This window comes from Streptomyces eurythermus, assembly GCF_014649115.1.
GTDB classification, from domain to species: domain Bacteria; phylum Actinomycetota; class Actinomycetes; order Streptomycetales; family Streptomycetaceae; genus Streptomyces; species Streptomyces eurythermus.
The window spans coordinates 248,525-424,177 of record NZ_BMSK01000007.1 but is presented as its reverse complement, the minus strand read 5'-3'; the positions used below and the strand labels follow the sequence as shown (position 1 = coordinate 424,177).

Annotated in this window: 146 protein-coding genes, 1 tRNA gene and 2 pseudogenes; 50 read left to right on the top strand and 99 right to left on the bottom strand. The window is 71.4% G+C overall.

Translation table 11 applies throughout. The annotated features are described in order from the left end of the window. The 9 genes from IE251_RS16410 to IE251_RS41710 form a co-directional block, all read right to left on the bottom strand. On the bottom strand, positions 1 to 696 hold a 696-nt coding region (locus IE251_RS16410; protein WP_189753686.1), incomplete at its 3' end, for a non-reducing end alpha-L-arabinofuranosidase family hydrolase. Between the two features lie 412 nt (positions 697 to 1,108). Next, the gene (locus IE251_RS16405; RefSeq protein ID WP_189753685.1) at positions 1,109 to 1,510 is read right to left on the bottom strand and encodes an SgcJ/EcaC family oxidoreductase; all 402 of its coding nucleotides are present in this window, start codon (positions 1,508 to 1,510) and stop codon (positions 1,109 to 1,111) included. A 63-nt stretch (positions 1,511 to 1,573) separates the two neighbouring features. After that, on the bottom strand, positions 1,574 to 2,815 hold the full coding sequence (locus IE251_RS16400; protein WP_189753684.1) for an MDR family MFS transporter: 1,242 nt from the start codon (positions 2,813 to 2,815) through the stop codon (positions 1,574 to 1,576). After that, positions 2,812 to 4,539 carry an ABC transporter permease subunit gene (locus tag IE251_RS16395; RefSeq protein ID WP_189753683.1) on the bottom strand — a complete coding sequence of 576 codons (1,728 nt, stop codon included), beginning with the start codon at positions 4,537 to 4,539 and terminating at the stop codon, positions 2,812 to 2,814. Before IE251_RS16395 ends, IE251_RS16400 begins: the two co-directional genes overlap by 4 nt. A 3-nt stretch (positions 4,540 to 4,542) precedes the next feature. Then, positions 4,543 to 6,036: an ABC transporter substrate-binding protein gene (locus IE251_RS16390; protein WP_189753682.1), complete on the bottom strand. Its 1,494-nt coding sequence runs from the start codon at positions 6,034 to 6,036 to the stop codon at positions 4,543 to 4,545. A gap of 78 nt (positions 6,037 to 6,114) precedes the next feature. Further along, positions 6,115 to 6,681 (bottom strand): GNAT family N-acetyltransferase, encoded by a 567-nt coding sequence (locus tag IE251_RS16385; protein ID WP_189753708.1) that lies wholly within the window; start codon positions 6,679 to 6,681, stop codon positions 6,115 to 6,117. Positions 6,682 to 6,950: 269 nt separating this feature from the next. After that, complete coding sequence (locus tag IE251_RS16380; RefSeq protein WP_189753681.1) at positions 6,951 to 8,141, bottom strand: MFS transporter; 1,191 nt, start codon at positions 8,139 to 8,141, stop codon at positions 6,951 to 6,953. A gap of 17 nt (positions 8,142 to 8,158) precedes the next feature. After that, entirely contained in the window at positions 8,159 to 9,460 is a 1,302-nt protein-coding gene (locus tag IE251_RS16375; RefSeq protein WP_200692426.1) for an MFS transporter, read from the bottom strand. A gap of 375 nt (positions 9,461 to 9,835) precedes the next feature. Beyond that, entirely contained in the window at positions 9,836 to 10,621 is a 786-nt protein-coding gene (locus tag IE251_RS41710; RefSeq protein ID WP_189753679.1) for a FadR/GntR family transcriptional regulator, read from the bottom strand. Between the two features lie 204 nt (positions 10,622 to 10,825). Here IE251_RS41710 and IE251_RS16365 point away from each other — a divergent pair, with 204 nt between their 5' ends. Beyond that, positions 10,826 to 11,446, top strand: coding sequence for an AsnC family transcriptional regulator (locus tag IE251_RS16365; protein WP_267925953.1), 621 nt, complete (start codon positions 10,826 to 10,828; stop codon positions 11,444 to 11,446). Positions 11,447 to 11,460: 14 nt separating this feature from the next. Here the strand turns inward: IE251_RS16365 and ilvC are convergent, their stop codons facing one another. The 4 genes from ilvC to IE251_RS16345 are packed head-to-tail and all read right to left on the bottom strand — an operon-like array spanning position 11,461 to position 15,711. After that, positions 11,461 to 12,432: a ketol-acid reductoisomerase gene (ilvC, locus tag IE251_RS16360; protein WP_189753677.1), complete on the bottom strand. Its 972-nt coding sequence runs from the start codon at positions 12,430 to 12,432 to the stop codon at positions 11,461 to 11,463. A gap of 37 nt (positions 12,433 to 12,469) precedes the next feature. Continuing rightward, positions 12,470 to 13,498 (bottom strand): acyl-CoA dehydrogenase family protein, encoded by a 1,029-nt coding sequence (locus IE251_RS16355; RefSeq protein WP_189753676.1) that lies wholly within the window; start codon positions 13,496 to 13,498, stop codon positions 12,470 to 12,472. A gap of 15 nt (positions 13,499 to 13,513) precedes the next feature. Beyond that, on the bottom strand, positions 13,514 to 14,695 hold the full coding sequence (locus IE251_RS16350; RefSeq protein WP_189753675.1) for an acyl-CoA dehydrogenase family protein: 1,182 nt from the start codon (positions 14,693 to 14,695) through the stop codon (positions 13,514 to 13,516). A 41-nt stretch (positions 14,696 to 14,736) separates the two neighbouring features. Continuing rightward, a complete protein-coding gene (locus IE251_RS16345; protein WP_189753674.1) occupies positions 14,737 to 15,711 on the bottom strand; it encodes an enoyl-CoA hydratase/isomerase family protein in 975 nt (324 codons plus the stop codon). A 315-nt stretch (positions 15,712 to 16,026) separates the two neighbouring features. Here IE251_RS16345 and IE251_RS16340 point away from each other — a divergent pair, with 315 nt between their 5' ends. Then, on the top strand, positions 16,027 to 16,524 hold the full coding sequence (locus tag IE251_RS16340; protein ID WP_189753673.1) for an Lrp/AsnC family transcriptional regulator: 498 nt from the start codon (positions 16,027 to 16,029) through the stop codon (positions 16,522 to 16,524). Positions 16,525 to 16,547: 23 nt separating this feature from the next. Here IE251_RS16340 and IE251_RS16335 read toward each other — a convergent pair whose 3' ends face one another. The 7 genes from IE251_RS16335 to IE251_RS16305 all read right to left on the bottom strand — a co-directional run bounded on the left by IE251_RS16335 (position 16,548) and on the right by IE251_RS16305 (position 24,142). Next, positions 16,548 to 18,776: an anthranilate synthase component I gene (locus IE251_RS16335; RefSeq protein ID WP_189753672.1), complete on the bottom strand. Its 2,229-nt coding sequence runs from the start codon at positions 18,774 to 18,776 to the stop codon at positions 16,548 to 16,550. A 36-nt stretch (positions 18,777 to 18,812) separates the two neighbouring features. Continuing rightward, a complete protein-coding gene (locus IE251_RS16330) occupies positions 18,813 to 19,337 on the bottom strand; it encodes a gamma carbonic anhydrase family protein (protein ID WP_189753671.1) in 525 nt (174 codons plus the stop codon). Next, on the bottom strand, positions 19,334 to 20,959 hold the full coding sequence (locus tag IE251_RS16325) for a class I adenylate-forming enzyme family protein (RefSeq protein ID WP_189753670.1): 1,626 nt from the start codon (positions 20,957 to 20,959) through the stop codon (positions 19,334 to 19,336). Before IE251_RS16325 ends, IE251_RS16330 begins: the two co-directional genes overlap by 4 nt. Next, complete coding sequence (locus IE251_RS16320; protein ID WP_030789009.1) at positions 20,956 to 21,210, bottom strand: acyl carrier protein; 255 nt, start codon at positions 21,208 to 21,210, stop codon at positions 20,956 to 20,958. The genes IE251_RS16325 and IE251_RS16320 overlap by 4 nt, the downstream gene beginning before the upstream one ends. Positions 21,211 to 21,280: 70 nt before the next feature. Next, the gene (locus IE251_RS16315; RefSeq protein WP_189753669.1) at positions 21,281 to 22,495 is read right to left on the bottom strand and encodes a cytochrome P450; all 1,215 of its coding nucleotides are present in this window, start codon (positions 22,493 to 22,495) and stop codon (positions 21,281 to 21,283) included. Between the two features lie 74 nt (positions 22,496 to 22,569). Then, positions 22,570 to 23,448, bottom strand: coding sequence for a pantoate--beta-alanine ligase (gene panC / locus IE251_RS16310; protein WP_189753668.1), 879 nt, complete (start codon positions 23,446 to 23,448; stop codon positions 22,570 to 22,572). A 166-nt stretch (positions 23,449 to 23,614) separates the two neighbouring features. Then, positions 23,615 to 24,142 (bottom strand): gamma carbonic anhydrase family protein, encoded by a 528-nt coding sequence (locus IE251_RS16305; protein WP_189753667.1) that lies wholly within the window; start codon positions 24,140 to 24,142, stop codon positions 23,615 to 23,617. 318 nt (positions 24,143 to 24,460) lie between these two features. On the opposite strand from IE251_RS16305, the gene ilvD reads away from it, so the two are divergent. The 3 genes from ilvD to IE251_RS16290 all read left to right on the top strand — a co-directional run bounded on the left by ilvD (position 24,461) and on the right by IE251_RS16290 (position 27,561). Next, entirely contained in the window at positions 24,461 to 26,323 is a 1,863-nt protein-coding gene (gene ilvD / locus IE251_RS16300) for a dihydroxy-acid dehydratase (RefSeq protein ID WP_189753666.1), read from the top strand. Between the two features lie 81 nt (positions 26,324 to 26,404). Then, positions 26,405 to 27,160 (top strand): SDR family NAD(P)-dependent oxidoreductase, encoded by a 756-nt coding sequence (locus tag IE251_RS16295; RefSeq protein WP_189753665.1) that lies wholly within the window; start codon positions 26,405 to 26,407, stop codon positions 27,158 to 27,160. Next, complete coding sequence (locus tag IE251_RS16290; RefSeq protein ID WP_189753664.1) at positions 27,157 to 27,561, top strand: RidA family protein; 405 nt, start codon at positions 27,157 to 27,159, stop codon at positions 27,559 to 27,561. The genes IE251_RS16295 and IE251_RS16290 overlap by 4 nt, the downstream gene beginning before the upstream one ends. A 78-nt stretch (positions 27,562 to 27,639) precedes the next feature. Here IE251_RS16290 and IE251_RS16285 read toward each other — a convergent pair whose 3' ends face one another. The 20 genes from IE251_RS16285 to IE251_RS16190 all read right to left on the bottom strand — a co-directional run bounded on the left by IE251_RS16285 (position 27,640) and on the right by IE251_RS16190 (position 58,052). Beyond that, positions 27,640 to 29,928 carry a bifunctional salicylyl-CoA 5-hydroxylase/oxidoreductase gene (locus IE251_RS16285; RefSeq protein WP_200692425.1) on the bottom strand — a complete coding sequence of 763 codons (2,289 nt, stop codon included), beginning with the start codon at positions 29,926 to 29,928 and terminating at the stop codon, positions 27,640 to 27,642. 55 nt (positions 29,929 to 29,983) lie between these two features. After that, positions 29,984 to 30,238, bottom strand: a complete 255-nt coding sequence (locus IE251_RS16280) for a hypothetical protein (RefSeq protein ID WP_189753663.1) — start codon at positions 30,236 to 30,238, stop codon at positions 29,984 to 29,986. Continuing rightward, the gene (locus tag IE251_RS16275) at positions 30,228 to 31,577 is read right to left on the bottom strand and encodes a phenylacetate--CoA ligase family protein (RefSeq protein ID WP_189753662.1); all 1,350 of its coding nucleotides are present in this window, start codon (positions 31,575 to 31,577) and stop codon (positions 30,228 to 30,230) included. The genes IE251_RS16280 and IE251_RS16275 overlap by 11 nt, the downstream gene beginning before the upstream one ends. 58 nt (positions 31,578 to 31,635) lie before the next feature. Further along, on the bottom strand, positions 31,636 to 32,958 hold the full coding sequence (locus tag IE251_RS16270; RefSeq protein WP_189753661.1) for an MFS transporter: 1,323 nt from the start codon (positions 32,956 to 32,958) through the stop codon (positions 31,636 to 31,638). A 282-nt stretch (positions 32,959 to 33,240) separates the two neighbouring features. Further along, positions 33,241 to 35,112, bottom strand: a complete 1,872-nt coding sequence (locus IE251_RS16265) for a discoidin domain-containing protein (RefSeq protein WP_189753660.1) — start codon at positions 35,110 to 35,112, stop codon at positions 33,241 to 33,243. Positions 35,113 to 35,282: 170 nt separating this feature from the next. Continuing rightward, positions 35,283 to 36,647, bottom strand: a complete 1,365-nt coding sequence (locus IE251_RS16260; protein ID WP_189753659.1) for a GH1 family beta-glucosidase — start codon at positions 36,645 to 36,647, stop codon at positions 35,283 to 35,285. A gap of 29 nt (positions 36,648 to 36,676) precedes the next feature. Further along, complete coding sequence (locus IE251_RS16255) at positions 36,677 to 37,516, bottom strand: carbohydrate ABC transporter permease (RefSeq protein WP_189753706.1); 840 nt, start codon at positions 37,514 to 37,516, stop codon at positions 36,677 to 36,679. Positions 37,517 to 37,592: 76 nt separating this feature from the next. After that, positions 37,593 to 38,579: a carbohydrate ABC transporter permease gene (locus IE251_RS16250; protein WP_189753658.1), complete on the bottom strand. Its 987-nt coding sequence runs from the start codon at positions 38,577 to 38,579 to the stop codon at positions 37,593 to 37,595. Between the two features lie 8 nt (positions 38,580 to 38,587). Further along, the gene (locus IE251_RS16245) at positions 38,588 to 39,904 is read right to left on the bottom strand and encodes an ABC transporter substrate-binding protein (protein WP_189753657.1); all 1,317 of its coding nucleotides are present in this window, start codon (positions 39,902 to 39,904) and stop codon (positions 38,588 to 38,590) included. Between the two features lie 285 nt (positions 39,905 to 40,189). After that, positions 40,190 to 41,419: an MFS transporter gene (locus tag IE251_RS16240; protein WP_189753656.1), complete on the bottom strand. Its 1,230-nt coding sequence runs from the start codon at positions 41,417 to 41,419 to the stop codon at positions 40,190 to 40,192. 198 nt (positions 41,420 to 41,617) lie between these two features. Then, a complete protein-coding gene (locus IE251_RS16235; protein WP_189753655.1) occupies positions 41,618 to 42,214 on the bottom strand; it encodes a TetR/AcrR family transcriptional regulator in 597 nt (198 codons plus the stop codon). Between the two features lie 129 nt (positions 42,215 to 42,343). Further along, a complete protein-coding gene (locus IE251_RS16230) occupies positions 42,344 to 44,104 on the bottom strand; it encodes an Hsp70 family protein (protein WP_189753654.1) in 1,761 nt (586 codons plus the stop codon). Then, positions 44,101 to 44,712, bottom strand: a complete 612-nt coding sequence (locus IE251_RS16225; RefSeq protein WP_189753653.1) for a hypothetical protein — start codon at positions 44,710 to 44,712, stop codon at positions 44,101 to 44,103. The genes IE251_RS16230 and IE251_RS16225 overlap by 4 nt, the downstream gene beginning before the upstream one ends. Before the next feature lie 191 nt (positions 44,713 to 44,903). After that, positions 44,904 to 46,334: a hypothetical protein gene (locus tag IE251_RS16220; protein WP_189753652.1), complete on the bottom strand. Its 1,431-nt coding sequence runs from the start codon at positions 46,332 to 46,334 to the stop codon at positions 44,904 to 44,906. Between the two features lie 311 nt (positions 46,335 to 46,645). Then, complete coding sequence (locus tag IE251_RS16215; protein ID WP_229896788.1) at positions 46,646 to 52,105, bottom strand: DEAD/DEAH box helicase; 5,460 nt, start codon at positions 52,103 to 52,105, stop codon at positions 46,646 to 46,648. A 2-nt stretch (positions 52,106 to 52,107) separates the two neighbouring features. Further along, positions 52,108 to 53,100, bottom strand: a complete 993-nt coding sequence (locus IE251_RS16210; protein WP_189753651.1) for a hypothetical protein — start codon at positions 53,098 to 53,100, stop codon at positions 52,108 to 52,110. Further along, positions 53,097 to 55,139 (bottom strand): hypothetical protein, encoded by a 2,043-nt coding sequence (locus tag IE251_RS16205; protein ID WP_189753650.1) that lies wholly within the window; start codon positions 55,137 to 55,139, stop codon positions 53,097 to 53,099. The genes IE251_RS16210 and IE251_RS16205 overlap by 4 nt, the downstream gene beginning before the upstream one ends. Positions 55,140 to 55,660: 521 nt before the next feature. Next, positions 55,661 to 55,870 carry a hypothetical protein gene (locus IE251_RS16200; RefSeq protein ID WP_189753649.1) on the bottom strand — a complete coding sequence of 70 codons (210 nt, stop codon included), beginning with the start codon at positions 55,868 to 55,870 and terminating at the stop codon, positions 55,661 to 55,663. Between the two features lie 85 nt (positions 55,871 to 55,955). Then, a complete protein-coding gene (locus tag IE251_RS16195; protein WP_189753648.1) occupies positions 55,956 to 56,585 on the bottom strand; it encodes a DUF4352 domain-containing protein in 630 nt (209 codons plus the stop codon). Positions 56,586 to 56,819: 234 nt separating this feature from the next. Further along, entirely contained in the window at positions 56,820 to 58,052 is a 1,233-nt protein-coding gene (locus IE251_RS16190; RefSeq protein ID WP_189753647.1) for a DNA sulfur modification protein DndB, read from the bottom strand. 305 nt (positions 58,053 to 58,357) lie between these two features. On the opposite strand from IE251_RS16190, the gene IE251_RS16185 reads away from it, so the two are divergent. The 7 genes from IE251_RS16185 to IE251_RS16155 all read left to right on the top strand — a co-directional run bounded on the left by IE251_RS16185 (position 58,358) and on the right by IE251_RS16155 (position 72,092). Beyond that, complete coding sequence (locus tag IE251_RS16185; protein WP_200692424.1) at positions 58,358 to 60,463, top strand: N-6 DNA methylase; 2,106 nt, start codon at positions 58,358 to 58,360, stop codon at positions 60,461 to 60,463. A 108-nt stretch (positions 60,464 to 60,571) separates the two neighbouring features. After that, positions 60,572 to 62,563 (top strand): type I restriction-modification system subunit M, encoded by a 1,992-nt coding sequence (locus IE251_RS16180; protein WP_189753645.1) that lies wholly within the window; start codon positions 60,572 to 60,574, stop codon positions 62,561 to 62,563. After that, positions 62,560 to 63,840: a restriction endonuclease subunit S gene (locus IE251_RS16175; RefSeq protein WP_189753644.1), complete on the top strand. Its 1,281-nt coding sequence runs from the start codon at positions 62,560 to 62,562 to the stop codon at positions 63,838 to 63,840. The genes IE251_RS16180 and IE251_RS16175 overlap by 4 nt, the downstream gene beginning before the upstream one ends. Further along, positions 63,837 to 67,019 carry a type I restriction endonuclease subunit R gene (locus tag IE251_RS16170; RefSeq protein ID WP_189753643.1) on the top strand — a complete coding sequence of 1,061 codons (3,183 nt, stop codon included), beginning with the start codon at positions 63,837 to 63,839 and terminating at the stop codon, positions 67,017 to 67,019. Before IE251_RS16175 ends, IE251_RS16170 begins: the two co-directional genes overlap by 4 nt. Positions 67,020 to 67,296: 277 nt before the next feature. Then, positions 67,297 to 68,889, top strand: a complete 1,593-nt coding sequence (locus IE251_RS16165) for a serine/threonine-protein kinase (RefSeq protein WP_189753642.1) — start codon at positions 67,297 to 67,299, stop codon at positions 68,887 to 68,889. Positions 68,890 to 68,968: 79 nt separating this feature from the next. Then, positions 68,969 to 71,110 carry a UvrD-helicase domain-containing protein gene (locus IE251_RS16160; protein ID WP_189753641.1) on the top strand — a complete coding sequence of 714 codons (2,142 nt, stop codon included), beginning with the start codon at positions 68,969 to 68,971 and terminating at the stop codon, positions 71,108 to 71,110. A gap of 250 nt (positions 71,111 to 71,360) precedes the next feature. Then, positions 71,361 to 72,092: an EcsC family protein gene (locus IE251_RS16155; RefSeq protein ID WP_200692423.1), complete on the top strand. Its 732-nt coding sequence runs from the start codon at positions 71,361 to 71,363 to the stop codon at positions 72,090 to 72,092. A gap of 433 nt (positions 72,093 to 72,525) precedes the next feature. On the opposite strand, the gene IE251_RS16150 is transcribed toward IE251_RS16155, so the two are convergent. The 3 genes from IE251_RS16150 to IE251_RS16140 all read right to left on the bottom strand — a co-directional run bounded on the left by IE251_RS16150 (position 72,526) and on the right by IE251_RS16140 (position 73,581). Beyond that, positions 72,526 to 72,720, bottom strand: coding sequence for a hypothetical protein (locus tag IE251_RS16150; protein WP_189753640.1), 195 nt, complete (start codon positions 72,718 to 72,720; stop codon positions 72,526 to 72,528). Continuing rightward, positions 72,702 to 73,130 carry a hypothetical protein gene (locus IE251_RS16145; RefSeq protein ID WP_189753639.1) on the bottom strand — a complete coding sequence of 143 codons (429 nt, stop codon included), beginning with the start codon at positions 73,128 to 73,130 and terminating at the stop codon, positions 72,702 to 72,704. The genes IE251_RS16150 and IE251_RS16145 overlap by 19 nt, the downstream gene beginning before the upstream one ends. A 217-nt stretch (positions 73,131 to 73,347) precedes the next feature. Further along, positions 73,348 to 73,581 carry a hypothetical protein gene (locus IE251_RS16140; protein WP_189753638.1) on the bottom strand — a complete coding sequence of 78 codons (234 nt, stop codon included), beginning with the start codon at positions 73,579 to 73,581 and terminating at the stop codon, positions 73,348 to 73,350. A gap of 584 nt (positions 73,582 to 74,165) precedes the next feature. Here IE251_RS16140 and IE251_RS16135 point away from each other — a divergent pair. Both IE251_RS16135 and IE251_RS16130 read left to right on the top strand, forming a co-directional pair. Continuing rightward, positions 74,166 to 74,747 carry a DUF5919 domain-containing protein gene (locus IE251_RS16135; RefSeq protein WP_229896787.1) on the top strand — a complete coding sequence of 194 codons (582 nt, stop codon included), beginning with the start codon at positions 74,166 to 74,168 and terminating at the stop codon, positions 74,745 to 74,747. Further along, positions 74,740 to 75,207 (top strand): NUDIX domain-containing protein, encoded by a 468-nt coding sequence (locus tag IE251_RS16130; RefSeq protein WP_189753636.1) that lies wholly within the window; start codon positions 74,740 to 74,742, stop codon positions 75,205 to 75,207. Before IE251_RS16135 ends, IE251_RS16130 begins: the two co-directional genes overlap by 8 nt. A gap of 69 nt (positions 75,208 to 75,276) precedes the next feature. Here the strand turns inward: IE251_RS16130 and IE251_RS16125 are convergent, their stop codons facing one another. The 7 genes from IE251_RS16125 to IE251_RS16095 form a co-directional block, all read right to left on the bottom strand. Continuing rightward, positions 75,277 to 76,647: a DUF3987 domain-containing protein gene (locus IE251_RS16125; RefSeq protein ID WP_189753635.1), complete on the bottom strand. Its 1,371-nt coding sequence runs from the start codon at positions 76,645 to 76,647 to the stop codon at positions 75,277 to 75,279. Positions 76,648 to 77,044: 397 nt separating this feature from the next. After that, on the bottom strand, positions 77,045 to 77,770 hold the full coding sequence (locus tag IE251_RS16120) for an Lsr2 family DNA-binding protein (RefSeq protein ID WP_189753634.1): 726 nt from the start codon (positions 77,768 to 77,770) through the stop codon (positions 77,045 to 77,047). Between the two features lie 449 nt (positions 77,771 to 78,219). Next, positions 78,220 to 78,561 carry a phage terminase small subunit gene (locus IE251_RS42310; RefSeq protein ID WP_444545173.1) on the bottom strand — a complete coding sequence of 114 codons (342 nt, stop codon included), beginning with the start codon at positions 78,559 to 78,561 and terminating at the stop codon, positions 78,220 to 78,222. 108 nt (positions 78,562 to 78,669) lie between these two features. Then, positions 78,670 to 79,578: a phage major capsid protein gene (locus tag IE251_RS16110; protein ID WP_189753632.1), complete on the bottom strand. Its 909-nt coding sequence runs from the start codon at positions 79,576 to 79,578 to the stop codon at positions 78,670 to 78,672. A gap of 385 nt (positions 79,579 to 79,963) precedes the next feature. After that, positions 79,964 to 80,179 carry a helix-turn-helix domain-containing protein gene (locus tag IE251_RS16105; RefSeq protein WP_189753631.1) on the bottom strand — a complete coding sequence of 72 codons (216 nt, stop codon included), beginning with the start codon at positions 80,177 to 80,179 and terminating at the stop codon, positions 79,964 to 79,966. 508 nt (positions 80,180 to 80,687) lie between these two features. Beyond that, the gene (locus IE251_RS16100; RefSeq protein WP_189753630.1) at positions 80,688 to 81,296 is read right to left on the bottom strand and encodes a PIN domain-containing protein; all 609 of its coding nucleotides are present in this window, start codon (positions 81,294 to 81,296) and stop codon (positions 80,688 to 80,690) included. Next, positions 81,293 to 81,469 (bottom strand): helix-turn-helix domain-containing protein, encoded by a 177-nt coding sequence (locus IE251_RS16095; protein ID WP_229896786.1) that lies wholly within the window; start codon positions 81,467 to 81,469, stop codon positions 81,293 to 81,295. Before IE251_RS16095 ends, IE251_RS16100 begins: the two co-directional genes overlap by 4 nt. A 128-nt stretch (positions 81,470 to 81,597) precedes the next feature. Here IE251_RS16095 and IE251_RS16090 point away from each other — a divergent pair, with 128 nt between their 5' ends. Both IE251_RS16090 and IE251_RS16085 read left to right on the top strand, forming a co-directional pair. Continuing rightward, a complete protein-coding gene (locus IE251_RS16090) occupies positions 81,598 to 82,149 on the top strand; it encodes a hypothetical protein (protein ID WP_189753629.1) in 552 nt (183 codons plus the stop codon). Positions 82,150 to 82,202: 53 nt separating this feature from the next. Then, on the top strand, positions 82,203 to 83,438 hold the full coding sequence (locus IE251_RS16085) for a tyrosine-type recombinase/integrase (protein WP_194552773.1): 1,236 nt from the start codon (positions 82,203 to 82,205) through the stop codon (positions 83,436 to 83,438). Positions 83,439 to 83,526: 88 nt separating this feature from the next. Here IE251_RS16085 and IE251_RS16080 read toward each other — a convergent pair. Beyond that, positions 83,527 to 83,614 (bottom strand) — tRNA-Leu (locus IE251_RS16080). Between the two features lie 319 nt (positions 83,615 to 83,933). Between IE251_RS16080 and IE251_RS16075 the strand changes: the two genes are divergently transcribed. The 4 genes from IE251_RS16075 (at position 83,934) to IE251_RS16060 (ending at position 90,626) form a co-directional block, all read left to right on the top strand. Continuing rightward, on the top strand, positions 83,934 to 85,631 hold the full coding sequence (locus IE251_RS16075) for a thiamine pyrophosphate-binding protein (protein ID WP_189753627.1): 1,698 nt from the start codon (positions 83,934 to 83,936) through the stop codon (positions 85,629 to 85,631). Positions 85,632 to 85,642: 11 nt separating this feature from the next. Continuing rightward, positions 85,643 to 86,875, top strand: coding sequence for a formyl-CoA transferase (gene frc, locus IE251_RS16070; RefSeq protein ID WP_189753626.1), 1,233 nt, complete (start codon positions 85,643 to 85,645; stop codon positions 86,873 to 86,875). Next, entirely contained in the window at positions 86,876 to 89,023 is a 2,148-nt protein-coding gene (locus IE251_RS16065; RefSeq protein WP_189753625.1) for an acetate--CoA ligase family protein, read from the top strand. It begins immediately after the preceding gene. Positions 89,024 to 89,231: 208 nt separating this feature from the next. Continuing rightward, a complete protein-coding gene (locus IE251_RS16060; protein ID WP_373302007.1) occupies positions 89,232 to 90,626 on the top strand; it encodes an OFA family MFS transporter in 1,395 nt (464 codons plus the stop codon). Between the two features lie 83 nt (positions 90,627 to 90,709). Here the strand turns inward: IE251_RS16060 and IE251_RS16055 are convergent, their stop codons facing one another. Beyond that, the gene (locus IE251_RS16055) at positions 90,710 to 91,387 is read right to left on the bottom strand and encodes a GntR family transcriptional regulator (protein WP_189753623.1); all 678 of its coding nucleotides are present in this window, start codon (positions 91,385 to 91,387) and stop codon (positions 90,710 to 90,712) included. A gap of 132 nt (positions 91,388 to 91,519) precedes the next feature. After that, a complete protein-coding gene (locus IE251_RS16050; RefSeq protein WP_189753622.1) occupies positions 91,520 to 92,467 on the bottom strand; it encodes a beta-ketoacyl-ACP synthase III in 948 nt (315 codons plus the stop codon). Between the two features lie 253 nt (positions 92,468 to 92,720). Between IE251_RS16050 and fdhD the strand changes: the two genes are divergently transcribed. After that, the gene (fdhD, locus tag IE251_RS16045; RefSeq protein WP_189753621.1) at positions 92,721 to 93,569 is read left to right on the top strand and encodes a formate dehydrogenase accessory sulfurtransferase FdhD; all 849 of its coding nucleotides are present in this window, start codon (positions 92,721 to 92,723) and stop codon (positions 93,567 to 93,569) included. A 132-nt stretch (positions 93,570 to 93,701) separates the two neighbouring features. Here the strand turns inward: fdhD and IE251_RS16040 are convergent. Further along, positions 93,702 to 94,136, bottom strand: a pseudogene (locus tag IE251_RS16040) (MarR family winged helix-turn-helix transcriptional regulator); the annotation flags it as partial. A gap of 140 nt (positions 94,137 to 94,276) precedes the next feature. Between IE251_RS16040 and IE251_RS16035 the strand changes: the two are divergent. After that, entirely contained in the window at positions 94,277 to 95,194 is a 918-nt protein-coding gene (locus IE251_RS16035) for a quinone oxidoreductase family protein (RefSeq protein WP_189753620.1), read from the top strand. A 111-nt stretch (positions 95,195 to 95,305) separates the two neighbouring features. Continuing rightward, a complete protein-coding gene (locus tag IE251_RS16030; RefSeq protein ID WP_229896785.1) occupies positions 95,306 to 97,174 on the top strand; it encodes a sialidase family protein in 1,869 nt (622 codons plus the stop codon). Here the strand turns inward: IE251_RS16030 and IE251_RS16025 are convergent. After that, on the bottom strand, positions 97,124 to 98,188 hold the full coding sequence (locus IE251_RS16025) for a bile acid:sodium symporter family protein (protein WP_189753618.1): 1,065 nt from the start codon (positions 98,186 to 98,188) through the stop codon (positions 97,124 to 97,126). The two genes, IE251_RS16030 and IE251_RS16025, sit on opposite strands and share 51 nt — an antisense overlap. 165 nt (positions 98,189 to 98,353) lie before the next feature. On the opposite strand from IE251_RS16025, the gene IE251_RS16020 reads away from it, so the two are divergent. The 3 genes from IE251_RS16020 (at position 98,354) to IE251_RS16010 (ending at position 102,403) form a co-directional block, all read left to right on the top strand. Next, a complete protein-coding gene (locus IE251_RS16020; RefSeq protein ID WP_189753617.1) occupies positions 98,354 to 99,223 on the top strand; it encodes a LysR substrate-binding domain-containing protein in 870 nt (289 codons plus the stop codon). A gap of 363 nt (positions 99,224 to 99,586) precedes the next feature. Continuing rightward, complete coding sequence (locus IE251_RS16015) at positions 99,587 to 101,413, top strand: AMP-dependent synthetase/ligase (protein ID WP_189753616.1); 1,827 nt, start codon at positions 99,587 to 99,589, stop codon at positions 101,411 to 101,413. Positions 101,414 to 101,566: 153 nt separating this feature from the next. Then, positions 101,567 to 102,403, top strand: a complete 837-nt coding sequence (locus tag IE251_RS16010; RefSeq protein WP_189753615.1) for an aldo/keto reductase — start codon at positions 101,567 to 101,569, stop codon at positions 102,401 to 102,403. 57 nt (positions 102,404 to 102,460) lie between these two features. Here IE251_RS16010 and IE251_RS16005 read toward each other — a convergent pair whose 3' ends face one another. Next, positions 102,461 to 103,072, bottom strand: coding sequence for a hypothetical protein (locus IE251_RS16005; protein ID WP_189753614.1), 612 nt, complete (start codon positions 103,070 to 103,072; stop codon positions 102,461 to 102,463). A gap of 201 nt (positions 103,073 to 103,273) precedes the next feature. Here IE251_RS16005 and IE251_RS16000 point away from each other — a divergent pair, with 201 nt between their 5' ends. Further along, positions 103,274 to 103,966 (top strand): glycoside hydrolase family 75 protein, encoded by a 693-nt coding sequence (locus IE251_RS16000; protein ID WP_189753613.1) that lies wholly within the window; start codon positions 103,274 to 103,276, stop codon positions 103,964 to 103,966. Between the two features lie 13 nt (positions 103,967 to 103,979). Here IE251_RS16000 and IE251_RS15995 read toward each other — a convergent pair whose 3' ends face one another. From IE251_RS15995 to IE251_RS15985, 3 genes are all read right to left on the bottom strand, one after another. Further along, entirely contained in the window at positions 103,980 to 104,687 is a 708-nt protein-coding gene (locus IE251_RS15995) for an SDR family oxidoreductase (RefSeq protein WP_189753612.1), read from the bottom strand. Between the two features lie 74 nt (positions 104,688 to 104,761). Further along, complete coding sequence (locus tag IE251_RS15990; protein ID WP_189753611.1) at positions 104,762 to 105,679, bottom strand: class I SAM-dependent methyltransferase; 918 nt, start codon at positions 105,677 to 105,679, stop codon at positions 104,762 to 104,764. Between the two features lie 144 nt (positions 105,680 to 105,823). Beyond that, a complete protein-coding gene (locus tag IE251_RS15985; RefSeq protein WP_189753610.1) occupies positions 105,824 to 107,569 on the bottom strand; it encodes a glycoside hydrolase family 6 protein in 1,746 nt (581 codons plus the stop codon). Positions 107,570 to 108,089: 520 nt separating this feature from the next. On the opposite strand from IE251_RS15985, the gene IE251_RS15980 reads away from it, so the two are divergent. After that, positions 108,090 to 111,002: a glycoside hydrolase family 48 protein gene (locus IE251_RS15980; protein ID WP_189753609.1), complete on the top strand. Its 2,913-nt coding sequence runs from the start codon at positions 108,090 to 108,092 to the stop codon at positions 111,000 to 111,002. A 155-nt stretch (positions 111,003 to 111,157) separates the two neighbouring features. Then, a complete protein-coding gene (locus IE251_RS15975) occupies positions 111,158 to 113,815 on the top strand; it encodes a cellulose binding domain-containing protein (protein ID WP_189753608.1) in 2,658 nt (885 codons plus the stop codon). Between the two features lie 51 nt (positions 113,816 to 113,866). On the opposite strand, the gene IE251_RS15970 is transcribed toward IE251_RS15975, so the two are convergent. The 3 genes from IE251_RS15970 to IE251_RS15960 all read right to left on the bottom strand — a co-directional run bounded on the left by IE251_RS15970 (position 113,867) and on the right by IE251_RS15960 (position 115,738). After that, entirely contained in the window at positions 113,867 to 114,559 is a 693-nt protein-coding gene (locus IE251_RS15970) for a DUF4352 domain-containing protein (RefSeq protein WP_189753607.1), read from the bottom strand. A 112-nt stretch (positions 114,560 to 114,671) separates the two neighbouring features. Further along, on the bottom strand, positions 114,672 to 115,427 hold the full coding sequence (locus IE251_RS15965) for a class I SAM-dependent methyltransferase (protein WP_189753606.1): 756 nt from the start codon (positions 115,425 to 115,427) through the stop codon (positions 114,672 to 114,674). 5 nt (positions 115,428 to 115,432) lie between these two features. Continuing rightward, positions 115,433 to 115,738 (bottom strand): 4a-hydroxytetrahydrobiopterin dehydratase, encoded by a 306-nt coding sequence (locus tag IE251_RS15960; RefSeq protein WP_189753605.1) that lies wholly within the window; start codon positions 115,736 to 115,738, stop codon positions 115,433 to 115,435. 107 nt (positions 115,739 to 115,845) lie between these two features. Here IE251_RS15960 and IE251_RS15955 point away from each other — a divergent pair, with 107 nt between their 5' ends. Together IE251_RS15955 and IE251_RS15950 are read left to right on the top strand one after the other, a co-directional pair. Continuing rightward, positions 115,846 to 116,670 carry a helix-turn-helix domain-containing protein gene (locus IE251_RS15955; protein WP_189753604.1) on the top strand — a complete coding sequence of 275 codons (825 nt, stop codon included), beginning with the start codon at positions 115,846 to 115,848 and terminating at the stop codon, positions 116,668 to 116,670. Between the two features lie 132 nt (positions 116,671 to 116,802). After that, positions 116,803 to 117,228, top strand: coding sequence for an OsmC family protein (locus IE251_RS15950; protein ID WP_189753603.1), 426 nt, complete (start codon positions 116,803 to 116,805; stop codon positions 117,226 to 117,228). A gap of 65 nt (positions 117,229 to 117,293) precedes the next feature. On the opposite strand, the gene narI is transcribed toward IE251_RS15950, so the two are convergent. The 7 genes from narI to IE251_RS15910 form a co-directional block, all read right to left on the bottom strand. Then, positions 117,294 to 118,016, bottom strand: coding sequence for a respiratory nitrate reductase subunit gamma (gene narI, locus IE251_RS15945; RefSeq protein WP_189753602.1), 723 nt, complete (start codon positions 118,014 to 118,016; stop codon positions 117,294 to 117,296). After that, complete coding sequence (narJ, locus tag IE251_RS15940) at positions 118,013 to 118,507, bottom strand: nitrate reductase molybdenum cofactor assembly chaperone (protein WP_189753601.1); 495 nt, start codon at positions 118,505 to 118,507, stop codon at positions 118,013 to 118,015. Before narJ ends, narI begins: the two co-directional genes overlap by 4 nt. Then, on the bottom strand, positions 118,507 to 120,102 hold the full coding sequence (narH, locus tag IE251_RS15935; RefSeq protein WP_189753600.1) for a nitrate reductase subunit beta: 1,596 nt from the start codon (positions 120,100 to 120,102) through the stop codon (positions 118,507 to 118,509). The genes narJ and narH overlap by 1 nt, the downstream gene beginning before the upstream one ends. Next, a complete protein-coding gene (locus tag IE251_RS15930; RefSeq protein ID WP_189753599.1) occupies positions 120,102 to 123,785 on the bottom strand; it encodes a nitrate reductase subunit alpha in 3,684 nt (1,227 codons plus the stop codon). The genes narH and IE251_RS15930 overlap by 1 nt, the downstream gene beginning before the upstream one ends. A gap of 105 nt (positions 123,786 to 123,890) precedes the next feature. Continuing rightward, positions 123,891 to 124,754, bottom strand: coding sequence for a Sco1979 family transcriptional regulator (locus tag IE251_RS15925; protein ID WP_189753598.1), 864 nt, complete (start codon positions 124,752 to 124,754; stop codon positions 123,891 to 123,893). Positions 124,755 to 124,893: 139 nt separating this feature from the next. Continuing rightward, the gene (locus IE251_RS41055) at positions 124,894 to 127,476 is read right to left on the bottom strand and encodes a phage holin family protein (RefSeq protein WP_229896796.1); all 2,583 of its coding nucleotides are present in this window, start codon (positions 127,474 to 127,476) and stop codon (positions 124,894 to 124,896) included. A 137-nt stretch (positions 127,477 to 127,613) separates the two neighbouring features. Continuing rightward, a complete protein-coding gene (locus tag IE251_RS15910; RefSeq protein WP_189753597.1) occupies positions 127,614 to 128,045 on the bottom strand; it encodes a hypothetical protein in 432 nt (143 codons plus the stop codon). A gap of 84 nt (positions 128,046 to 128,129) precedes the next feature. Between IE251_RS15910 and IE251_RS15905 the strand changes: the two genes are divergently transcribed. Beyond that, positions 128,130 to 128,903: an MBL fold metallo-hydrolase gene (locus IE251_RS15905; RefSeq protein WP_189753596.1), complete on the top strand. Its 774-nt coding sequence runs from the start codon at positions 128,130 to 128,132 to the stop codon at positions 128,901 to 128,903. Further along, positions 128,900 to 129,523 carry a DedA family protein gene (locus IE251_RS15900; RefSeq protein WP_189753595.1) on the top strand — a complete coding sequence of 208 codons (624 nt, stop codon included), beginning with the start codon at positions 128,900 to 128,902 and terminating at the stop codon, positions 129,521 to 129,523. The genes IE251_RS15905 and IE251_RS15900 overlap by 4 nt, the downstream gene beginning before the upstream one ends. 22 nt (positions 129,524 to 129,545) lie before the next feature. On the opposite strand, the gene IE251_RS15895 is transcribed toward IE251_RS15900, so the two are convergent. After that, positions 129,546 to 130,595: an MBL fold metallo-hydrolase gene (locus tag IE251_RS15895; protein WP_189753594.1), complete on the bottom strand. Its 1,050-nt coding sequence runs from the start codon at positions 130,593 to 130,595 to the stop codon at positions 129,546 to 129,548. Continuing rightward, a complete protein-coding gene (locus tag IE251_RS15890; protein WP_189753702.1) occupies positions 130,592 to 131,797 on the bottom strand; it encodes an aminotransferase class I/II-fold pyridoxal phosphate-dependent enzyme in 1,206 nt (401 codons plus the stop codon). The genes IE251_RS15895 and IE251_RS15890 overlap by 4 nt, the downstream gene beginning before the upstream one ends. 78 nt (positions 131,798 to 131,875) lie before the next feature. On the opposite strand from IE251_RS15890, the gene IE251_RS15885 reads away from it, so the two are divergent. Next, positions 131,876 to 132,346 carry a hypothetical protein gene (locus IE251_RS15885; RefSeq protein ID WP_189753709.1) on the top strand — a complete coding sequence of 157 codons (471 nt, stop codon included), beginning with the start codon at positions 131,876 to 131,878 and terminating at the stop codon, positions 132,344 to 132,346. 189 nt (positions 132,347 to 132,535) lie between these two features. Here the strand turns inward: IE251_RS15885 and IE251_RS41705 are convergent, their stop codons facing one another. Next, the gene (locus tag IE251_RS41705) at positions 132,536 to 133,426 is read right to left on the bottom strand and encodes a hypothetical protein (protein ID WP_189753593.1); all 891 of its coding nucleotides are present in this window, start codon (positions 133,424 to 133,426) and stop codon (positions 132,536 to 132,538) included. A 627-nt stretch (positions 133,427 to 134,053) separates the two neighbouring features. On the opposite strand from IE251_RS41705, the gene IE251_RS15875 reads away from it, so the two are divergent. The 4 genes from IE251_RS15875 to IE251_RS15860 all read left to right on the top strand — a co-directional run bounded on the left by IE251_RS15875 (position 134,054) and on the right by IE251_RS15860 (position 137,569). Continuing rightward, on the top strand, positions 134,054 to 135,850 hold the full coding sequence (locus tag IE251_RS15875; RefSeq protein ID WP_189753592.1) for a thiamine pyrophosphate-requiring protein: 1,797 nt from the start codon (positions 134,054 to 134,056) through the stop codon (positions 135,848 to 135,850). A gap of 112 nt (positions 135,851 to 135,962) precedes the next feature. Further along, positions 135,963 to 136,340 (top strand): DUF2795 domain-containing protein, encoded by a 378-nt coding sequence (locus IE251_RS15870; RefSeq protein ID WP_189753591.1) that lies wholly within the window; start codon positions 135,963 to 135,965, stop codon positions 136,338 to 136,340. Next, the gene (locus tag IE251_RS15865) at positions 136,337 to 137,020 is read left to right on the top strand and encodes a diguanylate cyclase (RefSeq protein ID WP_189753590.1); all 684 of its coding nucleotides are present in this window, start codon (positions 136,337 to 136,339) and stop codon (positions 137,018 to 137,020) included. The genes IE251_RS15870 and IE251_RS15865 overlap by 4 nt, the downstream gene beginning before the upstream one ends. A gap of 6 nt (positions 137,021 to 137,026) precedes the next feature. Beyond that, positions 137,027 to 137,569 carry a type 1 glutamine amidotransferase domain-containing protein gene (locus IE251_RS15860; RefSeq protein ID WP_189753589.1) on the top strand — a complete coding sequence of 181 codons (543 nt, stop codon included), beginning with the start codon at positions 137,027 to 137,029 and terminating at the stop codon, positions 137,567 to 137,569. Positions 137,570 to 137,645: 76 nt separating this feature from the next. Here the strand turns inward: IE251_RS15860 and IE251_RS15855 are convergent, their stop codons facing one another. Continuing rightward, on the bottom strand, positions 137,646 to 137,933 hold the full coding sequence (locus tag IE251_RS15855; protein WP_030789224.1) for a DUF6158 family protein: 288 nt from the start codon (positions 137,931 to 137,933) through the stop codon (positions 137,646 to 137,648). Between the two features lie 57 nt (positions 137,934 to 137,990). Here IE251_RS15855 and IE251_RS15850 point away from each other — a divergent pair, with 57 nt between their 5' ends. Next, positions 137,991 to 139,109, top strand: a complete 1,119-nt coding sequence (locus tag IE251_RS15850) for a baeRF2 domain-containing protein (protein WP_189753588.1) — start codon at positions 137,991 to 137,993, stop codon at positions 139,107 to 139,109. Between the two features lie 63 nt (positions 139,110 to 139,172). On the opposite strand, the gene IE251_RS15845 is transcribed toward IE251_RS15850, so the two are convergent. Both IE251_RS15845 and IE251_RS15840 read right to left on the bottom strand, forming a co-directional pair. Beyond that, positions 139,173 to 140,792, bottom strand: a complete 1,620-nt coding sequence (locus IE251_RS15845) for an ABC-F family ATP-binding cassette domain-containing protein (protein WP_189753587.1) — start codon at positions 140,790 to 140,792, stop codon at positions 139,173 to 139,175. A gap of 79 nt (positions 140,793 to 140,871) precedes the next feature. Continuing rightward, the gene (locus IE251_RS15840; protein ID WP_189753586.1) at positions 140,872 to 141,519 is read right to left on the bottom strand and encodes a histidine phosphatase family protein; all 648 of its coding nucleotides are present in this window, start codon (positions 141,517 to 141,519) and stop codon (positions 140,872 to 140,874) included. Positions 141,520 to 141,575: 56 nt separating this feature from the next. Here IE251_RS15840 and IE251_RS15835 point away from each other — a divergent pair, with 56 nt between their 5' ends. The 3 genes from IE251_RS15835 to IE251_RS15825 all read left to right on the top strand — a co-directional run bounded on the left by IE251_RS15835 (position 141,576) and on the right by IE251_RS15825 (position 144,241). Beyond that, positions 141,576 to 143,075 (top strand): bifunctional phosphatase PAP2/diacylglycerol kinase family protein, encoded by a 1,500-nt coding sequence (locus IE251_RS15835; RefSeq protein WP_189753585.1) that lies wholly within the window; start codon positions 141,576 to 141,578, stop codon positions 143,073 to 143,075. Positions 143,076 to 143,205: 130 nt separating this feature from the next. Further along, positions 143,206 to 144,027, top strand: a complete 822-nt coding sequence (locus IE251_RS15830) for a class I SAM-dependent methyltransferase (RefSeq protein ID WP_189753584.1) — start codon at positions 143,206 to 143,208, stop codon at positions 144,025 to 144,027. A gap of 43 nt (positions 144,028 to 144,070) precedes the next feature. Then, on the top strand, positions 144,071 to 144,241 hold the full coding sequence (locus tag IE251_RS15825; RefSeq protein WP_189753583.1) for a hydrophobic protein: 171 nt from the start codon (positions 144,071 to 144,073) through the stop codon (positions 144,239 to 144,241). A gap of 21 nt (positions 144,242 to 144,262) precedes the next feature. Here the strand turns inward: IE251_RS15825 and IE251_RS15820 are convergent, their stop codons facing one another. The 13 genes and pseudogenes from IE251_RS15820 to IE251_RS15760 form a co-directional block, all read right to left on the bottom strand. After that, positions 144,263 to 144,544 (bottom strand): gas vesicle protein K, encoded by a 282-nt coding sequence (locus IE251_RS15820; protein WP_189753582.1) that lies wholly within the window; start codon positions 144,542 to 144,544, stop codon positions 144,263 to 144,265. Then, positions 144,541 to 144,768 carry a gas vesicle protein gene (locus tag IE251_RS15815; RefSeq protein WP_189753581.1) on the bottom strand — a complete coding sequence of 76 codons (228 nt, stop codon included), beginning with the start codon at positions 144,766 to 144,768 and terminating at the stop codon, positions 144,541 to 144,543. The genes IE251_RS15820 and IE251_RS15815 overlap by 4 nt, the downstream gene beginning before the upstream one ends. Continuing rightward, positions 144,765 to 145,589 carry a GvpL/GvpF family gas vesicle protein gene (locus IE251_RS15810; protein WP_189753580.1) on the bottom strand — a complete coding sequence of 275 codons (825 nt, stop codon included), beginning with the start codon at positions 145,587 to 145,589 and terminating at the stop codon, positions 144,765 to 144,767. The genes IE251_RS15815 and IE251_RS15810 overlap by 4 nt, the downstream gene beginning before the upstream one ends. Further along, on the bottom strand, positions 145,586 to 145,921 hold the full coding sequence (locus IE251_RS15805; protein WP_030789245.1) for a gas vesicle protein: 336 nt from the start codon (positions 145,919 to 145,921) through the stop codon (positions 145,586 to 145,588). The genes IE251_RS15810 and IE251_RS15805 overlap by 4 nt, the downstream gene beginning before the upstream one ends. Next, entirely contained in the window at positions 145,918 to 147,054 is a 1,137-nt protein-coding gene (locus tag IE251_RS15800; RefSeq protein WP_189753579.1) for an SRPBCC family protein, read from the bottom strand. Before IE251_RS15800 ends, IE251_RS15805 begins: the two co-directional genes overlap by 4 nt. Then, positions 147,051 to 147,674 carry a DNA primase gene (locus IE251_RS15795; RefSeq protein ID WP_189753578.1) on the bottom strand — a complete coding sequence of 208 codons (624 nt, stop codon included), beginning with the start codon at positions 147,672 to 147,674 and terminating at the stop codon, positions 147,051 to 147,053. The genes IE251_RS15800 and IE251_RS15795 overlap by 4 nt, the downstream gene beginning before the upstream one ends. Next, positions 147,671 to 147,934 carry a gas vesicle protein GvpG gene (locus IE251_RS15790; RefSeq protein ID WP_189753577.1) on the bottom strand — a complete coding sequence of 88 codons (264 nt, stop codon included), beginning with the start codon at positions 147,932 to 147,934 and terminating at the stop codon, positions 147,671 to 147,673. The genes IE251_RS15795 and IE251_RS15790 overlap by 4 nt, the downstream gene beginning before the upstream one ends. Before the next feature lie 29 nt (positions 147,935 to 147,963). Further along, positions 147,964 to 148,734 carry a GvpL/GvpF family gas vesicle protein gene (locus tag IE251_RS15785; protein ID WP_189753576.1) on the bottom strand — a complete coding sequence of 257 codons (771 nt, stop codon included), beginning with the start codon at positions 148,732 to 148,734 and terminating at the stop codon, positions 147,964 to 147,966. Further along, positions 148,731 to 149,153, bottom strand: coding sequence for a gas vesicle structural protein GvpA (locus tag IE251_RS15780; RefSeq protein WP_189753575.1), 423 nt, complete (start codon positions 149,151 to 149,153; stop codon positions 148,731 to 148,733). Before IE251_RS15780 ends, IE251_RS15785 begins: the two co-directional genes overlap by 4 nt. A gap of 65 nt (positions 149,154 to 149,218) precedes the next feature. Beyond that, a complete protein-coding gene (locus tag IE251_RS15775) occupies positions 149,219 to 149,617 on the bottom strand; it encodes a gas vesicle protein GvpO (RefSeq protein WP_189753574.1) in 399 nt (132 codons plus the stop codon). A 45-nt stretch (positions 149,618 to 149,662) separates the two neighbouring features. Continuing rightward, positions 149,663 to 149,821: pseudogene (locus IE251_RS15770) on the bottom strand (non-homologous end-joining DNA ligase); the annotation flags it as partial. 41 nt (positions 149,822 to 149,862) lie between these two features. After that, positions 149,863 to 151,710: a transketolase gene (locus tag IE251_RS15765; protein WP_189753573.1), complete on the bottom strand. Its 1,848-nt coding sequence runs from the start codon at positions 151,708 to 151,710 to the stop codon at positions 149,863 to 149,865. A gap of 58 nt (positions 151,711 to 151,768) precedes the next feature. Further along, positions 151,769 to 153,319, bottom strand: coding sequence for an NAD(P)/FAD-dependent oxidoreductase (locus IE251_RS15760; protein WP_229896784.1), 1,551 nt, complete (start codon positions 153,317 to 153,319; stop codon positions 151,769 to 151,771). Between the two features lie 242 nt (positions 153,320 to 153,561). On the opposite strand from IE251_RS15760, the gene IE251_RS15755 reads away from it, so the two are divergent. Continuing rightward, entirely contained in the window at positions 153,562 to 154,518 is a 957-nt protein-coding gene (locus IE251_RS15755) for an LLM class F420-dependent oxidoreductase (RefSeq protein WP_189753572.1), read from the top strand. Positions 154,519 to 154,524: 6 nt separating this feature from the next. Here the strand turns inward: IE251_RS15755 and IE251_RS15750 are convergent, their stop codons facing one another. After that, a complete protein-coding gene (locus tag IE251_RS15750) occupies positions 154,525 to 154,947 on the bottom strand; it encodes a phage holin family protein (RefSeq protein ID WP_189753571.1) in 423 nt (140 codons plus the stop codon). An 80-nt stretch (positions 154,948 to 155,027) separates the two neighbouring features. Between IE251_RS15750 and IE251_RS15745 the strand changes: the two genes are divergently transcribed. Next, the gene (locus IE251_RS15745; RefSeq protein ID WP_189753570.1) at positions 155,028 to 155,378 is read left to right on the top strand and encodes a VOC family protein; all 351 of its coding nucleotides are present in this window, start codon (positions 155,028 to 155,030) and stop codon (positions 155,376 to 155,378) included. A 6-nt stretch (positions 155,379 to 155,384) separates the two neighbouring features. On the opposite strand, the gene IE251_RS15740 is transcribed toward IE251_RS15745, so the two are convergent. From IE251_RS15740 to IE251_RS15700, 9 genes are all read right to left on the bottom strand, one after another. After that, positions 155,385 to 155,930 carry a GNAT family N-acetyltransferase gene (locus IE251_RS15740; protein WP_189753569.1) on the bottom strand — a complete coding sequence of 182 codons (546 nt, stop codon included), beginning with the start codon at positions 155,928 to 155,930 and terminating at the stop codon, positions 155,385 to 155,387. Between the two features lie 17 nt (positions 155,931 to 155,947). Beyond that, complete coding sequence (locus IE251_RS15735) at positions 155,948 to 156,871, bottom strand: S66 peptidase family protein (RefSeq protein ID WP_189753568.1); 924 nt, start codon at positions 156,869 to 156,871, stop codon at positions 155,948 to 155,950. Continuing rightward, the gene (locus IE251_RS15730; protein WP_189753567.1) at positions 156,868 to 158,835 is read right to left on the bottom strand and encodes a dipeptidyl-peptidase 5; all 1,968 of its coding nucleotides are present in this window, start codon (positions 158,833 to 158,835) and stop codon (positions 156,868 to 156,870) included. Before IE251_RS15730 ends, IE251_RS15735 begins: the two co-directional genes overlap by 4 nt. Before the next feature lie 3 nt (positions 158,836 to 158,838). Continuing rightward, the gene (locus IE251_RS15725; RefSeq protein WP_189753566.1) at positions 158,839 to 160,143 is read right to left on the bottom strand and encodes a M20/M25/M40 family metallo-hydrolase; all 1,305 of its coding nucleotides are present in this window, start codon (positions 160,141 to 160,143) and stop codon (positions 158,839 to 158,841) included. Next, positions 160,136 to 160,969, bottom strand: a complete 834-nt coding sequence (locus IE251_RS15720; protein WP_189753565.1) for a M55 family metallopeptidase — start codon at positions 160,967 to 160,969, stop codon at positions 160,136 to 160,138. The genes IE251_RS15725 and IE251_RS15720 overlap by 8 nt, the downstream gene beginning before the upstream one ends. Positions 160,970 to 161,039: 70 nt before the next feature. After that, the gene (locus tag IE251_RS15715) at positions 161,040 to 161,759 is read right to left on the bottom strand and encodes a class I SAM-dependent methyltransferase (protein ID WP_189753564.1); all 720 of its coding nucleotides are present in this window, start codon (positions 161,757 to 161,759) and stop codon (positions 161,040 to 161,042) included. A gap of 103 nt (positions 161,760 to 161,862) precedes the next feature. After that, a complete protein-coding gene (locus IE251_RS15710) occupies positions 161,863 to 164,325 on the bottom strand; it encodes an ATP-binding SpoIIE family protein phosphatase (RefSeq protein WP_189753563.1) in 2,463 nt (820 codons plus the stop codon). A 155-nt stretch (positions 164,326 to 164,480) separates the two neighbouring features. Continuing rightward, positions 164,481 to 166,886, bottom strand: coding sequence for an MFS transporter (locus IE251_RS15705; RefSeq protein WP_189753562.1), 2,406 nt, complete (start codon positions 166,884 to 166,886; stop codon positions 164,481 to 164,483). Between the two features lie 161 nt (positions 166,887 to 167,047). Beyond that, positions 167,048 to 167,491 (bottom strand): SRPBCC family protein, encoded by a 444-nt coding sequence (locus IE251_RS15700; protein WP_189753561.1) that lies wholly within the window; start codon positions 167,489 to 167,491, stop codon positions 167,048 to 167,050. 132 nt (positions 167,492 to 167,623) lie between these two features. Here IE251_RS15700 and IE251_RS15695 point away from each other — a divergent pair, with 132 nt between their 5' ends. From IE251_RS15695 to IE251_RS15685, 3 genes are all read left to right on the top strand, one after another. After that, positions 167,624 to 168,673 (top strand): Rv2578c family radical SAM protein, encoded by a 1,050-nt coding sequence (locus tag IE251_RS15695; protein ID WP_189753560.1) that lies wholly within the window; start codon positions 167,624 to 167,626, stop codon positions 168,671 to 168,673. 147 nt (positions 168,674 to 168,820) lie between these two features. Then, on the top strand, positions 168,821 to 170,371 hold the full coding sequence (locus IE251_RS15690; protein ID WP_189753559.1) for an alpha/beta hydrolase: 1,551 nt from the start codon (positions 168,821 to 168,823) through the stop codon (positions 170,369 to 170,371). A 58-nt stretch (positions 170,372 to 170,429) separates the two neighbouring features. Then, positions 170,430 to 170,954, top strand: coding sequence for a GNAT family N-acetyltransferase (locus IE251_RS15685; RefSeq protein ID WP_189753558.1), 525 nt, complete (start codon positions 170,430 to 170,432; stop codon positions 170,952 to 170,954). Positions 170,955 to 170,961: 7 nt separating this feature from the next. Here the strand turns inward: IE251_RS15685 and IE251_RS15680 are convergent, their stop codons facing one another. Beyond that, entirely contained in the window at positions 170,962 to 171,543 is a 582-nt protein-coding gene (locus tag IE251_RS15680) for an adenylosuccinate lyase (RefSeq protein WP_189753557.1), read from the bottom strand. Between the two features lie 435 nt (positions 171,544 to 171,978). Between IE251_RS15680 and IE251_RS15675 the strand changes: the two genes are divergently transcribed. The 3 genes from IE251_RS15675 to IE251_RS15665 all read left to right on the top strand — a co-directional run. After that, complete coding sequence (locus IE251_RS15675) at positions 171,979 to 173,793, top strand: 3-hydroxyacyl-CoA dehydrogenase family protein (protein ID WP_189753556.1); 1,815 nt, start codon at positions 171,979 to 171,981, stop codon at positions 173,791 to 173,793. Between the two features lie 136 nt (positions 173,794 to 173,929). Further along, positions 173,930 to 174,742 (top strand): TetR family transcriptional regulator, encoded by an 813-nt coding sequence (locus IE251_RS15670; RefSeq protein ID WP_189753555.1) that lies wholly within the window; start codon positions 173,930 to 173,932, stop codon positions 174,740 to 174,742. Positions 174,743 to 175,185: 443 nt separating this feature from the next. After that, the coding region (locus IE251_RS15665; RefSeq protein WP_373302006.1) for an alcohol dehydrogenase catalytic domain-containing protein at positions 175,186 to 175,653 on the top strand (468 nt) is incomplete at its 3' end.

Genomic DNA, 175,653 nt, shown 5'->3' with positions numbered 1-175,653 from the left:
CGTGAAGGGAGCGAACGCCATCGACCCGTACGACGACCCGGACACGTTCGACGCGTAGACCAGGTGCTTGCCGTTGTACGTCACATTGGTGAAGTCCTTCAGCGAGACCCACCCGTTCGCCGGCTGCGCCAAGGCACCCGTCGATGACCACCGGTACGACGACGGAAGAGCACACGAGCCGTCGGTCGGCGGGGTTCCGGTGAGGCCGGTCCACTTCTGATTGCTGCCGCCGTTGCACGTCCAGAGCTCCACCGCCGTGCCGTTGGCCGTAGCGGCGCCCGTGACGTCCAGGCACAGCCCGGACTCCACGGCGACGACCGTGCCGTCGGAGTTCACCCGCCACTGCTGGTTCGTGCCGCCGTTGCAGGACCAGATCACCGGCCGCGTACCGGCCGTGGTGGCGTGCCCCGGAACGTCCAGGCACTTGGTGCCGTAGACGGTCAGCTGGTTGGCGTCCGTCAGCGTCCACTGCTGGTTCGTCCCGCCCGAGCAGTCATAGATCTGCAGGTTCGTGCCGTCCGTCTGACTGGCACCCGGCACATCGAGACACCGGTTCGAACCGACACCGCGCAGGGCGCCGGTGCCGGCCGCCTGAGCCGGGGTGGCCACGAGCAGCGCCGCCAGCGCGGCCAGTGCCGCGAACACCGCGGCGAGCACCGCGGACGGATGCCTGCGGCTGAGACTTCCTGGGGACATGGGCCCTCGCAATCCTTGGGCAAGCGGTTCGGGTCACCCTCCGCAGAGGTGACGGGTACATGACATATGCATTCGTGCGACACACTCCTTACGACTCGGGCGTCGCGGTGGACCCCGCCAGGTGTACCGCTGTGCGCGCGGAGCGATTCCGCCACGTTCGTCATCTCGAACGAATGTCGGAAGGTCGGGCACCGTGGATGATAGGGAACCCGTGAACGGCGTCAACACCTTCCGCATGATTCGGCACCAGCGCCGAAAAGTTCGCACCCCTCACGAAGGAACGCCGCAGCTCAGACCGTCCGAACGAGAAACGCAACGCCGTCGAGCGAACGTCCGACTCCCGACGCGCGCGGGGTCCGGGAAGTTCAGCGCGAACAGCACGCCGCGAGATCGCACCCATCGGAATGAGCTGTCAATCGACCCGCACTTCGGTGTTCTGGCAGGCGTGCAGCAACCAGCTCCCGTCCCCTTGCTTGGTCATGACGTAAAGCGGGGCGCCCTCCGTATTGCCCTCTGCCGAGTGGTAGACCTGCCGGACCTTGACGGCCACCACGTCGGGCCGCAGGAACTGCGTGTGCACTGCCTCGTAGGTGACCTCGCCGTCCCAGCTCGCGTGGGGCAGGACGGCGCGGGTGAACTCGGCGATCGCGTCCAGGCCGATGAGAACCTTGCCGTGGGCGGTCGTCCAGAGAGCGTCGGGATGGAAGAGCGCGAGGAACCCCTCGACGTCTTTGGCACGCTGAGTGCGCTCGACTGTGGCCACGACCTGTTCGATGGCCTTGATGTCCGCGGTTTCGGTGTTCACGCAGATCACCCTGTGACCTCAAGTCGGCTTGAGGTCAAGGGCCCCAGCCGTCGGGACCGCCGGCCAGGGAGCTCAGGCCGGTTCGGGTGCCGTGTCGTGGGTGGGCCGTCGGCCGGGCAGGACCAGGATCGCCGCCAGGGGCACCGCCGCCAGGGCCGCCCAGGGCAGCGCCGGGGGCAGCCCGAGGTCGAGGAGCGCGCCGGAGGCCGTGCTGCCGAGCAGGACCAGCAGGCCGGAGACGGAGGACAGGGCGCCGGTGTAGAGGCCGATGCGGCCGGGTTCGGCGAGGTCGGGCAGCCAGGCGCGGGCGACCGGCGCGACCAGCATCTGACCGGCGGTGAGCAGGACGACCAGGGCGGCGAGCGGGGCCAGTCCGGCCATACCGGTGAGGCCGGCCGGACGGGCCGCGGCGACGGCGGCGAATCCGGCGCCGGTCAGCAGCAGCCCGGCGGCCAGCGAACGGCGCGGGGTGAGCCGGCGGCCCGCCCAGCGGGTGACGGGCAGTTGGGCGCCCACCACCAGCAGGGAGGACAGCGCGAACAGCCAGGCGACCGGCGCCTGGGAGCCGTAGGCGCGCCGTACTTCGGCGGGCAGGGCGAGGTAGAGCTGGTTGTAGGCGAGCAGTTGGGCGCCGTAGCCGCAACAAAGGGCGAGGAAGCGGCGGTTGCGCAGCAGCGGCCCGAGTCCGCCGCGCACGGCGACGGGTTCGCGGCCGGGGATGTGCCGGGGCAGCAGGACGGCGTGCCCGGCGAGTACGGCGGTGAAGACGGCCGCGCCGGCCAGGCAGACCGTGCGGAAGTCGGCCGTCAGCAGCAGGGCGCCCAGCAGCGGGCCGGTGAAGGCGCCCGCCTGCCCGGCGACGGTGAACAGGGCCAGCACCCGGGCGCGCGGCCCGCCGCCGGCCTCCTCCCGCAGGACGGCCTGCCGGGCGACCTCCGACTCCACCGCCGGGGAGAACAGCGCGGCGGCACAGCCGATCAGCAGGACGGAGCCGATCACCGACCAGGTCCGTTCGGCGTAACCGAGCCAGGCGAACCCGGCGATGCGCAGCGCGCAGCCGGTGAGGACGACGGGCCGGACGCCGTACCGGTCGGCGAGGGCGCCGCCCACCACGAACAGCCCCTGCTGGCTGAAGGTGCGCAGCCCGAGGACGACCCCGACCAGCCAGCCGGCCATGCCGATCGCCGTGCCGAGGTGTTCGGCGAGGAACGGCAGTACGGCGAAGAAGCCGACGTTGAAGGCGAGTTGGGTGAGGATCAGCAGGCGCAGCAGCGGTGACAGCGGGGCCCGGTCGGTGCGCGGGGCGCCCGTCATGCGGCCGACTCCCGTGCGGTCGGGGCCGGCTGGGCGCGGCGGCGGCGCAGGGCGCCCGCGGAGGTCACCGCCAGCGCGCCGAGGACGGCGAGGACGGCGGCGGGGGCGAGGACGGCCCAGGGGGCGCGTTCGGCGTAGGGCTGGTTCTCGGCGAGCAGGCGGCCCCATTCGGGGGACGGCGGCTGGGCGCCGAGGCCGAGGAAGCCGAGCGCGGCGAGGGCGAGCGCGGTGCCGGGCAGCCGCAGCAGGGCGTGCCGGGTGACGGACGGGACGACGGCGGGCAGGAGTTCGTGGCGCAGCAGGTACCGGCGGCCGGCGCCGAGGGCCCGGGTGGCGGTGAGGTGGAGGGCGGCGCGTTCCTGGCGGAGCAGGGCGGAGGTGTGGGTGGCGAGCGGTGCCCAGGCGACGGCGGCGACGGCGAGCGCGGGGGTGGCCGGACCGCCCCCGGTGACGGCGGTGACCAGCAGCGCGGCGAGCACGGGCGGCACGGCGTTGACGGTGTCGGCGAGCGGCCCGGACAGCCGGGGCAGCAGGCCGAGCAGCAGTCCGGCGAGCAGGGTGCCGGCGCTGATCACGAGCGCGAGCAGCAGGGTGTCCAGGGCGCCGTGGGCGACCCGGGCGAGCAGGTCGCGGCCGAGCGCGTCGGTGCCGAACGGGTGGTTCCAGGAGGGGGGCTGGAGGCGGGCGGTGGTGCTCAGGGCGAGCGGGTCGCGGGGCAGGCCGGCCGCGAGGACCGCGAGCAGCGCCCCGCCGAGCAGCAGCGGCGGGGTGCGGCGGGCGGCCGGGGTGAGCCGGGGCGGGGCGGGCAGGGCGCCGTCGCGCAGGGCGGGGCCGGTGAGCAGCCGGACGGCGAGCCGGGCCGCGCCGGTGGCGAGCGCGGCGAGCAGCAGCAGGGCGAGGGTGCCGGCCTGGAGGACGGGCAGGTCCTGGGCGAGGGCGGCCTGGAGGGTGGTGCGGCCGATGCCGGGGATGTCGTAGAGCTGTTCCACGGCGACGGCGCCGCCGGTCATGCCGACGACGAACAGGGCGGCGTTGGGCAGCAGTCCGGGCAGGCAGCGGCGTACCGCCTGGCGGGCGATGCGGGCCCGGGGCAGTCCGCGCGCGGCGGCGGCGCGCGCCCAGGGTTCGGCGAAGGCGCCGGGCAGCTGGTCGTCGAGGAGCCGGCCGAGGACCGCTCCGGCGGGCAGGCCGAGGGCGAGCGCGGGCAGCACGGTGTACCGGGGCCCGTACCAGCCGAGGGCGGGCAGCCAGCCGAGCTGGACGCCGACGACGGTGGCGAGGACGGAGGCGGTGAGGAACTCCGGAAGCGTGGCGAGCATCGCGGAGCCGGTGCCGCCGGGCCGGGTCCGGCCGCCCCGGTACAGGGTGCGGGCGCAGACCGCGGCGGCGGTGCAGGCGGCCACCAGGAGGGCGACCGCCATGAGCAGCAGGGAGGCGCCGAGCGCCTGTGCGACGACGGGTCCGGCCTCGGCCCCGGAGATCCAGGACCGGCCCGCGTCGCCGCGCGGCAGCCCGCCGAGCCAGCGCCCGAGCAGGGTCAACGGCCCGGCGTCGAGGCCGAGTTGGTTGCGGATGGCGGCGAGTACGGCGGGGTCCGGGTCACGGTCCTGGGCGCGGGCCCTGAGGACGGTGAGCGCGGGGTCGGTGCGGCTGAGCCAGGGCAGCAGACCGATCCCGCACACCAGGGCGGAGGCGAGCGAGGCCCGCCACAGCACGGTCCGCACGGGTCAGCGCCGGGTGCCGGTGCCGATGAGGGTGCGCTCGTAGGGGTCGAGCAGCACGCCCTTGACGGAGCGGCCGACGCCGGTGATGACGCGCTGGTGGACCAGCGGTACGACGGAGTCGGTGCCGAGGACACGGGCCTCGGCGCGCAGTGCCGCGTCCTGCCGCTCGACGGTGTCGGCGGTGCGCTCGGCCTCGGCCACGGCGCGGTCGACGTCCTTGTCGCACAGCAGGGCCAGGTTGTAGTTGCCGGCGCAGGTGTAGTCGCCGGCGAGGATGGCGACCGGGTCGCCGGTGTCGACGAGGCTGTTGCGGGCGAGGACGAAGGCGTCGAACTTCCCGGCGAGGGCGTCGCTCTCCAGTCGCGCGTACTCGCGGACGACGAGTTCGACGCGGAAGCCGGCCTTCTCCAGCTGCTGTTTCAGCACCTGGGCGACCTCGGGGAGTTCGGGCCGGTTGTCGTAGGTGGCGAGGGTGATCCGGGTGCCGTCGGGCCGCTTCGGCACGGCCCTGCCGACCGGCGCGGGGTGGCGCCCCTCGGCCCAGCCGACGGCGGGGCCGTAGATGCCGGTGCCGCGGTCGGCGTGACCCTCGTAGACGTCCTCGGCGAGGGCGGAGGTGTCGACGGCGGCGCGGGCGGCGGCGCGCAGCCGCGCGTCCTCGAACGGCCCCGAGCGGTGGTTGAGCAGCAGGCTGGTGGTGCGGGTGGTGGCGGTCTCCCGGCGGGTGTCCGGCTGGAGCGTGGCGGCCTGGGCGACGGGGACGGCTTCGGCGATGTCCGTGTCCCCGCTGCGCAGGGCGTTGGTGCGGGCGGTGCCGTCGGGGACGAAGCGGACGTCGATGCCGGCGGCCTGGGCGCGGCCGCCCCAGTAGCCGTCGTAGCGGTCGAGGGTCGCGGAGGTGGCGCCGGTGACCTTCTTCAGGACGAAGGGGCCGGTGCCGGCGCCGGCCGGGTCGACGTGGTCCTTGTCCCGGTAGGCCTTGGCGGAGAGCACGGCGAGGCCGGGGCTGGACAGCCTCAGCGGCAGGATGGGGTCGGGCCGGCCGGTGCTGACGCGTATCCGGTGCCGGTCCAGGGCCTTGGCGGTGAGGGTCACTCCGGACAGGGCGGCCGGGGCGGGGCGGGCGTGGGCGGCCCGGTCGAGGGAGGCGGCCACGGCGTCGGCGGTGACCTCGGAGCCGTCGTGGAAGGTGGCCTCGCGCAGGGTGAACTGCCAGGTGCGGGCGTCCTGCCGGCGCCAGGAGGAGGCGAGGGCGGGGGCGGCGGCGCCGTTGCCGTCGAGCGCGGTGAGGCTCTCGGTGATGCCGAGCCGGCTCAGGATGGTGGCGTCGGCGCCGTACGGGGAGAGCCGTTCGGCGGGCGGGAAGGCGAGGGCGACACGGAGCCGCGAGCCGTCGGTGGGCTTGCCGTCGGCCTCGCCGGAGGAGGCGAAGCAGCCGGCGAGGAGGGGCGTGGCGAGCAGGGCGGCGAGCAGGCGGGAAGGGCGCGGGGCAGGCATGGTCCTCGGTTCGTGCTGGGGTGGGGGTGGCGTGCGGCTGGCTCCGGACGACGACAGATTACATGGAAATCATTTCCACTAAGCCGCCGCGTGCCCGGGGTCGCCCATCGCGCCTCCGGTCCGCTTCAGGGGGATCTCGAAGTGCACGACGCTCTGTCCGCCCCCGGCGTCCTCGCGCTCGTCGTGCACGACCGTGCCGAGCGAGCGCCAGAAGGGTTCGGCGCCGGGCACGGCGGGGTCGGTGTGCAGGTACACGGACCGGTAGCCGCCGTCCGCGGCGGCGAACTCCAGCAGCCGGGCCACGAGTTCGCGCGCGATACCCCGGCGCCGGTGGTCGGGACGCACGTACACGCGGCGCAGTTGCGCGGTCGTACCGGAGGGGTACCGCCCGGCCAGCCGGGGCGGGTTCGGCGGCGACTGCGGGCCGCGCGAGTCCAGGGCGCCGGTGCCGACGACCTGCCCGGCTCCGTCCACGGCGACGAGCAGGGTGTGCCGGGCGGGCGCGAGGTAATAGGCGGCCGGGTCCACGATGTCGGCGTGCCACCGGGGCACGTATCCGGTGCCGAAGTCGCGGTAGACGGTGTCGAGCATGACGGACCTCGCACTGTCGAGGTCGTCGGCGGTCGCGGGCCTCACGCTATACATACGCACTTGCACATCATATGCATTAAGTGCGAGGTCATGATCACGGGTCGCGGCCTCCGGCCCCCTGAGCGAGACGCCCTGACAGCGAGACGCCCTGACGGAGAGGCGGAGGCCGGGCAGGAGCCTTCGGAGCGGGTACGCGGGTCCGGCGGCGGCCGTCGAGCGGACCGGAGCCGGAGACCGGACCCGCGCAGCCGTCCGTGCCGGAAGCCGCGCGGGCAGGCTCCGAACCCTCGGTGCCCGCCCGCGCGGCCTGCGTCGCCCGCGGCTTACGGAGCGGTGCTCGTGGCCTGCTGGGGCTGCGGGCCGGGAGCGGCCTTCCTGCGGTCGGCGGCACCCGAGATGAGGGCGAGCACGAGACCGCCGGTCGCGAGGGCGGCTCCGACCCCGTTGGGTGACGAGTAGCCGTAGCCCTGGTCGATGGCGAGGCCGCCGAGGAAGGCGCCGAGGGCATTGGCCACGTTGAAGGCGGAGAGGTTCGCGGCGGCGGCGAGGGTGGGAGCCCCGGAAGCCTTGTCCAGGATGCGCATCTGGAGAGCCGGGACGTTCGCGAAGCCGAACATGCCGAGGAGGAACAGGGTGACAAGGGCGAGGACCTTGTCGTGGGCGGTGAAGACGAACAGGACCAGCACCACGGCCATCGAGCCGAGGAAGACGTAGATGCTGCGCATGAGGTGACGGCCGGCGAAGCGGCCGCTGAGCAGGTTGCCCGCGGTCATGCCGAGGCCGAAGACGACCATGATGGGGGTCATGGAGCCTTCGTCGAAGCCGGCGACCTTGGTCATCATGGGAGTGACGTAGGTGAACGAGGCGAAGACTCCGCCGAATCCGAGCATGGTCATGCCCATGGCGATCCAGACCTGCGGGCTCTTGAACGAGGCCAGTTCCTGGCGCAGGCCCACCTCGTCCGGTCGGCCCTCGTAGCGGACGAGGAGCAACACGCCCGCCATCGCGACGAGGCCGATACCGGCGATCGCCCAGAAAGTGACCCGCCAGCCGGCCTGCTGCCCGAGGAGGGTGCCGAGCGGCACACCGATGACATTGGCGAGGGTGAACCCTCCGAACATGACGGACATCGCCTTGGCCCGCTTCTCCGCGGGTACCAGGTCGGCGGCGACGACCGTGCCGACGCCGAAGAAGACACCCTGGGGGACGCCGGAGACCAGCCGGGCGGCCATGAGTGTCGTGTAGTCGGGGGCCAGGGCCGAGGCCACGTTGCCGACGACGAGCAGGCCGATGATGGTGAGCAAGGTGACCTTGCGGGCCCATCGGGTGGACAGCGCGGTCATCAGAGGCGCCCCGACGATGACGCCGATGGCGTAGCCGGTGATCAGGTTGCCGGCGGTCGGGATCGACACGTCGACACCGGTGGCCACGTCCGGGAGCAGGCCCATGATGGCGAACTCGGAGACGCCCACGGCGAACGCGGCGATGGCTAATGCGATGAGTGCGAGAGGCATGAGAGAGAGCGGTCTCTTTACGACGAAGGGACGGACAGGGGCAGGACTTCGGGTGGCGTCGGCTCGGTTCTCCGGCGGGGGGCTATGGCCACGACCAGGACCGCCGCGCCGACGAGGGCGCCCGAGATGACGAACATGGCTGTCTCGAATCCGCCTGTCGCGTCATGGATCCAGCCCGTCAGGTACGGAGCCGCGAATCCGGCGAGATTGCCGATGCTGTTCACCAGTGCGAGGCCCACGGCGGCCGCTGCCTCCGTCAGCCAGAGAGTAGGGATCTGCCAGAACGGTGGAATGGCGGAGTAGATGCCGACAGCGGCCACACTGAGGGCACCCACGATCAGGAAGACCGAGCCGAGGTGGAGGGCGACGCCGACTCCGAGCGCGCCGACCAGGCAGGGCAGGGCCACGTGCCAGGCACGCTCGCCGGTGCGGTCGGAGTGCCGGCTCCACAGCAGCATGGCGATGGTGGCGAAGGCGCAGGGGATCGCCGTGATCAGTCCGACCTCGAACGGCGAATAGTGCGTGCCGAAGCGCTGCTGGAGACCTTCGACGACTTTCGTGAGGAAGAAGCTGATGGCGTAGAAGCCGTAGATGATGCCGAAGAACACCGCGATGAGGCCCAGGACACGCGGGTTCTTGAGGACGTCGCGGCCTCGTACGTGAGCCTTGCTCGCGCGCGTGGCGGCCTTGTCCTCCTCGATGATGAGGGCCAGACGGTCCGCCTCGTCCGGGGTGAGCCAGTGCGCACCGGCGGGCCGGCTGGGGAGATATTTGATCACGACGAACGCGAGGGTGACCGCAGGGAGTCCTTCGACGAAGAACATCACACGCCACGGTTCGATGCCGCCGATCCGCACGTACTGGAGTATCAGCGCGGAGAGCGGCGCGCCCAGGACGGTCGCCAGCGGAACGGAGAGGAAGAAGAGAGAGAAGATCCGGGCGCGTTCACGGGCCGGGAACCAGTAGGTGAGGTAGAGCAGGATGCCGGGGAAGAAACCCGCTTCGGCCACGCCCAGCAGGAACCGGACGGCTGTGAAGCTCCTCTCGCCCTGCACGAAGGCCGTGCCGATGACCACCAGGCCCCAGCTGAGGATGATGCGGGTCAGCCACACGCGGGCACCCAGGCGATGCATCATCACATTGCTCGGTACTTCGAACAGGAAGTAGCCGATGAAGAAGATGCCGGCACCCAGGCCGTAGGCGGTCGAGGTCAGTGCCAGGTCGTTGCTCAGCGGGGTGGCCGCGAATCCCACGTTCACGCGGTCCACGTAGTTGACGAAGTTCAGCAGGATGAGGATCGGTACGAGTCGGACCGTCACCTTCCGGATGAGGGCGCGGTCTGCCGGGCTCCGTTGCGGGCCCGTGCCGGTTCTCTCGGTGCTCTGAACGGCCATTCTCTCTCCATGCTCGGAGCGGACGCGGCCCTATGCGCGGCATGGACCCCCGTTGGTAGCCAATCGCTCACATTACTACACTCCCACTGAACACCTGTCCAGTCGGAGTGCTAATTTTTAGGCATCTGGAGAATTGACGGGAGAACGCCGGCGGAGCCGGCCGGGCCGGGCCGTCGACGCGGCCGGGTGCGGGAACGACCGGGAGCGGTGGGCTTTGCGTTTTCGTTGCACGAGCGGGGCGAGAGGATGACCGGTCGCCCCCTGGAAGCCACTTGACACGTGATGCTGGTCAGACCAGCATCAGGACAGCAGATCCGCAGTGAACAGGGGGAGGGGCGGATGCTTGCGACCCTGGCCGAGTGGATAGCACTCGAGTATGTCGCCCGCCGCGCGGTCGCCGGCCCGACGGGAGTCCCCCTCCGCGATCGCGTCGAGAATCTTCTGGTGGCGGCTGACGTAGTCCCGCATCACGGTGCCGCGGTCCTCGGACTTCGTCAGAAGGTCTCCGATGAGGTGCTTCACCGCCGACCTGCAGCCACTGGAGCACATCGCGATCAGGCGGTTTCCGGAAGCCTCCGCGACCGCGTGATGGAAGGCGGCGTCGGCCTCGCCGAAGGCGACGGGGTCTCCGTCGATCAACTCCCTGAGGGCATCCTGCCGTTTGCGCATCTCGGCCAGGTGTTCCTCGGTGCGGTGGGCCGCCGCGAGCGAGGCGGCGGTGCTCTCCAGGAACACCCTGAACTGCACCAGGTCGTCGACCGCGTTGTGGAACCGGGAGGTCGAGAGCAGCGCACGACGGAACGGAGCCTCGCTCGGCTCCTGGATGCGCCAACCGCCGGTGGGGTCGTTGGGGTGCGCGCCGAGGAGCCCGTCGCCGACGAGTTCCTGGATCGCCTCTCGTACGGTCGCACGACTGACGCCGAGCCGTTTGGAGAGTTCCCGCTCCGACGGAAGGCGATCGTTCACCTTCAATTCCCCGCTGGCCAAAGCTCGTTCGATCTCCACGACGACCACGCGCGACGCACGGGTCCTGACGCTTGCGATCTTCGCGGTTCCACCTGTTTCGACCTTGTCGGAGCGAGGCATTCTGCTGATCCACCCTAGGGGCTGTCTTGGTGCCTGGCAAAGGCCCACTTGGCCGTCAGATCCCGCCCAGACTACGGGCATCAGCTCACGCCTGGAACATCTCCGGGCATTCCGCTTTCGTCGCGGTCTTCCGCGGCCGGGACGGCAGCGGCCACAGCAGCGAGGCCTCACCAGGCGTCTGCAAGCATATGTAAGGAGTCCACCATGGTACGTCCCCTGTCCGAAACGATCAACTTACCGGCACCGCCGCGGGGCGGGACCACGCCGGCCGGCCAGCACACGTCAGGGTCCGCGGCGCGGTCCGACCACTCGCGTGATCGCGTCGACGCACAGGACCGTTCGATCGTCTCCTTGCTCCTCCGCAATCCCAGGCTCAGCTGCGAATCCCTCAGCCGGGCGCTCAACATGACACCTCGTCAGGTCGACACGAGCATCGCCCGACTGGAGCGGATCGGTGCCCTTCGCGGCTGTCGGGCCGTGGTCTCCTCCGCGGTCTCCGACGTGGACCCGGGTGCCCGCGCCGGTGGGACCGGAACGTTCCTCGCCGTCACCACGGTGCGGTCCGCCGAGTTCACCGAGGCTGTCCAGAGCCTGGGGCACGGCGACAGCCTGACCGTGCACACGGTGGCCGGGCGGTGCAACGCCGTCATCCGGATCAGCGGATCCTGCGAGATCCGGTCCGACGTGACGCGGCTTCTGGACGACGGCCGCCCCCAAGGACAGCTGTCCGGGCGACTCGAAGTCGCCGTGGTCCAGAAGCGCTACGACAAGGTGCACGGCCCGCGGCACCACAGGGCGACGCCGACCGGCTCCCTGGCCCGGTAGGGACGGTTCCGCTCTCAGCCCGCGAGCCTCCGCAGCCGGCTCCCCACGGCCTCGGCGGGGTGGGCCGCCGCCTCGGCCCGGGCGGCGTCGAACGCCGGGCGGCCCCGCTCGTCCTCGGACACCCACTGTGCGGCAAAGGCGCCGCTTCGGATGTCGGCCAGCAACTCGTTCATGTGCTTGCGGACGGCCGCCCAGACGGGCCTGTCGGCCGTCCAGTAGTCCCCGTACTCGGCGGTGTCGGAGATGAACGTACGCATGCCCGCGATCCCGTGGTCGTGGATCAGGTCCACGACCAGTTTGAGTTCCTGGACACATTCGAAGTACGCGGACTCGGGCTGGTAGCCGGCGTCGACCAGGGTTTCGTAGGCGGTCTTGACCAGACCGGTGACCCCGCCCACGAGCACGGCCTGCTCGCCGAAGAGGTCCGTCTCGGTCTCCTCCGCGAAGGTGGTGGGCAGCAGACCGGCCTTGCCCCCGCCGATCGCGTCGCCGTAGGCGCGGGCGAGTGACCACGCGTCACCGGTGGCGTCCTGTTCCACCGCGACAAGGCAGGGAACACCGTGGCCCTCCGTGTAGGTCGATCGCACGGCGTGCCCGGGAGCCTTGGGTGCGACCATGGCCACGTCCACCCCTTCCGGAGCGGTGATGCGCCGGTAGTGCACGTTGAAGCCGTGCGCGAAGAGCAGCAAGGCACCCGGTCCGAGGGCGGGCCGTATCTCCTTCTCGTACAGGGCGGGTTGCGCGGTGTCGGGGACGAGCACGGCGACGAGGTCCGCACCCGCGACGGCCTCCGCCACCGTGCGTACCCGCAGTCCGTCCTCGGCGGCGCGGGACGCTCCGGCCGACCCCGGGCGTAAACCGATGACGACGTCGATGCCCGAGTCCCGAAGGTTCAGTGCCTGCGCCCTGCCCTGCGAGCCGTATCCGAGAACGGCGACGCGCCTGGTGCGCAGCGCCGCCCGGTCCGGCTCATTGACATCCAGCATGGGTGTACCTCTCCATTCCGTGGATCGTGCTCGTTTCCTACTCCGCCGCGGCGGCGGCCACCTGGCCTCTGAGGTACTCGATGACGTCGTCGGTGGTGGACGCGGGCGTGCCCCAGAGACTGCGCAGGACCTGGCACCGGCGCAGCTGCCGATGCAGGTCGCCGGACCAGCGCAGGCCGTCCGCGCCGAACAGCTGGACCGCCTCGGTGAGGACGGGGAGCGACTCGTGGCGCAGCAGGATCCGGGTGACCGCGGCGGTGTGTGCCTCCGGGGCGCCGGAACCGTCGTGCCGGGCGGCCGCGGCGTACACCATGGAACGGCTGAGCTCCACCGCGCAGAGCATGTCGGCGCACGTGTGGGCGACGGACTGGAAGGCGCCGATGGGACGGCCGAACTGTTCACGGCTGCGGGCCCGGTCGACGCAGGCGTCCAGGGTCCACTGCATGACGCCGAGGAGCTCCGCCGCGGCGAGGACCTGGCCCAGTGACACCAGGGCGCGTTCCGCGTCCCAGGACAACGCCTGATGTTCCGGGACCCCCACCTGGTCGAGGGTGACGGTGAGCAGCCGACGGTCCGGTTGGACGGTACGGGATGACGTGACCCGCACTCCACGACCGGCCAGCGGTACCGACACCAGGAAGCGCCGTCGGCGGTGGGCCGCGAGGACGAGGGCGTGGCCGGCGGTGGCGGTGTCCGGGGCGAGAACGCGGAAGGTGCCGTCGACGGCGAATGTGCCGGCGCCGCGCCGGATCTCCAGGGCGCCGTCAGTGCCCTGGCAGACCGCTGCCAGTACGTGGGGAGCGGACTCCAGGACGGGACGGAGCCCGGGGTGGCGAGCCGCGATCCAGGCGAGGGCGATGCGTTCGCCCGGGTGGAACGGGCCGCAGGAGGCTCCGGCCGCCTCGGCGATCAGGGCGGCACGCAGCAGGCTGTCGTCGTCGGGCACGGGCGCCGCGGCCCACAGGTCGTCGTAGAGCGAGTGCTCGGCCGAGGGGGCGGCATCGCGGAAGGTCTTGAGAGCGTGCTCGCGCAGGGCCACGAGGTCGGACCCCAGGGTGAAGTGCATGACGGACTCCTGGCGTCAGCAGGGGAGCTTGAGGACGTGCCGGGCGATGGTGGTGCGCTGGATGGCGTTGGTGCCGCCCTCGATCTCGTTCGCCATGGCGCGGTACATCTCCCGTCGCCAACCGGTGGAGACCCCGGTGGGATCGGGTTCGACGATCCCGTCCAGGTCCTGGGTCTCCATCCCGAAGCGGGCGATGTCGCTGGACAGGCGGGCCCACAGGAGCTTCTCGGTGGAGGCGATCTGGCCCGGCAGGCCGTCGTCCTCCATCTCCCCCATTTTGCGCCGGGCGAGGTGGCCGAGCGCCTCGAGGCGGGCGTGGAGCAAGGCCAAGGATCTCAGAACGCTGTCGTCCGGCAGCCCCGCGGCCGGCACACCCGGAGCGAACACGTCCCGGGTGAGCCCGTCGAAGGTCCGCTTGAGGGCCGCGATGCGGATGAGCGTCGCGCTGCCCCGGGCCAGCGTGAGACTGGTCATGACGGTGCGCCAGCCCTTGTTCTCCTCACCGACCAGGGCGTCGGCGGGGACCTCGACGTCGTCGAGGTGGAGGTCGCACTCCTCGGCGTCGCCGTAGAGCATGGGGATCGGCTCGATGGTGACGCCCGGGGAGCCGAGCGGCACGATGAAGCAGCTCAGCGTGCGATGGCGTTCGGCGGGGTCTCCGGTGCGGGCCAGGACCAGCGCGAAGTCGGCGAACTGGGCCCAGCTGGTCCAGCGCTTGTGACCGCTGATGCGGTAACCGTCTGCGGTCCGGGTGGCGACGGTGGTCACGGCGGCCAGGTCGGATCCGGCCGCCGGCTCGGAGAACCCCTGGCACCACACCTGAGAGCCGTCCATGATGCCCGGCAGGTAGCGCTCCCGCTGCTCGTGGCTGCCGCACCGCAGCAGGGTGGGTGCGACCAGTTCGACGCCGACCCAGTCGGCGATCGGCAGGGCGCGGGCGCGGGCCAGTTCCTCGCTCAGGATCAGGCCGTGCACCGGGGTGAGTCCGCGGCCGCCGTACTCGACGGGCCATTCGACGCCGATCCAGCCCCCGGTGGCCAGGGTGCGGTGCCACTTGCGGCGGACGGCGAAGCGCAGTGCCACCGAGGCCTGCTCCTCGAAGCCGGGCTCACGCCATTCCGGGCGTACGTGTGCGTCCAGCCAGGTTCGAAGCTCGTGCCGGAACCGAGCCTGGTCCGGGGTCTCCGTCACATTCATGAGAGCGGCCCTTCGTGTCCGTCACTGTTGTGGGAGGTCGGTCAACCGGCCTGCTTCTCCAGGGCCGCTCCGCAGTGGCCGCAGAACCGATGGCCGGCCGGCAGGCCGGTGGCGTCGCAGCTGCCGCAGGTCACTACGGGGGGCCCGTCGATGAACTCGGGCGAACGGTCCTCCACCGCGGCGGTACGCAGGGCCAGCCGGTCGGGCTCGCGCTTCTCGAGGAAGGAGCGCATGCCCTCGTACGCCTCGGGCGAGCCGCTGTGGATGCCGAGCCATTCGCCGGCGTGCGGGGCGGTGAGCGCCCAGATCATCTCCTTGGCGGAGTTCATCTGGACCTTCGCGTAGCGCAGGGCCTCCGGGAACTTGTCGGCGAGGCTGGCCGCCATCTCCGCGACCGCCGCGTCGAGCTGGTCGCGCGGTACGACCCGGTTGACCATGCCCCATTCCAGGGCCTGCCGGGCCGTGATCTTCTCGCACAGGAAGGCCGCCTCGCGGGCCCTGCGGTCGCCGACGAGCTGGGGAAGCCACTGGGTGACCCCGATGCCGGAGACGCTGCCGCGGGCCGGCTCGGCCTGCTGGATGACGACGTCGTCGGCGGCGATGGCGAGGTCGCATGCCATGTTGAGTTCGTTGCCGCCGCCCAGGACCAGGCCGTTGAGACGGGCGATGGTGGGCTTGCCGCACCGCATGATCGCCGTCTGCATGGCGATGAACTCGCGGATCCACTTGTTGTAGTCGCGCGGGCGCTGGCAGAGCTCCCAGTGCTCGCGCAGGTCGGCGCCGGAGCAGAAAGCCCGGTCACCGCTGCCGGTGAGGACGATGACGGCCACCGAGTCGTCCCGTTCGGCCAGCCGGAACGCTTCCTGGACCTCCTCGAAGAGCTCCAGGCAGAAGCTGTTGAGGGTGCGCTCCCGGTCGATGGTGACGGTCGCGGTCCAGCCTTCCCGCGTGTAGCGCAGGGAGTTGAACTTGGTGTCCCGGGCCTTCTCGCCCGTCAGGCCGGCAACTCTCGACATGAACACTCCCCTGCCTGGCACGCGCCAGAGTCGACAGAACAGTCTGACCGCAGAGTAACTATCTGTGCGGACAGTTGTCCAGTGGGAAGAGAGTTCAGGATACGTTCATCCATGATCGATCCGGCGGCGACCATGGAGGTATTACCGTGACACCCCCTTCTTCCGGACAATCGTCCGGAGAACAAGCCGTATCGTCGGCCCAGTTATCTGAGGATGGGTAAACGCATATACTTTTGTCCACCAACCACATCTGATATGTCACTACGGCAACCAGCCGACGAGGCGCCCGCACCCGCAGAGCGAGGACCATCCACCATGAAGACGCCCAGCGCTGACGCCGCCGCTCTCCGCGATACCCCTTCGCCCTACGTGCCGGACGAGACCGACCGCCGCATCATCGAACACCTGGTGAACAACGCGCGGCAGTCGGCCCGCGCCATCGCCCGCGAGATCTCCATGTCTCCCGGCGCCGTCTCGGAGCGGATCAGCCGGCTGGAGGCGGCCGGAGTGATCCTCGGTTACCACGCCGACATCGACGCGGCGGCGCTCGGTTTCGGCGTGGACGTACTCGTGGGGGCACTGGTCGACCAGCACAGCGGGATCGAGCAGACCGTGGACGCGTTGCTGGAGATCGAGGAAGTCCAGACGGTCTACCTCACCACCGGAGCCTGGGACCTGGTGATCGAGGTGCGCGTGCGTGACCACCCGCATCTGCGTGACGTCATGCTGGGGTCGATCCGCGCCGTGCCCAACCTCCAGCGCAGCGAAGCGATGATCATCCTGGAAAGCCACAGCGGCCAGACCAAGGCCTGACCGCCGGCACCCGCCGCGAACGCTCAGCGGGCGATCGGCCGCGCCGCCCGGAGCGTCCGCACCACGTTCCCGATCAGCCGCAGTCCGTGCCCGCCCTTCAGCGACATCAGCGACTCGGGGTGGAACTGCACTCCGCTCACCGGGAGTTCCCGGTGCCGCACGGCCATGACGACACCGTCCTCGGAGAGCGCTGTCACCTCCAAGCAATCCGGTACGTCCTCCGGCAGGACGTGCAGTGAGTGGTAGCGGCCCACGGGGAACCGGCCGGGCAGCCCCTCGAACAGGGGGTCGTCGGGCTTCCGCACGCGCAGTTCGGACGGCCGGCCGTGCACGGGCCGCGGCAACACCGACAGACGGCCGCCGAAGTACTCGACGATGCCCTGCATGCCCAGGCACACTCCGAACACGGGGATGCCGGCCACGGAACACTCGTGCACCGTCTGCGAGATCTTGAACTCCTCCGGCCGGCCCGGTCCGGGCGAGAGCACCACCGCGTCGGCATCCGCGAGGTAGCCCCGGTCGAAACCCCACCGGCGGGTGCTGGCGGCGCAGCCGGTCTGCCGGAAGTAGTCGGCCAGGGTGTTGACGAACGAGTCCTCGTGGTCGATCAGCAGCACCCGCAGCGCCGGCCCGTCCGGAGGCGGGGTGACGGCGTCGGCCGTGCCCCGGCCCGCCGGCCCGGCCACGACCACCTGGCCCGCTCCCGGCGGGGACGCCCCCGTCACGGCGCTGAGCACCGCCGACGCCTTCAGCCGCGTCTCGCGCTCCTCCGCCTCCGGATCACTGCCCAGCAGAAGCGTCGCGCCGACCCGCACCTCGGCCTCGCCCGCACTCAGGCGTGCCGCACGCAGCGTCAGGCCCGAGTCCAGCGTGCCGTCGAAGCGGAACACCCCGACCGCGCCGCCGTACCACCGGCGTGGCGAGCGCTCGTTGTCCTCGATGAACTGGGTCGCCACGTGCTTGGGGGCGCCGGTGACGGTGACCGCCCACATATGACTGAGGAAGGCGTCCCAGGCATCACAGTCCTCGCGCAGGACGCCGTGGACGTGGTCCACCGTGTGGATCAGCCGGCTGTAGACCTCCACCTGGCGCCGCCCGATGATCTCGACCGTGCCCGGGCGGCACACGCGCGATTTGTCGTTGCGGTCCACGTCCGTGCACATGGTCAGCTCCGCTTCCTCCTTCTCGGAGCCGAGCAGGTCCCGGATGCGTTCCGCGTCCTCCAGAGCGTCCGTGCCGCGGGCGGCGGTGCCGGAGATGGGGCAGGTCTCGACGCGGTCGCCGGTGACCCGTACGTACATCTCGGGTGAGGCGCCCACCAGCGACTCGCCGCGCCCGAGGTTGAAGAAGAACTGGTACGGCGCCGGATTGGCGGCCACGAGCCGGCGGTAGACCGTGCTGGGCCGGGCCTCGACCGGCCGGCTGATGGTCTGGCTCAGCACCACCTCGAAGAGTTCGCCGCGGCCGAAGGAGTCCAGCGAGCGACGGACCCCCTCCTGGTACTCGTTCTTGTCGTCGGTACCGGCCTCGCAACGGCTGCTGTCGACGAGTTCGGTGAAGGCCTCCCCCGCGGCGGTTCCGCGGAGATCGGTGCCCGACGGAGTGGAGCGACCGGAGTCGAAGGTGTACACCCGCTCGGTCAGCCGGTCCCGTTCGGCTCCGGCGGTCAGCAGGCGTCCCGGCAAGTACGCGACGATCTTGCGCAGGTCGTCGGGACGTTGCAGCCCCGGCGTGATCGGGTCGAGTTCGGCCAGGAGCTCGTACCCGAAGGCCGAGTACCACCCGAAATGATGGTCCTGGTCGGTCGCCAGGCCCGCCGAGGCCAGGCGCAGCGGTTCCAGCGAGGTCGGCCGGGTCGTGCGCATCTCCTCGGTGAGCTCCGGCCGGCCCCGCACGACCGTGCCGGTGAACACCGATCCGTCCGCGGACCAGGCCAGGTCCGCCACCGAGGGCGCGCCGGCCAGGACATCGAAGACGAAACGGGCCACCGGGCCGGCATCGGGGCGCAGCAGAGTGAACCGGAAGTCGTGCTGCAGCGCCTCGTACACGAGGAAGGGCTCCGTGAAACCCAGCCGCCACGGGGTGTAACGGCCGGGGTAGCTCATGGCGCTTTCCAGCAGCCCTCCCGGACGGCTGTCCAGGGAGTCCACCAGCATGTCCCAGTCCCCTGAGGAGGCAGCCCGGGTACGGCAGCGCACGGTGAGCGCGCCGCAATGCCAGTGGGTGTGGGTACTCGGATCGAGCATGGTCATGGCTGCTGCCTCATTCCCCGCTGCTGTGGTGTCCGGTCAATCGGTTCGTTCGGAGTAGTTCTTCGCGAGATCGAGGTAGGAACCGCAGGCCCGCTCGATGTAGTCCCGCTCGTCGTCGGTCAGCGGACGAAGCGCCCGGGCGGGGTTTCCCACCAGCAACATCCCGGGTTTGGGCGAGTAGTTGGGGCGTACGACGCTGCCGACCGCGACGAAGGTGTACGGGGGCAGGTCGGCGCCGTCCATCACCACCGAACCACTGCCGACGACACAGCGGTCGCCGATGGTGCAGCCGTGCAGGTGCACCTTGTGGCCGATGGTGACGTCCTCGCCGATGACGACCGGCCGGCCGTGCCATTGCGAGGTGTCGCAGTGGATGACCGTGCCGTCCTGGACGTTGCTGCGGGCGCCGATCCGGATCTCGTTCTGATCGGCTCGCAGAACCGCCTGGAACCAGATGCTGGCCTGGTCCTCCACGGTCACGGCGCCGATGAGGTCGGCACTCGGGGCCACGTAGGCAGTGGGGCTCACATCGGGTACGCGGCCCTGGTAGTGGTGGATCACCCTTCGTCCTCCTCCGACGGCCGGACACGCTCGGCCAGCAGCTCTTCCACCCGGCGGCGCAGGATCTTGCCGTTGGCGGCGCGCGGGAGCTCGGCGATGCCCAGGTCCGTGACCGGGACCAGCCTCTTGGGCACCTTGAAGGTGCTGAGCTTGGCCCGCAGAACGCGCAGCCAGTCCTGCGCGCGGGGCGGCGCGCCCTCCGCCAGGCCGTACACCAGGACCAGTTCGGAGCCCATCACCGGATCGGGCACATGACTCAGGACGGCCTCCTCGATGCCCTCCAACTCGGGTACGAGGTTCTCCACCTCGGAGGGGTAGACGTTCTCGCCGCCCACGAACAGCATGCTGTCGAGCCGTTCGACGATGAAGAGGTTGCCGCTGGAGTCCAGGTGGCCGATGTCCCCGGTACGCAACCAGCCGTCCCGGATCTGCCGAGCGGTCAGCTCCGGATCCTCGTGGTAGCGGGTGAGGAGGTTCTCGCCCCGGATCCATACCTCGCCGTTCTCGCCGGCCGGCTGGTCGGTGCCGTCCTCGGCGACGATCCGGATCCGGCAGATCGGCAGGGTGCGGCCGGCGCTGCCGAGCACTCGGCCAGGATCGTTCGGGGCTTCCACCGTCGCCACCGACGTCGTCTCGGTCAGCCCGTACACCTGGTGCACAGGGACCGAGAAGGCGGACTCGAAGCGGGCGATCAGCTCGCCGTCGAGACGCGAGCCGCCCGAGAGCATCCCCTTGAGGCCGGTCGGGACCGCGTCCTGGGGCCGTTCGGCCAGCAGGGCCATGTAGGCGTTGACGACGAGGGTCCAGGTGGGGGCGAACTTGGCGACGGTGGGCCAGAAGCGCAGCATCGCGACTTCGGAGCGGACAGCCGTCGTACGGCCGCCGGACCACAGCGGGGTCAGGGTGGTGAAGACCTGCCCGCTGTTGTGGAAGAGGGGACAGGCCGTCAGGAAGGTGTCCTCCTGACCGATGCCGAACCATCCACCGAGCGCGAAGGAGTCCGACAACAGGCTGCGGTGCGGGAGCACCACGCCCTTGGGAGGCCCGCTGGATCCGGAGGTGAAGACGATCTCGGCGTCACGGCCGGGGTCGGCGTCGGCGAGGTCCATCCGGGAGGAGAGCCGTCCGTCGCCGCCCAGGGCCAGGATCGACTCCATGAAGGCGCCCTGGTCCGCCACCGGCACGATGTGCGCGGGGTGGACACCGTCGGGGATGCGGGACGCGGCGGCCGCATCGTGGATCAGGATGTCGGGGGCGGTGCGCGCGAGGATGCCGCCGATCTCGCCCGCCCCCAGTTTCGGGTTGAGCGGAACCAGTACGCGGCGCCCGGCGAGGGTGCCGAGGAAGAGCAGTGCCGCCAGGGTGGAGTTGTGGAACAGCGTGGTCACGGTCGCGCCGCGGGGCACGCCGAGGCCCTCCAGATACGCGTCCAGGCCGGCGGCGAAGGCCTCCAGCCCACGGAAGGTGACGGGGGCGATGCCTCGTTCGGCCGGCTGGACGAAGACGCGGTCCCCGTGGTCGGCCGCGGCCACGGCGACCAGCTGCGCCATGTCGGCGGCACGCGCCCGGTGCGCCGCGCTCCACAGGGCCGGGGCTGATCCGGCCGAGGGCCCCAAGGTCACGAACCGGTCCTTGCCGCTACGATCGAACGGCTGATGGCCGCGGCGGTGGGAGCGGCGAAGAACTCCTCGACGAGTTCCACGTCGAAGCGGATCTCCAGGGCCGCCACGATCTGGGCGGCGAGCAGCGAGTCCACCCCGCAGTCGAGGAGGTTGTCCTCGGCACCGATGCGGGCTTCCTCCACCTTGCTGTTGATGATCTCCAGGACGGTCTGCTGGATCTGTTCCAGGGACTCGTGCGTCTGCTGCGGCATGTGGGCCTCCTTGCTGTGGGTGCGGTGCGGCGGTGCCGGACGGTCGGCGGACTCGGCGGGCCGGGCCGGGTCAGGCGGCCTTGACGCCGACGCGCAGGCTCTCGATGCCGGCGATGAAGTTGGACGGCACGCGCTTCACTTCCTCGCGCAGCTCTACTTCTCTGGTCTTGTTCAGGAACTCGTCGAAGAGGATCCGCATCTCGAGCCGCGCCAGATGGATGCCCAGGCAGATGTGCGGGCCGGCGATGAACCCGAGGTGCTTGTTGGGGCTGCGCGTGATGTCGAACCGGTAGGGAGCCTCGAAGACGTCCTCGTCCCGGTTGGCCGAGATGGTCCAGACGGTGACCGCGTCGCCCTTCCTGATCTTCTGACCGCGCACTTCGACATCGCGGGTGGCCTTGCGGATGAAGTGGATGGCCGGGGTCGTCCAACGGACGGTCTCCTCGACCATCCCGGGCAGCAGGGAGCGGTCCTCGCGCAGCAGCTCGGCCTGGTCCGGGTTCTGGATGAGGGCGAGGATGCCGCCGGAAGCGGCGTGCCGGGTGGTGGAGTTGCCGCCCTGCATGATGTTCAGGCAGTTGAGGATGGTCTCCTCGTCGGTCAGGGGCTTGTCGTCGAAGCGCAGCGAGGCCAGCATCTTGAGGTGACCGCTGCACTCGTCGGAGGCCAGCAGCCGCATCAGGTACTTCAGCAGCTCGTGGTTGGCCGCGTTGGCGCTGGTGTCGAAGTGGCCGCTGACCGGGCACGTGTTGGCGTTCGTCTCCTCCTGCGACCGGCGGCTGAGGTCGAACAGCTCGGGCCAGTCGCGCTCGGGGAAGCCGAGAAGGCCGAAGACCACCGCGGAGGTGACGCGGTCGGCGATCTCGGCGGCGAAGTCGAACTCCTCGCCCTGGGCGAGGGCGGCGTCGATGGTCCTCCGCGCGAACGTGCGGACCTGGTCCTCCATGCGCGCCATGGCGCGGCGGTTGTAGTGCTTGTTGAACTCCCGGCGCAGCACCTTGTGGTGGCCGGGGACGGAGAATTCCAGCATCTTTCCGGCGGCCGGGTCCCGGCGGTCACCACGGAAGGTGTCGAGGGTGACGCCGTACTCGGTGGTGAAGGTGCCGGGGTTCCTGTGCACCCGGGACTGGTCGTCGTGCTTCAGCAGGACCCAGTACCCCTGGGAACCCTCCTCCTCGTGGAAGAAGATCGGCTTCTCGCGGCGCAGGCGCTCGAAGACGGGATGCGGGTCCTGGGCGGCGTAGAAGCGCGGATCGGTGATGTCGATGTCATCGATGTGAGGCATGCTGAAATCTCCGCTGCTCGTGTGGGTGGTCGCCGAAGGAGATCCCCGGCCGCTGGACTGCCACCGGGCCGTTGTCAGTTGGCCCGGGCCGCGACCTCGGGCGGCAGCGGGCGGGACAGGCGGTGGTTGTCGAGCACGCGGAGCCGGCCGAGGTCGGCGGCGACGACCAGCAGGGCGTCGTCCGTGGCCTCGGTCAGGTCCTGGAACGAGTTCCTGTCGACCAACGCCGCGTAGTCCAGCTTCGCCGCGGTCGCCTCGACCGCCCGGGCGGCCGCGGCGGCGAGGGCGTCGGCCCCCCGCTCACCGGTGTCGTACAGGGCCTTCGCCGCACGGATCGCGTCGACGACACAGCCGGCCAGAGCGCGCTCCTCGGGGCTCATCAGCTTGTTGCGGGAGCTGAACGGCAGGCCGTCCTCCTCGCGGATGCTGGGGCAGGGGACGATCTCCGTGGGCCAGTTCAGGTCCTTGCTGACCTGCTTGACCAGTGCGAGCTGCTGGGCGTCCTTCTCACCGAAGTACCAGCGGTGCGGGACACAGAGCTGGAAGAGCTTGGTGCAGATGGTGGAGATGCCGCTGAGCATGTTCGGCATGCGGGCGGCCTCGTAGCGGCCCTCCAGGTCCGGAACGGTCACACGAGTGACATATCCCGGCGGGTAGACGGCCTCCCGGGAGGGCACCAGCACGGCGTCGACGCCCTTGCCCTCCAGCTTCTCGAGGTCACCGGTGGGGTCGTACGGATAGGCATCGGCCTCCTCGGTGCCGCCGTTGAACATCAGCGGGTTCACGAAGACGCTGGACACCACGTAGTCGTTCTCGGCCCGGGCGCGGTCCACCAGGCTCAGGTGCCCGCGGTGGACCGCGCCGAGCGTGGCGAACAGCCCTATCTGCCGGCCGCTTTCACGGACCTTCAGGTTGTGATCGCGGAACTCGATCGGGTCGTTGAAGACCTTCATGTCGCTACCTCTCGGCTGGAGTCGGGCGCGGTGGGGCAAGCAGGCCAGAGGTGCCCGCCACCCCCGTCAACTTAACGGATGTTCAGTTGACGGACAAGACAGGAGACAATTGCTCACTGGATTGGAGTTTCTCAATCCTTACGTCCTGTCGCCCCTTGCGCTCACGTCAGTCGCCGGCGCCCTTGCGGTAGCGCACCGCCAGCGACTCGTAGACCCGGGACGGCCGGGTCAGCCCCTCGCGCTCCTCGGCCGTCAACTCCCGTACGACCTTCGCGGGGGCACCCACCGCCAGCACGCCCGGCGGAATAGAGGCGCCGGGCGGGACCAGCGCACCCGCGCCGAGTAGCGCGCCCGCACCGATCTCGGCACCGTCCAGCACGATGCTGCCGGAGCCGATCACCGCCCCGTCCCCGATCCGGCAGCCGTGCAGGACGGCCGCGTGACCGACCGTCACGTCATCGCCCAGGACCAGCGGGCTGCCGGGGTAGTCCGGCGGGTCGGCGTGCAACACGGCATTGTCCTGAATGTTGCTCCGTCGCCCGACGCGGATCCGGTTCTGGTCCGCGCGCAGCACCGCGCCGAACCAGACGGAACTGCCTTCGCCTATCGACACCGCGCCGACCAGCGTGGCGTTCTCGGCGACGTACACCCCCTCCGCCAACTGCGGCTCTTCACCTTCGAACGCGAGCACCATCGACCCTCCAGGGTGTGTTCTCAGCGGGAGATCCCGAAAGTCAGCGCATAGATCCAGCCAGCGAGATCGGACATTCGTGCACTGGTCGAACGATCAGCCGGACAGCCAAGCACTTGAAAGTAGCCCTTGGCGGGCGATCGTGGAAGAATGAAGCCCGCGACGCCCTGCTCAGCCATCCAGCCTCGCTGCCGCGCAACTCCGGGCACAACAGGTCGAGCTGACCACCCATGAAGCTCATCGCATCCGAGCCGGGGCGGGCCCATACGCCCTACGCCGTCGCTCGAGCCGCCCTGTCACAAAGCCGCAAGGAGAGCCCCCATGCCCACATTGAGGTCGAAGACCGTAACGCACGGACGCAACATGGCGGGCGCGCGTTCACTGTTGTACGCCTCCGGACTCAAGCCGCAGGACCTCGGCAAGCCGATCGTCGCCGTCGCCAACAGCTACACGCAGTTCGTCCCCGGGCACATCCACCTCCAAGAGGTCGGAACCATCGTCAACGACGCCGTCTGGGCGGCCGGCGGAGTGGCGCGCGAGTTCAACACCATCGCCGTGGACGACGGCATCGCCCAGGGCCACGGCGGCATGCTCTACTCCCTGCCCAGTCGCGAACTCATCGCCGACTCCGTGGAGTACATGGCCAACGCCCACTGCGCCGACGTCCTGGTGTGCATCTCCAACTGCGACAAGATCACCCCGGGCATGCTCCTGGCCGCGCTGCGGCTGAACATCCCGACCGTCTTCGTCTCCGGCGGCCCCATGGAGGCCGGCAAGCTGGCCGGCTCCGGCAACCGCCCGGACATGATCGGCATGGACCTGGTCACGGCGTTCTCCGCGGCCACCAATGACCAGTACTCCGACGAGGACGTCTCGGAGATCGAACAGTCCGCCTGCCCCACCTGCGGCTCCTGCTCCGGCATGTTCACCGCCAACTCCATGAACTGTCTGGTGGAGGCACTGGGTCTGGCCCTGCCGGGCAATGGTTCGGTCCTGGCCACTCACGCGGCGCGGCGCAAGCTCTTCGAGGAGACCGGACGCCTCGCCGTCGAGATCGGCAAGCGCTACTACGAGCAGGACGACGAAGGAGTCCTGCCGCGCAACATCGCCGACCGCAAGGCCTTCGAGAACGCCATGGCCCTCGACATCGCCATGGGCGGCTCCACCAACACGGTCCTCCACCTGCTGGCCGCCGCCCGCCAGGCCGAACTGGACTTCACCCTCCAGGACATCGACGCGCTCTCCCGCCAGGTCCCCAACCTGGCCAAGCTCGCTCCCAGCGGCCCGTTCCACATGGAGCACGTGCACCGGGCCGGTGGCATCCCCGCCTTCCTCGGTGAACTGCGCCGGGCAGGGCTGCTCCACGAGGACGCGCGGACCGTCCACAGCCCGACGCTCGGCGCGGCGCTGGACGCGTGGGACGTCCGCGGCACCGACCCGAGCCCCGAGGCGGTGGAGTTCTTCAAGGCCGCGCCGGGTGGTGTGCGCACCATCAAGCCGATGAGCCAGAGCAACCGGTTCGCCTCGCTGGACCTGGACGACGAGAAGGGCTGCATCCGCTCCGTCAAGCACGCCCACTCCCCCGAGGGCGGCCTGGCCGTGCTGTACGGCAACCTCGCCCCGCACGGGGGCATCGTCAAGACCGCGGGCGTCCCCGCCGGTATGGAGACCTTCGCCGGGCCGGCCCGCGTCTTCGAGAGCCAGGAGGAATGCGCGTCCGCCATCCTCAACAAGGAGATCAAGGCGGGCGACGTCATCGTCGTGCGGTACGAAGGCCCGCGCGGCGGACCCGGCATGCAGGAGATGCTGTACCCGACCAGCTACCTGCGCGGCCAGGGCCTGGACAAGAAGTGCGCCATCATCACCGACGGCCGGTTCTCGGGTGGATCCGCCGGTGTCTCGGTCGGCCACATCTCGCCCGAGGCCGCCGCGGGGGGCCCGATCGCCCTCATCGAGGAGGGCGACATCATCCGCATGGACATCGGGGCGCGCACGCTGGAACTCGATGTCCCGGACGAGGAACTGGCCGCCCGCCGGCAGCGGCTCGTGAACGGTGGCGGCTTCGTGCCGCGCGACCGCGACCGCCCGATCAGCGACGCCCTGCGGGTGTACGCCGCCTTCACCACCTCTGCCTCCGAGGGCGCGGTGCGCGACCTGGACCAGGCGACGATCACCTATAAGTGACACAAGCGCACGGACGGTCCCCGGGGCGCGCGGACGGCACCCCGGGGAGGCGTCAGGCGCCTCGATGAAGGAGCCCGGCCTATGGACATACGCAACTGTCTCGTCACCGGGGCAGGATCCGGCATCGGTGCCGCCGTGGCCGAACTCCTCTCCGGCCAGGGTCACCGCGTCGCCCTGGCCGGACGCCGGGAGGAACCGCTGCGCGAGCTCTCCGCCCGGTTGCCCGGCCCCAGCCTCGTCCTGCCGACGGACGTCACCCGCCCCGAGGACATCGAGTCGATGTTCGCGGCCTGCGAGGAGCGTTGGGGCCCGGTGGAGGTCCTGGTGCACAGCGCCGGCGCGGGGGACTCGGCCCGCCTCGAGAGCACCACCGACACCCTGTGGGACCGACAGCTGGAGCTGAACCTGACGGCCCCCTTCCGCTGTGTGCGGCGAGCGGTGCCGACGATGCGCAAGGCCGGGTTCGGCCGGATAGTGGTCGTCGCCTCCGTCGCGTCCAAGACCGGGGCCCCGTATGTGAGTGCCTACACCGCGGCCAAGCACGGGGTGCTCGGACTCGTCCGGTCCGCCGCCGCGGAGCTGGCCGATACCGGCGTCACCGTCAACGCCGTCTGCCCGGGGTATGTCGACACGCCCATGACGGACCGCTCCGTCGCCTCCATCGCCGCGCGCACCGGCCGGGACGCGGACGGCATCCGGGCGAAGCTGGCCGCGGCGCAGCCCATCGGGCGGCTGATCCTGCCCGGCGAGGTGGCGGCGGTCATCGGCCTCCTCGTCCAGGAGGGGGCCCTCAACGGGCAGTCCTTGGTGGTCGACGGGGGGAGCGTGCAGTCATGAGCGGCATGGAACGGATCAACCCGGGACACCTGGCCCCGGCCACCGGCTTCAGCCACGCGGTCCGTGTCACGGGCCCCGGACAGCTGATCTTCCTGGCCGGTCAGACCGCGCTCGACGCGGCCGGCCGTATCGTCGGCGATGACATCACCGCGCAGTTCGAGCAGGCTCTGGCCAATCTTCTGGCCGCCGCCCAGGCCGCCGGCGCCGGCCCCGGCGACCTGGCCAAATGCACGGTGTACGCCGTGGACGTGGCCGACTACCGCGCCCACGCGCGCGAGCTGGGCCTGATCTGGAAGCGGCTGGTGGGCTCCAGCTACCCGACGATGGCGGTCATCGGCGTCACCCGGCTGTGGGACGAAGAGGCGCTCATCGAATTGGAGGGTGTCGCCGTCCTCCTCTGAGACGCGGCCCGGACCGGTCCGGTTCGCCGACGGTGTGCCGAGTCGTCCCGGGGGCGGTCGCTTCCGTCCCGGGGCCGGTCACCGACGGCCGGTCGGCGGCTTGCGGCTGCCGGCCCGCAGCTGGACCGGCCATTCGACCGCCTCGGGCACCCCGCGCTCCGCTGCCGCGTGCAGCGTCCAGTACGGGTCGTACAGGTGCGGCCGTCCCAGGGCGCACAGGTCCGCTCGCCCGGCCAGCACAATGCTGTTGACGTCGTCGTCACTGCTGATCGCGCCCACGGTGACGGTCGCGACCCCCACCTCGTTGCGGATCCGGTCGGAGAACGGGGTCTGGTAACTGCGCCCGTAGGCGGGCCGGGCGTCGGGGGTGGTCTGGCCGGTGGACACATCGATGGCGTCCGCCCCGTGCCGGGCGAACGCCTCGGCGACGCGCACCGCCTCGTCATCTCCCAGCCCGCCCGTGACCCAGTCGGTCGCGGAGATCCGGACCGTCATCGGACGCTCCTCGGGCCACACCGCGCGGACCGCGTCGAAGACCTCCAGCGGGAAGCGGAGCCGGTTCTCCAGCGAGCCGCCGTAGGCGTCGGTGCGCCTGTTGGCCACGGGCGTGATGAAGCTGGAGAGCAGATAGCCGTGCCCGCAGTGCAGTTCGAGCAGGTCGAAGCCGGCCCGCTCGGCGGCCCGTGCCGCGGCGACGAACTGATCGCGGACCACCTCCATGTCCGCGCGGGTCATCTCCCTCGGTACCTGTCCGTGCGGCAGGTACGGCAGGGGGGACGGCGCGAGGAGCGGCCAGTTGCCGTCCGGGAGCGGCTCGTCGATGCCGTCCCACATCAGCCGGGTGGACCCCTTGCGGCCGGAGTGGCCGAGCTGGACGCCGATGCGCGCGCCGGTTCCCCGGACGAAGTCGACGATCCGCCGCCAGCCCGCCTCATGTGCCGGCTCGTAGAGCCCGGCGCAGCCGGGAGTGATGCGCCCTTCGGCCGAGACGCACACCATCTCCGTCATCACCAGTCCGGCCCCGCCCTGGGCCCGGCTGCCGTAGTGGACCAGATGGAAGTCGCCCACCAGGCCGTCGACCGCGGAATAGGTGTCCATCGAGGAGACCACGACACGGTTGCGCAGCTCCAGGCCGCGCAGGCGATAGGGAAGGAACATGGGAGGCCGGGGCCCGGTGCCTTCCGGGACGGTACCGCGGCGGATCTCCGACCCGACGAACCAGGCGTCGACCTCCGCGACGAAATCCGGGTCGCGCAGCCGAAGGTTGTCGTACGTGACCCGGCGGCTGCGGGTCAGCAGGTTGAAGGCGAACTGGAGCGGCTCCTGGCCCACGTACTGTTCGGGGTGCTCGAACCATTCGAGGCTGGCGCGGGCGCTGCGCTGCAGACTCTCCACCACCGGGCGGCGCTGCTGCTCGTAGGCGTCCAGGGCCGCCGGGACGTCCGCGAGCGGATCCGCGCAGCCGGCCAGCCGCTGGGCGAGGACGGCCGCGTCCTCCATGGCCAGCTTGGTCCCGGAGCCGATGGAGAAGTGCGCGGTGTGGGCCGCGTCGCCGAGCAGGACCGTACGGCCGTCGTGCCACCGCTCGTTGGTGATGGTGGTGAAGGCGGCCCACCTGCTGTGGTTCGTGAGAAGCCGGTACCCGGCCAGGGCACCGGCGAAGAGCCGCTCGCAGTCGGCCGTGGCCTCGGGACCGACCGGTTCGCCGTCCGCGCCCGGGGAGCCGTACCGGCGCCACACGGCATCCGGCATCTCGATGATGAACGTACTGCGGTCCTCGCTGTACGGGTAGGCGTGAGCCTGGCAGACGCCGTACTCGGTCTCGGCGATGAAGAACTTGAAGGACTTCAAGGGCAGATCGGTGCCGAACCAGATGTACTTGCAGTGGCGCTCCTCCGCCCGCTGTCCGAACCGTTCGGCGTGGCGTTGCCTGGTCCCTGAACGGGCACCGTCGGCGACGACCACCACGTCGTAGTCGGACAGCTCGGCCGGATCCGGCGCCGGGGTGCCGAACCGGAGGTCCACGCCGAGTTCACGGCAGCGCTCCTGAAGGATCGACAGGAGCTGATGGCGCCCCATCGCGGCGAAAGCGTGGCCGCCGGAGGTGACCACCTGGCCGCGGTAGTGGACGTCGATCGCGTCCCAGGTGACGAAGGAGCTCGCCATGCGCTCGTGGACGGTCCTGTCGCTCTGCGCGACCCCTTGCAGGGTCTCGTCCGAGAAGACCACGCCGAACCCGAAGGTGTCGTCGGCGGCATTGCGCTCCCACACGGTGATCCGGGCGGCCGGGTTCCGCTGCCGCATCAGGGCGGCGAAGTACAGACCGCCGGGCCCGGCTCCGATACAGGCGATGCGTATGGCTGACATTGCGGGACGGTGCTCCTCTCGGCGGGCCGCCGTGCGCGGCTCGGTGCGGCGCGCTTCAGACGCCCAGGTCGACCAGGTGCTCGTAGGCGAGTCCCAGGTCGGTGACGGCCACGGCCAGGTGGGCGAGGGCTGCCCGGGTGTTGGCCGCGGCGCATGGCTCCGACTGGGGGTCGGAGGCGAGGTCACGAAGGATGCGGTAGGCGTGCAGCAGCTCACGGTCGCGGAGCCGGAGGGGACGCCCGAGCAGGTCGGTGTCCGGCTCGCCGGTGAACGCCGCGGCCGGCGGCGCTGTGTGGTCGTCAGCGGACATGGGCCACCTCCAGTGCCGGCCGGTTGTCCACCAGCCGCTTGGCCTTGAGTTCGAAGCGGGGCAGCGAGCCGGGTTCGGCGCGCTCGACGTGGAAACGCAGCCCCTCGTGCGCGTGTGCCAGCTCCCGCGCGATGAGGTCGGCCAGATCGCGCCAGCCGCTCTCGTCCTCGTACGGGGCCAAGGGCTCGACGCGCAGCGTCACTTCGTCCCGGATGCCCTCCCGGTGGATGCGCAGCTGGAACTCCTCGACCCCGCCGGTGCCTCGCACGATCGCCTCGACGGCCCGCATGTAGACGTTGGTGCCGCGGACCACCTTCATGTCGTCGGCCCGGCCCTGCACCCCGCCCTCGTAGAGGTCGAAGACGCGGCCGCAGGGGCAGCGCGTGCCCGGCACCCGGACCACCAGGTCCGCGGTGCGGTACCGCAGGAGGGGCAACGAGGAACGGCCGAAGCTGGTGACGACGCGTTCGCCCAGCTCTCCGAATCCGACGGGCTCTCCGGTGGCGGGGTCGACGACCTCCTCCAGGAGGTGGTCCTCGATGATGTGGGCGCCTCCCGGCTGCTCCGCGCACTCGAACATGAAGATCGTCGAGATCTCGGTCATGCCCGCCGTGTCGAAGGCGCGGGCGCCCCAGGCCTCTTCGATGAGCCGTTTGGTCTCGGGGATGGACCCGGCCGGCTCGCCCGAGAGGATGAGGGTGTGCACCGGCGCGGCGCGCAGGTCGACTCCGAGCTGCTCCGCCTCCTGGGCCATGCGCAGGGCGTACGTCGGCGTCGACGCGACGACGGTGGCCTGGAAGTCGATGATCTGACGGACCCGGTTCTCGGTGCTCTGGGCGCCGCCCGGGACGACCAGCGCGCCGAGCTTCTCCAGACCGTAGTGGAGCCCCCAGAACCCGATGAAGGAGCCGTATCCGAAGGCCACGTACGCGGTGTCGGTGGAGCGGACGCCCGCCCCCCACAGGCCGTAGCACCACATCTCGGCGGCCCAGGACCAGTCCTTACGGCTGTCCAGGGCACGCAGTGGCATCCGGCCGCTGGTGCCGCTGGTGGTGTGCACGCGGATCGCCTGGTCGACGCCGATCGTGCCCAGCGTGCCGTACGGGGCGGCCTCGATCTGCGACGCCTGCCACTCCTCACGAGTGGTGAAGGGCAGGCGCCGGACATCGCTCAAGGTCTCCAGGTTCTCGGGCCGTAGTCCGGCCGCCTCGAACCGCGCGCGGTAGAAGGGACTGCGTTCGGCCGCCCACTGGGCTGTCCGGCGCAGTTTGGCGAGCTGAAGACGCTCCAGCTCTTCGCGAGCCAGAGCCTCTGTGCGAGGGTTCCAGTATCGAGTCATCAATTGGAACGCTAAGACACTCGTTTACTGAACACAAGGGCTCTAAGGGGTCAGGGTTTCATGACAACTGTCCAGTCAGGAGTTCGGGGTCCGGCTGGTGACGCAGGGCGCTTCCGACCTTCAGGACGAGCAGCCCGCCGCCGGACATCACCGCGCCGACCGTGACGAGGGCCCAACGGCTGTCGCCGAACAGGTCGGTCATCCAGCCCATCCAGTAGGAGCCCACGAACCCCGCGACATTGCCCAGGGTGTTGATGACCGCGATCCCGCTCGCGGCGGCGACACCAGCGAGGATCCCCGACGGCAGGGACCAGAAGGCCGGAAAGGCGGCCATGATCCCGATGGAACAGACGCACAGGCCGCCGTAGCCGAGCCAAGGGCTCTGGGTCACCAGGGCGGAGCCGGCCAGCACCACACCGCCGAGGACCATCGGCAGGGCCGTGTAGCCGGGGGTCTGGCCGCCCCGGTCGCATCGCCGGCCCCAGATCACCATGGCGGCCGCGCCCAGTGCGTAGGGCAGGGCGGTGAGCAGCGAGACACGCAGGTCGCTGTGGATGTCCAGGCTCTTCTTGATGATCTGCGGCATCCAGAATCCGAGGCCGTAGAGGCCGAAGGCCAGGGCGAAGTAGACGACCGACAGGCCGAGCACCCGCTTGTCGCCGAGGGATTGCCGGACCGTCATCTCACGGCCGCGCCTGACGGCCGACTCCTCGGCGGCGAGGGTGGAGGTGATCCAGGTGCGCTCGCCGGGCGTGAGCCAGGACGCTGCCGCGGGCCGGTCGGGCAGCAGCCACAGCAGCATGACACCCAGCACGACCGACGGCAGACCTTCGATGACGAAGAGCCACTGCCAGCCCTCCAGGCCGGCCAGGCCGTGCAGTTTGAGCAGCAGCCCGGAGAGCGGACTGCCGAGCGCGGAGGACAACGGTACGGCGATCATGAACTGGGCGGTCACGCGGGCGCGCTGGGCGGCGGGGAACCAGTAGGTCAGATAGAGGATCATGCCGGGGAAGAAGCCGGCTTCCGCGAGGCCCAGCAGCAGGCGCAACAGGTAGAAACTCTTCTCGCCCTGGATGAGCGCCCCGGCGGACGCGACCACCCCCCAGGTCACCATGATCCGGCACATCCAGATCCGGGCGCCGACCTTGTGCAGCATGAGGTTGCTGGGGACCTCGAGTGAGACGTAGCCGAGGAAGAGGAGGCCGGCCCCGAGGCCGTAGGCGCTGGCGGACAGGCCGATGCTCTCGTTCATCGTCAGTGCCGCGACGCTCAGGTTGGTGCGGTCGAGATAGGCGAAGAAATAGCACAGCACCATCACCGGGATGAGCCGCCGCCCGGCCTTCCTGAGTGCGCTCTCACCGACGGCTCTGTTCTCATCCATGCTGCCTCCTCTGGGACGCGGCGTCCCGGCCGCGGCCGAAGTCCCGGAGCAGGCAGATGTGCACGCGCCTCACCGTAGGACGCTTGCGCAAGGAATAGCCGTCACGCCTGCCCGAGTGATCGGCGTAGGCCGCAACATACCAGCCATTCGTCCACCCCTACACCCTCTTGTGTGACACTCATGGTGCCGGCCCGGTCGCCGGGAGGCGGCCCGTGCCCGGAGCTCCTCGCGAGAGCCGGCCTGCTCGGGTCCGGGAACACGGGCGTACGGCGGGACCCCCGGTCAGCCCTTCTGCTCGACCCGCACCCAGTCGATCTCGGCCCGCACTCCGCCGGAGGCGACCTTGTCGACACTGGACTGGGGCAGCCCCCAGTAGGGTGCGGTGACCTTGTTCCAGCCGGCCGGGTAGGCGCCGCCGAGGGCGAGGTTCAGGATGACGTACTGGTGGTGGCCGAAGACCCACTGGCCCCTTGTCGACTCCAGCTTGTTCCGGGTCGTCTCCTGGACCAGGCGGTCGTCCACGAAGAAGCGCAGTGCCGTCGGGGTCCATTCGACCGCGTAGGTGTGCCACTGGTCCGCGGTGCCGCCGCCGGGGTAGGTCTGGCGGGCGCCGATGTTGCCGTCCGCCGAGTAGCCGGGGCCGTGCAGGGCGGTGCTGGTCCAGTCCGGGTAGCCGATGTTCTCCATGATGTCGGTCTCGCCGGAGGCCGGCCAGGACACGGAGGGGTCGTCGACGTCGCTGCCGAGCAGCCAGAAGGCCGGCCAGAACCCGTCGCCGACCGGCAGCCTCATCCGGGCGCTGACCTTGCCGTAGGTGAAGTCGAAGTGGGTGTGGGTGTCGACGCGGCCGGAGGTGAAGTCGTAGGTCCCGCCGCCCGCCCGGGTGCAGCCCTTGCAGTACCCGGCCTTCAGCACCAGGCTGCCGTCGCGGGTGGCGATGGTGTCGGGTGAGTCGACGTACGCCTGGGACTCGCCGTTGACCGGGCCCATCTCGGTGCCGGTGCGCACCACCCGCCACTTGGAGCGGTCCAGGGCGGCGCCGGTGAAGTCGTCGAAGAAGGTGGTGCGGTAGCCGCCCGGCGGGTCGGCCGGGAGCGCCGGGTACGCGGCCGAGGCGCTGCCGCCCGTGCCCCAGACCTGGAACTCGTAGAGCGAGTAGCCGAACTGGGCGGTGGCGGGGGCCGGGTTGTAGAAGGAGCGGCGCTCCTTGCCGAGCATGCGGACGTAGCGGCCCGTCACAGGCGTGGGCAGCCGGACCGAGTCGTGCAGACCGGCCGCGTCGGACGGTGCCTTGACGTCGGCGCGGCGGGCGGCGATCTCGGCGGGCGAGGGTTCGAAGACCGTGCGCCAGGTGCGGTTGTCGTCGGACACCTGGAGGAGGTAGTCGACGGCGTAGGCCGACTCCCAGTAGAGGTCCACCGTGTCGATGGTGGACGGCGCGCCGAGGTCCACCGACACCCAGCGGTCCGCGTTCCAGTCGCTGGACCAGCGGCTGGCGTCGCCCTTGAGGCTCGCCGGCCAGCCGCCGTCGGTGAGGAACGCCGGTGAATGGGCCGCGTCCTGGTAGTAGTTCGCGTACGCCGGGTGGTTCAGGGCGAGGTTGGCGCGGGTGGTGGCGGCCGGGGCCGGTTCGCCGCCGTAGACCTTGAAGTTCCACAGCGAGTAGCCGTAGGGCGTGGCGCGTTCCAGGCCGCGCAGCCGGATGTAGCGGCCGGTGACCTCCTGGGGGTGGGTGTACGCGGTGACCGAGCCGCCGGTGCCGGCGGTCTCGGTGTAGAACGGCGTCCAGTCGGTGCCGTTCCTCGAGACCTCCAGGACGTAGCGCTTGCCGTAGGCGGCCTCCCAGTCGAGGGTGACGCGGTCGACCCGGAGCACGGCGCCGAGGTCGATACGGATCCAGGCGTCGTCGGCGAAATTGCTGGACCAGCGGGTGGCCGCGTCGCCGTCGAAGGCCAGGCCGGGGCCGGTGCCGGCGTTCTCGCTGCCGGAGGCGGTGACGGCGGCCGGGTTCAGTGCGTAGGCGGCGGCCGCCCGGTCGGTGTCCCAGCCGACGGCGGCCGGGGCGGCGACGGCGGGAGCGGGGGCGGCCAGCAGCGGCCCCGAGGACAGCAGGGCGGTGGCGGCGAGGGCGGCGAGCAGGGTTCGGGATCGCATGCGGCTCTCCTTGTGGGGTGGAGGTGCACTCCGTAAGTTTGTCGTGCGCATGACATATGTGGCGGTGCGCCGGTGGACACGGACTCCCCTGCCGTGTCCACCGGCCGTCCGGGCCGGGCTCAGGCGGCCCGGCGCCTCGGAGCGCTCGGCGTATCGGAGCGCTCGGCGGGTCAGGCCGCCCGGCGGGTCAGGCCGCGGTGGGCGCGGACGAGGTCCGCGTACCGGCGGCCGCTGCCCTTGATCGTGCGGACCTGGGTGCGGTAGTCGACGTGGACCAGCCCGAACCGCTTGTCGTAGCCGTACGCCCACTCGAAGTTGTCCAGCAGGGACCAGGCGAAGTAGCCGGCCAGCGGGGCTCCTCGGCGGACGGCGGCGGCGCAGGCCGCGAGGTGGCGCTCCAGGTAGTCCTGGCGTTCGGGGTCCGCCACGCTGCCGTCGGGGCGTACGACGTCCGGGAAGGCGGAGCCGTTCTCGGTGACGTACAGGGTGCGGGCGCCGTACTCCTCGGTGAGCCGGAGCAGCAGAGTCTCGATGCCCGAGGCGTCGATCTCCCAGTCCATGCCGGTGCGCGGGACGCCCTCGCGCCGGACGGAACGGGCGTACGGCGCCGGCCCCCCGGGGTCGTCGGCGACGTACTGCGGGAAGTAGTAGTTCAGGCCGAGCCAGTCGAGCGGGGTCGCGATGTCCGCCAAGTCGGCGTCCTTCAAGGGCAGTTCGACGCCGTAGGTGTCCACCATGTCGGCGGGGAAGCCGCGGCCGTGCACGGGGTCGAGCCACCAGCGGTTGACATGGCCGTCGAGCCGGCGGGCCGCCGCCACGTCCTCGGGGCGGTCGGTGGCCGGGTGCACGGTGGAGAGGTTGTTGACGATCCCGACCCGGGCGCCGGGGGCGGCGGCGCGGACCGCCTGGGTCGCCAGGCCGTGGCCGAGGAGCAGATGGCAGGAGGCGCGGACGGCGGCGGTCAGGTCCGTCCAGCCGGGCGCCATCGTGCCTTCCAGGTGACCGATCCAGGCCGAGCAGGAGGGCTCGTTGAGGGTGGTCCACAGGGTGACCCGGTCACCGAGGCGGCCGGCGACGACGGAGGCGTACTCGGCGAACGCCTGCGCGGTGTCGCGCTCCGGCCAGCCGCCGCGGTCCTGGAGCACCTGGGGCAGGTCCCAGTGGTAGAGGGTGACGGACGGGGTGATGCCCGCCTCCAGCAGCGCGTCCACCAACTCGTCGTAGAAGGCGAGGCCCTTGGCGTTGACCGGGCCGGTGCCGCCGGGGACCACCCGGGGCCAGGCCACGGAGAGCCGGTAGGCGTTGACGCCGAGCCGGCGCATCAGGCCGATGTCCTCGCGCCAACGGTGGTAGTGGTCGCAGGCGACATCGCCGTTGTCGTCGCCTGCGATCTTCCCCGGGGTGTGCGAGAAGGTGTCCCAGATCGAGGGCGAACGGCCGTCCTCGGCCACGGCTCCCTCGATCTGGTACGCCGCGGTGGCCGTGCCCCACAGGAAGTCGGGCGGGAAGGCGGCGAGGTCGATGGATTCGGACACGGAAGTCCCTTCGGGATCAGGGGTGGCGGTCACTTGACGGCGCCCGCCGTCAGGCCCGCGACGAGATAGCGCTGGAGCAGCAGGAACCCGGCCACCACGGGCACGCTGACGACCAGCGAGGCGGCCATGATCTGGTTCCAGTAGACGTCGTTGAGGGTGGAGTAGGCCTGGAGGCCGACGGCGAGGGTGCGGGTGGTGTCGTTGGTCATGACCGACGCGAAGAGCACCTCGCCCCACGCGGTCATGAAGGCGTAGACGGCGACCGCGACGATGCCGGGGCTCGCGGCCGGCACCACGATCCGCAGCAGCGCCTTCAGCGGGCCGCAGCCGTCCACCAGGGCCGCCTCGTCCAGGTCGCGCGGCACCGAGTCGAAGTAGCCGATCAGCATCCAGATGGAGAACGGCAGCGAGAAGGTGAGATAGGTCAGGATCAGCCCGCCGCGCGAGCCGAACAGGGCGATACCGGTGGCGTTGCCGATGTTGACGTAGAGCAGGAACAGCGGGAGCAGGAAGAGGATGCCGGGGAACATCTGCGTCGACAGCACGGTCACCGTGAAGACGCGTTTGCCGCGGAAGTCGTAACGGCTGACGGCGTAGGCCGCGAACACGGCGATGACGACCGAGCAGACGGTCGCCGCGCCCGCCACGATCAGCGAGTTCACGAAGTACCGCGCCAGCGGGACCGTCGACCAGATGTCGATGTACGGACGGACGGTCAGCCCGCTGGGCAGCCAGCGGAACTCGCCGGTGACGTCCGCGAGCGGCTTCAGCGAACTGGAGACCATCACGTACACCGGGACCAGCACGAACCCGGCGAGCAGGGTGAGGAAGATCCGCCGGAACCACAGGAAGGAGCGCGCCGGCGCCATGGGCGAGCGGGTGGATGTCACCGGGACGCGGGCGGGTGCGGCCGGCCGGCCGGCGGGGGTCGCCGGCGTGCGGGTGCTAGACATCGGCGGCCCTCCGTCCGCGCGAGGTGAGCAGCAGGTAGCCGCCCGTGACGACGAGCAGGAAGAGCAGCAGCAGGACGGACATGGCGGATCCGGTGCCGAAGTTCCAGGTGACGAAGGACGACTGGTAGATGTGGACGGAGACGAGGTCGGCGGCCTCGGGCGCGGACTTGCCGAACAGCACGTACGGCGTGTTGAAGTCGTTGAACGTCCACAGGAACAGCACCAGGACGAGGACCTGGTTGACGGGGCGCAGCGAGGGCAGGGTGATGCGGCGGATCCGCTGCCACGTCCCGGCGCCGTCCAGCGCGGCGGCCTCGTACAGCTCCTTGGGGATGTTCTGCAGCCCGGCGGTCACGATGAGGAAGGCGAACGGCCAGCCCTTCCACACCGAGACGGTCAGCAGGGCGTAGAAGCTGTTGTCGCCGATGAGCCAGAAGGAGGGCTTGTCGGTGAGGTGCAGCTGGTCGTGCAGGACGTGGTTCACCAGGCCGTTGTCGTGCTGGAACATGAACACCCAGGTGATGACCGCGGTGTAGACGGGCAGCGCGTACGGCACCAGGAACAGGGCGCGCAGCAGCCCGCGCCCGCGGAAGGTGTCCTGCATGAAGACCGCGGCGGCGGTGCCGATCAGCCAGCACAGGCCGACCGACAGCAGGGTGAAGCCGACGGTGACGAGGAAGGAGTGCAGCAGGGCCTCGCCCACGGGGGCGTCGAAGTCCACCGACACCTGGTAGTTGCCGAGGCCGGACCAGGGGGCGGTGCCCCAGTCGCGGATGTAGAACTGGGTCAGCTCCTTGAAGCTCATCACGACGCCGATGACCATCGGCACCAGGTGGACGAGGAGTTCGAGCAGCAGGGCGGGCAGGAGCAGCAGATACGGCAGCGAGAGGCGGCGCAGCCGTCCGGGACGGCGGGGTGCGCGCGCCGCCACCCCGGACGGGGCCTGGCGCACCGGCTCCTTGAAGGCGGTGGTCGTCATCGTCGGGCTCACGCCGCCGGCATCTGCTGCTGGGCCTTGCGCAGCTTGGCCTCGACCGAACCGGCGGTCACCGGCCGCCCGGCGGCGGCATCGGCGAACAGTTCCTTGACGGCCGTACCGACCGTCGTCTCGAACTGCGACTCGGACGGGACCTGCGGCAGCGCGGCGGCGCTGGTGGCCAGGGTGTTCTTCAGCACGGCGGTGTCCGGGGCGGCGAACGCGGGGTCCGCTTGCGCGGACTTGACCGGCGGGATGGCGCTGTAGGCCTTGTTGAGGATCTTCTGCTCCTCGTCGGACGTCATGAACTTCACGAACTCCTTGGCGCCGTCGAGGTTGTCGGTGTTCTTGAAGACGGCCATGTTGATGCCCATGACCGGCGAGTTGACCTGGGTGCCGGCGCCGGGCGCACCGGAGATCACCGGCACGGGCGCGATGCCGTAGGCGTCCTGGCTCATCCCCTGGGACTTGAGGTTGGCGGAGGCGGTCTGCCACAGCAGCATGGCCTGCTTGCCCTTGGCGAAGTCGCTGACGGACTGGTTCTGCGCGTACTCGGCGTCACCGGCCGGGATGACCTTGTCCTCGGCCATCAGACCGACGTAGCTCTTGACCGCGTCGACCACCTTGGGGTTGGTGAAGTCGGGCTTGCCGTCGGCGGTGAAGAAGTCGGCGCCGTGCTGCTTGGCGAAGACGAAGACGTGGTGGATGTTCTCCGACAGGTTCGAACCCTCGGCGCCCAGCGGGGACTTGCCCTTGGCCTTGATCTTCTTGCCGGCCTCGACCAGTTCGGCCCAGGTGGCCGGGGGCTTGGAGACACCGGCCTCGGCGAAGATCTTCTTGTTGTAGTAGAGGGCGTACGCCATCGAGTACAGCGGGACCGCGGCCGGGTCCTTGCCCTGGGCGCCGGTCGAGCCGAGCGCGGTCTCGGCGAACCGGTCGCGGCCGCCGATCGCGGCGAAGTTCTTCTCGTCCCAGGGCAGCAGGGCGCCGGTCGCCTGGAGGGAGGCGCTCCAGGTGTTGCCGATGTTCAGCACGTCCGGGCCCTGGCCCGACGTGGTGGCGGTCAGGATCCGGTTGAGCAGGTCCGACCAGGGCACGACCTCCAGCTCGACCTTGATCCCGGTCCGCTGCTCGAACTTGTCCAGCTCGGGCCGGAGTACCTTCTTGTCCGCCTCGATGCTGGCCCCCTGGTTGGACGCCCAGTACGTCAGCGTCTTCGGCGAGTCGTTGGACCCGCCCCCGGTGGCCGATCCGCCTCCGCAGGCCGTGGCCGCGAGGGCGAGTGACAGGGTGACGGCGCCTACGGCCGCGGCTCGGATGCTGCGCATGCGTCCCGGTGTCCCTTCGGGGGTTGCACTCATGACTTAATTTAGGACGTGAGTTAATCCTCCGGGAGGGCGATCGTCAAGGGATTCGACAGGTGATCGTCAGGGATCGCGGGCGCGGGGGCCCGGGCCGGGGCGGACGGGCGGGCCTACCGGCCGGGTGAGGCATCGGCACCCGGCGCTATGCCGACACCCAGCCCGCGCGACCAGGGCATCCAGTCCCGGACGCAATGCCGGCACCCGGCCCGGCAGGGTGTCGGCGCCGCCGGACCGGCGTCCGCCGGCCGGTCAGTTCTTGTGCGCTGTTTCCCGCGGGCCGGTCGGCTCTCCCCCGACCCCTGTCGTCGCTCCCTCCGCAACCCCGGCCCGCATGCCGGCCGACGTCCCGCCGGTGCGGCCCAGTTCGGGCAGGACGGTGAGCAGTCCCAGGGCGGCGAGGGCGGCGCCGAGCCAGAGCGGGGCGCGCAGGCTCCACAGGTCGATGGCGACGGCGCCGAGGGACGAGCCGAGGATGACGCCGAGCGTGATGAAGGAGGAGTGGACGGTGTTGACCAGCGGCCCGGCGTTGCCCGCGCGCTGCACCCGGGTGACCATCGCCGGGTTCATGGTGACGCCCACCAGACCGACGCCCAGCATGCAGATCACGGCGGGGGCGGGCACCCCGGCGAAGACCGCGAAGCCGGTCAGGAAGAGCAGGCTGAGCGCCAGGCCGATGGCGAGGACCGGCAGGGTGTACCGGTCGGCGAACCGCCCGACGACCGTGTTCCCGACGACGGTGGCGGCACCGTAGGCGATCAGCAGCAGCGGGACGGTGCCCGCGGAGAAGCCGGTGAGACCGGTGAGGATGGGGTTGAAGTAGCTGAAGGCGGAGAAGGTGGCGCCGATGATCAGCGTGCTGGTGGCCAGCGCCAGCCACAGACGGGGCCGGGCGAAGACACCGGCCTCGGCACGCAGGCCCCCGCTCGGGGCGGCGGCGAGGCGCGGTACGCCGACGGCGGTGGCCGCGGCGGCGGCCAGGGCGAGCGCCGAGACGGCCCAGAAGGCGGCGCGCCAGCCGAACCGTTCGCCGATCAGGGTGGACAGCGGGAGCCCGAGCAGGGTGCCGAGCATCAGCCCGTTCATGGCCACGGCGATGGCCCGTCCCCGGATCTCGGGCCGGGTGAGCCGGGCGCACAGCGAGATGGCGACGCCGAAGAAGGCCTGGGAGGCGACGCCGGTCACGATGCGGGCGACGAGCATGGTGCCGTAGCCTGTCGCGGTGGCGGCGAGTACGTTGCCGGCCAGGAACACGGCGAACAGCACCAGCAGGGCGGTGCGGGGCGGGAGTTTCATCACCGCCACGGTGAGCACCGGGCCGCCGAGGGCCATGGCGGCGGCGAACGCGGTGATGAGATAGCCGATCTGCGGGACGGTGGCATGCAGGCCGGCGGCCATCTGCGGCATCAGGCCGGCGACCGCGAACTCACTGGTCACCATGGCGAAGATGCCGAGCGCCAGGACGTAGACGGCACGGGGCACGGTGGTTACTCCTTCGGGTACGGACCCGCGCTGGATGGCGGGCAGCTCAGTTATGCACTGATCTGTCCAAAACAAGGACATGCGTGGGTCACGACAGGGAATTTTGGATAGATCAGTTCAAAAATAGGTCAGCAACAAGACCCACGACACGCCACGCCCCCACCGAACCAGCGGACGGGGCCCGGCAGCCGGCCGGGGTCAGGCAGTCAGCGCGTCGAGGGCGATCGCGACGATGGCGTCCAGCGTGGCGCGGTCGGCGCCGCCCTGGGCGGAAACACGCAGGCCCGCGATGGTGGCGTTGAGGAACCGGGCCAAGTCGCCCGCGTCCCGGGAGGAGGTGATGCTGCCGTCACGCCGGCCGGCCTCGACGACGGCACGCAGGGCGTCCAGCCGATGGGCCGTGTCACGCTCGAGCATCCCGGCCGCGACGGCGTCGCGTCCGGCGAGTTCGATGGTGGTGTTCACGCCGAGACAGCCCAGACTGCGACCGGTGGGCCGGTTCTCGGCGTCACCGTCGAGCACCCGGGCGAACAGGGCGCGGATCCGGTCGGCACCACTGAGCCCCGGATCCTCCAGCACGGCCAGCTGACCCGCGTTCATGGTGGTCATGTAGCGGTCCAGGACGCGCTGGAACAGGGCGCGCTTGCTCTTGAAGGTGTTGTAGATACTGCTGCGCCCCAGTCCGGTGGCGGCACACAGATCCTCGGTGGAGGTGGCCTCATACCCCTTCCGCCAGAAGGTCCGCATCGCCGCGTCCAGAGCCTGCTCTTCGTCGAACGTCCTCGGTCGGGCCATACCCGGAGCCTACGATTTTGGACCACCCATTGCAATACCGACCCGGCCTCTTGCTCACACGGCGGGTCACCCCACACCCAGACAAACAGAAAGACCCCAGATCGACTGGGGTCTCTGCTTGGAGGCTGATCAAAGTCCCCCCGTCACCACGCCCTGCGGCTCACCGTTGACCGTTACGGCCGGATCAGCCTCCACCGTCCGCAGGGACATGTCGATCGGTGCGGGCCGGGCGTTGGCTGATTCGGCTGCCGAGAGGTGTCGGACGTTGGAGGAGCCGTCGGCGAACGGGCGAACGGTGTGGGCCAAGAGGCGGGTCAGTTCATCGTCGAGGCCGTGCTGCAGTGGGGTGCCGTCAGGACCGAAGGAATCGATCTCGCGCTCGGCGAGCTGCTTGCCGGTGGCCGCGTGGGTGGCGGTGAAGCGCAGGATGCCGCTCTCGTTGTAGCGGAACTTGATCTCGATCTTGTTCCGGCGGATGTCCTGTTCGCGGTTCGGGAGGTCCACCTCGATGTTGGCCAGAGGGAAGGCACGGTCGCTGTCGGCCGGGTAGCCGACCTCGCCCTCGATCACCGGCACACGCACGGAGGAAGCGCCCGGAGTGTCCGGGTAGAAGTTGGCCGAACCCTCCGCCGGGAGGGTGGCGTTGCGCCGGATGATGGCGCGGAAGCCCTTCTGTTCGCCCGCGCTCACGGCCGTGCCCAGGTCGTAGCTGGTCACCAGAGAGAATTCGCTGTCGTCGCCGAGTTCGCCGTCGAGGGAGGCCGCGTAAATGGCTGCGCCGCGGGCGACGGCGGTCATGGGCCGGCACAGGCCGCTGTCGACGACGCGGTCATGGCCGATGAGCTCGCCCAAGGCATGACGCACCTGGGGAATCTGCGAGGTGCCCCCGATCATCAGGACGGAGTCGATGTCGTCCGGGGCAATGGCCAAGTCCTCCAAGGCCTGCTGTACCGCCTCCAGTGCGCGGGTGATGAGCGGGGTGATCACCTCGGTGTACTCGGCCGCGGTGATCCTCACCTCACGCTTCGAGATCGAGGGGGCGAGGCCGACCGGGAGGTCGAAGAAGAGCGCTCCGTCCATCGGCACGGACGACAGGGCGATCTTCGTCAGCTCGACAGACCGGCGCCACCGACGTCGTTCGGCCTTGGTCAGCCGCTCTGCGCTCAGACCGATCTTCTGCTGGATCAGCCGGGCCAGAGCGTTGTCGAACTCCAGGCCCCCGAGAGCGGTGATACCGCGCGAGGTCTGCTCCTCGAAGAGGCCGTCGTCGTATTCGAGGACCGTGACGTCGATGGTGCCCCCGCCCCAGTCGAAGACGAGGAAACGACCTGGGATCGGCACATCCCGGACGTACGAGATCGCGGCCGCGGTGGGCTCGTTGAGCAGGGCCCGGACCCTCACCCCGCCAAGTGCCGCCGCGGCACGGGTACGGTAGCGGGCACCGCCCGTGGCTTTGGCGGGGACGGTGACAACCGCGTCGGAGAGGTCCAGCAGCTGAGCCGAGACGCCTTCCTTCATCCTGCTGAAGAGAGCGGCGGCCGCGACCGTGCTGTGGAACTTCTCCGACCCCACCCAGACGTGGTGTTCCTCGAGCTGGGCGGCGACCTCGAGGCCGTCGGCGTCACCGTCCTTCTCGGCACCGGAGCGGGTGCCGAGCATGCGCTTCACGGCGTCGAGCGGCTCACTGGTACCCGTCTTCGCCTCCCAGCCGAAGCACAGGGTGCGCTGAAGGTCACGGACGGACAGCACGGAGGGGAAGAGCTGCTCGAACTCCGACATCTGCCACTGGGCGGGTACGTTGTCGCCGTCGACCGGCAACACTTCGGTGGTGTGCCCGTTCCAGTGAGCCACCACGGAGTTGCTGGTGCCGAAGTCGATACCGAAGGTCATCGCGTTCCCCTCTGCGTCACACCAAGTCGCTTGAGCGCAGCCGCACGCAGCGCCTGCCGGTAGGTCGGCGTTGCATCGGCGTCCTCCGCGGCGGCAGCGCTCGGCCCGGCGGTTTCCCCAGCAGGAGCTTCCTCCCCGGCAACGGCCCGCAGCCAGCCGCGTTCGACGAGCTTCCCGGACTCCTTGTCGACGTAGGCCGGCGCGACAAGCTCGAAGTCGAACGGGCCCCGCTGCATCACACCGGGAGGCTCCTCCACCACGTTGAACAGCGAGCGATCGCCTGCGTCGTCAACGATCTGCAAACCGGCTCTTGTCGCCTCATGGTGGATACGCGCGAACACTGCTGTCAGCTTCTTCGCCTCCAGGGCGTGCCGGTGCAGGACGGCCAGTTGGGCCAAGTGCATATGGCGCGTCCGGATGCTTTCCAGCACGCCCATGCGGACCGCTTCGGTGAACTGTGGAAGAACCCGACGCATCAGCTCGGCCCGGAAGGCAGCGACCAGATCGGCTTCGGTCTCCTTGCCGGCCAACGCAGCGCCCAGCCTGCCTGTCGCAGTCTCCAGCTCTCTTTCCACCACAGGCAGGAGCGTCTCGTTGACCGTCTTCATGATCCCAGCCGCATCCAAGGTTCCCGGAGCGAACCCCGGGACACCGCTGTCGGCGTTCCTCCAGGGTCTCGTCTCCGCGGCCTTGGCCTCGCCGAGGCTGCGTACGCTCCCGTCCCTCGATGCACGTTCCTGGTGCTGCTTTACGTCGCCACGGGGGCCAGAACCATCGTTGCCTTGACCGGCTCCGTTGCTCATGTGGTGCTGCTCTCTGGGTTTTCAAGGGCTGCGAGGTCTTCGGCAGCCAGGGAAAGGTGTTCTGTCGCCCTGGTGATTATTTCTCGGGCCGCCTCGGTGCGGGACCACGCGCGGTCGCTGTCCGTGGGCGGCTCGGTGAGCCTTGGCAGGGGCTCAGGCGGGAGTTCGAGTCGGTGGCTCGTGCCGACGGGGTCCGCCCAGCGGTGCGGGGCGAGCGGGACGGCGAATCGAGGCACTTCCTGCTGCTGCCGCTCGGCCTTCTCGATCATGTCCTTGGCCCGGTTGATCCGGGCACGGCCGCTGTCGTCGAGCTCCTTCCTCAGGGCTCGCCAGACCTTCTTCCAGTCCACCGCCCCGTCGGGGACACCGAGTACCAGGTAGGGGTTGAGCGGCTGGTCTCGTTCTCCACCGGACCGGTCCCCCAGGAAACCGTGATTCCTCCGCAACGTGGCCATGGTGCCTCCGCCGAGCTGTTCCCACACCGGGGGGCGGCCTTCCACATCCTGTTCCAGGAGCCTGAGGGACTCCGCGATCTCCTGGCCGGCGCGTAGATAGGCCTGGACGTTCTGAGCCTCCCAGCGCACCGGCTGCGAGTGGTGCCGGAGCCGCGCGGCCATGGTGAGCGCGGCTCTCCTGCGTTGTTCCGCCGTCTCCTCGTCCCCGTGAAGGAGGGCACGGTGCATCTGCCGCACGGCCCTGATCAGTGTTCGCACGCCGATCCAGCCGTTGTACCTCTTGTTGGTCGTGCTACGCACGCTGGAGTGGATCCGTTCCAGGAGAACCCACAGACGCTCGTCGGCGAGAAGGTCGTCCGGGGCCTCTCCGGTCCGCCGCACCTCGCGCAGCGCGTCGAGGAGCTTCTGCGTCGGCGGCAGGAGGTCGGTCCATTCCTCGGTGACGGCCCTGGCGTCGCCGGCCTGCAGCCTCACCAACAGGCGCCAGTCCTGCGGCCAGTCACGGCCGGGTTCCGTTCCCGGGCCGGCCTCCCGACGCTCTCGTTCCAGGGGCCAGGCGAGCAGGTCCATCTCCTCGTCGGTGAGTGACGCCGGGTCCAGGCGGGCGCGGAAGTAGGCGGCACGGGAGGTGCCGTCGCACTCGGGGACCGCCCCGATCCACTCCTCGTCGATGTAGTCGTCGAGAAGCGGCCGGGGAAGCTTCGCCAGGAGCGCCCGCTGGCGGGGAGCCGACAGGTCGGTCTCCATGAGGCGACGCTCGTCCTGGTAGATCTGCCACATGCTGCCCGGCTCCCCCAGGAGCGGCAGCGGCTTGTCCGCCAGCAGGGCACGAGCGCGGTCGGCGAACCGGCCGTGCAAGACGTCCAGCCCGTGGTCCTGCGCCATGACAAGCACGGAGACGCCGTCGACCGGGTCGTCCTTCCGGGACGCCGCGTCGACCACGGCCCGGGCCAGCTCCTGGGCGGAGAGCATTGCGGTCTCCGCCTTCGCCGCATCGGGCAGCACCGACGCGGCGAAGGCGCGGGCGCGCTCCCAGGCTTCCCTGCCGGCGAACCCTGCGGGGACCGGCTCGGGCAGGTCCGGTTCACGCTCTGGCCGTGCCTTCGGCCGAACAGCCGGAACAGGGCCACCGGTTGCCTGAACGACCCGCGGGCCTTCCCCGGCGGTCCGACTCTGGGCGCGGGCCTGACGGAGGGCGAGGCGGCGGGCGATCTCGCGCTGCCGTAGCTCCTCCAAGTGGGCCTGTTCTTCCTGGCCCGCTCCGAGCGGGATTCCTGACGTCATCAGAGATCCTCCGCGAAGGTGTGCACCTGCTCGATCACCGCGGCAGGGGTCCGGTCCAGGCTGTAGGAGTCGACGAACGCGATCCTGTCGGCGAGGCCTCCGGCACGAACCTCGTGGCGCAGAACCTGGAGCCGCTCGTTACCGCACTCGTCGGTGGCGGCCTCCAATGGATGCTTGACGGCGACCGCGACGGGCTCGCCGGTGAAATCCGAGGTGAAGAGCGCCACCGCTCCCGCGGCGGTCTCCTTCACACTGACGTTGGGTTCCTCGTCTGCCCAGCCCTTGAGCAGGACGGCGTGTTTCTCCGGTTCGATCCGCAGTTTCCGGCCGCGCAGGGCGTCGGTCAGGTCGCGGGCGAGCCGCCAGTCGTACAGCGGGTGGAGGCGCATGTTGGAGTAGTCGCGCAGGCAGGCGTAGCAGGAGCTGCGGCAGCTCTCCGCATGGTGATCGGCCTCCAGATCGTGCACGTACTGGTCGACCGCCTGGAGGAACTCCTCGATGTGCTCCCGCGAACCGAGGTGGGTGCTGAAGCCCGCGCCGTTGTCGAGGCTGTCCGCCAGGTAGGCCATCACGGGCGCGGCCACCGGGGCGTCCGACCCGTGGATGCCGCTGAGCAGTTCCTCCGGCTGCACGTCCAGGTGCGGGGCGGCGGCGCGCCGTAGCAGGGCCGCCAGTGAGTACCAGGCCGCGCGCCGGCCGTGATACGCCTCGGGGAAGCCGTCGACCTGCTGGGACTTCGAGATGTCGAAGCGTAGGCCTCTGCTTCTGTCGAGGGCGCCCTTGGCCCCCACGAAGAACATGTCCGTGTGCTGGGTGGCGCCGAGGGCGATCTCCAGGTCCGCTTCGGCCTTGGGATTGTCCAGAGCCAGGTATCCGCGCCAGGGTGCGTTGGACTTGACGAAACGGAAGAGCTTCCCGGCATTGGTGTTGACGATGTAGCGAGCGCCGCTGCCGGTGTGGACGACCATCCAGTCGTCGGCGGCACGGGGGATGCGCGGGGCGGTCTTCTCCAGGTCGGTGGCGGTCCTCGCGCTGGTGGCGTTGGAGCCGACTTCCCGGTAGCCGTCGTAATCCCGTGCTTCGCGGGCGGCCCGGAAGCCCGCGGGCTCCCGGAAGGGGACGGCCCTGTAGTACTTGCTCTCCGCACCGCAAGCGGGGCAGGTGCCGGCGCTGCCCGTCTCCTGGTCGACGGCGGCCTGCGGGTCCACATGGGAGCAGATCCGGCACATGGCGACCAGCTGTTCCGGTCCGAACGGGTCCTCGGCGGCTTGTACTCCGCGACCGCTCGGGACGAGGGAGACCACTCCGTTGGAGCGGAGCAGGCGGCCGTCCTGCGGGGTCTCACTGCCCGGTGCGAACTTGCTGAGGGCAACGGCCATGTCACGGTTGACGGAGTCGGCCGGCGGCCACGGGAAGGTCTTCTGCGGGATGCTCCGGTAGAGGAGGCGGGAGCGGGTCGGGAAACCGAACATGGGCAGGAGGCCCGCCTCCGCCAGACGCTGGCTGAGGTCGGAGTGGCCGACCGGCCGGGCCGCCACCTCATCGACCTGATCGAGTAGTTCGTCGACGGCGGCCACCGGATCGATGGAGGCGATGGTCTCCGGCGTTCCGGCCTGAAGGGCGGCGGCAGCGGCTCGGACACGGTCCGGGTGTCCGGCGATCCAACGGCGGACCGCACCACGGTGCGTCGGCCAGTCGGCGGCAAGGCCGAACTGCCCGTGCACGTTGGCCGTCATGTCCGGCCCCTTCCGGCGATCCTCCGGCTGCAGGGGCTCGAACGCCTGGCGCAGGACCTCTCCGAGCAGGACGCGCCGGAAGACGGAGACCATGCCGAGGACCAGGTAGGGCGGCGGAGTGGGGTCGTTGGTGATGGCTTCCGGGCGGGCGAAGTAGTGCTCGTCGTGACTCCGGCCGCGGCAGACGGTGAGGGCAACGGCCACCGGGCTGTTACGTCGCCCCGCCCGTCCCACCCGCTGCTGGTAGTTGAAGCGGGTGGGCGGCATGTTCGCCATGATCACGGTGTTGAGGGGGCCGATGTCCACACCGGCCTCCATCGTCGTCGTCACGGAGAGCAGTTCGAGGCCGTCCGCCTGCGGGACGTCGTTGTCGCCGAGGAAGACGTCCTGGAAGCGGCTCTGCCGGCGTTGGGCCTCCAGCCGGTCCGTCTGGCCGGTGAGTTCCGCCGTGCGCAGGGGGAAGTCACCGGTGCGGTGGGCAGCCTTCCACGCGTAGTAGTCGTCCTCCAGGACGCCGCTGTAGTGCTGGGGCGCGTCAGGCAGCGGGGTCAGGCACTTGGTGCACAGTCCCGCGCCCGGGTGAAGGTGCGGCCGGTGGCAGGAGCGGCAGGTCCAGGTCTTGTTCCCGCCGGGGCGGAGCGCCACCTTCTCGGGGTTGATGACGTATTCGACCACGGCGTCCCTCCAGACGCCGTGCACCTGGTCCGCGATCGTCTGCACATCGGTGCCCTGGCGTTCGGCGATCTGCTTCCAGAACCGCTTCAAAGGCGCGGGCGGCCTCTGAAGGGAGGCACGTATCCGGGTGAAGCGCCGCATCAGGCCGAGGATGCGCAGACTGGCACGTGCCACGGCCTGATCGCTGTCCGTGCCGATCTCCAGAGGCGAGCGGTCGTCGCGCAGGCAGAGCCAGCCGAGGCCGAGCGATTCGAAGTCGCGGCCGCCGCCGGAGAGGAGGCTTCCGATGGTCTCGAGGCGGAGGCGGGAGCGGATCCGGTTGAGCAGCTCCTCCTGTGCCTGGGTCTCCACCACCGCTGTTCGGTCACGCTCCCAGTTGTAGAGCGCGGTCCAGGGCTGCCCGGCCGAGGTCTGCTGGAGGGAGGCCGCGGGACCGGCGGGGTTGGTGCCGTATGCGAGCAGCATGCCTTCGAGGTCGGAGGCGAGGACGTCCAGCGAGGGCAGTTCGGAGAACTTCCGTTCCAGATCAGGCAGGAGTTCCCGCTCCGCGTCGAGGTCGTCGGAGAGGATCGCCTTCAGGCGCCCCCAGTCCGCCGGGTCGCGGTCCCGCAGCCGTGCCATGGCGGCACGGGCGGCCGCTCGGTCGACCGGCTCCCCGTCGTAGTGGGCCTTCACCAGTTGAAGGTCCCCGAACGGGTCGCCCTGTCTCTCGACGGCCCGGGCGCTGAGCAGACGGAGAAGATCCTGGTGGTGGCGCAGGGCGAGGCCGCTGGCGAGTTCGGAGGCGTCGTCGCGGCTGTCGGAGAAGGCGATCGCCTTGCGCTGACCGTCGGGAAGGTGGCCGAGGGCTTCCGTCACCAGCACCTGGTTGATCTTGTAGAAACCGGTGCGCATCCGCCGAACCGGTGCGTTGCGCAGCCGGTCGGGGGACTCCAGCGGGATGAAACGGCCGTCCCTGTCGTACCTGATCTCCCAGTCGTCGCCGCAGGCGGGGCAACGGGTGGGGAAGGCCTGGAGCAGGGCCGGATCGTAGGCCGGCTTCTTGCCCTCCTTGTCCAGGGGCACGGAGATGTGGAACGACCATCCGGTGTGCTGGACGTCCCGGTTCTCCAGACGGCCGGTGGCAGGCTGGTAGGCACTGCGACGGAACTCGAACCCGACCTGCGGCCCGCCGTCCGACAGGCCCGCGTGCCAGCCGGCCTCCTCGAGCCCGAGGCCCTTGGTGCGCGGCCAGTACACGACGTAGTTCGCCGCGGTGGGTGCGCCGCTGGCCTCGTCGGGGAGCAGGTCCAGGTCCGGGAAGTCGGTGTGGAGGGCACCGGTGAACCGGCGTCGCAGGGTGTCCTTGGGGCTGGCGTACCCGCCGAGCATGAGGTCGCCGCATGCCTGGCAGGACAGCAGTTCCAACACCCGGGCACCGCACGTGCAGCGAGAGGTGGGCTCGGCGAAGAGCCGGCCGATCCGGCGTTCGGGGCCGTGCTCCACCGGGATGTGGGGGCAGTTCGGGTCGGAACAGGCCCAGATGCCCTCGATGTTCCGGAAGAAGAAGTGGGCGCGGAGCTGAGGCAGTTCGGGGTCCTGCGCGGTTCCGAGTACGCGCAGCAGACCATGCAGCGCCTCCCGGCGCCGCTCCTCGGTGGCGTCCGGAAACAGGCTCTTCGCCAGTTCGGGGGCGGGCAGGGCACGCGGTGTGCCCCCCGGAGTGAGTGCGCGCTGGAGCGCCGGGCCGAGGCCCGTCTCCCGGGCCAGCTCGACGGCTCCGTCGTGGGTGACGGTGTCGGTCGCGGCCCGCACGAGGCGTGCGGTGTGTGCGGCGAGGTCGCCCCCGCCGCCGTGGATCTCCTTCGCCTTGCCGGGGATGATCACGCGCCGGGAGCGGGGCAGGGCGAAGAACCCGTCCAGGAACTCGTCGTCCCGGCCGGCTTCAAGGGAGGCGGAGGCGGCGAGCACACGGAGCTTCTCGGGGTTCTTGTCGAGGCCGAGGCGGTGGCGGAGGTTGCGCAGCAGGTAGGCCACCTCGGTGCCGGCCGTGCCGCGGTACATGTGGAGCTCGTCGAGGATCAGGGTGAGGCGGGCGTCGTCACTCCCCTCCAGCCACTTCCTCGTGGCGCTGAAGATGTGCTCCTCCTGCTTGCGGAGCAGCATGATGTTCAGCATCGAGTAGTTGGTGACCATGATGTCCGGCGGCGCGGCCTGCATGTCCCAGCGGGCGTGCATCTCCGCTCCGCCGAGGCGCGGGATGAAGGGCCGCAGCTCCTCCCCCAGCTTCGCGTCGGCTTTGCGCTGCCGCTCCTGCACCTCCCGCAGGTACTGCCGGAGACGGAAGCGCGCCGGCTCGGAGTCGCGGCTGCCGGAGACGGGGGTGGCCCCGGTGTAGCGGCCGAAGTAGAAGCGGTGTCCGTTGCGCTTGCGGTCGAGCCATGCGTGGGCCTCGCGGCTGTCCAGCGACTTGCGGAGCCGGACCAGTTGGTCGTCGGCGAGGGCGTTGGTGGGATAGAGGATCAGCACGCGCACGGCGGCGGGGTGCCCGTGCTCGTGCTGTCGGCTGGGCACGTGGTCACCGTCGTGCTGCCACCATTCCGGCTGCACCGCACGGGTGCCCTGCCAGTCGGCGGACTCGGCCACCAGGTCTGCGAGAACGGGTAGCAGGAAGGACTCCGTCTTGCCGGAACCAGTGCCCGCGGTGACCACGAAGTCCTTGCCCGCGCAGGCGGCGACCAGGGCGTCGTGCTGGTGCTGGTAGAGGCTCGTCACGCCGGCGGGGAGGGTGAAGCGGGCGAACTCGGCCGCGTCGGGGTGCGCCCCTGCCTGGGCGAAGGATTCCGCGATGCCGACACCCCGGGAGGCGTACCGCGGGCGCAGCTCGATCAACGGTTCGCGCCAGGCCCCGTTGTCCCGGTCCAGGAGATTGCGCCGTTCCTCCATGACGGAGCGGTCGTCGACGCTGAACGGGGTGTCGTAGTAGCGGAAGAGCGCGCTGCGCAGGTCGTCGAACGTGCCCATGACGTCCTGGACATCGGTGTCCGTCACCGTCGTCTGCTGTTCCACGCTCACTCGGTCCTCCCACCGGTGACTGCCACCGATCGCGGCATGATCTCCAGGTTCTGCCGCAGCGAGGCCGCGATCGCCTCGGCGAGCACCCTCGGCACGTTGTCGTACGCGCTGGTCTGCGCCTGCTTGCCCGTCGCGGGCGGGAAGCCGCTGCACAGCACGGCCGCGCGCTCGTGCAGGGCGGGCAGGGGCGCGTACCGGTCGACGAAGAGCCGGCCGACGCCGGCCCGGCCCTGGCCGGATTCCGGCCGCCAGCGCATCACGCCGGTGCGGTGGCGGGCGAGCTCCAGGTAGACGCCTGTCTCACGGTCCACCGCGTGGAAGACGCCATTGCGGCGGACCCGGGTCAGGCGTGCGTAGTCGGCTCCGCGCCACCGGTACAGGCCGTCCTCCTCGTCTCCCGCCACGGGGACGAACCGGCGCATGCGGGGTTCGTATCTCTCCAGCGTGTTGGCGGTGCTGCCGCCGGGCGGCGCGGATTCGGGGCCCGGTGTCGCCTGCGGAAGCAGCCTCATCAGCTCCAGGGCGGCGCAGGGCACGTAACGGAGCCCGAGGAACTCCGCGGTTTCCTCGAGGGCCCGGGGGTCCTCGTACTGGAGCAGGAGGGTGTCGGGAAGCGGTGCCTCACCGGTTTCCGGCGCGTGGGGGACAGTGATCAGCTCCATCCACTCCCGTGCCGCGTGCTCGACGCGCGTACTGATCCGCGCCGTGCGCGCGCCGGTCAGCAGCGCGAGGCCATCGGCGTGCGGCAGCCGGGTCAAAACCGGCGGGGCCGCCGACCAGCGGTCGGCGCGCAGGTCCACGTCGATGAAGCCGAGGGCGGCGGCCTTGCGTATCCAGTTCCAGTCGGCGTACTCCTTCAGCTCCAGCCCCCATGCCCGGGCCTGGCCGCGGACTCCGTCGCGCAGTGCCGACACCCTGCCGCTGCGGCTCTCGCTCAGCCAGCGCAGAAGGGTCCCGCCGAACTCGGCGTTGTTCATCGGTCCCGTCATCGGTTCACCTCCTTCGCTGCCAGCACGTACGCGCTCCACGAGGGCTCGTCGGACGCCTGCTGGGCGTTGAGAACGGCGCGGGCCCAGGCCCGCGGGTTGCCGCCGCTCTCCGGCTTCGGTGTTCCGGGGTTCACCGGACGTCCCCTCCAGCGTCCGCTCCGGCGCTCCAGGATCCAGCCGCCGATGCCGTGGAAGCCGGCCTCGAAGCGCCGCGAGGCGGGGGTGTCGGGGAGCCGTTCGGTCCACCAGTCCGGCTGCTCCGGGGCCTGAAGCGTCCACAGCCGCCCGTCGGCCGCCGCGAACAGCACCTCGTCCGCGTCCCGGCGGCACAACTCCACGACGGCTGGCGTCTCCTGGAGGGCGGCGCCCGTGCAGTCGGCGCCGGTGACGGCGGTCGTCAGGTCCCGCTCGTCGAGGAGGCAGGGCGAGGCCGAGGCCTTGCCGTCCGTGACGGTGAAGCCGCAGACCCTGGTCGTCTTCGGCTCGACGACGGCCTGGTCCGCGGTGGCGAAGCCGATCTCCGCGCCCGCGTAGCTCACCGTGTGGCGGCCCGGCTCCAGCCGGAGCACGGCCAGGGGGACAGGGCTGCCCGCGGCAATCGCCTTCCGGAGCCCGGGCCGCTCCTTGCCGTCGACCAGAAGGGTGCCCGTGCCCTCCGTGGTGTCCGGGAGGACCACCTGAGGCTCGCCTCCCCGCAGGTACAGGTGGGGATCGAGCGAGGGCGCCAGCTTCAGCCCGCCCTCGAGGCGTAGCTTGAACTGCACCGGGGGCTGAAGGAGGCCCACCGCGCCCTGGACCTCCTTCAGCGCCCGGCGCAGGGTCACCGCGTCAGCGAACGTGACGGGTTTGTGCAGGGACCAGCCCTGCGGTACCCACGCCAGTTTGCCGGTGTCGACACTCCGGCCCGTCGTCGCGGCCTTGTCCAGCAGCCGCTGCACGTCGCGCCGCGCGGTCGGGGCGGCGAGCACCACGTGTGCCTCTCCCGGGCGGAAGCCGTCGGTGCCGGTCCAGACGCCGAGTACGTCGTCCCGTGCGAGCACCAGGACGGAGGAGGCCGGGCGGCTGAGCACCAGGCCGTCCCCATCGCGGCGGATGCCCTTGGTGAGAGTGTCGGCGCTCGGGGAGGGCAGGCCCGTCACCTCGTAGTAGGCGGTGTCGCCGAGCTGTTCGAGGACGACGCCACCCTTGAGCTCGATCCGCTCCTTCTGCTCCGCGGAGCGGATGCGCGCCACCCAGCCGAGACGCCCCGCGTCCAGCCGCACCAGGAGTTCGGCACGGGTGACGCCGGTGGGCACCAGCTCGTCCGAACCGTCCCAGGAAGCCGCGTAGTTGCCGATCAGCTTTGCGAGGAAGGGACGGAACTCCTCTTCCCGCAGTGCGTTGCGGAAGTTCTTGGAGAAGTGCTGCTCCATGCCCCGGATCTCGATCTGGGCCAGCAGCGTCTCCCCCGGCAGGGGCCAGGTCGTGCCGTGTTCCCGCAGCGACCGGAAGAGTTTCGGCAGCAGGGACCGGTCCGCGCCGGTGAGAAGCGCCTGGGACTGGGCGAACCCGATCCTGCTGCGGTTGGAGGGCAGGTCGGCGGGGGCGGGAAGGGTGCACAGGCCCCGAGCACCCTGCTGGCTGTGCTGCCAGGAGGCCAGCACCTGCCACATACGGGACACGGGCTCGTAGTGGTGGCTCCCCAACAGGTTCTCGTCACCGGTCAACAGCTCGGAGAAGCGGGCGTGGTAGGCGGTGGCCCGGTGATTCCGGTCGTTCACCATTCGGGACGCGGCGATCACCGAGCAGGCCAGCAGCGGCAGGAAGGCGGGCGCGCCGTCCCTGTCGTGCTGCCGCCTGCGCCAGCGGTAGTCCTCCAGTGCGCTGTACGGTTCCGCGGTCCCCAACCGCAGGAACCTGCCCACACACCGGGCGAGGGGCTCCTCCAGGCCGTATCCGTGCCTGAGTTCCTGTTCCACGTCGTCGTCGACGTAGAACAGCGTGGGGTGGCCGGCGTGCTGCCGTCCGAAGAACTCCTCGGCCAGCACGTCCTGCCACAATTGGTAAGAATGATCCACTCTGTCCCCAAAAGAGATGTTCCAATGCCCTCTTCGTGAAATCCCCGGCATGGAACGGTCTTCCGCATCACGCCACCGATACCACAAACCCCCTGTGGCAATTGCAGGATCACCGCGATGCGTCCGTACCCGTCACGCCCCCACGCGACAGCTCGGCACATCAGTCAATGCAACCTACAGCCGAACGTTATCGGCGCAGGTGGCAGCAACGGCAGCGAAGGCCGTCCAATGGACTGCTGTTCGGGTGGCACTCTTCGGCCCCTCACTTCGGGTTGCGCTCCGAATCCACTTGTCCGGCAAGAGCGCAGGATCTGTGCCTCCTCCTTCCGGGCGGCTGTGGAAGAGACGCGGCCGGTGGCGCGACGCAGGGCGAGAGGGGCGAGGGCGTCGGCGGTCTCGCTGAGGTCATGTCCGATGTCGCCCTTCAGCCAGCGGACCTGGACGGGCTGGCGGTGGCGGTGGCGGTGGCGCACCAGACTGTCCAGCGGCGTCGGCCACGGCCACTACGGGGGTGTCGGGGAGGTCTGCGAGCCGGGCGTACCGGTCCGCGTCGGCCGGAATCTCCGCCGCCCGGTGTTCGCCGCCGCCCTCGTCCGTATCGGCGAAATCGGCGAGGGCGGAGGCCCGTTCACCTGGGAGAGCACGGCCGTCTGCAGGGCGGTGAAGTCGTCGGCGAGGCGACGGATCAGCTCGGTGTGCTCTGCGGTCTTCACGGTGTCCTCCCAGGAGGGTCGCGGGTGGGGTGAGCGGTGGCCGCACAAGGTGTGCGCTCGGGCGTGAGCGGGCCCGCGGTCCGGGCTACCGCACCTGGCCGGTGAAGATCGCCGTGCGGTACCAGCCGCTGCCGGAGGTGTCGGCCGGCGTGATCTCGATCTGGGCGCTTCCGGCCGTCTTGGGGAACTCGCAAGCCGCCTTCCAGGTCTGCGACTTGCCCGGCAACAGGTGCGTGTCCGGCGTGCCCCCGAAGCCCGCGTCCGTGTCGAAGATCTGGTCGGCGCCGTCCGGGCAGGAGAGGCTGACCATGCTCAGGTCGATCGCGGACTTGGAGCCGTTCCGCACGGTGACGGAGAAGGCCAGATAGGGCTTGCCGGACGGGCTGGCGTACTCGCCGGAGGTGCCCCGGCCGAAGCCGCTCAGGTGCGCCTCAACGCCGTTGTTCCACGTGGCGGTCTTGTCCAGTGCGACAGTGAAGTTGTCACCGGCGGAGTCGTCCTGAGTGTCCTGCGCGTCCCCGGTGCTCCGGGTGTCCTGCGAGGCGCTGACGGTGGCGTCCGGCGGCGCGGTGTCGGTCTGGTTGCCGCCGATGCCGGAGCAGGCGGACAGGGAGCAGCCGGCGAGGGTCGCCGCCACGGCGAGGACGATCCTGCGCGGGCGGGTCGGGGGCGCCGAGATCGGCGTGGTGAGTCCGGAGATGGTCGGGTAGCCCATGGGGTCACTCCTTGTGTCGATACGGAGGGGGAACTGACGGGTGCGAGAGGGAGAGGGCGCGACTGCCGGCGGAAGCGGAGCCGCCTCGCCGAGCCGAGCCCGGACCTGGCCCGGCGTCGCAGCCTGGACGTCACGGATACGGGTGCCGTGGGCTGCGACCGCAGGTGCGTTCGGTCCGGGGAGGGCGTTCGGCTGACAAGGCCCCGTTGTCGAAGAACCCGCGCGCGAACCCGCTCAGCTCCGCGCCCCACGGATCCTCCGTCCCAGCTCGCTGTGCGGGTCGAGGAGCGCACCCGCGACGCGGCCGGCGGAGTCCTTCACACCGCCGCTGAAGTTGAGCCGGCCCGTGGAGCCGACGCTGGCGCAGACGCCGTCCCAGTAGGCGGGTTCGCGCTCCCAGCGGACGTCGGCGAGCAGGCGCTCCACCGTCTCGTAGCTCATGACGTCGACGGGGGCGCACCAGGGGGTGGCGCGGTGCAGCAGGACGCCGAGCCCGGCCATGACGGCCGGCGCGGTGATCGCGTTGCGCCGGGCGAAGTCCGGGAAGCGGTCCCCGATCAGCCGGGACACCAGACGGACGACAACCCTCTCCACCTCGTCGGCGTCGGTGTGCGACGGCAGATCGCCCTCGTGGACGTTGGCCGCGGAGTACTCCACGCCCTTGCTGCCGAAGATGGTCGTGAGTATCAGCGCCCGCAGTGCGGACAGCGTCACGACCTCCTTGTCGGTCCTGGTGAGCTGACGCTTGCCCGCGTTGACCAGCTTGGCGAACGGCACCCGCTGCCCGTCCGACTCGACCTCGAGCCTCTCGCCGACGATGTGGGAGAGGCGGGTGGCGAGGTCGCGCTGGTCCATGGACATGGCCAGGTTCTTGGCCACGTCGACGCCCTTGACGTTACGGTCGTAGAAGATCTGCCGCGCGTCCGCCGGAGAGATCCCGAGGTAGAGCTCGAAGGGGATGCGGACCCCTCGGCCGAGTTCGGTGTAGGTCAGGCCGAAGGACTCCGGGTCCTGGTAGATGTCGTGCCAGGCGGTGGTCTGGGTCTCGCCGTCGATGGCGATCACCATGGCGTCCGCGGCGACGGTCAGCGTTCGCAGGCCCGAGCCGGGGATCAGCTCGTCGCTCATCGCGGCGATCTCACCCGCGTGCCAGAGCGTGATCGGGGGCGTGGACCAGGCGGAGCCGTGCTTGCCGAGGATGCCCGCGGCGATGTACTCGGCGTAGTCCGGGATGTTCTTGCCCTTCTGGGACTTCAGCGTCCGCTGCACGGTCGCGCGCAGCTCGGCACGGCGCCGGGCGTGACCGGACGCGGCCCTGAGGGCGCGCGGGTCCTCCTCCTGGCGCGGTGACGGCACGAGGCGTACCAGGGTCGCGAGGGACATGGTGCCGATGACCGCGTCCTCGCGGAACGGGATGACGGTGAGCGGGATTCCTTCCGGGACGCCGCTCGGCATGGTCAGACGCATGGGTCCCCCCTGGGAAGTGGTCGATCAGCCGCCGCCCGCCCCCGGAGGCGCCGCGTGCCACCGGTGCCCCACCGAGGCGGGGGCAGCACGAGGAACCGAGTGCTCAAGGACATGGCTGTGGCAATGCAGGTGACGCTTCACACCGCGGAGCAACGCTCACCGTCGGAAGCAATCAGATGTAAACACGACCGTGAAAGCATTGTCCAACAGCTTGTCTGAGTTGACGCCTGCTGTAGGGTGTGACCACGCCGACCATCAGAGCCAGGACCACACCCATGCCGCAGCCACCCGCACCATCCGCCCAGGTGACAGCCGCCGAGATCTCCCGCATCGCGGGTGTCACGCGCGCCACCGTCAGCAACTGGCGACGCCGGCACGACGACTTCCCCGCGCCCTCGGGCGGCACGGACAGCAGCCCGCTGTACGACCTGGAGGAGGTCCGCGCCTGGCTCGCCTCCCGCGGACAGCACACAGCGGCCACGCCCAGCGGTGAGCTGCGCACCACCCTGCGCCTGCGTGAGCGGGCCGACGCCGGCACGTCCGACCTGCTCCTGCTGGTCCTCGCGGCGGCCCGCCGCCCCGCCGACGACCTCACCGCTCTGCTCGCGCTGCCCGACGACGCCCTGGTGAAGCAGGCGAACGACGCGGCGGTCGAGGTCGCGGACGTGGTGCCGGACACGGACCCCGTCCGGTTCGCCGCCGCCGACACCACAGTTCTGCGTGCCCTGCTGCTCTGCGTCCGCGACGAGGGCGCGCAGACGGCGCTGGGCGTCCTGGCGGAGCGGGAACTGGAGGACAGCGCCGCCAGCGGCGCCTACCGGACCCCGCCCCCGCTCGCCGACCTGCTGGCCCGCCTGGTCCCGGGGTCCCCCGCCCGCGTCCTCGATCCCGCCTGCGGCAGCGGCACCCTGCTGACGGCCGCCGCCGCGCGTGGCGCGCGCGAGCTGTACGGACAGGACAGCCTGCCCGTCCAGGCGCGGCGCACCGCGGTCGGCCTGACCCTGACGGCCGGGGAGGGTGCGGACGTCACCGTACGCACGGGCGACAGTCTGCGTGCCGACGCCTTCCCGGACCTCACCGTCGACGCCGTGCTGTGCAACCCGCCCTACGGCGACCGGGACTGGGGCCACGACGAACTGGCCTACGACTCACGCTGGGCGTACGGATTCCCGCCCCGCGCCGAGTCCGAACTGGCCTGGGTCCAGCACGCGCTGGCCCACCTCGAACCGGGTGGCCACGCCGTGCTGCTCCTTCCGCCGGCCACGGCGTCCCGTTCCTCCGGCCGCCGCATCCGCGCCGAGCTGATCCGCAGCGGCGCGCTGCGCGCGGTGGCGTCCCTGCCACCGGGGGCGGCCATTCCGCTCCACATCGGCCTGCAGGTGTGGGTGCTGCAACGACCGGAGCCGACGCGGCCGACGTACCAGACGGTGCTCTTCGTCGACACGGTGGGCGAGCCGTCGGTGCCAGGGCGCGGCGGAACCCGTTCGGGCTCGGTGGACTGGGCGCGGGTGACGGAGCAGATCCTCTCCGCGTGGACGGCGTACGCCTCGGACCCGGACCGGTTCGAGGCTCTGGCCGGTGTGGCGCGGGCGGTGAGCGTGGTCGATCTGCTCGACGAGGTGGTCGACGTGACCCCGGCCCGGCAGGTACGTACCGCCCAAGCGGACATCGCCCCGCAGGCACTGGCCCGCGAGGCCGCGGCGGCCCGCGAGGGGCTGACGACGGCGGTGCGGACGGTGGCCGAGCTGGCCGGCACGACGGCGTGGGACGCCGCGGGGGCCTCGGCCCGCGACTGGCGCACGGCCACGGTGTCGGACCTGGCCCGGGGCGGGGCGCTGAAGGTGCTGCGTGCGGTTCCGGTCTCGCCGCGGGCGGCGGCCGCCGAGGCGGAGGACGCGGAGGAGGGAGCCGACGGCGGGGCGCATCGCCCTGTTCTCACGGGCGGTGACATCGCCGGCGGCACCGGACCGACAGGGCGGGCCTCGGACGCGCAGGCCGAGCAGATGCCGGAGATCGCCGAGGGTGACGTCCTGGTCCGCAACCTCGTCGGCGGCACCGGCCCCGTGGCCCGGGTCGCGTGCGAGGCGGAGGCCGGTGCCCTGCTGGGGGTCGGCGTCCACCTGTTCCGTCCGGACCCGGCGCGGCTGGACCCCTGGTTCCTCCTCGGTTTCCTCAGCTCCGAGGCCAACCTGGCCGGCGCCTCGACCGGCAGCTCCACACTCCACCTCACGCCGGGGCGACTGCGCGTACCGCTGCTGCCGCTGGAGGAGCAACGCCGGTACGGCGAGGTCTTCCGGCACGTGGAGGCGTTGCGTGAACAGGCGCGGCGTGCCAGGGACTTGGCCGAGGAGACGGCGCGGCTCGTGAGCGGGGGGCTCACGGGCGGACAGCTGGTACCGGAACCCGCCTAGGCTCTGGTACCACCCCCACTCCAGATGCGGACGGACGAGGGTCCACCATCCCCCTCCCCCGCACTCACAGTCATCCGTATCAGCCCCGGAAGGGAAGCGGAAGAAGTCTTGAACAGCAGCAAGCACACGGAGTTGGCGAACCACGCGTGGTCCGTCGCCGACCTCCTGCGGGGGGACTACAAGCAATCGGACTACGGCAAGGTCATCCTGCCGTTCACGGTGCTGCGGCGACTGGAGTGCGTGCTGGAACCGACCCGCGAGAAGGTCGCCGAGATCGCGGAACAGCACAAGGACAGCGACATCGACCCGGACCGCTTCCTGCGCCGGGCCTCGGGGCACTCCTTCTACAACCGGTCGAACCTGACCCTGAAGAAGATCGCGGCGGACCCGCAGAACGCGGCGAGGAACCTCGCGGTGTATGTGGGCGCGTTCTCCGACAACGCCCGCGGCGTTCTCGACCGTTTCGAGTTCGCCCAGCAGATCAAGCGGCTGGACGGCGCGGGCCTGCTCTACCAGGTCATCGGCAAGTTCACCGACCTGGACCTGCGTCCCGAGGCCGTGCCCAACCACAACATGGGCTACATCTTCGAGGAACTGATCCGCCGCTTCGCGGAGCAGTCCAACGAGACGGCCGGTGAGCACTTCACACCGCGTGAGGTCATCCAGCTGATGGTGCGGCTGCTCGTCGCCCCGGACGGCGACGCGCTCCAGCTCCCGGGCGCGGTGCGCACGGTCCTCGACCCGGCCTGCGGCACGGGCGGCATGCTCTCCGCGATGGACGACCTGATCACGGAGCTGAACCCGGACGCCACGGTGGAGGTGTACGGGCAGGAGCTGAACCCCGAATCGTGGGCGATCTGCCGGTCCGACCTCATGATCAAGGGGCAGGACCCGGAGAACATCGCCTTCGGCAACTCCTTCTCCGATGACGGCCACAAGCGCAAGACCTTCGACTACATGCTGGCCAACCCGCCGTTCGGCGTGGAGTGGAAGAAGGTCAAGGACGAGGTCGAGGCCGAGCACCGGCAGCTCGGTGACGCCGGACGCTTCGGCGCGGGCCTGCCGCGCATCAACGACGGCTCGCTGCTGTTCCTCCAGCACATGATCGACAAGATGAAGCCGGTGGACGTGGACGGCGGGGGCGGCTCGCGCATCGCGATCGTCTTCAACGGGTCACCGCTGTTCACGGGCGCGGCTGGCTCGGGTGAGTCGGAGATCCGCCGCTGGATCCTGGAGAACGACTGGCTGGAAGGCATCGTCGCCCTGCCGGACCAGCTCTTCTACAACACCGGCATCTCCACGTACTTCTGGATCCTCACCAACAGGAAGAACCCGGACCACAAGGGCAAGGTCGTCCTGCTGGATGCCCGCGACCAGTGGCAGAAGATGCGCAAGTCGCTGGGCGACAAGCGCAAGGAGCTGGGCAAGGAGCACATCGCCACGGTGGTCAAGCTGTACGGCGAGGCCCTGGCGGTGGCGGGTGACGCCGAGCACCCGCTGCACGGCAAGGTGAAGGTCTTCCGCAACGAGGACTTCGGCTACCAGCGGATCACGGTGGAACGTCCGCTGAAGCTGCGGTTCGAGATCACGGCGGAGACGCTGGCGGCGCTGGAGGCGTCCAAGGCCATCCAGAAGCTGCCGCAGGCTCCGGTCATGGCGGACGCCTTCAAGTCCCTGATGGGGACGAGTTGGGGTACGAAGCAGGAGGCATGGCTGGCGCTGAAGGACGCGGTCGTGCAGGCCGGCGGGACGTGGCCGACGGGGGCGCCGTTCAACAAGGCGCTGCGCGAGGTCATCGGCGTCCGGGACCCGGAGGGCGAGGTCCAGCTGGTCAAGGGTGAGCCGGAGCCGGACACGGAGCTGCGGGACCACGAGAACGTGCCGCTGGGTGAGGACGTCGAGGAGTATCTCGCGCGGGAAGTCCACCCGCACGTGCCGGACGCATGGATCGACCACAACAAGACGAAGATCGGGTACGAGATTCCGTTCACGCGGCATTTCTATGTGTATGAGCCGCCGCGGCCGTTGGCGGACATTGACGCGGAGCTGAAGGTGCTCGAGGCGGAGATTCATGAGCTTCTGGGGAAGGTCACGGAATGAGCAACGCCATTCGGTTGCGTCACCTGGCGCAGATCAACCCCGGCACTCCCGCCTTCGACGCGTTTCAGGACGACGACGAACTGACCTTCCTCCCCATGGAAGCCGTGTGGCCAGGCAGCCGTCTGGACATGTCACACCGCCGTACCAAGAAGGCAGTGTCGACCGGCTACACGCGTTTTCAGAACGGTGACGTTCTGATCCCAAAGATCACCCCGACTTTCGAGGCCGGCCGTGCGGTTCTGATTCAAGGACTGTACGGAGGTGTCGGTGCAGGGACCACCGAACTCCATGTGGTACGACCAGGCAAGGCGATCGATCCGCGGTTCCTTCTCTACGTCGTCAATACCCACAGCTTCCTGAAGCTTGGCGAGGCCGAAATGTACGGCGTGGCCGGCCAGCAGCGCGTACCGGACGATTTCCTGCGCGATCTGCTTGTGCCGCTTCCCTCACTGGAGCAGCAGCGCCGCATCGCGGATTTCCTCGATACCGAGACGGCACGCATCGATCGGATCAACACCAAGCGCCGCAAGCAGCTGGACTTGCTGGCCGAGCGTCGCACGGCTGCACTGGCCCAGTGCGTCTCGTCGGACGGTCCGGACTCGATTCAGCATCCCCTCGTGGGCACCGTGCCACACACTTGGCCGGTGTTGCCTCTACGTCGGGTCATTCCGGCAGTGAACGTCGGTGTCGTCGTCAACCCATCGACGTACTTCATGGAAGACGGAGTTCCTTTCATCCATGGATTCAACGTGCGATCCGGGTGGATCGATCCGCATGGCATGAAGTTTATGTCCCATGAAAGTAACGAGGAGCTCCGCCGATCACGCGTCCGCAGCGGTGACGTTCTGGTGGTCCGGGCCGGCTCCCCAGGTAGAGCCGCCGTGGTGACCGAGCAGTACGACGGAGCGAACTGTGCGTCTGTGCTGATCCTGCGGCGCGGTCGCGCCATGCTGCCGCAGTTCTTGTCAGCATTCATCAATTCGCCGGCGGGACGGGGCCAAGTTCAGGTGTCCCAGTACGGAGCTGCGCAGGAGGTTATCAGCGCAGCGCAGATGCTCTCCTTCGTGGCCCCTGTCCCGGACGTGTCCGAGCAGCAGTATCGCGTCGACCGGCTGAACGCAGTCCTCAACAGCCAAGACCAAGTTGTCAGCAAGCTTCAGCGTCAGGCTTTTTTGCTTGCCGAACGCCGCCAAGCCCTCATCACCGCCGCCGTGACCGGCCAGTTCGACGTATCCACCGCCGGCGGTCGCAACGTAACCGAAGGAGTCTCCGCATGAGCCCCGTGCACGACGAGTCGTCCTTCGGTACCGCCATCGTCGCCGCCCTCTGCGAGCGTGGCTGGCGGGAGGCGAACCCCGAGGACTACCAGGCCGACCTCGGGCTCGACACCAACGAGCTGTTCACCTTCATCGGCGCCACCCAGCCCGACGAGTGGGACGAACTGCTCACCGTGTACGGCGGCAACCCCAACGAGGCGCAGCGCGGGTTCGCGCAGCGCCTCGACCGGGCGATCGCCGACGACGGGCTGCTCCACGTCCTCCGTAACGGCGTGAAGGACCGTGGAGTCCATCTCCGCGTCGCTTACTTCAAGCCCAACCTCATCTCCGCGGACTCGGTCCTCGACGGCTACCGGGCCAACCGCCTCACCGTCGTCCGTGAGCTCCGTTACGCCACCAAACAGGCCGACTGGGGCCACGAGCTCGACCTCACCCTGTTCCTCAACGGCATCCCCGTCGCCACGGCCGAGTTGAAGAATCCGCTCACGGGTCAGGGCGTCGAGCAGGCCAAGGAGCAGTACCGGACCGACCGCGACCCGACCGAGCTGATCTTCACGCGCCGTGTGATCGCGAACTTCGCCGTCGACCCGGACCTCGTCTTCGTCACCACGCAACTCCGCGGCAAGAGCACCCGCTTCCTGCCGTTCAACACCGGCTCCAACGGCCCGGGCCAGCCCGGCGGCGCCGGCAACCCGGCCCCGACCGCACACGGCAAGTACGCCACGTCGTACCTCTGGGAAGAGGTCTGGCAGCGGGACAACTGGCTGGACCTCCTCCAGCGGTTCGTGCACCAGCAGAAGGAGAAGACGCCCGGCGGCGGCACCACCAAGACGACGATCTTCCCCCGCTTCCACCAGTGGGACGTCGTCCGTAAGCTCACCGCACACGCGTCCGTCCACGGCGCCGGCCAGAATTACCTGGTCATGGCCTCCGCCGGCTCCGGCAAGTCGAACACCATCGGCTGGCTCGCCCACCGCCTCAGCGACCTGCACGCCCGCCGGGATCCCGCCGTTCTGCGGCCCGACGCCCTCGCCGACGGCCGTATCAAGCCCGGAGAGCCGGTCTTCGACAAGGTCATCGTCATCACCGACCGCCGCGCGCTGGACGCCCAGCTCTCGGCGACCGTCGGCAGCTTCTCGCAGACCGACGGCCTGGTCGTGAAGATCGACGAGAAGCACGGGGCGAAGAGCGAGCAGCTGGCCCGCGCCCTCTCCCGGGACACCGGGAAGATCGTCACCGTCACCCTGCACTCGTTCCCCGCGCTGCTGGACTACATCAAGCGCAACCCCACCGAGATCAAGGGCACCCGCTTCGCGATCATCGTCGACGAGGCGCACTCCTCCCAGTCCGGCGACGCGGCCACCGCCGTGAAGTCGGCTCTGCGCGACCTCGGCCTGGACGCCGACTCGGACGACGAGGGCGCGACCACGGTCACCGTGGAGGACAAGCTGAAGGCGAAGGCGGTCGAACGCTCGCGCGCCTCCAACCTCTCCTACTTCGCCTTCACCGCCACTCCGAAGGCCAAGACGCTCGAACTCTTCGGCACGGAAGCGGTGGAGAACGGCAAGACCGTCTACCGCCCCTTCCACACGTACTCCATGCGTCAGGCCATCGAGGAGGGCTTCATCCTCGACCCGCTGCGCAACTACGTCACCTACAACACCTACTGGAAGCTCGCGAACCTCAACCGCGACGAGAAGGAGGTCGACCCCTCCAAGGCGAACAGCCTGCTCGCCCGGTTCGCGCTCATGCACGAGCACACGGTGTCCCAGCATGCCCAGGTGATCGTGGAGCACTTCGTCGCCCACACCCGCGGCCGGCTCGGTGGTCGGGCCAAGGCCATGGTGGTCACGGCGTCCCGCCAGTCCGCCGTGCAGATGGCCCGTGCCATCCGCAGCTACATCGCCGACCGCGAGTACGACAGGAAGTACCCGGATCTGGGCGTCCTGGTCGCCTTCTCCGGTTCCCTCACCATCGACGGCGAGGAGACCACCGAGAGCAAGGAGAACGGCGGTCTGCCCGAGAGCGGGCTGCCGAAGGCGTTCGCCTACACCCGCGCGGACGACAAGGCCGCGAAGGCCGGCGGCCGGGGCCAGCGGGAGTACCGGATCCTCGTCGTCGCCGAGAAGTACCAGACCGGCTTCGACCAGCCGCTCCTCACGACGATGTACGTCAACAAGACCCTGACCGGCATCGCCGCCGTGCAGACGCTCTCGCGCCTCAACCGTACCGCCGACCGCAAGTCGCAGGCCGACCTGGCCGTCCTGGACTTCGTCAACGAGGCGGAGGACATCCAGGACGCGTTCCGACCGTACTTCGAGGAGGCGCACACCCTCCCCTCCGACCCGAACCTGCTCTACACGGCCCAGAGCCGCGTCATGTCCGCACCGATCATCTCGGAGCAGGACATGGACGAGTTCGTCGCCGCGTACTTCGAGGCGCAGGAGAAGGCCGGCGGCTCCCAGGCCAAGTGGGAGAAGCTGCACGCCGAGCTGTACCGGCTCCTCTCCCCCGCCGTCACCCGCTTCAGCGCCCTCCTGGAGAGCGAGGAGGAGGACGACGTCGAGACGGCCGAGGAGTTCCGGGCCCACCTCAACGACTACGTGCGCAAGTACGGCTTCCTGGCGCAGATCGTCCCCTACCAGGACGCCGACCTGGAGCGGCTGTATCTGTACGGGCGTTACCTGCTCAACCGGCTGCCCCGCCTCGCGGACGGCGGCGTCGACATAGGCGAGGTCGACCTCAGCCACCTGCGCGTCGAGAAGACCGGCGAGTACGACAAGTCCCTCGTGTCCGAGGGGCCGGCCGAACTCAAGGGGTTCGGCGACGGGGTCGGCGGTGGGACGGAGGCCGAGAAGTCGCTGCTGTCGGAGCTGATCGAGAAGTTCAACGCGAAGTTCGGCACCGAGTTCACCGAGGAGGACGTCCTCCCGGCCTTCAACGCCACGAAGAAGGACCCGAAGGTGCGGGCCGCCGCCCTCGTCAACGACGAGGAGAACTTCGGCGTCGTCTTCGACAAGAAGTTCGAGGAGAACATGATGGACCACGTCTCCACGATCGACACGCTCGGCAAGCGGTACTTCGGGACGGACCGGAACTTCAAGTCCAACCTCGACCGCAGCGCCCGCCGCGCGGCCTGGCGGATGATCCGCAGGGAGGAAGGGCTGGACGACTTCTGACGCCGACCGGGGCACCCGCACACGCTCGGTGCGGGTGCCCCAGGACGCGCCCAGCCGCCCCAGCCTCGCCTGCCGATGAAGGCAGATCCCCGTCGGCTCGGCCGCCGGCCACGGCAAGACGGTCTCGGCCGAGTACACGGTGGCGCGATACGGCCCGACCGCCGCGCCCTCGTAGGACCCCGCTGGACGCAGTGATCCGTTTCCGGGGAGACTGACCGCATCCAAGGGGGCCCGGAGGAACGGGCGAGCGCGAGTGCAGGACGCGGGGCGGGGACAGGTGCCGGACAGATCGATCGCGGGCCGCTACGAGTTGCTGGAGCGGCTCGGAAATGGCGGCATGGGGGATGTGTGGCGGGGTTACGACGCGGTGCTCGACCGGCCCGTCGCCGTGAAGCGGATCCGGCCGCAGGCCGTCGCCGCCACGCCGCAGATGGCCGAGGAGTTCGAGCGGCGCTTCCGACGCGAGGCGCGCATCACCGCCCGTATCCAGCACCCCGGCGTGCCGCAGGTGTACGACGCCGTCCTGGACACCACCCACGAACACCTGTTCCTCGTCATGGAGCTGGTGGAGGGCATGCCCCTGACCCGGTACGTGCACGAGGAGCGGCCTCTCCCGGTCAGCTGGGCGGTGGCGGTGGCCGCGCAAGTCGCCACCGTGCTGTCGTACGCGCACGACGTGCCCGTGGTGCACCGCGACCTCAAGCCGTCCAACGTCCTGGTCGCGCGGGACGGCACGGTGAAGGTCCTCGACTTCGGCGTCGCGGCGATCCTGCAGACCGACGTCACCCGGCTGACGGCCTCCGGCCGGCCCATCGGCACGCACCAGTACATGTCGCCCGAGCAGGTGCGCGGCACCCGGGTCACCCCGCGCACCGACCTCTACGCACTCGGCTGTGTTCTCCACGAACTCCTCTGCGGCAAGCCGCTGTTCAGCGCGCACAGCGACTTCGAGCTGATGGACCAGCACGTCCGCGCCGCGCCCACCCCGCTGCGACGGCTGCGGGCCGACGTGCCGGAGGAGCTGGAGGCGCTGGTCCTGCATCTCCTCCGCAAGACCCCGGAGAGCCGGCCGGTGGATGTGCAGGAGGTGTACGAGCGGCTGATGCCCTTCCTGCCCGCGCCCGGTGAGTCCTCCGCCCTCGGGGAGGCCGGGCCGCCCGGTGCGCCCGATCCGACCGGGCTCTTCCGCCGCCCCTACGCGCCTCGCGCCCGGGCCGAGAGCCGTCCCCGTACCGCCCAGGACGCGGCGGCTCCCGGCCAGGTTGCCGAGCATGTGGTCTCGCCGCCCGAACGGGAACTGCTCCGGGCCCAGTTGCGAGAGGTCGACGAGCACTACATCGCGCTCATGGAGGAGGAGCGCTACACGCAGGCCGCCGAGGTCGCGGGCGAGATGATCGAGCCGCTGGCGCGGGCGTTGGGCACCGAGAACAAGGCTGTCCTGAGGTTGCGGCGCCACCGGGCGGTCAGCCGGCAACTGGCGGGCGACCACCGGGCGGCCCTGCCCGAGTTCGAGACGCTGGCCGAGGCGTACGGCCGCATCAACGGGCCGACCGACGAGGCCGCCCGCTACTGCCGCGCCCAGGCCGCCCGCTGCCGTGGCGAACTCGGCCAGGTGACGGAGGCGCTGGCGGAGCTGCGTGCGGTCCTGGAGGTGGAGCGGGCCGTCGAGAGCGATGTCAGCGACGCGGCCGTGGAGCTGCGCCGCGACATCGGCATGCTGCTGCTCGGCCAGGGCAACCCGCAGGAGGCCCGGGCCTGTCTGGAGACCCTGTACGAGGACGTCGTGCTCGTCCACGGCCCGCGCCACGACGTGGCCGTCGAGGCCGCGGAGGTCCTGGCCACGCTCCGCCGGGAACTCGACGGCGGGTGACCGGCGCGGCCCGGCCGGACCGCCGGTGACGAACGACCGAACGGCCCGCGGCAACGCCATGGGAGCCTAAAATCCCACCATGCCGCACCTCGCCCTCGACAAGGCCTTTTGCCAGCAGCTGGAGAAACTCGAGAAGCACGTCAGGAACGGCGTGTTCGACGCCTGGGAGAAGTTCGAGCGGCTCACCCTCGACCAGCTCTTCAAGGACCCGGGCCTGAAGCTGGAATCGCTCAAGGGCGCCAGGGACCGACAGATCCGGACCATCCGGATCACCCAGGGGTACCGTGGCGTGGTCCTCGCGCCCGAGACGGGCGACACCTTCGTGCTGCTGCGGGTCGGCCCGCACGACGAGGCCACCGAGTGGGCCGTGCGGCAGAAGGCGACCATCAACGCGGTCACCGGCGCCGTGGAGCTTCGAGAAATCGCCACCCTCGAGGAGCTGGCCCCCGCCTACGAGCGCATCGCGCCCGCCGAGGAACAACGGCTCTTCGCGAAGGTCTCCGACGGAGAGATGGCCGCGCTCGGCATCGACGCCACCACGCTCGCACAGGCACGCGTGCTGACCAGCCTGGAACAGCTCGACGTCTTCGGGCAGTTCTTCCCTCCCGACCAGTACAAGGTGCTGGAACACCTGGCACTCGGCGCGAGTGTCGAGCAGACGTGGCAGGAAGTCGTGGTGCCGGCGCTGGCCGGTGCGGCCTCACAGGAGCCCGTGGACACCACCGACTACGCGACCGCCATCGCGCACACCCGTACCCGGATCGCCGTCGTCACCGACGCGGACGAACTGCGCGACATCCTCGACAAGCCGTTCGCCGCCTGGCGGATATTCCTGCACCCGGCTCAGCACAAGGTCGCCTACCGTCCGTCGTACTCCGGCCCGGCGCAGGTCACCGGCGGGCCCGGCACCGGAAAGTCCGTCGTCGCCCTCCATCGGGTGCGGCATCTGCTGCGCCACCTGCGCGACGGCGACCGTATTCTCCTCACCACGTTCACCAACGCCCTCGTGGACTCCCTCAGCGAAGGGCTCTCGCTGCTCGTCGACGACCCCGACCTCCGGGACCGGGTCGACGTCATGACCGTCGACGCCTTCGCCGGGCGCGTGGTCAACACCTCGCGCCGGCCGCTCACCGGGTACGAGGCGATCACCCGGTGGGAGCGGGCGGCGCACGTCACCGGGTTCACCGGCACCCCGCAGTTCCTCGCCCAGGAGTACAAGCACGTCGTGCTCGCCCAGGACATCCGCGGTCAGGAGGAGTACGAGGTCTGCGAGCGCCGGGGCCGCGGCAGCGCGCTGCCGGTCTCCGCCCGTCCTCTGGTGTGGCGGACGATGGAAGAGTTCACCCGGCGGCTGGCCGAGGACGGGCTGCGCACTTATCTCGGCACCTGTGGGGAGGCCACCGACCTGCTGACCGAGCAGGGGCCTGCCTACAGGCATGTCGTCGTCGACGAGGCCCAGGACCTCCACCCGGCCCAGTGGCGGATGCTGCGCGCGGCCGCTCCGCGGCGCCCCGACGACCTGTTCATCGCGGGCGACCCGCATCAGCGGATCTACGACAACCGCGTGTCGCTGAGGTCCCTCGGCATCAACGTCGCCGGACGTTCGACCAAACTGCGCAAGAACTACCGCTCCACCCAGGAGATCCTGAGCTGGGCGACGGGACTTCTGCTCGGCCGCCCCTACGCGGAACTGGCCGACAGCGGACGGAACGACACGCTCATCGGATACAGCTCCGCCCTGCACGGCTCCCGGCCTCGCGTCCACGCCGCGGAGACGGAGGAGGCCGAACTCGACGCCTTGGTCGAGCAGGTGGGTGAGTGGGTTGACGCCGGCGCCGCGTACGGAGAGATCGGGGTCTGCGCACGGTTCAACAAGACTTGCGAGAAGGTCAAGCACCGCCTGACCAAGGCCGGGATCCCGGCCAGCCGGGTCCGGGCGGGAGCCGCCCGCACCGACGACGCGGTGAACGTCGGCACCATGCACACTTTCAAGGGCCTCGAGTACCGCTACACCGCGGTCGTCGGCGTCAACGACCGCGCCCTGCCGAATCCCTCGGCCGTCACGCCGGAAGAGGTCGACCGTCTCCAGCACGAGGCCGATCTCGCGGCCGAGCGCTGTCTGCTGTTCGTCGCCTGCACTCGGGCGAGGGACGGGCTGTATGTCTCGTGGGCCGGGCAGCCCAGCCGATTCCTGGTCGAGGCCGGCTGCGCGGTGGAGTAGCGGCTGCCAGTAACCACTCCATGCGGTTTGACACCGCTTTCACGCACATAGAAGGCTACATCTCGCTTGAGCCCTGGATGGGGCAGCGCAGCGAGGGACGCCGCGCGGCGAAGGGGTGGACGGGTGGCGGCTGGGGGGACGCGGTTTCGATCGCCTGCAATCACATCGGCGATGTCCGCGCCCGGAGCCTCTTCCGCCGCCGACAGCAGGCGAGAAGCCCGAGTAGGGGCACTGGCGGGAGGGGTGTGCGGTGGCTGACGAGAAGACACCTGACGGGGGAGCGGTCGAGAAGGCCGGGCGGTGGGTCGCCGATCTCGCGGAAAAGGTCATGGTGAACGGCATCGGACCGGTCACGGCATCGACGACGTGGGCCGAGGATCGCCTTGCCCGCCGGCAGGGAACCGGTTACCGGGCACCGGATGACGATGAGCGCCCTGCCCCGGAGGACATGCAGGACGACATTGACGCGGTCGTCGCGCGTCTCATCAAGGAGTCCGTGGCCGCAGCCGGAACCCAGGGGTTCGTCACCGGGCTCGGCGGTCTGATCACCGCGGGCGTGACGATCCCCGCGAACGTGGCCGCGTCCCTTGCCATCAACTTGCGGATGGCCGGCTCCATAGCGCACCTCCGAGGATGGGACATCCATGACCCACACGTGCGGACCGTCGTGATGATGCTCGCGATCGGGATGAGCGCACAGAACGTCCTGGCGGCTTTCGGCGTGAAGGTCGGCCAGAAGCTCGGCGAGCAGATGATCAAGAAGATTCCGATGGCCGTGCTCCATGCGATCAACAAGAAGGCCGGGTTCCACCTCGTCGCGAAGTACGGAAGCAAGCGCGCGGCGATCACGCTCGCCAAGGGGGTCCCGATCCTGGGAGGCATTGTCGGAGGGGCCGTGGACGCGGGAGCCACCGCCGTCATCGGACGGGCCACGGACAGAGCCTTGCGCGGCGACCTTCTGCGGACCGAGGAAGCGAAGTAACGAAGAAGCGAACCAGACGGACCAGCCGGCGACCGTGACTGCGCTGCCGCTCTGGCGGTGACCGGGGCCGGGCTTCCGAAGGAGCCGGCGATGCCCCGGAAGCCGTCACGCCGGCTCAACCGGTGGATCAACGATGCGCAGCCGCCTACGACAACGCAAGCGAGGGCCGCGACCTGACGGTCGCGGCCCTCGCTACAAGGAGTGTCCGAGGGGGGACTTGAACTCTCCACTCGGGCACCAGCCTATTAGTTAGCTGACCTGCGGATACGCCCTCTCTGGGCCCCCTTCGGGGGAGTGGGGGTTGGTCATGCTCACCTGCTGTTTCTGCCCGTTCCTGGCCGCTGTTGGTCATGCGTTGGTCACGTGTCCAACCCGCCTGAGCAACGGGAAGCCCCCGCCCATGCCAGCCACGCGAGAACGGTCACCAGACGGCTCACAGCCGGTCCAGACGAGACGGGGGAGCCGTCCACTCCCGCCCGCCCCCTCTGGCCCGGACGAACGCCGTGAGCCGCGCTTTGCGCTGCCCCGGCATCTCCGCCGGGTCTTCCCAATCGCGGATGATGTCCTGGAGTATGCCGATGCGTTCGCCATCCGTAACGGCCTTGCCGATCATGCGTTCGGTGACCACGGCGTACCTCCTTGGAACAGCGCCCGCACATCCCTTACCAGTTGGTCGGCCTGCGCCTCTACGGCCAAGCGGGGAGGGTCGATGTACGCCCAGTCACAGCGGCCCGGATGGTCACGGAAGATCGTGCAACCGGTGTCCGTCGGGGTTCCCTTTCGCTTGAGACAGACCTCAATGTCTTCAAGCCATTGCGTCGTCGCGCCGTCGAACCAGCAGAGGTACACATCAGTGCACGGTTCCAGGCTCGCCCCGGTGCGCAGGAAGGCCGCGTGATGGTCGTGCGGCACGTCTTCCAACTTGCACTGAAGGGTGACGCCCGACGCCCACTCGATCCGGGCGACAGGGGATGAGATCTCCGCTGCTGCCGACCGCACTTCGTCACTCAGAACGGCTTGTGCGATACAGCGGTACATCACGCCTCCTCTCGGCACCGACGGCACGGCCGGTCGACGCACAGTGCGTGCGGCGGAAGCTGGACCACGCCGGAGCGCACATCGCACCGCCCGCCGTATTCGTCCCACCAGCCGTCTGGGGAGTCCCTGTACGGTCCCGCAGGATCGTCCAAGAGACTGATTAGTTCGGGAGCCGGTAAGCCGCCACCCCGGCCGTTCGCGCGCTTCACCGGGGGCCTCACCACCTCCGCTCCCGCGTCAGCTCCGCGTACAGCCGTTCCTGCGCCTCCACCTTTCTGACCAACTCCGGTTTGGAGGCCGCTTCCAAGCGCTTGCGCAGTCCGTCCGCCCGCGCCCCGTACACCGCTTGCAGGAGCTGCACGGGGTAGTCGGAGAAGGTGACGTAGCGCGGAACGCCCTTGACCGTCTCCTTGAAGCACGGCCAGTTGTTGGGGAGGTAGTGCGCCGTCACGACTCGACACCCCCAGGCGGGCACTCGACGCACGCGTACGGCCGGCCGTTGGGTTCCTCGCCGGACGGCTTCACCCGCCGGACGACTTCAAGGCTGCCGAACGTTTTGTGACACCGGCGGCACTTCTCGCCTCGGGGCGCGTACGTCGTGTACTCGCTCTGCTGCGCGTCGGTGCTGGCTCTCGTCCGCTCGGGACTTTCCGATGGTCTGGCTGTAGCTTTGGGCACTGTCGTCAACCCCTTGCTGGTTGGTGACCACGCCCCGGACCGTCGCCACGGTCGCGGGGGTTCGCGCGTCCAGTCACCCATCACCCTTTCGCCCCTGGTGGCGCGTTCCTACTTCGTTCCAGGACCGTTAGACACGGAGTAGGTCTACCGTGTGAAGCGTGCCTAACGTCCCAGGGGGTACTCGTGAATGAAGCGTTACGACGCGCCATGCTGGCTGCTCGGATGACTGACCGTCAGCTAGCTGAGAGGTGCGGGGTCGACATCAAGACGGTCGGTCGATGGATCACCGAGGCGGGACGTGTCCCTCGTGCTCGACACCGGTGGGCCGTCTGTGAGGCACTGGGGGAGGATGAGGCGGTGCTATGGCCAGCAGCCGCAAAGAAGGCGATCAAGGTCGGGCCGGATCGCGAGATCGTTTCTGTCTACCCGTACCGATCAAGTTGCCCAGCTTCCCTATGGCGGTCATTGATCACCAAGGCTGAGCGAGAACTCACATTCGCCGGTTACACGAACTACTTCCTGTGGCTCGAACAGGCCCGATTCGGGACCGCGCTGCGACGCAAAGCGGCTCAGGGATGCCGCGTGCGTTTTCTGGTAGGCCACCCCGAAAGTGACCTCACTCGAACCCGTGAGCAGGATGAAGACGTAGCGCTCACCCTATCAACGCGTATCCGTGTGACACTTGCCGAGTTGGAAAAGATCAAGAGCCAGCCCGGCATTGACGCAAGGTTCAGCTCCGGGCATGCACACCTGTCCGTGTTCCGTTTTGATGACGACATGATCGTTACCCCCCTGCTAACTCATAGCGTTGGGCATGATGCGCCAACGCTGCATCTGCGTCGTTATCAGGATGACGGCGTGTTTGATCGATTCGCCACACACGTCGATGAGCTATGGAAACGGGGTACCCCGGTCTGGGATGAGGAGAGTAATGGGTAGGCGCGACTACGAGGACGATCCGAACGCCCCGGCTGCGAACAGCCTAGTTCCGGCTGCTTCCGCCGTGGTTGTCGACGACGCCGGGCGCATCTTGCTCCAGCGTCGGCGCGATAACGGCATGTGGGCTCTCCCTGGCGGCGCCATGCATCTAGGCGAGTCTCTACCGGACTGTGCGGTTCGGGAAACTCTCGAAGAGACTGGCTATGAGGTCGAGATCACCGGCATTGTCGGCACTTACACGGACCCCCGCCATGTCTTCGCATATGACGATGGAGAGGTCAGGCAAGAATTCTCCATCTGCTTCCTGGCTCGACCAGTTTCCGGAAAGCTGACAGTCTCTGAGGAATCCACAGAAGTGCGTTGGTTCGATCCCCCAGAAATCGATGCACTCCCGATGGTTAGCAGCATTCGAAAGCGTCTGAATGACTGGCGTAATGGCAATATACCGGTCATTCGTTAGCTGACATGATGCACGGCTCCCAAACGAAAGAAGCCCCGACCCAATTGAGTCGGGGCTTTCTTTGGTTGCTTAGAGCAGGGCGAGGAAGGGGTTCGTGTCCCCGAGCGATTCCGACCGCTTCGATTCGGGCGCAGGCGCCGGGGGCTGCTGGGGCTCCGGGCGGTAGGCGTCCAGGCTGACGACCGTTGCGCGGGCCTGCTCACGCTCCGCGCTGGCCGGCATCGGCTCCGCGACCGTTTCTGTCGACGCACCGTTTTCGGAACTATCACCGCGGACCGTGAAAACGGTGGCCGGCCGTCCCGTCTTCCCCGATCGTTCCACGGTCACGACGATTCCGGGCAGTTGCTTGACCTCTGCTGCGGTCGCTCCCACGTACGGGAGCACTTGGGAGGAAGTGGCCCGGCCTCCGTGCAGCTCGATCCGGGCTCGCACCTTGTCCTCAAGGGTGAGCGGCTGGCGCTTCACCTTCGGGGAGGTCGCTCCCTTGGTGATCCGTACGGCGTCCTGCACCGACCGGCGGACCAAGCTGAAGGCGGCGGACAGCATCTCTTCCGTGATGGTCTCCGAGCACTCGGACGCTGCCAGGCAGGCCGCGACCCTGAGCGTCTGCTCTGCCGTCCGCTCGATGAACACGGCCTGTCCTTCGGGCAGGGTCTCACCCAGGATGCGGGCGTACCGGCGAACCACCCGCCACAGCGGCCGGGCATCCTCCGCAAGCGTGATCACACGCGGCCGGGTCGTGGCCCACCCGTAAGCGTCGGCCAGCTCTCGCCCGTCCACCTCAGGCAGGCTCACCCGGTCATCGTCCAGCAGCGGGACCGATCCCAGCAGGAAGGGAAGGATGCGGTTGTACGAGCCTCCCGCCGCTTCCGACTCACCGACGTACTTGGACCAGTCAGAGGGCGTTACGTGACAGTGCAGAACCATTGCAGGGTCACGTACTTCCTGCGCCTCATCCTTGGTCGTGTTCCGCAGAGTCGACCCATCCCACGCGGTCCGCAGCTTGGTCGTGAACGACGCATCCCGCTTCACCCTGCGGAGCACTTCCGACCACTCTTCTTCGACCACGAGAGTCCGGACGTCGCGCCCGTGCTCGGTCTCGGCGGTCGCTTCCTGCTGCTCCCACAGGTGGTTCACCATGCTCGCCCCGGACGTGATGCCACTCGTTGTGTGAGTCGCCAGAAAACGGCCCAGAGCCTTGTCCAGGACGTGATGAGCGGCCCGCAGTGCGGTTCCCTTACCGCGCCCGGTACCGGCCACCAGAGCGGACCACAGCAGCACCGGCCGGGGACCACGGGAAGAGACCTTGACCGTCCCACCAATTGCGGCCGACCACATCGAGAGGGCGGCCACATACACCCCCAAGGGGTCCGCTTCAACGAAGGGAGCGATCCGGCGAACCGCGCGACCGATGGGACCGTACAGAACGGGGGTGCTCATGCTGCGTCCACTTCCTGGGGGTTGGTTTGGTTGCGGAGGGGCGTAACGGGGCGCCACCGCCCTCCGTCCTTGGTCTGAAAGTGAGGTTCCTTGGCTGTCTTTTGCAGCAGGGGAAGCGCGTCTCCCCCGTCCGCCGGAACGATCACCGAGTTACAGCGGCCCACCTTGTCCCACCGGACATGACGCCGGACGGCTTCAAGCGACAGAGGGTCACTGCTCACGATGCCGGTACGACGCTTGCCCTTTGGCGTTGTCCAGACGACCCAGGAACCAGGGGCGTAGACACGCCTGCATGGTTTGGAGTCCGCCCCGTATGCCTTGGCGTTCTTCCACACACTCAGGTCACGGGGCCGGGGGTGACGGCCGCAGTCGGCGGCCGTCACCGAGGGCGCGGCGCTTAGGCCGCTGCCGCTTTTCCCTCCGACTCATCCCGGTGCTCCCACGCATGCCTCACGTGCATCGGAATTCGGCCCTTTGTGGGTACGGCGTAGCCGTGCTCTCGGGCCCATGCCCGGACGGCACGGTTGCGTTCACGCTCGCTCATCCCGGAACGGTCGACCTTGGCAGGCTCCGGAAGGGGATCACCACCGACCAACTCACCCGCCCGAACAGCCGACTTGAAGCGTCCCGGTTCCCGCACGTCCATCACAGGGATGCCACGCTCGGAAGCGTCCCGCAGCTTGGTGGCGTTCCGGTCGCCACCCTCACCCAGGATCAACAGAACTGTGCTGTCATCGGCACGACCGACCACCTCATACCCCAGGTTGCGCACCGCTTCCCGCGCGTCATCCCACTCGTACCCAGGCACTTCACCAGCGATCATCACGGACGGCACCGGCTCAGGTCCGGACTCCACCACAGGCGCTTTCGGCTCCGGCTCCGGCTGCGGGACAGCTTCGACAACCGGCATGGGCTCGGGCTCAGCCTGCGTGGCCTCTCGCTCTGACGGAGCGCCCAACGCATCGCAGAGATAGCGCCCGAATGTGACGTCGTGTTCCAAGCACAGGTGCCAAGTGTCCTTGCCCAGCTTCAGTGATGAAGTGGCATCGACTTCAGAACCATCCTTGGCCAGATGCGCGTCGCAGTACAGCTTTTCCACGGGCACCAAAACCGTTTTACGCATGGCGCGGCATTCCTTCGTTAGTGCGGAAGTCTGAGTGAGGGTCCGGAGCGTTGCTCTACGGCTTCCCCGCTGACATCTATTCTTCCGCACCTCTATCACGGAATGATAACTAACAGATAACTTACACATTACTCTAATTCCATGAATACGGGGGGTAATGCATCATTAATTCTCTGTAGACCCCACCGGGGGTGCGACCCTCCGACCACGTTCGCCAATGAAATCCCCAAGCCCCAGCGGTCACGTCTGGCGGCACACGTGGCACTTCTTCGGTTGGTGCTTCAGTTTGTCGTCCCACGGCCTCACTTTTCCGGTCAGTTGCCAACCGGCGTGGATGGCGAACTCCTCGACACATTCCGAGCACTGGGGTTCATCCCAGGGGCATTCGAAACCCGCCCGGTGTACACCGTCATGGATTCCTGCGGCCCCGGCCTTGGCTGCTCGTCTGCTCACTCGTCACCCTCAAATGTCCATCCCAGCCGCTTCATGCCATCGGCGGTCAGACCGAGGGCGGTAGCCAGTTGCCGGTATTCCGTCAGGTGGTCGCGGGTGGCAGATCCGTCAAGGATCTTGCCGTAGTAGGTCAGCATGACGGCAAGAGTGGGCACGTAGGACTCATCCCAACGCGCGGCCTGGGGACTGTTCCACCATTGGTGCCACTGCTCGCTTTCGGCATCTGACCACTCCCTTACAGAAGGCAGCTCAGGAACCGGGAGGCCGTGATCATTCGGCAGCACATCCAGGCCCTTGTATCGGGAGTGTGGCGAGTTAGGGTTTCGCAATCTCGGCATGAATCCTCCGGGAAAAACGGACAGTCACGGCCGGCGAGGCCGTGTGATCGACGGGAGGTGAAAACAACGGGCCCCCGCGGAGTGCAGGGGCCCGAATAAATCCAGGGTTCAGGAAGTAGGCCAGGTAACGGCAGCCTTGACGATTCCCTTGGTGGGCTTGGACTCATCAAAGGTGTTGTCGGCCTTCTTGGTGTCCAGTTCCGGATAACGCACGATCTTGCCGCCGTACAGGTGCAGGGTGTCGATGTAGTCAGCCCGGTACTTCTCCGACTGTCCCTCACGGAAGCCGGTGAACTGACTGGCGTAGGTGGCGAACTCCGAGTGACCCGCCACGATGTCTACACCGGCAGGCATAGCCGTAGTGGTCAGGATGGTGAACCCGGCAAGGCGAGCAACGACACCATTGGCAGTCACGCCGCCTTCGCCGTATGCGGCAGCGTTAGCCACGGACGGATGCTCGATGAGGTACCGCTTCACGCGTGGCGAGACGACCACGTAACGGCCTGCCGGGATGTCGCTGGAGTCCAGCTCCAGCATCATGTCCAGGATCGCGCTGTAGAGGCTCTGAGGGATGTTCTCGGCCGTCGGCGTGATGGCCGGAAGCGCCGTCGCCCCGATGGCGATGATGTTGCCCATGAAGGCGTCAGCCTCACGGGCCAGGGCCCGGATCATCTGCTGGTTGATCGGCGAGTCAAGGCCGCCAGCCAACTGGACCCGTTCGGCATCTTCGACCAAAACCTGTAGATACTTCGCCTCGGTAATGGTGAGCTTCTGATCCACGGTTTCCGGCCGCTGGGCCGTCATCCCGTCAGCGATCGTGTAATCGCCCACGGTGGGCCGAAGAAGGCTGTTGATGTGGACCACATCGCCCTTCTGTCGGATCTCCCCTTCGTACTTGTTGTTGGACACGAACGGAGACGCCCAGACAAGAAGTGGGTCAAACTGCGTGAGAAGTTCCGCATCCCAAATCTCAGGGATGAAAGTGGTAGTGCCAGGCTGCTGGTAGGCAAGGCTCATATGTGCTCCTAGTTATCGCTTGCGAACGTCGAGAGAAATGCGGGGGTGTACTCGAAATGAGTTGCCTTCACGGTTGTGGCCAGCGCCCCCAAGAGGAGGGAGCGTCGGTTCCCTGGGCCTGAAAGGCGCTAGGACCTTGTCCATCGACTCAGCCGAAGGTTTGCCGTCTTCACCAAGCAGCTTGGAACCGTCCAGGTAATCGGTGAATCCATCGGGGAGGGTGATCCCTGCCTGGGCTGCGTAGCCCTTAAGTTCAGCCCGAGCCAGCTTCGCGGAATACTCCCGCTCAACCTGGGCTCGAACAGGGTCGGAAGGGTCGGCCGGCATGGCCTCGGTAATCTGTTCTACGTCGCTCACGGCGACCTCCTAACTAATGGTTCGGGAATTAGGCAGCCCGGTCGGTCTCTGCCTCACTCATAAGCGAAGCCACAGGGATTTGGAGATGCCTGGCGGCCGGGGCAAGCGTGCGAAGACTCGGGCACGTCTCACCGGACTCCCAGCGACGCACTGTGGATGGGGCTACGCGCATTCGCTCAGCCAGGGCCTCTACGGAAAGCCCCAGAGCCACACGGCGGGCAGCGAAGAAGTGACGATCAAACATTGATGACTCCATTCCAGTCATGCAGGAATGCGCGACGGCAGGCAAAAATAAAACCCCGGCCGCGTAGGCCGGGGTCAATCAAGTCCCGTGAGGTTGACTCTCACTAATGATGTATGTGTCCTGTCGCGCAAATCCGCCCGGATGGTGGGGGAAGTGAGACGGACGCCACAGGAGACCTACTCTCACTAATGATGTCGGTGTCAAAGCATCCGGTCTGGGACACTGCTGGCAGGAAGTGAGTTACAAATCACGCCGGGGACCGCGGGGACAAGTTGGCTCGGGTATGTACTCCCTCGCCAGGAGGTATGGGCTCCTCCTGTGTGTCGTTGGCAACCAGTTGCCTAACTCCACTCGCCTTGGCTGACTCAGGACTCCAAAGGTCCTGCATCTGAGAGGAAATGAGAGAGGGCCCCGGCGGAGGGGCCCCTACTCACTACTACCTACGCTCTATGAGCTACGTACTACCAACTACTAACTAAGTCCCCGGTTGAACGGGAAAATGGGAGCACTAGACGCCAAGGGCGATCCGACAAACCCCCGAGCCCCAGGGTGGTGCTGCGCTGAACGGGTCTGTGGGGTCAGGGCAGTCGCCTCCGAGGTGAGCCGGGCAGGCCTCGACGCTTCCCGTCTCGGAGGGTTCAGCCGGCCGTGACGCTCCGTTTTTCGGCGCTGCCTTCTTCCTCGGCTTGCTCGGCATGGTGTCGGCCACGGTGATGACCTCAGCATCCACGGAGTTCGCCAGCGCAGGGTAGATCTCCTCATCGTCCAGCAACTCCAGGGGCACCGACAGGCGGAGCTTCGCCGCCCGCCGCTGCTTGCCCTGCTGGGTGAAGAACCCGAACCGCGTCAGAACGTCCCGGCACCTCTTCCCCGGGTGGTCGTTTGTGTTGTAGCCCAGCTCATCCGCGATCGTCGTATCCCCGGTGAACATCAGGCCGGTACGGCCGTTCGTATGCCGAAGCTGGGCCAGGGCCCACAGCAGATGTTCACGCCCGAACTCGGATGCCTTTCGCGCCAGTAGGCCACCCGGCCCGAAGGCATCGAAAAGGGCTCGGGTCCACTCGGTCTTCACATCATGAGTCGCAGCGACCAGGCGACGCGGATAGACCTCGGTCACTCCGCTCCCTGCTCATCCAGCCAGCGATCCAGATCCGAAGGGCGGCACCGAAGTGACTGACCCACCTTGCGGAACGGGATCTGTTCGGCCCTCCAGTTCCCGTACACCCAAGAGCGGGGCTTGCTCAGGTAGTCGGCGACATCGTCAACGGTCATCAGCTTGAGCTTGGTCAACGCCTCTCCTTGCTGGCCGGTGGGCGGTGGGCTCCGCCCGTTCCTGTCCGGCCCTACTTTCAGATGTACGCCGCTCCACCCACCTTGTCAAACCTAGGTGTGTCCACCCGGGGTGGTATGGTGAGGGTGTGAGTGAATACATCGAGATCACGCAGGACGTAGGGCCGTGGCGAGTGCTCATGCGCTGGGCGGCCGACGCCGACCCGGCCAGCGGCCCTACGCGTGTGCTGATCACCCCGCATCCGGACGCCGATCCGGCTTCCACGCAGGGCGGCGTGTCGTCCACGGTGCTGCGGCAGGTCGACTTCAAGAAGGCGGGCGACCAGTTCCGCGCCGCCCGGCCGGCCGACCCTCAGCAGCAGGTCGCGCAGGACACAGAGGCGGAGGCTCTTCGGTGGCTGCTGGGCTCTGAGGGCATCTCGGATGCCTACCTGGCGTTCCTGGCCGAGTCCTACGTCCGGGCCGTTGCACGGGCCGTGCCCAACGTCACGGCGCACCTGGCCGAACTAACCCACAAGCGTCCCGAGACGATCCGAGGCCACCTCAAGGAGGCCCGCAAACGGGACCTGCTGACCACCGTTCCCGGCAAGGCCGGGGGGCAGCTCACTGCCAAGGCAAGGGAGATCACGACAGGCGAATACCTCGACAAGATCACCGATCACCTCATGGGCAACAACTAGAAGGGCAACCCACCCACGTGACAAAGCGCGGTAACGGGCTCGGGGGGACTCCGGTGGAGATCCCGCGCAAGGGCAGACCGAACACCTGGGGTGTGCGCACCCCGCTCCACTTCGACAAGGCGCAGGGCAAGAAGATCCGTTACTGGATCGGCCGGGACTACCCGACCAAGACCGCAGCAGAAAAGGCGCTGCGGGAGTGGCACAGCAACTACGAGGCGGGCAAGATCGCGGCCCGCTCTGACATGAAGCTGGGTGACTGGCTCGACAAGTGGCTGGCGAACCATCGGAAGGAGGGAACGACCGTGGCCGGGTACGAGACGAAGATCCGTCTGCACATCAAGCCGCACATCGGCAGCGTGAAGCTGTGCGAGGTCACCGACGACACACTTGATGATCTGTACCGGCTGCTGGAGACGGCTCCGTGCCCGACCAACAAGGGCAAGCCGCTCGGGGCCAAGAGCGTCCGGCACATACACAACATCCTCTCCGGCGCTCTCGGGGCCGCTGTGCCCAAGCTGATCCCGGCCAACCCGGCTGCAACGGCGCACCCGCCCACAGCCCGGCAGATACGGGCCCAGGAGCAGAAGTACCCGACCCTGGACGACGGCCAGACGGCCCGTTTCCTGGAAACCGTGTGGCAGCCGTGCGGTAACCGGGCCTGTGACAGCGGTCTGACCCATCACTGTCTTCGGGATGCTCCGCTGTGGACCGTCTACGCCGCTACCGGTGTGCGGCGCAGTGAGGCTCTGGGGATGAAGTGGTCTCTGATCCACTGGGATGAGGGAGCCATCGAACTGGGCTGGGTCGTGGTCGAGGAAGGCAACACCTACCGGCTGCGGAAGCTGACCAAGGACGGCGACGACAACGCGGTGATCTATGTGGATCAGTCCGTGATGAATGTCCTGAAGTGGCAGAAGCAGCGCCAGGACGCCGAGAGGGCGCGTCTCGGCTCCGCCTGGGTGGATCACGACCTGGTGTTCGCTCGGGACGGCTTCAAGCTCTACCGGGGCGAGGCAGGCGGCCCGCAAGACCCGGAGAAGGTGTCTGCTCGGTGGCGCACCCTGCGGAACCGTCTGCACCTGCCGGAGGACTTCCGGATTCACGACTGGAGGCACAGCAAGGTCACGAACGATCTGGAGGCCGGGGAGAACCCCGTAGAGGTCTCCGCCAACGTCCGGCACCACTCGCCGGGCTACACGATGGCCCGGTACGGCCACTCTCGTAAGGACGGAGCGCGCCGACTGGCCGCCTCCGGTGCTGGCCGACTCGGCCTGTCATCCCTGGTCTGACCTGGGGATACGCCAGGCTGTTGGTCACGTGGTTGGTCACGCCACAGTCCTGGAAAGCAGAAAACCCCTGATCAACAGGGGTCTCAGCTGGTGTCCGAGGGGGGACTTGAACCCCCACGCCCGATAAAGGGCACTAGCACCTCAAGCTAGCGCGTCTGCCATTCCGCCACCCGGACCAGGTGTCTGCCGCCTTGCGGGGCGTGTTCCCCGCGGCGACATGGACAACAATACCAAGGTTTCGGAGTGCGTTTCACCTGCGTATTCGCCGCGGGGCGACAGCCGGAGACGCTCCCACCTGCACGGCACGTCCGCCTCGCACGGTCGGTAAGAGCGAGTGCACGCTGCGTGACGGGCCGGAATCCGTCGAGCGTGGTGGCCGAAAGTGCCTGCGCCCCCTGGACACCGCTCGCCGGATGAGGGATAACGAGTCCATACAGTATTCGTCGACTGTATGCAATGTTCTGTATGCACCTCGGCAAGGGAGAGGACCTCGCCATGCCCCAATCCCAGGACGCCCACCCCGCCCCGGACCTGATCTCCGGCGGCCACCTCGTCGCCAAGGCGCTGAAGGCCGAAGGGGTCGACCGCGTCTACACCCTGTGCGGCGGCCACATCATCGACATCTACGACGGCTGCGTGGACGAGGGGATAGAGGTCGTCGACGTACGTCACGAGCAGGTCGCCGCGCACGCCGCCGACGGGTACGCCCGGATCACCGGCAAACCGGGCTGCGCCGTGGTCACCGCCGGCCCCGGCACGACCGACGCCGTCACCGGGGTCGCCAACGCCTTCCGCGCCGAGTCCCCGATGCTGCTGATCGGCGGCCAGGGTGCGCTCAGCCAGCACAGGATGGGGTCCCTCCAGGACCTGCCGCACGTCGACATGATGACGCCGATCACCAAGTTCGCGGCGACCGTGCCGGACACCACCCGCGCCGCGGACATGGTGTCGATGGCCTTCCGCGAGTGCTACCACGGCGCCCCCGGCCCCTCCTTCCTGGAGATCCCCCGGGACGTCCTGGACGCCAAGGTGCCCCGTGAGACGGCCCGGGTGCCACGGGCCGGCGCCTACCGGGCCTCCACCCGCTCGGCCGGCGACCCGGAGGCGGTCGAACGGCTCGCCGACCTGCTGGTGCACGCCCGCAAACCCGCCATCCTGCTGGGCAGCCAGGTGTGGACGACCCGCGGCACCGAGGCCGCCGTCGAGCTGGTGCGCACCCTGAACATCCCGGCGTACATGAACGGCGCCGGGCGCGGCACCCTGCCGCCCGGCGACCCGCACCACTTCCAGCTCTCCCGCCGGTACGCCTTCTCGCACGCCGACGTCATCGTGATCGTCGGCACCCCGTTCGACTTCCGCATGGGCTACGGCAGGCGCCTCTCCCCCACCGCCACGGTCGTGCAGATCGACCTCGACTACCGGACGGTGGGCAAGAACCGCGACATCGGCCTCGGGATCGTCGGCGACGCCGGACTGGTGCTGAGGGCCGTCACCCAGGCCGCGTCCGGGCGGACCGACGGCGGGGCCGTGCGGCGCAAGGAGTGGCTGGACGAGCTGCGCGCGGCCGAGCAGGCGGCCCTCGGCAAGCGGCTGCCGCAGCTCAGGTCCGACGCCTCGCCCATCCACCCGTACCGGCTGGTCAGCGAGATCAACGACTTCCTCACCGAGGACTCGGTCTACATCGGCGACGGCGGCGACATCGTCACCTTCTCCGGGCAGGTAGTCCAGCCCAAGTCGCCCGGCCACTGGATGGACCCGGGCCCGCTCGGCACCCTCGGCGTCGGCATCCCCTTCGTGCTCGCCGCCAAGCAGGCCCGCCCGGACAAGGAGGTGGTCGCGCTCTTCGGCGACGGCGCCTTCTCGCTGACCGGCTGGGACTTCGAGACCCTCGTCCGCTACGACCTCCCGTTCGTCGGCATCGTCGGCAACAACTCCTCCATGAACCAGATCCGTTACGGCCAGGCCGCCAAGTACGGCAAGGACCGCGAGCGGGTCGGCAACACCCTCGGCGACGTGCCGTACGACCAGTTCGCGCGGATCCTGGGCGGTTACGGCGAGGAGGTCCGCGACCCGGCCGACATCGGCCCCGCCCTGCGCCGGGCCCGCGAGTCCGGCAAGCCGTCGCTGATCAACGTCTGGGTCGACCCGGACGCGTACGCCCCCGGAACCATGAACCAGACGATGTACAAGTGAGGTGAACGGCCATGACCGCCAAGGCTCTCGAGGGCATTCGCGTCCTCGACATGACCCACGTCCAGTCCGGGCCGTCCGCCACCCAGCTGCTGGCCTGGCTCGGCGCGGACGTCGTCAAGCTGGAGGCGCCGACCGGTGACATCACCCGCAGGCAGCTGCGGGACCTGCCGGACGCCGACTCGCTGTACTTCACGATGCTCAACTGCAACAAGCGCAGCATCACGCTGAACACCAAGACCGAGCGCGGCAAGGAGATCCTCACCGAGCTGATCCGCCGCTCGGACGTCATGGTCGAGAACTTCGGGCCGGGCGCCGTCGACCGGATGGGCTTCGGCTGGGAACGCGTCCGGGAGATCAACCCGCGGATCGTCTACGCCTCCATCAAGGGGTTCGGGGACGGCCCGTACACCCGGTTCAAGGCCTACGAGGTCGTCGCGCAGGCCATGGGCGGGTCGATGGCGACCACCGGTTTCGAGGACGGGCCGCCGCTGGCGACGGGGGCCCAGATCGGGGACTCGGGGACGGGGGTGCACGCCGTCGCCGGGATCCTCGCGGCCCTGTTCCAGCGGGAGCGCACCGGGCGCGGGCAGCGGGTCGACGTGGCCATGCAGCACGCCGTGCTCAATCTGTGCCGGGTGAAGCTGCGCGACCAGCAGCGGCTGGCGCACGGGCCGCTGGCCGAATACCCCAACGAGGACTTCGGCGAGGAGGTCCCCCGCTCGGGGAACGCCTCCGGCGGCGGGCAGCCGGGCTGGGCGGTCAAGTGCGCGCCGGGCGGCCCGAACGACTATGTGTACGTCATCGTGCAGCCCGTCGGCTGGCGGCCGATCACCGGGCTCATCGGCCGGCCCGAGCTCGCCGACGACCCCGAGTGGGCCACGCCGGAGGCCCGGCTGCCGAAGCTGAACAAGATGTTCCAGCTGATCGAGGAGTGGTCGGCCACGCTGCCCAAGTGGGAGGTGCTGGAGCGGCTGACCGCGCACGACATCCCGTGCGGGCCGATCCTGTCCACCAAGGAGATCATCGAGGACGCCTCGCTGGCCGCCGACGGCATGGTGGTCCGCGTCCCGCACCCCGAGCGCGGCGAGTTCGTCACCGTCGGCAGCCCGATCAAGCTCTCCGAGTCCCCCGTGGAGGTGACCGCCTCGCCCCTGCTCGGCGAGCACAACGAAGAGGTCTACGCCGGTGAACTGGGCCTCGGCGAGGAAGAGTTGCGGCTGCTGAAGTCGGACGGGGTGATCTGAGTGCGGGACGAGGAGCGGGTGGCCCGGGTGCGGGCGCTGCTGGAGTCGGTGCGGGCCGAGGGCCGTACCGCGCTGACCGCGCCCGAGGGCAGGGTGGTCGCCGACGCCTACGGGATCGCGGTGCCGGGCGAGGAACTGGCCAGGGACGTGGACGAGGCGGTGGCCGCGGCGGCTCGGCTGGGCGGGCCGGTGGTGCTGAAGATCGTCTCGCCGGACATCCTGCACAAGACCGAGGCCGGCGGGGTCGTCGTGGGGGTGGCGGGCGCGGACCGGGTGCGGGCCGCGTTCCACGAGATCGTCGGCAACGCGCGCGCCTACGACGCCGGGGCCCGTATCGAGGGCGTGCTGGTACAGGAGTTGCTGCCGGCGGGCCAGGAGGTCATCGTCGGCGCGGTCACCGATCCGGCCTTCGGGAAGGTGGTGGCGTTCGGGCTGGGCGGGGTGCTGGTGGAGGTGCTGAGGGATGTGACGTTCCGCCTCGCTCCGGTCTCCGCCGACGAGGCGTTGTCGATGCTCGACTCCATCCGGGCGGCCCAGGTCCTGCGCGGGGTGCGCGGCCGGCCCGGGGTGGACCGGTGGGCGGTGGCCGAGCAGATCCGGCGAGTGTCTCAACTGGTCGCGGACTTCCCCGAGATCGGGGAGGTGGACCTCAATCCGGTGATCGCCACGGACCGGGGCGCGGTCGCCGCCGACATCCGGATCATCCTCGCCGAGCAGCGGCCGGCCCCACGGCGGACGTACGGCCGCGAGGAGATCCTCGCCTCGATGCGCCGGCTGATGCGGCCGCACTCGATCGCCGTGATCGGTGCCTCCAACGAGCCCGGGAAGATCGGCAATTCGGTCCTGCGCAATCTCCTCGACGGCGGGTTCGCCGGTGACATCCACCCGGTGAATCCCCGGGCCGACGACATCCTGGGCCGCAAGGCGTACAAGAGCGTCGCCGACGTGCCCGGCGAGGTGGACGTTGCCGTCTTCGCCATCCCGGCCCGGTTCGTGGCCGCCGCGCTGGAGGAGGTGGGGCGGAAGGGCATCCCCAACGCCGTGCTCATCCCGTCCGGGTTCGCGGAGACCGGCGAACACGCGCTCCAGGCGGAGCTGGTGGAGATCGCCGAGCGGTACGGCGTACGCCTGCTCGGCCCGAACATCTACGGCTACTACTCCACCTGGCAGGACCTGTGCGCCACGTTCTGCACGCCGTACGACGTCAAGGGCCCGGTGGCGCTGACCTCGCAGTCCGGTGGCATCGGCATGGCCGTCCTCGGCTTCGCGCGCTCCACGCGGACGGGCGTCTCGGCGATCGTCGGCCTCGGCAACAAGGCCGACCTGGACGAGGACGACCTGCTGACCTGGTTCGGCGAGGATCCGCACACCGAGTGCGTCGCCATGCACCTGGAGGACCTCAAGGACGGGCGGGCGTTCGTGGCGGCGGCCCGCGAGGTCGTGCCGAGGAAGCCGGTGGTGGTGCTGAAGGCGGGCCGTACGGCGGCGGGCGCGCGGGCGGCCGGCTCGCACACCGGGGCGCTCGCGGGCGACGACGCGGTCTACGACGACATCCTCCGGCAGGCCGGGGTGATCCGGGCGCCGGGCCTGGAGGACCTGCTGGAGTACGCGCGCGCGTTGCCGGTCCTGCCCGCCCCGCAAGGCGACAACGTCGTCATCATCACCGGCGCGGGCGGCAGCGGGGTGCTGCTGTCGGACGCGGTGGCGGACAACGGGCTGTCGCTGATGGAGATCCCGCCCGACCTGGACGAGGCGTTCCGCCGGTTCATCCCGCCGTTCGGCGCGGCCGGCAACCCGGTCGACATCACCGGGGGCGAGCCGCCGGCGACGTACGAGGCGACGATCCGGCTGGGACTCGCGGACCCGCGCGTGCACGCGCTGGTGCTTGGCTACTGGCACACCATCGTCACCCCGCCGATGGTGTTCGCGGAGCTGACCGCGCGCGTGGTGGCCGAGTTCCGCGAACGCGGCGTCGAGAAGCCGGTGGTGGCCTCCCTCGCCGGTGACGTGGAGGTCGAGGAGGCCTGCCGGTACCTGTTCGAGCGGGGGGTCGTGGCGTATCCGTACACGACCGAGAAGCCGGTGGCCGTGCTCGGCGCCAAGTACCGGTGGGCGCGGGCGGCCGGCCTGCTGCCGGGCGGTTCATGAGGTGACCGGCCGGGGGCCCCGGCCCGGACGCCCCGGGCCGGGACCGCCGGCCGGCGCCACGGCACCAGGGGTGTGACCACCCTCCTGCCTCCTCTCCTCTTCCGTTCTTCCGTACGGCGCCGGGCACCGCCCCGTGCCCGGCGCACCGTCCGTCCTCCATCCGTTCCCCCCACCGGCGAGGAGCTGGCCTGACATGACGTCAGATCACATGAAGACACGGCGGACCCCGGCCGAACCGGACCGGCCGCACCACGCCTACCGCGAGGTGACCGACGCCCGCGGCCGGGTCTACCGCGTCGGCGAGACGGACCGGGACATCCTCGGTCACTCCCGCAGGCTCATGGTGTATCTCCCCTGGCTCTCCATGATGGCCATCAGTGTCTCGGAGTACGCCTACGGCTCCGCGGAGGACACCTTGTCCGCGGCCCACGGCTGGACCCAGAGCGACACGTTCTGGATCCTGAGCGTCTGGATCTTCTTCCAGGCGGGCATCGCGTTCCCGGCGGGCTGGCTGCGCGAGCGGGGCCTGCTCACGGCGCGCCGGGCGATGTACCTCGGCGCCGTGATGTGTCTGCTCGGCTTCCTGGCCCTGGCCCACCTGCGTGACGTCCTGCCGGCGATCGTGGGCTTCGGCGTCGTCGGCGGGGTCGGTTCCGGGCTGATCTACGCGACGTGCATCAACATGGTCGGCAAGTGGTTCCCGGAGCGGCGCGGGGCGAAGACCGGCTTCGTCAACGGGGGCTTCGCCTACGGCTCGCTGCCCTTCATCTTCATCTTCAACTACGCGTTCGACACCGGGGATTACGACCGGGTGCTCGACCTGATCGGCGTCTACGTGCTGATCGTGGTCGCGGTCTGCGCGTTCTTCTTCCAGGACCCGCCGAAGAACTGGTGGCCCGCCGACGTGGCCCCGCCGACGGACCCGGTGAACGGCGCGAACGCCACGAGCCTGGCCAAGAACCCGCCGGCGGTACGCCAGTTCACGCCCGCGGAGGCCGTGCGGACCGGGATGCTGCCGCTGATGTGGGTCATGGTCGTGATGACGGCCGGGGTGTCGATCTTCGGGATCTCCTTCCAGGTCGACTTCGCCAAGGAGGTCGGCTTCGGTCCCCTGGTCGCGGCCTCCTCGATGGGGGTCATGGCCGTCATCAACGGCATCGGCCGCGCGGTGGTGGGCTGGCTGTCGGACCTGTGGGGGCGCAGGACGACGCTGGTGTTCGTCATCGTGGTGCTGGGGCTCGCCCAGTTCGGCGTCATCTGGGCCGGCGAGGCGAAGAACCAGTGGCTGTTCCTGTTCTTCGCCTTCCTCTCCGGCTTCGGCGGCGGCGCGTTCTACCCCTTGTTCGCGGCGCTGACCCCGGACTACTTCGGCGAGAACTACAACGCCACCAACTACGGCCTGGTCTACAGCGGCAAGCTGATCAGCGGGCTGTTCGGCGGCGGCCTCGGCTCCATGGTGGTCGGCGCCTGGGGCTACGACGGCGCCTACGCGCTGGCCGGCGGTGTCTCGATGGTGGCGGCGGCGCTGGCCCTGCTGCTGCGGCAGCCGGGCCGGGGCGACACGGACCGGGTGCCGGCCCCGGCGCCGCGTCCGGCCACCTGACGGCCCGTTCGTTCGAACCGCCGTACTGTTTCCGGGCGTTCCCCCGTCCATGGCCGAACGGGGGGACGCCCGGCGGGTGTCGGTCAGGCGGTCTCGCGCTCGTGGTACGACCGCCGGGTGTGCTCGGTGTGTTCGCGCATCAGCCGGGTGGCGCGCTGCTCGTCCCGGGCGTCGATGGCGGCGATCAGTTCCCGGTGCTCGACCCACGACTGGCCGCCGCGCTGCCGGGCCACCGGGGTGTAGTACCAGCGGACCCGCCGGTCCACCTGGGCGGCGAGCCCGGCGAGGACCGTGTTGCCGGCCAGCTCCATCACCTTGCTGTGGAAGGCCGCGTTGAGGGCGACCGCGCGGTCCACGTCCTCGGCAGCCACGGCCCGCTCGCCCTCGGCGCACAGCTCCTCCAGGGCGGCGACGCCGGCGCTGTCCGCGTGCGCGGCGGCCAGCCGGGCCGCCTCCGCCTCCAGCAGGGTGCGGACCGTGAGCAGCTGGTCGGCCTCCTCCTCGGTCGGCTCGTGCACGAACGCGCCCTGGGCGGGCCGCAAATCGACCCAGCCCTCGGTGTTCAGCCGTTGCAGAGCCTCGCGCACGGGCTGCCGGGAGACGCCGAGGTGCCCGGCGAGCTCGCTCTCCACCAGGTGCTGTCCGGGCCGCAGGGCGCGGGTGGTGATGAGTTCCAGCAGCGCCTCGTACACGCGCTCGCGCAGCGGGCCCGGCCGCTCCAGCCTGGGCACCGCCCCGTGCGGCAGTCCGGTCGACAACATCGCGGTCCTCCTGGGCGGGTCTGACGCGTGGGCGATGGACGCTCAGTATCGATTGTCTTTCGTCTACAGTCTACGGTGCACAGGATCCCGTACGCAGGGCCGGAACGGGCATACGGAGCCCGCGGCCGGACCTCAGGGGCAGCGCACGACCTGACCGGCGTAGGACAGGTTGCCGCCGAACCCGAACAGCAGCACCGGGTCGCCGCTGCTCAGGGCGCCCTGTTCGATCAGCTTGGAGAAGGCGAGCGGGATGCTGGCGGCCGAGGTGTTGCCGGACTCGGTGACATCGCGGGCGATCACCGCGTTGACGGCACCGATCTTGTGGGCCAGCGGTTCGATGATCCGCAGATTGGCCTGGTGCAGGACGACCCCGGCGAGGTCCTCGGGTGCCACCCCGGCCTTCTCGCAGGCCTGGCGGGCGATGGCCGGCAGCCGGGTGGTGGCCCAGCGGTAGACGCTCTGGCCCTCCTGCGCGAAGCGGGGCGGGGTGCCCTCGATCCGCACGGCGTGCCCCATCTCCGGCACCGAGCCCCACAGCACCGGCCCGATGCCCGGTCCGGCCCCCGGAGGGCAGGCGGTCACGACGGCGGCGCCGGCCCCGTCGCCGACCAGGACGCAGGTGCTGCGGTCGGTCCAGTCGGTGACGTCGGACATCTTGTCGGCGCCGATGACCAGGGCGCGGGTGGCGGCGCCGGCCCGCAGGGTGTGGTCGGCGGTGGCGAGCGCGTGGGTGAACCCGGCACACACCACGTTGACGTCCAGCGCGGCGGGCCCGGGGATGCCGAGCCGGGCCGCGACCCGGGCGGCGGTGTTCGGGGAGCGGTCGATGGCGGTGGAGGTGGCGACGAGGACCAGGTCGATGTCGTCGGGGGTCAGCCCGGCCGCGGCGAGGGCCTTGGCGGCGGCGTGCGCGGCCAGCTCGTCCACGGGCTCGTCGGGACCGGCGATGCGCCGGGTGCGGATGCCCACGCGGCTGCGGATCCACTCGTCGCTGGTGTCGACCATGCCCGCCAGGTCGTCGTTGGTGAGCACCCGGGCGGGCTGGTAGTGGCCGATGGCGACGATGCGCGAGCCGTTCATTCGGGAATCCCCTCGTGGCCGTGGGTGGCGGGATCCACCAGTGTGGTCAGTGACCGGCCGGTACGACGGCAGGTGAGGCCACAGGAATCCGGTGCCGCAATTGTCGGCTCCCGTCAGACTGTCGGACGTCCACACAATCCGCGCCCACCGCGCCCACCTCGGGAACAGGCCCCCGCCCGGTGCCCCGCCCCCCATGTGCAGGACAATGAGACGGTCGGCGGCCAGCACGCACAGAACCGGGGCTGATCGGAACATGGGACGAGTCACGGAACGACGCAAGGTCCTGCGCATCCGGGACGGGGCGGTCTCCACCCGACCGGACACCCTCGTCGCGGAGGAACCCCTGGAGATCCGGCTGAACGGCAAGCCGCTGGCGATCACCATGCGGACCCCGGGCGACGACTTCGCGCTGGCGGCCGGCTTCCTGGTGAGCGAGGGCGTCCTGGCCACGGCGGCGGACCTGCGGAACATCGTCTACTGCGCGGGCGCCACGGCGGACGGCTCCAACACCTACAACGTGGTGGACGTGCACACCGCCCCCGGCGTCGCCCTCCCGGACTTCACCCTGGAGCGGAACGTCTACACCACCTCCTCCTGCGGCCTGTGCGGCAAGGCCAGCCTGGACGCCGTCCGCACGACCGCGCGCTGGCCCGTCGCCGACACTCCCCCGCTCCGGGTCACCCCCGAGCTGCTGGCGGCCCTTCCCGACCGGCTGCGGGCGGCCCAGCGGGTGTTCGACCGGACCGGGGGACTGCACGCGGCGGCCCTGTTCGACGAGGGCGGGGAGCTGCTGGACACCCGCGAGGACGTGGGCCGGCACAACGCGGTCGACAAGCTCGTGGGACGGGCGCTGCAGAGCGGCGCGCTGCCGCTGTCCCGGACGATCCTCATGGTCTCCGGCCGGGCCTCCTTCGAGCTGGCGCAGAAGGCCGTCATGGCGGGCATCCCGGTGCTCGCGGCCGTCTCGGCGCCGTCCTCGCTCGCGGTGGACCTGGCCGCGGAGACCGGCCTGACCCTGGTGGGCTTCCTGCGGGGCACCTCGATGAACGTGTACGCGGGCGAGCACCGCATCGCGCTACGGGAGCCGGCCGCCCAGGACTGACGGCAACGCCGGGCGGCGGCGTCAGCCCTCCACGACGGAGCCCCCGGAACCACCGCGACCACCCGAGCCGCCCGAGCCGCCCGAGCCGCCCGAGCCGCCTGAGCCACCGGACCCCCCGGAGCCGCCCGGGATGCCGGAGACCCCGGAGATACGGGCCAGCAGCTCCATGAACCGCTCCCGTTCGGCGGCCGACAACGGGGCGAGCAGCTCGTCGTTGGCCTCGCGCGCGGCCCTCTCGCAGCGGGCGAGGAGCCGGGCGCCGTCGTCCGTGAGGGTCACGGCGTTCTTGCGCCGGTCGCGGGGGTCGGGGGCGCGCTCGACCAGGCCCGCGGACTGGAGGTCGTTGAGGATGCCGACCACGTCCTTGGGGTCCAGGCTCACCCCGCGGCCGAGGTCCGCCTGGGCGACCGGGGCGAGGTCGCGGACGGCGGAGAGCACCACGTGGTGCCACATCTTCAGCCCCTCGGCCGCCAGGGCGTCGGCGACCAGGGCGCGGCCCCGGGCGGCGGCCCGGCCCAGCAGCCAGCTCGGCAGGGAACGGATCGCGGGCAGGGGTGCTTCGGCCATGACCGCAGCCTAACCGAAGAATCATTGGACTTCCCAACGAACCTCCCCTACCGTTGGCGCTCCCAATGAATTCATGGGTGTTCCCAACGAACGGTCCCCGGACCGACGGTGCCGGCGTGCCCGGCCCGAGGAGGTGTGCGATGCGTCGCGTCCGCTACGAGTCCGCCGGCGGCCCCCTGTTCCTGGAGGAGGCGCCCGTCCCGGAACCCGGCCCCGGCGAGCTGCTGGTGCGCTGCGCCGCCGTCGGCCTCACCCTGCCGATGGTCCGCAAGGTGGCCGAGGCCGCCGAGCCGGTGCCGCTGGGCGGGGAGGTCGCGGGCGAGGTGGTGGCGGCCGGCCCCGGCGTGTCCCGCTTCCGGACCGGCGACCGGGTGACCGGGCTGTGCTTCGGCCACGGCTACGCCGACTTCGCCGTGGTGCGCGAGGCCATGGCCTCACCGGTGCCGGACGACGCCGGCTTCGTCACCGCGATCGCGCTGGTGCGCAGCGGCCTGGTGGCCTACGGCGCGCTGGAGGCGGCACGGTTCGCGCCGGGCGAGTCGGTCCTCGTCACGGCGGCGGCGAGCGGTGTCGGGCACCTCGCGGTGCAGCTCGCCCGGGCGCGGGGCGCGGGCCGGGTGGTGGGGGCCGTCTCCGGCGCGGCGAAGGCGGACTTCGTCCGCTCCCTCGGCGCGGACGACTGCGTGCGGTACGACGACGACGGCTGGGGCGAGCCGGTCGACTGCGTCCTGGACGCCGTCGGCGGCGAGCTGCTCACCCCGGCCCTGGCCGCCCTCGCCCCGCACGGCCGCCTGGTCGCCTACAGCTCGGGCGGCGGCACGATCCAGGCGTACGACCTGCTGGTGGGCGCCAAGTCGGTGACCGGCTTCCAGATGGCGCTGATCGCCCGCGAGCGGCCGGAGCTGTACGAGCGGTGGCGGCGGGGGCTGTGGCGGCTGCACGCCGAGGGCGCCCTGAGGCCCGCCGTGCACGGGGAGTTCGCGCTGGAGGAGGCGGAGGCCGCGCATCGGGTGATCACCACGCGGGCCAACCTCGGCAAGGTCGTCCTGTGCCCGTGAGTGCACGCTTCTTGTGAGCCGCGCACCGCGCAACTACCGTCGTTCGGGCGCATGTTGGACATGGGATGTCCGGATGTCCGCTCATCCGGCCGACGAAGGGCAGGCCGCACCGTGCCGCCAGGTCTCCGCACCCGCCTCAGACCCGTACTCGCCCTGGCCCTCGCCGGGTTGCTCCTGCCGTTCCTGACCGCCGCGCCGGCTCACGCCCAACCCGCCGCGGCGGTCTCGGACTTCACGCAGCAAGTGTTGTTCAAGGCGGCCCAGGACCCCGGTTACGCCTGCTTCCGCATCCCCGCAGTGGTGCGCACGACCGACGGCACCCTGCTGGCGTTCGCCGAGGGCCGGGTGCTCAACTGCGGCGACGCCGCCGACATCGACATCGTGCTCAAGCGCTCCACGGACGGCGGGCGCACCTGGGGGCCGCTCCAGGTCGTCACCGAGGGCGCCGGCGACACCCACGGCAACCCGGCGCCGGTCGTGGACCGCGACACCGGCCGGATCTGGCTCGCGGAGACGTACAACACCGGCCGCGGCGACGGCGCCAGTTGCCGCGTCCCCTGCGACCGCACCCCGCACCTCCAGTTCAGCGACGACGACGGCGAGACCTGGTCCGCGCCGCGCGATCTGAGCCCCGAGATCCTGCCCGCCGACTGGAACTCCTGGTACGCCACCGGGCCCGTGCACGGCATCCAGCTGACCCGCGGCCGGTACGCGGGGCGCCTGGTCTTCGGCGTCAACACCGAGACCTGGGACGGCACCAGGGTCACCGCCAACCACGCGGCGCTGATCGTCAGCGACGACCACGGCGGCCACTGGCGGACCGGCGCCACCGACACCTGGCCCATCGCCGCCGACGGCACCTTCCGGCAGAAGCCCTCCGAACTCACCCTCGCCGAGCGCGCCGACGGCTCGGTCCTGGTCAGCGGGCGGGAACAGGACGGCACCGACCTCGGCCACCGCACCCAGGCCGTCAGCCGGGACGGCGGCACCGCCTTCACCGGCCCCTTCCGCGCCCTGCCGGACCTGTACACCCCGCAGGTGCAGGGCTCGATGCTGCGGCTCGGCGACCGCCTGCTGCTCGCCTGCCCCGGCGACCCCGACCGGCGCCGCACCATGATGATCCGCTCCTCCTACGACGGCGGGCGGACCTGGGACAGCGCGGACCGGGGCACGGTCGTCACCACGGACTGGTCCGGCTACTCGGACCTGGTGCGCATCGGCTCCACCACGGTCGGCCTGCTGTACGAGGGCGGGGCGGTGGACGCCCGGGACGAGATCCGCTTCGCCCGCTTCACCGAGGACTGGCTCGCCCCGCGCCGCGGCCCCGACCCGGTCACCCCCGACCTCGCCCGGCACGCCCGCCCGGCGGCGGTGCTCGGCGACCCGGAGCGCGTCGACGGCGTGTCGGGCGGCGCGCTGGAGTTCGACGGCACGGACGACGCGGTCCGGCTGCCGTACCGCGCCGGGCTCCCCCTCGGCACGAAGGACTTCACGGTGTCGCTGTGGTTCCGGTACTCGGCGACCGCCGGCGAGCAGCCGCTGCTGTGGATGGGCGGGATCGGCACCAGCCAGCCGCAGGTGTGGCTGCGCGGGGAACCCGCGAGCGACCGGGTGCGGGCGCTGATCACCGTACGGAACGGGGCCGGGGCGCCGCAGTCCGCGTCCGTGCAGACCCCGGCCGCCTACAACGACGGCCGGTGGCACCATGCCGTGCTCCGCCGGGGCGGCGGGCTGCTGTCGCTGTCCGTCGACGGCGCGGCGGTCACCACGGCGGACCGGCCGGGCTCGGTCAGCCGGAACTCGCCCTTCGGTGTGCACCTCGGTCAGCGCATGGACGGCCGCGCCTTCCTCACCGGCGCGCTGGACGAGGTCCGGGTGTGGGACCGGGCACTGGACGACGCGGAACTGGCGGACCCGGACGTGCCGCGGTCAGCGCAGGACACGGTTGTGTGGCTGCCCCTGGACCGGGTCCGCGGCTGACCCCTCGGGCGCGTCCCCCGGCTCGCGGGGCGCGTCCTCGGCCGCCTCCGGGTCGTGCGAGCGGCGCTTGGCGATGACCGCGCACACCATCAGCTGCATCTGGTGGAAGAGCATCAGCGGCAGGACGGCCAGGGATGCCTGGGCGCCGAACAGGACGCTCGCCATCGGCAGCCCGGAGGCGAGGGACTTCTTCGACCCGGCGAACTGCACGGCGATCCGGTCCGCCCGGCCGAAGCCGAGCGCCTTGGCGCCGTACCAGGTCAGGACCAGCATCACCGCCAGCAGGACGGCCTCCACACCGAGCAGCGCGGCCAGCCGCAGCGGGCTGACCTGGTGCCAGATCCCCTGGTTCATGCCCTCGCTGAACGCGGTGTAGACGACCAGCAGGATGGAGCCGCGGTCGACCAGGCCGAGGACCTTCTTGTGCCGGGTGACGAACGTGCCGATCCAGCGCCGCAGCAGCTGCCCGGCGAGGAACGGCACCAGCAGCTGGAGCACGATCTTCACCAGCGAGTCCGTGGAGAACCCGACCGCGTCGCCGCCGAGCAGCCCCGCCGCGAGCAGCGGGGTCAGGACGATGCCGGCGAGGGAGGAGAAGGACCCGGCGCAGATCGCCGCGGGCACGTTGCCGCGGGCGATGGAGGTGAACGCGATGGACGACTGGATGGTGGACGGCACCAGCGTCAGGAACAGCAGGCCCTGGTAGAGCGGCTGGGTCAGCAGGACCGGCACCAGGCCCCGGGCGGCCAGCCCGAACACCGGGAAGATGACGAAGGTGCAGATCAGCACGGTGAGGTGCAGCCGCCAGTGGCGCAGTCCGTCCAGCGCCTCACCGGTGGACAGCCGGGCGCCGTAGAGGAAGAAGAGGAAGGCGATGGCGGCCGTGGAGGCGCCCGAGGTCACGTCGGCGGCCGTGCCGCGCGCCGGGAGGAGGGCGGCGAGCCCCACCGTCCCGAGCAGCAGCACGATGTACGGGTCGATCGGCAGCCAACTGGGCCGGCGCAGGCGTGTCACGGTGCTCCGATTGCTCTGTGTCGTCTTGCTGTCGTCTTGCTCTGGGTCGTGCGTCCCGGGCCCGCAGGGCCCCCCTCCATCGTCCTCCCGCCGACGCCGATCGGGAATCCCGTATACCGCTCTGACTGTGATCGTGTTCCGTGATGGCCGCGCTAGGCTCGGGGTGTGTACGAGCCGACGCACCTGCGCACCTTCCTGGCGGTCGCCCAGACGCTGAGCTTCACCCAGGCCGCCCGGCGGCTGGGGCTGCGCCAGTCCACGGTGAGCCAGCATGTGCGGCGGCTGGAGGAGGCGGCCGGGCGGCAGCTGTTCGCCCGGGACACCCACTCGGTGGAGCTGACCGAGGACGGCGAGGCGATGCTCGGCTTCGCCCGCCGGATCCTGGAGGTGCACGAGCAGGCGACGGCGTTCTTCTCCGGTACGCGCGTGCGGGGCCGGCTGCGCTTCGGCGCCTCGGAGGACTTCGTGCTGACCCGGCTGCCGGAGATCCTGGAGGGCTTCCGCTACGACCATCCGGAGGTCGACCTGGAGCTGACGGTGGAGCTGTCCGGCACGCTGTACGAGCGGCTGGCCGCCGGGAAGCTCGACCTGGTGCTGGCCAAGCGGCGCCCCGAGGATCCGCGCGGCGCGCTGGTGTGGCGCGACGACCTGGTGTGGATCGGCGCCGAACGGCTGCGGCTGGAGGCGGACCGGCCGGTCCCGCTGATCGTCTATCCGCCGCCGGGCATCACCCGGGCCCGCGCCCTCGAGGTGCTGGAGCGGCAGGGCCGGCCGTGGCGGATCGTGTGCACGAGCGGCAGCCTCAACGGGCTGATCGCGGCGGCCCGGGCCGGTCTCGGGGTGATGGCGCACTCCCGGCGGCTGATCCCGCCGGGCCTGTTCCGGCTGCCCGACCGGGCGGGCCTGCCCGAGCTGGGCAAGGTCGACTTCGTCCTGGTGCACGGCCGCCGCCGGGGCCCGGCCGGGGACGCCGCCGACGCGCTGGCGGCGGCGGTGCTGGCGGGCGGCGAGCGGCTGCGGCGCAGCGGCGGCTGACCGGCGCGGCCGCCCGGGGCGTCACCGCGCCGGGCGGTAGGTGAGCTGCTTGCCCCCGCGCAGGATGCGCGTGACCTCCACGTGCCGCACCCCCAGGTGGCCGAGGGGCCCGTGCGGATCGGGCCGCCGTAATCGGCGCGTACAGATTCGGTGGAGATTACGGTACCGAAACTTACGGTGCCGTCGGTGTTGTGTCCGGCCCTTCCCCATGTGCGGGCATTTCCCCGCCGTCGTCCGGGCGGTACGCGTGGTTTGCCCGGCTTCCGGGCCCCTCCCGCGCACGGATCGTGTGAGGTAGCTTTCACCGCGCTGTTGCGGTGCGTGGACCAGCGCCACCGAGACGCGAGAAAACGGGGAGCGAGGTTGCGCGAGTTCACCAACCCTCCGCTGGTGTCGCCACCGCCGGCGGGCGGTCTGGCCGACGTCGTCTTCGAGCACGCCCGGACCGATCCGCGGCACATCGCGCTCGGCCGCAAGGACGCCACCGGGCAGTGGCGGGACGTGACCGCCGCCGAGTTCCGCGACGAGGTCATGGCCCTCGCCAAGGGCCTGCTGGCCGACGGCGTCCGCTTCGGCGACCGCGTCGCGATCATGGCCCGCACCCGCTACGAGTGGACCCTCTTCGACTTCGCCCTGTGGACCATCGGCGCCCAGGTCGTGCCCGTCTACCCCACCTCCTCGGCCGAGCAGTGCTTCTGGATGCTGCACGACGCCGAGGTGTCCGCGGCGGTCGTGGAGCACGAGGACCACGCGATGACCGTCGCCACCGTCATCGACCGGCTGCCGAACCTGCGCCGGCTGTGGCAGCTGGACGCCGGCTGTGTGCAGGAGCTGTACGACGCCGGGGCGCACCTGGACGACGAGGTGGTGCACCGGCACCGGCAGGCGGTCACCCCGGACTCGGTCGCCACCGTCATCTACACCTCCGGCACCACGGGCCGCCCCAAGGGCTGTCTGCTGTCCCACGGCAACTTCATGTGCGAGGCGGACACCGTGCTGCGGGGGTGGGAGCCGGTGTTCCACTCCAGGAAGGGCGACGAGGCGTCCACGCTGCTGTTCCTGCCGCTGGCGCACGTCTTCGGGCGGATGGTGGAGGTCGCCGCGATCCGCGGCCGGGTCCGGTTCGGGCACCAGCCGCAGCTGCACGCCGCCGCCCTGCTGCCCGACCTGGCCGCGTTCCGGCCGACGTTCATCCTCGCGGTGCCGTACATCTTCGAGAAGGTGTTCCACGCGGCCCGCCGCAAGGCCGAGCGGGAGGGCAGGTCGGGGCCGTTCGAGAAGGCCGTCGACGTCGCCGTGAAGTACGCGGAGGCGGTGGAGGCCAAGGCGTGGGGCACCGGGCCGGGCCCGTCGGCGGGGCTGCGGATGCAGCACCAGCTGTTCGACAAGCTGGTGTACGCCAAGGTCCGCGCCGCGATGGGCGGGCGGATCCGCAACGCGATGTCCGGCGGATCGGCGATGGACCGCCGGCTGGGGCTGTTCTTCGCGGGCGCGGGCGTGCAGATCTACGAGGGCTACGGGCTGACCGAGTCGACGGCCGCCGCGACCGCCAACCCGCCCGGGCGCACCCGCTACGGCACCGTGGGCCCGCCCGTCCCGGGCGTGACCGTGCACATCGCCGACGACGGGGAGATCTGGCTGCGCGGCGGCACCGTCTTCCAGGGCTATCTCCACAACCAGAAGGCGACCGACGAGACCCTGCACGACGGCTGGCTGGCCACCGGCGACCTGGGCGCGCTGGACGAGGACGGCTATCTGACCATCACCGGCCGCAAGAAGGAGATCCTGGTGACCTCCGGCGGCAAGAGCGTGTCGCCGGGCGTGCTGGAGGAGCGGGTCCGCGAGCATCCGCTGGTCAGCCAGTGCATCGTGGTCGGCAACGACCGCCCCTACATCGCCGCCCTGGTCACGCTGGACCGGGAGGCGGTCGAGCACTGGCTGCAGATGCGCGGCAAGCCGGGGATGACCGCGGCGGAGCTGGTGCGCGACGCGGAGCTGGAGGCGGAGGTGCGGCGCGCGGTGGTGGCCGCCAACACGCTGGTCTCGCAGGCGGAGTCGATCCGCACCTTCCGCATCCTGGCCCAGCCGTTCAGCGAGGAACACGGCCTGCTGACGCCGTCGTTGAAGCTGAAGCGGAAGGCGATCGAGAAGGCGTACGCGAACGAGGTGGAGGCGCTCTACCGCCTCTGACGCCCCGCCGCGCGGCCCCTTCGCGGGGCGGCGCCCGGGGGGACGCGCGCGGCCGGGAATTCACGGTGACGCGCGTGGCCAGGAATGCGGAACGGCCCGTGATCGTTGACCATGGGAGTAACACCTGTCGACAACCGAAGGACCAAGAGGCTCGTGAGCAGCAACGTCCCCCCGATCATCCTCAACAACGGCGTCGAGATGCCCCAGCTGGGATACGGCGTCTGGCAGGTGCCGGACGACGAGGCCGAGCGAGCCGTCGCCACGGCGCTCCAGGCCGGCTACCGCAGCATCGACACCGCCGCGATCTACGGCAACGAGGAGGGCACCGGCAAGGCCATCGCCGCCTCCGGCGTGCCCCGCGAGGAGATCTTCGTCACCACCAAGGTGTGGAACAGCGACCACGGCTACGACGCCACGCTGCGCGCCTTCGAGGCGTCGCTGGCGAAGCTGGGGCTCGACTACGTCGACCTGTACCTGATCCACTGGCCGCTGCCGTCCCGGGACGCGTACGTCGACACCTACAAGGCGTTCGAGAAGCTGTACGCGGACAAGCGGGTGCGTGCCATCGGTGTCTCCAACTTCCTGCCCGAGCACCTGCGGCGGCTGACCGAGGAGACCTCGGTCATTCCGGCGGTCAACCAGATCGAGCTCCACCCCCACCTCCAGCAGCGGAAGTCGCGCGAGGTCCACGGCGAGCTGGGCATCGCCACCGAGGCGTGGTCGCCGCTCGGCCAGGGCAAGGGCCTGCTGGAGGTGCCCGCGATCGTGGCGATCGCGCGCAAGCACGGACGCACCCCGGCCCAGGTCGTGCTGCGCTGGCACCTCCAGCTGGGCAACATCGTGATCCCGAAGTCCGTGACGCCGTCCCGGATCAAGGAGAACATCGCGGTGTTCGACTTCAGCCTGGACGACGAGGACCTCGCGGCGATCAGCGCGCTCAACGAGGACCGGCGGCTCGGCCCCGACCCGGCCACCTTCGACATGGCCTGATCACCATGGCCTGATCCCCGGCCTGCCCTGAGCACCGGCCCGGCGCGGCCCCGCGGCTCAGTCGAGGCGCACGTCGGCGTACACGACCTCGAACTCCTCGAGGCCGACCACGTCGACGTGCGCCTTGGCCGTCGCCTCGTGGCGCACGCCGGCCATGGCCGCCCGCGAGGCGGCCAGCGCGGCGCGGTCGGTGAACAGGGCGCCGGCCACGGCCCGGCCCCGCTCCCGGTCGAGCAGCAGGGTGGTCCGGCACAGCCCCGGCAGCGATTCGGCCCGCGGCACCACCGTGGCCCGGAAGGCGTTGACGACCAGGTCCGCGTCGCGCGGGTCGAACTCCAGCCGGGCGGCGCGCAGTCCGCCGCCCTGCCGGGGGTGCTCGATCTGGTGGAACACCGCGGCCTCGTAGTTGGCGACCGACACCGTGCCGGCGAAGGGCTCCAGCAGCGCCTCGCGCCGCTCGCGCATGATCTCGTCGCTGTTGTGCCGCGCCGCCTCGGACTCCCACCAGCTCACCGCGAGGAGTTTGCCGAGTTCGCGGTCCACGAAGATGCCCGCGCCCCGGTATCCCGGGCGTTCCTCCAGCAGGTCCCGCCCTCCGCTGTTCAGCGACCGCACGGCCCTGTCCAGCAGTGCGGGATCACCGGTCGCGTACACCGCGCGTACGAACATGAGACTCGCCTCCGCAAACGGCGACCGTGGAACGGCCGGACGTCCAGGACACATCCGACCCCACCAGTCTCTCCAGCGGCCGCAATCACCGCAATGCGCACGGATTTCAGCCGTTCGCCACCCCGGGGTTGACGGGGACATGCCGTCGGGGCACGGTGTACCCCATCCGGAAGGAAACTTTCCTAACAGAAGGGTCCCGCCGTGCGTCTCCGAACCTTCACCCTCGCCGCGGCCTCCGGCACCGCCCTGCTCGCCGCCGGTCTCCTGCCCGCCGACGCCACCGCCGCCGCCCCCAGGTCCGCCCAGGAGGGCACGGTCAGCGCCGCCGACCTGCTCGCCAAGGTGACCTCCTGTTCGCAGATCTCCAGCGGCAAGTACCGGACCGACGAGGAGACCTCGGCCACGGTCCCCGTGTGCGGCAAGAACGGCGCGGTGTTCTGGAAGGCGGACATGGACATCGACTGCGACGGCCAGCGCACCACCAACTGCAACGAGAACCGCGACCCCTGGTTCCAGGCCGACACCGCCTTCCACCAGTCCGACGGCAAGCCGCTGAACGCGGAGACCCTGCCCTACGTCGTGGTGCCCAGCACCAGCGGCATCTGGAACTACTCGAACGCCGGGATCAAGGGCGGCGGTGTGGTCGCCGTCGTCTACAACAACAAGGTCGAGTACGCCGTCGTCGGCGACACCGGCCCCTCGCAGATCATCGGCGAGGCGTCGTACGCCACCGCCAAGGCGCTCGGCATCGACCCGGACCCCGAGACCGGCGGCGCGGACTCGGGGGTGACCTACATCCTGTTCAAGAACTCCCAGGTCTCCCCCATAGAGAGCCACAGCGCCGCGGTCACCCTCGGGGACCGGCTGGCCAAGCAGTTCCTCGCGAACAACTGACGCCGGTCGTCCGTCAGACGGGCTGGCCCACCGGACGGACGACCACGGTGTTGACATCCACCCCGGCCGGCTGCCGGATCGCCCAGACCACCGAGTCGGCGATCTGGTCCGCGGTCAGCAGATGCCCCGGGGGCAGGCTGCCGTAGCCGTCCCAGAAGGGCGTCTCCACCCGGCCGGGGGCCACCAGCGTGACCCCGACACCGAACTCCGTGACCTGCCGCCGGGTGTTCTCGGCGAGCCCCGTCACCGCCCACTTGGTGGCGCCGTAGAGGTTCCCGGGGCCGTGCACGAACCCGGCGACGCTGCCGATGAGGACGATCCGGCCCCGGGTCTCCTTCAGCGCGTCGACGGAGGCCCGGATGAGCAGGGCCGGGCCGAGCACGTTGGTGAGGACCATCTCGGCCCAGCCGGACGGGTCGCCGTCCGCCACGGTGTCATGGGTGGCGAACCCGGCGTTGGCGACGACGGTGTCCAGCCGGCCGTACGCCTTCAGCGTGCGGTCGACCGCCTGCTGGACGTCGGCGTGGTCCGCGGCGTCGCCGGCCACCGTCAGCAGCCCCTCGGGACGGCCGAGTCCGTCGGCGAAGTCCCGCAGCCGCCGCTCCCCGCGCCCGGTGACGGTCACCCGGTGCCCGGCGTCGAGGAGCTGCCGCGCCACGGCGGCGCCGATCCCGCTGCCGCCGCCGGTGATGAGCGCGACCGGAGAGTCGTTCGTGGTCATGTGTCTGGCCCCCTGCACATCGGTGAAGTGCCCGGAGTCCATCACTTGGAGAACACTTCAAGTCAAGTGCGGGTTCAGTCCTGGCGGACGGCGGTGTGCACGGTGTGGGCGCCGAGCACGAACACGTCCGGGCGTACGTGCACGCTCGCCGGGTCGGCGGGGTCCAGGAGCCGGTCGAGGGTGGCGCGGTCGTCGGCGTCCAGCGCCTCGCCGACGCCCTCGCGGACCCGGGACAGGTGCGCGGCGACATAGGCGCGGGCCCGGTCACCGGCCGGGGCGGGCAGGTCGAGCAGGAAGGTGCGGGTGCCGGTGTGCTTCAGGCCGGCCGCGGTCAGCAGGGCGGGCCAGTCCTCGGTCTCGGCGACGGAGCCCGGCAGTTCGACCCGCATCCGGGCGAACCACTCCTCCTCCAGCGCGTCGAGCCGGGCCTGGAGTCCGGGGCGGCCGATGCCGAGGTCCCGGGGCAGGAAGCGGGAGGGCAGCCCGCCCTCCAGCAGGGCCAGGGTGCCGCCGGGGGCCAGGTGGCCGGCGAACTCGGCGAGCGCGGCCCGCTGGTCGCCGAGGTGGTGCAGGCTGCGGCTGGCCCACAGCAGGTCGGCCGGGCGGTCCAGGCGGCCGAGGGCCTCGGGCAGTTCGCCGGCCAGGGTGTCGAAGCGGTCGCCGACGCCGAGCCGGGCGGCCCGGTCGCGGGCGCGTTCCAGCAGCGGGGCGCTGCCGTCGACGGCGACGACGCGGGCGGCGGGAAACGCCTCGGCGAACAGGCAGGAGACGACGCCGGGGCCGCTGCCCGCGTCCACGACGAGCCCGGGCCCGGTGACGTCCTGCCCGAGCCAGGCGATGGCCTCCCGGTAGAGGGGGGCGAACAGCTCCGCCTGCGACTGAAGCAGGTCGGCCAGTTCGTTCCAGTCGATGTCCGCGCCGTGCCCGTGGCCATGTCCGTGGCCGTGCCCGGCGTGGTGCCGGTGGTGCTGTTCGTGGTGTCCGTGTGCCATGGTGATCAGCCTCTCGTCCGGTTGCCGTCAGGGTGCGACGGCACACCGGCCGAGGGCCACTTCCGTTGCCGTTCCGGCAAACAGGGATGCCGAAACGGACCGCCGGGGCCCGGGGGTCGGGCGGGCCCCGGCGGAGTCACCGCGTTACGGCAGCGGCGGGTAGGCGTTCTTCATCAGCTGCTGGAACTGGGCGGAGAACCAGTGCCCGGCCAGCGGCGAGTTCGGCAGCGCGCCCGAGGGGTTGTTGCCGTTGCGCGCGTTGCCACCGTAGGTGGGGTCGCACATCTGGTCGAAGCCCTTGCCCTCGTCGTTGTCGATGGGGGCGCTGGCACCGTCGGACTGCCCCGGCGGCTTGGCCCACACGTAGGCGTCTATCCCGGCGGCGGGAGCGGCGGTCGGGCGTTCGCCGAGTCCGGCACCGCTCTGGTTGCACCAGTTGCCGACGTGGACGCGCCGGTCGATGCGGCCGCCGTTGACGTAGTTGTCGACCGAGGTCAGCGGGCCGGGGCCGGTGGGCCGGGCGGTGCCGCCCCAGCCGTTGCGGGAGGTGTCGATCAGCATGCCGATGTTGGAGCTGAACCCGGACGAGATCAGCTTGTCCCGCAGGCCCTGCGCGTACGACTGCTCGTCCACGTACTGGTTCCAGTCGACCCACTTCGACTGGCGGACGGTCTGGCCGTTCACGGTGTCGGTGACCTTGAAGTTGGGTTCCTTGGTCGGGCTGTAGTTGGCCGTGTTGACGATGAAGCCGGCCACGTCGCTCAGGCTGGCGCCGTTGGTCGTGGCGACCTTGTAGAACTCCTGGGCGGTCGGGCCGAGGTTGGTGTCCCAGCCGAGCCAGCCGTGGTGGCCGGCGTCGATGTAGTTGTATACGTTCGAGAGGTTGCCCAGCTTGTCCAGGGCGTAGCTCACGCCCTTCTCGTAGTTGCCGTTGGACTTCATGGTCACGCAGGCGTCGGTGGTGGTGTTGGTGCCGCCGGCGTTGGTGACCAGGTTGGGCAGCGAGTCGGGCTCGATGAGCGCGGAGATGCGCAGGCCCGCGTACTTGGAGTCGGCCAGGATCGAGGCGATGGCGTCGATGTACTGCGTCTTGTACTTGTCGATGTCCGTCGGGCCGAGTTCGCCGTTGGAGGCGAGGGCGGCGCAGTCCCGGCCGGGCAGGTCGTAGATGACCAGCTGGACGACCAGTTCGCCGGAGCCCTTCTGCTTGAGGGCCTCGTCCAGGTGGGCGCGCAGGCCCATGCCGCCGTTGACGCCGTTGATGGCCGCGATGCGGTCCAGCCAGACGAACGTGGGCTGGTTGGAGACGCGGCTGCCGCCCGGCTCGGCGGCGGCCAGCTTCGACCACTCCGGGTCCACGTACACCTTGGCGCCGGTGTACGGGTTGTCGACGCGGCCGGTGGTGCCTCCGCCGCCGTTGTCGCCCCCGCCGCCGTTGTCCCCGCCGCCGCCGTTGTCGCCGCCCCCGCCGCTGTCGACGTTGCAGGCGACCCCGTCGAGGGTGAACGTGGCGGGCACCGCGTTGGTGCCGGTGTAGCTGCCCTGGAACCCGAAGCTCACCGAACCGCCGGTGGCCAGCGAGCCGTTGTAGCTCTCGTTGGCGGCGGTGACCGCGTTGCCGCTCTGGCTGAGCTTGGCGTTCCAGCCGCTGGTGACCTTCTGGTCGCCGGCGTACGACCACTTCAGCGACCAACTGGACTTGGCGGGCGCGTTGTTGGTGATGGTCACGGCGGCCGTGAAGCCGGTGCTCCACTGGTTCTGCACCTTGTAGTCCACGGTGCAGGGGACGGCGGCGGCAGCGGCGGAGGCCGACTGCATGCCCAGTGCCGTCCCGGAGGCCCCGGCGACCAGCGCCAGGGCGGCGAGCAGTGATGTTCTGGTACGACTCATGAGTGCGGGTGTCCTTCGGTGTGATGTCGTGCCGTGTGGTGCCGTGTCGGGAACTGCGGGGTGACGGCGGGCGGGGGGTCGCGCGGCCCGGCGCCGTACGCGGTGGGTGTGCCGTCGTGGGCGTGGCGGTGGCGGGCGGCGGGGAGTCCGCCCGCCGGCTCGGCGGATTCGCGGGCGTTCCACTGCCCGGGGCCGTTCCGGAGACCCTTCGCCCACTGGCCGGTGGCGGCTGAAGGTGCGCAGAACGGGGGGTGGCGCATGAGCGAGTCCTCGCCGTGTGGTGTGCCCGGACGGACACGACGACTGATGGAAGCGCTCCCACTGGTGCGATGGAAGGTAGCGCCAACTGACCGGAAAGCACAGGGGGTTCGCTTTACTTTTTTACGTTCGGGTTCCCCGAATGTTTTTCGCAGTGTCCAGGTCTTGACCGTCCGTTACCTCGTCTTCACTATGGGAGCGCTCCCACTGGTTCAAGCCTTGACTTCTCCCCCGAGCCGCAGCCGCAAGGAGGAACCAGCACATGGATCCTGGACGCAGACGCACGACCGCGCGCCGGTTGTGGACCGCGGTGGCCGCCGCGTTCGCCCTGCCGCTGTCGATGCTCGCCACCGGCGCGGAGACCGCCCACGCGGCCGCCGTGCAGTGCAGTGTCGACTACAAGACCAACGACTGGGGCTCGGGCTTCACCGCCGACCTCACCCTCACCAACCGCGGTACGGACGCCATCAACGGATGGACGCTGACGTACGCCTACGCGGGCAACCAGAAGCTGAGCGGCGGCTGGAACGGGACCTGGTCCCAGTCCGGCCAGTCGGTCACCGTGAAGAACGCCTCCTACAACGGCACCATCGCCGCGGGCGCCGCCGTCTCCACCGGCGCCCAGTTCACCTACAGCGGCGCCAACACCGCTCCCACGTCCTTCGCCGTCAACGGCACCACCTGCGCCGGCGCCCACCAGCCCCCGGTGACCGTGCTGACCAGCCCGAGCCCGGGCGCGGTCTACTCCCAGGGGGACGCCGTCCCGCTCGCGGCGACCGCGGCGGCGGCCGACAACGCGACCATCAGCAAGGTGGAGTTCTACGACGACACCACGCTGCTGGGCACGGACACCAGCGCGCCCTACTCGCTCTCGGCCTCAAGTTTGACCGCGGGCAGTCATTCCCTGGTGGCGAAGGCGTACGACAGCCTGGGCGCGTCCGCCACCTCCACACCGGTGGGCATCACCGTGTCCTCCGGGCCCGCCGTGGTCGCCTCGCCGTCCCAACTGGGCGTCCAGCAGGGCAAGTCGGGCACGTTCTCGGTGAAGCTCTCCACGCAGCCGAGCGCGGACGTCACGGTGAGCACGACCCGCACGGACGGCAACACCGGCCTGTCCGTGACCGGTGGTTCCTCGCTGACCTTCACCCCGTCGAACTGGAACACCGCGCAGACCGTGACCATCACGGCCGACTCCTCCGGAACCGGCAGCGCGACCTTCACCGCGTCGGCCACCGGCCACACCAAGGCGACGGTCACGGTCACCGAGCTGCCCGCGGCCAAGGCGTACGACGCCCGCTTCCTGGACCTGTACGGGAAGATCACCAACCCGGCGAACGGCTACTTCTCCCCCGAGGGCATCCCGTACCACTCGGTGGAGACGCTGATCGTCGAGGCCCCGGACCACGGTCACGAGACCACCTCCGAGGCGTACAGCTATCTGCTGTGGCTGCAGGCGATGTACGGCAAGGTCACCGGCGACTGGTCGAAGTTCAACGGCGCCTGGGAGATCATGGAGAAGTACATGATCCCCACGCACGCCGACCAGCCGACGAACTCCTTCTACAACGCCTCCAAGCCGGCCACCTACGCGCCCGAGCTGGACACCCCGAACGAGTACCCGGCGAAGCTGGACACCTCGGTCTCGGTGGGCCCGGACCCGATCGCCGGTGAGCTGAAGAGCGCGTACAACTCGGACGACATCTACGGCATGCACTGGATCCAGGACGTGGACAACGTCTACGGCTACGGCAACGAGCCCGGCAAGTGCGAGGCCGGACCGACCGCCACCGGACCGTCGTACATCAACACCTTCCAGCGCGGCGTGCAGGAATCGGTCTGGGAGACGATCACGCAGCCGACCTGTGACGCCTTCAAGTACGGCGGCCGCAACGGCTATCTGGACCTGTTCACCGGCGACAGCTCCTACGCCAAGCAGTGGAAGTTCACCAACGCCCCGGACGCGGACGCCCGCGCGGTGCAGGCCGCCTACTGGGCGGATGTGTGGGCCAAGCAGCAGGGCAAGAGCGGTGACGTCTCCGCGACGGTCGCCAAGGCCGCCAAGATGGGCGACTACCTGCGCTACGCGATGTACGACAAGTACTTCAAGAAGATCGGCAACTGCACGAGCACGTCCTGCCCGGCCGGCACCGGCAAGGACGCCTCGCACTACCTGCTGTCCTGGTACTACGCCTGGGGCGGTGCCACCGACACCTCCGCCGGCTGGGCCTGGCGGATCGGCTCCAGCCATGTCCACGGCGGCTACCAGAACCCCCTGGCCGCCTACGCGCTCAGCTCCTTCGCCGACCTGAAGCCCAAGTCGGCCACCGGTGCGAGCGACTGGGGCAAGTCGCTCCAGCGGCAGCTGGAGTTCTACCAGTGGCTCCAGTCCTCCGAGGGCGGCATCGCGGGCGGTGCCACCAACAGCTGGGCCGGCCGCTACGCCTCCCCGCCCGCCGGCACCTCCACCTTCTACGGCATGGCCTACGACCCGGCGCCCGTCTACCACGACCCGCCGTCCAACCAGTGGTTCGGCTTCCAGGCGTGGTCGATGGAGCGGGTCGCCGAGTACTACCAGCAGACCGGGAACGCCCAGGCCAAGGCGATCCTCGACAAGTGGGTGAAGTGGGCGCTGTCCAAGACCACGATCAACCCGGACGGCACCTACCGCATCCCCTCCACCCTCCAGTGGTCGGGCCAGCCCGACACCTGGAACGCCACCAGCCCCGGCTCCAACAACGGGCTGCACGTCACCGTCGCCGACTACACCGACGACGTGGGCGTGGCCGCCGCCTACGCCAAGACGCTGACGTACTACGCCGCCAAGTCCGGTGACACGGCGGCCAAGTCCACGGCGAAGGCGCTGCTGGACGGCATGTGGAACAACTACCAGGACAGCCTCGGCATCGCCGTGCCCGAGACCCGGACCGACTACAGCCGGTTCAACGAGAAGGTGTACGTGCCGAGCGGCTGGAGCGGCACCATGCCCAACGGCGACGCGATCAACTCCTCGTCCACGTTCTCCTCGCTCCGCTCCTTCTACAAGAGCGACCCGAACTGGTCGAAGATCGAGGCCTACCTCAAGGGCGGCGCAGCGCCCGTGTTCACGTACCACCGGTTCTGGGCCGAGGCGGACATCGCCCTGGCCATGGGCTCGTACGCGGAACTGCTCGAATAGTCCCCGCCGGCACTCCGCGTACCCGGCCCCGCCACAGGACGGCGGGGCCACCCGGGCCGGGCGGCCCCCGACCGCACGGTCGGGCCGCCCGGCCCCCACGCACCGCCCCACCTCCGTGACCTTCTTGATACGACGTCAGGAAAGGTGTCCCCACCGTGCGCAGAACCCGCATCCTCGTGGCCGCGTTCTCGCTGGCCGCCGGACTGCTCGCCGGCACCCCGCCCGCACTGGCCGCCGCCTCCGCTCCGCCCCTCGCGGCGGACAGCTACACCTGGAAGAACGCCCGGATCGACGGCGGCGGTTTCGTCCCCGGGATCGTCTTCAACCGCACCGAGAAGAACCTGGCCTACGCCCGCACCGACATCGGCGGCGCCTACCGCTGGCAGCAGGCGACCAAGACCTGGACCCCGCTGCTGGACTCCGTGGGCTGGAACGAGTGGGGGCACACCGGAGTGGTGAGCCTCGCCTCCGACCCGGTCCAGCCGGACAAGGTGTACGCGGCCGTCGGGACGTACACCAACAGCTGGGATCCCACGGGCGGGGCCGTGCTGCGCTCCGCCGACCGGGGCGCGACCTGGCAGAAGACCGACCTGCCGTTCAAGCTGGGCGGCAACATGCCCGGCCGGGGCATGGGCGAGCGGCTGGCCGTCGACCCGAACCGGAACAGCGTGCTGTACCTGGGCGCGCCCAGCGGCAAGGGCCTGTGGCGGTCGACGGACTCCGGGGTGACCTGGTCGCAGGTGACGAGCTTCCCCAACCCCGGCGACTACCGGCAGGACCCGAGCGACACGAGCGGGTACGCGAGCGACATCCAGGGCATCGTCTGGGTCACCTTCGACGAGTCCACGGGCACCTCCGGGAGCGCGACCAAGACCCTCTACGTGGGCGTCGCCGACAAGGACAACGCGGTCTACCGCTCCACGGACGCGGGCGTCACCTGGACCCGGCTGGCGGGCCAGCCGACCGGGTACCTGGCGCACAAGGGCGTCCTGGACGCCGTGAACGGATACCTCTACCTCGCCTACAGCGACACGGGCGGCCCCTACGACGGCGGCAAGGGCCGGCTGTACCGCTACGCGACGGCGACCGGCGCCTGGACCGACATCAGCCCGGTCGCGGAGGCCGACACCTACTACGGTTTCAGCGGGCTGACCGTCGACCGGCAGCACCCGTCCACCCTCATGGCCACCGCGTACAGCTCCTGGTGGCCGGACACCCAGCTGTTCCGGTCCACCGACAGCGGCGCCACCTGGACGAAGGCGTGGGACTACACGTCGTACCCGAACCGCTCCGACCGCTACACCATGGACGTGTCCTCCTCGCCCTGGCTGACCTTCGGCGCGAACCCGTCACCGCCCGAACAGACGCCGAAACTGGGCTGGATGACGGAGGCGCTGGAGATCGACCCGTTCGACTCCGCCCGCATGATGTTCGGCACGGGCGCCACCATCTACGGCACCGAGGACCTCACGAAGTGGGACAGCGGCGGGCAGTTCAGCCTGAAGCCGATGGTGCGGGGCCTGGAGGAGACGGCGGTGAACGACCTGGCCGCGCCGCCCTCCGGCGGCGCCCGGCTGTTCAGCGCGCTCGGTGACATCGGCGGCTTCCGGCACACCGACCTGACCTCGGTCCCGTCCATGATGTACACCTCACCGACCTTCACCTCGACCACCAGCCTGGACTTCGCCGAGTCGAACCCGGACACGGTGGTCCGCGTCGGCGACCTGGACTCCGGGCCGCACATCGCGTTCTCCACGGACAACGGGGCCACCTGGTTCGCGGGCCAGGACCCTTCGGGTGTCTCGGGCGGCGGCACGGTGGCGGCGGCGGCGGACGGCAGCCGGTTCGTGTGGAGCCCGGCCGGCACCGGCGTGCGCCACACCACGGGCTTCGGGACCTCCTGGGCGGAGTCCGCCGGCATCCCGGCCGGCGCGATCGTCGAGTCCGACCGCGTCGACGCGAAGACCTTCTACGGCTTCAAGTCCGGGAAGTTCTATGTCAGTTCGGACGGCGGAGCGACCTTCACCGCCTCGCCGGCCACGGGCCTGCCGAGCGGGGACAGCGTGCGGTTCAAGGCGCTGCCCGGCGCCAAGGGCGATGTGTGGCTGGCGGGCGGGGCGGCGGACGGCGCGTACGGGCTGTGGCACTCCACCGACGGCGGCGCGAGCTTCACGAAGCTGCCGGGCGTGGAGCAGGCCGACACCGTCGGCTTCGGCAAGGCCGCCCCGGGCGCCTCGTACCAGACGCTCTACACCAGCGCGAGGATCGGCGGGGTGCGCGGCATCTTCCGCTCCACGGACAAGGGCGCCTCCTGGACCCGGATCAACGACGACGCCCACCAGTGGGGCTGGACCGGCGCGGCGATCACCGGTGACCCGCGGGTCTACGGCCGGGTGTACGTGTCGACGAACGGCCGCGGGGTCGTCTACGGCGACACCTCCGGCACCGGCGACACCGGCGGCGGCACCGACCCGGGGCCGGTGCCCACGGGCGCCTGTACCGTCAGCTACAAGATCACCAATCAGTGGGCCGACGGCTTCCAGGCCGACGTGACGCTGGCCAACACCGGCTCCTCGGCGTGGAACGGCTGGTCCCTCACCTGGTCCTTCGCCGACGGCCAGAAGATCACGCAGATGTGGAACGCCGGCTACACCCAGTCCGGTGCGACGGTCACGGCGAGGAACGTGAGCTGGAACGGCACGGTGGGGGCGGGCTCGTCGGTGGCCTTCGGCCTCACGGGAAGCCGGTCGGGTACGGCGAACAGCGGACCGGCGACGTTCAAGCTGGGCGACCGGACCTGTACGGTCGCCTGACGAGCGGCCCGGCGGGGGTGCCGGCCACGAGCGGCATCCCCGCCGGGTCCCCTACTTGACGGTGCCGGTGAAGATCGCCGCGTCCGATTCGAAGTCGGGGCTGACCTCGATCTGGATGAGCTTCTCCCCCTTGGGCAGTTCACAGCCCCACGGCACGTTCAGGGAGCGGCCCGGGAGCAGCTTGGTCTCCGGGCCGCCCTCCAGGCCGGCTTCGGAGTCGAAGACCGAGTCGCTGCTCTTGCCGTCCTTGCCGTAGGAGCAGTTGACGGTGAGCTGCGTGATGTCGAGGGCCTTCTTGCCGCCGTTCTTCACCTTCACGGTGAACTGGAGGTACGGCGTGTTCTCCGGCTCGGCGTACTCGCCGGTCACGGAGCGCTTGAAGTCGGAGAGGGCGACCTCGGTGGCCGGCTCGTAGACGGCGGTGTCGTCCAGGGCGTAGACGCCGTCCTCCTCCCCGCCGTCCTCGCTGTCCGTGGCTTCCTCGTCGTCGGCCGCCGCCGCGTCGTCGTCGGCGTCGGCGCCGTCCGCGCCCGCGGCGGCGGTCTCGGTGACGGTCACGGTGGGCGCCGGCTTGGCCTCGGCGTCTCCGCTGACCCCCACCGTGACCAGGGCCGAGACCGCGGCGGCGACGACGGCCGCCGCCACGGCGATGAGCGCGGTACGGGGCTTCCTCGGCGGTACGGGCGGCGGCGGGACCGGCGGTCCGTAGCCCGGCATGGGCGGTGGTGTGAAGTCGGTGCTCATGGGCCCCCCTGGGACGTGCCGTGTGATCTTCGCATGATCCCCTCTCGAAGCGGAATGTGAAAACTCCGTGATGGAATCGTGTCCGGGGGCCTGGTAGCGCCGTCACCACGGCTCAGGGCGAGGCGGGCGCCGCTTTCCGGAACGCGCGCACGCCGAAGAGCGGGTCGGCGCGCGGACGGTCCTGGTCGGGGAGCGCGGCCAGCCGGGCGGCGAACTCCTCGGTGCGCGGCTCGCCGGGCGGCAGCAGGGTGAACCAGCCCCGGCGCAGGTCGGCGATGGTCCGGCGGGGGCTGCGGCCCTGCCCGGGGCTGCGGAAGGAGCCGTGCCCGGCGGGCCGCAGCCCGTGCCGGGCGGCCTCGGCGGTGACGGCGGCGGGGGCGTCGGCCGCGGGCCGGCGCGGGCGGTCGGCGAGGACCGCGTCGATGTCACTGCCGACGTTGTGCGCGGCGGCCTTGTCGACGGTGGTGACGTACACCCCGCCGGGCCGCAGCACCCGGGCACACTCGGCGACGACCGCGCGCAGGTCCGCGGGGTCGTCCAGCAGGTGCAGCAGCCAGATGGTCGTGACGGCGTCGAACGTGCCGTCGGAGAAGGGCAGTCGGCGGCTGTCGGCCCGGACGACCGCGCCGGGCAGCCGGGCCGCCGCCCGGCGGAGCATCGCGGGGGTGAGGTCGGCGCCGGTCACCCGCAGCCCGGGGCGCGCGGCGGCGAGCCGCCGGGTGACGATCCCGGTGCCGCAGGCGACGTCGAGGAGGCGTCCGGGCCCGGGGGGTATCAGGCCGAGGACGGTGCGTGCGGCGGCCTCGGCCCGGGCCTCGCCGCCGCGCAGGGCGTCGTAGCCCTCGGCTTCCTTCTCGTAATCGAGCACATCGCTCAGTGTGCCCCGTGGCCTGGGGCGATGTCCTCCACCCTGCGGGCCAGTTCGAAGTCCTTGGCGGTGAGGGCGCCGCCCGCGCTGTGGGTGTTCACGCCGAGGGCCACGGAGTCGTAGCCGAGGGTCAGGTCGGAGTGGTGGTCCAGCTCGTCCTGGATGCCGGCGATGTGCACCACCAGCGCGGCGGCCGCGAAGTGCGAGCCGAGCCGGTAGGTCCGGGTGAGCCGCCCGTCCCGCACCGACCAGCCGGGCAAGTCGGCCAGGCGGTCCTCGATCTCCTGCTGCGACAGCGGTGCTACGGCCATGACCGTTCGCTCCTTTCCATGCGGGGGGGGGTGCGCCACCCAGCCTGCCACGGCCGGGGTACGGACGGCGGACCGACGTGTGCCGGGCCTCGACTAGGGTCACGGGTATGTCGGTTGCCGCCTCCGCCCGCCCCGTCTCCCCCGCCGCCGGCCCCGGTGTCGGCCCGTTGCTGCGCGCCTGGCGCGAGCGGCGCCGCGTCTCCCAGCTGGAGCTGGCGCTGCGGGCGGGCTCCTCGGCGCGGCACATCAGCTTCATCGAGACCGGGCGGTCCCGGCCGAGCGAGGAGATGGTGCTGCGGCTGGCGGAGCGGCTCCAGGTGCCGGTGCGCGAGCGCAACGCCCTGCTGCTGGCGGCCGGTTACGCCCCGCGCTATGCGGAGACCCCGCTGGACGCTCCGGCGCTGGAGGGCTTGCGGGACGGGCTGGAGCGGCTCATCCGGGGCTATGAGCCCTACCCCGCGCTGGTGGTCGACGCCGGGTACACGGTCGTCGCCGCCAACCGGGGCGTCGAGATGCTGCTGGCGGGGGTGCCGGAGAAGCTGCTGTCGCCGGCGCCGAACGCCATGCGGCTGACGCTGCACCCGGAGGGGCTGGCGCCGCGCATCCTGAATCTGCGTCAGTGGCGCGGGCATCTGCTGGCCCAGATGGAGCGGGAGATCGCCCTGCACCGCTCGGACCGGCTGCGGGCGCTGTACGAGGAGGTGGCGGCCTATCCGGTGCCCGAGGAGGAGCCGGATGCCGAACCGGTGGAGCCGGTCCCGTACTTCGCGCTGCCGCTGCGGGTGGAGCACGCCGGACGGATCCTGTCGTTCGTGTCCTCGATCTCCACGTTCAACACGCCGATGGACATCACGGTCGCCGAACTCGCCGTCGAGACCCTCCTGCCGGCGGACCGGGCCACCGCCGACCATCTGCGCGCGCTCGCCGGCTGACCGGCCCCGGCGCCTCGGCATCACCCGCCGTTCACCCGGCGGAGCCGGTCTTCGGGCGTGCGAGGGGCCCGGATGTGATCGGATAGGGGTACCGGGAACCCGGCAACCGCGATCCTCGCGAAAGGAAGCAACGTGGCAACCACGCGCACCGCGCACACCGTCTGGGAAGGCGAGCTGACCTCGGGCAGCGGCACCGTCACCTTCGACTCCTCCGGCATCGGCGAGCAGCCGGTGTCGTGGCCCTCGCGCGCCGAGCAGGCCAATGGCAAGACCAGCCCCGAGGAGCTGATCGCCGCCGCCCACTCCAGCTGCTTCTCCATGGCCCTCTCGCACGGTCTGACCGGCGCGGGCACCCCGCCCACCCGGCTGGAGACCAAGGCCGACGTCACCTTCCAGCCGGGCACGGGCATCACCGGCATCCACCTCACCGTGCGCGGCGAGGTGCCGGGTCTGGACGAGCAGGGCTTCGTCTCGGCGGCCGAGGACGCCAAGAAGAACTGCCCGGTCAGCCAGGCCCTGGCCGGTACGACGATCACCCTGACGGCCGAGCTGGCCTGACGCCCGCACGGCCCGGCGGTGCCGCGCCCCGGCCGGCGGGGCGCGGCACCGCTGTGTCCGGGCGCTCAGCCGCCCAGCCGCTCCCAGCCCCGCCGCTCCGGACGCGGGCCGAGCCGGCGGGGGTCCCGGGTGCGGTAGACCACGTACGGCCGGAACAGGTACTGCACCGGCGCGCTGAACATGTGCACCAGCCGGCTGTACGGCACGAACGCGATCAGCACCATGCCCACCACCGCGTGCGCCTGGTACAGCACCGGCACGCCCGTCATCAGCCCCGTCTCCGGCCGGAGGGTGAACAGACCACGCGCCCAGGGGGCGATGGTGCTCCGGTAGTCGTACCCGTTGCCGCCGGTGTGCGTCAGCTTGGCGACCATGCCCAGCACGATCGCGCCGAGCAGCAGCAGGTACATCGCCTTGTCGTTGGCCGTGGTGGCCCGGAAGACGGGGGCGCGGGTGCGGCGGCGGTAGACGAGCAGTCCGACCCCGGCGACCGTCAGCACGCCGGCCGCCGTCCCGCCGTACAGCGACATCAGGTGGTAGGCGTGCTCGTCCACGCCGAACGTCTCCGTCCAGGACACCGGCACGAACAGCCCCACCAGGTGTCCCGCCAGCACGAACAGGATGCCGTAGTGGAAGACCGGGGAGGCGATGTTCAGCAGCCGTGACTCGTACACCTGCGAGGAGCGGGTGGTCCAGCCGTACTTGTCGTAGCGGTAGCGCCAGACGAGGCCGGCCACCAGCAGGGCGAGGGCGACGTAGGGCAGGGCGCCCCACAGCAGGACGGTCATCGGCGTGCTCCGGGGTGGGAGGCGGGCAGGGCGGCGCAGACCGCGTCCAGGACGCCCGCGTACGGGGTGCCGCAGCCGGCCAGCCGGGTGCGCAACTGCTCCAGGCCGCTACGGTGCTCCGTCAGCAGGCCGGTCTCGCCGGTCCGCGCGGTGAACTCCAGCACGGCCGGCAGGAAGTCGGGCAGCTCCTCGCCGCTGAACTCCAGGCCGTGGCGGCGGTAGACGTCCTTGAAGCGCACCAGGGACATCCCGCGCCGCCGGGTGTCGCCGTCGTGCCACCAGCTCAGGTACAGGCTGTGCCGGTTCTTGAGGTCGAAGACCTCCACGTAGTGCGCGGCCAGGTCCAGCAGCGGGGTGACGGCCGCGTGGTCGGTGAACTCCCGCAGCTGCGGGGCGGCTTCGCGCAGCAGCGGCAGCCGGGCGATGAGGTCGTCGTCCGGGTAGGTCAGGCACAGGGCCGCCGCCTGGTAGAGCACCGCGTCCGAGGGCATCAGGCCTCCTCCGCGTCGTCCGAGGTCTGGCGTCTGCGCAGCAGGTGGAAGTTCTCCACCGACACCAGCGGGAGCCGTCTGCGGCCGGAGTCCCGGCCGAACGGCCCGTCGCCGCCCATGCCGGGTCCGCCCGGGTGGTCGAGGCTGCACCCGGCGGGCACCGCCGACTCCTCCAGCCGGCGGGCGTCCCCGACGGCGGCGGTCGGGATGACGTACCGCTCCTCGTACTTGGCGATGGCCAGCAGCCGGTACAGGGCCTCGATGTCGGCCGGGCGCATACCGGCCGCCGACGCGGTCTCAGGGTCCGGTGTCTCACCGAGGTTGAGGGCGCGCATGTGGGAGCGCATCGCGGCGAGCTTCTCCAGCGAGGCCCGTACCGGCCCGGTGTCGCCCGCCGTGAACATCTCCGCCAGGTACTCCAGCGGGATGCGCAGGGTGTCGATGGCGCCGAACAGGTTGCCCGCGTCCTCCCCGTCGTGCCCGGTGGCGGACAGCGCGTCCACCACCGGCGACAGCGGCGGGATGTACCAGACCATCGGCATCGTCCGGTACTCGGGATGCAGCGGCAGCGCCACCCGGTACCGGCTGACCAGCGCGTGCACGGGCGAGCGGCGGGCCGCCTCGGTCCACTCGCGGGGGATGCCGGCGTCCTCGCAGGCGCGCAGCACCTTGGGGTCGTCCGGGTCGAGGAACACGCCCAACTGGGCCTCGTACAGGTCCTTGTCGTCCGGTACGGAGGCGGCGGCGGTCACCTTGTCGGCGTCGTACAGCAGGACCCCGAGGTAGCGCAGCCGGCCCACGCAGGTCTCCGAGCACACCGTCGGCAGGCCGACCTCGATCCGCGGGTAGCACAGGGTGCACTTCTCGGCCTTGCCGGTGGCGTGGTTGAAGTACACCTTCTTGTACGGGCATCCGGTCACGCACATCCGCCAGCCCCGGCAGTGGTCCTGGTCGACCAGGACGATGCCGTCCTCGGCCCGCTTGTACATCGCCCCGGACGGGCAGGAGGCCACGCACGAGGGGTTCAGGCAGTGCTCGCAGATCCGCGGCAGATAGAACATGAACGTCTGCTCGTAGGCGAACCGCACCTTGTCGGACGCCTCTTGGCGCAGGCGTTCCACCATCGGGTCCAGGTCGCCGTAGGCGGGGGCGCCGCCGAGGTTGTCGTCCCAGTTCGAGGACCACTCGATCTTCATCGGCTCCCCGGTGATCGACGACACCGGCCGGGCCACCGGGTAGTCGTCGCCGAGCGGGGCGTCGGTGAGGTTGCGGTACTCGTACGTCCAGGGTTCGTAGTAGTCCTTGATCTCCGGGAGCCGGGGGTTGGAGAAGATCCCGGCGAGCTTCCTGAACCGGCCGCCGGCCTTGAGGGTGAGCGCGCCGCGCCGGTTCAGCTCCCAGCCGCCGCGCCACTTCTCCTGGTCCTCGTAGCGGCGCGGATAGCCCTGCCCGGGGCGGGTCTCCACGTTGTTGAACCAGACGTACTCCATGCCGCGCCGGTTGGTCCACGCCTGTTTGCAGGTGACCGAACAGGTGTGGCAGCCGATGCACTTGTCGAGGTTCATCACCATCGCGATCTGGGCCATCGGACGCATCAGTACTCGACCTCCTGGCCGCGGCGGCGGATGACCGTGACCTCGTCGCGCTGGTTGCCCGTCGGGCCCAGGTAGTTGAACGCCCAGGACAACTGCGCGTATCCGCCGATCAGATGGGACGGCTTGAGCAGCAGCCGGGTCAGGGAGTTGTGGATGCCGCCGCGCATCCCGGTGGTCTCCGTCTTCGGGACGCTCACCGTGCGCTCCTGCGCGTGGTGCAGGTAGACGGTGCCGGGCGGCATACGGTGCGAGACGATCGCGCGGGCCACGACCACGCCGTTGCGGTTGACCGCCTCCACCCAGTCGTTGTCCCCGGCCCCGATCGCGTCGGCGTCCTGCGGGGACATCCAGATGGTCTGCCCGCCCCGGGAGAGGGCCAGCATGAACAGGTTGTCCTGGTACTCGGAGTGGATCGACCACTTGTTGTGCGGGGTGAGGTAACGCACCGTCACCTCCCGCTGTCCGTCCGCTCCGAGGCGTGGTTCGCCGAACAGCCGGTGCATGTCCAGCGGCGGCCGGTACACCGGCAGGGCCTCGCCGAGTTCGTGCATCCAGTCGTGGTCGAGGAAGAAGTGCTGTCGGCCGGTGAGGGTGTGCCAGGGTTTGGCGTGCTCGGTGTTGAGCGTGAAGGCCGTGTAGCGCCGGCCGCCGGACTCGCTGCCCGACCACTCCGGCGAGGTGATCACCGGCACGGGCGCCGCCTGGGTGTCGGCGTACGTGACCCGTTTGCCCTCGTGCTCGGCGGCGAGATGGGCCATCGGCCGCCCGGTGCGCCGCTCCAGCGTGCGGAAACCCTCGGTGGCCAGGCGCCCGTTGGTGGTGCCGGACAGGGCGAGGATGGTGTTCGCCGCCTTCACGGCCGTGTCCAGCGACGGCCGCCCCTGGTAGCCGGTGCCGTTGGACTTCCGCAGCTGGGAGACCTCCACGTCCGGGCGCAGGGCGATCCCCTTGACGGCGAGGCCGGCTTTCTCCACCAGCGGGCCGAGGGAGGTGAACTTGGCGGCGACCGCGGTGTAGTCGCGCTCCACGACGGTCAGGTTCGGCAGGGTCCTGCCGGGTACGGGATCGCACTCGCCGCGCCTCCAGTCCCGCACCACCCCGCCGGGCTGGGCGCACTCGGCCGGAGTGTCGTGCTGGAGCGGGCTCGCCACCAGGTCCTTGCGGACCCCCAGATGGTCCACGGCCAGCTCGCTGAGCTTCTGGGCGAGCGCCTTGAAGGTGTCGAAGTCGGTGCGGGCCTGCCAGGGCGGGTCCACGGCCGGGGTGAACGCGTGCACGAAGGGGTGCATGTCGGTGGAGGACAGGTCGTGCTTCTCGTACCAGGTCGCGGCCGGCAGCACCACGTCCGACAGCAGCGTGGAGGAGGTGTGCCGGAAGTCCAGCGACAGCAGCAGGTCGAGCTTGCCCTCCGGTGCCGGCTCCCGCCAGGTCACGTCCCTCGGCCGCTCGCCGGGCGCGGCCTGCTCGGCGCGCAGCGAGGAGTGGGTGCCCAGCAGGTGCCGGGTGAAGTACTCGGCGCCCTTGGCCGAGGAGCCCAGCAGATTGGCCCGCCACAGGGTCAGCACGCGCGGCCAGTTCTCCGGGGCGTCCGGGTCCTCGCAGGCGAACCTCAGGGTGCCGGCGCGCAGCGCGGCCACCGCCTTCGCCACCGGGTCGCCGCTCTCCTCGCCCAGGTCGAGCGGGTTGCGGTCGAAGGTGGGGTACGACGGCATCCAGCCCGCGCGGGCGGACAGCGCCAGGCAGTCCGCGGCAGTCATCCCGGCGAACCGGCCCTCGCCGAGCGGGGAGGCGAGCACATCGGCACCGAAACGGTCGTAGCGCCACTGGTCGGTGTGCAGGTACCAGTACCCGGTGCCGATCGCCTGCCGGGGCGGGCGGGACCAGTCGGAGGCGGCGGCCAGCGTCGCCCAGCCGGTCACCGGGCGGCACTTCTCCTGGCCCACGTAGTGCGCCCAGCCGCCGCCGTTGCGGCCCTGGCAGCCGGTGAGCTTCAGCAGGGCCAGGAAGGCGCGGTAGATCGTCTCGGAGTGGAACCAGTGGTTGGTGCCCGCCCCCATGATGATCATGCAGCGGCCCCGGGAGCGCTCGGCGGTCCGCGCGAACTCCCGCGCGATGCGCACGCACTGGGCGGCCGGGACGGAGGTGTGCGTCTCCTGCCAGGCGGGGGTGGCCGGGGTACGGTCGTCGTCGTAGGAGGCGGGCCAGTCGCCGGGCATCCCGGGGCGGGCCACCCCGTACTGGGCCAGCAGCAGGTCGTAGACGGTCGTCACCAGCGGGCCGTCCGCGCCGCCCAGCCGGGTGGCCGGCACGCTGCGCCGCAGCACCTCGCCCCGCCCCTGCCCGTGTGTCCCGCCCTCGGTGTCGAACCGGGGCAGCAGCACCTCCACCGGCACCGCGACCTCGCTGCCGTACAGGCTCAACACGGGCCGGATCTCCCCCAGTTCGAGGTTCCAGCGGCCCTCGCCCGACTCGGTCCAGCGAAAGCCCAGGGAGCCGTTCGGCACCACCGCGCGGCCGGTCGTCTCGTCCAGGACGGCCGTCTTCCACTCCGCGCCCTCCCCGTCCCGGCCGATGTCGGTGGCGCGCAGGAACTTCGCCGGCACCCACGCCCCGTCCCGCTCGGCGAGCGTCACCAGGAACGGCAGGTCGGTGAACTTCCGTACGTAGTCGGTGAAGAACGGCGTCTGCCGGTCGACGAAGAACTCCTTGAGGATCACATGGCCCATCGCCAGGGCCAGCGCGCCGTCCGTGCCCGGGTGCGGGTGCAGCCAGGCGTCGGCGAACTTCGTGGCGTCCGCGTAGTCGGGTGAGACCACCACCACCTTCTGGCCCCGGTACCGCGCCTCCGCCATCCAGTGCGCGTCCGGGGTGCGGGTCACCGGGACATTGGACCCCCACATGATCAGGTAGGCGGCGTCCCACCAGTCGCCGGACTCCGGTACGTCCGTCTGGTCGCCGAAGACCTGCGGGGAGGCCACCGGGAGGTCGGCGTACCAGTCGTAGAACGACAGCATGGACGCGCCGATCAGCGAGTGGTAGCGGGCGCCGGCCGCGTGCGACACCATCGACATCGCCGGGATCGGGGAGAACCCGGCGATCCGGTCGGGGCCGTAGGTCTTGATGGTGTGCACCTGCGCGGCGGCGACCAGTTCCACCGCTTCCTCCCAGCGCGCCCGCACCAGGCCGCCCTTGCCGCGCGCCCGCTGGTAACGGCGCCGCCGCTCGGGGTCGTTCTGGATGTCCGCCCAGGCCAGCACCGGGTCCCCCAGCCGCCGTTTCGCCTCCCGGTACATCTGGAGCAGCACGCCCCGGACATAGGGGTAGCGGACCCGGGTGGGCGAGTAGGTGTACCAGGAGAACGCGGCGCCGCGCGGGCAGCCGCGCGGCTCGTACTCGGGCCGGTCCGGGCCCACCGAGGGATAGTCCGTCTCCTGGGTCTCCCAGGTGATGATCCCGTCCTTGACGTACACCTTCCACCGGCAGGAGCCGGTGCAGTTCACGCCGTGGGTGGAGTGCACCACCTTGTCGTGGCTCCACCGGTCCCGGTAGAAGGCGTCCGCCTGCCGGCCGCCGGTCAGGGTGACGCTGTGCAGGTCGGGCGCGGGTGTGCCGGGCCGGAAGAAGCGGCCCGCGGACAGCAGGGCCGCGCCGGGCTCCCTGGGCGGTCTCCGCGTGTCGGTCACATGCGCTCCCTCGGTTCGCCCCCGTACTCAGAACCTAGGGGGAGGCCCGGCGGGGCACCCGTCCGGGGACCCGTACGGGTCACGCCGGAGGGGGGCGGGGGCGGGTCACACGCTCTCGCGGTACTCCCGCAGCAGCTTCAGGGTGCGCCGGGCGGACGCGGCGCGGGCCGTCATGTGGTCCAGCACCTCCAGGTGCGCGGCCACCTCGCGGCGCGCGTCCAGATAGAGCGCGCCGGTCAGGTACTCGGTGAACACCATGTCCGGCAGCTCCGGCTCGGCGAACCGGAACAGCGTGAACGGCGCGTACGTCCCCGGGTGCGGGCCCGCGGCGAACTCGGCGATCTGGAGCGTGACCCGGTCCCGCTCGGCGTACTCCAGCAGCCGGTCCAGCTGGTCCCGCAGTACCTTCGGGTCGGTGCTCACCGGGCGCCTGAGCACCGTCTCGTCCATGATCACCCACAGGTGGGGCGGGTCCTTCCGGTCCAGCAGCCGCTGCCGTTCCATGCGCAGCGACACATGCCGGTCGACCGTCTCCGGGGAGGTGTGCCCGACGGTGCCCGCCTCCATCACCGCCCGCGCGTAGTCCTCGGTCTGGAGCAGGCCGGGCACGAAGTGCGGCTCGTAGGAGCGGATGATCCGGGCGGCGCCCTCCAGGCTGACGTACAGGCTGAACCAGTCCGGCAGCACGTCGTGGAACCGCTGCCACCAGCCCGGCTGGTTCGCCTCCTCGGCCAGCCGGACGAAGGCGTCGGCCTCCTCGTCCGGCACCCCGTAGGTGGTCAGCAGCACCTGCACGTAGGGGATCTTCAGCGAGACCTCGGCCGTCTCCATCCGCCGTACGGTCGCCGACGCCACCCTGAGGACCTGGGCGGCCTCGTCGCGGCTGAGGCCCGCGGCCTCCCGCAGCTCCTGCAACCGCTTGCCGAGCACCACCTGGCCCACGGTGGGCGCAGCCCGCCGCTCACTCACAGCCACGCCTCCCCTACGTGCCGATGAACGCGGGCAGCAGTCTGTCATGCGATCGCGCTCTCGCACATATGGCCTAGCCGATGAGGCACCGGGACGGGCGCGACCGTGGCCGGATCGCGACGGGTCCGCCGGGCCGTCGTCAGGCGGCTTTTTCCGCCTCCTCTTCCTCCGCTTCCTCCTCGGCGGCGGGCGTCAGCGGTACCTGGGGGCCGTTCAGCTCGTCCAGCCAGCGGCGCAGGATGCGGTGGATCCGCTCGGCGCCGACCGGCTCCGTCCCGTCGGCGGCCGGCGGGGAGAGGTCCACCGGGGAGAGCAGGAACGGGCGGGACTGGGCGCCGCCGAGACCGCCGTGCGAGCCGATCTGCTCCTCGAACGCGAGGACCTCGCCGTCGGCGGGGTCGTAGGCGGAGTTGACCATGATGTCGGCGGTGTGCGGGAAGGAGTGGGTGCGGCGGACCGCGTCGGCGGCGCCGGGGCCGAAGCGGGCCAGCGGGCCGGGCTCCTCGTCCAGCCGGTCCAGCGGGATCTCGGCGCCGTACGCGCCCAGCACCACACCGCCGTGCCGCTCGCTGCGCACCAGCAGGAAGCCGATGCCGGGGTGGTTGGCGAGGGTGGTGAGCAGGGCCGGGTGGCGGGCGTCGATCTCCTCCTTGGTCATCCGGTGCGGGACGTCCGGGAAGGAGACCAGGCCGAGGTTGCCGGAGGCCAGCACGACGGGCTCGCGGCGGCGGGCCGGGCGGTGGCGCCCGCCCTTCTCCTCCACCGGGCGGCGCAGGGCGGCGCGCACGGCGGCGCGGGCCTCGGCGCCGCTGTGCGTCTGCTCGGCCCGGCGCGGCACGGGCAGCCCGCAGCCGGCCCGGACCAGGTCGCCGAGGGTGAGGCCGTAGCGGGCGCGGAACGTCTCCCCGGGGCTCTGCCCGTGGTCGGACAGCACGACGATCCGGTACGGGCGCGGGGCGTGCTCGGCGACGCGCTCCAGCAGGGCCAGGCAGCGGTCGAGGCGCCGGAGGACCTGCTCGGCGTCGCGGCCGCACGGGCCGGAGTGGTGGGCCACCTCGTCGTAGGCGACGAGGTCGGCGTAGACGACGGTGCGGCCGGCGAGCATGTCGCCCATGACCGCGGCGACGACGACGTCCCGTTCGACGACGGTGGCGAAGGCACGGACCAGCGGGTACAGACCGCCCCGGCCGACCCGCGGGCGCTGCCGCCCCAGCCGGGCCCGGGTGGACTGGCCGATCTCGCGGGCCACCTCGGCGACGAAGGACAGGGCGGTGCGGACGGCGTTCGCGGGGTCGGAGAAGTAGGCGAAGTAGCCGGCCCGGGAGCGGTTGTCGCGGCCGCGGCGGCGGGTGGCGATGGACAGCACCAGGGCCTGTTCGCCGGCGCCGCCGCTGAAGAGATTGCCGCGGCTGGCGCCGTCGACGGCGAGCAGTCCGTCGTCACGGGTGCGCAGGGCGGCGCGGCGCTGGAGCTCGGCCGCGCTGGTCGGCCGGTTGGAGACCATCACCTCGCCGCGGTCCTTCTCGTACCAGCGGAAGGCCGGCACGTCGAAGGTGCTGCCGTGCAGGATGCCGAGCTGACTGGCACCGGTCTGACTGGACCAGTCTGTGCGCCACGGGGTGAGGCGGTGGGTGGGGGCGCGGGTGGGGAGGGGGGTGGTGGGCTCGTGGGCGAGGGGGGTGGTCGGTCCCTGGGCCGGGAGGGCGGCGGCCGCCTGTGTTCGGGGGGAGCGGCCGGGGGCGGCGGCCTGTGCTTGGGCGGAGCGGCCGGGGGCGGCTGCCGGACGCGGGCCGTCTGCGGCCGGTCGTATCCCTTCGGCTGCCGGACACGAGCCCTCGCCGGCCGGCCGTGTGCCGTCGGTTTCCGGTCCCCGGCCGTCACCGGCGGGCCGCCCGTCTTCCGTGCCCGGTCGTATCCCGTCGGCTGCCGGACACGAGCCCTCGCCGGCCGGGCCGCGCGAGCCGTCGCAGACCGCGCCCCGCGAGCCGTCGCCGGTCAAACCCCGTGCGCCGTCGTCGGCCGGGCGGGTGCCGTCCGTGCCCGGTCGTATCCCGTCGGCTGCCGGTCGCCCGCCGTCCCGGCCCGCTCGCGTTCCGTCGGCTGCCGGTCGTATGCCGTGTGCGGCCGGTGCCGCTTCCTCGTCCGACGCCAGCCAGCGGGCGACCGTCGGCATCAGGCCCTTGCGGACCGCGTCCGTGAGGACGTCGTGGCCCACGCCGTCCAGCTGGACGCAGACCAGGCCGGGGGTCGTGGGGCAGGGCGGGTGGCCCCGGCGGCCGCGGGTGGCGAGGCGGTGCAGCCGGCGGCGGTATGCCTCGTCGTCGCGCACCGCGAGGGCCGCGCCGGTCGCGGAGGCGACGGCGGACATCACCGCGGCCACGATGACCGCGGTCTCGGGCGCGGCCTCGCCCCGGCCGGAGGGGTTGACGCGCAGGGCGAGCAGCAGCAGGGAGCCGTTGAGGAAGAAGACCAGCAGGCCGAGGACCAGCGCCGGCACGAGCAGCAGCAGCCGGACCAGCAGCGGCCAGACCACGGCCGACAGGACGCCGAAGGCTCCCGCCCCGCAGGCGGCGGCCAAGGCGATGGTGGTGACGCTGTCGCCGTCGGCGGACTGGAGCCGGAAGTCGGGCAGGAGCCCGGCGAGGACCAGCATGGTGACGGTGGAGACCGCCCATACGGCGACGCTGCGCCCGACCTGACTGGCGATCCGCCGCCACCGCATGCCCCGCACGCCGTACACCTCACAACCCGGCCCTTCCCGCCCTTCGGGCCGGGAGGACCTCCTCACGCTCCAAGCGGGCCGGTCGGGCCCGGCTCCACCTTGTCACACGGGGCGCCGGCGGCCCGGACGGACCGGGGTCACCGGCCGTCGTAGCCGGCCGTCGGCATGGACAGGCGGCGGTGCACCCGGGCCTTCATCTGCGCGTCGTACGACGGCTCGGCGCGCCCCACCGTCTCCACGCGCACGCCCCGGCGCGCGCACTCGGCGGTGAACTCCTCCACCGACGACAGGGCCCGGCGCAGCACCCGGAGGCTGGGCGCGACGAACACGTCCACCCCGGGGCGCACCCCCTCCCACAGCGCGCAGTGATCGAAACGCAGGCCGCCGACGAGAAGTTCCCGGGCGATGACGTAGCCGCGCTCGGCGGCCCAGCGGGCGCACATGGCGTGCTGGCTCCGGGAGTCCACCAGGAAGGGGTCGGCCTCCAGCTCCTCCAGGGGCGTCAGGCTCGCGATGGCGGTGACCCGCACCGGCGTCAGCATGCCGAAAACCCCTCGCGGCTGTCTCATGGCGTCCCCTCACCTCCCGTTTTCGCCGCCGACCCTACTCCTGCCCGTAGGCTTCGGGGAGTCGCGCGAAGGAGGCGAAAGAAGGTGCCGGTGGAGATCACCTGGTGGGGTCACGCCACCTGCGTGGTGGAGGACACGAACATCCGGGTGCTCACCGATCCCCTGTTCGCCCGCCGACTGGCGCACCTGCGCCGCCGCCGGGGCGCGGTGCCGCCCGCCGCGGCCCGCCGCGCCGACCTCGCTCTGGTCTCGCATCTGCACGCCGACCATCTGCACCTGCCCTCGCTGGCCTGCCTCGCCCCGGGCACGCGCCTGCTCGTGCCCCGGGGCGCACCACGGGCGGTACCCGGCTTGCGCCGGCTACGGCAGCTGCGGATCACCGAGGTGGCGCCCGGCGATGAGATACGGGTGGGCGAGGTGCTGGTCCGGGTGGTGCCGGCGCTGCACGACGGGCGGCGGCTGCCGGTGGGCCCGCGCCGCTCCCCCGCGCTGGGGTACGTCGTGGAGGGCGAGGCGCGGACCTACTTCGCCGGCGACACGGGGCTGTTCGACGAGATGGCCGAGCGGGTCGGGCCGGTGGACGCGGCGCTGCTGCCGGTGGGCGGCTGGGGCCCGTATCTCGGGGAGGGGCACCTGGACGCGGGGCGGGCGGCGCGGGCGCTGGCCCGGCTGGCGCCGCGGGTCGCGGTGCCGGTGCACTACGGGACGTACTGGCCGATCGGCATGGACGCGGTGCGCCCGCACGAGTTCCACGCGCCGGGGGACGAGTTCGTACGGCTGGCGGCGGTGGCCGCGCCGGGGGTGGCGGTGCACAAGCTGGCGCACGGCGAGAGTGTGCGGCTGGAGGTCGCGCGGTGACCTGGCTCGCCGCCGCGTCGGCCACCGTGACACCCGAGTCCACGCAGCAGGCGGTGGGCTATCCGTCGTTGTTCCTGCTGGTGCTGATCGGGGCGCTGGTGCCGGTGGTGCCGACGGGCGCGCTGGTGAGTTCGGCGGCGGTGGTCGCGTTCCATCAGAGGGCGCCGTACTCGCCGGCGCTGGTGTTCGTGACGGCGTCGCTGGCCGCGTTCCTGGGGGACGCGGCGCTGTACTGGCTGGGCCGGCGCGGGATGCGGTCCAGGAGCGGGTCGCGGTGGCTGGCGGCGATCCGGGCCCGGGCGCCGGAGGAGCGGCTGGCCCAGGCGCGGGAGAAGCTGGCCGGGCACGGGACCGCCGTGCTGGTGCTGTCCCGGCTCGTCCCGGCGGGGCGGATACCGGTGATGCTGGCGTGCCTGATGGCCGAGTGGCCGCTGCGCAGGTTCGCGCGGGGGAATCTGCCGGCGTGTCTGGCCTGGGCGGCCACGTATCAGGTGATCGGCATCGTGGGGGGTTCGCTGTTCGAGGAGCCGTGGGAGGGGGTGGTGCTGGCGGTGGTGCTGACGGTCCTGCTCAGCGCGGTGCCCGGCGTGTGGCGGCGGGTGCGGGCCGCCGCCGGATGAGGTCTCCGCAGGGGGGTCTGTCTCAGCTCAGCACTCTGGAAGCGCCGACCGGGAGGTCCCACAGGTCATCGCGTTCCAGCCCCGCCTTCTCCCAGGCGGCCCTCACCCGGGTGAGCGGTTCCAGGACCGGTTCCGCCGAGAGGATGAACGTGCCCCAGTGCATGGGGGCCATACGGCGGGCGCCGAGGTCCAGGGTGGCCTGGACCGCCTCCTCGGGGTCGCAGTGGACGTCGCTGAGCCACCAGCGGGGGTCGTAGGCGCCGATGGGCATCAGGGCCAGGTCGATGCCGGGGTAGCGGCGGCCGATGCGGGAGAACCAGTGGCCGTAGCCGGTGTCGCCGGCGAAGTAGAGGCGCTGTCCGTCGGGAGCGGTGAGGACCCAGCCACCCCACAGGCTCCGGCAGGTGTCGGTGAGGGTGCGCTTGGACCAGTGGTGGGCGGGGACGAAGTCGAAGCGGGTGCCGGACAGTTCGGCGCCCTCCCACCAGTCCAGCTCGGTGACGCGGGTGAACCGGCGGCGGCGGAACCAGCCGCCGAGGCCCGCGGGCGCGAAGACCGGGGTGTCGCGCGGGAGCCGGCGCAGGGTGGGGGCGTCCAGGTGGTCGTAGTGGTTGTGGCTGATGACGACGGCGTCGACGGGGGGCAGGGCCTCCCAGGGCACGCCCACGGGGGTGACGCGGGCCGGGGTGCCGAGGATGCGGCGGGACCAGACCGGGTCGGTGAGGACGGTCAGCCCGCCGATCCGGACGACCCAGCTGGCGTGTCCCGCCCAGCTGACGGCCAGGGTGCGGCTGTCGACACGGGGCAGCGGGCCCGGTTCATACGGCAGCCGGGGGATGTCGGCGAGGCCGTCGGGGCCGGGGCGCACGGCGCCTTCGCGGGCGAAGCGGGCGAGGCCCTTCAGGCCGGGCAGGGGCGCGGTCAGCCGGTCGTGGAAGGTGCGCGGCCAGACCCGGTGTTCGCCCAGCGGGCGGGGCTCGGCCAGCGGGGGGAAGGGCGCGGCGAGGGGGTCCGGCGCACCGGGTGCCGTGGTCGTCACGGCCGGGCCGGGCTCATGCGTCTGCTGCGTCATCGAGGAGGCTCCCATCGCTGAGCGTCGTCGCGGAGATCGTCGAAGGCCGACCTCAAGGAGACCAACGCGCGTTGCACGTGTGGCAGTTCCAGCGGTGCGGGTGACACGAGGCTTTCGGTGCGCTCCTCGTCCGTGCCGCCCAGCAGGGGTCCGGTGGCGAGCCGTACGCGCAGCGCCCCGAGGTCGTCGCCGAAGCGGTGGCCGCCGGGCGCGGGCATGCCGAGCCGGGCGGTCAGGAGGTCCTCCAGTTCCTGGGCGTCCCCGGCCCCTCGGGCCGCCAGCGGCTCGCGCAGCGGCGCGAGGTCGGCGTACAGGTGACGGCCGGCCTGCGGGGGCCGGGCGAGTGCGCCGGCGGCGACCACGGCGGCGTACGCGGCGGCGGCCACGCGCGCGTGCAGCCGGACGGTGGCCTCCCTGCGTTCGGTGACGGGCGGCGGCTCGTCGAGGGCGTAGCAGGCCGCCGCGGCGACCGGTACGGCGAGCCGCGCGCCGAGGGCGGTGAGCACGTCGAGCACGCGCGCGTGCAGCCGCCGTCCGGCTCCGGTGGCCGGGAAGCGCGCGACGGCGGCGGGCCATCCGGCGGGCAGCAGGGCACCGGCCAGGTCGGTGACGACGGTGACGTCGTCGGGCCACATCTCGGCCGGGCTGAGCAGGACGGTCTCGTGCGGTGCGTGCAGGGTGTCGCGCCAGGTCTCGTCGCTGACCAGGTGGAGGCCCTCGGCGGTGGCGGCCTCGACGGTCTCGTGCAGCAGTTCGGGCGGGGCGACGGTGGCGGTGGGGTCGTCGGCGACGGACAGCACCAGCAGCCGGGGGTCGCCGCCCTCGGCGCGGACCCGGCGCACGGTCTCCAGCAGGGCGTACGGGTCGGGGACGCCGCCGCCCTCGGCGGGGGTCGGCACATGGAACACGGGCCGGCCGAGAAGCCGTGCGTACGGCGCCCACCAGGCGGCGCAGGGGCGGGGTACGAGGATGTCGGCGCCCTCCCCGGCCAGCGCGGCGGTGATGGCGAGCAGCAGCGCGGGGGCGCCAGGGCCCGCGGCGATCCGGTCGGGGACGCAGGACAGCCCGCGCCGGGTCCAGTAGCCGCAGGCCGCCTCCAGCAGGGCGGGGGCACCGCCGACGGGCTGCGCGTCGGCACGGCCCGCCGCGGCGGCGACCACGGCGGACAACTCGGGCAGCACGGGCAGACCATCGCCGGGCAGCGGCGGGCCGTAGCGGACGGGACCGTGGTCCTCACGGGGGCGGGCGGGGTTGTGACCGTTCCGGCGGGGGGCGGGGCCGTGGCCGTGCCGACGGTCGGCCGGATTCTGGTCCTCACCGCGGTGGGCGGGGTCGTGGCTGTCCCGGTGATGGTCGGGGCCGCGGCCCTCACTGCGGGGAACGGGGTCCTCTTCACCCCCGCGGGGGGCGGGATCTGGGCTCACCTCGCGGTGGGCGGGACCTGGGCTCACTTCGCGGGGGACGGAGCCGCCGTGCTCACCGCGGGGAGCGGCACCCTGGGCTTCGCCTCGGGGGGCCGGGCCGTGGCCGTCCCGGTGATGGTCGGGGCCGTGGTCCTCACTGCGGGGAACGGGGCCCTCTTCACCTCCGCGGTGGGCGGCACCCTGGGTCTCGCCGCGGTGGGCGGGGCCGTGGCCGTCCCGGTGGTCTCGCTCCGGGTCCGTGCGCCGCATGTCCGCCTCCGCGAGTCCGTGGTGCCGTTGTACCGCCCGCCCGGGCCGTGCGTTCCCCGGGGCCGCCCTCCCGCCTGATGACCGCCGGTCCGTGTTCCTCGTCCGTGTCGTCCGGGTCCCTCGTGCCGGGTCCGTTCTTGCCGTGACCGTGCGTTTCGGGTCCGGGGGCCGCGGGGCGGATGGTGCCGGTGGGGCGGCGCCGGTGCCCTCGCGACGGCGTGTACCCGGCGTACGGCTGTCCATGGGCGGTCGCCGCTGTTGCCGGGGTCACATTTCGGCGGACCGGCCCGCCGCGAGTCGCGAGCGGCCGTACAGCCGGTAGCCGGCTCCCGCGCAGGCGGCGGCGATCAGGGCGGCGCCGGCGGCGAGCGCGGGGACCGAGTCCTCGAAGGTGCCGCCCGCCCCGGCGTCCACGCCGTACTGGACACCGGCCGGGCGGCAGCCGTCGGCGTCGGGGGCCGTACGGCAGGCGTGGCCGTCGTCGGAGCAGGCCGCGTCGCGGGATTCCCCGCACGGGTGACCGTCCTCCGCGCAGGAATCCCCACCCGAGCACTCCCGCCCGCCACCGTCCGGCCCACCACCGTCCGGGCTTCCGCCGTCCCGGCCGCCACCGTCCCGACCTCCCCCATCGGGCCCGCCCGTCTCCTGGCCTCCGCCGACCTGCCCGGCCCCCTCCCGTCCGCCCGCGTCCTCTCCCCCGCCGACCTGCCCGGCCCCCTCCCGTCCGCCCGCGTCCTCTCCCCCGCCGACCTGCCCGGCCCCCTCCCACCCCGAGCCGTCCCACCCCGTACCGGCCGGCCCGGTCGCCTCCTTCTCCGTGCCCTCCACGGCTCCGGCGTCCGGCGCGCCGTCCAGGCCGCTCGCGTCGGGGACGCCGGCCCCGTCCGGACCGGCCTGCTCGCGCCCGCCGGCTCCGGGGGAAGCGTCCTCGCACGCCGGGCCGGCCCCGGTCCCGTCACCGGGGGCTATGGGCGCGGCCCCCAAGGCGCCCGGCAACGGAACCGGAACCGGTACCGGCGCCGGCACGGGACCGGCGACCGGGTCGCATGACGCCGGGAGCGGTACCGGGGCCGCGGCGGACGCGGCGGGCCCGGTCAGGGCGAGCACGGCACCGGCGGCGAAGGCGACGGACAGGGCGGCGCGGGCGGTGCGGCGCATGGGCGGGGCTCCTCGCGGGGTGCGGCGGGCGGTCGGACGGCCGTACGCCGGCGCTCCGGCACCACGGCGACGCGTGCGGCACCCGGCCACGGGGGACGGTCGTACCGCGGCGACGCCGTGCGGCGCCCCGGCCACGGGGGCACGGTCGGTGTGCCCTCGCTGCCATGACAGCCCGCGCGGCGCCGTACCGCGCGCGGCCGGAGCCCATTCGCGCGACACGCGGGGCCGCGCGGGTGACGGCCACCGGGACGCACGGGACGACACTGGGCGCTCCCCGCCCCGTGGCGCGCCATACACGGCCGACCGCCTCCCGGCACACACCCGACCAACCCGGCCATGCTCCGGCACACACCCGACCAACTCGACCGCACCCCGGCAGGCGGCGGACCCACTCGGCGGCATCCCCTGTCCCGCGCACGCACGCGACCCGGCCGCCTGTCGGCGTCCGGACGCACAACGCCCTTGCCGGCGCGCGCCCCCGCCGTCAGTGGGCGCCCCGCCCGCCCCGCGTGACACCCGCCCGCCCGGCTCCCCCACCCCACCCCGGAGGTTTTCCGTCCTCCGCGCAGGTCACTCGGTACGAGCTGACCGGATCGTCCGCTTCGCTCTCCACCGGGAGGTCTGTCCATGAGCACCAAGGTCTCGGACCACATCCTCGAACGCCTGCGCGCTTGGGGCGTGGAGGAGGTTTTCGGCTATCCGGGCGACGGCATCAACGGACTGCTCGCCGCCTGGGGCCGCGCCGAGAACCAGCCGCGGTTCGTCCAGTCCCGGCACGAGGAGATGTCCGCCTTCGAGGCGGTCGGGTACGCGAAGTTCAGCGGACGCCTCGGGGTATGCGCGGCGACCTCCGGACCCGGCGCCATCCACCTGCTCAACGGCCTCTACGACGCGAAGCTGGACCACGTACCCGTGCTGGCCATCGTCGGCCAGACCAACCGGACCGCGATGGGCGGCTCCTACCAGCAGGAAGTCGACCTGCACACGCTGTACAAGGACGTCGCCTCGGAGTTCGTGGAGACGGTGACGGTGCCCGAGCAGCTGCCGAACGTCCTGGACCGGGCGATCCGTACCGCGTACGCCCGGCGCTGCCCGACCGCGCTGATCATTCCGGGCGATGTGCAGGAGCTGGACTACTCGCCGCCCACGCACGCGTTCAAGATGGTGCCGTCCAGCCTGGGGATGAGCGACTTCACGGCGACCCCGACCGACGACGCGCTGCGCCGGGCGGCGGACGTGCTGAACGCGGGCGAGAAGGTGGCCGTGCTGGTCGGCCAGGGCGCGGCGGGGGCGGTCGCGGAGGTCCGCGAGGTCGCCGAGCTGCTCGGTGCGGGCGTGGCGAAGGCGCTGCTCGGCAAGGACGTGCTCAGTGACGAGCTGCCGTATGTGACGGGCCCGATCGGGCTGCTCGGCAGCCGGCCGTCGTACGAGCTGATGCGGGACTGCGACACGCTGCTGACCATCGGCTCGTCGTTCCCGTACACGCAGTTCATGCCGGAGTTCGGCAAGGCGCGCGCGGTGCAGATCGACATCGACGCGCACATGATCGGCATGCGCTACCCGTACGAGGTGAACCTGGTCGGCGACGCGCAGGCCACGCTGCGCCGGCTGATCCCGCTGCTGAAGGCGGAGGGGCGCAGCCGCAAGTGGCACGACACGGTGTGCGCGAACGTGAAGCGCTGGCACCAGACGATGGAGCGGCGGGCCGCGGTGGCGGCCGACCCGATCAACCCCGAGTACGTGGCCCGGTCGCTGGACGCGCTGCTGCCGGACAACGCGATCCTGACCTCGGACTCCGGTTCGGTCGCCAACTGGTACGCGCGGCACATCACGATGCGGCCGGGCATGCGCGGTTCGCTGTCCGGGACGCTGGCGACGATGGGCCCGGGCGTGCCGTACGCGATCGGGGCGAAGTTCGCGCACCCGGACCGCCCGGTGTTCGCGCTGGTCGGCGACGGCGCGATGCAGATGAACGGGCTGGCGGAGATGATCACGGCGGCCAAGTACCGGGACCTGTGGTCGGATCCGCGGCTGGTGGTGGCCGTGTGGAACAACCAGGACCTGAACCAGGTGACCTGGGAGATGCGGGCCATGGAGGGCGCCCCCTCGTTCCTGCCGTCGCAGTCGATCCCGGATGTGCAGTACGCGGCGTTCGCCCGTTCGCTCGGGCTGACCGGCATCCGGGTGGAGAAGCCGGAGGACGTGGAGGCGGCCTGGCGGGCCGGGCTGGAGGCGGACGGGCCGGCGGTGCTGGAGTTCCTCACCGACCCCGCCGTGCCGCCGATCCCGCCGCACGCCAGCTGGGAGCAGATGGAGGCGACGGCCGCGTCGATCCTGAAGGGCGACGCCGACCGGGGTTCGGTGATCAAGCAGGGCCTGAAGGCGAAGGTGCAGGAGTTCCTGCCCGGCCGGACCAAACAGTGACCGCGACGCAGGGACCGCACGTGCGGGACGAGTCCCGTGCCGGACGCGAAAGCCCGTGTCGGACGTGCCGCACCGGGTACGCGGTGCGGACCTTCGACCCTTGGAGGGAGATATGCAGCGAGGCAGTGACCGGCTGAACGTCCACCGGGACGACGAGATGAAGCACGAGCTGAAGGGGCTGCTGCGGTCCGGCCATCCCACGCGCGTGGAGGAGTGGCACGACCCGGAGCCGGCCGCGGACGACGACCCGGAGGTCTGGAGCGGCCCGGTGGGCGGCCTCGGGTCCCCGGCGTCCCTGGAGCGGACCCGGCTGGAGCTGGCCCGGCACCTGAGCCGGCACGCCTTCCCCGCGAAGCCGGGCGAGCTGGCCCGGGCGCTGCGCCGGAGCAACGCGCCCGGCACACTGATCGACGCCGTCGCCGGTCTGCCCCACCAGGACCGGTACGAGAACCTGCAACAGCTGGCCGAGGCGCTGGTGGAGGGCGCATGAGGCAGGGGGCGCCCTGGCCGGCTCCCCGCGCCGCGGGCCAGGCGGCCGAGATCGCGCGGGGCGCGACGGTCGACGTCGGCGAGGTCACGACGCGGTTCCTGCTGTACGGGCTGCTGCCCGGCTGGTTCGTGCCGGGGCTCGCCGACTGGGCGATGCACCGGCGCACCCGGATCGAGGACACGTCGGGGACGAAGGAATCCCTGATCCACTCCCTGATGATGGCGGAGGTGGGCCTGCCCATCGCGCTCACCCTGCGCTACGAGGTCAATCCCCTGCTGCTGGCCGTGCAGCTGGGCGCGGCGGCGGTGCACGAGGCCACCGCGCTGTGGGACGTGCGGACAGCGGAGGACAGCGACCGCGAGGTCAAGCCGGTCGAGCAGCACATCCACAGCTTTCTGGAGTCGCTGCCGTTCGGCGGGCTGGTCTCCCTGATGTGCCTGCACTCCGACCAGGTGCGGTCGTTGCTGCGGGGCGGGCGCGGGGACCCGGACGCCTGGCGGCTGCTGCCGCGCCGGCGCCCGCTGTCGCCGGGCTATCTGGCGGGCATCGGGGTCGCGATCGGCGCGTGTGTGCTGCTGCCGTACGGCGAGGAGCTGCTGCGCTGCCGGCGGGCGGCCAGGGGAAGGAAGCGGCGCGCCCGGGCCCACAGGGCGGCGCTGCGGAAACTGAAAGGAGCTTGAGACATCATGCGTATCGCGTTTCTGGTGGCACCCGAGGGCGTCGAGCAGGTCGAGCTGACCGAGCCGTGGAAGGCCGCCTCGGACGCCGGGCACGAACCGGTGCTCGTGTCGACACAGCCGGGGAGGATCCAGGCGTTCAACCATCTGGACAAGGCGGACACCTTCCCCGTGGACGAGGTGGTGGAGCGGACGTCGGCCGGGGCATTCGGCGGTCTGGTGCTGCCGGGCGGGGTCGCCAACCCGGACTTCCTGCGGATGGACGAGAAGGCCGTCGCGTTCGTGAAGGACTTCTTCGACCAGGGCCGGCCGGTCGCCGCGATCTGCCACGCGCCGTGGACGCTGGTGGAGGCCGATGTGGTGCGCGGCCGGGTGCTGACGTCCTGGCCGAGCCTCGCGACCGACATCCGCAACGCCGGCGGCACCTGGGTGGACGAACAGGTCAAGATCTGCGACCACGGCTCCAACCAGCTCGTGACCAGCCGTAAGCCGGACGATCTGAAGGCGTTCTGCGACGCGTTCCTGCACGTGTTCGCCGGGGAGCCCGGCTGACCGCACCGCCACCACCCGTGTGCCACGGGGCCGGCCCGCTTCCGGGCCGGCCCCGTTTGTTGTGCCTCGCGTCCCGTCAGGTGCCGGAGGCGTCCGGGGTCGCCGCCTCGCCGCAGCCGCGCTCCCGGGCGCCCTCGCGGGTGCGGCCCGCGCTCACCAGGCGGCGGGGGTTGCGCCGCAGATACTCGCCCTCCAGCTGCGCCATCCGCTCGTTATGGGCCCGCAGTGCGTCGTTCGAGCCGTACAGCAGGGTGTCGTGGCGCGTGCGGTGGATCGTCTCCAGCTCCTTCATGAGCTGCTGGTCGTCCAGCCGGCTGGGGTCGACTCCGGTCATGGTGGTGCCCCGCTCGTCGTGTTCGTTCATGGGGTACGGGTACCCGCCCGGCATGCACTGCCCCCGAGTGATTTCCGGGAGGAATCCATGGAGCTCGCGTTCCTGAATCCACTGTACGAACATCCGGGGTCCTGGGCCTCCGCATACGTCGACCTGTCACAGCACGAGGAGGACATGCACACCCGGCGCAGGCTGACGGCCGAGGCGGTGGCCCGGCAGCTGCGGGAGCAGGGCGCCGACGAGGCCACCTGCCGGGCGGTGCACGACGCGGTGGCGGCCCTCGAGCGCAGCACCGAGCCGTACGGGCGGGCCGTGTTCGCCCGGGACGGCGAGGTGGTGCTCCAGGTGCCGCTGACCCAGGCCCCGCCGCAGGGCCTGGTGCGCTGGGGCACACTGCCGCACGTCACCCCGCTGCTGGACCTGGCCGGCGAGGACCCGGTGTCGCTGGTGGCGTACATCGACCGCACCGGGGCCGACTTCGAGCTGCGCAGCGCGGTGCTGCGGGAGGAGGCCGGGCATGTGACGGGCAGCCGGCAGTGGCCGATGCACCGGGCGAAGGCGACCGACTGGTCCGAGCGGCACTTCCAGCTGAAGGTGGAGGACACCTGGGAGCACAACGCGCGGGAGATCGCCGAGGCGCTCGCGGCCTGCCAGGCCGAGACCGGTGCCGATCTGCTGATCCTGTGCGGGGAGCAACGCGAGTGCCGGTCGGTGCACGAGCGGTTGCCGGCGCATCTGCGGGACCGGGCCGTGGAGACCGAGCACGGCGTGGGCAGCCGGCTGCTGCCGCGCGAGGTGGCGGAGATCCGGGCCCGGCATGTGCGGGAACGGATCCTGGCCGAGGTGGACCGCTACCGGTCCGCCCGGACGCCCGACGAGGAGCGGCGGGCGGCGGCCGTCGAGGGCGTGCCCGGGCTGATCGAGGCGGCCCGCGAGCACCGGCTGGCCGAGCTGCTGATCCTCCCGGACGGGCCGGACACCGGGCGCGAGGTGTGGGTCGGCGAGGACCCGGCCCAGCTGGCGGAGCGCCGTACGGAGCTGAGGGACCTCGGCGAACAGCAGGCCTGGCCGGCCCGCGCCGACGACGCGCTGGTACGGGCGGCCGTGGTGACGGACGCGCCGGTCTTCTCGCTGGCGCCGGTGCTGGCGGACACCGGCGAGGAGGTCCCGGCGGGCGGCATGGGCGCGCTGCTGCGCTGGCGGTAGCGGCCCGGTGTCAGGGGCGCGGGTCGGCGATAGCGGCCCGGTGTCAGGGGCGCGGGCCCGGGGTCACCGGGCCCGCTCGACGCGGCGTTCGTCCCAGACCGGTTCGGGGGTCTCGCGGACCCGGCCGTCGCTGCCGAAGACCAGGAAGCGGTCGAAGGAGCGGGCGAACCAGCGGTCGTGGGTGACCGCGAGGACCGTGCCCTCGAACGCCTCCAGTCCCTCCTGGAGGGCCTCGGCGGACTCCAGGTCGAGGTTGTCGGTGGGCTCGTCCAGCAACAGGGCGGTGGCGCCGGCCAATTCGAGCAGCAGGATCTGGAAGCGGGCCTGCTGCCCGCCGGAGAGCCGGTCGAAGCTCTGCTCGGCCTGCCGGGTGAGTTCGTAGCGGCGCAGCCGGGACATGGCCGCGCCCCGGTCCTGGGCGTGCTCCTTCCAGAGGATGTCGAGCAGGGTGCGGCCCTGGAGCGCGGGCTGGGCGTGGGTCTGCGCGAAGTGGCCGGGGACGACCCGGGCGCCCAGTTTCCACTCGCCCGTGTGCGCGACGTCCTCGCCGGCCAGCAGCCGCAGGAAGTGGGACTTGCCGGAGCCGTTGGAGCCGAGGACGGCGACCCGCTCGCCGTAGAAGACCTCCAGGTCGAACGGTTTCATCAGGCCGGTCAGTTCCAGCCCCGCGCAGGTGACGGCCCGTACGCCGGTACGGCCGCCCTTCAGCCGCATGGTGATCTCCTGCTCGCGGGGCGGCTCCGGCGGCGGGCCGGCCTCCTCGAACTTGCGCAGGCGGGTCTGGGCGGCGGCGTACCGGGAGGCCATCTCGTGGCTGACGGCGGCCGCCTGACGCAGGTTCAGCACCAGCTTCTTCAGCTGGGCGTGCTTCTCGTCCCAGCGGCGGCGCAACTCCTCGAAGCGGGCGAAGCGTTCGCGGCGGGCCTCGTGGTAGGTGGCGAAGCCGCCGCCGTGCACCCAGGCGTCGGCGCCGGCCGGGCCCGGCTCCACGGAGACGATCTTCTCGGCGGCGCGGGCGAGGAGTTCGCGGTCGTGGGAGACGAACAGGACGGTCTTCCGGGTCTCCTTGAGCTGCTGCTCCAGCCAGCGCTTGCCGGGCACGTCGAGGTAGTTGTCCGGCTCGTCCAGCAGCAGGACCTCGTCGGTGCCGCGCAGCAGCGCCTCCAGCACCAGCCGCTTCTGCTCGCCGCCGGAGAGGGTGCGCACCTCACGCCACTGGGCGCGCTCGTAGGGCACGCCGAGGGCCGCGGTGGTGCACATGTCCCACAGGGTCTCGGCCTCGTAGCCGCGCGCCTCGGCCCAGTCGGCGAGGGCTTGCGCGTAACCGAGCTGGGCGGCCTCGTCGTCGACGGTCATCAGGGCGTGCTCGGCGGCGTCGACGGCCTTCGCGGCTTCCCGGATCCGGGGCGGGGCGACGGAGACCAGCAGGTCCCGTACGGTCGTCTCGTCGCGTACGGAGCCGACGAACTGGCGCATCACGCCGAGGCCGCCGGTGACGGTGACGGTGCCGCCGTGCGGTTTCAGCTCGCCGGAGATCAGCCGCAGCAGCGTGGTCTTGCCCGCGCCGTTCGGTCCGACCAGGGCGACGACGGCGCCCTCTCCGACCCGGAAGGAGACATCGCCCAGCAGCGCCCTTCCGTCGGGGAGGTAGTACTCCAGGTGCGCGGCTTCCAGATGTCCCATGGGGAGGCATTCTGCGCGGCGCCCGGGCGCGAGGGCAAACGGGTATCGGGCGGCCACGGGTGTTCCGGCCGCCGCCGCGTCACCTCAGGGCCTCCCCCGTCGGGCCGCCCTCGTCGGCCGGTGTCACCGCGGCGCCCTCCCAGGACAGGGCCTTCCACCCATCGGACGGGGTGCCCTCCAGGACGATCACGCCGGTGTTCTCCAGGGGGCGGGCCGCGGCGAAGGCCACGTCGACGTTGGCGGCGCGGGCGGCGGTCCACACCCGGATCGCGGCGCCGTGGCTGATCATGGCGACGGTCCGGGCCCCGCTCGCCGCGGCCTCGGCCACCACGGCGTCGTACCGGCCCAGTGCCGCCGCGCCGCTCTCCCCGCCGGGCATCCGCAGCGCGGTGTCCCCGGACGCCCACGCGAACGCCGTGCGCATGTACCGACGGCCCTCCGGGGTGTGCCCGGGCAGCAGTTCCAGATCGCCGGCGGACAGCTCGCGGATGCCGTCCCGCACGAGCACCTCCAGGCCCCGGGCGGCGGCCAGCGGGGCGGCCGTCTGCTGGGTGCGGACCAGCGTGGAGGCGTACAGGGCGTCGATGTCCTCCCCGGCGAGCGCCCCGGGCAGCGCGGCGGCCTGTGCCCGGCCGAGCGGGGTCAGCCCCGGGCCGGGCACGGCGGTGTCCAGCAGGCCGTCCACGTTGGACGGGGTCTGGCCGTGCCGTACGAGCAGCAGCCGCATCCGGTTCACCTCGCGCGCGTACACAGGAAACGGGCCCTTCAGGGTAACCGCATCCCATGAGCCCTGACCTGGACCTGACCGCCCCCGCGTCGGCCGCCGCCCGCGCCCGGCTGCGCACGCTGCTCGACCTCGACGGCCGGCTGTTCGAGGCCGCCGCCGCCTGGCACTGGCCCGGCGCCGAGCGGGTGCTGCCCCGGCTGAGCCGGGCGGCGAACCACGGCGTGCTGTGGTTCGCGTCGGCCGCCGCGCTGGCCGCGAGCCGCACGCCCCGCTCCCGCGCCGCGGCGGCGCGGGGCCTGGCCTCGCTCGGCCTGGCCTCGCTGACGATCAACACCCTCGGCAAGCGCTCGGTGCGCCGGGCCCGGCCGGTGCTGGACCCGGTGCCGCTGGTGCGGCGGCTGTCGCGGCAGCCGATCACCACGTCCTTCCCGTCCGGGCACGCGGCCTCGGCGGCGGCCTTCGCGACCGGGGTGGCGCTGGAGTCGCCGGCGTGGGGCTCGGCGGTGGCGCCGGTGGCGTTCTCGGTGGCGATGTCCCGGGTCTACACCGGGGTGCACTTCCCGAGCGACGTGCTGGCCGGGGCGGCGCTCGGCGCGGGCGCCGCCTTCGTGGTACGGCGGCTGGTGCCGCCGCGCGCCCGGGTGCGGCTGCCCGCCCGGTCCCGGGCCGAGGTGCCCGCGCTGCCCGAGGGCGAGGGGCTGGTGCTGGTCGCCAACCGGGCGGCGGGGACGGCGGACCGGGTCGGGGCGCTGCACGACGCGCTGCCGGAGGCGGAGGTCGTCGAGTGCGCGCCGGAGGATGTCGGGGAAGAGCTGGAGAAGGCGGCGGCGCGGGCCCGGGTGCTCGGGGTGTGCGGCGGCGACGGCACGGTGAACGCGGCGGCCCGGGTGGCGCTGCGGCACGGTCTGCCGCTCGCGGTGCTGCCGGGCGGCACCCTCAACCACTTCGCCGCCGACCTGGGCGTGACGGACGAGCGTCTGCTGGCCCACGCGGTCCGGCACGGCGAGGCGGTCCGGGTGGACGCGGGCCGGTTCGCCGCCGGGGACCAGGAGGGCCTGTTCCTGAACACGCTGAGCCTCGGCGTGTACCCGGAGCTGGTGCGGGTCAGGGAGCGCTGGTCGCACCGGATCGGCGGCTGGCCGGCCGGGGTGCTCGGTGCGCTGCGCGTGCTGCGGGCCGGCGAGCATCCGCTGGAGGTGGAGGTGGGCGGTGAGCCGCGCCCGCTGTGGCTGCTGTTCGTCGGCAACGGGGTCTACCACCGCATGGGTCTCACGCCGGGCCGCCGGACCGATCTGGCGGACGGGCTGCTGGACGTGCGGGTGGTGCACGGGGGCCGCAGGCCCGCGCTGCGGCTGTTCGCGGCGGCCGTGGCGGGGCCGCTGACGAGGTCGCCGGCACACTCGGCGGTGCAGGTGAACCGGCTGCGGCTGACCGGTGTCGCCCCGGGCACCCCGCTCGCCTACGACGGGGAGGTCACGTCGGTGTCGGGCGAGGTGACGCTGGAGAAGCTGCCGGAGGCGCTGACGGTCTACCGCCCGCTGGACACCACCGCCTGACTTCGCCGCCTGATCACCCGTCAGTCCATATAGCGATACGCGGGTCTCATCATTCGGCATGCGCGCGTACGGTGGGGACGTACCGGCGGACGGGTACGGCCCGTCCGCCACGAGGGGAAGGGGTACGGCCATGCCGGAGGCACGGGAGACCGCCGTCTACACGCACGGGCACCACGAGTCGGTGCTGCGCTCGCACACCTGGCGGACCGCCGCCAACTCCGCGGCCTATCTGCTCGGCTCCCTGAAGCCCCACATGAAGGTCCTGGACATCGGCTGCGGACCGGGCACCATCACCGCCGACCTGGCGGAACTGGTCCCCGACGGCCATGTCACCGGCGTCGACCGGGTGCCCGGCGTGCTGGAGCGGGCCCGGGCCACCGCCGCCGGCCGGGGGCTGGCCAACGTCGACTTCGCGGTGGCCGACATCCACGCCCTGGACTACCCGGACGACACCTTCTGCGTGGTCCACGCCCACCAGGTGCTCCAGCACGTGGGGGACCCGGTGCGGGCGCTGCGCGAGATGCGCCGGGTGACGAAGCCGGGCGGGTTCATCGCCGTACGCGACGCGGACTACGCGGCGATGACCTGGTACCCGGCGGTGCCGGGGCTGGACGACTGGCTGGACCTGTACGAGCGGGTGGCCCGGGCCAACGGGGGCGAGCCCGACGCCGGGCGCCGGCTGAAGGCGTGGGCGCTGGCCGCCGGACTGACCGACGTCACCGCCACCACCAGCACCTGGACCTTCGCCACCGCCGAGGAGCGGGCCTGGTGGAGCGGGCTGTGGGCCGACCGCACCCTGGCCTCCGCGTACGCCGGCCAGGCGGTCCAGGGCGGTCATGCCACTTCGGAGCGGCTGCGGGCGGTGTCCGAGGCGTGGCGGGAATGGGGCCGGTGCGAGGACGGCTGGTTCGCCGTTCTGCACGGGGAGATTCTGTGCCGTAAAGAAGCCTGATCCGCGGATTTATGGAAACCAGATCTGCAGGAGGTTTCACACTATGGTTCCCATTCTGCTGGTGCTGCTTCTGGCCGTTGTTCTTTTCGGCGCCGGATTCGCGGTGAAGATACTCTGGTGGATCGCCCTGGCGGTGCTGGTCCTCTGGCTGCTGGGTTTCGTGGCCCGCGGCACGACGGCCGGCGGCGGCAGGGGGCGCTGGTACCGGTGGTGACATGACGCCCCGGCCGGTTTCCTAGTCGCGGGGCAGCAGCGGTCCGAGCGGCCCGAGGTCCAGGTTCAGGTCCTCGGGCCGCAGTCCGTAGCGGTCGCGCAGCTCGGCCATGCGTTCCTCCAGGAGCATCAGGGTGAGCCCGATCCGCTCCTCCTGCTCCTCGGTCAGCTCGCCGGTGTCGAAGCGGCGCACGGCCTGCCGCTCCATGAGCTGGCGCAGCAGTTCCACCACGGTCAGCACGAGTTTCACCAGGTCGCGCTCGACCGTGTCGGGTTCCAGGTCGAGCCGGTTGCGCGCGGTCACAGGACCTCCTCGGACGGCTCGGCGGGCCCGGCGGGCAGGAGCCGGGGCTCGAAGGGCGAGGGCACCGCCGCGTTGACGGAGCTGATCAGCGCGTTCAGGTCGATGCGGACCAGGTCGACGTCCGCGATCCGCAGGGTGATGTCCCCGGTGATGACGACTCCGCCGGCCAGCAGCCGGTCGAGCAGGTCGACGAGCGCGATCTCGCGCCGTTCGACAACGGTCACGACACTTCCTCCCCCGCGTCCGCGACGCCTGCGCCGTCTCCGGTGCCCGCGGTGTTCCCGGTGTCTCCTGTGAACGAATAAGCGGCCCACGGGCCGGTCAGTTCCACCCGGAATCCGGGCTCCTCGTCCTTCGTGTGGTCCACCAGTTCCACGAATTCCTCGGAATGGGCCCGGGGTACCAGATAGGCCGCGTTGAGCACATTCAGCCCCGACTCCCGGGAGAGCGCGGAATTCTGCGGAGGGTGCAGCCGGAAATCCTCGGCGCGTGCCGAAAGGCGTTCGTGCAGCGCGTGGGCGAACCGCTCGGCGCGCTGCCAGGTCTCCTCCTTCGCCTGACCGCGCGCGCGTCGCTGCCGCAGATAGTCGCGGCCGCTCGCGGGCTTCTCCGGGGCGGCGGGCGCCGACCCGGCCGGCTCGTCGGCCGCCTCCTCGGCGTACACCTTCACACCCCACTCCACCCGGCCGTCGAGCCGGTCGAGCAGGGCCCGGAAGTGGTCCTCGCGGGCCTCGATCATGACGCGTACGGCGCTGTCGTCCCGGAAGACGGTGGCGAGCCGCAGCGGCAGCGGGGTGGTGACCGTGGTGAGCGCGTCGACCACGCCCTGGTGGGCCCGGGCGGTCGCGGCGAGCCAGTCCAGGTCCTCCAGGTGGGCCTTGAGGGCCTCCTCGCCGAAGTCGGCCTCCGGGACCGTACTGACCACGGCGACCAGCCCGTGGTGGTGGAGCAGGCCGGCCGGGGCGCCCGCGACGCCCGTCAGCTCGGCCTGCAACGGCGTCCCGAAGGGACGGCAGACGGCGTACACGTACCGCAGTCCGGTCATGGGGCCTCCTTCGGGGCGCGGCCCGGCTCCAGTTCCTCCAGCCGGGCGAGCCGTTCACGCAGCTCGGCGTTCTCCCGGGCCAGCTCGTCGCGGCGGGCCCGGGAGGACAGGGCGGGATCGCTCTCCCACCAGTCGATCCCCATCTCCTTGGCCTTGTCCACCGAGGCGACGATCAGGCGCAGCTTGACGGTGAGCAGTTCGATGTCGAGCAGGTTGATCCTGATGTCGCCCGCGATGACGACACCCTTGTCGAGCACCCGTTCGAGGATGTCGGCGAGGTTGGCCCCCGATGCCTGTCCGTACGGTTCGGGCAGGCGGCCCGGTGTCGTCATCGACCACCCCCGCGCCCGGTGTGCCCGGGTTCCTCTTCCTCGTACTCGTCGTACTCGTCGTAGGCGCCCTCTTCGCCCTCTTCGGGCTCCTCGTCCTCTTCGGGCTCCTCGGGCTCCTCGTCCTCCTCCTCGTACCCGGCCTCGTAGGGCTCCTCTTCCTCTTCCTCTTCCCCTTCCTGTTCCTCGTCCTCGTACCCGGCCTCGGGCTCCCGGGCCTCGTCCGCGGACTCCTCGGGCTCCTCGCCCTCCTCCCCGGACTCCCGGTCCCGCTCCTCCTCGGCCACGGCGTCCTCGTGGCTGCGCACCACCTCGCCGTCGCGGATCTCGCCGCGCCAGGCGTCCTCCGCCTCTCCCTTGAGGGTGATGAAACGGGCGAAGTTCTTCAGGTCCAGCCTGGCCCGGCGGCCCTGGGCACGCCAGATGTTGCCGGTCTTCTCGAACAGGCCGGTCGGGTAGTACTCCATGACCAGCAGCACCCGGGTGAGGTTCTCCTCCAGCCGGTGGAAGGAGACCACGCCCTTGGTGGTGCCCTTGGCGCCCTCGGAGGACCACTGGATGCGGTAGTCGGGTATCTGCTCGGTCGTCTGCGCCTTCCAGCTGCGGGAGGACCAGAAGATCTTCGCCTGCCAGTCGGAGTGGGTGTCGTCGGAGCGGCTCGCGCTCTTGACGCCCTTGGCGAAGGTGCTGAAGCTCTGGTACTGCGTCCACTGGTCGTACGCGGTGCGCAGCGGCACGCCGACGTCGACGGACTCCATGATGACGGTGGGCTTCCTGCCCGCGCCGCCCTTCTTGCCCTTGCTGCCGCCGAGGCTTCTGACCGCGTCCACCACGCTGTCCTTGGCGCGGGAGGCGCCCAGCTCCAGCGCGGAACGCAGCGGGCCCTTGCCCTCGGCCAGCTTGCGGCCGCCTTCCAGGGCCAGCTTGGCGAAGCCCGGGCTGTTGCCCTCGGCGATGTCGTTGAGCCGGACGGTGGTCTCGCCGAGCTTGCGGCCGGCACCGGCCAGCAGCCGCTCGGCCTGCGCCGTCAGATAGGCACGGGCCTCCTCCTTGAGCCGGTCGGCGGCCTCGCTGTGGGCGAGGTCGGTCAGCGGGCCCGAGGCCTTGGAGGCCGTGGAGCGGAGGGTCTCGGTCATCGGTCATCGCCGCCCTTCGAGTGCCGGCCGGCGGCGCCGCGGGCGGCCTGCCCGGCCCCGGCCGTGCGCTTCGCCGCCGCCTTCCCGGCCGCGCCGGTCTTCCTGGTCGCTCCCTTGCCGGCGGAGGACAGAGGCTTCTTGCCCGGCTTCCGCCCGGGAGCCTTCTTCTGGGGGGCCTTCCGCTCGGCGGACCCCTTCTCCGAGGCCCCTTCCTCTTCGGCGGACCCCTTCTCCGGGGCCTCTTCTTTCTCGGCGGACCCCTTGTCCGGGCCCTCTTCCCCTTCGGCGGCCTCCTCGCCGGAGCCGCCGGACAACTGGTCGCGCACCTGGTCGGTGCGGCTGTGCAGCCGGTCGGCGAGCGAACTCATCCGCCGCTCGACCATCGCACCGGTGGCCGCCTTGCCGACGCCCCGCAGATCCTGGCGCAGCTGGTCCCCGATCTCCTGGAACTGCGGGTTGCTCTTCAGCTGCTGGTTCACCAGGTCCGCGAGCGTCTTCGGGCTGAGGTTGAGCTTCTTGCCGGCCACCAGGGAGCCGACCGCGAGCGCCATCTTCAGCTTCTTCGTGCGGCCCAGCAGATATCCGGCCCCTACGGCGAGGCCCAGTGCCGTTCGGTTCATCGTCCCGTCCCGTCGCCTGTCGTGTCGCCGGAGTGCAGTGCCGTCTCCAGCCGGTCGAGCAGTTCGTCCTCGCGCCGGTCGAACTCCTCCTCGGTGATCTCGCCCGCCTCCAGCTGCTCTTCGAGGCGGGCGAGCTCGGCCCGTACGGTGGCGGGGTCGTAGTAGATCCGTTCCGCCTCGCGGAGCACCTGCCTGACGGCCCAGCCGGCGCCGCGCACGGGGGCGAACGGCAGCATCAGGACTTCGCCGATCAGTCCCACGGTGTTCTCCTTCCGTCGGGCCGGGAGCGCTAGCGCGCGCCGGCGTCCGCGCCGGTCGTGGTGCCGGCGGGCTGGGCCGGGCCGGGGTCGACGAAGCTGTACGGCGGCAGCGGCCCGTGGACACGCAGGTCCAGGTGGGGGTGGCTCTGGCGGACCTCCTCCACGGAGGCCAGGAAGCGCTCGGCCGAGTCGCGTGGCACGAGGTACGACACGTTCAGCAGCCAGCCGGTGGACTCGGGGCCCACGCTGACCGCGGTCGCGGCCGGTGCCAGCAGGTCCCGTACCTGTTCGGCGTCGTCGGACTCCTTGGCCTTGACCAGATGGGCGACCAGTTCCCCGAGGCGGATCTTGTCGTCGTAGCTGCCTCCGCCGGCGCGGCGGTTGGCCTCGGCGAGAGCGCGTGCCTCGGTGTTCTCGGCCATCACCAGGTGCAGCACGGCCTCCTCGACATGGGTGGCCTTGACGTTGTACTCGACCTTGCCGTCCAGCTCCCGCAGCCGCTCGGCGTAGTGGTCCGCCCGCTCGGTGAGCACCTGGACCACCGCGTCGTCGTCCGTGGCGACGCTGCCGAACCGCATGGGCAGCACACAGCCGCCGGCCCCGGCCTCGGCGAGTACGTTCTGGTGCGCGAGCAGGTCGCGGCGCTTGGGGCGCAGGTCCTCGGGTGCGTCGCTGACCACGGCGGCCAGGTCACCGGCCGTGAGGACGCGCACCGGGCGGGCGGGCTCCCCCACCCCGGTCATGCCCTCGGGCAGCGCCGGGTGCGACCGGGAGGTGATGCCGTAGACGTAGGTGCTCACTCCTGCTCCTCCTTACTGCGCGACGGAGCCTTGCGGGCACGCGGCCGGGACTCGGTCTCCCCTTCCTGACGGGCCTGGTTGAAGGCGTCGGATATGGTCTGGGCGGCACCGGACAGCGCGCCCTTGGACTTGCCCCGGGCGCCCTTCTCGGTGACCTCGCCGACGATCTCGGGCAGACCGGGGCTCTTGCGCGGACCCGCCTCCAGGTCCAGGCGGTTGCACGCCTCGGCGAAGCGCAGATAGGTGTCGACGCTGGCCACGACGACGCGTACATCGATCTTCAGGATCTCGATCCCGACCAGGGAGACGCGGACGAACGCGTCGATCACGAGCCCCCTGTCGAGAACGAGCTCGAGCACGTCGTAGAGGCCGCTGCTGCCGCCTCCGCCTCCGGTCTGCTGTGCCGGAACAACAGTCATGCCGGCGATTCCTCCTCGTGCCTAGTAGGTGCACGGTACGGACGGTCAGGGCGCGCGCGGTGGGCTCAGCGGCCCCCGCGGGCGTCGGCCCTGCCGCGTTCGTAACGGCGGACGCGCCGGTATCCGGTCAGCTGCCCCTCGGGGTCCAGCTCGACCTGGTAGCTCGCCATCAGGCTCATGGTGTCGGGCACCCGGGCGAGTTCCAGCACCTCGACCTCGACGGACCAGCCGTCCTCGGTCTGCTCGAAGGAGGAGACCGTCTCGGGGACGAGCCCGGTGAGTTCGGTGAGCTGGGCGCGCGCCTGGCGCAGTACCTCCATGGGGGTCGGCCGGCGGCCGTCCGCGTCGTTCTGGTTCCGTTCGTTCCGCACGGAGTCGTGCGTGCCGTGCGTATCGTTCGTGTCGTGCGAGTTCTGTGATTCCCGTGAACTCTGTGTATTCGGTGTGCTGTTTGTGTTCGACATGGCCACCTCTTCCCTGCGTGTGGCCGTTCCTCCCTTGGCCAAACCTCAGGAGCGCATGTCGTCGAGGCGGCGCCGGGCCGGGCCGAGGGAGCGGCCCCGCCGCGGCAGGCCGGCCCACGGCTCGGTACGGGCCTGCTCGACGGCGCCGGCGAGGGTCCACCGGCGGGCGCCGAGCCCCGGATCGTCCACCTGCTTCCAGGCTAGGTCCTGTCGCCGGACTCCCGCCGTCCGCGCGGCGCCGCGGCTCATCGCACGACCGCCTCCTCGACCAGCAGCCGGGCCGCCGCCGCGATGCCCACGGAGTCGATGCCGGCCGCGTGCAGCTGCTCGTCCGGGGCGGCCGAGCCCGGCATGGTGCGCACCGCCAGCCGGACCAGCCGGGGGGCCGGCCGGCCGTCGCCGAACACCTCCGCGACGGCGTCCCCGAGGCCGCCCTCCGGGTGGTGGTCCTCCACCGTGAGCAGGCAGCCGGTCTCCTCGGCGGCCCGGCGCAGGGTGGCGGCGTCGACGGGCTTGACCGAGTACAGGTCGACGACCCGTACCTCGATGCCCTCCTCGGCGAGCCGGTCGGCGGCCGTCAGCGCCTCGGGCACGGTGACCCCGGCCGCGACGATCGTCAGCCGGTCGGCGTCGCCGGAGCGCAGCGTCTTGCTGCCGCCGACCGGGAACTCCTCGTCCGGGCCGTAGATCACCGGCGTCTTGCCGCGGGAGGTGCGCAGGTAGCGGATGCCGTCCAGCCCGGCCATGGCCGCGACCAGCCGGGCCGTCTGGTTGGCGTCGCACGGGTAGAGCACCGTGGAGCCGTGCACGGACCGGAACATCGCCAGGTCCTCCAGGCCCATCTGGGAGGGCCCGTCCTGGCCGATGGCGACACCGGCGTGCGAGCCGACCAGGTTGATCCCGGAGCCGCTGATGGAGGCCATGCGCACGAAGTCGTGGGCGCGGGTGAGGAACGCGGCGAACGTGGCGGCGTACGGCACCCAGCCCCGTGTGGCCATGCCGACCGCGCTGGCGACGAGCTGCTGCTCGGCGATGTAGCACTCGAAGTAGCGGTCGGGGTGTTCCTTGGCGAACTCCTCGGTGCGGGTGGAGTCGCCGACCTCGCCGTCCAGGGCGACGACGTCGCCGCGCGCGGTGCCGAGCGCGGCCAGGGCCTTGCCGAAGGCGTCCCGGGTGGCGGCCTCCTCGCCCACCTCGTAGTGCGGCAGCCGGACCGCCTCGGTGGTGAGGGAGCGCAGCGCGGCGGCGACCTGCGGTTCGCTCACCCGGACCCGCAGATCACGCTGCCCGCCGAGTTCGGCGATGGCCTCCTCGGCCTCGGGCAGCGGCTTGCCGTGCAGCCCCTCGCGGTCCTCCACGGCGGCCACGCCCTTGCCCTTGAGGGTGCGGGCGAGGATCACGGTGGGCTGCCCGACGGTGGACAGCGCCTCCCCGTAGGCCCGGTCGATCTTGTCGACGTCGTGCCCGTCGATCTCGATGGTGTGCCAGTCGAAGGCCTGGAAGCGGCGGGCGTAGGCGTCCAGGTCGTGGCCGTGCCGGGTGGGGCCGCGCTGGCCGAGCCGGTTGACGTCCACGATGACGACGAGGTTGTCCAGGTTCTCGTAGCCCGCGTGTTCGGCGGCCTCCCACACCGAGCCCTCCGCCAGCTCGCTGTCGCCGCACAGCACCCACACCCGGTAGCCGGTGCGGTCCAGCCGCTTCCCGGCGAGCGCGATGCCGACGCCGACCGGCAGGCCCTGGCCGAGCGAGCCGGTGGCCGTCTCCACCCAGGGCAGCCTGCGGGGCGTCGGGTGGCCCTCCAGCCGGCTGCCGAGCTTGCGGAAGGTGACCAGTTCGCCGTCCTCGATGGCGCCGGCCGCCTTGTACGCGGCGTACAGCAGCGGGGAGGCGTGTCCCTTGGACAGCACGAAGCGGTCGTTGGCGGGGTGTTCGGGGCGCTCGAAGTCGTAGCGGAGGTGGTTGGCGAGCAGGACGGCCAGCAGATCGGCGGCGGACATCGAGGACGTGGGGTGTCCCGATCCGGCGGCGGCGGACGCCCGCACGCTGTCCACGCGCAACTGCTGGCCGAGTTCGGCGAGTTCTTCGTTGTTCATGAGTCTCCTCGGTCTCCTTACGGGTCTGCTGGGGGCCGGCTCCGGTCCGTCCGCGGATTCAGCCGGCCGTCTCGGGGCCGTCGGCGGAGCCCGCCGTCTCCGGGCTGTCGGGGTGCGGGGCGGGGGCGGGGTGGCCGTCCGGCCGGATACCGCGGCTGCCGTGGGTCATGGGTTCGTCCTCCCCGGCGCCCTCCGCCCGTTCGTGTTCGTCATGTCCGTCGTGCCCGTGGTCTTCGTCGTGTCCGTGGTCTCCGTCGTGTCCGTGGCGTCCGTCGTGTGTGCCCGGCGTGCCGGGTTCCCCCGGGCCGCCCGGTACACGGGCCAGCTCCGGCGAGGCCGTCTCCAGCGGCACCGACCAGGCCCGCACCAGGCCCAGCTGTACGCCCTGGCGCGGGAGTACGGCGTCCAGGAGCCAGTCGGCGGCGACCCGGACGCGGTTGCCGGGCAGCGCGGCCAGGTGGTGGCCGCGGGTCACCGCGCCGGCCACCGGACCGGACAGCGGGATGCCGAACGGGTTGGCGGCGGCCCGGGCCCCGCCGAGGTCGACGGCGAACCCCCGGTCGCGGTGCCGGTAGGGGCGCCGGCGCCGGCCGAGCCCGAGCGAGCCGGCCAGGTTCTCCGCGGCCACCCGGCCCTGCCGCCAGGCGTGCTGGGCCGTCATGGCCGTGAACTCGCCCGGCCGGCCGGGGTCGGGCACGGCGGCGGCGTCCCCGCAGGCGAACACCTCGGGCCGGCCGGGCAGCCGCAGATACGGGTCGACGATCAGCCGCCCGCGCTCCAGCGGCTGCCCGAGGGCCTCCACCAGCGGATCGGGCCGTACGCCCACGCACCACACCAGGGTCCGGGACGCGAGGAACTCCCCGTCGGTGAGCAGCACCCCGTCCCGGGTGGCCTCCCGCACCGACGTGCCCGTGCGCACCTCGACCCCGCGCGCCCCGAGCACCCGCTCGGCGGTACGGGACAGCCGCTCGTCCAGCTCCGGCAGCACCCGCGGCGCCAGGTCCAGCAGGACCCAGCGGGGGCGCCGGCCGGCGGGCGGCGGCTGTCTGCGCGCCAGCCGGTCGGTGAGCAGCTGGGACTGGGCGGCCACCTCGGTGCCGGTGTAGCCCGCCCCGACCACCACGAAGGTGCAGCGGGCGGCGGCGGCCCGCGGGGTACCGGAGGCGGCCAGCTCCATCTGCCGGGTGACGTGGTCGCGCAGGTAGAGCGCCTCGGGCAGCCCGCGGAAGCCGTGCGCGTGCTCGGCGACGCCGGGGACGGGCAGCAGCTTGTTGACGCTGCCCACGGCCAGCACCAGCCGCTCGTAGCCGACCCGGCCCGTGGCGCCCTCGGGGTCGCGGTAGCGCACGGACTGCCCGTCCAGGTCGACCTCCTCGGCCTCGCCGAGGACGAGCCGCACCCCGCGCAGCGTGCCGGGCAGCGACACGGTGACCCGGCGGGCCTCCAGGACACCGGCGGCGACCTGGGGCAGCAGCGGCAGGTACAGGAAGTAGTCGGTCGGGTTGACGAGCGTGATGTCCGCGCGGTTCCGGGTGAGCCGGACCAGCGTGCGGGCGGCCCGGTACCCGGCGAAACCGGCGCCGACGATCACGACGCGGGGTCGGCTCACGGTGCGCCTCCGGCGGTGCGGCTGGTCCGAGGTCTTCCGCGTAACCGGGGCCGGGACGGCCAAACGCCGGGCGGGTCACCGCCTCGCCGTCCGGGGCGCCCCGGCGATCCGGCCGGGCACCCGGCCGCCCGCGCGTCCCCGCCCGCACCGGTGCCCGTGCCCCCGCCCGGCGGCGTTTCGCGCGGGCGCGCCCGGTTACCCGGCCCCACCAGGACCGGCGTCAGCCCCGCGGAGGTTTCCCCATGCCCGAGTACGGCTATTTCCTGGCGGCCGAGGAACACGACCCCGCGGCCCTGATCGAGCAGGCCCGGATGGCCGAGCAGGCCGGGTTCCAGGCGCTGTGGATCTCCGACCACTACCACCCGTGGAACGACGAGCAGGGCCAGAGCGCGTTCGTGTGGTCGGTGATCGGGGCGCTGTCGCAGGCGGTGTCGCTGCCCGTCGAGACGGCCGTGACCTGTCCGACCGTACGGATCCACCCGGCGGTGCTCGCCCAGGCCGCGGCGACCAGCGCGGTGCTGACCGAGGGCCGCTTCCGGCTCGGCGTGGGCACCGGTGAGGCGCTCAACGAGCACATCCTCGGCGACCGCTGGCCCCCGGCGCCGGTGCGGCTGGAGATGCTGGAGGAAGCCGTCGAGGTGATGCGCCGGCTGTTCACCGGCGAGGAGGTCAGCCACCACGGCAAGCACTACACGGTGGAGAACGCCCGCCTCTACACCGTCCCGGACGAGCCCGTCCCGATCGACGTCTCCGCCTTCGGCCCCAAGGCGCTCTCGCTGGCCTCCCGGGTGGGCGACGGCTTCATCACGATGACGCCGGACCAGGAGACGGTCACCCGGTTCCGCGAGGGCGGCGGCGGGACGAAGCCGGTCAGCGGCGGCACGAAGGTCTGCTACGGCACCGACCGGGACGCGTGCGTCCGTACGGTGCACCGGCTCTGGTACAACGAGCTGCTGCCCGGCGAGATGGGGCAGGTGCTGCCCTCGCCCCGGCACTTCGAGCAGCTGCACGAGCTGGTCACCGAGGACATGGTGCGGGAGAAGGTCGTGTGCGGGGACGACGCCGAGCAGCACGTGAGCACGTTGCGGGCGTTCGCCGACGCCGGGTTCGACCGGGTGTACGTGAACCAGATCGGCCCGGACCAGCGGGGGTTCTTCGACTTCTACCGGACGAAGGTGCTGCCGCAGCTCGCCGGGTGAGCGGTGTCAGGCCCTGTGGTGCGGGACGTCCGGCGGGTTCTGGGGCATCGGCGGGTAGGGCATGCCCAGGCCCGTCGGCGGGGCCCCCGGGGCGGCGCCGCCCACGACACGGTGCGGGGGGTGCGGGGCGTGCCGGCCGTGGGCCGCGCCGCGCAGGACGTACGCCACCGCGCCCAGCAGCGCCGCGGTGAGCAGGGCCGCGGCCCAGCCGGGCAGCCCGGACGCCAGGGCCAGGCCCACCGCGAGGGCCACCGCGCCGCCCGCGTACAGGGCGACGGCGCCCGAGGCCGCGTACAGCAGGGCGGTGCGGCGCTGCCTGCGGGACTGCTCGCGCAGTTCGTCGCGTACCGTCTCGCGGGCCACCTGGGCCAGTTCCTCGACCAGGTGCCGGTCCAGATGATGTTCCAGGTGTTCCGAACGGTTGTTCATACCCTGCGGGTACCCGTCCCTCACAGCGGGTAACGCGGGGGCCGTGCACGCCACGGGCGGTCCCAACTAGGCTCGTCCGTATGGAGATTCTGGGCGCTTCGCTGCGCATCTGCGTCGACGACCTCGATACCGCGATCCCCTTCTACGAGCAGCTGACCGGCGGCAGGGCGCTGCGCTTCACGCGCGGCGGGGTCGAGGTCGCCGCGGTCGGTTCGTTCCTGCTGATGAGCGGCCCCGAGGAGGAGCTGGAGATCCTGCGCAAGGTGGCGGCGACGATCGCGGTGAAGGACGTGGAGGAGGCCCACCGGCTGCTGACCGGGCTGGGCGCGAGGGTCGTCGCGGGGCCGGTGCCGACGCCGGTGGGCCGCAATCTGCTGGCGGTGCACCCGGACGGGTCGGTCTTCGAGTACGTGGACCAGCAGCGCGGCTGAGCCGGTTCAGCCGCGCATCTCGGTGGTCAGGGCCCAGCGTTCGTGGTCGCGCCAGGCGCCGTCGACGTGGATCATGGCGGGCGAGAAGCCTTCCAGGCGGAACCCGGCGCCCCGGGCGAGGGCGATGGAGGCGGCGTTGCCCGGCTGGACGTTGATCTCCAGCCGGTGCAGGCCCAGCGGCCCGAACGCGTACCCGATCACCAGCTCCAGGCCCTCGCGCATCAGGCCCCGCCCGGCCGCGTGCGCGAAGGCGCCGTACCCGAGGGCGCCGCACTGGAAGCCGCCCCGCACGATGTTGTTGATGTTGATGAAGCCGGCGATGTCCCCGCCGTCCCGCTCGCACACCAGGAAACCGGCCCGGGCCGGGTCGTCGATCAGCCGGCCGGCGTAGTCGGCGTACGCCTCGTCGGTGTCCGGCGGGAACAGCCAGGGCCGGTGCAGGTCCTTGCTCTCCCGCGCCCGGGCGGTGAACTCGGGACCGTCTTCCAGGGTGAAGGGCCGGACGGCCACGCGGGGGCCTTCGGCGAGGTACCGGGACGGGGGATGCGCCATCGGCCCAGCGTACGGCGTCAGCGCAGGGCCGGCTCGTCCAGGGTGAGCGTGCCCGCCTCCGTGTCCAGGGTGGCGGCCACCCCGAGCGGAACCGTCAACGCCCCCTCGCAGTGGCCGAATCCGACGTCCTCGGCGACCGGGATCCCGAGCCCGCCGAGCCGGTCGGCGAACAGGGCCCGCAGCTCCTCCTGGCCGGCGCAGTCCTCCCAGGAGCCGAGCAGCACCCCGCGCGCCCCGTCCAGCCAGCCGGCGCGCAGCAGCTGGGTGAGGCAGCGGTCCAGCCGGTAGGCCGGCTCGCCGACGTCCTCCAGGCACAGCAGTCCGCCGCGCGCCGAGGGCCGGGCGTGCGGGGTGCCGAGTTCCGCGGCGAGCAGGGACAGGCAGCCGCCGAGGGTGACGCCCCGGGCCCGGCCGGGGACGAGGGCGGTGCCGCCGAAGGCGAGGGTGCGGACGGTCTCGGGCGCGAACAGGGTGGCCCGCAGGTGCTCCTGGCCTCGCTGGTTCTTGATGAAGTCGGCACCGGCCGCCACCGGCCCGTGCAGGGTGACCAGCCCCAGCCGGGCGGCGATGGCCTCGTGCAGCGCGGTGACGTCGCTGAAGCCGATGAACAGCTTGGGTCCGGCCGCGCGCAGGGCGTCCCAGTCGAGCAGGTCGATCATGCGCTGGGCGCCGTAGCCGCCGCGGGCGCACAGCACCGCGTCCACGGCCGGGTCGCACCAGGCGTTCTGGAAGTCGGCGGCACGGTCGGCGTCGGTGCCGGCGAGATAGCCGAACCCGGGGTGCCGGTCCAGGGTGTGGGGGCCGGCCACCGGGTCGAGGTCCCAGCCGCGCAGCACGTCCAGGCCCGCCTGGAGGCGTTCCTCGGGTACCGGCCCGCTGGTGGCGACTACGGCGACCCGGGCGCCCGGGGCCAGCCGGTGCGGGCGGACGAGTTCCTTCACGGGGACAACTCCAGCTTCGGCGCGGGCGGCGTCGGGTCCAGCCCGAACACCTGGGTGTACAGCGACAGTTCCGCCTCCAGGGCGCGGATCATGGTATCGGCCCGGCGGAATCCGTGACCCTCGCCCTCGAACGTGAGGTAGGCGTGCGGTACGCCCCGGCCGGCGGTCCGGGCGAGCAGGCGTTCGCACTGGGCGGGCGGGCAGATGACGTCGTCCAGGCCCTGGAGCAGCAGGAACGGCACGGTGAGCCGGTCGGCGTGGGTGATCGGGGAGCGTTCGGCGTACCGGGCGGGGACCTCGGCGAGCGGACCGATCAGCGACTCCAGGTAGCGGGACTCGAAGTCGTGGGTCTCGCCGGGGCCCCAGGCAGTGAGGTCGAGCACCGGGTAGCGGATCGTGCCACAGGCGTAGACGTCGGTGGTGGTCAGGGAGGCGGCGGCGGTCCAGCCGCCGGCGCTGCCGCCCCGGACGGCCAGCCGGGCGGGGTCGGCGGTGCCCTCGGCGGCGAGGGCGCGGGCGACGGCCGCGCAGTCCTCGACGTCCACCACGCCCCACCCCTCGCGCAGCCGCTCCCGGTAGGCGCGGCCGTATCCGGTGGAGCCGCCGTAGTTCACCTCGGCGACGCCGATGCCCCGGGAGGTGAAGTAGGCGATCGTCAGGTCCAGCACGAGCGGGCTGCGGCTGGTGGGGCCGCCGTGCGCCCAGATCACGTACGGCGGCCGTTCACCGTCGGGCGCCGTCCGCGCCGGGTGGCGCGGCGGATACACGTGGGCGTGCACCTCGCGGCCGTCGGGCCCGGCGAAGGTGCGCACCTCGGGCCGCGGGTAGTAGGCGGGGTCGACGGGGTCGCGGTGGCGGGCGCCGGCCACCCGGGCGCGACCGGTGACCGTGTCCAGCTCGACCACCTCGTACCCGGTGTGCGGGCCGGCGCCGACGGTGACGACGCGCTGGCCGTGGACGGCGAGGGTGGGGGCGCACTCGGTCCAGGGTCCGGCGGCCTCGACGATCTCGCCGGTCTCCGGGTCCAGTATCCCGAGCGCGGCCGGTCCGCGTCCGTGCAGGACCGCCAGCAGACCGTTGTCCAGCGGCGCGAACCAGCTCAGCCCGGGCTGCCACAGCGGCCCGCCGAACTCCTCCTCGCGGGCGCACAGCAGGGTGCCGTCCCGGTAGAGCTGCCACCAGCCGCTGCGGTCGCTCGCGTACAGCAGGCGGCCGTCCGGGGCCCACTCGGCCTGGCAGACGGACTCGTCCGGGCCCCCGGCGACCGTGCGGACGCCGGTCAGCCGGCCGTCGCCGGTCACGTCGGCGACCAGCAGTTCGGTGCCGTCCCAGGGCATCCGCGGATGGTCCCAGCCGATCCACGCGGCCCGCCGGCCGTCGGGCGAGAGCCGGGCACCGGTGACGAACCGGTGCCGGGGCGCGGTGAGTTCGCGTACGGCGGCGCGGTCGGCGGCGGCCGAGCCGTCCAGCGGTACGGCGGCCAGCACCCGCCGTACGTCGTCCGGCCCGTCCCCGGTGTGCTCCTCCAGCACGCACCACACCTCGCCGCGGGCGAGGTCCACCCGGGGCTCGGCCCACCGCAGACCGCCGCCCACCGGGGACACGGGGGTGAGCGGAACGGGCTCGCCGCCGGGCTCGCAGCGGTACAGCCGCTGGTCGGCGAAGTGCGCGAACACGAACAGCGGCCGGCCGTCGGCCACCACCCCGGTCCAGGGCCGGCCGCCGTACTCGACGACCCGGCTGCGGACGTTCCACGGCGCGGGCAGCACCGTCTCCTCGACGCCGTCGGCGCGCCGCCGGACCAGGGCCCGCCGGCCGCCCTCGGCGGGCCGGGGCTCGGTCCACCAGATCTCGTCGCCGACGAACCCCACCCAGTCCGGGTGGCCGTCGTGCGCGGCGGCGAGCGCGGCGGTCACGGGCGAGGGCCAGGATCCGTACGGCGCGGTGCGCGTCTGCTCCCCCATCGGCTAGGCCGCCCTCAGGAAGCGGTCCAGGACGCGGACGCCGAAGCGCAGCGCCTCGACGGGCACGCGCTCGTCCACGCCGTGGAACAGCGCCGGGTAGTCGAAGCCGGCGGGCACCCTCAGCGGGACGAACCCGTAGCCGGTGATGCCGAGCCGGGAGAACTGCTTGGCGTCCGTGCCGCCGGCCATGCAGTACGGCACGACGTGCCCGCCGGGCGCGAACTCCTCGACGGCGGCCCGCATTCCGGCGAACAGCGGGGAGTCCACCGGTGCCTCGAGCGCCACTTCGCGGTGCGCGAACTCCCAGTGGACGTCCGGTCCGGTGAGCCGGTCAAGGGTGGCGGCGAACTCCTCCTCGGTGCCGGGCAGATAGCGGCCGTCGACATGGGCGACCGCCTCCCCGGGGATGACGTTCAGCTTGTAACCGGCGTCCAGCATCGTGGGGTTGGCGCTGTTGCGGACGGTCGCCTCGACCAGTCCCGCGGCGGGGCCGAGCTTCTCCAGCAGCCGGTCCACGTCGGTGCGTCCGGCCTCGATGCCGTACAGCGCGGCGAGCGCGTCGAGGGCGGCCCGCACGGTGGGGGTGAGGCGCGTCGGCCACTCGTGTTCGCCGATGCGGGTGACGGCGGCGGCCAGCCGGGTCACCGCGTTCTCCCGGTTGACCTTGGAACCGTGCCCGGCCCGGCCGCGCGCGGTGAGCTTCAGCCAGGCGGTGCCCCGCTCCCCCGCCGCGATCGGGTAGATCTCCCGGCCGGAGCCGTCGTGGAAGGTGAAGCCGCCTCCCTCGCTGACGCCTTCCGTGCAGCCCTCGAAGAGCTCGGGGTGCCTGCCCGCGAGGAAACCGGAGCCGTCCTCGGCACTGGCCTCCTCGTCGGCGGTGAAGGCGATGACCAGGTCCCGGCGGGGCCGTACGCCCTGCCGGGCCCAGGAGCGGACCACCGCGAGGATCATCGCGTCCATGTTCTTCATGTCGACGGCGCCCCGCCCCCACACCATCCCGTCCCGGATCTCCCCGGAGAACGGCGGCACGCTCCAGTCGGCGGGCTCGGCGGGTACGACGTCCAGGTGGCCGTGGACCAGCAGCGCGTCGGCGGACGGGTCGGTGCCCTCGATCCGGGCCACCACATTGGTGCGGCCCGGGGTGCGCTCCAGCATCAGGGGCTCCAGGCCGGCCCCGGCCAGCCGTTCGGCGGCGTACTCGGCGGCCGGCCGCTCCCGGCAGTCGCCGCCGCCCCGGTTGGTGGTGTCGATACGGATCAGGCCGGAGGTGAACTCCACGACCTCGTCGAGTGCCTGCGGGTCAGCCATACTGCTCCTCCACGGCGGCGGAGGCGATCGTGGTGACCGCCTTGAACGTCCTGATGCCCTCGTACATGGTGGCGCTGGTGTACGCCACCTTCCGCTCGCCGGTCCGCGCCACGCCGGGGACGACGGTGACGGCCTGGGCGAGGTGCTCGGCGTCGAACTCGACGGCGACCGTGAACGGCCCGGCCTCGGCGGGTTCGTGACGGACCGCCAGCCGGGCGGCGTCCTTGGCGGCGGCGCGGATGTCGGCGGCGGTCCGGGCCGGGGTCCGGCACACGGCCGCGTACCGGGACACATGGTCCTTGACGGCCACCTTCGGTGCCTCGGGCGCGTACCCGAGGGCGTCCTCGCAGGCCACGTCGTCACCGGTGACGAGGACGACCGGGACGCCGTACTCGGCGACGACGTGGGCGTTGAGCAGACCCTCGCTGGCGCGGACGCCGTTCAGCCACACCCCGGTGATCTGGTTGGCGAGGTAGGTGTGGGCGAGGACGCCCTCCATGCCGGCGCCGGCGTGGTAGCCGACGAAGGCGATGCCGTCGACGTCGCCGTGCTGGACGCCCTCCACCATCGACAGCGCCTTGTGCCGGCCGGTGAGCATCTCCACCCGCTCGTCGAGCCGTTCCAGCAGCAGGTTGCGCATGGTCCAGTGGGCCTCGTTGACCAGCACCCGGTCGGCGCCGCCGTCGAAGAAGCCCTCCGCGGCGGCGTTCACGTCCGAGGTGAACATCGAACGGCACCGCTCCCACTGCGGCGTCCCCGGCAGCACGTCGGCGGGCCAGGTGACGCCCGTGGCCCCCTCCATGTCGGCACTGATGAGGATCTTCATGCCGTGTCACGTTACGCGCCGGGCCGCCCCCTGGCCACGACCCGGCGGGGAACGCGGTGCCCGAGTCCGGTCAGGCCCGGGCGAGGACGAACCAGCGGGCCGGCAGGTCGATGCGGGTGCCGTCGGAGAGGTACTCGGTCTGCGGCAGGGCGGTCTCGCCGTCGGCCAGGACGGTGAGGCCGGCCTCGGCGAGCAGGCGCGGGATCTCCTCGTCGGGGGCAGCGGCGGGCTTGAGGCCGTGGTGGAAGACGCGGCGGAGCTTGGGCGGCGGGCCCGCCGGACCGGCGGCGGCGCGGCTGAGGACATCCCGGGAGGCGGAGGTCAGCTCGACCACGAAGGCACGGCCCTCGGTGCCGATGATCTCGGCGACGGCGGCGGCCACCGCGGGGCGCGCGGCCGGTTCGCTCTGGTGGATGACGGCCCGCATGTAGACGTGGCTGTCGCCGAGCCGCCGGTGCAGCGCGCGGACGGCGCCGGTGTCGGTGAGGTCGAGCTGCTGGAACTCCACGGGGGCGTCGCCCGCGGCGCGGCGGGCGTGTTCGACGGCCGCGTGCGAGAGGTCGACGCCCACGGCACGGGCGAACCGGGTGGCCAGATAGCGGGTCTGGGTGCCGTTGCCGCAGCCGAGGTCGACGATCGTACGGCCCGGGTCGGCGTGCGGCAGGAGGAGTTCGCTGTGCGGTGCGGCGCTCAGCGCGGGATCGCAGTCCCATATCGCCTCCCCCCGGGCACCGGAGGTCTCGCTCCAGTAGCTCTCCCACGCGTCGCGATAGGTGTCCGATATGTTCATGCGGTCTCCCCACGGGTCGGTTCCGTGATCGGGATATCGCGGCGGACCGGCGCGGGGCAAGGGTCGCGCGGCACGGTTCCCCGGCGGGGTGCGGCCCGGCGGGTCAGCGGCCGGGGGTGAGGGCCTGTTCGAACCAGACGGTCTTGCGGTGCCCGGTGGCGCTGGCGCCCCACTCCCGGGCCAGCCGGCTGACCACGCGCAGTCCGCGGCCGGACTCGTCCTCGGGGCCGGTGCTGAGCAGGGCGGGCAGGGCGGGTTCATCGTCGGTGACCTCGAACAGCAGCGCGTCGGTGCGTACGATCCGCAGGCCGATCCGGTCGCTCCCGGCGTGCAGCACGGCGTTGGTGACGACCTCGCTGACCAGCAGTTCGGCGGTCTCCACGGCCTGCGGCAGGCCCCAGTCCAGCAGTTGCCCGCGCACCAGGCGGCGGGCCCGGGGCACCTCGGCCGGTACGGGCTCCAGCCGCCACTCGGCGACGTGGTCGTCCGGGATGCCGTTGAGGCGCGCCATGAGCAGGGCGACGTCGTCCTTGCGTCCGCCGCGGGTGTTCAGCGCGCGGATGATGGTGTCGCAGGCGTCGTCCATCGAGGCGGCGGGGTGGGCGGCGGACTCGCAGAGCGCGGCCAGGCCCTCGCCGATGTCGGAGCCGCGCACCTCGACCAGGCCGTCCGTGCACAGCACCAGCCGGTCGCCGGGCGCCACCCTGACCCGGACGGCCTCGAACGGGACGCCGCCGACGCCGATCGGGGCTCCGGTGGGCAGGTCGAGGAGCCTGCTGCCGCCGTCCTCGGCGCGCACCAGCACGGGCGGGATGTGGCCGGCGTTGGCGAGGGTCAGCTCGCCGCGGATCGGGTCGTAGACCGCGTACAGGCAGGTGGCGAGGTAGGTGTCGCCGAGCCGGCGGGCCAGGTCGTCCAGGTTGCGCAGGAGCTGGGCGGGTGGGGTCTCCATGGCGGCCATGGTCTGCACGGCGGTGCGCAACTGGCCCATCATCGCGGCCGAGTTCAGCCCGTGGCCCATGACGTCGCCGACCACCAGGGCGGTGCGGGAGCCGGGCAGTTTGATGGTGTCGAACCAGTCGCCGCCGATCCTGCCGAGCCGGGTGCCGGGCAGATAGCGGGTGGCGACGTCACAGCCGGCCATCCGCGGGGTGATCTGCGGCAGCATGCTGTCCTGGAGGGTGTCGGCGACGTTCTCCTGGTACGTGTACATGCGCGCGTTGTCCAGCACGAGGCCCGCGCGGGCGGCGAGTTCGGCGCCGGTGGTGCGGTCCATGTCGTCGAACTGCGGCCGGTCGGGGCGGCGCATCAGCACCATGAAGCCGAGGACGACATTGCGTGCCTTGAGCGGGACGATCAGCAGCGACCGGCCGCGGATGAGCGGCCTGAGGTCGCGCTTCTCGAACTCGCCGGAGATCCGCTCGGACAGCTCGTCGGTGACCCGTGGGACGAGCACGGGCTCGCCGGTGACCATGCACTTGTAGAAGGGGGTGTGCTCGGGGAAGGCGAAGGCCTCGCCGACGGGCACGGTGTCGTCCCAGCGGCCGGGTTCGTCGTTGTGCTCGACCCAGACGCGGAACATCACGGTGCTGGCGTCCGGCGGGCCGTCCGGGAAGCCCTCGCCGGCCAGTACCGCGGCGCGCAGGTGGGTGCCGGCGAAGTCCGCGAACCGGGGTACGGCGGCGCTGGTGACCTCGCGGATGGTCTCGCCGAGGTCCAGGGAGGAGCCGATGCGGGAGCTGACCTCGTTCAGGAACTCCAGCCGCTCGCGGACGGCGGCGTACTCCAGGTCCTGCTCGGCGCCGGCCGGGACCGCGGCGGCCACGGGCCGGTGCCCGGCCGCCACGGGCCCGGGCACGGCTTCGGCGGTCCTGCGGCCGGGGCGGCGGGGCACGCCCCAGTACGGGGTCACGGGCACCCGTTCGTACTGGCTGAACTCCAGGATGGGGTAGCCGAGTTCGAGGACCTGGGAGACGATGCGGGCGCTCAGGCCCGGGCCCATGTTGGGCAGGATGTCGGGCAGGCGCCGTTCGAGGTCCTCGGCGGCGGGCAGTTCGGTGTGGCGGGCGAAGCCGGGCGTGATGCGTTCGGCGGTCGCGTCGTCGTGGCCGCGTTCGGCGCGCAGCCGGGTGGCGTCGGCGACGAGCACCAGCAGCCGGGACGGGTCCGGGCCGACCAGCGGGTAGGCCCACCACAGCACGTCGATCCGGTCCTCGGCGCCGGGACCCTCCGGGTGCGGGCAGAGCCGGGCGCAGCCGGCCTGGGGAAAGCCGTTCTGCCCGTCGAGGGATGCCTCGAGGTCGGGGCCGGATCCGTCGTACGACGCGGGACCGCCGTGCGGGTCGTCCGTGTCGTCGTGGAGGGCGCCGGAGACGGGCAGCAGATCGGCCGCGGGCCGGCCCACGGCCTCCTCCCGGCCGATGCCGAACAAACGCCGCGCACCGCTGCTCCAGTGGGACACCAGACCGGCGCGGTCGACGACGACCACGGCCAGCGGGACACGGCCCGCCGCGGTGTCGCCGACGCCGCGCCCGGCGGGCGCGTCCCGCTCGTTGCCACGGTCCATGGCCCAGGCCCTTTCTCCCCACGGCTGTCCGCAAAACGATCTGTGCCGCCCGCCACTACGGTAAGGCGGCCGCCGGTCGCGATGTGTGGCAATCCTGGAATTGGGTGCACCGGATGCACCGGCGCACGGCCCGGCGCGCTGCGTGCGCCCCCCGGTCAGTCCTCGTGCCCCAACTGGAGGTCGCGCTCGGTGCGTCCGCCCCCCGCGACCTGGAGCACGGTGGCGACCGGCGGGTAGCCCGCGGCGATGACGGTGTACTCGCCGGAGGAGAGGTCCACGAACCGGAACGTTCCGTCGGCTCCGGTGGTCAGGGTGTCGACGACGTTGCCGGCGGCGTCGAGCAGGGTCACCCGGGCCTCCTCCACGGGGCGTCCGCCGCCGGCCCGGACGGTGCCGCGCAGTACGGCGCCGCCCGCGAGCTCGACGTCCTGCCGGGTCTCGCGGGAGGCCTGCACGGTGACCGGGAGCGCGGCGGGCCGGAAGGCGGGGGCGCTGGCGGCGAGGGTGTACTCGCCGGCCACCAGCTCGGTGATGACGTAGCCGCCCTCGCGGCCGCTGCGGGTGGTGGCGACGACCTCGCCGTGCACGTTGGTGAGGGTGACGGTGGCGTCCCGGACGGGGCTGCCGTCGGCGGTGAGCACGCTGCCGGCCAGGCGTCCGGCGCCGCCGAGGACGACGTCGAGTTCGACGGGGCGTTCGCCGACGGTGACGGAGACGGCCTGCGGCTGGTGTCCGCCGGCGGCGGCGATCAGCACGTAGGAGCCGGGGCCGGGCGTGCCGAGCGCGTACCGCCCGTCCTCGCCGCTGGCGCCCCGGCCGACCTGCTGCCCGGCGATGTCGATGAGGGTGAGCGCCGCGCGGGGCACCACGGTGCCGTCGGGGTGCTGCACCGTGCCGCACACGGGGATCCCGGCGGTGAACGGCGAACGGGCGTGCGGGAGCGGGACGTTCACCGGCGCGGTCTCCTGGTCGGTGGCGGGGGCGTGGTGGGACACCAGGGGTTTCTCCTTGAGGAAGCAGGCGATGAGCAGACCGAGGGCGAGCACCGGGACGAGGTAGAGGAAGACCCGGGGCATCGCGTCGGCGTAGGCGCGGATGTAGGCGTCGCGCAGGGCCGGGGGCAGCGCGTGGACGAGCTGCGGGGTGATCGAGTCGGCGGCGGGCAGGCGGGTGCCCGTGCCTGGGGGCAGCTCGGCGCGGAGCGCGGAGGTGAGCCGCTGGGCGAAGAGGGTGCCGAAGACGGCGGCGCCGACGCTGCCGCCGATCTGCCGGAAGTAGTTGTTGGCGCTGGTGGCGCTGCCGAGGTCGGCGGGGCGTACGGAGTTCTGCACGGCGAGGACGAGCACGGGCATGACCAGGCCGATGCCGGTGCCGAGGACGGCCATCCAGATGCTGTAGTGCAGCCGGGGCGTGTCGGTCTGGAGCCGGGACAGCAGCCACATGCCGACGACGGAGACGGCGCTGCCGAGCACGGGGTAGATCCGGTAGCGGCCGGTGTGGCTGATGAGGTGGCCGCCGATGATGGAGGCGCCGACGATCCCGGCCATCATGGGCAGCATCAGCAGTCCGGACTCGGTGGCGCTGGCCCCGTCGACCATCTGCAGGAAGGTCGGCAGATAGCTGGCGGCGCCGAACAGGGCGACGCCGATGACCAGGCCGACCAGGCCGCTGACGGTGAACACGGAGTCGCGGAACAGCCGGAGCGGGATGAGGGGTTCGGCGGCGAGGTGCTCGGCGAGCAGGAAGAGGACGGTGCTGACGAGGGCGCCGGCGCCGAGGAGGAGGATGAGCCGGGAGTCCCAGGCGTACTCGGTGCCGCCCCAGCTGGTGAGCAGCACCAGGCAGGTGGAGGCGGCGGCGAGCAGGATGGCGCCGGGCACGTCGAGCCGGGCCCGCACGGGCGGCCGGGGCAGTTTCAGCACGACGGTGACGACCGCGAAGGTGACCAGGCCGAAGGGGACGTTGACGTAGAAGCACCAGCGCCAGGAGAGGTGGTCGGTGAAGTAGCCGCCGAGCAGCGGGCCGGCGACGGAGGCGAGGCCGAAGACGGCGCCGATCAGTCCCATGTACCGGCCGCGTTCCCGGGGCGGCACGATGTCGGCGATGATGGCCTGCACGCCGATCATGAGGCCGCCCGCGCCGACGCCCTGGAGCGCGCGGTAGAGGACCAGCTGGTCCATGCTGCCGGCCCGGCCGGCGAGCGCGGAGCCGACGACGAAGACGGCGATGGCGAACTGGAAGACGCCCTTGCGGCCGACGAGGTCGCCGAGCTTGCCGTACAGGGGCAGGCCGATGGTGGAGGTGAGCAGGTAGGCGGTGATGGCCCAGGACATCTTGTCCAGGCCGTGCAGTTCGCCGACGACCTTGGGCAGGGCGGTGGCGACGATCATCTGGTCCAGGGCCGCCAGCAGCAGCGCCAGCATCAGCCCGGAGAACACCAGCCGGACCCGGCGGGGCGTCAGCGGCACGGCGGGCGCGGGGGGCGGCGGCGCGGTCGCGGACGTCTCGCCGGCCGCCGGTGCCACGTCCGGCTCCTGCTGCGCCAGTGTCGTCCCGCCCACGGACCGCTCCCCTCGTTGCGCCTCGCGCGTTTCCCGCGTGAGGCGACAACGGGGACCGGTTGCCTGAGGTTACGGCTCCGCCCGGCCCGGACCGGAGATCCACTCGAACCGGTGAAGGGGCCGACCGGAGGTCAACGCCCTTGCACCGGTGGGTGGTTGGGCTACTTCTCGACCTCGGCGGCGAGGTTGGCGAGCAGGGCGTCGTAGATCCGGCCGAGACCCTTGGGCGCGAAGGTCCGCTCGAAGAAGCCGCCGATGCCGCCGGCGCCCTGCCAGGTGGTGGTGACGACCACGCGGGAGCGGCTCTCGCCGGCCGGGGTGACGCGCCAGGTGGTGACCATGGAGGAGTTGCGGTCCTTCTCGACGAGCTCGCCGTCGGTGGGCTCGGTCACCTCGAGCAGGCAGTCGCGCACCCGCTTGCTGGTGGCCTGGAGCTTCCAGTGGACGAGGGTGCCCTCGCCGTCGCCGCCCTCGCGCACCTCGTACTCGCTGAAGTGTTCGGGCAGCAGCTTCTGCCGGGTGCCGCGGTAGTCGGCGAGGGCGTCGAACACCTTCTCCGCGTCCGCCGCGACGACCCGCTCGGTAGTGGCCTCGACCTGCGCCATTGCGTTCCTCCAGGACCTGTCTTCCGGTACGGGGCAAGCCAACCACCCCGGTACCCGGCGGCCCAAATCGGGGTCCCGGCGATCATGGGAACACATGTTCTATTCTGTGCCCAGTGCTACCGAGGAGGCGTCATGCGCTGGGACAACCTCACCGAGGACGGCGACCACGGCCGGGCCGCCGACACCGCGCTGTTCGGCGCGGACGCCGTGACCACCCGGACGTTCGACACGCCCGAGTTCCGCGGGATCACCTTCCACGAGGTGCGGGCGCGCTCGGTGCTCAACCGGGTGCCGGGCGCCTCGCGCATGCCGTTCGAGTGGACGGTCAATCCCTACCGGGGCTGCTCGCACGCGTGCGTGTACTGCTTCGCCCGCGCCACCCACGGCTATCTGGACCTGGACACGGGCATCGGCTTCGACACCCAGATCGTGGTCAAGGTCAACGCCCCCGAGGTGCTGCGCCGCCAGCTCGGCTCGCGCCGCTGGCGGGGCGAGCACGTGGCGATGGGCACGAACGTCGACTGCTACCAGCGCGCCGAGGGCCGCTACCGGCTGATGCCGGGCATCATCTCCGCGCTCACCGACCACGCGAACCCGTTCTCGATCCTCACCAAGGGCACCCTGATCCTGCGCGACCTGCCGCTGCTGGTCCGCGCGGCCGGGGTGACGGACGTGGGCGTGTCCGTCTCCGTCGGCTTCCTGGACACCGAGCTGTGGCGCACGGTGGAACCGGGCACGCCCGCGCCCGAGCGCCGGCTGGAGGTCGTCCGCGCCTTCGGCGAGCACGGCATCGGCTGCGGGGTGCTGATGGCGCCGGTGATCCCGTTCCTGAGCGACGACCCCGAGCGGCTGCGGGAGACCGTGCGGGCGATCGCGGCGGCCGGGGCGGTCTCCGTCACCCCGCTGGTGCTGCATCTGCGCCCGGGCGCCCGGGAGTGGTTCATGACCTGGCTCGGCCGCCACCACCCGCACCTGGTGCCCCGCTACGAGCGGCTGTACGCGGAGGGCGCCTACGCGCCGAGGTGGTACCAGCGCCGCATCACCCGTCAGGTGCACGAGCTGGCCGAGGAGTACGGCATCGGGCCCGCCCGCTCCGGGCGGGCCCGCCGGATCCGCCCGGCCGCACCCGCGCCCGCGCCGGCCCCCGGCCCGGCGGAACCGGTGCAGCTCAGCCTGATGTGAGCGGGCCGGGGCGCGTTCAGGGGCATCCCGCGGCCCGATCGGGTCAAGTATCGCGAAGCCGGGTTCTCCGAAGCCCCGGCGCCGGGACGATCCGGGCGGAACCGTGCCGCACGGTCCGCCGCGTCCCCGCGTCCCGGGAGGACCCGTATGAGAACACGCGCAGCCGCGCTGGGCGCGGTCGCCGCCGTGGTGGCGGGCTCGCTCACCGCCGCCCCCGCCCGGGCGGCCACCGCCCCCGCGCCCGTCTGGACGGCGTGCGCCACCCACGACCACCCCACGCTCCAGTGCGCCTCGGTGCGGGTGCCGCTGGACCACGCCGACCCGGCGGGCCGGCGGATCACGCTCGCCCTGACCCGCGTCCCGCACACCGCCCGGACCTCCGAGGGCCCGCTGCTGGTCAACCCCGGCGGCCCCGGCGGCAGCGGGCTGGAGCTGGCCGGGTTCGTCGCCTCGGCGCTGCCGAGGAGCGTGGCGGCCCGCTACGACGTCATCGGCTTCGACCCGCGCGGGGTCGGCCGCAGCACGCCCGCCCTGACCTGTGCGCCCGGCCACTTCGCCGCCCCCCGCCCGGACTCCGTCCCGGCCACCCCCGCGCTGGAGCGGGCGAACCTCGACCGCGCGCGCTCCTTCGCCGAGGCCTGCGGCCGCAGGTACGCGGACGTGCTGCCGTACCTGGACACGGTGAGCGCGGCCCGGGACCTGGAGGTGGTCCGCCGGGCCCTCGGCGCGCCCCGGATCAGCTACTTCGGCTACTCCTACGGCACCTATCTGGGCGCGGTGTACGCGAAGCTGTATCCCGGGCGGGTGCACCGGCTGGTGCTGGACTCGATCGTCGACCCGGCCGGCGTCTGGTACGAGGACAACCTCGCCCAGGACCACGCCTTCGACGACCGCCACCGCGCGCTGATGGCCTGGATCGCCCGGCACGACGCGCACTACGGGCTCGGCACGGCCCCCGCGCGGATCGAGGCCCGCTGGTACGCGATGCGGGCGGCGCTGGCGCGCGGGCCCGCCGGGGGCCGGGTGGGCGCGGCGGAGCTGGAGGACACCTTCACGCCCGGCGGCTACTACGACGGCTACTGGCCGCACCTCGCCGAGGCGTTCGCGGCCTACGCGCACCGGGGGGACACCGGGCCGCTGCTGGCCGCGTACGACAGGCTCGCCGCCGTGGACGCCGAGGGCGACAACGGCTACAGCGTCTACACGGCGGTGCAGTGCCGGGACGCCCCCTGGCCGCGCGACTGGCACCGGTGGCGGGCGGACACCTGGGCGGCGCACGCGAAGGCGCCGGTGATGGCCTGGAACAACGCCTGGTACAACGCGCCGTGCGCGTTCTGGCCGGTGGCTCCGCTGCGGCCGGTGGACATCGCGGGGGACGCGCTGCCGCCCGCGCTGCTCTTCCAGGCGACCGGCGACGCGGCCACCCCGTACGCCGGCGGGGTCGCGGTGCACCGGCTGCTGGCCCGCTCCAGCCTGGTGGTCGAGCAGGGCGGCGGCAACCACGGCATCACGCTGAGCGGCAACGCCTGCCTGGACCGGTATCTGGCCGCGTATCTGGCCGACGGCACGGTGCCGCGCGGCACGGGCCCGGCCGACGCGGTCTGCCCCAGGTCGCCGGAGCCCGAGCCGCTGTCGGCGAAGTCGGCGGCGGTCTCCCGGGGTGCGGTCCTGCACGGCCTGCTGGGTGTCCGCCGGTAGCGCGGAGGAGCGCCGAAATTCCCGGCCGTCACCCGGTGTCCGCCCCTAGGGTTCCGTCATGGACGAGCCGTATACACGCATCCGCCCGATGACCCTCGCCGACTGCGACCGCGTCTCGGAGATCCGCGTGCGCGGCTGGCAGCACGCCTACCGGGCGCTCGTGCCGCAGCCGTATCTGGACCGGCTCGACGTGGCGGCGGACGCCGAGCGGCGGCGGGAGCGGTTCGCGCGCGGCGACGGAGAAGTGGTGAACCTGGTCGCCGAGCGGGACGGCCGGGTGCTCGGGTGGGCGGCGGTCGGGCCGTACCGCGACGGGGAGACGCGCACGGCGGACGCCGAGCTGTACGCGATCTACGTCGATCCGGCCCACCTCGGGCGCGGAATCGGACAGGCGCTGCTGGCCGCGGCGGCCGGGCGGTGCCCGGCCGGCGCGCGCCTGCTGCTGTGGGTGCTCAAGGGCAACGCGCCCGCGCGCCGCTTCTACGAGCGCGCCGGGTTCCGGGCCGACGGCGCGGAGGAGCCCTTCGAGGCGGACGGCGTGCCCGTGCCCGAGGTGCGGTACGTGCTCGGCCCGGCCGTTTGACCGGGCGTCAGGCGGGCCGCTGCTGCGGGAGCCGGGCCAGCGCGCGCACCGCCGCCTCGGCGAGCGCGGGGTGCGCCAGCGCCTCGTTCAGCACCCGCCGGGCGCGGTCGTCGCCGAGCGTGCCCAGGCCCTCCACACAGGCGAGGGCGACCTTCCGGTAGGGGTCGTGCGGGCCGAGCCGCCGCTCCAGGGTGGTGATCAGCGCGGGCACGGCCTCCGGGGCGCGCAGGGCGACCAGGAGACGTACCGGGTGCAGGGCGTAGGCGACGCGCAGTTCGTTGGTGGCGAGGGCGGCGGCGGCCCGGGCGGTGCGGGGGTCGCCGAGGCGGGCGAGGGCGTGCGCGGCGGAGGCGCAGCGCGGCGGGTCGCGGTGGTTCAGCAGCAGCACCAGGGCCTCGAAGGCGCGCCGGTCGCCCGCCCGGCCGAGCCGGAAGGCGGCCAGTTCCCTGGCCCACAGGGGCTGTCCGGGGGCGGTGAGCACCTCGGCGAGTTCGTCGTGGTCCCCGGTGGCGAGCAGGCGGTCGAACGCGGCCGTGCCGCCCGACTCCTGCCGTAAGCGTTCCGTGAGCGAGCGCTCCTCTTCGTCCACGAGGTCCAGCGTAGGCGGGTCGCGGCGGACGGGGGAGACACCTCACACGGAAGGATTGCCCCGAGGGGCTGGCGCGCTCGTTACCCGCCGGTTAAGCTCAGACGAGCGAGTACCCCTCGCACTCCGCTGGCGACGGTCTGGTGACGCGGCCGTCGCGAGCGAGCTTTTCCGTCGGTTCGGTACGCCGTACGTACCGCGGTACGACCCGGCTTCGGGACAGAGCCGGTCGGATCCCCCGCCGTGTGCGGGCGTGGACGCGCCCGTGGCCCGGCGGCGCTCACCGGGCGTGTGCGCTCGCAGCCCGGCAACACCCGCGTTTCTCCGGCTCCGTGGTGCGCTCCGGCGCACCCGGCGCTCCCTTCCGCTCCGTGGTGCGCCCTCCGCCGGCGCATCCGGCGCGCTCCTCGTCGTCACCCTCATTCCTGGAGTCCCGCGATGGCCACTCCCCTGTCCGACACCCCTCTGTCCCCGTCGTCCCCGCTGAAGAAGGTCGCCGTCGTCGGCCTCGGCACCATGGGCACCGGCATCGCCGAGGTCCTGGCGAAGGCCGGCCGCGAGGTGATCGGCATCGATGTCGGCGAGGACCAGGCGGCCCGGGCGCTCGCCGCCCTGGAGGCCGCCACCGCCCACGCCGTGCGGCGCGGCCGGCTCACCGACGAGGAGCGCGCCGGGATGCTGGCCCGGGTGCGCACCGCCACCGACCTCACCGCGGCGGCCGACGCGGACCTGGTCATCGAGGTGGCCCCGGAGTCGTACGAGATCAAGCAGCAGATCCTGGGCGAGCTGGACGGCATCGTCCGTCCCGACACCATCCTGGCGACCGGCACCAACGCGCTGTCGGTGACCCGGCTGGCGGCCGGCTCGGCGCGCCCCGAGCGGGTGCTCGGCCTGCACTTCTTCAACCCGGCGCCGGCCATGAAGCTGGTGGAGGTGGTCTCCTCGGTGCTCACCGCGCCGCAGGCCGTCGCCGCCGTCACCGCCCTGGCGATCGAGCTGGGCAAGGAGCCGGTGGCCGTCGGCGACCGCCCCGGCTTCGTCGCGGACGGGCTGCTGTTCGGCTATCTGAACCAGGCCGCGGCCATGTACGAGGCGAAGTACGCCTCCCGCGAGGACATCGACGCGGCGATGCGGCTCGGCTGCGGGCTGCCGATGGGCCCGCTCGCCCTGCTGGACCTGATCGGTGTCGACACCGCGCGGACGGTCCTGGAGGCCATGTACGCCGAGTCCCGGGACCGGCTGCACGCGCCCGCCCCCATCCTGGGGCAGCTCAGCGAGGCGGGCCTGACCGGCCGCAAGGCCGGGCGCGGCTTCTACACCTACGCGGCGCCGGGCAGCGCGACGGTCGTCCCGGACGCGCTGACCCCGGCGGCCGGGGAGGGCCGGGCCGGGGGCCGGCCGGTGCGCTCCGTGGGCGTGGCCGGCTCGGGCACCATGGCGTCCGGCATCGCCGAGGTCTTCGCCAAGGCCGGCTACGACGTGGTCCTCGCCGCCCGCAGCGAGGAGAAGGCGCAGGCGGCCAAGGCGCGCGTCGGCAAGTCGCTGGCCCGCTCCGTCGACAAGGGCCGGCTGACCGCCGAGGCCGCCGCCGAGACCCTGGGGCGGATCGTCCCGGCGGGCTCCTACGACGCCTTCGCCGAGGTGGACCTGGCGGTGGAGGCGGTCGCGGAGGACCTGGACGTCAAGCGGCAGCTGTTCGCGGCGCTGGACAAGGTGTGCAAGCCGGGCGCGGTCCTGGCCACCACCACCTCCTCGCTGCCGGTGGTCGCCTGCGCCCGCGCCACCTCGCGCCCGCAGGACGTGATCGGGATGCACTTCTTCAACCCGGCCCCGGCGATGAAGCTGGTCGAGGTGGTCCGCACGGTGCTGACGGCCGACGACGTCCACGCGACCGTGCGCGAGGTCTGCGGCCGGATCAAGAAGCACGCGGTGGACTGCGGCGACCGGGCCGGGTTCATCGTCAACGCGCTGCTGTTCCCGTACCTCAACAACGCGGTCAAGATGGTGCAGGAGCACTACGCGTCCCTGGACGACATCGACGCGGCGATGAAGCTGGGCGGCGGCTACCCGATGGGCCCGTTCGAACTGCTGGACGTGGTCGGCCTGGACGTCTCGCTGGCCATCGAGAAGGTGCTGCACCGCGAGTTCCGCGAGCCCGGTCTCGCCCCGGCGCCGCTGCTGGAGCACCTGGTGGCCGCGGGCTGCCTCGGCCGCAAGACCGGCCGCGGCTTCCGCGAGTATGCCCGCCGCTGACGGCGCCGGCGACTGGTTCCGGACGGAGCCGGACTGGGGCGGGCTGCTCGACCCGGCCGCCGCTCCCCCGCCCCCGGCGGGCGGGGGACCTCCCGGACCTGCGCATCAACGTGCGCACATGCAGTACGTTCGGGTCATGTCCCAGCCCGCCAAGTCCTCACGTACACCAGCTACGCCCGACGCGCCGGAAAGTGCCGCAGGCAGTCGCGCCGCCGCCCAGCGGCTCAAAATGCGCCGGGAACTGGCGGCAGCAGCCATGGAGCTGTTCGCGACCAAGGGGTACGAGGCCACCACCGTCGACGAGATCGCCGCCGCGGCCGGGGTCGCCCGGCGCACCTTCTTCCGCCACTTCCGCTCCAAGGAAGAGGCCATCTTCCCGGACCACGACGACACGCTGGTCCGCGCCGAGGCGGTGCTCAACGCCGCCCCCGCGCACGAGCACCCGCTCGACACCGTGTGCCGGGGCATCAAAGAGGTCATGAGGATGTACGCCGCCGCGCCGGAGATCTCGGTGGCCCGCTACAAGCTCACGCGCGAGGTGCCCACCCTGCGCGAGGCCGAGATCGCCTCCGTGGCCCGCTACGAGCGCCTGTTCACCCGGTATCTGCTCGGCCACTTCGACGAGCACGCGCACGCCGACGACGCCAACGACGACCCGCTGCTGGCGGAGGTCGCCGCCTCGGCCGTGGTCACCGCGCACAACCACGTGCTCAGACGCTGGCTGCGGGCGGGCGGCCAGGGGGACGTGGAGGCCCAGCTCGACCACGCGTTCGCGATCGTCCGCCGGACCTTCGGCACCGGCATCGGCGCCGGCCGGGAGAGCACGCCGCGCACCCCGGCGGCCGCCTCCGGCGCCCAGGGCGAGGTCCTGGTGACGGTGGCCCGCACCGACGCCCCGCTCGACGAGGTGATGCGCACCATCGAACAGGCGCTGAAGGAACGGTCGTAGCGGAGCGGCCGGAAAACAACGGCCGTAACCGGCCGGACCGCGACAGACGGGCAGTGAGTGGCACTGAGTGCCGCCCACTGCCCGTTTCGCTTGCCGAGCGTTGATCGATCATCGCTCATCTGTTACGTAAAGATTTCATCTGAGAGCAATTTCTGGCACTCAGTGCCTTGTCACCTGTCACGGCGTGTCATACGTTGGGGGTGTCCGGGCGGCCGGCGAGCAGCGATCACCCGCTCGCCGGCTGTCCCCGAGGGCTCATGGCCCGCGCGCCCGGACGCCTGCGTCACAGGCACCCTCCCGCGCCACAAAGCGCTGCCGAAGCACCACCCCGCCGAACCGACGGCACCCCCTTCCCACACCCTCAGCAGCACGCATCCCAGCACCGACGAACCCTCAGGCGCCCCTCCCTCAGGGCGCTCACCGCCGGAGGCAACACCGTGACCGTGAAGGACATCCTGGACGCGATCCAGTCGCAGGACGCCACGTCCGCCGACTTCGCCGCCCTGCCGCTGCCCGAGTCGTACCGCGCGATCACCGTCCACAAGGACGAGACGGAGATGTTCGCGGGCCTTGAGACCCGCGACAAGGACCCGCGCAAGTCGATCCACCTGGACGAGGTGCCGGTGCCCGAACTGGGCCCCGGCGAGGCCCTGGTGGCCGTGATGGCCTCCTCGGTCAACTACAACTCGGTGTGGACCTCGATCTTCGAGCCGGTGTCGACGTTCGCCTTCCTGGAGCGCTACGGCAGGCTGTCGCCGCTGACCAAGCGCCATGACCTGCCGTACCACATCATCGGTTCCGACCTCGCGGGTGTGGTGCTGCGCACCGGCCCCGGCGTGAACGCCTGGCAGCCCGGTGACGAGGTCGTCGCGCACTGCCTGAGCGTGGAGCTGGAGTCGCCCGACGGCCAC

Excerpts from the sequence above, each read along its gene's own strand:
- IE251_RS16400 (WP_189753684.1), bottom strand. The coding sequence starts at position 2,815 with ATGACGGGCGCCCCGCGCACCGACCGGGCCCCGCTGTCACCGCTGCTG.
- IE251_RS16390 (WP_189753682.1), bottom strand. The coding sequence starts at position 6,036 with ATGCCTGCCCCGCGCCCTTCCCGCCTGCTCGCCGCCCTGCTCGCCACG.
- IE251_RS16385 (WP_189753708.1), bottom strand. The coding sequence starts at position 6,681 with ATGTATAGCGTGAGGCCCGCGACCGCCGACGACCTCGACAGTGCGAGG.
- IE251_RS16380 (WP_189753681.1), bottom strand. The coding sequence starts at position 8,141 with ATGCCTCTCGCACTCATCGCATTAGCCATCGCCGCGTTCGCCGTGGGC.
- IE251_RS41710 (WP_189753679.1), bottom strand. The coding sequence starts at position 10,621 with ATGCCTCGCTCCGACAAGGTCGAAACAGGTGGAACCGCGAAGATCGCA.
- IE251_RS16365 (WP_267925953.1), top strand. The coding sequence starts at position 10,826 with ATGGTACGTCCCCTGTCCGAAACGATCAACTTACCGGCACCGCCGCGG.
- ilvC (WP_189753677.1), bottom strand. The coding sequence starts at position 12,432 with ATGCTGGATGTCAATGAGCCGGACCGGGCGGCGCTGCGCACCAGGCGC.
- IE251_RS16355 (WP_189753676.1), bottom strand. The coding sequence starts at position 13,498 with ATGCACTTCACCCTGGGGTCCGACCTCGTGGCCCTGCGCGAGCACGCT.
- IE251_RS16350 (WP_189753675.1), bottom strand. The coding sequence starts at position 14,695 with ATGAATGTGACGGAGACCCCGGACCAGGCTCGGTTCCGGCACGAGCTT.
- IE251_RS16345 (WP_189753674.1), bottom strand. The coding sequence starts at position 15,711 with ATGTCGAGAGTTGCCGGCCTGACGGGCGAGAAGGCCCGGGACACCAAG.
- IE251_RS16340 (WP_189753673.1), top strand. The coding sequence starts at position 16,027 with ATGAAGACGCCCAGCGCTGACGCCGCCGCTCTCCGCGATACCCCTTCG.
- IE251_RS16335 (WP_189753672.1), bottom strand. The coding sequence starts at position 18,776 with ATGACCATGCTCGATCCGAGTACCCACACCCACTGGCATTGCGGCGCG.
- IE251_RS16320 (WP_030789009.1), bottom strand. The coding sequence starts at position 21,210 with ATGCCGCAGCAGACGCACGAGTCCCTGGAACAGATCCAGCAGACCGTC.
- IE251_RS16315 (WP_189753669.1), bottom strand. The coding sequence starts at position 22,495 with ATGCCTCACATCGATGACATCGACATCACCGATCCGCGCTTCTACGCC.
- panC (WP_189753668.1), bottom strand. The coding sequence starts at position 23,448 with ATGAAGGTCTTCAACGACCCGATCGAGTTCCGCGATCACAACCTGAAG.
- IE251_RS16305 (WP_189753667.1), bottom strand. The coding sequence starts at position 24,142 with ATGGTGCTCGCGTTCGAAGGTGAAGAGCCGCAGTTGGCGGAGGGGGTG.
- ilvD (WP_189753666.1), top strand. The coding sequence starts at position 24,461 with ATGCCCACATTGAGGTCGAAGACCGTAACGCACGGACGCAACATGGCG.
- IE251_RS16295 (WP_189753665.1), top strand. The coding sequence starts at position 26,405 with ATGGACATACGCAACTGTCTCGTCACCGGGGCAGGATCCGGCATCGGT.
- IE251_RS16290 (WP_189753664.1), top strand. The coding sequence starts at position 27,157 with ATGAGCGGCATGGAACGGATCAACCCGGGACACCTGGCCCCGGCCACC.
- IE251_RS16285 (WP_200692425.1), bottom strand. The coding sequence starts at position 29,928 with ATGTCAGCCATACGCATCGCCTGTATCGGAGCCGGGCCCGGCGGTCTG.
- IE251_RS16280 (WP_189753663.1), bottom strand. The coding sequence starts at position 30,238 with ATGTCCGCTGACGACCACACAGCGCCGCCGGCCGCGGCGTTCACCGGC.
- IE251_RS16275 (WP_189753662.1), bottom strand. The coding sequence starts at position 31,577 with ATGACTCGATACTGGAACCCTCGCACAGAGGCTCTGGCTCGCGAAGAG.
- IE251_RS16270 (WP_189753661.1), bottom strand. The coding sequence starts at position 32,958 with ATGGATGAGAACAGAGCCGTCGGTGAGAGCGCACTCAGGAAGGCCGGG.
- IE251_RS16265 (WP_189753660.1), bottom strand. The coding sequence starts at position 35,112 with ATGCGATCCCGAACCCTGCTCGCCGCCCTCGCCGCCACCGCCCTGCTG.
- IE251_RS16255 (WP_189753706.1), bottom strand. The coding sequence starts at position 37,516 with ATGGCGCCGGCGCGCTCCTTCCTGTGGTTCCGGCGGATCTTCCTCACC.
- IE251_RS16250 (WP_189753658.1), bottom strand. The coding sequence starts at position 38,579 with ATGACGACCACCGCCTTCAAGGAGCCGGTGCGCCAGGCCCCGTCCGGG.
- IE251_RS16245 (WP_189753657.1), bottom strand. The coding sequence starts at position 39,904 with ATGCGCAGCATCCGAGCCGCGGCCGTAGGCGCCGTCACCCTGTCACTC.
- IE251_RS16235 (WP_189753655.1), bottom strand. The coding sequence starts at position 42,214 with ATGGCCCGACCGAGGACGTTCGACGAAGAGCAGGCTCTGGACGCGGCG.
- IE251_RS16230 (WP_189753654.1), bottom strand. The coding sequence starts at position 44,104 with ATGACCTTCGGTATCGACTTCGGCACCAGCAACTCCGTGGTGGCTCAC.
- IE251_RS16225 (WP_189753653.1), bottom strand. The coding sequence starts at position 44,712 with ATGAAGACGGTCAACGAGACGCTCCTGCCTGTGGTGGAAAGAGAGCTG.
- IE251_RS16220 (WP_189753652.1), bottom strand. The coding sequence starts at position 46,334 with ATGCTCTCCGCCCAGGAGCTGGCCCGGGCCGTGGTCGACGCGGCGTCC.
- IE251_RS16210 (WP_189753651.1), bottom strand. The coding sequence starts at position 53,100 with ATGACGGGACCGATGAACAACGCCGAGTTCGGCGGGACCCTTCTGCGC.
- IE251_RS16195 (WP_189753648.1), bottom strand. The coding sequence starts at position 56,585 with ATGGGCTACCCGACCATCTCCGGACTCACCACGCCGATCTCGGCGCCC.
- IE251_RS16190 (WP_189753647.1), bottom strand. The coding sequence starts at position 58,052 with ATGCGTCTGACCATGCCGAGCGGCGTCCCGGAAGGAATCCCGCTCACC.
- IE251_RS16175 (WP_189753644.1), top strand. The coding sequence starts at position 62,560 with ATGAGCAACGCCATTCGGTTGCGTCACCTGGCGCAGATCAACCCCGGC.
- IE251_RS16170 (WP_189753643.1), top strand. The coding sequence starts at position 63,837 with ATGAGCCCCGTGCACGACGAGTCGTCCTTCGGTACCGCCATCGTCGCC.
- IE251_RS16160 (WP_189753641.1), top strand. The coding sequence starts at position 68,969 with ATGCCGCACCTCGCCCTCGACAAGGCCTTTTGCCAGCAGCTGGAGAAA.
- IE251_RS16145 (WP_189753639.1), bottom strand. The coding sequence starts at position 73,130 with ATGTACCGCTGTATCGCACAAGCCGTTCTGAGTGACGAAGTGCGGTCG.
- IE251_RS16130 (WP_189753636.1), top strand. The coding sequence starts at position 74,740 with ATGGGTAGGCGCGACTACGAGGACGATCCGAACGCCCCGGCTGCGAAC.
- IE251_RS16125 (WP_189753635.1), bottom strand. The coding sequence starts at position 76,647 with ATGAGCACCCCCGTTCTGTACGGTCCCATCGGTCGCGCGGTTCGCCGG.
- IE251_RS16120 (WP_189753634.1), bottom strand. The coding sequence starts at position 77,770 with ATGCGTAAAACGGTTTTGGTGCCCGTGGAAAAGCTGTACTGCGACGCG.
- IE251_RS42310 (WP_444545173.1), bottom strand. The coding sequence starts at position 78,561 with ATGCCGAGATTGCGAAACCCTAACTCGCCACACTCCCGATACAAGGGC.
- IE251_RS16110 (WP_189753632.1), bottom strand. The coding sequence starts at position 79,578 with ATGAGCCTTGCCTACCAGCAGCCTGGCACTACCACTTTCATCCCTGAG.
- IE251_RS16105 (WP_189753631.1), bottom strand. The coding sequence starts at position 80,179 with ATGTTTGATCGTCACTTCTTCGCTGCCCGCCGTGTGGCTCTGGGGCTT.
- IE251_RS16075 (WP_189753627.1), top strand. The coding sequence starts at position 83,934 with ATGCCCCAATCCCAGGACGCCCACCCCGCCCCGGACCTGATCTCCGGC.
- frc (WP_189753626.1), top strand. The coding sequence starts at position 85,643 with ATGACCGCCAAGGCTCTCGAGGGCATTCGCGTCCTCGACATGACCCAC.
- IE251_RS16060 (WP_373302007.1), top strand. The coding sequence starts at position 89,232 with ATGAAGACACGGCGGACCCCGGCCGAACCGGACCGGCCGCACCACGCC.
- IE251_RS16055 (WP_189753623.1), bottom strand. The coding sequence starts at position 91,387 with ATGTTGTCGACCGGACTGCCGCACGGGGCGGTGCCCAGGCTGGAGCGG.
- IE251_RS16050 (WP_189753622.1), bottom strand. The coding sequence starts at position 92,467 with ATGAACGGCTCGCGCATCGTCGCCATCGGCCACTACCAGCCCGCCCGG.
- fdhD (WP_189753621.1), top strand. The coding sequence starts at position 92,721 with ATGGGACGAGTCACGGAACGACGCAAGGTCCTGCGCATCCGGGACGGG.
- IE251_RS16035 (WP_189753620.1), top strand. The coding sequence starts at position 94,277 with ATGCGTCGCGTCCGCTACGAGTCCGCCGGCGGCCCCCTGTTCCTGGAG.
- IE251_RS16005 (WP_189753614.1), bottom strand. The coding sequence starts at position 103,072 with ATGTTCGTACGCGCGGTGTACGCGACCGGTGATCCCGCACTGCTGGAC.
- IE251_RS15995 (WP_189753612.1), bottom strand. The coding sequence starts at position 104,687 with ATGACCACGAACGACTCTCCGGTCGCGCTCATCACCGGCGGCGGCAGC.
- IE251_RS15990 (WP_189753611.1), bottom strand. The coding sequence starts at position 105,679 with ATGGCACACGGACACCACGAACAGCACCACCGGCACCACGCCGGGCAC.
- IE251_RS15985 (WP_189753610.1), bottom strand. The coding sequence starts at position 107,569 with ATGAGTCGTACCAGAACATCACTGCTCGCCGCCCTGGCGCTGGTCGCC.
- IE251_RS15980 (WP_189753609.1), top strand. The coding sequence starts at position 108,090 with ATGGATCCTGGACGCAGACGCACGACCGCGCGCCGGTTGTGGACCGCG.
- IE251_RS15970 (WP_189753607.1), bottom strand. The coding sequence starts at position 114,559 with ATGAGCACCGACTTCACACCACCGCCCATGCCGGGCTACGGACCGCCG.
- IE251_RS15960 (WP_189753605.1), bottom strand. The coding sequence starts at position 115,738 with ATGGCCGTAGCACCGCTGTCGCAGCAGGAGATCGAGGACCGCCTGGCC.
- IE251_RS15955 (WP_189753604.1), top strand. The coding sequence starts at position 115,846 with ATGTCGGTTGCCGCCTCCGCCCGCCCCGTCTCCCCCGCCGCCGGCCCC.
- narI (WP_189753602.1), bottom strand. The coding sequence starts at position 118,016 with ATGACCGTCCTGCTGTGGGGCGCCCTGCCCTACGTCGCCCTCGCCCTG.
- narJ (WP_189753601.1), bottom strand. The coding sequence starts at position 118,507 with ATGCCCTCGGACGCGGTGCTCTACCAGGCGGCGGCCCTGTGCCTGACC.
- narH (WP_189753600.1), bottom strand. The coding sequence starts at position 120,102 with ATGCGTCCGATGGCCCAGATCGCGATGGTGATGAACCTCGACAAGTGC.
- IE251_RS41055 (WP_229896796.1), bottom strand. The coding sequence starts at position 127,476 with ATGCGGTGGCGGCGGATCGCCAGTCAGGTCGGGCGCAGCGTCGCCGTA.
- IE251_RS15910 (WP_189753597.1), bottom strand. The coding sequence starts at position 128,045 with ATGAGACAGCCGCGAGGGGTTTTCGGCATGCTGACGCCGGTGCGGGTC.
- IE251_RS15895 (WP_189753594.1), bottom strand. The coding sequence starts at position 130,595 with ATGACGCAGCAGACGCATGAGCCCGGCCCGGCCGTGACGACCACGGCA.
- IE251_RS41705 (WP_189753593.1), bottom strand. The coding sequence starts at position 133,426 with ATGCGCCGCACCGCCCGCGCCGCCCTGTCCGTCGCCTTCGCCGCCGGT.
- IE251_RS15875 (WP_189753592.1), top strand. The coding sequence starts at position 134,054 with ATGAGCACCAAGGTCTCGGACCACATCCTCGAACGCCTGCGCGCTTGG.
- IE251_RS15870 (WP_189753591.1), top strand. The coding sequence starts at position 135,963 with ATGCAGCGAGGCAGTGACCGGCTGAACGTCCACCGGGACGACGAGATG.
- IE251_RS15865 (WP_189753590.1), top strand. The coding sequence starts at position 136,337 with ATGAGGCAGGGGGCGCCCTGGCCGGCTCCCCGCGCCGCGGGCCAGGCG.
- IE251_RS15860 (WP_189753589.1), top strand. The coding sequence starts at position 137,027 with ATGCGTATCGCGTTTCTGGTGGCACCCGAGGGCGTCGAGCAGGTCGAG.
- IE251_RS15855 (WP_030789224.1), bottom strand. The coding sequence starts at position 137,933 with ATGAACGAACACGACGAGCGGGGCACCACCATGACCGGAGTCGACCCC.
- IE251_RS15850 (WP_189753588.1), top strand. The coding sequence starts at position 137,991 with ATGGAGCTCGCGTTCCTGAATCCACTGTACGAACATCCGGGGTCCTGG.
- IE251_RS15845 (WP_189753587.1), bottom strand. The coding sequence starts at position 140,792 with ATGGGACATCTGGAAGCCGCGCACCTGGAGTACTACCTCCCCGACGGA.
- IE251_RS15840 (WP_189753586.1), bottom strand. The coding sequence starts at position 141,519 with ATGCGGCTGCTGCTCGTACGGCACGGCCAGACCCCGTCCAACGTGGAC.
- IE251_RS15835 (WP_189753585.1), top strand. The coding sequence starts at position 141,576 with ATGAGCCCTGACCTGGACCTGACCGCCCCCGCGTCGGCCGCCGCCCGC.
- IE251_RS15830 (WP_189753584.1), top strand. The coding sequence starts at position 143,206 with ATGCCGGAGGCACGGGAGACCGCCGTCTACACGCACGGGCACCACGAG.
- IE251_RS15825 (WP_189753583.1), top strand. The coding sequence starts at position 144,071 with ATGGTTCCCATTCTGCTGGTGCTGCTTCTGGCCGTTGTTCTTTTCGGC.
- IE251_RS15810 (WP_189753580.1), bottom strand. The coding sequence starts at position 145,589 with ATGACCGGACTGCGGTACGTGTACGCCGTCTGCCGTCCCTTCGGGACG.
- IE251_RS15805 (WP_030789245.1), bottom strand. The coding sequence starts at position 145,921 with ATGACGACACCGGGCCGCCTGCCCGAACCGTACGGACAGGCATCGGGG.
- IE251_RS15800 (WP_189753579.1), bottom strand. The coding sequence starts at position 147,054 with ATGACCGAGACCCTCCGCTCCACGGCCTCCAAGGCCTCGGGCCCGCTG.
- IE251_RS15795 (WP_189753578.1), bottom strand. The coding sequence starts at position 147,674 with ATGAACCGAACGGCACTGGGCCTCGCCGTAGGGGCCGGATATCTGCTG.
- IE251_RS15780 (WP_189753575.1), bottom strand. The coding sequence starts at position 149,153 with ATGACTGTTGTTCCGGCACAGCAGACCGGAGGCGGAGGCGGCAGCAGC.
- IE251_RS15775 (WP_189753574.1), bottom strand. The coding sequence starts at position 149,617 with ATGTCGAACACAAACAGCACACCGAATACACAGAGTTCACGGGAATCA.
- IE251_RS15765 (WP_189753573.1), bottom strand. The coding sequence starts at position 151,710 with ATGAACAACGAAGAACTCGCCGAACTCGGCCAGCAGTTGCGCGTGGAC.
- IE251_RS15755 (WP_189753572.1), top strand. The coding sequence starts at position 153,562 with ATGCCCGAGTACGGCTATTTCCTGGCGGCCGAGGAACACGACCCCGCG.
- IE251_RS15750 (WP_189753571.1), bottom strand. The coding sequence starts at position 154,947 with ATGAACAACCGTTCGGAACACCTGGAACATCATCTGGACCGGCACCTG.
- IE251_RS15745 (WP_189753570.1), top strand. The coding sequence starts at position 155,028 with ATGGAGATTCTGGGCGCTTCGCTGCGCATCTGCGTCGACGACCTCGAT.
- IE251_RS15740 (WP_189753569.1), bottom strand. The coding sequence starts at position 155,930 with ATGGCGCATCCCCCGTCCCGGTACCTCGCCGAAGGCCCCCGCGTGGCC.
- IE251_RS15730 (WP_189753567.1), bottom strand. The coding sequence starts at position 158,835 with ATGGGGGAGCAGACGCGCACCGCGCCGTACGGATCCTGGCCCTCGCCC.
- IE251_RS15725 (WP_189753566.1), bottom strand. The coding sequence starts at position 160,143 with ATGGCTGACCCGCAGGCACTCGACGAGGTCGTGGAGTTCACCTCCGGC.
- IE251_RS15720 (WP_189753565.1), bottom strand. The coding sequence starts at position 160,969 with ATGAAGATCCTCATCAGTGCCGACATGGAGGGGGCCACGGGCGTCACC.
- IE251_RS15715 (WP_189753564.1), bottom strand. The coding sequence starts at position 161,759 with ATGAACATATCGGACACCTATCGCGACGCGTGGGAGAGCTACTGGAGC.
- IE251_RS15710 (WP_189753563.1), bottom strand. The coding sequence starts at position 164,325 with ATGGACCGTGGCAACGAGCGGGACGCGCCCGCCGGGCGCGGCGTCGGC.
- IE251_RS15700 (WP_189753561.1), bottom strand. The coding sequence starts at position 167,491 with ATGGCGCAGGTCGAGGCCACTACCGAGCGGGTCGTCGCGGCGGACGCG.
- IE251_RS15695 (WP_189753560.1), top strand. The coding sequence starts at position 167,624 with ATGCGCTGGGACAACCTCACCGAGGACGGCGACCACGGCCGGGCCGCC.
- IE251_RS15690 (WP_189753559.1), top strand. The coding sequence starts at position 168,821 with ATGAGAACACGCGCAGCCGCGCTGGGCGCGGTCGCCGCCGTGGTGGCG.
- IE251_RS15685 (WP_189753558.1), top strand. The coding sequence starts at position 170,430 with ATGGACGAGCCGTATACACGCATCCGCCCGATGACCCTCGCCGACTGC.
- IE251_RS15675 (WP_189753556.1), top strand. The coding sequence starts at position 171,979 with ATGGCCACTCCCCTGTCCGACACCCCTCTGTCCCCGTCGTCCCCGCTG.
- IE251_RS15670 (WP_189753555.1), top strand. The coding sequence starts at position 173,930 with ATGTCCCAGCCCGCCAAGTCCTCACGTACACCAGCTACGCCCGACGCG.